We start from the raw sequence: 217,552 nt of genomic DNA on the forward strand, positions 1-217,552 counted from the left end.
CCGAATTGCGCGAGGCGCGGCAGCGCGCCGTGCTTGCCGACCGCGCTAAGTCGGAATTCCTGGCCAATATGAGCCACGAGATCCGCACGCCGATGAACGGCGTGCTCGGCATGGCCGAACTTCTGGCCAAATCCGATCTCGATCCGAAGCAGAAGACGTTTACCGACATCATCGTCAAGTCGGGTAACGCGCTTTTGACCATCATCAACGACATCCTCGACTTCTCCAAGATCGACGCCGGCCAGTTGGTGCTCGACCCGGCGCCGTTCAACCTCCCCGAGGCGATCGAGGATGTGGCGACGCTGGTGTCGACACGCGCCAAGGAGAAGGACCTCGAGCTCATCGTGCGCATCGAGCCTGGCCTGGAGAGCCTGTTCATCGGCGATGTCGGCCGCATCAGGCAGATCGTCACCAATCTGGTCGGCAATGCGGTGAAATTCACCGACGAAGGCCATGTGCTGGTCGACGTGACCGGGCAAAAGGTGCCGACGGGAACAAAGCTCACCATCTCGGTCACCGATACCGGCATCGGCATTCCGGATGAGAAGCTGAAGCTCGTCTTCGAAAAATTCAGCCAGGTCGATACCTCGTCGACCAGACGCCACGAAGGCACCGGGCTCGGGCTCGCCATCACCTCGCGTCTGGTCGAGCTGATGGGCGGCGAGATCGGCGTGGAAAGCGCCGAAGGCAAGGGCTCGACCTTCTGGTTCACCGTGACCCTGCCGAGGGCCGGGGACCAGGGCGGGCGGCGGATCATGCCGGTCGACGTGACTGGCGCACGGGTGCTGATCGTCGACGACAATGCCGTCAACCGGTCCATTCTGAGCGAGCAGATGGCGTCATGGACCTTCGATGCCTGCGCAGCGGAAAGCGGCGCCGAGGGGTTGAAGGTGCTCGTTGCCGCCGCTGCCTATGGCGTGCCGGTCGACTGCGTCGTGCTCGACTACCAGATGCCGGGAATGAGCGGCGCCGAAATGGCGCGGATCGTGCGCAACACTGCGGGTCTCGCCGATACGCCGATCATCATGCTGACATCGGTCGACCAATCGCTCGCCAACACCAGCTATCGCGATCTCGGCATCGATGCGCAGTTGATCAAGCCGGCGCGGTCTTCGGTGCTTTTGGAAACGCTGGTCGCCACAATCCAGCGTCACCATCACCATACGACGGACGGTAGCGTGCTGCCGGCAGCACGCGGCGGTTCCGGCGGCATTGCCGAGCCATCATCCGCAAAGCCGCCGCTCGCCGCTTCGGAGCGGGCCTTGCTGCAGCCACCGCCGGTTCGTGCCCGCGCCCGGGCCACGGGCGATGAACGCAGGCTCGACATCCTTGTTGCCGAGGACAATGAGGTGAACCAGATGGTGTTCACCCAGATCATCGGCGAAACCGGCTACAGTTTTGAAATCGTCGGCAACGGCCGCAAGGCGCTCGATGCCTTCGGCAGGCTCAATCCGCGCATGATCCTGATGGATGTCTCGATGCCGGAGATGAGCGGGCTCGAAGCGACCGCCGCCATCCGCCGGCTGGAAGAGGAGACGGGCACGCACATCCCGATCGTGGGCGTCACCGCGCATGCGCTGAAAGGCGATCGCGAACGTTGTCTGGAAGCAGGCATGGACGATTACCTGCCCAAGCCGATCAGCCCCAGGGCCCTGCTTGAAAAGGTCGAGCGCTGGGTCGGCGCCGGCGGCGAGGTCCTGCGCAGCGCAGGATAGGCGCCCCATCGAGGCAGCTTTCGCAAGGAGCGGAGAAAGATCGCCGACGATTCGGCGCCGCCCTTGCGCGAAACACTATGGCGCGATCGCACCATACCAAAACAAGCCCGCAGCCGGGACAATGGTCGCATAGAAATCCGCTTCGGTTACGGGCGGGAGCAAGCGACCGCCGGCGAGAAACAGCGTCAATTCTACCCCAACGGACCCTGTTTTCGGCGATGGCTCGGCCAAGACACACTCTGGCCACAGGCAACGCGCTCCCGCCCGGATTTTCTTTCTCGGCGCCTGTCGCCGAGGAAGAAGCCACCCGCAATCGCGCAAGTCCCTGATTCCGGCAGCAAACCGCGGCCATATTGCCACGGCTGGTCCGCCGCCATTTTAGGCACGTCCGTTCGACGTTACCGGGCTGACACGAAACTGTCATGCGACTGTAATAATCGGGGGCTATTGGCCTCAGCGGGCGCCGAAAGATACTGGCGCCGAGAGACCATCTTCCGAACAGGAGCAGGCCACATGAAGAAATTCCTCCTCACGGCGTCGGCCGCGGCGCTTGCGCTCGCCGCGTCGTCCGGCTTCGCCGCCGCGCGCGACCAGATCCAGGTCGCCGGGTCGTCGACCGTGCTACCCTATGCCAAGATCGTCGCCGAGCAGTTCGGCGAAACCTTTACCAACTTCAAGACCCCGGTTGTCGAGTCCGGCGGCAGCGGCGCCGGCATCAAGGAATTCTGCAAGGGCGTCGGCGAAGACACGATCGATATCGCCAACTCCTCGCGCCCGATCAAGCCGGACGAGATCAAGTCCTGCGCCGACGCCGGCGTGAAGGAAATCCAGGAAGTCCGCATCGGTTATGACGGCATCGTCTTCGCCACCGACATCAAGGGTCCGGACTGGGCGCTGGTTCCCGCCGACATCTATAAGGCGCTGGCCGCCAAGCTGGTTGTCGACGGCAAGCTCGTCGACAATCCGAACACCAAGTGGAGCCAGGTCAATCCGAAGCTGCCCGACTGGGACATCGCCGCCTACATTCCGGGCGAAAAGCACGGCACGCGTGAAGTGTTCGAGAGCAAGCTTCTCGACGCCGGCTGCGACAAGGCCGCCATCAAGGCGACCGGCATCAGCGACGACAAGGAAGTCGGCAAGACCTGCATCGCCATCCGCAAGGACGGCAAGGCCGTCGACATCGACGGCGACTATACCGAGACCCTCGCCCGCATCGACTCCAACAAGACCGGCGTCGGCGTGTTCGGCCTAGCCTTCTACGAAAACAACGCCGACAAGCTGAAGGTTGCTACCGTCAAGGGCATCGTGCCTTCGACCGCGACCATCGCCAGCGGCGAGTATCCGGTGTCGCGCCCGCTGTTCTTCTACGTGAAGAAGGCGCATCTCGGCGTCGTTCCCGGCCTCAAGGAATATGTCGAGTTCTTCCTTGACGACCAGATGGTCGGCCCGGAAAGCCCGCTCGCCGAATACGGCCTCGTTGCGGCTCCCGACGCAGAGCGTCAGGCCCAGCGTGACGCGTTCGCTGCCGGAAAGACGATGTAATCAGTCTACCGAACCAGGGCGCGGGCCAAGTCCGCGCCCTGGTTTCGTCGCCTGCCGCAATGGCGGCGGCGCTTTGAATTTTCCTTGGGGTGGGTGATGTCGTCCTTGCTCGTACTCGCCATTATCGTTGCCATCGGCCTGGTTGCGTTCTTTATCGGCCGGCAGCGTGCTTCAGCGCAGGACAATGGCACGGTGAAGCCGCATTCACGCGCCCACTATCACGGCTGGTGGGCGTTCCTGCTCGCCGTTCTGCCCGCTCTTTTGCTGCTTGCCGTCTGGAACGTCGGCTCTTCGGTCTATCTCGACCGTCACATTCACGCCGCCTTGCCCGAGCGGACCGCCGACAGCAAGGTTGCCAGCGAAGCGCTGGACGTCAGCCTGGTGAAGAGCCTTGCCAAAGGGCTGCGCCAGCTCGACGCGAACACGCTGGCCGCGCTGCCGGCCACTTTCGCTGAACTGCAGCCGATGCTCGCCGCCAAGGGCGTGGCGCTGGCGACCGACACCCAGGATTACATGATCCCGATCGCCGTCGAGGCGAACGCCGTGCAGAACCGGCTTGGCCTGTTTGGCGCAATTGTCACCTTCGCCCTGTCCATCGCCGGCGCCTTCTATGCGCTGAGGCAAATCGCGCCGCGCGCCAGGGCACGCAACAATGTCGAGAGGCTGATGCAGTGGGGCCTGCTTGCCGCCTCCACCATCGCCATCCTGACCACGGTCGGCATCGTGCTTTCCATGCTGTTCCAGACGATCACGTTTTTCGAAAGCGTGTCGCCGATGAGTTTCTTCTTCGGCACGGTCTGGGATCCGCGTTTCTCCGCTGCCGGTTCGGGCGGCAGCCAGGGCCAGTTCGGCCTGATCCCGCTGCTTGCCGGCACGCTCTATATCGCCACGGTCGCGCTCGTGGTCGCAGTACCGATCGGGCTGATGTCGGCGGTCTACATGGCCGAATATGCAACGCCCCGGCTGCGCTCGGTGGTCAAGCCGGCGCTGGAACTGCTCGCCGGAATTCCGACCATCGTCTACGGCATCTTTGCCGTCGTCACGCTCGGGCCGTTCCTGCGCGATCTTTCCGCGGCGCTGACCGGCGGTTCGCCCTTCATCCAGGGCCAGAGCATCTTCACCGCCGGCCTGGTCATGGGCGTCATGCTGATCCCGGTCGTGTCGTCGCTGTCCGATGACATCATCACCGCGGTGCCGCGAGCCATGCGAGACGGCTCGCTCGGCCTCGGCGCGACCCGCTCCGAGACGATCAAGCGCGTCATCCTGCCGGCGGCACTTCCCGGCATCGTCGGCGCCATCCTGTTGACCGCTTCGCGCGCCATAGGCGAGACGATGATCGTCGTGCTGGCGGCAGGCGTTGCTGCCAATCTCACCATCAACCCATTCGAGGCGATGACGACCATCACCGTCAAGATCGTCAACCAGCTGACCGGCGATCTCGAGTTCAATTCGCCGCAGACGCTGGTCGCCTTCGCGCTCGGCCTGACGCTGTTCGCGCTGACGCTGGTGATGAACATCGTCGCGCTGTACATCGTGCGCAAATACCGGGAGCAGTACGAATGACCGACATTCCCATGGACTCAATGGTCCGGGCCGCCGCTCATCCGCGCCGCGACATTGGCCTGAAGGCCCGCTATGCCGCCGAACGCCGCTTCCGCATCTATGGCATGCTGGCGATTTCCGTCGGCCTCGCCTTCCTGGCCATCATCCTCGTCACCATCGTCTCGAAGGGCTACACCGCCTTCTGGCAGACGACGGTGTCGCTGCCGATCAGCTTCGACGCGAAGGTGATTGATCCTTCCAACAAACGCGCCACCGATCCGAATGTGCTGATCAAGGCGAACTATCCCAAGCTTGCCGAAAACGCGCTGATCGCCAAGCTGGGCATTTCTCCCGACGACAAGCCTTCGATCCAGAAGCTCAAGGGTTTCCTGTCCGAAGGCGCCCGTGTCCAGCTGCGCGACATTGTCGCCGCCGACCCGTCGGTCATCGGCACGACGCGCGACGTCAACATCCTTGCCGCCGCCAATCTCGACTCGGCCTTCAAGGGGCAGATCGACCTCAGCGTCGAAGAAGCACGCCGCAAAGTTTCCGACCAGCAGATCGCGTGGATGAACAAGCTCAAGGCGGACGGCGTGATGGCCGAGCACTTCAACACCGGCCTGTTCACCTATGGCGCTTCCAGCCGTCCGGAAACCTCCGGTATGGGCGTGGCGATCATCGGTTCGCTGTACATGATGGTGATCGTGCTTTTGCTGGCGCTGCCGATCGGCGTCGCCGCCTCCATCTATCTCGAGGAATTCGCCAAGAAGAACCGCTTCACCGATCTGATCGAGGTCAACATCAACAATCTGGCCGCGGTGCCGTCGATCGTCTTCGGCCTGCTCGGCCTTGCCGTCTTCATCAATTTCCTCGGCATGCCGCGTTCCGCCGCTTTTGTCGGCGGCCTGGTGCTGACGCTGATGACGCTGCCGACGATCATCATCGCGACGCGCGCGGCACTTGCCGCCGTGCCGCCTTCGATCCGCGCGGCAGCGCTTGGTCTTGGCGCCTCGAAGATGCAGATGGTGTTCCAGCATATCCTGCCGCTTGCCGCTCCCGGCATTCTCACCGGCACCATCATCGGCCTGGCGCGCGCGCTCGGCGAAACCGCGCCGCTGCTCTTGATCGGCATGGTCGCCTTCGTCGCCGACTATCCGAAGACACCGTTCGATCCGTCGACGGCGCTGCCGGTGCAGATCTACCTGTGGGCGAACGAGGCCGAACGCGCCTTCGTCGAGCGCATGTCCGGCGCCATCATCATCCTGCTGGTCTTCCTCATGGCCATGAACATCACCGCGATCGTGCTTCGGCGTCGGTTCGAGCGGCGCTGGTAGAAAAAAGGCATTTTGGTATGAACATCATGACCGAACAGTCCCTTGAAAACGCTGTGGGCGATAAAATGAACGCCAAGTCGAACGAAGTGATCAAAATGCGCGGCGACAAGGTCGGCGCGTTCTACGGCGAGAAGCAGGCGTTGTTCGACGTCAATCTCGACGTGCGCCTCAACCAGGTGACGGCGCTGATCGGCCCTTCGGGCTGCGGCAAGTCCACATTCCTGCGCTGCCTCAACCGCATGAACGACACCATCGATTCGGCACGGGTGACCGGCAAGATCACGCTGGACGAAGAGGACATCTACGACAAGAGCATCGACGTCGTCGAACTGAGAGCCCGCGTTGGCATGGTGTTCCAGAAGCCCAATCCGTTTCCGAAGTCGATCTACGAGAACGTCGCCTACGGCCCGCGCATCCACGGACTGGCCAAGCGCAAGGCCGACATGGATCAGATCGTCGAGTCGAGCCTGAAGAAGGCGGCGATCTGGAACGAGGTCAAGGACCGCTTGCAGGAACCCGGCACTGGCCTTTCCGGCGGCCAGCAGCAGCGTCTGTGCATCGCCCGCGCTATCGCCGTGTCGCCCGAGGTGATCCTGATGGACGAGCCCTGTTCGGCTCTCGATCCGATCGCCACCGCTCGTGTCGAGGAGCTGATCGACGAACTGCGCCAGAACTACACGATCGTCATCGTCACCCACTCTATGCAGCAGGCGGCGCGCGTGTCGCAGCGCACGGCGATGTTCCATCTCGGCTACCTCGTCGAGGAGGGCGCCACCGATAAGATGTTCACAAACCCCGACGACAAGCGCACCCAGGACTACATCACCGGCCGGTTCGGCTGAGCGGTTCCGGCAGCGAAGTTTCAGGCACGAGGACTAGGATCATGGGTGAACATACCGTCGCATCTTTCGATGAAGAGCTGGGGCAGATCAGCAAGCTGATCCGCGACATGGGCGACCTCGCCGGCTCGATGGTCAGCGGCTCGACCAAGGCGCTGCTCACTTCGGACAACGCATTGGCGCAGCGCGTCGTCTCCGACGACGCCATCATGGATGCGCGCCAGCGCGAGCTGGACGACCGCGCCATCACGCTGATCGCCAAGCGCCAGCCGATGGCCAACGATCTGCGCGCAGTGGTCGGCTCGATCCGCATGGCCGGCGACCTTGAGCGCATCGGCGACCTCGCCAAGAACATCGCCAAGCGCGTCGGCACCGTCGGCCTCAGCGTCACGCCGCGTGACCTGTCGCATTCCATCGATGCGATGGCTCAGCTGGTGCTCATCCAGGTGCAAGGGGTGGTCGAGGAATATGCCGCCGCCGATGCGGCAGCACTCGCCAAGCTCAGAAACGACGACGAGCGCATCGACGTCAAATACACCTCGGTGTTTCGCGAGCTGTTGACCTACATGATGGAAGACCCGCGCAACATCACCGCGTGCACGCATCTGTTGTTCTGCGCCAAGAACCTCGAACGCATCGGCGACCACGTGACCAACATCGCCGAAAATGCGTACTATGTTTTGACCGGCTCGCAACTGCCCGCCAATCGGCCGAAGCAGGACGAGACGGCGATGTCCGCGCCGGCGGCATGACGACAAAGGTGACCAGTCGATGATCGCGCCACGCATCATGGTGGTGGAGGACGAGGAGCCGCTGGGCGTGCTTCTCCGCTACAATCTCGAATCCGAAGGTTACCAGGTCGAGGTGGTGACGCGCGGCGACGAGGCCGAGATCCGTTTGCAGGAAAACGTGCCCGACCTTCTGGTGCTGGACTGGATGGTGCCGGCGGTTTCCGGCATCGAACTTTGCCGGCGCCTCAGGATGCGGCCCGAAACAGAGCGGCTGCCGATCATCATGCTGACCGCGCGCGGCGAGGAGAGCGACCGCGTGCGCGGCCTGTCGACCGGCGCCGACGATTATCTGGTCAAGCCGTTTTCGACGCCGGAGTTCATGGCGAGGGTGAAGGCGCTGCTGCGCCGCGCCAAACCGGAAGTGCTGTCCAGCGTGCTCAAGGTCGGCGACATCGTGCTCGATCGCGAATCGCACCGGGTCTATCGCAAGAAGAGCGAAATCCGGCTCGGGCCGACCGAATTCCGGCTGCTCGAATTCATGATGCGGCACCCCGGCCGGGTGTTCTCGCGCAGCCAACTGCTCGACAATGTCTGGGGCGAGACGATCTACATCGACGAGCGCACGGTGGATGTGCATGTCGGGCGCTTACGCAAGGCGGTCAACAATGGCCGCATGCCTGACGTCATCCGCACCATTCGCGGTGCCGGATACGCGATCCGCGAAGACTAAAGCCTTCAGTTTCGACGGAAGCATATCCAGTGTCGTTGAAGTGGTCAGCGCATTCGTCCGGCTTGATGTTGAAAAAAATGCGACCGATATCTGAGTGACTGAGAGGTACAACTTGCGGATCGCCGGATCGTTTTTTCTCCCTATTCGCTCTCTGCGATAGCAATAATGTCTATCAATCGTCCCTTTTCGATATGCGCTTCTATGGAGTGACGGCCTGGTGGGAATAGCCAGTAGTAAGCTCCACTAGGCACCCAAAGACCTTCGTCTTTTCTTAGTGGCATAAAGCTTGCTTGAATATTCGTCGTCGTTCCTCGGCCGGGACTAACGCTCACTTCAAAGCTCTGGCACGATAGCCATTTTGTGAACTCTTCCGCGCCAAGGGCTAGGAACTTACGTCTGGCAAATCCCGTCGCCTCATCATTGGAGGTGAATTTCCCCCATGCTTCTCTGGCATCTATCAATTGGCCAACCGGGCAGCCTGGACCAGGGTGTTGGGCGGCGGCGGTGCCGCCAAGCAATAGCAACACGGAGATCAAGAAAAGTGCCGGACGATATCTGATCTAGCTTTTGAGGAAGCCTGGTTGCTGTAGACCAGTCCGATATACCGCTGTCGTGTGATTGAACATTCTACCACGTTCTTTTATATGGCTATGGTGGCCTGCAATCTAGCATTGCATTGCTCTTCGTCTATCGGTTTGTACGAAGCTCTGGTATGCGGATAATAGTTTGCTAAGGAGCGCTCGCTCGGGCCACCGTGGAGTGGTTCCCGGGCTGACCTGAATCTCAACCCATCCCACGTCGCGATCCGACATTTCGATTTTAGGCCACGTCTTTCCCGATGGCGCCCGCCTTTGCCTGCCCGCCCGGCGCGAAAATCTCCTGGTCGACGAAGCTCAGTGCCCGCATCGCGCAGCCTTCGCGGATCAGCGGCAATTCGTTCGGCTCGGTGTCGAAGGAGATCGATTTCGAATGCTGGCCGCCGGCGGTCTGGGCGATGGCCTCGCGCAGCGCCGGTTCGATAAGGTCGAAGGCGGCGGCGCTGACGCCGACCATGGCGACGGGTGCGGGATCGATCAGTGCAAACAGGCTGCCGAGGCCGAAACCGAGTGCTTCGCCGGCCTTGCGGTAGGCCTCGCGCTCCGGCCCGTCCTTCTCGCGTGCCGCGGTGGCGAGCGCCCGCATGTCGGCGTCGCTGACATCAGCGACCGGCTCGGCGTCTTCGCCCAGTTGCCTGGCGTTGCGCCAGATGGCGTAGTTGCCGGCATAGGCCTCGACGCAGCCACGCCGCCCGCAGCGGCAGAGCGCGCCGCCCGGCCGATGGATCATGTGGCCGAATTCGCCGCCCGAGGAATGGGTGCCGGTGAACAGCTCGCCCTTCAGCACCAGGCCCATGCCTATGCCGTGCGACAGCAAGATGGCGATGAAATCGTCGCGGTAGCGGACCGGATCGCGCCACTGCAGTGCCACCGCCATCATGTTGCAGTCGTTTTCCATGGTGGCGGGAATGCCGAATTCGCCTTCTAGTATGTCGGCGAAGGCGATGTCGGTCTGCGGCGTGATCGGCGACCAAAGCATGGCGCGGGCGTGCGAATCGGTGATGCCCTGGATGCCCATGGCGATGCGGGCGACGCTGTGGGTGTCGAGGTCGGGATCCTCGAGCCGGCGCCGCACGATTGCCGTGCATTCGCCGATCAGCTCGTCGCGCGGCGTGGTCAGCGTGTCCAGCCGGCGCTGTTCCTCGGCAACCACCTGGCCGGCATAGTCGATGACGGCGACGGAGAGGAAATTCAGCGACAGCACCACGGTCATCACCGCGGCGGCTTCCGGATTGAGCCCGAGACCGACTTGCGGCCGTCCACGTTTCAGCGAGACCGGTTCGCTGGCCTTGCTCTCGGCGAGGATGCCTTCCGTGATCAGGGCCGAGGAGATCGCCGATATGGTCGAATGGCTGAGGCCGGTGGTCGCCGCGATCTCGGTCCGAGAGGGCTGGCCGGCGCGGCGCACGGCCGAGAGCACCATCGCCCGGTTGCGGCGGCGCAAATCGTCGTGGCGGATACCAACCGACATCTTTCTGCTTTCCTCCCGGTCGTCGTCGCGGCCTCTCATGATATTGAAGGCAGTCGGTGACACCAGCCAAATATTGGCAGAAGCCGGCAGCACTGTCATTATTTATTGCGAGCCTCGAAAAAAAGTCAGCGACACATCAAAATCAATCAGAATCGATGTTGACAGCGCTCCGGCGTTGGATCAGTATTTTTTCGAGGCTCGAAAAAATAGAGCCTTTGTGCCGGCCTTCGGGCCAGTTTGTCGCGCTGCGCGCGATTTAGGGAGGATATCATGAAGAAATTTGCAGTCGCCATGCTGGCGGGTGTCGCCATGTCGTTGACGTTGGCGTCGGTCGCACAGGCGAAGGACAAGGTCATTGGCGTCTCGTGGTCGAATTTCCAGGAAGAGCGTTGGAAGACCGACGAAGCGGCGATGAAGACGGCGATCGAGGCCGCCGGCGACAAGTACATCTCCGCCGATGCGCAGTCCAATCCCGGCAAGCAGCTGACCGATGTCGAGAGCCTGATTTCGCAGGGCGCCAACGCGCTGATCATCCTTGCGCAGGATGCATCGGCAATCGGCCCGGCGGTGCAGAAGGCGCTGGACGAAGGCATTCCGGTCGTCGGCTATGACCGTCTGATCGAGAACAAGGATGTCTTCTACCTGACCTTCGACAACAAGGAAGTCGGCCGCATGCAGGCCCGCGAAGTGTTCAAGGCCAAGCCGGAAGGCAACTACGTCTTCATCAAGGGCTCGGGTGCCGATCCGAACGCCGATTTCCTGTTCGCCGGCTCCATGGAAGTGCTCAAGGAAGCCATCGACGGCGGCAAGATCAAGAATGTCGGTGAGGCCTACACGGACGGCTGGCTGCCCGCCAACGCCCAGAAGAACATGGAACAGTTCCTGACCGCCAACGACAACAAGGTCGATGCGGTGGTTGCAGCCAATGACGGCACCGCCGGCGGCGTCGTCGCCGCGCTGACGGCGCAGGGCCTGGCCGGAACCGTACCGGTGTCGGGCCAGGACGGCGACCACGCCGCGCTGAACCGCATCGCACTTGGCACGCAGACCGTGTCGGTGTGGAAGGACGCGCGCGAACTCGGCAAGAACGCCGCCGAGATCGCCTCGCAGCTGGCCGACGGCAAGAAGACCGGCGACATTGCCGGCGCCAAGGACTTCACGACGCCTGGCGGCAACACCGTCAAGTCGCTGTTCCTGACCCCGGTCGCCATCACCAAGGACAACCTCAACGTCGTCATCGACGCCGGCTGGATCAAGAAGGACGAAGTCTGCGCCGGCGTCACTGCCGGCAGCGTTGCGGCCTGCAACTAAAATCGAACCGCTACCGGTTCCAAATCTCGGCGCCGCGGCCCAAAAGCCGCGGCGTTTCTCAAGGGGCTTTCCGCTTCAAATGACCGCGGAAAGCAAATAGCATCCATGTTCCGGCATCCGCGCCAGACGGCAAACCGGTGGGAGGATAGCATGACCGACACGACCTCTAATCAGCCGGTCGCCAGCACTGCAGCGGACCGCGCACGTGCATCCGAACTCAGCGCGATCGGGCGGTTTCTCAAGGCTACCGAACTCGACACGCGCATGCTCGGCATGGTCGGTGCGCTGCTGGTCATCTGGGTCGGCATACACATCCTGTCGGGCGGGCTTTTCCTGACGCCGCGCAATCTGTGGAACCTGTCGGTGCAGACCTCCTCGGTCGCGATCATGGCGACCGGCATGGTGCTGGTCATCGTCATGCGCAACATCGACCTTTCGGTCGGCTCCGTCGAAGGCGTGATCGGCATGATCATGGGCGTGGCGCAGGCCGAGTTCCTTATTCGCGTCATCGGCTTCCAGCTTGGAAATCCCTGGCTCTGGATCATCGCGCTGGTTGCCGGCGTGGTGCTTGGTCTGCTGATCGGCGCGTTCCAGGGCTTCATCATCGCCTATATGGAGGTTCCGGCTTTCATCGTGACGCTGGGCGGCCTGCTGGTCTGGCGCGGCATGGCATGGCTGATCACCAGCGGGCGCACGGTCGCGCCGCTCGACGCCACCTTCCAGCTGATGGGCGGCGGACCACGCGGCTCGATCGGCGCCACCGCCAGCTGGATCGTCGGCGTCGTCGCCTGTGCTGCTGTCGCCTTCGCGCTGCTCAACGGCCGGTCGCAGCGCAAGCGGTTCGCCTTTCCGCTGCGCCCCGTCTGGGCTGAGACCTTGCTTGGCGTGGTCGCTTGCGCGGCCATCCTCGGCGCCGTCTGGATCGCCAATTCCTATCCGTGGCCGATCGGCATCGTGCGCCAGTATGCGCAGCAGAACGGCATCACCCTTCCCGAAGGCGGGCTGTTCATCGCGCATGGCATAGCCATACCGGTGCTGATGGCGGTGACTGTCGGCATCATCATGACCTTCATCACCAAGCGCACCCGTTTCGGCCGCTATGTCTTCGCCATCGGCGGCAATCCGGAGGCAGCCGAACTTGCCGGCATCAACACGCGCTGGGTGACCATGAAGGTGTTCATGATCATGGGCGTGCTGGCGGCCATCAGCGCGGCGATCTCGTCGGCCCGCCTCAACGCGTCGACCAATGCCCTGGGCACGCTGGACGAGCTGCTGGTCATCGCCGCCGCCGTCATCGGCGGCACGTCGCTGGCCGGCGGCGCCGGAACGGTGCTGGGCGCCATGCTCGGCGCGCTTTTAATGCAGTCGCTGCAATCCGGCATGGTGTTGCTCGGCATCGACTCGCCGCTGCAGAGCATCGTCGTCGGCGCGGTGCTGGTCATCGCCGTCTGGCTCGACACCGTTTATCGCAAGCGCGTCTAGGGAGGAACGATCATGGCTGACAAAACCGCTCCTACGGACACCGCGCTGATCGACATGCGCAACATCTCGATCGCCTTCGGCGGCATCCGCGCCGTCGACGATGCGTCCATCGATCTTTTCCCGGGCGAGGTCGTGGCGCTGCTCGGCCATAACGGCGCCGGCAAGTCGACGCTGATCAAGATCCTGTCCGGTGCCTACAAGCGCGACGCGGGCCAGATCTTCGTCAATGGCCAGGAGGCTGCGATCTCCAACCCACGCGACGCCAAGAAATACGGCATCGAGACGATCTACCAGACGCTGGCGCTGGCCGACAATGTCGACGCCGCCGCCAATTTGTTCCTCGGCCGTGAGCTGATGACCGGCTGGGGCACGCTTGATGACGTCGCCATGGAGGCTGAGGCGCGCAAGGTGATGGGCCGGCTCAATCCGCGCTTCCAGCGCTTCAAGGAGCCGGTGGTCAAGCTGTCGGGCGGCCAGCGTCAGTCGGTGGCGATCGCGCGCGCCATCCTGTTCAACGCCCGCATCCTGATCATGGACGAACCGACCGCGGCACTCGGACCGCAGGAAACGGCGCAGGTCGGCGAACTGGTCAAGCAACTCAAGGCCGACGGCATCGGCATCTTCCTCATCAGCCACGACATCCATGACGTGTTCGAACTCGCCGACCGGGTCTGCGTGATGAAGAACGGCCAGGTCGTCGGCACGGCGCGCACCACCGACGTTACCCAGGACGAGGTGCTCGGCATGATCATCCTGGGCAAATGCCCACCCGGGGCCATCCCCGGGCCAGGCGCGCTGAAGATCGCCGCCTGAGGCTATTGGTTGGTTTGACCATGATCTTTTCCGAAAACCGGGTCCCACTTTTCGGGATCATGGTCTGGCACGCCGGCTAAGCGCATGCATGTGATAGGCCAGCCGTCGCGATGGTTTGGCACCGCCATTGTGTTGGCGGGGTGACTTGCCCATAAAGATCCCGAACCGTTCATGGGCCGCAGCATCCGTTGAAGAAGTTTTTCCCGATCGTCGCCTTTATCGCCGTCGCGCTGATCAGCCTGACGATGGCGGGGTTTGCCTATTTCGCCACGCAGGAGGCGGCGCGGATCAAATTCGAGGCGACGGCGGACGATGCGCTGAACCGCATCGAGAGCCGCATCGATCTGCATCTGTCGCTGCTGCGCTCAACCCAGGCGCTGTTCGACGCCCGCAATGGCGACATTTCGCAAGCAGAGTTCAAGGCGTTCTTCAACGCACTCGACGTCGACAACAATTTCGCCGGCCTGCGCGGCATCGGTTTTCTCAGACTGGCGAAGGCGGGTGACGAGGCGGCGGTGGAGCGCGATATTCTGCGCGATCATGGCGTCGCCCACGCGGTCTATCCTGATACGACGCAGCCGTGGCGCACGCCCATCTTCATGTTCGAGCCGCTGGACCCGTCCAACCAGGGCAGCATCGGCTATGACATGTTCACCGAACCGGTGCGCCGGGCGGCGATCGAAAAGGCGATGGCCGACGACCAACAGCACGCGAGCGGGCTCATTCAGCTCGGCCAGGGCACGGGCGCTGCGCAGACCTTTCCCGGCTTCCTGGTCTTTGTCCGGCTCAATGTCGAAACCGCGCCCGAGGTCATCAATGCATCGAGATCGTCGACGTCCGGCTTCCTCTATGCGGCCTTCCGCGCCGGCGATCTGTTCCAGACCGCGCTTAGCCGCACGCCGCTGCTGCCGGTCAATACCGAAATCTATGATGGCAAGCCGGAGGCCGGCAGCCTTTTGTTCCGATCGGAAACGCCGCCGGTCGCAACCCTAGGCGACAGGCTGCTGGTGACGCGCCAGATCACCGTGGCCGGCCGGCCATGGACCGTCCTGTTCAGGCCGACAAGCGCCTTCTCGCAGCCTTCCTCGCGTGCCATTCCGGTGATGCTCGGCCTGTTCGGCCTGCTGCTGGCAGGCGCCATTGCGCTGGTGGCGCGCTATCAGGAGCGGGCCTATGACGCCAAGTCGGCTCTGCACGAAACGACCGAGAAGAGCTTGCTCGAGAAGGACCTGATGCTGCAGGAGATGAAGCATCGCATCAAGAACTCGATCACGCGGGTGCTGGCGATCGCACGTCAGACGGCGTCGCGCGCCACCGACGTCAACGAATTCTCGGCATCCTTTTCGGCCCGGCTGCAGGCGATGGCGGCGTCCCAGGACATGCTGACGCGCTCGCGCTGGCAGAAGGCCGATCTTGGCGACCTGCTGCGCATCGAACTTGGCCAGGTGTTCGGCAAGGAGCTTCCGCAGGGCGTCTTGTCGGGGCCGCAGGTCCTGCTCGACGAGACGACGACACAGGCGCTTGGCCTGACTTTTCATGAACTGGCAACGAACGCGCTGAAATACGGCGAGGCCGGCAATTCGGTTGGTGCGCTCAAGGTCGACTGGTCGGTCGAAGGGCGCGGACGCGACAGGACACTGGCGCTCAACTGGCGCGAGGCCGGGCAAAAGAAGCTGGAAGCGCCTGTTGAGACCGGCTTTGGCACAAAACTAATCGATCTCAATGTCACGCGCGAATTGCGGGGCACAATCACGCGCGATTTTCGTGCTGACGGATTGAAAGTCGAAATCAGGATTCCGCTGCCGGATTGAAGCACGCAAGCAAACGGAGACCGGACCAGCCGGTCTCCGCCTTGATTGCTTGAAGCGCTTGGAAGCGGATCAGCAGCGAGCCGTGTAGAGATGGCCGCGGTTGTCGCGATACTGGCAGTAACCATTGCGCAGGTTGCGGACCAGCAGGCCGGAACCGGCACCGACGGCCGCGCCGATGAGCGCGCCCTTGGTGCCGCCAATCAGGCCGCCGGCCACAGCGCCGACACCGGCGCCGACGCCGACATCCCGCTCGGTCGTGCTGCAACCGCTGACCGCGACCACGGCAACCATGGCAATAATCATCTTCCGCATAGAGTCTCTCCTCACTTGTGTCCTCACTTTAGTAAGCTCCAGCCGCCATTTAGCATGAAATAACGGCCTTTGCCCGCTCGAATTTATTGTTGGCGAACAGAGTCTTTTTCGGGGCGCACGCCGTTCGATGCAACCATAAGGTTGGAAATCTCCAACGAAGCGTCGAGCGTTCCGTCCGGACGCACGTTCCAGACAATTTGATCGTAGTCGTCTTCCAGCGCCGGATCGACGGCAAGACATTTGGCGACGACGTGCTGGGCTTGACCCTGGACATCGCCCAGGGCGAAGGGCCGCTCGGCGGTGCATTGGTCAGCCGTCTCGAAGACGCTGACCGGCACGGGCAGTTCGCGGCATTCGGTCATGGTGTTCGAACAGCCGATGACAAGCAGCAAGGCGGCAATGTGTTCCATGGCGACAATCCTCTCGCCATAGCAACGGCCCACACCGGTCAAAGTTCCTGCGCGCGCAGCCAAGTGCATGAATAATTGGAAGGGGGCGGGCTTGGGGTCAGGTCAACTGGGGGTCAGGTGATCTGGAGTGCCGTGACCAGCACGACGACCGCGACCAGTGCGATAATGGCGAGGCGAAGCGCCGTATGGGAAACATGGGTCGAGGGCGCGGCCGATGGGTCAAGATCCTGAAACCCACTCATCGAGACACGGGCGGCCTGCTCCAGCCTGTTCATATCGGCAACCGTCAACATCATTCCTCCCATACTGCGCTGCAAGCCGTAGCCGAAGCGTTCAAGGCATCGGTAAGTTTCAGCGGTACCTGGGAAGCACAGCATCGGACTTTATGGTGAACAGTCGGTTAAGGGACGACGGCGGTGCCGTTGGCTGTGCTCACTCGGTCTCGAAATTGCCATGCGGAACGACCAGCCGGTATTCGAGACGGCCGCCACTAATTTCAAGCGTCGCGGTGCCGTTCAGCGATGTCGGCACGACGCGCTCGAGCGCAACGCTGCCAAAGCGCTTTTCGTTGCGTCGATTGTCGTTGGCGCCGATGGCTTCGGCCCAGGTCAGCGACAAGGCCGGTCTGTCAGCGGAAGCGGCCGTCAGGCTGGCCGTCACCTCGACGAAGCCGTCCGGTCGCGACAGGGCGCCGTAACTGACCGAATTGACGGCGAGTTCATGCATCGCCAGACCGATATGCAAGGCGGCGTTGGGGTTGAGATAGGGGTTTTCGCCCCGGAAACGCAGGCTGCGGGCCGGATCGGCGCCGTAGCGGCCAACCTGGCCGGAGACGAGTTCGCGAAGGGCGGCACCGCGCCAGTTGGACGACGTTACCAGATCCTGGGATGAAGCCAGCGACTGCAGCCGGCCGCGAAAGCGCGTCAGGAAATCGCCTGATGTCTCGGAGTAGCGGCCGGTCTGGCTGGCGATGCTCTGAATGATGGCCAACAGGTTTTTCGAACGATGGCTGACCTCGCGCAGCAGCGTCTTCAGCGTTTGCTCGCGGCGTTTCTGCTCGGTCGTTTCAACCATGGTGGTGACGACGCCCTGCACGTCACCGCCGTCGCCATGATCGGCATCGATCCATACCTGAAACCAGCGGACGCCATCGTCGGCGGGAAGGCTGAGCTCAAGCCGTTCCGGATTGCCGGATGCGATGACGTTGCGTTTGGCAGTGCCGATGCGCTCGGCCTGTGCCGGCGGCAATATGCCGTTGCTGTCGGCGGAATCGGCGGCCCATGGCGCGCGCATGTTGCGCGCCCATACCGTCTTCATTTCGCGATCCTGATAGAGAACCGAAATGCCGGCATTGTGCAATGCGTGGAGAAGAGCCCGGCCAAGCTGCATGCCGCTTTCGGCGGGATGCAAAGCGATGATCTCATCACTCTGCCCACTGTCGCTTCGGTCTCCGACCCGCATCAATCACCTGTCCAGCTAAGGTCTGAACGGTTGATTGCGCAATGGGTTCCCTGTCGGCGTGCGCCATGCTCGAAGCCAGGCTGTCCGCGACCCAAAAAGGTCCGCCGGGCGGCGTCTTTTGAGGGACACCGTCCGGCGGTGGCTGGAAACCGTTTGAGGGGTGCGGCTTCCAGTGTCCGGTCGCGCCTTACGACGCCCGTTTGAACAGGCCGGCGAGAAGCGAAATGACCAGGAAGGCGAGAAAGATGAAGAACAATATCTGCGCGATACCGGCCGAGGTGCCGGCGATGCCGCCGAAACCAAGCGCGCCGGCTATGATCGCGACAACGAGAAATACGAGCGCCCAGTAAAGCATGATCCATCTCCATCAAATGGTATGAGAAAAACGTGGTTGGTTGCCGTTTGTTCCACCATTTGCCGAAAAAGACGGCTGCTGGAAAGAGGCGTCTGCGGCGCGATGAGTTGGGTACGCCTGACGGCTCACCCGGCGATTGCGTCGGGTGAGCGTCTCTTGGCAGGCAACATGCGGGAAGGCGTGGCAGCCGCGCCAGTTTTATGCTGCGGCTTTCGCTTGCCGGTCGAAGAACAGGGCCTGGCTGATCAGCGCCTTGACCATGTCCGGATTGAACGGCTTGGTGACCAGGAAGGCCGGTTCCGGCCGCTCGCCGGTCAACAGGCGCTCGGGAAAAGCGGTGATGAAGATCACCGGCACCGATGTCGACGCCAGGATCTCGTTGACCGCATCAATGCCCGAGCTGCCGTCGGCAAGCTGGATGTCGGCCAGCACCATCCTTGGCCGCGTCTTGCCGAACATCATCACCGCCTCGGCATGGGTGCGCGCTGTTCCAACAACACGGTGGCCGAGGCTCTCGACCATCTCCTCAATGTCCATGGCAATCAGCGGCTCGTCTTCGATGATCAGCACATCGGTTGCCACCTGGCGGGAAATCTCGTTGCTGGCCTGCGCGAGGAGTTCGGAGAATTCCCGGTCGCCGACATCGAGAATTTCCGCCGCCTCGTCTTCGCTGAAGCCCTCGACGGCGACCAGCAGGAAGGCCTGGCGGGGGAGCGGCGCGATCGCATTCAAATTGGCCGCGGCGCGCTGTTCCCACGCCGATTGTGCCTGCTCCTGCGGAACGCGGATGGCGACCGAGGTGAAGAGCTTGGCGAAAATCTTGTAAAGCGCGATGCGGTCGTTCGATGCGTCGGGAAAGATATCGACATCGGCGATGATGGCCTCGAGCATCGCGGCGACCAATGCGTCGCCGCTTTCCTGCGATCCGGAAACGGCGCGCGAGAAGCGGCGCAGGAACGGCAGGTGCGGGGCGATGGTTGCAGATAGGCTCATGGTAGACGTCTCCCTCAGATGACGTGATTGCACAGGTCGCAGGTCAAGCTGATTGCAAGCCCCGAAGGCACAAACGCGGTTTTTCGCAAAAAGTTCCGATGCTTGTGGAACTAATATAACGGGGCGGCGTTTCAGGGTCGGGATGGGCAACCAGACGAGGGTGCCGCTTGCCTTGCGTATGTAATCAAAAAGAGCGGCTCGGGTGCTGGAAACAAAGGGCGAAATGAAGGACATGACGAAAGATACAACGGCTGGCGCCGCAGACAGGCGCCGGGCTGCTTCCGGTGACCCGCTCGGGCCGAATTCGGAAATCGGCCGCAAACTCAAACAATATTATGACGAGCTCGTCTCCGACAATGTGCCGGATCGCTTCGCCCAGCTGCTCAGCCAGTTGGAACAGGCTGAACCCGCACAGAAGAAGGACTGAGACATGGCGGCTGTCTCTCAGGGCTTCAAGACCGATCTGCTCGGCTCGATCCCGAGCCTGCGCGCCTTTGCCGTGTCGTTGACACAGAACGCGGACAAGGCCGACGACCTGGTGCAGGAAACGCTGGTCAAGGCCTGGGACAAACATGAAAGCTTCCAGCCGGGCACCAACCTCAAGGCGTGGCTGTTCACCATCCTGCGCAATGAGTTCTATTCGCAGATGCGCAAGCGCGGCCGCGAGGTGCAGGACAGCGACGGCATCATGACGGCCAGGCTTGCCGTTCATCCGGCCCAGCATGGCCAGCTCGACCTCAAGGATTTTCGCGGCGCGCTCGAGCAATTGCCCGAGGATCAGCGCGAAGCCATCATCCTCATCGGCGCATCGGGCTTCTCCTATGAGGAAGCCGCCGAAATCTGCGGCTGTGCGGTCGGAACGATCAAGAGCCGGGTCAGTCGTGCCCGTACGCGGTTGCAGGAAATCCTGAAGATATCCGGCGAGGACGAGTATGGTCCGGATGCAATTTCGGCGCAGGTTACGGGGTCAAACGCCGCTTAGGGCGTGACGGCTTGAACGGTCTGCGAGCAGCAGGATTACGCCGCAGACCGTCGTCCGCAGGCCGCGGCCACCGCCTCGACGAGATCGTCTCCCGAATAGGGCTTGGTGACCAGTTTGATGTCCGGAAAGGCCGCCTTGATCTCGTCGGCATCCGAGTAGCCCGAGGCGAAGATGAAGGGCACGCCCGATTGGCGCAGCCGCGAGGCGAAATCGACCGTTGACGCCCCGCCCAGCATGAGGTCGACGATGGCAGCGTCGAACTGCGTTGCAACCTTGTGCTGATCGATTTCGGTCAGATCGCGAGCAATGACCACCTCGCCGGCGCCATAATCGCGGCAAAGCTGTTCGACATCCATGGCGATCAGGAACTCGTCCTCCAGGACCAGTATCCGCAATCCGTTGAGCAATGGGGGCACTTCGCAATGTCTCCTTGAAACAAACCGATTCATGATCGTTATTTGGCAGCCTGTCATTTAAAAAAGACATGCCTGATGCCGGAACTCCGATCCCCGCAAGGCGTTTGCATTCAGCCTGCCTCAAGGAGGCTTTCGAAGAGGGGTCGAAATGTCTGGCCAGAACGGTCGTTCCTTCTCCAGCCGCCAGTATCCGTGCGAGAAATGCCCGCTGCGGCCGCTGGCGGTTTTCCGCGAGTTCGAAAAACAGGAACTCGCCTTCATCAGCACGTTCAAGAAAGGCGAGCTTGCCGTCGACAAGGGCGCCACGGTGCTGGTCGAGGGCAGCCACAGCGCCCATCTCTACACGGTGCTGTCGGGCTGGGCTTTCCGCTACAAATTGCTGCCTGACGGCCGGCGCCAGATCCTCAACTATCTCATGCCCGGCGATCTCATCGGCCTGCAAGGCAGTGTGATGGGAGAGATGCAGCATTCGGTCGAGGCGCTGTCACCGATGCTGCTGTGCGTCTTCGAACGCGAATATCTGCACGACCTCTACCGCAACCATCCGGGCCTGGCCTACGACATCACCTGGATCGCCTCGCGGGAAGAGCGAATGCTGGACGAGAACCTGCTCAGCATCGGTCGCCGCAGCGCGATCGAGCGCGCGGCCTATCTTATCGCTTTCATCGGCAGCCGGGCCAAGGTGGTCGGCCTCAACGGCAAGGCACCGGTTCAAATCCCAATCACCCAGCAACATGTCGCCGATACGCTCGGCCTGTCGCTGGTCCATACCAACAAGACGATCCGCAAGCTGATGGACCGCAAATTGATCGTCTGGCGCGACGGTGGTTGCGAGGTGGTCGACAATGAGGGACTTCAGCGCCTCGCGCGATGGGAGGGATTGAGCGAGGGACGCCGGCCGCTGATCTGATGAGGGACAAGACCGTGCCCCGGCAGCGGGCTGGACTCATCTCGAGAAACATCTTTTGATGGCGCTTGTTCCGATTTCGGAACCTTGGCCTGTATCGAGCGTTTGAAACCAAGCAAACGCAAGGAGTTAAGCAATGGCAACTGCCGCAGGAAAAGGCGCTGGTGACAGCCGGTCGAATTCGGACCTCGAAGCCGACATCAAGCAATTGAAGGCCGATATCGAAAAACTCACCAAGCAGTTGGCCAAGACCGGCGAACATGGCTATGGCACCGCCCGGCGCGCCGCCACCGAAGGTGTCGAGCAATTGCGCGCCCAGGGCGAGGCAGCCTTCGACAATCTGCGCGGCAGCGCCAAGGACATCGAAGCGCAGATGCTGGCGAGCGTGCGCGAGAAGCCGGTGACGTCGCTGGCGATCGCTGCCGGCGTCGGCTTTCTCTTCGCGCTGCTGGCGCGGCGCTAGTTCCTGTCCAGATGGGAATGCTGGCATCGTTGATCTCGGCTTTCGCCTCGGGCGAAACCGTTGCCGCCATGCGCCGCGCGCGCACGGCGGCAATTGTCTATGGGTTCGCAGCGCTTATGGCGCTCTGCGGTCTCGGCTTCCTGCTCGGGGCCGCCTATATCTGGGCTGCCGACCGCTATGGCTCGCTGGCCGCCTGCCTCGGCTTTGGAGCCGGCTTCCTGGTGATCGCCGGGCTCATCCTGCTCATCCACCAGATATCGGCCGGTTCGCGCGCACGGCGCCGCGCCAGACGGCGCAATGCCGATATGAAGGCGATCGGCATCGCAGCGGCTCTCGCCGTGCTGCCGACGCTGCTCAAAGGCAAAGGCGGTCTGGGTGTCATACTTGGCCCGGCGGTGGCGCTCGCCGCCTACGCCATCTATCGTGAGAACGTAAAGCCCGGCCCTGACGATCCGGATGGCGGAGAAGATAGTTAGCGCGTCACTTCGACAAATCTTCGAGCGGCATCGATATTTCGGCGAACACGCCTTCGGGGCGGAATTCGTGGGTCACTTCGCTTGAGATGACCTTGGCCAGGCTGCGGCGGATCAGGATCGAGCCGAAGCCGTGGCGCTCGGGCACGGAGACCGGCGGGCCGCCGCTTTCGCGCCAGGTCAATATCAGGCGCTGTGCGCCTTTCTTGCCCTGTGTCTTCCAGTCGAGCTGAACTTTTCCCGAAGCCACCGACAGCGACCCGTATTGCAGCGCGTTGCTGGCCAGTTCGTGCAGGATCAGACCGAGCCCAACTGCCTGGTCGGGTGAAAGCAGCAGGTCGGCGCCGGAGATCGTCATGCGCGGCTGCGACGCGCTGTCGAACGGTTTCACCTCGATCTGCACCAGTTCGGCAATGCCGATGCCGCGCCATTCGCGATCCGACAACAGATTGTGGGCGGCACCCAGGGCCTGCAGCCTTGCGCCGAACGCCTCGAGGAATTCGCTCGGCTGGCGGGCATGACGGACGGTCTGCGTCGCCAGCGCCTGCACGGTCGCCAGCGTGTTCTTGACGCGGTGGTTCAGTTCGCGCAGCAACAGCCTTTGCCGCTCGTCGCCGAGCTTGCGCTCAGTGATGTCGTAGTTGACGCCGAAGATCAGCGTCGGCTTGCCGTCGCCGTCGCGCTCGATGACACGGCCGCGGGTGGCGATCCAGCGCGGTGGATTGAAGCCTTTCACACGGTATTCACCGAAATAGTCGTCACTGCCGGTCAGGGCGTCGCGAAAGCGCGTCTCGGTCTGGTAGACATCGCGCGGATCGATGGCGCCAAGAATGTCGCGTGCCTTCAGCCGGTTCGAGCGCGGCAGGTTGAACAGTTCCGACAACAGCACGTCGCATTCGATCATGTCGGTGCGGATGTCCCATGCCCAGCTGGCAAGCGAGGCGGCATCGAGCGCGATGGCGCGGCGCTTTTCCTCGCGCACCAGTGCTGCCTCGGCCAGCGCCCCGTTGCGGGTGGCGTCCTTCAAGGTGAACAGGCTGGCGGCAAGCGCGGCCAGGTTCTTGAGCTGGTCGAGCTTGGCGGCGGAAGGATGTGCGTGCGGCTTTCGGTCGAGCACGCAGAGCGTACCGATCCGCGCGCCGGCCACCACCATCGGCGCGCCGGCATAGAAACGGACATGATGCTCGCCGGTGACCAGCGGATTGTTTGAAAAACGCGGATCGATTGTGGCATCCGGCACCACCATCGGCTCGTCGCCGGCGGCGATCGCGTGGGCGCAGAACGAGATGTTGGTTGCCGTCTCCGTCTCGTCCAGTCCGTAGCAGGCCTTGAACCATTGCCGCTCGACATCGAGCAGCGTGACCAGCGCGATCGGCATTTGCATCACAGCGGCGGCCAGACGGCTGATGCGATCGAAGTCGGGATCGGCCGCGGTGTCGAGCGCATCGAGGCTGTGCAGCACGGCAAGCCGGTCCGCAGCGTTTACCGCGCGGTGGACATGGACCGGTAGACCCGGCGCCTTCTGTACCTTGCTATCCACCAAGCCCCCAATGACTTGCCTGCGGTCTGTCCGTGCCGCGCCGCCGGTTGGCCGTTGGCCTCAGCATCCGGAACTTTTGTAGCGGAGAATCGTTACCCGACCATGCCTTGCCAGACACGCCTGTCGGCGCCAGACGATATGGAGGCCGGCCTTGGTCAAGATCATTCCTGAAAACAAAGCCCGCCAGGGAGGCTGGGGGCGACATGGCTTGCGCATCCTGATTGCCGCGCTGCTCCTGGTTTTCATCGCCTGGGGCATCGCCGAAATCTATGGCGAGATGATCGACACAAACACGCCCGCCAACCAGGGGCAGACGCCCAACAGCCAGGGTTTGCGGCTTGATGGCCTTGGACATCAGGCAGCCTTGGCCTGAGTGGCGCGCCGCGGTACCAGCACGTTCAGCACGCCGGGATGAATTTCGATCGTCGTCTCGCGGTCAAGTCTGACCAGTTCGCCATCGATGACGGCGCGGAATTTCTTGGCTGACGAATGGATTTTCAGGACCGCCCGCTCGGCCTGGTGGATCTCGACATGCTCGTTGTCGCGCCATTTGCCGCGCGCCACGTCGAACAAGAACTTGGCCAGTTCGCGGCGCTGCCTAGCCACCGTGACGTAGATGCCAAGCACGCCGCCCGCCGGGTTGTCGGCGTAGGGCAAGTGGCCCTCGCCAAACAAATTGTTGGTGACGCCGATGCCGGTGATGCGCGTCACGATCTCGGCTTTGCCGACGGTCAGGGTCACCTTCATCGCCGGTGGGTTGTTGATCGTCGACCAGGCGGCTTTTGCCGAGGCGCGGATCTTTCCCAGCCGCGATCCGAATTCCATGTTCTGGCGCAGCTGCACCATCCTGGCATGCATGCCGATCGAGAATTGATGCACAAAAGGCCTGCCATTGGCACTTGCGATGTCGACGGCGATGACCTCGCCGTCGGCGAATGATTTCAGCGCCGCGTCGAGGGTTTGCGGGATGCCAAGCCCGCGGGCAAACAGGTTCATGGTGCCCGCCGGCAATATCGCCAAGGCCTTCTTGCCGTTCATCAGCCGGGCTGCCGCGGTCGAAATGGTGCCGTCGCCGCCGCCCGCCAGCACGATGTCAATGCCGCGCCGTGCGGCAGTCTTTGCGAGCGCTGCCTCAACGTCTTTGCCGGCGACGATGTCGATATCGATGAAGTGGCCAGCCACCTCCAGCGTCTGGCGCATCCGGTCGGAAAAGGCTGGAAGATCGGTCGTCCGCAAGGTGCCGCCGTCCCGGTTCAGCACCGCCGCAAATCGCATGCCCCACTCCGTATGCTCTGCAATCATTGAGCTGGCAAAAGTCCCAGCCAAAGGCTGAAACGAAGCGGCGGAAGAAAGGTTCCGCCTGACGAGGCGAAATCTGTGCGAGCTCTATCGCGTTCTGGAAAGCAGCAGGCCGGCGACATGGCCGGCAACGCCGGCTTCGGTCAGTTCGGCAAGCGCCAGCGACTGGTCGAGATGCTCGGCCCGCCAGGCGAGCAGCCGTTCGGCGAACTCCAGCCGCACAGCGACATAGGCCGGATCGGTCGCGACATTGTCCAGCTCTCCCGGATCCTTTTTCAGGTCGAACAGCAGCGGCGGCAGGCCGCCGCCGAAATGCACATATTTGAACTCCTTCGTGCGGATGACGGCTAGGTTGCACTGGCGCGGGCCGATGCCGAAATGCCGCTCCGCTTCACCCTCGGCAATCGAGCGGAAATCGAATTCCCAATGCGCGGCGTCACGCCAGTCCTCAGGCGTCTCGTTCGCCAGGAATGGCTTCAGCGAACGGCCGTCGAGATGTGGCGGCGGAGCCTCGCCGAGCAGGTCGAGCAGCGTCGGCGCGATGTCGACCGCCTCGGTGAAGCGGTCGATGCTCGTACCGGCCGCCTTGCCACAACGCGGGTCACGGATGATCAGCGGGATGTGAAAGCTGCCGTCGAAGAAGCCGCCCTTGCCGAGCATGAAATGGTCGCCCATCATCTCGGCATGGTCGGAGGTCAGCACGATGATGGTGTTGTCCCAGGCGCCCGCCGCCTTGACCGCTTGCCAGATGCGGCCAAGCTGCGCGTCGACCTCCGAGATCATGCCGTAATAGAGCGCGCGGATGCGGCGGAAATTGTCGTCGCCCCAGTCGCGCACCATGCCCTCGGCGCCGGGACGGAAATTCGCCCGCTGCTGCCGGCCCATGCCGTAAGCGAGATACGGGTGGCTCCCGGCTTCGGTCTGCCAGCTTGCGGCACGGCGGAAGGCTGGACCGTCGGCCGGATCGTATAGGGTGTTGTAGGGCCCAGGCACGATGAAGGGCGGATGCGGGCTGAGGAAAGAGACATGCGCGAACCATGGGGTGTCGCGCTGCTGTTCGCCAAGCCAGCGGACGAATTCGCCGGTCAGGAAAGCCGCTGGGGTTTCGTCCTTCGAATAGATCGGGGGAGCATTGGTGACCGGATCGTCGATCTTGTTGCCCGAAGCCTCGCCCGCGGGGCGGTGGATGTCGGGAAAGCCGGCACCGGCATCGACGCCGCGCAGTGCCAGCCAGGACAACCAGGGCTTCTGGTGCTCGGGCAGAAGCTGGCGCACGCCAAACCCCGGCAGCACGCCTTCATAGGTTTTCAGCCTGGGGTCGCCGGGCGCCAATGTGCGCGGATCAAGCGAGACGTCGGTGTAGCCGAACAGCGTCGGATCGTAACCCAGGCTGCGCGCCGAAATCGCGATGTTGCCGTGGCGGGCATCGAGCGGCGTGCCATTGCGGCAGACACGGTTGTTCATCTGGTAGAGGCCGGTGTAGAGGCAGGCACGTGCCGGCGAGCAGGGTGCGGCGCCGCCAAAATGCTGCCGAAACAGCACGCCCTCGGCGGCCAGCGCGTCGGCGTTCGGCGTTTTCACCACCTCGTGGCCGGCCGCCGACAGGCAGTCGCCGCGCCACTGGTCGCAAGAGATCAGGAGAACATTCGGGCGTCTGTTTTTGTCGGCCAATCGCGGTATCCTCATCCCCATCCGGCGCCTAAAAGAGCGCCGCTCATGGAACCGAAATTTCGCGATGAAGCAAGCCTGACGGATTTGCCAAAGTGTGAACAAAGGCAATGCCATTGTTCACCATTAGCGCACAGTCCATTCTCTGTTTGTTGCCTTTGATCCGGACGGCCGGGTCCTCATATTGGCGTGGACAGCGGCATGGGCCGCACAGATACCAAGGGAAGGAGCAGGAAAATGCTCGACCAGATCAAAGGGCTGCACCACGTCACCTCGATGGCCAGGGATGCGCGCCAGAACAATGAATTCTTCACCAAAAAGCTCGGCCTGCGCCGGGTCAAGAAGACCGTCAATTTCGACGCGCCTGATGTCTACCATCTCTACTATGCCGACGAGCTCGGCACGCCGGGGTCGGTGATGACCTATTTTCCGTTCCCAAACATCGGCAAGGGCCGCCATGGCGTCGGCGAAGTCGGTAGCACGGTCTATTCGGTGCCTGAGGGCACGCTCAGCTATTGGGAAAAGCGGTTTGCCGATGAGGGAGTCAGCGGGCTCTCGCGCGACGAAACATTCGGTGAGAAGCGTCTCGCCTTCGCCGGTCCGGATGGCGACGGTTTCGCGCTGGCCGAAGACAAGGCTGACACCAGGGCGCCATGGGCCAAGGGCGGCGTTCCCACGGATGAGGCGATCCGTGGCTTTCACTCGGTGTCGCTCCGGCTGAAAGATGGCGGCGCCACCGAAGAGCTGCTGAAGTTCATGGGCTATGAGGAGATCGACAGGTCAGGAAATGTCAGCCGGCTGGCGGTGAAGAACGGCAACGGCGCCGATGTCGTCGACATCGAATCGCTGCCGGGTGCAGGCTTCGCCAATCTCGGCGCCGGTTCGGTCCACCATGTTGCCTTTGCCGTAGAGAATCGCGCGAAGCAGCTCGAAGTGCGCAAAGCGCTGATGGATACCGGTTACCAGGTGACGCCGGTGATCGACCGCGATTATTTCTGGGCGATCTATTTCCGCACGCCGGGCGGCGTGCTGTTCGAGGTCGCCACCAACGAGCCGGGTTTCGACCGCGACGAGGATACCGCTCATCTGGGCGAAGCGCTGAAGCTGCCGTCGCAGCACCAGCACCTCAGGCCCTATCTCGAAGAACATCTGCAGAAGCTGGAAGGCTGAGGTCATGAGCAAGGACGCTTACATCCACAAGGTGCTGCCCGGTTCGCCTGACGGCCCGCTGCTGTTCGTCTTCCACGGCACGGGGGCCGACGAGAACCAGCTGCTGTCGCTGGGGCGCGATCTCGCGCCCCAGGCCACCATCATCTCGGCGCGCGGCGATGTCTCCGAACAAGGTGCGGCGCGCTTCTTCCGCCGCACCGGCGAGGGCGTCTACGACATGGACGACCTTGCACGGGCGACGCAGAAGATGGCCGGCTTCGTCAAGGCGCATATCGAGGCGGCGAAACCGTCCTCGGTGCTTGGCCTCGGTTATTCCAACGGCGCCAACATATTGGCGTCGGTGGTGTTCGCGGCACCGTCGCTGTTCAATGCGGCGGTGCTGATGCATCCGCTGATCCCGTTCGAGCCTGAGGTGAAGGGCAGTCTCGCCGGCCGCCGCATCCTGGTCAGCGCCGGCAAGCGCGACCCGATCTGCCCGCCGAACCTGACGTCGCGGCTCGAGGCGTATTTGCGCGCCGATGGCGCCGATGTCACAGTGGAATGGCATGAGGGCGGCCACGAGGTGCGGCCAAACGAGATCGAAGCGGCGCGGCGGTTCTTCGCTGCCGTGCCGGTTGAAGGAGCAAACAATGCCGGACCAACTGCCTGAGATCGAACTGGAGGATCGCGGCTCCAAGGGCCGCTATGTCCTGCGCGGTCCTGATGGTGCCGAGGCGGAGATGACCTTCACCAAGATCGGCGAACACATCATCATCATCGATCACACCGAGGTGCCGGATGCATTTCGTGGCCAGGGTGCGGGGCTTCGCCTCGTCACCCGAGCCGTCGAGGATGCGCGGGCAGTGGGAAAGAAGATCATCCCGCTCTGCCCGTTCGCCAACGCCCAGTTTCGGCGTCATCCTGAATGGGCCGACGTGCTGAAACAGTAGGTTCATTCGCCCGCTTGGCGGGCGGCAAGATGGTCGAGAGCGGACAGCCACAAGGAGATAACCTTCTCTGGCATTTGCGCCGCCCGGCCATCTTGCCTAAGTAGACGGTTCGCCTGCAGACTGGCGCTCCGTCTCCCCTTGAACCGAATGGCTCCTTGATGTCCGAACTCGATCTCGTCCCCGTCTTCGACGGCCACAACGACACGTTGCTCAGGCTCTATCAGTCGAAAGACACCGATGTCGAAAAGCTGTTCATCGAGGGGACGCCGGGCGGCCATGTCGACCTGCCGCGCGCTAAAAAGGGCGGCTTTGCCGGCGGCATGTTCGCCATTTTCCCGCCGCCGGTCGAGAAATCCAAGCGCGCCTCGGTGCCGCCAGCACCCAGCGACAATGAGCCGTTGCCGCCCGAACTGCCGCGCACTGACGCGCTGACGTCCACCATCGCCATGGCCTCGATCCTGTTTCGGCTGGAGCGGGCCGGAGCGCTCTCTGTCTGCCGCAGCGCCGATGACGTGCGCAATGCGATGGCCAAAGGCTCAATCGCAGCGGTGTTCCACATCGAAGGGGTCGAGGCGATCGATCCCGAGCTCACCATGCTCGACGTGCTGCATGAAGCCGGCCTGCGCTCGCTCGGCATCGTCTGGAGCCGTCCGAATGCCTTCGGCAATGGCGTGCCGTTCCGCTTTCCCTCGTCGCCCGACACCGGCCCGGGCCTGACCGATGCCGGCAAGGCGCTGGTCAAGGCCTGCAACCAGCTCAAGATCATGATCGATCTCTCGCATCTCAACGAGAAAGGCTTTCGCGATGTCGCCGCGCTCAGCGATGCGCCGCTGGTCGCCACCCACTCCAACGTGCATGCGCTCTGCACCCATTCGCGCAACCTCACCGATTGGCAGCTTGGCGCGATCCGTGAGTCCGGCGGCATGGTCGGACTGAACTTCGCCACCGGCTTCCTGCGCGAAGACGGCCGGATGAATGCCGACACCAGCCTCGACATCATGGTGCGCCATGTCGATTCGCTGCTGCAGGCGCTGGGCGAAGACGGCGTCGGCCTGGGTTCCGATTTCGACGGCGCCATGATCCCCGCGCCGATCGGCGATGTCGCCGGCCTGCCGAAACTGATCGATGCACTGGCCGCGCGCGGCTTCGGCCGCGCATTGATCGAGAAGATCGCTTACCGGAACTGGTTAAACGTGCTGGAAAGAACCATAGGGTGAAGTGGACCAGCCGTCTTTCGCAAACGGTCCATGCCCTTTGTTGGACAATCGTGCGCCATGCTCACATATGTCTACTTCGGAACAAATGACCTGAAGCGAGCCACAGTGTTCTATGATGCCGCGCTAGCGCCGCTGGGCATGGAACGCTGCATCACCGGCGATCCTGCCTGGGACAGCACTTCTGCTGGATGGGGCACCTACGAGGACGGCGGTGTGCGCGAACTGGCATTCTGGATCGGAAAGCCATTCGACCAACAGGCTGCGACAACAGGAAATGGCAGCATGGTCGCGTTCAGAGCGCGATCATGGAAAGAGGTCGACGACTTTTATGCCGCGGCCCTCGCCAATGGAGGAAGTTGCGAAGGTGCCCCGGGCCTGCGATTGCACTACAGCCCGGACTTCTATGCAGCTTATGTGCGCGATCCAGACGGCAATAAGCTCGCCGCTGTCTGCCGCGGCGTGCAGGCGCCCTAACGCGCGGTGCTTATTCGAAACCCATGCGCTGCAGCCAATCCTGGCCGATGCCGCGATCGCGGATGATGGGCAGTGGATCGGTGGAATCCAGCCGGGCGCAGATGCGGTAGACCTCGAGCGTCTCGGCGCTCAGCTCGCCGCGCTTGTAGAAGAACATGGCGGCGGCATAGCGGGTGCGGCCCGACCATTTTTCGCCGAGCGGCGTGTTGACCAGCTCCCACTGTTCGGCGACTTCCCCGTCATCATCCGGCTTGTCGGCCTCGTCGGTCATGCTCAGAAATCCGCAGGCGGGTTGGCGGTGCGGCGGTCGAGCTTGATGAACGGCCGCGCCACCACCTTGGCCCGCTTCATCAGCTTTTGGTACTGCAGCTCGCGCATGGCGTAGATCTCGACCCAGAGGTCCTCGACCATCGTATCACCATAGGGACGCGCCAGTGAGGCGATGGCGATGTTGCGCTTGGCCATCGGCGACCACATGGCGGCACTGACCAGCCCGACCTCCTGCGACTTCTTGTAGTAGACGACGGCGTGTTCTGCCGGGATGTTGCCTTCGATCTCCAACCCGACCAGTACATGGCGCAGCTTGTGCTCGGCGCGGGCTTCGAGGATGGCGCGGTGGCCGTTGAAGTGACCTTTTTCGAGGTCGATCATGAAGCCGAGGCCGATCTCGTCCGGCATGCGCAAGCGGTCGGCGCGGATGGCATGCTCCGAGGTGGTGAAATCCGCGTTGGCGACGATCAGGCCGGCTTCGAGGCGGGCGCGGTTCAAGGCGGTGTAGCCCATGGCACGGATGCCGCGCAGTTCGCCCGCCATCATCAGCCGGTCCCACAGACTGAGCGCATTGTCCGCGGACACGAACAGTTCGTAGCCGAGATCGCCGGTGAAGCCGGTGCGCGAGATGGTGACGGTGCCACCCTCGTGCGGGAAATCGGCGAGGTCGAAAACCTTCAGCTTTTCGACGCCGGCAAAACCGGCATCGCGCAGCACGGCAAACGAGGTCGGGCCCTGCAGGGCCAGACCGGCGACGGCCTCAGTCTCTTCTTCGACCGTCACATCGAAGCCGATGGCGCTGTCGAGCAGCCAGGGCAGATGCCGCTCCTGCGAGCACAGCCGGAAGCGCGTCGGCGACAGCCGGAACAGGGTGCCGTCGTCGAGGACAAAACCCTCATCATCGCACCAGGCGGTGTAGTGGACGCGACCGGTTTTGAGCTTGGCCACATCGCGCAGCGTGACGCGGTTGAGCAAGGCTTCGGCGTCCGGCCCTTCGATGCGGTATTTCGTCATCGGCGAGATGTCGAACAGCGCGGCCTGGCTGCGGATGGCGAAATATTCGAGCTCCTCGTCCCACAGCGAATGCGGAGCGCGGTAGCCGGCCCAATTGTACCAGTCCTGCGTCCTGGCCAGCGCATCGATGCGTGGCTGGAACGGGGTGCCGAGACGAAGCGTGCGGAAATGCGATTGCGCCGCGATGCGGGCCGGGATGAGCGGGCTCGTCTTTGCCGGGCTGGGCTTCTTTTTTGTCGCTTGTGCCATGGCCTAGCCTTTCATCGCGATAATGCGCTTCGCCGCATTCAAGCCGGGTGCGCCGGAGACACCGCCACCCGGATGCGAGCCGGCGCCTGCAAGAAACAGTCCTTCGACCGGCGTGTCGTAGCCCGACCAGCCGGACACCGGTCGCGACATCAGCATCTGGTCGGCCTGCAGTTCGCCATGATGCCAGTGGCCGCCCGGCATCCGGTAGCGCGTCTCGATGTCGGCCGGCGTCAAAAGCTCAGCGTGCTGCACGGATTTGCCGATCCCCGGCGCATAGGCTTCGAGCTGCGCCATGATCGCCGTGAGGAATTTCGGCTTGCCGGCGCTCCAGCCCTCTTTCAGCGCATACGGCGCATACTGCACCACCGCCGACAGCACACAGGCGCCAGCGGGCGCGAGCGAAGGATCGGCAAGGCTGGGCAGCGTGATCTCCATCACCGGCTCGGGCGAGAACTCGCCGTATTTCGAGGGATTGAAGGCGCGTTCGACATGGTCGGGCGAGGGCGCGATAACCAGACGACCTTTGTGGCCGGCTGCATCGACGCCGGTGAATTGCGGCGGCCGGTCTAGCGCCAGATGGAGCTTCGCTGCATCGCCCTTCATGCGGATTTTCTTCACCTTGCGCGCGAAGCCGGTATCGACGTCGCGCGGCCCGACGAGATCGAGGACAGTGGTCGCCGGGTTGATGGCGGAAACGATTGTTTTCGCCTGAAGCACTTCGCCGCTGTCGAGCGCAACGCCGACGGCGCGGCCTTTCTCGACGATGATTTTCGCCACCGACGACGCGGTGCGGATGGTGACACCGGCCTGTTCCGCCGCTGCGCGGATGGCGGTGACGACCGCGCCCACGCCGCCTTTGGGCACCACCTGCGCGCCGGCCTTGCCGCCGGTCTCACCGGCCAGCCGATAGTAGAGACCAAGCAGCGAGGTCGGCGAGCGGGGGCCGAGATGGCTGCCCAGCGTCGCATCGAAGGCGAGCAGGCCCTTCAACCTGATATCGGCAAGCTGCTCGTCGAGCAGGTCGGCGACGTTCATCAGCAGCACGCGCAGGAAATCGCGCATGTCTTCCTTGCCGAGTTTCTTCAGCGCCAGAGCCGTCTGGCCAAGTGCTGCCGTTTCAAGCAGCGACATGCCGCCAAGATCGGGTGGCCGGCGTGACAGGAACGGTTTCAGGATGGCGGCATAGCGCAGCAGCTGGGCCCGCAATTCCTTCCACGCTGTCTGCTCAGAGGCGCTGGAGCCGGTCAGCACTTCGCCATAGGCGCCATGCAGGACAAGCGGCGGGCCGTCCTTCGACAGTGCCATCGACGGCACGAAATCGCTGCGTTCGATCTGCAATCCGTGTTTTTCCAGCTGCAGCGTCTTCACCACTTCGGGATGCAAGCGGTTCAGCACATGGGCGATGGAGGAGACGCGAAAGCCGGGTGCGAATTCCTCGGTTCGCGCGGCGCCGCCGACGTCGCCGGCGGCTTCCAGCACCAGCACCTTGCGGCCGCTCTTCGCCAGAACGGCGGCGGCGACGAGGCCGTTGTGGCCGCCGCCGATGATGATCGTATCAAATGACGTCATGGGCCGGGCTCATATGCGAGGTGGATTTGGCGAGGTCGCGCAGGATTTCGGCCGCGGCATTGCGGCCCGGCGCACCCATGACGCCGCCGCCGGGATGGGTCGAGGAGCCGCACATATAGAGGCCGCCGACCGGCGAACGGTATTGCGCGTAGCCCGGCACCGGACGGTTGAACAAAAGCTGGTCGAAGGTCAGTTCGCCCTGGAAGATGTTGCCTTCGGTGAGGCCGACTTCGGCCTCGATCTCGCGCGGCGTGCGCACTTCCATATGGACGATGCGGTCGCGGAAGCCGGGCGAATAATCTGATATCTGCGCAATCACACTTTCGGCGAAACCATCGCGATCGGCATCGGTCCAGTCGCGACCGCCAATCTTGGGCGGGGCGTATTGCACGAAGCAACTCATGAAATGCTTGCCTGACGGAGCCATGGTCGGGTCGAGCGTCGTCGGGATGACCATGTCGAGGAACGGATCGGCCGACCAACGCCCGGCCTTCCAGTCGTCATAGGCGCGCTCCATGCGCTCCATCGAATCGGTGAAATGCATGTCGCCGCGATAGACCGGCGAATCCTTCGGCAGCGCCGGGAATTCGGGCAGCGAATCGAGCGCGATGTTGACCTTGCCCGAGGAGCCGCGAATCTTGAAGTTCTTCACCCGGCGCAGGAAGATGTCGGGCAGTTCCTTCTCCTCGACCAGCTTGAGGAAGGTGCGTTTGACGTCGGCATTGGAGACGACGAGCTTGCCGTAGATCTCCTCGCCGCCGGCCAGAACGACACCCTTGGCTTTCCCCTTGCCGACCAGCACATGGTCGACCTCGGCGCCGGTGCGGATGGTACCGCCCGAAGCCTGGAAGGAGGCGGCGAGCGCCTTGGTCACCGCACCCATGCCGCCGCGCGCATAGCCCCAGGCGCCAACCGAACCGTCGACCTCGCCCATATAGTGGTGCAGCAATACATAGGCGGTGCCGGGTGACATCGGGCCGAGCGCGGTGCCGATAATGCCGGACAAAGCGAAGTTGGCCTTGATCACATCGGTCTCGAAATATTCGTCGAGGAACTCCGCGATCGACATGGTCCAGAAGCGCAGCGTCAGCGCCATTTCCTCGGCCGACAGTCCGGCGAACTTCTTGCCGAGATAGAGCAATTCGCCGATGTCGCGTGGCCGAAAACTGGTCGGGTCCGGTGCGGTACGCATCAGCAGCGGCTGGATGAAGCGGCACTGGCGCGTCACGTCGCGCGAATAGCGGTCATAGGCCTCGGCGTCACGCTTGGAGAAGCGGGCGAATTCGCGCCGGTGCGCATCGTGGTCGCGGTAGTTGGCGAGGTAGTCGCCGTCGCGGGTGAACACCGCGCCGCCCTCATAGGAGATCACCTGCAAGCCAAAGCGCGGCAGTTCGAGGTCGCGCATGATCTCGGGCCGAAACAGCGAGCAGACATAGGAGCAGTTGGAATAGAGGAAGCCCGGTGTCAGCTCGCGGCTGGTGGCGGCGCCGCCGACCCAGCCGTTCTTCTCGACCACCAGCACATCGAGCCCGGCCCGCTGCAGGTAGCAGGCATTGACCAGCCCGTTGTGACCGCCGCCGATAATGATCGCGTCCCAAGCCTTCATTCGCGCCCAGCCTTCATTGTGCTCGACCCTTCATTTTTGCGTGATCTGTCCCCGAATGCGCGGAATTTGGCACGGCAGCGGCCATTCTGTCCAGTCATTCTGAATGAATGTTCAACAAATGATGTTGCGTTTTCCTGTTAATGCGCTACGCTTTGCCGGCATTCGAACCTGCGCAATTCGGCTGACGGGACTGAGGTCTGATGATCGAAACGGCAGATGCCGAGCCGGAATATGACGACACCGCGATCCGCTTCCTCGAGGCGCTGTGGGGCGACGGCTATCTGTCGCCGGGCGGGCCGGACGAGGTCGATCGGGTGATCGAAGGGCTCTCGCTGAAGGGCAAGACCATCCTCGATATTGGCTGCGGCTCAGGTGGCATCGCGTTGCATCTGATCGAGCGCCACGGCGCTGCCCACGCCACCGGCTTCGATATCGAGCGTCCGGTGATCGAGGCGGCCAGGAAGCGTGCCGCCGCCCATGGGCTTTCGGACCGCGCCAGCTTTGTCCAGGCGCCGCCCGGACCGCTGCCTTTCACCGACGGCGCCTTCGATGTCGTGTTTTCCAAGGACGCGCTTTTGCATGTGCCGGACAAGGACGCGCTGTTTGTCGAGATATTCCGTGTGCTGAAGCCGGGCGGCGTCTTTGCGGCGTCGAACTGGATGATCTCGCATGACGGCGAACCGTCGCCTCAGATGAAGGACTATGTCGCGGCGGAAGGCCTGTCCTTCACCATGGCTTCGCCGGCGCGCTATGCGCAGGCGATGCGCCTGGCCGGCTTTGCCGATGTCACCGTGCGCGACCGCAATCCCTGGTATCGCGATGTTGCGCGCGGCGAGCTCGAAAGGCTCAAAGGCCCGCTCTATCCGACGGTCGCGGCGGCGGTCGGGGCCGCCTATGTCGACAAGAACATACGAACCTGGGAAGCCATGCAGAAGGTGCTTGACAGTGGTGAGCACCGTCCCACTCATCTTCGCGGGTGGAAGCCGGCTATGGTGGGATAGCCGGCAATGTGGAGCATGACGGCACCGATGAAAGCTGCAGCGCGCGACGAGCGATCTCTGGACATTTCCGGAAAGGGCGAACCGGAGAAACGCGGCCGTAAGGCATCGAAGGAAGTCAGGCAGCTGCAGCTGATCGAGGCGACCATCGATTCGCTGGCCAAGCGCGGCTACGCGGAGACGACGATGGCCGATGTCGCCGATGGCGCCGGCCTGTCGCGCGGCATCGTCAACTTTTATTTCGAGAGCAAGGAAAAGCTGCTGATCGCGACGCTGCAGCACATGTATGACGAGTATTCGGCGCATTGGCGCGCTTCTCTGCAGAAAGCCGGTGATGATCCGGCCCGCCAATTGCAGGTGCTGGTTTGGGCCGACTTCGACCGCTCGATCTGCAACAAGCGCAAGCTCGCCGCCTGGCTCGCCTTCTGGGGCGAGGCCAAGTCGCGGCCGGTTTATCAGGCGCTGAGCAGTTCCCGCGACGCGTACTACCAGCAGGTCTTCATCGATCTCTGCACGACGCTCAAACAGAGCGGCGGCTATGCCTATGAGCCGCAGGTGATGGCGCTGGCGCTGTCGGCCATGCTGGAAGGGTTGTGGCTGCGGCTGATGATGGGAACCGAAGACACCACGCGCGAAACCGCCCTGCAAGCGGCGAACGTATTCCTCGCCGCGGCCTTTCCCAAGCACTACCGATAACCAGAAGCCAGCCAGTCGAGCCGGCAACAAAGAGGAGGAAATGTAATGAGAAAAATAACCAGACGCCTGACACTGACTTTAGCACTCGCCGGAACCCTCGCCGCTTCGGCGGCGGCGATTGCGGTGGCCGCCGACAAGGACCTGATCGTGTTCGACTGGTCCGGCTATGAGGACCCGAGCTTCCATCCGAAATATGTCGAGAAGAACGGCGACTCGCCGACCTTCGCCTTCTTCGGCGATGAGGACGAGGCGTTCGAAAAGGTCCGCTCCGGCTTCAAGGCCGATCTCGGTCATCCCTGTTCGCAAAGCGTGACCAAATGGCGTGAGGCAGGACTGCTGCAGCCGCTCGACACCTCGAAAATAACCGGCTGGAAAGACCTCAATCCCGGCATCATGGCGATGAAGAACCTCGCCACCACCGACGACGGCAAGGCCTGGTTCATGCCTTGGGACTGGGGCAACACGCAGGTCACCTTCAACACCTCCAAGATCGACGAGAAGGACGTACAGTCGCTGAAGGCGTTTGCCGATCCGAAGTTCAAGGGTCGGGTTTCGATCGGCGACAATGTCGACGATGCCTACGCGCTGGCCAGTCTGGCCATCGGCCTGAAGGACTGGACCAAGATGACTGACGACCAGTTCAAGCAGGCATCGGACTTCCTGCGCCAGGTGCACAAGAATGTCCGATCCTACTGGACCGACACCACCGACGTCGTCCAGCTGTTGAGCGGCGGCGAGGTCGACCTCGCCTGGGCGTGGAATGACGCCACGGTGCAGTCGGTCGCCGCCGGCGTGCCGATCAAGTCCAAGAAGGACACCGACGAAGGCATTTCGACCTGGGTCTGCGGCTATGTGCTGTTCAAGGATGCGCCGGGCAATGTCGACAAGGCCTATGACTATCTGAACGCCATCAATGATCCGGAGACTGCCAAGGTACTGGTCAAGGACTGGGGTTATGGCCAGGCCAATGCCAAGGGCATGGCCGGCGTCGACCAGGCCGTCTTGAAGGAAAAGGGCTATGACGACGTCGGGAAATTCGTCGACAAGACGCTGTTCCAGTCGCCTGTTCCTTCGGAGCTGAAGCTCAAGATGATCGCCGAGTTCGAGAAGATCAAAGCCGGCTATTGAGCTCTGTTCTGCGCCCCCGTCTGCCTGCCGATATGGCGGGCAGACAGGCTCGCCAAAGCCGCGGAATTTTCCTAACCTCGCCTCGGTTCTCGCGATGAGGAGTTTCGCGCCATGAATTCCATGCTTCGCCGCCTTGTCCTTGCCGCCGTCTGCACCATTGGTGCCGGCGCGGCCTACGCGCTTGCCGAAGGTGGCGGCGACCTCGTCGTGTTCGACTGGTCGGGCTATGAGGATCCGCTGCTGCATCCCGCCCATGCCGCCAAGTATGGTGCCGAGCCAACCTTCGCTTTCTTCGGCGACGAGGACGAAGCGTTCCAGAAGATGCGGGCCGGCTTCAAGGCCGATATTGCGCACCCCTGCTCGCAAAGCGTGGTGAAGTGGCGCGAGGCCGGCATGCTGCAGCCGCTCGACACCAGCCGCATCGCCGGCTGGAAGGACCTCAATGCCGGCATCATGGCGATGAAGGATCTCGCCACCACGGCCGACGGCAAAGCCTGGTTCATGCCCTTCGACTGGGGCAACACCTCGCTGCTCTACCGCACCGACAAGGTGACGGCGGATGAGGCGCAGTCGCTCAGGATTTTCGCCGACCCGAAGTTCAAAGGGCGCGTTACCATCGGCGACAATGTCGACGACGCCTATGCGCTGGCCAGCCTGGTCATCGGCCTGAAAGACTGGACCAAGATGACCGACGCGCAGTTCAAGGAGGCGTCGGCTTTCCTGCGCGACGTTCACAAGAACGTCCGCTTCTACTGGACCGACGACACCGACCTCAACCAGGCTTTTATCGGCAATGAGGTCGATCTCGTCTGGGGCTGGAACGAGACCTTCGTGACGCTGAAGGGGCAAGGACTGCCGATCGCCATGAACCGCGGCACGAAAGAAGGCATATCCACCTGGGTGTGCGGCTATGTGCTGATGAAGGGCGCGCCGGGCAATCTCGACCAGGCCTATGATTTCCTCAACGCGGTCAACGCGCCTGGCGTGTCGGACTATTTGGTCAAGACCTTCGGCTACGGCCATGGCAACGGTGCCGGCATGGCGGCGATCGATGCCAAGATCCTGACCGATCGCGGGTTCGACAATCTCGACAAGTTCCTCGACAAGACATTGTTCCAGCAGCCTGTGGCGCCGGAGCTGAAGCAGCGGATGATCGACGAGTTCGAAAAGATCAAGGCCGGCTATTGAAGACCGGGATCGAGAGAACCGATGTCGTCATCGTCGGCGCCGGCTTCACAGGCCTGTCGGCGGCGCTTGAGCTGAAGAAGGCCGGCATCGATTTCATCCTGCTCGAAGCGCGCGATCGCGTCGGTGGACGCGTCGAGTCCAAACAAAACGGGCTTGGCGAGCGGATCGACAGCGGCGGTCAGTTCTTCTGCGAGGACATGCCCGAGCTGATGGCGCTTGTGCAGGTTCGCGGCAAGACACTGGTGGAAGCCCATATCGAAGGCGAGTTCGTGGCCCAGCCGCAGATGAGCGGCTGGCAAGCCGAGCGAACCTTTCTCGCCTCGATGGCCATCCGCGATCGGATGAACATGATCGCCCCTGACGATCCAGCCATCGCCGGTTTGACCGTCGCCGCATGGCTCGATGGCCAGAAAGACGCGGACGAGGTCAAGGCTGTCTTTCGTTCGATGATCGAGGGCCTGTGGTGTCAGGCGCTGGAAAAGATGCCGCTGTGGCATCTGATCGACAATGATCGCCGCATCACCAACGAGGTTTCGGAGCTGCAATATTTCGTGCACGAAACCATGCATTCGCTGGCTGATGATCTGGCCAGCGATCTCGGCAACAGGCTGCGCTTGAACACGCCCGTAACACTCATCGAACACGGACCGGAGGGGGTTCGTCTGGCTTCAGCGACCGGCGCGATCGAGGCGCGAACGGCCCTGATCGCCGTACCGCCGGTGATGGCCTCAAAACTGGCGTTCACGCCGCCGCTTCCGGCTGCGCTCGGACGAGCCCTCGGCGTCTGGCAGAGCGGCGATGTGATCAAGGTGCTGGTGCGCTATGACAGGGCCTTCTGGCGCGACAAGGGCCTGAGCGGCATGGTGATGTGGCGCGATCTGCCGGGCCTGTTCGCCTGCGATGTCAGCAAGGACGATGACCATGCCGCGCTGGTTGTCTTCATTGGCGGCCCGCTGGCCCTGCGCTGGCGCACGCTGGGCGATGCGGCGCTGCGCGCCGAAGTGACGGCACGGTTGCGGGACGCTCTCGGCGACGAAGCAAGCAAGATGCTCGATCTCAGCTATCGTGACTGGATGGACGATCGCTGGAGCGGTGGCGCCTATGGCGACCTGATCATGGACGTGACGGCGACCGATGCAGAGCGGACAATCCTTGCCGGCGCGCCGCCGCTGTATTTTGCCGCGTCGGAACTGTCGCCGTCATTTCCCGGCTATGTCGAGGGCGCGATCGTCGCCGGACGCATCGCGGCGCGAAAGATCACCGCCGATCTTCTTGGCGGAGCTTGATCATAGGACAAAACGGGTTCCCGTTTGTCCGAGAAAACCGGTTTCCACTTTTTGCTTCGCTGACCTTCGGTTCGGGATCATGCTCAGTCCGCCATCGCCACCAGTGCTTCGGGGTCGTAAGCGAGGCGGATCGAGGTGCCGACCGGGATGTCGTCGGCGCCGAAATCATTGGTCTCGGTCACCGACAGCGGCTTTTCCAATCCCGGGATTTCAACGATCAGATGGGTGATCTCGCCGAAATAGTGGCGTTCGACCACCTTGCCTGCCACCTCGAATTTCGCGGTGGCATTGTCCCACAGGACACGCAGGCGTTCCGGACGGATGCCCAGCGTGGCAGCGCCGCCATTGCGCACGAATGCCTTCGGCTTGTCGGTCTTGACCCGGCCGAAGCCAAGCGTGTCGACGACCAGCGAGGCGCCGTTCTCCTCGACAATTTGTGCCTTGACGAAATTCATGCCGCCGAGGAAGTCGGCGACCTGGCGGTTGACCGGCCGCTGGTAGATCTCCTTGGGCGAGGCGACCTGGGCGATCCTGCCGCCGAACATCACGGCGATGCGGTCGGACATGGCCAGCGCCTCATACTGGTCGTGGGTGACCAGCACGAAGGTGATGCCGACGGCCTGTTGCAGGCGACGCAGTTCGACCTGCATCTGCTCGCGCAGTTTCTTGTCCAGCGCCGACAGTGGCTCGTCGAGCAGCAGCACTTTTGGCCGCATCACCAGCGCGCGGGCGAGCGCCACGCGCTGCCGCTGGCCGCCGGAAAGCTCGGTGGCGAGACGTTTGCCGAGGCCGGTCAGCGACACCTGAGCCAGCGCTTCCTCGACGCGGCGCTTTTCCTCCGAGCCTTCCAGCTTTAACCGCTTCAGCCCATAGGCGACATTCTGCTCGACATTGAGATGCGGGAAGATGGCATAGCTCTGGAACACCATGTTGGTGGGGCGGCGATTGGCCGGGATGCCTTCCATCGACTGACCGTCGACCGAGATCGTACCGCTGGTCGGATTGTCGAAGCCGGCGATCATTCGCAGCAGTGTGGTCTTGCCGCAGCCGGAGGGGCCGAGCAGCGAGAAGAATTCGCCTTCCTTGATGGTGAGCGAGGAGTCGTCGAGTGCCTTGAACGACCCATAGCTGCGGGTGACGTTCTTGATCTCGATCATCGGCCGTTCGGCTTGCGATCGTTCGGCTTGCGGCCGCTCAGGCATAGAGGCCTCCCTCGTTCTGGGTGCGTTTTGCCGCGCGGCGGCGCAGGATTTCGGCGACGGTCATCAACAGGAAAGAGGCCACCAGCAGCAGCGTGCCCAGCGCCAGCACGCCCGGCAGTTTGGCGGCAAAGCGCAGCTGGCCCCAGATGTAGATCGGCAGCGTCGCCTCGGTGCCGGTCAGGAAGAAGGCGATGATGAATTCGTCGAGCGAAATGGTGAAGCAGACCAGCAGGCTGGAGATGATCGCCGGCGCCACCATCGGCAATGTCACTCGCCGGAACGTGCCAAAGGCGCTCTCGCCGAGATCGGCGGAGGCCTCCTCCAGGCTGCGGTCGAAACCCTCGAAGCCAGAGGTCAGCACCGTCATCGAATAGGGGATGCAGACCAGGACATGGCCGAGCACGACGGTGAACAGCGACAGGCTTAAGCCCAGCTGCAGCATCACCAGCAGCATCGAGATGGCGACGATGACTTCCGGCAGCACCAGCGGCGCCATGATCAGGCCGTTGATGGCGCGGCGGCCGGGGTAGCGGTAGCGGGTGATCGAGCGGGCAGCCAGAATGCCGAGCACCGTCGAGAGAATGGAGGCCGAGACGCCGACGACCAGGCTGTTCCAGGCGGCATCGAGCAGTGCCGGCGTGCGCGGCAGATCCTCGTACCAATGCAAGGTAAAGCCGGTGAGCGGGAATTTCGGCGTCGCCGCCGTGTTCACCGAAAAGATCGGCAGGAAGATAACCGGCAGATAGAGGAAGACGACGTAGAGAAACGCATAGGTCGACAGCCAGCCATTGGCCAGGAAGCGCCGCACCGTCGTCATCGTGCCAGCCTCTGGATGGCACGGATGATCAGCACGGTGGCGCCTGCCATCAAGGTCACGATCAGCATGGTGGTCACCGAAAGGGCCGCACCCAGCGGCCAGTTGGACGCTTTGCCGAACTGCGCCTGGATGGCGTTGGCGATCATGACGCCGTCCTTGCCGCCGACCAGTTTTGGCGTGACGTAGTCGCCGACAGTCGGGATCATGACAATGAGTGCCGCCGAAATGACCCCGGGCGCTGACAGTGGCAGCGTCACGCGCAGGAAGGAGCGCAGCGGGCCGTCACCGAGGTCCTTGGCCGCCTCGACCAAGGTGCGGTCGACTTTCTCCAGCGAGACGAAGATCGGCAGGATGGCAAAGGCCGCCCAGGCGTGGGTCAGCGTGATGATGACGGCGGTCGAGTTGTAGAGCAGCGCGGTCGACGGCTCGTCGATGATGCCAAGCCCCATCAGGCCGGAATTGAGCACGCCGTTATAGCCGAGGATGACCTTCCACGACATCACGCGCAGCAAGTAGCTGGTCCAGAACGGGATGGTGATCAGGAACAGCCACAGGCTCTTGTGGCGGCCGCCATGGAACGAGATGAAATAGGCGATCGGATAAGCAAGGATGACCGTGAAGAAACTGACCGTCAGCGAGATGTAGAGCGAGCGCCACAAGAGGTCGCGATAGATCGGCTCGGTCAGCGCGATGCGGTAGTTTTCCAGCGTGAATGTGTGGTCGATGGTGAGGTAGTTCTGCGTCCAGAAAGAGTGGGCGATGACCACCAGGATCGGCCCGACCAACAGGACCAGCGCATAGAGAAGGGTCGGGCTGATCAGGGCAAAGCCCTGGACGGGTTCGGACTGCAGAAGGGCGTTTCGCCTGGCCCGCGTCATGCCCAATGGGGGCGATCCTTCGGCAGCCGCCGTCATTGCAGGGCCCCCGGCGCGATCACGGATTCTGGCTCGGACTGTCCCGCCATGCGGCTCCCATTGTCTAACAGGTCCTGGCGCCGGCTGCCTGTTCCCCATGCTTGCCGGCTTTCTTTCATCATGCGCGCATCCGCGGATTGAAATCAAGCGTTAATTCTGTAATATTGATTGAACGGACATTCAAAATGAAGTGAAGAAAGCCGATATTTCCAACGCTTGGCGCTTCGTTTCGTGTTCGGCGGATATCTGCGATCAAACAGAGCGAGGCGACTATGGCGGCTGCAAGAGACCTGAGAGGAACCGAAACGGCAGGGCCTGCCGACGATGCCGTCGAACTGGCCAAGCGCCATCTCGTCCAGCCCTGGCCGTTCGCCGGCTCGGTCGGCGCCGAGGCGCGGGCGCTGATCGGCGAGGGCGACGGCATCTACATTACCGACGCCTCCGGCAAAAGGCTGATCGACGGGCCGGCCGGCATGTGGTGCATCAATGTCGGCCACCGCCGCGAGGAGCTGGCGAAGGTGATGTACGACCAGGCGATGATGCTGTCCTACAACACGCCGTGGTACACGATGAACGCGCCGTCGGCGGAACTGGCCATGCGCATCGCCGGCCATGCGCCGGGCGATCTCAGCCATGTCTTCTTCACCACCGGCGGTTCCTCCGCTGTCGAGACGGCGCTGCGCTTCATGCAGTTTTACAACAATGTGCGCGGCCGCCCGGAAAAGAAGCTGATCCTCAGCCGCGGCGGCGCCTATCATGGCTCGACCTATCTGTCGGCCTCGCTCAACGGCCGCCCGCGCGACCGCGACTGGATGGACGGCGCCGACGAGCTGGTTGTCAAACTGTCGTCGCCCGACCCGTTCCGGCGCCCGAAAGGCATGAGCCTTGCCGCCTTCACCGATTTCCTGGTCGATCAGTTCCGCGATACGGTGGCCCGTGTCGGCGCCGACAAGATCGGCGCTTTCGTCGGCGAGCCGGTGCAGGCATCGGGCGGCGTCGTCGTGCCGCCGGATGGCTATCTGAAGCGCATCCGCGAGATCTGCCGCGACAACGATATCCTCTACATCTCCGACGAGGTGGTGACCGCTTTCGGCCGGCTCGGCCATGTCTTTGCCTCCGGCGAGGTGTTCGACATCGATCCCGACATGATCACGTTCGCCAAGGGCGTGACCTCAGGCTATTTCCCGCTTGGCGGCGTTATCATCTCGGAGCGGCTGCTGCAGGAATTGCGGCGTTCGAACCATCCGGACGCCATGTTTGGCCATGGCCTGACCTACACCAGCCATCCGGTCGGCTGCGCGGTTGCGCTGAAGAACCTCGATATCCTCGAGGACAGCGTGCTTGCCCACACGCGCGAGGTCGCGCCCTATTTCCAGGCGCAGCTGAAGACGCTCGAGGAATTGCCGCTTGTCGGCGAAGTCCGCGGCATGGGGCTGATGGGTTGCGTCGAATGCGTCGCCGATCGCGAAAGCAAAGACCCGCTGCAGCTCGACAAGGATGTCGGCAAGCGCATCGATGCGCATTGCCACGAACTCGGCCTGTTGGTGCGGCCGCTGATCAACATGTGCGTGATGTCGCCACCGCTGATCATTTCGCGCGAGCAGATCGACGACATGGTGGCGATCTTGCGTGAGGGCATTTCGCGCACGATGGACGATTTGAGGAAGGAAGGGGTCTGGCAGGGGTGAAGTGACAGCCGATCTCCCCCCTCGTGGGGGAGATGCCCGGCAGGGCAGAGGGGGGCGCTGTCCCGCCGGCCTATCAGTCCTTGCGCCAGTACGCTTCTCGTCGATTTGTGGATTCGTGTAAGTGACGGAGAGGTCGCGTTCCTTCGCGCCCCCCTCTGTCCTGCCGGACATCTCCCCCACGAGGGGGGAGATTGGCAGCCTCGCCGTCCCTTACACCTGCGACCGCATGGCCTCGTTCAAATTCCACATGTCCTTCTCGTCCGGCGCCGTCTCCAGCCCGAGCACGGGGATCTGCTTGCGCAGATGGTCGTGGTGGGTGCGCACGCCATATTCGAGGTCGGAGAGGTAAAAGCCCTCGAACGCTTCCGACAACATGGATTCGTTCGACCACACCGAAAGCTGCACGTCCTCGTTCATGGTGTCGCGATCGATGCGGTAGGCGAGGTAGCGTGCCGCGGCCTGCTCCCGGGTTTCGTTGGGATAGCGGTAGATGGCGCCGCGCAGCAGCGTCTCACCGGTCGTCAGCGGGAACTCCTGATAGAACTGCACGGATTCCGGCATGATCGACAGCGCGTTGTTGGGGAACATGCCGTAGTAGATCCAGGCCTTGCGCAGATGCTCCGGCAGGTGCTCCGCCGCCGGCGCGTGCTTGATGTATTGCGCGACACTCCAGCGCCGTCCGGCATGAGGGTTGTAGGTGGCGAAGGAACGCGACACGCCGTTGATGAACGGCTCGTCGAAATAGGTGGCGCCATAGAGATCCTGCAGCGCCGGATGCGCCATGGCGACGTGGTAGCCTTCATTGTCGACGTCGCGCACCGACTTCCAGTTGACCGGGGTCTTCTGAGTCCAGATGCCCCAGGACGGCACCATGTCGGCGACGCCGTAATGAGCCATCTCGGCTTCGATCGGCTTCAGCAGTTCGGCCACCGACGGCTGCGGCCCGCCCCTGCGGAAACGGATGAAGATAAAACCCATCCATATCTCGAGGTCGAGCGGCATCAGGCCGAATTCGGTCTTGTCGAGATCGGGGAAGGAGCGCGGACGGGCCGCACCGCGCAGCGTGCCGTCGAGATTGTAGACCCAGCCATGGAACGGGCAGACCAGGGCGTTCTTGCAGTTGCCCTGGCTGTCGGCGACGACTCGGCTGCCGCGATGACGGCACATATTGTTGAAGGCGCGCACGACGCCGTCCTTGCCACGCACGATCAGCGCCCGCTCGCCGACGACGTCCATGGTCATGTAGTCGCCGGCATTGGGCACGTCGGAGACATGGCCGGCGATCTGCCAATGGTTGCGGAAGACGTATTCTTTCTCGAGTTCGAGAAGGGCGTCGGAATGATAACTCCAGCCCGGCAAGCCCCGCCGGTCCCAATCGTTGGGGATCGCCACGTCACGGAGGTGCGGGTTCATGGGGAGCTCTTCTTTTTGTTGAATACTCATTCAAGATAATCATATTTTGCATTGAAATGCAATGGCTTGTGGAAATCGTAGCGTTTTCGCCTGGCCAATTCGAGTGGGTTCGACGCCCGTGCCGCCGCGAAAAATCCGGGGATTTCCGAGCGTTAACTAGGGTTGTGAAGCGGGCATGTTGCGTCGGGATTGGCACGCGCCGTGTCGGCAAAATCGGGCCGGGAAATGGCCGCCGTTCGCGATTTATTTCGGGAGTGTGAGATTGGTCATAGTTGGATAGAGCAGATGGGCGCTCTGTTGCCTGACCGAATATGCCCGGTAGCGCCCGAATTATCTGTTTCGCCGCTGTTACACGGGCAGACGAGATGCATCATTCGTCGGTTACACAGCGCGATTAAGTTCGCTTCATAGCAAAAGAAACAAGAAACGAAGGGGAATGACGATGTACACGAAGGTTGAGACTGCCGACAGCGACATCCGCTTCCAGGCTCCCGCACGCAACGACCGGCGCCCGAAGCTGGCACTGCGCCAACGCGCCAGCGACCATCCGATGGCGATGTTCATGACGGTGAGCGCTGTTGCGTTTGTCGGCATGATGTTCACGCCGACGATTGGTCCGGCCTTCGCGTCACTCAATCCGCCCACCAACGTCGTCGACGGTGCGCCGACCACCATCAAGACCGCGCGCCTGCCGATGCCGGAGATCGATTTTGCCTGCAAAGGCCAGGCCTGGGGCGCCGAGAGCGCGGAATGCCTGCGCGTCATCGCCGCGCAGTCGGGCAAGCACAGGGATCGCGCCGTTCGCATGATCGCCAATGCCGCGCCGCTGACCAATACGCCCAACGTCTTTTGATTTCGTTGAACGTGATCTGCGAAACATTTCCCTGCTTCGCGATCATGCTTTGACCTCCCCGAGCGCTCCTCCTGCGCTCAGTCAGGCTCCCGCCGCACTGTCGGTCGGGAGCCTCTTTTTTGTTTTGGCCCTGTCGATATCGGGTGAGACCGGCCTGACCTGAATCTCAACCGGCCCTCGGCTCGAATCTCAGATCCCCGCTGCCGCCTGCTCGGCAATTGCCGAGAGGACGCCGCGGACGTCCAGCGTGCTGAAAGGCTTTTCCAGGATCTGCGGCCGCTGCGCTGCCGGCAGGGCCTCGATCTCGGCCTTCGCACCGATCAGGTCGCCGGTGACCAGCACGAAGCGCCGCGCCAAATCGGGTTTTTCGGCGAGCAGTTCGCGATAGATTGATATGCCGCTTATGCCGGGCATGCGCAGGTCGGAAAAGACGATGTCGGGTGGCATGTGGCCGGTCAAGGTCGCAGCCGCCGATGTCCAGGCCGGCACGATCCGCGACTTGATGCCCATCAGCTCCAGAATGTCGGAGAGCGAGCCGGCGACGTCCGGCTCGTCGTCGATGATCAGGGCATGGCGCAGTCCGCTCGACCTTGTCTGGCTGTCGCCGGCGGCGGCGACGCCGGCGGTGATCGCCGGCAGCTGGACGACGAACCGCGCGCCTCTCGGCAACACCTCCTCGAACCAGACATTGCCATTGTGCCGCTCGATGATCGATTTCGAGATCGACAGGCCGATGCCGGTGCCGACACCGACCGGTTTGGTGGTGAAATAGGATTCGAAGATGCGCGAGCGGATCGCCTCCGGCACGCCCGGTCCGTTGTCCTCGACCGAAAATCCGGGATTGCCGCGGTCACTGCGAAATGTCCGCACCTTGATCAACCGGTCGCCGGCAACGCCGGCCAGCGCGTGCTGGCTGTTGATGAGGAAGTTGGCGGCGACCTGCGTTACATGGTCGGCATCGGCCATGGCCAGCAACGGGCCGCTGGCGAAATCGGTGTCGATGATGATGCCGCTCGATCTGGCGCCGTAGGCAGTCACTTCGAGTGCAGCGCGGATCACCTGGTTGAGATCGGTCTCGGCCTGCGCCGTCGGATGCAGGCGGACCATCGACAGGAAGCTTTTGACGATACGGCCGCAGCGTTCGGCGGCGGCGCGCACTTTTTCGGCGCGCACTTTGGTCTGCGGGTCGGAGGCGAATTCGTGCAGCAGCGTCGATTGCGCGACGACCACGGCCAGCGGATTGTTCAACTCGTGCGAGACGCCGGCAAGCAGCGAGCCCATCGCCGCCATTTTCTCGTTCTGGTGCAGCTTTTCGCGTTGGCGGCCGATCTCTTCCTCGGCGCGCAATTTGTCGCGCAGGTCGCGGATCGAGCCGAAGATAAGGCAGCGATCGGCAACCCGCATCTCGGTCGCCGTCAACTCGATCGGAAACACTTCGCCGGCCGCGTTCTGGGTGACGGTTTCGAGCCGCTGGCCGACCATCGGGGCGCCGCGGCCGGTCATGTATTCGGCCCCCGACGCATAGCCCTTGCGGTAATAGATCGGTACGATGGTGTCGAGCAGGTCCTTGCCGAGTATGTCGGAGCGCTGGAAGCCGAACATCTTTTCGGCGGCCGGATTGAATTCGATGATCGAGCCGGTCTCGTCGATGACGACAATGGCGTCGAGAGAGGCCTGCAGCATGGTGCGGCGGATGACTTCGCTGGCATGAGCCTCGGACGGCGATCGTTCGATGGCGTCGCCGATGGCGAGCGCGACGATGTGCAATGTCGCCTCTTCCTCGTCGCTCCATTCGCGTTCGTTGACACAGTCGTTGACGGCGAGCGTGCCCCACAAATGGCCGTGCGCGAAGACAGACACTGACAGGAACGACTTGATGTTCTGCTTCTCGAAGTCGGTTCTGAGGAAGCCGTCGAGGTCGCGTGTGTGGCCGGCAAAGACCTTGCCTTGCCGCTCATCTTCCGCCAAGCGCTCCAGCAACGGGTCCGAGTTGACGATCGACTGCATGATGACGGTCGGCGATGCCAGTTCGGTGCCGAAGCGCGGGGCGATCCAGTAGGCTGCAACCGACTGGGCGAAGCCCTGGCCGGGCAGTTCGCGCAGCCTGAACAGGATGCCGCGCTGGCAATCCATGGCAACGCAGAGCGTCTCGAGGATACTCACCATCTCGCGCTGCCAATCGCCGGCCTCGCGAAGCCGGCGAACGACGCGGACAGCCGCCATTGCGGCGCCCTGACGGGTGCCTTGCATGTCCGTGCGTACCGGTTCAGCAGTCATGGTCGGTCGTTACCCAGGTCGCGCCGGTGTGGTTCCTGCCCACAGCAGCCTATCGCGCCGCTCAGTGTCCGTCGGTCGGCAGCGAGAAGATATAGCCTTCGCCGCGCACCGTGCGCAGAAATTTCGGATTGGCCGGATCCGCCTCGATCTTCTTGCGCAGCCGCATAATGCGGATGTCGACGGCGCGGGACGATTCAGGGTCCTCCACGAACCCGATTGCCTCGGAGATCGCCGCGCGCGTCAACAGCCGGTTGGCGCGGGTCAGGAAAACCTCGAGTACGTCGAACTCGCTCTTGGCCATGTCGATCACCGCGCCATTGACGCCGGTGACCAGCCTGCCGTCGAGATCGGCCTGGAACGAGCCGAAGCTCATGAAGCGGCGGCCGGCGCCTGTCTCAACCTTGGCGGCTTGCGGCGCGGTCGGCTGCGGCACGCGGCGCAGCACGCTGCGAACCCGCGCCAGCACTTCGCGCAATTCGTAAGGCTTGACGATATAGTCGTCGGCGCCGAGCTCCAGCCCGACGATGCGGTCGAGCGCGGTCCCGGCGGCCGTGGCATAGATGATGCCGATCGGCATTTTCGAGCGCAGCCAGCGGCCGAACGACAGGCCGTCCTCGCCAGGCATGGCGATGTCGAGGATGGCCAGATGGAACGATTGTGTTTCCAACAAGGTGCGGGCTTCCGCAGCACTTTCGGCTGTGGTCATCTCGTAACCATTGGCGCCGAGATATTCGGCGACCGCGTCCCTGAGATCGGGCTCGTCCTCGACGATGATAATTCGTGCCCGCACTATGATGCTCTCGCTCCCGCTTTCAGCGGAAAGTAGATTGGGTATAAACATGATGTCCAGCACTCATCTCGGGTTGCGAAGGGAACGGTAACAAAACATGGCCGCACGATCCGTCATCGCGCTTGTTTCGGTCGCCGAAGTGGTGGCGACGGATCTCGCCGACCATCTCGAGCGGCGTGGCCATGATGTGCGCGAGGCGCGCCAGCCCTGGGAGGCCGAATCGTTGCTTTCGGCCAAGGGCATCGACATCGTCATTGTCGGCGACAGCCTCAGCCAGGCGGAGGGGCGCGACCTGCTCAGGCGGTATGGCGGCCAAGGCGGGGGCGGCGAGGGAGGGCCGGATTTCATCCTGATCTGCCGGCCGGCCGATCTGGTCGACAAGGTGCTGGCGCTCGAACTCGGCGCCGCAGATGTCATCGAAAGTCCGCTCAATGTAAGGGAGCTTGCCGCTCGCATTGGCGGCCTTCTGGCGCGGCGTGGCCGCAACACCCAGGAACTGATCGTGCTGGAGAATGCGACGGTCGACTTGAGGTCGGCCATGGTCATGCATCGCTCGGGTACGGAAGAACAGCTGTCGCCGGGCCAGGTGGCGTTGCTCAGGCTGTTTCTGGCCAGTCCGCGCAAGGTGTTGACGCGCGATGACATCATTGCCGCCGCACCCGCCGAAAATGCCGATGCGTTCGATCGCTCGATCGATTCGCGCATCGTGCGGCTGCGCCGCAAGCTCGACACCGAAACCATCACCACGATACGGGGCGCAGGCTACCGGTTCGATCCGCCGACACAGCGCGCCGATTGAGGGCACCGCGGCCACGCTGTTTCTTTGTTTGAGCATGTCGTTGTCCCAAAACCGCTGTGCACTTTTGGGCGACATGCACTCGCTCAGCGAACCACCAGCAGCGATGGTCCCGATGGCATTTCGCTGGCCACGACAATTTCGTTGGCGTGAGCGCGTTCCTTCAGCAGCACAGTGGCGAGACCGGCAAAGCCGAGCAGGCCTTGTGTGTAGAGCAGTGCGGAAAGCACTGAAGCGGCAAATTTCGTGTTCATCTGTCTCTTCCTCAATTTCAGAATTGTCGGTGCTTCAGGCAAACCCCCGAAGCGCCCGCGCCGCCCACGGAGCCCCCCGTCGCGGCGCGGGCCTTCGGTCCTCTCGGCAGCAAGTTGCCGGAGGGGCCGCGCATCCCTGTCAGTCCAAAGCCGACCCGCCAGAGGGCTTTGAAGCGGTTGATGCGCAGACTGGAAACAATCCAGACCAAGGCAATGAACAGCGCGGCATGCAGCGTCGAAACCTCGCCCGAGTTCATGGCCGCTAGCGTCGTCATCGGGCTGCCGGCGACTGTGCCGACGCCGCCGACGATGACCGCGGCAATGCTTATCCTGAGAACCCAGGACAGGGAGTGCGATTTGATGCTCATTTTCGTTTGCGCCGGCTGTTTTCGTTGCGTCAACTGTGCCGTCGGCCCGTATCCAGATCATGCCGCCCAGGCCGCGCTTTGTTGCAGATTGGTTTCGAACCAGGTGAGATGTCTTTCACATACGGGGCATTCGCACGTTCGTATGGTGACAACCTGGGTATTTTGATCGTGCGAGGCAGAGCAGAGGGCCAACGATGTTATGCCCCATTTCCTCTATTGCCCGTCACTCTCGTTAACCTGAGGAAACAGATTCGAAACACAAACGCGCATCAAGCGAAATCAGCTTGAAACATGACGTTGGGATAAGCCGGTCATCGAATTGGAACCGGCCCGACCGGCAAAAACAGGGGAACATCATGTACGCTGCCATTTCCGCCAAGCTCATCAACATCACCGCCGCCGCCCTGACCGGTGCGGCCCTTCTCATCGGTGTCGGCAATGGCGCTGCCTACGCCGCCGCCAGTCAGATCGTGGCGCGTGTCTCGCTGTCGCAGCAGACCATGGAAGTTCTGGTCGATGGCCGGCCGACCTTCGCCTGGAAGGTTTCGACCGGCGACAAGGCACATGTGACGCCGACCGGTTCGTTCAAGCCGACCCGCATGCATGAGATGTGGTATTCGAAGAAATACGACAACGCGCCGATGGCCCACTCGGTGTTCTTCAGCGGCGGCTACGCCGTGCATGCGACCAACGCCATCAAGCGCCTGGGACAGCCGGCTTCGCATGGCTGCGTGCGGCTGCATCCGGACGCTGCCGCCGACTTCTATCAGCTGGTCGAGGTGTTCGGCCCGGCCAACACCAGCATCGTCATCGTCAAGTAGCAGGCTGCGGTTGGAGCGGTCGTGCAGCGCTGCCAGACGGCGGTGCCGCACAGCAAGCTCCCGTGTGAAGCTCCCCTGAGCTTCGCGGTAATCAATCCAGTCAAAAAAAGAGGCCGGAATTTCCGGCCTCTTTTTGTTTGTGCGGGGGTGTCTGCCTCGTTCAGTCGACGGGCACCGGCATCAGCTTCGGGTCCGGCTTTTCGGCGTGGTGCGGCAGGTCCTTGCTGGCGATGAAGGTGTAGAACATCGGAACCACGAACAGCGTGAACATGGTTCCGACCAGAATGCCGGTGAAGATCACTAGGCCCATCGAATAGCGGGCCGCGGCACCAGCACCGCTGGAGACGATCAGCGGCACCACGCCGAGCGCCATCGCCGCCGTCGTCATCAGGATCGGCCGCAGCCGCACCTTGGCCGAGGCGATGATCGCCTCGCGGCGCGACATCTGGTGCTTCTCGCGCTGCTGGTTGGCGAATTCGACCAGCAGGATGCCGTGCTTGGTGATCAGGCCGATCAGCGTGATCAGGCCGACCTGCGTGTAGATGTTGAGTGTTCCCAGCCCCAGATTGAGCGGCACGATGGCGCCGAAGATCGACAGCGGCACCGCCATCATGATGATCAGCGGATCGCGGAAGCTTTCGAACTGCGCCGCCAGCACCAGGTAGATGACCAGGATGGCGGCCGCGAAGGCGATCAGGATTGTGCTGCCTTGCTCCTTTTCCTGCCGCGACTGGCCGGAATAGTCGATGAAGAATGTGTCGGGTAGGCTTTCCTTGGCGATGTCCTCGATGGCCTTGAGCCCGTCGCCGGTGGTGACGCCGGGCAGCGGCAGCGCGGAAATCGTTGCCGAGTTCAGCTGGTTGAACTGCTCGATCGCGGCCGGCGAGGCGTTGGTCGAGATCTTGACCACGGCCGAGAGCGGCACCATCTGGCCCGAGACGCTGCGCACGAAATACTCGGCCAGCTTTTCGGGATTGTCGCGGAATTCCTGCGGCACCTGCGGGATGATGTCGTAGCTGTTGGAATCGCGGTCGAACTGCGCCACTTCGGCGCCGCCGACCAGCAAGGTCAGCGTGCGGCCGATATCGGCGATCGGCAGGTTGAGGGCGGCGGCGCGGTCACGGTCGATTGTCACAGTCACCTGTGGCGCGTCGTAGGCCATCGAGTTCTGCACGACAATGAAGCGGCCGGAAGCCTGCGCCTTGTTCTTGATCTGCTCGGCTGCTTCGAAAACGTCGGAAGCATTGCCGGTCGAACGCACCACCATGGTGATCGGCAGACCGCCACCCGACCCAGGCAGCGTTGGCGGCGCGAAGACGAAAGCCTCTACGCCGGCCACCTTGGCGAGGCGTCCCTGGATGTCGGCCTGGATCTCCTTCGAGCTGCGCGTGCGCTCGGCCCAGTCCTTGAAGGCAAAGCCGACGAAGGCACCGCTGGTCTGGCCGCCGAACGCGACTGCCGAGAACTGCGCCCGCGTTTCCGGTATGTCCTTGACCAGGCCAAGCATCTGGTTGACGTAGAGTTCAGTATAGTCCGACGTCGCATAGCGCGGCGCGTTGACGATCGACAGCAGGAAGCCCTGATCTTCTTCCGGCGCCAGTTCGCTCGAGGTCTTGGTGAACGCAAAACCGGTGACGGCGACCAGCGCAATGACGATTATCAGCGTCAGTGGGCGATAGTTCAGCGATCCGGTGACCGCCTTCTCATAGACGCGTTCGACGCGCCCGAAAGTGCCGTCGACAATGCGCTGGAAGCGGCCGGGTGACCCGGCTTTCAGCAGGCGCGCCGACATCATCGGCGTGATGGTGACGGCGATGACACCCGAAAGCACCACCGAGCCGGCAAGGGTGACGGCAAATTCGCGGAACAGGGCGCCGGTCAGGCCGCCGGTGAAAGCCAGCGGTGCGAACACGGCGGCCAATGTCACCGTCATGGCGACGATGGCGGAAAAGATTTCCCGCATGCCGTTGAAGGCCGCCTGCATCGGCGACATATGGTCTTCTTCCATGTGGCGATGGATGTTTTCCACCACCACAATGGCGTCGTCGACGACGAGACCGATCGCCAGCACCATGGCCAGCAACGACAACAGGTTGATCGAGTAACCCACCGAATACAGCAGGAAGCAGACGCCGATCAGCGACAGCGGAATGGTGACGATCGGCATCATCACCGAGCGGAACGAGCCGAGGAAGAGCAGGATGACGACGATGACGATGGCTACGGCCTCGGCAATGGTCTTGAACACCTCGTAAATGGAGGCGCTGATCTGCTCGGTTGAATCGTAGACGATCTCGATCGTCATGCCTTGCGGCAGCGTGTCCTGGATCAGTGGCACGATCTTGTGGATCGCCGCCGCCGTCGTCAGCGGGTTCGCCGCCGGTGTCGGGAAGATGGCGAGGAAGGTGCCTGGCTTGCCGTTGAAACTGACCCTGGTGTCGGTGCTCGCCGCGGCAAGTTCCACACGCGCCACGTCGCGCAACCGCACCACATTGCCATCCGTCGAACGCAGCGGGAGTTCGGCGAAAGCCTCAGGCGTCTGCAGTGTCGAGCGCACCGTTATCGAGGAGACGACATATTCGTTCTGGGTGTTGCCGGGTGCCGAAAGGAAATTGGAATTGTTGATCGCGGCCAGCACTTCGGATGCGGTCACGCCACGTGCGGCGAGCTTGACCGGGTCGATCCAGACGCGCATCGAATATTCCTGGGCGCCGAAGATCTGCACCTCGGCGACGCCTTCCACCGTCGACATGCGCGGCCGGATGACGCGCTCGATATACTCGGTCAACTGCTCCTTCGTCATGTTCGGATTCTGCATCGAGATGTACATCATCGCGAACTGATCGCCGGTGCCCTTGACGATCACCGGGTCCTTCGACGCGTCGGGCAAGGTGCCACGCACGCCTTGCACCTTCGACAGCACTTCGGTCAGTGCGACGTCCGGATTGGAACCGAGCTTCATCTGCACCGTCACGGTGCTCGAGGAGGGTCGGCTCGAGGAGGTGACGTAGTCGATGTTCTCGGTCGAGGCGACGGCACGCGCGATCGGCGCCGAAATGAAGCCCTGGATCAGATCGGCGCTGGCGCCCGGATAGGCCGTCGTGATGGTGATGGCCGTTTCATCGACCTTCGGATATTGCCGGATCGACAGGTTGAAAATGCCCTGGAAGCCCAAGAGCAGGATCATACAGGCCAGGACCGTCGACAGAACCGGGCGGCGGATAAAGATGTCGGAGACGTTCATTACCGGGCGGCCTGCTTGTTTGCCGATTGGGTCGGGTCGATGGTGTTGTCTATAGCAACGGACATGCCATTGAAGAGCCGGTTCTGACCGGCGGTGACAACCTCGTCGCCGGCCGTCAGGCCTTCAAGAATCTCGACCATGCCGGCGTTGCGGCGGCCGGGCTTGACGAACACCTGTGACAGGACGAGTTCGGGCTTTTGTTCTTCCGTCGCCGGTTTGGCCGGGTCGGCAGCCGCCTTGTCGGCTGGTTTTGCCGCGGCGGCGTCTGCTGGCTTGGCAGCGTCGGCGGGCTTGGCGGCATCAGCGGGCTTGGCCGCATCGGCTGGCTTGGCTGCATCGGCTGGTTGGCCTTCAGGTGCCTTGGCCGGACGCACCACGTAGATGAAGTCGCCGTAAAGGCTGGACGTCAGCGCTGTTTGCGGCAGGGCCAGCACATTGTTTTCCTCAGGCAGTTCGACGCGTACCTGCACAAACTGGCCGGGGGTGAGCTTGCCTTCGGTGTTGGCGACCTCCGCCCGGATGGTGACCAGCCGGCTGGTAGGGTCGATCTTGGGATCGATACCGCGGATCTTGCCGGCGTAGGGCAAGTCGCCGCCACCAATGCCCAACCGCACCTTCTGCTCGATCTTCAGCAGCGGGAGCTGCTGTTCGGGAACGGAGAAGTCGACCCGCATCGTGTCCAGGTCCTGCAAGGTCACCACCGCGGTGCCGGGCGTCAGATACTGGCCAAGGTCGATTTTCGGAATGCCCACCGTGCCGCTGAAAGGCGCGGTCAATTGCTTCTGGTCGAGCACCGCCTGCAGCTTGTTCACCTGCGAGGCGGAGACCGATGCAGCTGCCCGCGCCGCGTCGAGCGTTGCGTCGGTGCCGACGCCGCGCCGCTGCAGTTCGAGGGCGCGCTGCAGCGTCGTCTGGTCGGATGCGGCCTGCGCCTTGGTCGCCTCGAGATCGGCGCGCTCGACGGCGTCGTCGAGCTGCAGCAGGATTGCGCCGTCGGCAACCTTCTGGTTGGCGTGAAACAGGATTTCCTTGACGATGCCGGCGGTTTCGACAGTGAGGTCGACGCCGCGCACCGCGCTGACCGTACCGATTGCCTCGACGCCCGGGGTCCAGTCAGACGGTTTGACGACAACCGTCGAGACAGTTGCTGCAGGCGGCTTCATCGTGGCGAAATACTGTTTGATGCCGTTGTCGCGAAGAAAATTGAAGCCGACGATCCCGCCAACCACGACCGTGAGCACGAGCAAAACCAAGGCGATGACGATTATCTGGATTATGCGCTTGAACACAAACAGTCCCCTCGAACGGCGACCCCCATAGCGGTCGGTCGCGGGACACTAGCAATGGCAGGTCCCGGTTTTCAAATGATGGCGATCTTACTGTACCGTCTGGACGGTCTTGTCAATTCCGCATAGGCTAATGTATGGGGGACGGATCGATGAAAACACGCAGAGCAAATTCGCGCGACAGGATACTTGCCGCCGCCGCCGAGGTGGCGCGCGTGACCGGCCCCGGCAGCCTGTCGCTGGACGCGGTCGCCAGCCGAGCCGGCGTGTCGAAAGGCGGCTTGCTGTACAATTTCCCGACCAAGGCGAAGTTGCTGCAGGCGCTGGTGCAAGACTATCTGGATGAGTTCGCCGCTGCGCTGGAAACCACCGCCAAGGCCGGCGTCAGTGGCGAAAGCCTGCTTTCCGTCTATATCAGGCTGTCGGCCAAGGAGTGGGAGGAACCCCAGCCATCGGCCTCCTGGATTTTTTCGGCGATCGCCGAGGATCCCGATTTCCTGACGCCGATCAAAACTTTCAAGCGGCAGCTGTTCGAGCGGCTGAAGGGGGATACGCCGGATCTCAAGGCGCTGCTGGTCTGCTATCTCGCAATCGAGGGGCTGCGCAGCATGAATCTGTTCGATTCGGATGTTCTCACGGTCGACGAACGCCGGTTGCTGGTGTCGTCCCTGCTGCAGATCGCGGGTTAGCCCGTCAACCTGTCGTGACGGCGCCGGCAATTCGAGACGGACCGCAACCGTAAGACGTGGCTTGCCCGGCCGTCACACCAGCTTCATCGTCTCCAAGGCCCAAGTATCCGCTCGACCGGCCGAGCCATGCCGGCGTCGTCGTCTGGCTGTATTCGCATCGACATATGGCTCTGGCATTGTCATGCTGCGATGCACAAATATGTCGTCATGTCCCTCCCACGTCTCGCGAGATTTCTATGGGTTCCCTGTCTTCGAAGAACGCGCTCGTCACCGGTTCGACCAGCGGTATCGGCCTGGCAATCGCCCGCGCCTTTGCCGCCGAAGGCGCCAACGTCACCATCAATGGGCTCGGCGACGCCGCTGATATAGAGCAGGAGCGCGCCGGCATCGAGACGGATTTCGGCGTCAAATGCCGCTATTCCGACGCCAACATGATGGATGGTGCTGCGGTAAGCGCCATGGTGCACGAGGCCGAGGAAGCCTTCGGCAGTCTCGATATCCTCGTCAACAATGCCGGCATCCAGCATGTCGCGCCGATCGAGGAGTTTCCCGACGACAAATGGGAAGCCATCATCCGCATCAATCTGCTGGCGGCCTTCTACGCGATCAAGGCGGCGCTGCCCGGCATGAAGGCGCGCAAATGGGGCCGCATCATCAACACCGCCTCGGCGCATGCGCTGGTCGCCTCGCCGTTCAAGTCCGCCTATGTGTCGGCCAAGCACGGCATTTCAGGCCTGACCAAGACGGTGGCGCTGGAGGCGGCGCAGGATGGCGTTACCGTCAATGCGATCGCGCCCGGCTATGTCTGGACGCCGCTGGTCGAAAAGCAGATCCCCGACACGATGAAGGCGCGCGGCATGACCGAAGAGCAGGTCAAGCACGACGTGCTGCTGGCGGCACAGCCGACGAAGGAGTTCGTTACCGTCGACGAGCTTGCCGCGCTGGCGCTGTTCCTGTGCTCCGACGCAGCCAGGCAGATCACCGGCACGACCTTGCCGGTGGATGGCGGCTGGACGGCGCAGTAGGCGCTGTTTGGGTGGTGCCAGGCGCTTCCCAAGCGCTCCTTCCTTGACAATCGCCGCCGATCGATCCAGCATCATGGCAAGGGGTTCTTCGCGACGACCCCGTGAGGCGTCAGCCCAACGATCGCGTCCAAACTCTCATCTCTGGAGGTGGACGCCATGCCGTCAACAACCGCAATCACCGTATCGCAGCTCTCTCGCCTCGTCGGCCTGCCTGACGCGCCTGTTCTCATCGATGTCCGCGTCGACGACGATTATGATGCCGACGCGCGCCTGCTGCCGGCGTCATGCCGGCGCGATTTCAAGACCGTGTCTGACTGGGCGGCCGAGTTCGCCGGGTCCCAAATCGTCGTCATCTGCCAGAAAGGGCAGAAGCTTTCGCAAGGCGTCGCCGCATGGCTGCGCCATGAAGGCATCGCGGCGGAATCGCTGGAAGGCGGCTTCGAGGCCTGGCTGGCGGCCAAAGGGCTTCTGGTCAGGGCCGACAAGATACCGCGCCGCGACGGCAAGGGCCGCACGGTCTGGGTGACGCGCGCCCGCCCCAAGGTCGACCGCATCGCCTGCCCCTGGCTGATCCGCCGCTTCATCGACCCTTCGGCGGTGTTCCTGTTCGTCGAGCCGGCAGAAGTGCCGGCCGCCGCCGATCGTTTCGCAGCGGTCCCCTTCGACATCGACGATGTGTTCTGGAGCCATCGCGGCGAGCGCTGCACCTTCGACACGATGATCGAGGAGTTCGGGCTTCATTCCGAGGCGCTCGACCGCCTCGCTCTAATCGTGCGCGCGGCCGACACTGCGCGCCTCGATCTCGTGCCGCAGGCCGCGGGGTTCCTTGCCGCTTCGCTCGGCCTGTCACGCATGTTTCGCGACGACCTCGAACAGCTCGAGGCCGGCATGCTGCTCTATGATGCGTTCTTCAGGTGGTGCCGCGACGCCACTGACGAAAGCCACAACTGGCCAAGCGGGGGCAAAGCACCATGAGCGCCCTTGCCGCCGGCAACAACGCGCATGCCGTCGATATTCCAGAAGCGCCGACCTTCAGGCAAGCTGCAAAACTGTGGGCCAAGATCGGCCTGCTCTCCTTTGGCGGGCCGGCCGGACAGATCGCGCTGATGCACAAGGAACTGGTCGAGGAGCACGGCTGGATCGGCGAGCAGCGCTTCTTGCATGCGCTCAACTACTGCATGCTGTTGCCCGGTCCGGAGGCGCAGCAGCTCGCCATCTATATCGGTTGGCTGTTGCACCGGACCGCCGGTGGTCTCGTCGCCGGCACTCTGTTCGTGCTGCCGGGTGCCTTCGTCATGCTGGGCCTGAGCACGTTCTACATGCTCTACAATGACGCGCCGGTCATTGAAGCGCTGTTCTTCGGCGTCAAGGCGGCGGTGCTTGCCGTCGTCGTCGAGGCGGTCATCCGCATCGGCCGGCGAGCACTCAAAAACCGGGTGATGATGGCGATCGCGGTCGTCGCCTTCCTCGCCATCTATGTCGTCAAGCTGCCGTTTCCGCTGATCATCCTGGCGGCAGGGCTGACCGGCTGGATCGGCAACCGTTTTGCGCCGGGGCCGTTTTCCGGAGCCGCGCACGGCAAGGGCAACACACCCGATGTTCCGGGGGTTGTGGACCTGATGTTCGAACGCGGCGAACTCGCCCATACCAGGCCGACGAGATGGCATGCGCCGCGCACCATCGCGATCTGGCTGCCGATCTGGCTCGGGCCAGTCGTGCTGATCTGGGCCGCGACGGGCACCACCAGCGTCTGGACGCAGTTGGGCGGCTTCTTCAGTCTCATGGCGGTGGTCACCTTCGGCGGCGCCTACGCCGTACTCGCCTATGTCGCGCAAGCCGCCGTGACGTCGTTCGGCTGGTTGGCGCCCGGCGAAATGGTCGATGGCCTCGGCCTTGCCGAGACGACGCCGGGACCGCTCATCCTGGTGCTGCAGTTCGTCGGCTTTGTCGCCGCCTATCGGCATGCCGGCACGATGAGTCCGCTCGCTGCCGGATCGCTCGGCGCGCTGCTGACGATCTGGGTGACATTTGTGCCGTGCTTTTTCTGGATTTTTCTCGGCGCCCCCTACATCGAAGCGTTGCGCGAGAACAAGGCGCTCTCGGCAGCGTTGAGCGCGATCACGGCGGCTGTCGTCGGCGTGGTGATGAACCTTGCTCTTTGGTTCGCGCTGCATGTCATCTTCGGCAAGGTACAGAGCATCGGCTTCGGCACCGAGGTCCCGGTGCTGTCCTCCATCGACTGGCGTGCCGCGCTGCTGTCGGTCGCCGCGATGATTGCCATGCTCAAGCTGAAGATCGGCATGCTGCCGACGCTGGCGGGCTCGGCATTGGCGGGACTGGTGTTGCTGGCGCTGTGACAATCATCACGTCACCGTGATCGGCCAAGAGCGATCGACGCGGAATAAACCGCGATGTTCGCGGGTCTCCTAGGCAGACGCCATTTTTCGGGCGCTGCAGGAGATCGAGATGACCCATCACCACGATAGTGAAGACATCAGCGGCGACGGCATCAGCCGCCGTCATGCTCTGGAATGCATGATCTGGGCCGGCACCGGCGTGCTGTGGACGATATCTGGAGGTGTGCCGACATCGCTCAATTTGCTCGGCGCCGCACAGGCTGCCGAAGCGATGACCTCCGGCTTCACCTTCCTGCAGATATCGGACAGCCATATCGGCTTCGACAAGGCCGCCAACCCGCATGCCATCGATACGCTGAAGGAGGCGATGGGCAAGATTCAGGCGATGCCGCAAAAGCCCTCCTTCCTGATCCACACCGGCGACATCACCCATCTTTCCAAGGCCGCGCAGTTCGACAACGCGGGACAGATCATCGGCGGCGCCGGCTTCGACGTGCACTATGTGCCCGGCGAACACGACCTTATCGACGACGGCAACGGGCAGGCCTATCTCGAGCGCTACGGCAAGGGCACGAAGGGCGCCGGCTGGTATTCATTCGACCAGAACGGCGTGCATTTCATCGGCCTGGTCAATGTGGTGAACCTGAAGGCCGGCGGCCTTGGCAATCTTGGCGCCGAGCAACTGGCATGGCTCGCCGACGATCTTAAAGCGCTCAGCTCTTCGACGCCGATCGTCGTCTTCGCCCATATCCCGCTGTGGGCGGTCTATCCTGAGTGGGGCTGGGGCACCGACGATGCCGCGCAGGCACTGGCCCTGCTCAAGGGTTTCGGCTCGGTCACCGTGCTCAACGGCCATATCCACCAGATCATGCAGAAGGTGGAAGGCAACGTCACCTTCCATACCGCCCGCTCGACGGCCTTCCCGCAGCCGGCGCCTGGAACGGCGGCTTCGCCCGGGCCGATGACCGTGCCCGCCGGCCAACTGCGCAGCCTGCTCGGCATCAGCAGCGTTGCGGTCAAGCAAGGCAAAGAGGAGCTGGCGATCATCGACAGCACGCTCGCCGATGCCTGATCCCAACAGCACAGAAGGAACCACCCATGATCCGCATACGCCTCCCCACCCAACTGCTCGCCGCGACCCTTGCCGGACTGGCTGCAATGGCATCTGCGCCGCTCCATGCGGCGGATGCCCCGCAGGTCAAGATCGAGAACTTCGCCTTCACGCCAAAGACCTTGACCGTGAAGGTGGGAACCACCGTTACCTTCGAGAATGACGATGACATCCCGCATCTGGTGGTCGCCAACGACGCTTCGTTCCGCTCCAAGGCGCTCGACACCGGCGACAGCTATGCCTTCACCTTCACAAAGGCCGGCGACTTCGCCTATTTCTGCGGGCTTCATCCCCACATGCAAGGTACCATTAGCGTCGCGCCATGAGCATAATGGGCGACTGGGAGACGCGCACGATGTTGCGGTGCTGAGCGGCAAGGCGAGGGCGGACCGGTTCGGCGAGGTGGTCTTACCCCACCTTGCCGATGCCCTTTCGCTTGCCCGCTGGCTGACCGGCAATGCCGACGATGCCGAGGATGTGGTGCAGGAGGCCTGCCTCAAGGCGCATGCCGGCATCGCCACCTATCAAGGCGGCAATGCGTGTGCCTGGTTGCTGGCCATCGTGCGCAATGCCTCCTACAGCTGGCTGGCACGCAACCGGCCGCGCGCTGTCATTGCCGTCGGCGATCTTGCCGACCTCGACGAGGTGGCTTCTCCACCCGAGACCGGCCTCGACAGTCCGGAGGCAGCCTTGATCGCCAAGGCCGACACGGCGGCGGTGGAGGCGGCCATCGCCACCCTGCCGCAGGCGTTTCGCGAGGTTCTTGTGCTGCGCGACATCAATGGCCTCAGCTACAAGGAGATCTCGGCCATGCTCGACGTGCCGCTCGGCACCGTGATGTCGCGCCTGTCCAGGGCGCGCGGGCTGCTGATGTCTGAACTGGGGGACAAGCGATGAGCGACACCAGCGGACTGCCGACAAACCCCGCCGATCTCAGCCTTCTGCTGCACGCCCTTGTCGACGGCGAACTTGACGCCGCCACTAGCCTGGCGCTGGAGCGGCGGCTGGTCAGCGATCCAGGGCTCGCCGCGGAACATGCTCGCATCGTGGCCTTGCAAGTTGCTATTAGCAGCCTGCCGCGGCCCGAGGCCAGCGAAGCCTTCCAGGCCCGTATCGCGGCCATTGGCGCCTCCGAAATGGCTGGAGCTTCGCCGGCTCAATCGCGGCGGCCAGCCGCGCGGTCAATTCACAGGTTTGGCTCCTTCGACTGGCGCGCCATGGCGGCGTCGATCCTGGTCAGCGCCGTGCTGGCCAGCGGGGCGACGCAATGGCTGATGCTGCGTGGCGCAACCGACGACTTTGCAGTGGCCATCGCCAGTGGCCATCGCCGCAGCCTGCTTGCTATCAGCCCGGTGGACGTCGTCTCGTCGGACCGGCACACGGTCAAGCCCTGGCTGGACGCCCGCATTGGCGTGTCTCCACCGGCGCCCGACCTCGCCAAGGACGGTTTTGCGCTGCTCGGCGGGCGGATCGAAGTGATCGGCGACAGGCCGGTGCCGGCGCTCGTCTACCGGCATCGCGAGCATCTGATCACCCTGGTCGCCGCGCCGCAGGAAGCCGGCACTACATCCGTGCCGGTGGCGACGGATCTTTCCGCCGGCGGGTTCTCGCTGGTCCATTGGACCGACGGCGCTTTTTCCTATTGGGCCATTTCGGACACGGAGCGGCCTGAACTTGATGACTTCGTCGTCCGTTTCAGGACAGCGATCGCTGCGGGATAATTTTCTCCACCTGACGCATTGCCGCTCCGCCGGGGCCTCAATGAAAATAGTCATTTTGACGTCAGTCAAAACGGATTTGATAAGAGTATAACTAGCGGACCAGACCGTCTTCAGAAGCATTATCGCGATCGGCTATCCCGGGAGGCAGGACAATGATCGACCATCCAGGGCGCATGCTGTTGCCGCTGGTGATTGTGTTGGCGATCTGTGGTCATGGGCGGGCCGCATATGCAGCCGACACCGGCGACGGCGTGGACCAGCCTGCCGCCAAGGCGGCCTTGCTCAAGGCCTATCCGGGACTTTTCACCATATCGGGCAATACACTGACCTGGACCGACGGCACTTCGATGGTGTGGGATGACGGCAAGTCGCGCGACGCCGATGCGCTGCTGGACTCTCCCGACATCGAAGACATGTTTCACTTCGTCTATCCCTTGGCCAGTGCGGGAGCGCTGGTCCCGGCGGATGATTTCGACCCCGGTCGTATCCGCAACCAGGCCTTCTTCGAAAAGCTCTACGGCGGCAGCGCCGCCGCGGTCGGCAAGCATATCGCCGATGTCAAATGGCTGCCAAAACTTGGCAAGAAGGTCGTGCAGGTTACTAGGCTTTTTGGCATCAATGACCGGCTAGGCAAGGCCTCCGACGCGCTTGAGGCCATGCCCTCACAGCTAAGCCGCTACGGGCTCATGCCAGGCGGCGGTTTCGTATGGCGGCCCATCGCCGGCACGAATCGATTGAGCGTTCACTCTTTCGGGGCGGCTTTCGACATCAATGTCGGTTTCTCCGACTATTGGTACAACAACAGAAACAAGAAAGATCCGAAGGCACACATCCCATTCAAGAACCGTATCCCACTGCCGGTTGTGGAACTGTTTGAGAAAAACGGCTTCATCTGGGGCGGGCGCTGGTATCACTACGATACGATGCACTTCGAGTACCGCCCGGAATTGCTGTTGTACAAGAAATCCGGCTGACCGGGATTGAGGGTCGGCGTTTCCGGTCGCGTATCTCTGCACGCGTGAGGAAAGCGCCGCCCCGGTTGAATCCGATCTTCCGAACTGCTTCAAAGTCGGTCCTGGATCGCGGGAGGGGATGTGACATGGTGGATTCTGATCGGATCGACAAGCTGATCGCGGCTGTGCCCCCCGCCTTGGCGCTTCGCGCCGGGCTGGACCTTGGCATCTTCACCCGGCTCGGCGGCGATGCTGCGACTGCTGACAGCCTTGGGGCCGCGCTCAAAGTCGAGCCCGATCGTCTGTCGCGGCTCCTCTACGCGCTCGCCAGCATCGGTCTCCTCGAAGTCAAGGATGGTCAATTTCGCAACGGCGCCGAAGCGTCGGAGTTTCTCGACGCGTCCAAGCCGACCTATCGCGGTGGCGATCATGCGCTCCTGCGCGAGCTCTGGGGAGCTGACCTTTTGACCGCAGAGTCGCTGCGGCAGAACCGGCCGGCTGCGCTGCACGACTTTTCCGAAGCGGGGCCTGAGTCCGCGGCAGCCTTCAGCCGCATGCTGGCACCGGGCGGGGTGATCTTCGGCCGAAATCTGGCCCGCGAGATGGACCTCTCGGCGATCGGTTCGGTGATCGACATCGGCGGGGGCGCCGGCACCATTCTGGTCGGACTGCGCGAGCGGTGGCCGCATATTGCGGCGACGCTGATGGAGCTCCCAACGGTCGCAGCCGTCGCGCCAGCCATCCTGTCAGAATACGGTGCCGACGACGTGGTTGTCGAAGAGGGCGACATAACTGTCGCGCCATCGATCGGTCGGCACGATCTGGCGATCCTGAAGGCCGTCGTCCAGGTCCTTCCGCCGGAGCAGGCGCGCAGTTCGATCCTGAACGCGGCGCGTTGCCTTACACCAGGAGGCGAGATCGCAATTGCCGGGTGGGGTGTCGTCGATGACGACCGCCTCGGCCCGTCTGAGGGTGTCTTTCTGAATCTCACCTTCTTGAACCTTTATCGCCACGGCGAATCGTACACAGAAGGTCAGTATCGCGCGTGGATGACCGAGGCTGGGTTCCGGGATATCTCCAGGTCGCGCCTGACGGACCGTTGCACGTTGTTTCGTGCGCGCCTCGCGGGCTGATCGTGGCTGAAATCCCGGCTCTTAAGTTACCACCGAAAGGCTCGCCGGGGCCGGCTGCAACAGACCGGGGAACGGCCCGATCCTGGCCGGGCGATGCCCGGACTGGAAGAGGTTGCTGTGGAGGTTGGCGACCCACTGCTTGCCTTCCGTCGTCAGCTCCAGATAGCGGATCGCGTCGCCGATATAGGGCTCGACCTTCAGCGTGAAGAAATCGGTGAAGATGGCGCCGAGATCGGCGGCGGTTTTGCAGCCGAGCTTTTCCACCATCCCGGTCTCAGAGAACTCGGCAAACAGCGCCGGCAGCTTGCGGTGGTAGAAGGGATCAGCGAGCTGGCCGATCAGGTCCGCGGCCCTGACCAGCGCTGGCTCGGAGTTGGTGACCTGGTAGGCCGGATCGTTCGGCACCGGAAAGCGCGTCATCTCGATCGCCTCGACAATGCGCTCCTCGTTGATGAACTTCGAGGAAGCAAAACGTTGGCGCGCATAGATCTTGGAGCGCTCGATATGATAGGGCGCAAGCACCGCGTCGGAGGCGCCGCGCTGTGGCGTATGGCGGTCGCCGGCCTCGTTAATGACGAAGCTGTCCTCGGTGTCGCCCTGGCACACGCCGTGCACCATGCCAATGTCGTGGACAAGCAGCGCGCAGGTATAATGCAGCCAGTCATCGGGGGTCAGGGATTCCGAGAGCAGCCGGCCGCGGATGATCTGCTGGCCAGCGAGCGTAACCATCAGCGTGTGCTCGATGTTGTGATAGAGGGCGTTCGAATTGCCGATGCGCTCCAAGACAAGGCGGGCCGCCCCGCCTATGTAGCTCGCATATTCCGGATTGCGATGCGAGAAATACTGGAGATAGAGTTCTGACAGATGGTCGCCGAGCCGGTCGGCCATGATGGAGATTGGATTGAGCATGACAATCGCTCCTGACCGCGTTGAAGCACGACAAAGTCGCGCGGCGGCGGCCATCCTAGCACGGTTCCGGCGTTTTTTTGTCTTAGGACCAAGGCCCCAACGCCGAGACGGTTGCCCGGGTCAGCCCGACTGTTCGGAGACTACTGCGGCTAACCTGTGGATATGTCGAGCGAATTTCGAGCCAGCCGATATGGGTCATATCTACCGGGACTGAGTGGTGAACCGAGCAGCCACTGGCGAACCAGTCTCCGTTTGATATTCCCTGATAACAGGCAAAAAAGGGAATTCCCGCTAGACGCCCGATTTTCCTTGCGTGGAATTGCGATATTATCAATCCGTTTCAAATACTTAGGGGAAACTTCCCACCATTGCCTATCAGGAAAATTCGGACCAGGCATAGGGCCAATTCTGCCGTCGGTCATGATTTAACAGGGAAATCCGTTGTCGCCATCCGGTATGCGATTGTCTTTAGGTGGGATCGAATTGCTGTTGTTCGAGAATGCGCTGTCGTTTGATGGGAAACGGATGTCCTATAGCGGTTGCGCTGCGGGGGACCGCGACGGCCACCCGGCCATCCCTTGAGCGATAGATCTCCCAACTTCGTGATGGACGATGAAGGCGCAGCATTCGAGGTTCCGGCTCTTTGACCGCGCATATGGTCTTGCCATGGAGCTTTCCCTATAGTCATGCGCTGTGGAGCAGGCCCAACATCTTGAACGGAAGCTAGTCGCTATCCTCGCCGCCGACGTGGTGGGGTACAGCCGGCTGATGGCGCTGGACGAGACGGGCACCCTCTCGCGGCTCAAGGCGCTCCGGCGCGAACTCATCGAACCGTCGATCGAAGGGTACCACGGCCGCATCGTAAAGCTCATGGGCGACGGTGCTCTGGTCGCGTTCGAGAGCGTCGTCGATGCGGTAGCCTGCGCCGTTGAAATCCAACGGGTCGCTGCGCAGCAGAACCTCGGTCTTCCCGAAGATACCCAGCTAGTGTTCCGTATCGGGATCAACCTTGGTGACGTCATCATCGACAGGGACGATTTCTACGGCGACGGCGTCAACATCGCGGCCCGGCTGGAAGGACTGAGCGATCCTGGCGGCATCGTCATCTCGGGAACGGCCTACGATCAGGCTCACAACAAGCTCGGCCTGACCTTCAAGTCGCTCGGCGAACAGCGTCTCAAGAACATTCCAGAGCGGGTCCGCGCCTATCGGGTTCTGCTGGAACAGACCGCAGGAGCCAATAAGTCGCGCTCTCGGCGATGGCCTGTGATCGGCGCCACGGTGCTCGTTTTGGCTCTGATAGCGGGGATTGCGGTGATGCTCTGGCCGCAAGCGATTGCCCTGCTGCCCGGTCACGGTTCCACCCCGGTCGGTTCGTCGGTCGGCAAGCCCTCCATCGCCGTGCTACCGTTCACCGATCTTAGCGAGAAGGCAGGCCAGGATTATTTTGCGGAAGGGCTCGCAGACGATCTCATCACCGATCTCTCGAAGATCTCGGGGCTCCTCGTCATCGCACGCAACTCCGCGTTCTCCTTCAAGGATCGATCCCTCGACGTCGACGAGATCGCGGCGCAGTTGAACGTCCGCTACGTGGTCGAGGGCAGCGTCCGGCGTGAGGGGGACGCAGTTCGCATCAACGTGCAGCTCATCGATGTGACGACGGGAAGCAACGTTTGGGCAGAGCGGTATGACCGCGACTACTCCAAGATATTCGCGCTGCAGGACGAACTGATCGGACGCATCGTCGAGGCCCTCTCGGTACGGCTGACGGAGGGCGAGAGAACCCAGATTGCGCGCCTCCCGACCCGAAATCTGGAAGCCTACGACTTCTATATCCGAGCCGAGCAGAAAGTGTATGCACTCGACTACAAGTCTCTCGGAGAGGCTCTCGCCCTTTATCAAAGCGCGATCAAGCTCGATCCTGGGTTCGCAGACGCCTATTCGGGCTACGCCCGGGCTACCGTGGACGTGCTCGGATTCGACTACCAGCTCATCATGCTGAGCGCCGTCGCTCGCCAGCGCGCCTATGAAGCGGCGGGGCGAGCGCTGGAACTCAACCCCCAGTCTTCGCGCGCCTATGCCGTGCTCGGCATCCTGCAGATGCTCGACGGCGAAATGGACGAGGCGATCGTGTCGGTCCAGAAGGCGGTGGTACTCGATCCGAATGGTGCCGAGGCAGAGCTCAACCTGGCGATCGTACTGACCTACGCCGGTCAGAACCCGGAGGCGCTAGCGGCCATGGAACGCGTGCTGCGACTCGATCCCAAGCCGCGGGCGCAGGTCTTCGATTATTATGCCTTCGTGCTCTACATGAACCGGCAATACGAGAAGGCCATCCAGGCGCTGCACGAACTCCAGCCGGAAGAGCGGAGCGACCTCGGCCTTGAAACGCTGGCCATGACAAACGCGCGGCTGGGCCGAATGGCGGAAGCGCACAACGCGGTCGCAGCAATGCTGGAACGGTCCCACGAGCAGAACCTCGCCGGCCTTCGCGTCGTGTACGCCCATCATCGGCGGCAACAGGATCTCGATCACCGGCTGGACGCTCTTCGCGCCGCGGGGATGCCGGAGTGGAGCTACGACTTCCGCGGGCGGGCTGAGGACCGCCTCGACGCCTCTGCTATACAGGCCCTAACAATCAACCACACATGGATCGGGCATCAACACAATGGTGCGCCGTTTGTGATGGAGCTGAATGCAAACGGCGATTTCGCGCTGAGCTCTCAAAACAGCATGATCGCCGGCGCCTTCACTCTGGAGGACAACCTGTTCTGCACGCGATCCTCAGCGACTTTGCTCGGCCGCAAATTCTGCAGCCCGGTCTACCGCAATCCCAACGGGAGCAGCGAAAAGCGCGACGAGTATGTTTTGCCGGACTCTGTCACGGTCTGGTATTTCTCGGTGTCTCCGTGACGGGCGTCATTCAACTTGCGGGCTCACGACATCGCGCCGGAGCTAGTTGGCGGCGGCTCTAGCCTCGAATTCCTTCGCCTCCACTGCGGGCCATTCAGCTTCCGCTTTCGCAATGACAGGCGCTGGGTTGGCATCGAAGTCTTCCTCCAGGCCCCCCTTTCCGGAGAACAGGAAGAGCTTGCCATCGACGATACGGAAGGCTTCCGGGTCAAGGTTCGCGGATGCCTCCTTAGCTGACATTCCCCCGGTGCAGAAGCCGCCGAACTGAGGGGCATAGCGCACCGGCTCGGAAATGAAGGCATCCCGGTGTTGGACGCTGGCGAAATACCACGTCGCCCCGAGCCACTTCTTCGAGATCGTCGGCGAACCCATGGTCGCACGACCGTCGGTGAAATATGCTACCGGATCATAACCCAGGATGGCGACATTGCCGAAGTATCCGGTGTTCACTCCGTCGCCAGCGTAGGATACGCCAGTGCCGAAGAGCAGGAGGGACGCGGCGGCCAGTCCCGCGCAAAGCATGCTGTCAAACGTCTTGGAACGGTTCTCTGTCATGTTCTTCTCCCGTAACCCTTCTCGATGTCAGTTGCCGAGCGCGATGCACACCTTATACGATGACCCCATCGTCTCCCTAGGTTGGCATTTTGCGCCGTGCTTCTTGAGCAAGACCATCACGTCGGCGCTCTGAAAAAATGTCGCGCGGCTGAGAGGCGTGTACCCGTACTCCTGGATGGCCTCGATTTGTGCGCCGCGCGCGATCAACAGCTCCGCGATGGCCGTCTGGTTCTCTTCCGCTGCCACATGCAGCGGCGTGATCTTGTGCGTGCTCAACGCATCGACCTCGGCCCCGTGGTCGAGCAGCAATTTTGCGATGTCCAGGCTTCCTGAGTAGGCTGCCGCATGAAGCGCAGTGAAGCCGCGGTCGTTGCGGGCTTCGATGTCGGCCTTCGCCTCGATCAACACAACCGCGACCTCGGCCTTGCCGGCGAGCGCCGCATCGATCAGCGGGGTCTGACGGCTCTCGTCGCGATCGTTCACATTGGCGCCTTGTGCCAGGAGTTCGGCAATCTTTCCGGCGTCGCCCTCCCGAGCAGCGTCGTTGAGCGGCCCGGCCGTCACCGCACCGACGGCAAACCAAGAAATGAAAGCAACGACCAGAGCCCGACTGACAAGCCGAAGCCAACCGGTTTCGAAAAGCCTGACCCGGATCGGGAAGGCCCTCGGCAGCAACAATCGCCTGTAGACCGTCATCGTCTAACCCTCCGGGTGCGCTCGCCCGCGGATGGACGTGTATGAGATCAGTCTAATACATTTGGCGCAGCCCAACCATAGGGTTCGAGGTTGTGCGCGAGTGGCCGGCTGAGCTTCTTCCCGGAGGTGCCGAAACGCGAGATCCACTCCCAGTTGCCCCCCACCGTTCCGCTGCATGCCTGGTAGATCTCTCTGCGTATTGGAACGGTGACCTGATTTTGGAAAAATCTCGGGGGCCAGAACTGCGAATCACCACCGTCCGATTTGGCTTCTTCTCGTGTTTCCAAACCGTCGTGCGGCTGGAACAGCCAGCTCTATGGCTCGTTAATGAGTGCAATTATTGCACTCATTCAAAACGCCAAATCCTAAAACGGCTCTAAAACGGTCTTTGAACGGGGTTTGAACAGTCGAAGGCGCCGAGCGTCTCGCAGTTGCCACTGGCATTCCTCGCCCCGTCGATTGTGGATGGCATCTTGTCGGGCAATCAACCTGTCAACCTAACCGCCCGGCGGCTTGCTCGGCTTGCCGATCTGCCGATTGACTGGAACCAGCAGCAGCCCTTCCTGGGCTTTAGTCACAGCTAAATCTACTCTGCTTTCCATTCGGCGAGAGACAAGGCGCTCTCTGCATCAACTATGAAAACAATAGGGCACGGAAAGCCGGTCACAGAGACGGGCCTTGAAAATTCGGCGGCAACAGAGACGGATTGCGCGGCTCAGCCCTACTGTGCGGAGGCTGCTGCGGCTAACCTCGGATAAGTCGACAGAATTTCGAGCCGGCCTATGTGGGCTATTTCTACCGTGACTGAGTGGTGATCCCGACAGGAATCGAACCTGTGACCTACAGATTAGGAATCTGCCGCTCTATCCTACTGAGCTACGGGACCACGCGGCCCGACACATAGCCGCTTCGAACCGTTTCGCCAAGAGGCAGGTCGAATGCCCCGGGGCAACTGGTTCACGCCATGGTGCGGCCTTGAATTCGAAGGCCTCTGCCGCTCTGGCCAGCCCTCGATCCGATCGCACCAAGGGCCAAAACGCCGGTGCCGCCTGTGCGACCCGGCGTTAAAATTGTCAGGCGGCCAGCGCGGTTTCCGCCAGCTTCACCCAATAGCTCATGCCGTGCGGGATGACCTCGTCGTTGAAGTCGTAGGCCGGGTGGTGGAGACCCGCGCTGTCGCCATTGCCGATGAAGATGAAGGCGCCGGGCCGTGCTTCCAGCATGTAGGAGAAATCCTCGCCGCCCATTACCGGCTGGATGGCGCGGTGCACCTGGGCGTCGCCGGCGACATTGGCGGCGATATCGCCGGCAAAGACCGTCTCTTCCGCATGGTTGAAGGTGACGGGGTAGTTGGCGTCGTAATCGACCTTGATCGTCACCCCGAAGGCCGTCGCCAGCCCGTCGCAGATGGTGCGGATGCGCTCCTCCGCCTTCCTGGCGATGTCCTTCTTCAGCGTGCGCACCGTGCCGGCGATCTCGGCGGTCTCGGGAATGACGTTGTAGGCGTCGCCGGCGTGGAACTTGGTCACCGACACCACCACGGCCTCGACCGGATCGATGCTGCGCGAGGCAATGGTCTGCAAGGCGCCGACAAGCTGGCTGGTGATGACGATCGGATCGATCGTGCCATGCGGCATCGCGGCATGGCCACCGCGGCCTTTCACGGTGATGGTGAATTCGGCGGTCGCCGCCATGATCGGGCCCGGCCGGATGGCGAACTCGCCGACCGCCAGGCCCGGCATGTTGTGCATGCCGAACACCCTGGAGATACCGAAGCGCTCCATCATGCCGTCCTTGACCATTTCGTTGCCGCCGCCGCCCCCTTCCTCGGCCGGCTGGAAGATCACCGCCACGGAGCCGGCGAAATTGCGCGTCTCCGCCAGATATTTGGCGGCACCCAGCAGCATCGCCGTGTGACCGTCATGGCCGCAGGCGTGCATCTTGCCGGGAACGGTCGAGGCGTAAGGCTTGCCGGTGATCTCGTTGATCGGCAGCGCGTCCATGTCGGCGCGCAGGCCGACGGTCGTGCCTTGCCCCTTGCGGCCGTGGATGATGCCGACGATGCCGGTCTTGCCGAGCCCGGTCACCACGTCGTCGCAGCCGAATTCCTTCAGTTTCTCGGTCACGAAGGCGGCGGTCTTGAAGACGTCGAAATTCAGTTCTGGCGTCTGATGCAAATGGCGTCGCCAGCCGGCGACCTCATCCTGCATCTCGGCGGCGCGGTTCAGGATCGGCATACGGGTTCCATCTCGCTGTTGGAGCAGACGGCTGTGGCCTGCTGCATTGCAATTGTGATTGTCAGGCACTTTGCCATGTTGACGTCACATAGGGTAAATAGCACCGCAAACAATATGGTTCGAGGATGAGGGTCGGACCGCATTGTGCTGGCCATCGCGTAATGAAACCTTACGGAGCCAGAGGCGACTACGGCAAGAGGCGATTTCGGATTCGATCATGCGGCACAGGCATTTCCTCACATTATTGCTGGCGGGCGCCGTGGCGCTGCCCGCGCTGGCCGGACCGGCTCTGGCCAATCCGTCGATCCTGTTCGACCTGAAAAGCGGCAAGATTCTTCAGCATCAGGATGCTTTCAGGCGCTGGTATCCGGCTTCCTTGACCAAGCTGATGACCGCCTATGTAGCCTTCCGTGCCATCGCGGCCGGTGAGGTCCAGCTCGATTCGCCGATCAAGGTGACAAAACATTCAGCCGGCGAACCACCGAGCAAGATGGGCTTCAAGCCGGGCTCGGTGATGCGGCTCGACAATGCGCTGAAGATGATGCTGGTCAAATCGGCCAATGACATCGCGATGGCTGTCGGCGAGAATATCGGCGGTTCGCAGGACGCGTTTGCCGTACGCATGAATGCCGAGGCGCAACGGCTCGGCATGACCGGGACGCATTTCGTCAATCCGAACGGGCTCTATTCGCCGGACCAGTACACGACGGCGCGCGATCTTGCCCTGCTGGTGATGGCGATCCGCAGCGAATTCCCGCAATACGCCCCCTGGTTCTCGATCGAGGGTCTTGCCGTCGGCAAGAAGACACTGCCGAACTACAATCTTTTGATCGGCCGCTATCCGGGTGCCGACGGCATGAAAACGGGTTTCGTCTGTTCTTCCGGCTTCAACATGATCGGCTCGGCAACGCGCGACGGGCGCACGCTTGTCGCTGTGGTGCTTGGCGAAAAATCAGCGGTCAGCCGTGCGGAGACCGCCGCCAAACTGCTCGATCAGGGTTTTGCAACGCCGGCGCCGAACTTGGTCACGGTCGCGGCTCTGCCTTCCTATGGCGATGCCGTGTCGACCAACGACCTGCATGACGAGATCTGCAAGAAGAAGGCGCCCGCGGAACAGTCCGAGGCTGCACCGCCGCCAGTAGCCGAAAAAGACAAGGACGTGCCCAAATCGCCTTACCAGGAAAAGCTCGACCATGTGCCGACGCTGGTTGCAGTCGGCCTTGGCGGCGCCACCGGACCGGCGCCGAAGGCCATGCTCGACCAGGGCGGACAGGAATTCGCCGATGTGCCGCTGCCGAGCTGGCGGCCTGACATGCCGGCGCCAAAGGGCGCCGAGCCGACCGCGTCGGGTGCCGCCGCTGCGGCCCAGGGCGACCAGCCGGTCAAGGCGCTGAATTAGCCCGATGAGCAGCGGCTTTCCCATTCCCGTGTCAGTGCTGACAGGTTTCCTCGGCGCCGGCAAGACGACGCTGCTCAACCGGCTGCTCAAAGACCCCGCACTCACCGATACCGCGGTCATCATCAACGAGTTCGGCGAGGTGGCGATCGACCATCTGCTGGTCGAGCAGGCCTCCGACGGCATCATCCAGCTGTCCGACGGCTGCCTGTGCTGCACGGTGCGCGGCGAACTGGTCGACACGCTGGCCGATCTCGTCGACCGGCTGCAGACCGGCCGCATCGCCAGGCTTGCCCGCGTCGTCGTCGAAACCACCGGGCTTGCCGATCCGGCGCCGGTGCTGCAGTCGATCATGGCGCATCCAGCCCTTGTCCAGGCTTTCCGGCTCGACGGCGTCATCACGCTGGTCGACGCCGTCAACGGCAATGCGACGCTCGATGCCCATGTCGAGGCCGTCAAGCAGGTGGCCGTCGCCGACCGCATCGTCTTGACCAAAGCCGATCTGGCCACCGACCCCGGCGATGTCGAGGCGTTGCGGGCCCGGCTGCGGCAGATCAATCCGGGGGCGACGGTGCTTGATGCCGGCGACAGAATGACCGGCGTGGCGGCGCTGTTCGACTGCGGCCTCTACAATCCGGCCACCAAATCCGCCGATGTGCAGCGCTGGCTGGGCGAAGAAGCCGGCCATGATCATGGCGAACACCATCACCACCACGGCGATCATGACCATGATCACCATCGCCATGATTCGCGCGTGCGCTCCTATTCGCTAATCCATGATGGGCCGGTGTCGTTTTCGGCGATCGAGATGTTCCTCGACCTGTTGCGCTCGGCGCATGGTGACAAGCTGCTGCGCATGAAGGGCGTCATCGAGCTCGCAGAAGATCCGTCGCGGCCGCTGGTCATCCATGGCGTGCAGAAAATCCTGCATCCGCCGGTGCAACTGCCGTCCTGGCCGGACGGCCAGCGCGGCACAAGGCTGGTGCTGATCACGCTCGATATGCCGGAAGACTATGTCCGCCGGCTGTTTGCCGCTTTCACCAACCGACCGGCGATCGACACGCCGGACCGTGCGGCGCTGGAAAACAACCCGCTGGCCATCGCCGGGCGGTAGTTCTTAAATCCGCGGTTCGCCGCGCTCGACCAGAAAACGATGGCCGCCGGACATCGCTGCCGTTTCGATCAGCTGGTGGCCGTCATCCGAGCAGAAGGCCGGGATGTCGATGACGGCGAGCGGGTCGGTGGTCTCCAACCAGAGCCGGCTGCCCGGTTTCATGGCAGCCAGCCGCTTCTTGGCCTTGAGCACGGGGAGAGGGCAGTTCAGCCCCTTGAGATCGTAGATTGCGGTGCGTCCGGCCAAGACGAAGACTCAGCCGCCGAACATGCCGAGCAGTTTCTTCTTCAATTTGCTCACTGTGCCTTCGTCGGCGCTCGCGGCCTGCGTTTCGGCTGCCGGATCGACGCCCGCGGTGGTGACCGGCTGCTGGGCAGCCTGCTTGGCGGCTTCCGCTTCGGCCAGCGCCTGGGCCTTGGCTGCCGCTTTTGCAGCCTTGGCCTCTTCTATGGCCGCGAGCCTTTGCTCCTCGGCCTTCTGCTTGGCAGCCTTTTCGGCGTCGAGTGCCGCCATCTTGCGGCCGGCCGGCGAATCGATGCGGCCCATGCGCGCGGTTTCCGTCACCGAACCGTCGGAGTTGAGCGACGGCGGGTCGATCGGTACGCGTTCGCCACGCGCCCGGCGCTTCGACCAGTCGGACACGATGCTGGCTTCCTTGACGCCGGCGATGGTCGGCTTGGGCGCCGGCACCGAGGCCTTGACCGCGCCGGTAAAGGCTGCGTCGTAGGTGCTCTGGTAGGCGTTGTAGGCGCTCTTCAGCGAATCCGGCTGCGTGGTCGCAGGACAGGCGCCGGTCGGATCGAACGTCGCGCCGTCAGCGGCCACCTGGTTGAAGACATAGCGCTTCTCGCAGACGTCGACCTTAGGCGGCACCTTGGTGATCTCGAAATTGTCGTAGCCGACCTTCAGCATCTTCCAGAAGTCGTAGTTCGGATCGTTGCGGTAGCGCGCCATGTTGGCGGCGGTCATGCGGAACGGAAAGGCCTGGATCTGGAACTCGGTCTGCCCACCCTGGAAGGCGTCGCGGCCGAAGGCATAGATCTGTTCGATCTGCGCGTCGGTCATCGAATAGCAGCCCGACGACGAGCAGGCGCCATGCACCATCAGATTGGCGCCGGTGCGGCCGTTGGCGCGGTCATAGGCATTGGGATAGCCGATGTTGAAGGACAGATGATAGTGCGAGCGCGGATTCATCTGCGAGGGACGAACCGTATAGAAACCTTCCGGCGCCTGGCGGTCGCCCTCTGTGTATTTCGGCCCGAGCTTGCCCGACCATTTGCAGATGTCGTAGCTGGCGACCATCTCGTAACGGCCGTTGGTCTTGGCCTTCCAGATTTCGAGCTTGCCCTCTTCCTTGAAGATGCGGGCCATCACCGACGAGGTGCGGACCATGCCCTTGGCCTGCATGTCGGCCAGGATCTTGTCCGGCAGCGGCTTGTTGGCCTCCGGGGCAAAATCCTTCATCGAGGAATCATTGCAGCCGGCAACGCCAAGGGCGGCGATCAGAAGTCCGGTGCGGGCAAGCTTGGCATACATGGGTACGGCTATGTCTTTTTCTCTCGGGCCACGGCTTCGGCACTGCCGGGTCCGCGCGCTGATCAGTAACGGAGCCTAAGCCCGTTAACCTTGAAAATTCCTTACCGCAAGCTTTGGCCAGCTTCCCTCACGGCAATTTCATTGAGCCGAATGCAGCGGCATTTTTGTGGCGGAATCGTGCCCGGCCGCCACTTTGCCGCGTGGTGACCGGGGCAATTCCAGGGCGATCAAACGTTTTGACAGATCCGGATTGGTCGGGGACTAGTTAATGCTGCCGCCCTCGTTATTGCCATTGCTATTGTTCCCTGGCGGCTTGGAGCTTACCTGAGCCGTTAGGGCTTGCAGGCGGGCCGCTTTGACCAGGGTAGGTTTCTCGTATTTTTTCATCTCAAGTCCCCTAAAAACGCAAAGCATAGTTAGCAGCCGTTAAAGCAAAGTGTCCATGGCGACCCAGTCCCGAACCACAGGATAGTCTACTTTGAACCCGCTGAAGGCGGTAGCGTCTATTGCCACCTGCGGAAATGCGCACAGGGTTCAGGCCGTCACTGTGAAATCAACGAACTGGTCTGCAGTCGGCGTTTCCTTGAAACGATGAAACTAGAGGCTGCGGCCCATCGCCAGGTATTTTTCGCGCCGATGTTCGCGGAAATCCGTATTGGCGCCCGCAAAGTCCTTCATTGTCCTGGCGATGAGGTCGCCGGTGGCGGCAATCACCGTTTCAGCACCTCGATGGGCGCCGCCGAGCGGTTCGGGAATGATGGCGTCGATGATCTTCAGCTCCAGAAGATCCTGGGCGGTGATCTTCATATTGGTCGCCGCATCCTTCGAGCGGGTGGTGTCGCGCCACAGGATCGAGGCGGCGCCCTCGGGCGAGATCACCGAATAGATGGCGTGTTCGAGCATGTAGACGCGGTTGGCGGTGGCAATGGCAATGGCGCCGCCGGAGCCGCCTTCGCCGATGACCACCGAGATCGACGGCACCTTCAGGCCAAGACAGGCCGAGGTCGAGCGGGCGATGGCTTCGGCCTGGCCGCGTTCTTCGGCGCCGACGCCGGGATAGGCGCCGGCGGTGTCGACCAGCGTCAGCAGCGGGATCTTGAAGCGGTCGGCGAGTTCCATCAGGCGCACCGCCTTGCGATAGCCCTCCGGCCGCACCGAGCCGAAATTATGCTTGAGCCGGCTGGTCGTGTCGGAACCCTTTTCCTGGCCGATGATCGCCACCGGCTCGCCGCGGAAACGGGCGAAACCGCCGACGATCGCCTGGTCCTCGCCAAAATTGCGGTCGCCGGAGAGCGGCGTGAAATCGTTGAACAGGCCCTTGATGTAGTCGACGCAATGCGGCCTGTCGGGATGGCGGGCGACCTGAACCTTCTGCCAAGGCGTCAGCGCCTTGTAGGCATCGCGCAGCGCGTCGCGCGAGCGTTTCTCGAGACGGCTGATCTCATCGCCGACATCGACGGCCTCGCCATTCTCGGCGAGCTTCTTCAGTTCGAGGATCTTGCCTTCGAGATCCTGCACCGGCTTTTCGAAATCGAGGTAATTGTACATTCTTGAGCGGACCGATACGTCGGAAGGCAATGACTGATGGAACCCTGAAATCCTAGGCTCCGCGCGGGGGAACGTTGTCCTCACATAGCGATATGAGGCCTAGTCGGCAAGCGGATGATGATCGTTGACCAGTCGCACCAGCCGCTCTTCCAGCACATGGGTGTAAATCTGCGTGGTCGAGATGTCGGCATGGCCGAGCAGTTGCTGCACGGCCCGTAGATCGGCGCCGTTCTGCAACAGATGGCTGGCAAAAGCATGGCGCAGCACGTGCGGCGATATTTTCGCGGCTGATATGCCGGCCCGGGCGGCAAGGCCTTTGAGGTCGCGGGCAAAGACCTGCCTGGAGAGATAGCCGCTGTCGGAGGCCGCCGGAAACAGGAACGAGCTGTCGGCAAAGGCCGGCACCGTCGCCCGCGCGGCCAGCCATGCCCGCATCGCGGTGCGCGCCTTGGCCGAGAGCGGCACCATGCGCTCCTTGTCGCCCTTGCCGCGCACCATGAAGAAGCGATCGTCGCGCTGGGCCACGGTCACCGGCAGGCCGACCAGTTCGGAAACCCGCAAGCCGGTGGCGTAGAGCACCTCGACCAGCGCGTGCAAGCGCAGCGCCGCCATTCCGTCGCCATCGGCCAGGGAGGCATCCAGCGCTTCCTGCGCCGCACGGTCGATCAGCCGGCCGGTATCGGCCTCGCTCATCGTCTTGGGCAGCGGTCGGCCCTTTTTCGGGCTGTCCAGCGTTCCTGTCGGGTCGTCGCCGCGCAGGCCTTCGGCATAGAGGAATTTGAAGAACTGGCGGATCGCCGAGAGTTTGCGCGCCTGCGACGTGGCGGCAAATCCGCGCGCGGCGACGTCGTCGAGATAGGCGCGGATATCGGCGGCGGCGGCACCGGCAAGCCCACCGCTGATTTCAGCCGAGGCGTCTTCGAGGTCGCGGCGATAGGAGGACAGCGTGTTCTCGGCCGCACCCCGCTCGGCGCTCATCATTTCGAGAAAGGCTTCGATGCGGGCGGCGCTGTTCATCGGTTTAGTTTTTCTTGGGGTTCAGCTTTTCCAAGGGGATGCGCACGCTCATCTCCGCCTTCTTTGGTTCGACGAACATCACCAACGCGAACATCGTGCCATAGGCAATGCCAGCCAGAATCGTGAGCGTCACGACAAAGCGGAACAGTGTCGGCATCAATTTTCGCCCGTCTTCTTGTTCTGCGTTTCCAAACCCAGTGCCCTTATGGGACGCCAATCCGGCCAATTCAAGGACGAAGCTCGCCTGCTGCCTGCTTGACGCAAACTGGCTTTTGATGTCGATACGCCGGCAAAGAGGGTCGTTATGAACGCGCCACCAGCAAATCCTCCCGGCGAGAGCCATGCCGCGCTGCTTGGCCAGCTGGGCAACCGTTCGATTGTCTTTGTCGGTCTGATGGGCGCCGGCAAGACGGCGATCGGTCGCAAGGTGGCAGCGATGCTGGCGCTGCCCTTCGTCGACAGCGACCAGGAGATCGAAAGCGTCTCGCGCATGACGGTTCCAGAACTGTTCGAGCGCTATGGCGAAACCGAATTCCGGGCGCTGGAGCAGCGCGTGATCCTGCGCGTGCTGGAGAATGGGCCGCAAGTGCTGTCGACAGGTGGCGGCGCCTTCATGAACGCACAGACGCGGGAAGCGATCGCCAGCCATGGCGTTTCGGTGTGGCTGAAGGCCGAGATCGAGCTGTTGATGGACCGGGTGTCCAAGAAGCAGAACCGGCCGCTTTTGAAAAGTGCCGATCCGCGCGCAGTGCTCGAGCGGCTGATGGCCGAGCGCTATCCGGTCTATGCCGAAGCAAACGTCACCGTACCGACCCGCGACGACCGCAAGGAGGTCATTGCGGCCGAGGTGGCGAACGCGCTTTGCCGGCATTTCGGTGTTGCCGAGGTTGCAGCAACGGGCGAGGTGCAGTCGTGAGCGTTGGTGAAACAGTCACCGTCGAGGTCGGGCTTGGCGATCGCGCCTACGACATATTGATCGGTCCCGGCCTGCTGTCGCGCGCCGGCGCCGAGATCGCGCACCGCCTGCCCGGCACTCGGGCGGCCGTGGTCACCGACGACAATGTCGCGGCGGCACATCTCGAGACACTGAAGGCCGGTATCGAAAAAGGCGGCATCCAGCCTGCCGTGATCACGCTGCCGGCGGGTGAGAAGACCAAGAGTTTTGCCCATCTCGAAGAGGTGGTTGACGGCGTGCTGGCGGCGAAGCTGGAGCGCGGCGATGTCGTCATCGCGCTCGGTGGCGGCGTCATCGGCGATCTCACCGGCTTTGCCGCCGGTATCGTGCGCCGCGGCATGAATTTCGTGCAGATCCCGACCTCGCTCCTAGCGCAGGTCGATTCCTCGGTCGGCGGCAAGACCGGCATCAACAGTGCGCGCGGCAAGAATTTGGTCGGCGTCTTTCATCAGCCGAAGCTGGTGCTGGCCGATACCGAGGTGCTCGACACGCTGCCGATCCGGGAGTTTCGCGCAGGCTATGCCGAGTTGGCCAAATACGGGCTGATCGACCGATCGGACTTTTTCGCCTGGTTGGAACAGAACTGGAAACAGGTGTTTGCCGGCGGTCCGGAGCGGGCTGAAGCAATCGCCGAGGCTTGCCGCGCTAAGGCCGATGTCGTCGCCCGCGACGAGTTCGAGACCGGCGATCGTGCCTTGCTCAATCTCGGCCACACGTTCGGCCATGCGCTGGAGGCCGCGACCCGCTATGACGGCGCCCGGCTCGTGCATGGCGAAGGCGTCGCCGTCGGCATGGCGCTGGCGTACCGCTTTTCCTCGCGACTCAATCTGGCTAGCCCTGACGATGCGGCGCGCGTCGAGACGCATCTGCGCGCCGTCGGCCTGCCGTGGCGGATGGCCGACATTCCCGGCGAATTGCCGGATGCCGAGGCGCTGCTGGCCTTCATCACCCAGGACAAGAAGGTGTCGCGCGGCGCGCTCACCTTCATCCTGACGCGCGGCGTCGGCCAGGCCTTCATTGCCAAGGATGTGCCGGCGTCCGAAGTGCTGTCGTTCCTTAGGGATAATCACCCGGCGAACAGGAAAGCCGGCTGAGATGGGCACCGGCTGGACCGTCGTCGCCGTCCTTGCCATCTTGATCCTGCTGGTCGTTGCCGTACGCACGCGGCTGCTTGCCATGTTCGGCTACGAGTTGTCACGCATCGAGCCGCAACGCTCGACCCATGACGAATTGCGCGGCGCGGTCGATGATTTTCGCCGCGACGGCCAGGTGGTGCGCGAGGATCGCGACCGCATTGGCGGGCTGTTCGACCTTGCCGAACTGGAAGTCTCCGACATCATGGTCCACCGCACCAATATGCGCTCGGTCAATGCCGACAATGCGCCGGAAGCGGTGGTGCGCGAGATCCTGCAGAGCCCGCACACCCGCATGCCCCTGTGGAAAGGCTCGCTCGACAACATTGTCGGCGTGCTGCACGCCAAGGACCTGCTGCGGGCGCTGAACGATGTCGGCAACGACTTTTCCAGGATCGACGTGATGAAGATCGCGTCAAAGCCGTGGTTCGTGCCCGACACCACGACGCTTCAAGAACAGCTCAACGCCTTTCTGCGCCGCAAGGCGCATTTTGCCATCGTCGTCGACGAATATGGCGAGGTCGAAGGGCTGGTGACGCTGGAGGATATCATCGAGGAGATCGTCGGCGAGATCGCCGACGAGCACGATGTCGAGATCCAGGGCGTCAAGCAGGAGGCCGACGGCTCCGTCGTCGTCGACGGCAACGTGCCGATCCGCGACCTCAACCGGGCGCTCGACTGGAACCTGCCGGACGAGGAAGCCACCACAATTGCCGGCCTCGTCATCCACGAGACGCAGTCGATCCCGGAGGAGAAGCAGGCTTTCACCTTTCATGGCAAGCGCTTCACCGTGATGAAGCGCGACAAGAACCGCATTGCAAAGCTGAGGATCAGGCCGGCGGGCGACGCCTAGTCATACACTTCGTCATCCACGGGCGGAGCAGCCGCGAAGCGGCGTCGCGAAGACCCGAGGATCCATGCCGTGACTTTTGTCGTAAAGTGCAGCTGAGCAGAATTCTGCACCGCTGCATCGCTTTGAAGTCGCGGCATGGATCCCGGGGTCTGCGCTGCGTCGCTTCGCTCCTTGCTACGCCCCAGGATGACGAAGCGATGGGCTTAACCGCCAATCGCCTAGGCCTGCGCCCCCGTCAGACTTCTGTGCCAAGGACCTAAGTTACCAATCCTTCATTGGAACTTCGCGGCGCCACGATGCATTCTGCGACGGGCGGCCAGGAGACGATGATGATGGTGGACAGACGAACCCTGCTTCTGGCCGCGTTAGCGGCGCTGTTGCCGGTCGGGGCTGTAACGGCATCGGAGCGGCGACCGTCTGCCAAAACCTTCGACTACGGGCCGGCCAAGCTCGACATCTATGCGCCCGATGGTGCACGCGGCCTGCCGGTCGTCTTTTTCGTTCACGGCGGCGCCTGGGCGTTTGGCAAACGAAGCCAGGTGGGCGCCAAGCCGGCCTTCCTGCTGGCCAATGGCTTCTGCTTCGTCTCCATCGATTATCGCATGTTGCCTGAGGCCGATGTCGCCACCCAGGCCAACGATGTCGAAAAGGCCTATGCCTATGTGCGTGCCAACATCGCCCAGCATGGCGGTGACCCCGATCGCATTGTCGGCATGGGCCATTCGGCTGGCTGCCATCTGGTTGCATTGACCGGCATGCGTGGTGGGCTGCCGGGCATTGCTGCGCTGCTTCTTGACGACACAAGGGCCTACGACCTTGCCGCGCTTGCCAGGAATGGCGGCATGGTCCGGGCCTATGCCCGCGCCTTTTCCGACCCCGCACAGTGGCATGCTCAATCGCCGGCCAGCTTTGTCGAAGGCCGCAAGCATCCGCCGACCTTTATTGCCTATTCGCGCGCCTCTGGTCGTGGCGAGGATTCGAAGGCCTTTGCCGAGCGCCTGCGCGCTACTGGCACGAAGGTCACGCTGTTCGACGGCAGCGCCTATACGCATTTGTCGATCAACCGTGATTTCGGCGAGGACGGCGACGCCCTGACCGTTGCGGCGCTGGCGTTCCTGAAATCGATCGTGGGCTGATCCTCGCGCGGCCGGACTCTTTCACCACGCAACAGCCGTAAGCGGAGCTGGATCAGACCAAAAGTGCTGGCGGGATATTGCCGCGCGCGCTGCCGCCGGTGCAATGCTCTCTTCGATCGTCAGACGGGAGAGATTGCATGAATGGCGCCGATGTCCTGTGTGACGTGCTTCTGGCCAATGATGTGACGGTCTGTTTCGCCAATCCCGGCACATCCGAAATGCATTTCGTTGCCGCCCTTGATCGCAAGCCCGAGATGCGTTGCGTGCTCGGTCTTTTCGAAGGCGTGGTGACGGGTGCTGCCGATGGCTACGCGCGGATGACCGATCGGCCGGCCGCAACGCTGCTGCATACCGGGCCGGGCTTGGCCAATGGCCTGGCCAATATGCACAATGCCCGGCGAGCGCTCAGCCCGATGATCAACATCGTCGGCGACCACGCCTCCTACCATCTGCCGCTCGATGCACCGCTCACCAGCGATATCGAAGGCCTTGCGGCGCCGATGTCGAACTGGGTCCGCCGCGTCGATGGCCCGGGCGATGTCGCGCCGGCCGCGGAGGCCGCCTTCCGTGCCTCGCTGACGCCGCCAGGCGTCGCGACGTTGATCCTGCCGGCGGATGCGGCCTGGGGCGAAGTTGGCGCGGCCCCCATCGGCAAGGTGAAGCTGGCGCCGTCGCCCGCCGTCGACATGGACGCGGTGCGCAAGGTTGCCGCAGCGATCCGTGCGGCTCCGGGGCGTGCCGGCATCATCGTTCGCGGGCGAGCGGCGAGAGCCGATGCGCTTGCGATCGCCGGCCAGATCTCGGCAGCCAGGGACGTCCGTCTGTTCAGTGACGTCCTCGTGGCCCGGATGCAACGCGGCCGTGGGCGCGTCGCGCCGACCCGCATCCCCTATCCTATCGATGCGGCTACGGCGCTGCTAGGCGACATCGACGTTCTGGTGCTGGTCGGAGCCAGGGAGCCGGTTGCCTTCTTCGCCTATCCGGGAAAGCCGGGACGGCTTGTTCGGGAAGGCTGCCAGGTGCTGACACTGGCCGCTCATGGCGACGATCTGCATGCAGCACTGGAAGCGCTGCGCGACGAGCTCGGCGTCAAGCCGTCGCTGCAACCGGCCCATGCATCAGCCTTTCCCGACGAGCCAACGCCGCGCGGCAGGCTGACCGACGATGCCATCGCGCTCTCGGTGGCACGAAAGCTGCCCGCCAATGCCATCGTCTGCGACGAAGCGGTCACCTCGGCACGGCGTTTCTTCGCCTTGTCCGCCTTCGCCGCGCCGCACGATTACATGATGGGCACAGGCGGATCGATCGGCGGCGGCATTCCGATGGCAACCGGGGCGGCAATCGCCTGTCCCGACCGCAAGGTGATCAATCTGGAGGCCGATGGCAGCGGCATGTACACGGTGCAGGGGCTATGGACCCAGGCCCGCGAAAAGCTCGACGTGGTGACGATCGTCTTTGCCAACCGGACCTATGCGATCCTGCATGGCGAGATGAAGAATGTCGGGGTGGGCGCGATCGGCGAGAATGCCAGGCGAATGCTGGATCTTAACCAACCCGCGCTGGACTGGGTCTCGCTGGCGAAAGGCATGGGCGTCGAGGCGGCGCGCGCCGACACATGCGAGCGGTTCGATGCGCTGCTGGACAGCGCCCTGTCGCGGCGGGGGCCGTTCCTCATCGAAGCGGTGATCTGAGGTCGCTGCGAAAGGCGAGGGCCGATCCGGTCCTACCAGCGGGTCTTTTCGCCGGGAGCCGCCGGTTCGATCGCCAGCGCATGCACGCCGGCCTTCAATTCGTCGGCAAGCAGTTCGTTGACGGCACGGTGGCGGTCGATGCGGCTCATGCCGGCAAAATTCGGCGAGACGATGCGGACGCGGAAATGCGTCTCGCCGGTGCCGTCATAGGCGCCGTGATGGTCGGAGCCGTGGTGATGGTGGCCGGCATGGAGATGGCTTTCATTGACGATCACCAGCCGCTCCGGCGAAAACGCCTTGTTCAGCTTGTCTTCCATCGTTGCCTGTATGGACATCGCCGCTTCTCCTCACCACATCCAGGGTCGCCGCCACAAAATTCGCCATTCGCCGGTTTTATGCCGCGATTCAGCGGTTAGGGCGATCATCGCGAAAATGTCAATTCTTGTTTCGCAGTAGCGAACAGCCCATAAATGGGTGAGATGAAACCGTATCCCAAATATTTCGAGAAGATTCGTGTCCGCCCCGACAAGGATGCGGAACTGAAGTCGCGCTCGCCGATCTGCCAGTGGGATGGCTGCAAGGAGGCCGGCACCCATCGCGCGCCTGTGGGACGCATGAAGGAAGGCGAGTATTTTCAGTTCTGCTTCGATCATGTGCGCGAGTACAATAAGGGCTTCAACTACTTTTCCGGCGTGCCGGACACCGAGATCGCCCGCTTCCAGAAGGAAGCGATGACCGGCCACCGGCCGACCTGGAAGATGGGCGTCAACGGCGCCTCGACGCGTTCGTCGCCTGACATGGCCCAGATGCGTTCCGGCCGCGCCGGCTACTACAACCGTATGCGCGACCCGTTCGACCTGTTCAAAGGGCCGAAGGATCCGCGCGAGGCGCGCGCGCGCAAAGCCAAGCCGCTTGAGGCCAAGGCGCTGGAAACGCTTGGCCTTGATACAAAGGCGACTGGCACAGAGATCAAGGCGCGCTATAAGGAACTGGTGAAACTCCACCATCCGGATGCGAATGGTGGCGACAGAGGTTCGGAAGACCGGTTCCGCGATGTGCTGCAGGCCTATCGCGTGCTCAAGCAGGCAGGTTTGTGCTGAGCGACCTTACGGTTCGTGTCGTTTTCCAACTTTCATAAGGTTGGAAAAGGCTCTAAGACCGCCCCCGAACAAAATAGATTGCCGGCGAAATCAGGCATTTCGCCCGTGGAGACGTTGATAGAGATGAACAAGGTCGATCGCGATATCGCCAACCTGCCCGACACGACGGTGTCGGTGAAGGAGAAATTCGGCTTCGAGTCCAAGATGGTGGTGCCGGCCTATTCGGTGACATCAGAGCATGTGCCCGACATCGATCCGGACTATCTGTTCGACAAGAACACGACGATGGCGATCCTCGCCGGCTTTGCCTACAACCGCCGCGTCATGGTGTCGGGCTATCACGGCACCGGCAAGTCGACGCATATCGAACAGGTCGCCGCCCGCCTCAACTGGCCCTGCGTGCGCGTCAATCTCGACAGCCATGTCAGCCGTATCGACCTCGTCGGCAAGGACGCGATCGTCGTCAAGGACGGCTTGCAGATCACCGAATTCCGTGACGGCATCCTGCCCTGGGCCTACCAGCACAATGTCGCGCTGTGCTTCGACGAGTATGACGCCGGCCGTCCGGATGTGATGTTCGTTATCCAGCGCGTGCTGGAATCCTCGGGCCGGCTGACGCTGCTCGACCAAAGCCGGGTCATTCGCCCGCATCCGGCGTTCCGCCTGTTTTCGACCGCCAACACCGTTGGTCTTGGCGATACGACCGGCCTCTATCACGGCACGCAGCAGATCAACCAGGCGCAGATGGACCGCTGGTCGATCGTCACCACGCTGAACTATTTGCCGCACGACAATGAGGTGAACATCGTGCTGGCCAAGGCCAAGCACTATCGCGACGCCAAGGGCAAGGACATCGTCAACAAGATGGTGCGTGTCGCCGACATGACGCGCTCGGCCTTCATCAATGGCGACCTGTCGACCGTGATGAGCCCGCGTACCGTCATCACCTGGGCCGAGAATGCCGAGATTTTCGGCAATATCGGCATGGCGTTCCGGCTGACCTTCCTCAACAAATGCGACGAGCTGGAACGCTCGGTGGTGGCCGAGTTCTACCAGCGTGCCTTTGGCGAGGATTTGCCTGAATCGGCCGCCAATGTGGTGCTGGGCTAAGCAGAGTCTCGATGGCGGGTCCGGGCGACAACACGCGCAACAAGTCGAAGACGGGGTCTGAAGCCGACAGCTTCAAGCGTGCCGTCACCGTCTGCATGCGCGCCATCGCCGGCGACAAGGAACTCGAAGTAGGTTTCGCCAAGGACCGGCCGGCGCTGGCCGGCAACCGCGCGCGGCTGCCGGAATTGCCGAAGAAGGCGTCGAAGGCCGACATCGCCATCACCCGTGGCCTCGGCGATTCCATGGCGCTGAAGCGCGCCTGCCACGACACCCGCATCCACAACAAGCTGGCGCCGGAAGGCAAGGCCGCCCGCGCCATCTACGACGCGGTCGAGCAGGCCCGTGTCGAGGCGATCGGCAGCAGGGCCATGCAAGGCGTCGCCGACAATATCGGCTCGATGCTCGAGGACAAATACGCCAGGGCCAACCTCGTCGACGTCAAGGACAAGGCCGACGCGCCGATCGAGGAAGCGCTGGCGCTGATGGTGCGCGAAAAGCTGACCGGGCGCGCGGTGCCGAAGAGCGGCGAGCGGCTGGTCGATCTCTGGCGCCCCTGGGTCGAGGAAAAGGCCAGTGCCGATCTCGACGGTCTCTCGGCCAAGCTCGACGACCAGCAGGCCTTCGCCCGCGTCGTGCGCGACATGTTGGCCTCCATGGAAATGGCCGAGGAACTCGGCGACGACCAGGAGACGGAAGACTCGGAAGACAATGACGACAACCAGCCGCAAGGCGAGGAGCAGAGCGAGGAGGGCGGTGAAGACGATTCCGGTTCCGAGCAGTCGCAGTCCGACGATACCGAGGCGTCCGCCGACGACGAGCAGTCGGCCGAGACGGAGGCGTCCGACGCCACCGCCGACGATCTGTCCGACGATGACGACGCCGATGCCGAAACCCCCGGCGAGGCGCGCCGCAACGACAATCCCTTCACCAATCTGCCGAAAGAGATCGACTACAAGGTTTTCACCACCGCCTTCGACGAGACGGTCGGTGCGGAGGAGCTTTGCGAGGAAGAGGAACTGGACCGGCTGCGCGCCTTCCTCGACAAACAGCTCGCCAATTTGTCGGGTGTCGTCGGCCGGCTGGCCAACCGGCTGCAGCGCCGGCTGATGGCGCAGCAGAACCGCTCCTGGGACTTCGATCTCGAAGAGGGCTATCTCGATCCGGCGCGGCTGGTGCGCATCGTCATCGACCCGATGCAGCCTTTGTCCTTCAAGCAGGAACGCGACACAAAATTCCGAGACACGGTGGTGACGCTGGTGCTCGACAATTCGGGTTCGATGCGCGGCCGGCCGATTACCGTCGCCGCCACCTGCGCCGACATTCTGGCGCGCACGCTGGAGCGCTGCGGCGTCTCGGTCGAGATCCTCGGCTTCACCACCCGCGCCTGGAAGGGCGGGCAGGCGCGCGAGAAATGGCTGAAGGATGGCAAGCCGCCGAACCCCGGCCGGCTCAACGACCTGCGCCATATCATCTACAAATCCGCCGACCATCCGTGGCGCCGCGCGCGGCGCAATCTCGGGCTGATGATGCGCGAGGGCCTGCTCAAGGAAAACATCGACGGCGAAGCGCTCTTGTGGGCGCACAACCGCCTGATCGCCCGGCCGGAGCAGAGAAAAATCCTGATGATGATCTCGGACGGCGCGCCGGTCGACGATTCGACGCTGTCGGTCAATCCGGGCAATTATCTCGAACGGCATCTGCGCGCCGTCATCGAGCTGATCGAGACGCGTTCGCCGGTCGAGCTGCTCGCCATCGGCATCGGCCATGACGTCACCCGCTACTACCGCCGCGCCGTCACCATCGTCGATGCCGAGGAACTGGCCGGCGCCATGACCGAGCAATTGGCCTCGCTGTTTGGTGAGGAAAGCGCGCGCGACACACGGCGCGGCGGCCTGCGGCGCGCCGGATGATCTTTTCGCGCGGCGGCTTTCGGCACACGCTTTTCGCCGCCACTGCCTTGTTCGGCATGGCTCTGTCACCGGCCATCGCCGCCGGCCCGGCTTCGGTCGAGCCGCTTGAGATTTCGGCGCGGCCGATCAGCGAATTCCAGATCGGCCACGCCGAGAAACAGTTCGGGCCGCTCGAATTCGTCGGTGGCCTGGAAATGACCTCGCCGTCGCGCGATTTCGGCGCGCTGTCGGCCTTCCGCTTCCTTAAACCTGGCAGCGACTTCGTCGGCGTCGCCGATACCGGTTTCTGGTTCTTCGGCACCGTGGCTCACGATGCGGACAAGCGCCCCTCGGGCATCCAAAATTTCAGGATGCAGCAGATGGTCGACACATCAGGCCGGCCGATCGACAAGAAATGGGAGGTCGACGCCGAAGGCCTCGCGGTCAAGGACGGCATCGCCACCGTCGGTTTCGAGCGCAATCAGCGCATCGCCCAGTTCAGAATAGACCCTGACAATATGAAGGCACCGTTCAAGCAACTGGATTTTCTGGTTCCGGCCCGGGAGATCCGGCAGAACCGCGGTTTCGAGACGGTCACCTACGCCAATCCTTATGGCCAGCATGAGGGCGGACTGGTGGTGGTGTCGGAAAAGAGCCTGGACAAGGCCGGCAATATCTATGCGGCGATCATCGAAGGGCCGCACAAGGGCGTCTTCACCGTCAAGCGCAATGGCGAGTTCGACATCACCGACGGCGCCTTCCTGCCGGATGGCGATCTTTTGCTGCTGGAGCGCAGTTTTTCGATGGCGAGAGGCGTCAAGATGCGACTGCGCCGCATCTATGGCGAAAGCGTCGAGAAGGGCGCGGTTGCCGATGGGCCGGTGCTGATGGAAGCCGACATGGGCTACCAGATCGACAATATGGAAGGGCTCGATGTCTGGACCCGCGACGACGGGGCGTTGATGGTGTCGCTGATCTCCGACGACAACCACTCGATGCTGCAGCGCAATCTCTATCTCGAGTTTATCCTGCACCAGGATTGAGCGGCGCTCCAACTGCGAACCTGAAGTTGAGGGTTTTCAACGGTGGGTTCGATTTGGTCGAACGCCTTCCCCCACTCCGTCGCTGCTTCGCAGCGCCACCTCTCCCCCCCCTCCGGCGGGAGAGGAAGGGAGTCTGGTTTGGCGAATGCATGCCCTTCCTTCACCCGTCGATGGGAAACGCCCTTCCTCTACCCCGTCGATCGGGGGAGAGGTGGCGAGCGTAGCTCGACGGAGTGGGGGTCGATTGTTCAGCAACGATTTACGCTCGCCAAAATACTTTAGTGCAGACTTGACAATTCCTCTTATCGGAGCAATACTCAAGTCCATGCTTGACCATTCCGAGATCGACTGCATCCTGCGGGCCCTTGTCGAGCCCACGCGCCGCCAGATCCTGGAAAGGCTAAGCCGCGGACCGGCGACCGTCAGCCAGCTGGCGGAGCCGTTCGGCATGACGTTCGCTGCCGTGCTGCAGCATCTGCAGGCGCTGGAAGCCTGCGGGCTGATCCGCAGTGAAAAGATCGGGCGGGTACGCACCTGCCGGATCGAACCGGGCGGGCTGGCTCCGCTCGCCGACTGGATCGCGGAACGCCGCATACCGGCGGAACGCCACCTCGATCGTCTTGGCCAGATCCTGGCCGAGACGGACGCATCCCCCAAAAGCCCCAAGAAAAATCAGGACAAGGACCAAGAGCAATGAACCAGATAGCACCAGTGAAAGACGAGCACTCCGTAATCCACTCCACCTTCACCATCGAGCGGACCTATCCGCAATCGCCAAACCAAGTCTTCCATGCCTTTGCCGACAAGGCGACGGTGCAACGTTGGCGGATCCAGGGTGATGGTTTTGCGATCGCTGAATTCACGTTCGACTTCCGCGTTGGTGGCGGCGAGGTGTCGCGTTTCAGCTACCAGGGCGGCCCTGAGGTTCGGCTTGACGCGCAATTCCAGGACATCGTTGCCGACCAGCGCATCGTGTTTTCGTACCGCATGGCGATCGGGCCGCAGCCGCTGTCGGCGTCGCTCACCACCATCGAGCTGACGCCCTCGGGCGAGGGCACCCGCCTGACCTATACCGAACAAGGCGTCTTCTTCGACGGCGTCGACTCGGCGCAAGGACGCGAAGAAGGCACGCGCGGACTGCTGGAGGCTCTTGGAGCCGAGCTTCAGAAAGCGAAGTAGGACTTTTCGACCCGGGAACTGTTGGCCATCCTGCACGAGCGGTGCAGGGTGGCTATCGCGCTGTCCCAGCTGTCGCGACCCAGATGACATGGCGCGCGCCACGCTTGCCGTTGGCCCGCACCTTGACCTCCTCGACCATGAAACCCGCCTGCTTCAGCCGCCGCGTGAAGCCAGTGTCCGGCCCTTGCGACCAGACTGCCAGCACGCCTTGCGGTTTGAGCGCGGCGCGTGCGGCGTTCAAGCCGGCCACGCCGTAGAGAGCATCATTGGCCTTGAAAACAATGCCTTCCGGGCCGTTGTCGACATCGAGCAGGATGGCGTCATAGGTCGACGCCTCCGAGCGGATGATCTGCCCGACATCGATCTCGCGAATGCTGACTCGGGGATCGTCCAGGCAGCCGCCGAAGACCTCAGCCATCGGACCGCGCGCCCAGGCGACGACAGCCGGCACCAGTTCCGCAACGACGACGCCGGCATCGTTGCCAAGTTCGGCGAGGGCGGCACGCAGCGTAAAGCCCATGCCCAGGCCACCGATCAGGATTTTTGGTTGTCTGCGACCGGCAATCTTGTCGCAGGTCAGTTTGGCCAGCGCCTCCTCGGAGCCGCTGAGGCGGCTGTTCATCAGCTCGTTGGTGCCGAGCATGATCGAGAATTCGCTGCCGCGCCGCTTGAGGCGAAGTTCTTGCCCGCCATCCGGCGTTTTAGCTGAGTCGAGTTGGACCCAGGGGATCACAGCCTAGACGGCCAGAGCCGGCTGGCTCCAGCGGGCTGCAAGCAGTCGGTAGGGGATCAGCGCCACCACGGCGATGATCAGCTTCACCGAGAGGTCGCCGAGCGCCCAGGATACCCAGCGCATGGTTTCGATCGGCAGCACGCCCATCAGCGGCGCCGTTTCCAGCGCGAAGCCGTCGTTCGGCCCGGCAAAGGCGAAGGCCGCCGAAAAGGCGACGGTGAAGAACACGAGCGTGTCGAATACCGAACCGACCAGCGTGCCGACGATCGGCGCGCGCCACCAGCTCTGCCGGCGCAGCCGGTTGAACACGGTCACGTCGAGCAATTGCGCGCTCAGGAACGCCGCGCCGGACGCTGCCGCGATGCGCACCAGCCGGTCGGCTGCGGTCTCGAACTCGATTAGGCCATGGCGGAACAGGAAGGGCGGGACGAGAATCGAGCAGACCACCGCCGTCATGAAGCCGACAAAGACGATCCGGCGCGCCACGGCGGGGCCGTAGCGGCGGTTGGCAAGGTCGGTGACCAGGAAGGAGAAGGGATAGGTGAAGGCGCCCCAGGTGAGCAGGTCGGCCAGCGACAGGTCGCCGATCTGGCCCTGCATGGGGAACTGCACAAGAATGTTCGACGCCACGACGACAAGCGCCATGGCGGCCACGAAGGGCAGATATCGCGAGAAGAAAGTCATTTTTTTATCCTGGGTAATGGAACCAGCGAAGCGCGATCCGAACTCCGGACCACGCGCCTTGGAAGGCGGTTGTCCCCCGCCTGAAAAATATTAAGCGGCGGGCTGCTCGGCCAGCTTCTTGGCGATCTGCTTCTTCAAGAGACGCGCGCGCTGCGACAGCTCCTTGGCGTCTGCCTTGACCAGGAACGCATCGAGGCCGCCGCGATGCTCGACCGAACGCAGTGCGTTGGCCGAAATGCGCAGGCGCACATTCTGGTTCAGCGTCTCGGAGATCAGCGTCACATTGACGAGATTCGGCAGGAAGCGACGCTTGGTCTTGTTGTTGGCGTGGCTCACATTGTTGCCGGACATGACTGCCTTGGCAGTGAGTTCGCAGGTGCGGGACATGATTCTAACCTTCAGTTCTCGGTCTGGCCAAACCTTTGTACCCGCGCCGGGTGGCGCGCGGTTTCGGTCAGGCGGCCTTTTGGAAAAGTTGGCGTTCCATAGTTGCATTTCGACCATGCGTCAAGCTCCGGCTTGCCGGCGGGGCGGGAGCATAGTCCACATAAAGGCCGGAATTCGGCCTATAAGCGGTCGCACAGGGACATACCAGGCCTGAGCTGCCCATCTCCGGCCGAAAAATCGAGGATCGATCCCCGCCATGCTTCGCTCGTCACGTGCTCGTGTTGCCTTGCTTGCCGTTGCCTTGCCGACGGCAACGTCCGCCGCCACACCCAATTCCGCCGCCACGCCGCAGTCCTTCAAGGGCGAGTACACCGTATCGTTCCTTGGCCTTTCGATCGCCAGGTCGACGTTTTCCAGCCGCTATCAGGACGGCACCTATTCGATCGACGGCACCGTTTCCGCCGCCGGCCTCGCCAAGCTGTTCGACGATACGCGCGGCACGATCTCGTCCAAGGGCACGATTTCGGGCAAGAAGATGGTGCCACAGGCGTTTCGTGCCGACTACACGTCCGGCAAGAAGGCATCGGTGGTCGACATCCGCTTTGCCAATGGCAGCGTCACCTCGACGCAAGTCATCCCCGCTCCGGGCAAGCGCGACCCAAAGAGCTGGGTGCCGCTGGGCGCCAGCGACCTGGCAGCCGTGCTCGATCCGATGGCGGCCACCGTCGTTCATGCCGACAGTCTCGATCAGGTCTGCGGGCGCACGGTGAAGTTCTACGACGGCGAGATGCGCGCCAACCTGACGCTGACCTATGCTTCGAAAGGGTCGATCTCGGTGCCCGGCTACAAGGGCGATACGGTCACCTGCAGAATGGGTTTTGAGCCGGTGGCCGGCTACCGCAAAGGCCGCAAGGCGCTGAACTATCTGAAGAACCGCAGCCGCATGATGGTGACGTTTGCACCGCTCGGCCAAACCGGGATATATGCGCCGATCCACGCCACGGTCGGTACGCAGATCGGCACGCTGACCGTGAGCGCCGGGCGTTTCGAAGCAATCAACTAGGCGCCGTAACGCGCCGCCGGAGACGGGCATGGGGCGCGCAACACTGATCGGCTTCTCGGCGGTCGCCATGTGGGCGCTGCTGGCCCTGCTGACGGACGCGTCCGGCGCGGTGCCGCCGTTCCTGCTTTCGGCAATCACCTTCACCATCGGCACCGCCGTCGGACTGGTCGCCCGGCTGTTCATGCCGGCGGCCGACAAAGGCCAGAAGATCCCTCGTCAGGTCTGGGTGATCGGCATTGCCGGCCTGTTCGGCTACCACTTCTTCTACTTCACCGCCTTGCGCAACGCGCCGGCGGTGGAAGCGAGCCTGATCGCCTATCTGTGGCCGCTGCTGATCGTGCTCGGTTCGGCGCTGATGCCGGGCGAAAAGCTGGCCTGGAACCATGTCGTCGGCGCATTGCTCGGCCTTGCCGGCACGGTCTTGATCGTCACCAAGGGCGGCGGGCTTGCCTTCGACGCGCGCTACAGCTTCGGCTATGCGATGGCCGGCGTCTGCGCGGTGCTGTGGTCGTCCTATTCGCTGTTGTCGCGGCGCTTCCCCTCGGTGCCGACCAGCATCGTCACCTGGTTCTGCGCGGCAACCGCGGCGCTTTCTTTCCTCTGCCACCTGTTGCTGGAACAGACCGTGCTGCCCGTTGGCGCCGGCCAGTGGCTGGCCGTGCTCGGCCTCGGGCTGATGCCGGTGGGTGCGGCCTTCTACGCCTGGGACATCGGCGTCAAGCGCGGCAACATCCAGGTGCTGGGGGCGGCGAGCTATGCCGCGCCGCTGCTATCGACGCTGGTGCTGATATCAGCCGGCGTCGCCGAGCCGTCGCTGCGCATTCTTGCGGCCTGCGTGCTGATCACCGGCGGGGCGGCGCTGGCGGCGAAGTCGCTGTTCCTGCGCAAGCCGGCAACGAGCGAGGCACAGGCATGATGCCGTTTCCCGGTGGTATCGATGCCAACGCCAATGCGACGCTTGTGTTTTCGCTGGTGGCGGCGGCGATCTACGCTTTCACGCTGGGCATGCAGCCGACGCTTGCCCGCTCCGCGGTCAAGACACTGGCCGTGGCGATGCTTGCCGTGCTGGCGCTGCTGCAAGGCGCTCCCCTGCTGCTGGTTGCAGCACTGGCGCTCAGCGCCATCGGCGACGCCTTCCTGTCGCGTGACGGCGAAAAAGCCTTTCTCGGCGGGTTGGCCAGCTTTCTCGCCGCCCATGTCGCCTATGTCGCGCTGTTCCTGCGCTCTGGCGGTGGGACAGGATTGCTTGGCACTGAACCGTGGCGGGGAGCGATTGCGCTGGCGATGGCGGTGTTCGCGCTTGCCATGCTGGCCGCTCTTTGGCGTCGCGTCGGCCCCGGTCTGCGCCTTCCGGTCAGCGTCTATGTCGTCGCCATCCTTGCCATGGGCATGTCAGCACTGACTACGAGCAGTTTCTGGGTCATCGCCGGCGCCGTGCTGTTCATGGCGTCCGACGGGCTGCTCGCGGCGGAAAAGTTCCTGGTATCGGCCATCTCGCCGCATCGCGCCTGGATGCGCTATGCGGTCTGGGCGCTGTATTACGCCGCCCAATTGGGGATCACCCTGGGTTTCCTACTGGGCTAGGGTGTATTGATACACACTCTAAGGCGTTCCGGGCTGCCAGCCGGGTGCCGCCATCTCGAATGCGGCGAAGTCAAAGCCCGGCGCCACGGTGCAGCCGACCAGCGTCCATTCGCCCAAGCTGCGCGCCGATTGCCACCAGCCGGCCGGCACGACGATCTGCGGCCGTTCGCCCGCGGCGAGTGCCGGGCCGAGCACCTGTTCGATGACCTGGTCACCGACGGCGCCGTCGTCCTGATACATCGACAGCGCCAATGGCGCGCCGGCATAGAAGTGCCAGACCTCGGCCGCGTCCTTGACCCGGTGCCAAGCCGAAATCTGGTCCTGTTCCAGGAGAAAATAAATCGCCGTCGAATGGCCGCGCGCGCCGCCCGCGCCGTCGCGAAAAGTCTCGGCATACCAGCCGCCTTCCGGATGCGGCTTCAGGCCGAGTATGGCGATGATTTCGGCGGAACTGGTCATGGTTTCAAAACCATCATCAGGCTTAGAAATTGTCCTTGCGCTTGCGGATCTCGGCGAACACGTCGGCGTCGGAGGCGCTCTCCATGCCGAGATGCTTGCGGATTGCCGGATCGTGCCAGCGCAGGAACGGATTGGTCGACAGCTCCTCGCCGATGGTGGTCGGCAGCGTCGGCTTGTTGTCGGCGCGCAAGCTTTCGATCTTCGCGGCGCGCTCCTTCAGCGCCGAATTGGTCGGGTCGATGGTCAGCGCGAAGCGGGCGTTGGACAGCGTGTATTCGTGGCCGCAATAGATGACCGTCTCGGCCGGAAGTGCAGCGAGCTTCTGCAACGAATCATACATCACCGGAGGCTTGCACTCGAACAGCCGGCCGCAGCCGAGCGCAAACAGCGTGTCGGCGGTGAAGGCGACTTTCGACGCCGGCAGATGGTAGGAGACATGGCCCGCCGTGTGGCCGGGCGTGGCAATCACATCGATCCTTTCCTCGCCGAGGTAGACGACCGAACCTTGCTCGACCGTCTCGTCGATGCCGGGGATCTTTGCCTGTTCCGCCTCGGGTCCGACGATGCGCAGCTTGAGGCGCTCTTTCAGCGCCAGATTGGCCTCGACATGGTCGATATGGTGGTGGGTGGTCAGGATCATCGTCGGCGTCCAGCCAGTGCGCTTGATCGCGGCGAGGATCGGCGCCTCCTCGGGCGCGTCGATGATCGCGGTCTGACCGCTCTTGGGGTCATGCACGAGCACGCCGAAATTGTCGCTGCGGCACATGAACTGTTCGATTTCGACCGGCATCGTCTTCTCTCCGTTGTCGCCGCAGACATAGGGTGCTTGCCCGCCGATGTCATCCGGCTTTGTTGAACTTAGCTTTTGTTGAGGTGGGCGCCTTTGTTGAACTTGGACGGCATCGAAGCTACCGTCGCGCGCATGCATTCCGATATTGTCGATCTCCGCTCCTTCTACTCGACCACGCTCGGGCGCCTGGCCGAACGCTCGATCGCCATGGCGCTGTCCTCGATATGGGCTGCCGTGCCCAACGAGCGGCTGGTCGGCCTTGGCTATACCTTGCCGTGGCTGGAGCGTTTCGGCAGCGATGCCGAGCGCGTCTTTGCCTTCATGCCGGCGACGCAAGGCGCGGTCGTATGGCCGGCGACCGGCCCAACCGCCACCGCGCTGGTTTTTGACGAGGAGCTGCCGCTGGTCGATTCCTGCATCGACCGCATGCTGCTCGTCCATTCGCTCGAGCATGTCGAGAATCCGCGCGAGACGCTGAACGAGATCTGGCGGGTGCTGTCGCCGGCCGGCCGCGTCGTCATCGTCGTGCCCAACCGGCGCGGCGTCTGGGCCCGTTTCGAACATACGCCGTTCGGCAATGGCCGGCCGTTCTCACGCGGCCAGCTCACCGAGCTGCTGCGCGAAGCGAATTTCACGCCGGCGGCGTGGTCCGACGCGCTGTTGTTCCCGCCATCGCGGCGGCGCTTCATGATGCGCTTCCATAATGTGCTGGAACGCGTGGGACGGCGCTTCTGGCCGATCTTTTCCGGCGTCATCGTCGTCGAAGCGCAGAAGCGGCTCTATCAGGGCGTGCCGGTGGCCCAGCGCGCCTCCCGCCGCGTCTTCATGCCGGTTCTGTCGCCGCAAGGCGCCACCAGGCTCGGCCGGCTGTCGCAAGCCGGAGATGGACCGTCTTCGGCCGGGCGGGTGACGCGTTCGTGATCGGCATTACGCTGTCTTGCACCCTATCTGTCGGGGGCGAATTCGTCGCCCGGTCGAAGGGCATAGGTCGGCAACGCCGTGATCGGGTTCAGCACCGGCTTTGAACGCAAGGATTTCACCCATGGCTGATCACCCGGACGACCAGGCAAGCACCGTGCCTGCTGCCGCGCCGGTCGAGACCAGCCTTGGCGAGCAGATTGCCACAATCAGGCTGGCGCTGACGGCTTCGCCCGTGCGCAAACAACTGCTCTGGGCCTGCCTCGGCATCGTTGCCGTTATTGTCGCAACCTCGGTCGGGCAAGTTCTGCTCAACCGCTGGAACCAGCCCTTCTATGACGCGCTGGCGCGGCGCGACATGCAGGACTTCCTGCATCAGCTCATGGTGTTTGCGGCAATAGCCGGCGGGCTCCTGGTGCTCAATGTCGGCCAGACCTGGCTCAACCAAATGATCCGACTGAAACTGCGCGAGGCGCTGACGCTCGACCTGATAGGTGAGTGGCTGCGGCCGGCGCGTGCCTTCCGGCTGGCGCATGCCGGGGCCATCGGCGTCAATCCCGACCAGCGCATGCAGCAGGACGCCGGTCACCTTGCCGACCTTTCGACCGATCTCGGCGTCGGCCTGCTGCAGTCGTTCATCCTGCTCGCCTCGTTCATCGGCGTGCTGTGGTCGCTGTCTTCGGGCTTCATCTTCCACTTCGGCGCTCATGCGGTGGCGATACCCGGCTACATGGTCTGGGCTGCGATCCTCTATGCCGGCATTGCCTCCTGGCTGAGCTGGCTGGTCGGCCGGCCGCTCATCCGCCGGAACAGCGACCGCTACACGCGCGAGGCGGAGCTGCGTTCGTCGATGGTCCGCGTCAACGAGAATGTCGATGCCATTGCGCTTGCCCATAGTGAAACCGATGCCAAACGGCAGCTTCAGCTCGACCTTGGCACGGTGCTGGGCGCCATGCGGCGCATCTACAGTGCCCAGATCAACCTTGCCTGGGTGACTGACACCTATGGCTGGATCACCGTCGTGGCGCCGATCCTCGTCGCTTCGCCGGTCTATTTCGCCGGCGACATCAGCTTCGGCGGGCTGATGATGGCGGTCGGCGCCTTCAACCAGGTCCATTCGTCGCTGCGCTGGTTCGTCAACAATATCGGCGGCATCGCCGACTGGCGCGCGACGCTGATGCGGGTCGCCGACTTCCGCATCGCGCTGGCCGAAACGGATGTGCTGCACGACACGGAAAAGCGCATTGCCTTCGGCGAAAACGCGGACGGCAGCCTGACATTCGAGGCACTGCAGGTGTCGTCACCCGAGGGATGCACGAAGCTGGCGGAGCCGCATGTCGAAATCCGCGTCGGCGAGCGCGTCATGATCACCGGAGAACAAGGCGCCGGCAAGACGCTGTTCTTTCGCGCCATTGCCGGTCTGTGGCCGTGGGGAAGCGGGCGCATCGGCATGCCGGCGGCAGAGGTGCCGGTCTTCGTTCCGCGCACTCCCTATTTCCCGCTCGGCACGCTGCGCGAGGTGCTCAACCACGCCGGCGGTGTCATCACGGCGGATGCCGACATCTCGGCGGTTCTGGTTGAGGTCGGTCTGGCGCGGCTCTCAACCTCGCTCGACCGCTCGGCGCGCTGGGAACATGAGCTCAGCGATGACGAGCAGCGCCTGCTGGCCTTTGCCAGGCTTGCGCTGCTGCAGCCGAAATGGGTGATCATCGACGAAGCGCTTGATACCTTCGACGGAGCGACGTTGCGGCAGGTGCTGGCGATGCTGGAGAAGCGTCTCAATGGGGCCGCGATCCTCAACATCGGTCGCGGCCAGCACAACAGCCAGTTTTTCCCGCGTTCGCTGACGATCGTGAAGGATGCCGCCGGATCGGCGCTCAAACCCGCGCGTGTCCGGGCCGGCGCCATCGAGCCGCCGCCGCCGACCGCTGCACGCAGCAAGAGGAAGTAGGCTCGCCGACGGAAGTGGCCGGGCAAGCTTTATTTCGCCGCGATCACAGGAAAAACTGCAGGCATCGTTCGGAAAGCCTGTGGCCATGCTTGACGCACTCAGCCTGCTTGCTTGCCTTGCCTGCGCCCCAGCCTCACCGCAGGCCGCGCCGGCCAAAGCGGTGGATGTCGAGCTGGTGCTGGCGGTCGACATCTCGCAGTCGATGGACGAAAGGGAATTTGCCCTGCAGCGCGCCGGCTATGTCGCAGCGCTACGCCACCCCGACTTCATCAAGGCCGTGCGTTCGGGCAGCACAGGCCGTGTCGCGCTGGCCTATTTCGAATGGGCAGGCGTCGTGCGCGACGATGGTGTCATTGCCTGGCAGGTCATCGACAGCGCCGAGAGCGCCAACGCTTTCGCCGACAAGATCGCAGCCCGTCCCTTCCGGAGCTTTCGCGGCACCTCGATTTCCGGCGCGCTGGCTTTCGGCGCCGGGTTGTTCGAGGGCACCGCATTCGCCGCGACGCGCAGCGTCATCGACATTTCCGGCGATGGTCCCAACAACACCGGGCTGCCCGTAACGTCGACACGCGACGCGGCGGTGGCAAAGGGCATCGTCATCAACGGCCTGCCGATCCTGATCAGCCCGTCGCCGACCTTCAGCCATCTCGACCAGTACTATGCCGAGTGCGTCACCGGCGGCCCAGGCTCCTTCGTGCTGCCGATCTACGCAGCCTCCGAGTTCGCGACCGCTATACGCCGCAAGCTCATTCTCGAGGTGAGTGGCGTTTCCGATCCCCGGATGATCCGGATCGACGCGGCAACACCGATCGACTGTCTGCAGGGCGAGCGCGACCGGCGGTTCTATTCCGACCCGTATTTTCCGGAGCTTGATCGCTGAAGCCGCGATACCACTCGGGTGAAAATTCAGGCCGGCCGCGCGCCATATTTGGTGCGGAATTCATCGTAGACATCGCGGCGCCAGCGCCGGCCGCCGAGGTAACCGCGCAACAGCTGCGGCAGCGAGTAGCCAAGTGTCTTCGCCGACCGGTTGGCCAGATAGCCGGCAAATGCCTGCGACACCCTGCCCTTCATGGCGTCGGCGATGATCTGCCGTGCGATCATGTAGGGGGGAATGTCGGGATAGCGATCGACAATATGGGGATGTTTGCCCATCAGGTTTGCGTAGGCTTCGACATAGCCGTCACGCCGGCCGGAAATCGAATTCTCCGAATTGTACTTTTTCCAGTCGATATCCTCGGACAGCAACGCGCCGTTGCGCCGGGCAAAGCGCAGCAGCAATTCGCGATCCTGCATGCGCGCGATGTCGCTGTCGTAGCCGCCGATCGCCAGCAGCGATTCGCGCGTGGCCGTTATCGCGGTGCCGGCGATGAAGATGGTCTGCGCGACCAAAGCTCTTTCGAGCGCGTTTCGGGCCAGGAAGGCTTCGCGGTTGACGCATTTGGTGCTGCGGCCACCCTTCACCGACACGAAGGAACTGATCAGCACTTCGAGTGATGGATTTTCCTCGAAACGCACCAGCGTTCGCTGCAGCCGGTCCGGCAAGTAGACGTCGTCGGAATCAAGGAAGGTCACGATCGGCGCTTGCGCGCGCTCGATGCCGGCATTGCGGGCGGCATTGGCGCCCCGCCATTTGGCGCCGACATAGATGAGGCGCGGATCGTGAATGCGGGCCAGCGCCGCTTCCGTCCCATCGGTCGAGCCGTCGTCGACAACAATATGCTCGAAGCGGGTGAGGTTCTGCGCCAGCACGCTTTCCACGGCGCGCACGACCTGATCGCGCCGGTTGTGGGTCGGCGTGATCACCGTGATGAGAGGCGCCTGATCGGTCTTTCTAGGCATGTCGCTTCCGCTATGCCCCGGGTCCTGCGAGGATCGGATCGATTTGATGGTCGCCTTCCATGCCCGCCCCGGAATCGCGTTCGATTCGAGGTTACGAGAACGAAGCGGTGGTGTCATCACAAAGTGTTGAGGCAGAGCCTGTCCGCAACGGCGAATTCGCAAGCCAGCGTCTCAATTGCAACACCGCCTGCGGCGCGGGAAATCCCGAAACCGTCGCATTTGGCGAGATGGAATTGCCTGTTACCCACGAGATGTAGGCAATCCGATTACTCCAGACGTAATCGACCGGCGTGCGAGCACCCTGCAAACTGCCTGCATGAAGCCGGCCGTTCGGCTTCGATCCAGCAGGGAGTTCAGCCATGACCGCCTACGCCGTTGCCCATATGCGCCAAGCCACGATGGGCCCTCAGATTGTCGAATATCTTGAGAAGATCGACGCGACGCTGGAACCTTTCGGAGGCCGGTTTCTGGTCCATGGCGGCGATGTGGAGGTGATCGAAAACGACTGGCCCGGGCATCTGATCGTCATCGAATTTCCCGACAGGGAGCATGTGCGCGGATGGTACCGCTCGCCCGCCTATCAGCAGATCCTGGCGCTGCGCACCGGCAATTCGGAGTCCGCCGTGGTTTTTGTTGACGGCGTTGACCATCCGCACAAAGCTACGGACGTTCTGGGATAGGCGGCGAAGCTTATCGCTTCAGCAGGAACACCGCTTGCTGGCCGAAGAAATTCCAGAACCACCATGGCATCGACAGGCCGATCTTCTGGCCGTTGCCGTCGAGCGCGGTTGCCTTTTCGACCGTCGCGCCGAGCTCGTCGCACAGATTGACGAAGTCGCGGATGGTGCAGAAATGGATGTTGGGCGTGTCGTACCAGGAGTAGGGCAGGTCCTTGGTCACCGGCATGCGGCCATTGAGGAACAGCGACAGGCGCACCCGCCAATGGCCGAAATTGGGGAAGGAGACGATGGCGCGATTGCCGATCCTGAGCAGTTCGTCGAGCACCAGCTTCGGGTTGCGGGTCGCCTGCAAGGTCTGCGACAGGACGACGAAATCAAAGCCCTTGTTGGGATAGAATTCGAGGTCCTTGTCGGCGTCCCCCTGAATGACCGAGAGGCCGCGCGCCACGCATTCGTTGACACCGCGCTGCGACAACTCCAGGCCGCGACCGTCGACTTGCTTAGTCTCCTGCAGCAATTCCAGCAGCAGGCCGTCGCCGGAGCCGACGTCGAGCACCCGCGATAGCGGCGGGATGAGATCGGCGACGACTTCGAGGTCGACGCGCTGCGTGTGGTTGACGCTCATGGCTTCGCCTCTTGCCTGACGCATGATCCCTGTCCGAAAAGTCTGCAACTTTTCGGGGTCATGCGCTGAGGCCCCTGGCCCGCGCGGCCGAGCCGATGAAGCCGTTGATGGCGGCGAACAGTTCCGGCTCGTCGAGCAGGAAAGCGTCGTGGCCGCGATCGGTGTCGATCTCGACGAAGGATACCGATGCGCCGGCGGCGTTCAGCGCGTGCACGATCGAGCGGCTCTCCTCGGTCGGGAACAGCCAGTCGCTGGTGAAGGACACCAGGCAGAAGCGGGTTTTGGTGCCGGCAAAGGCATCGGCCAGCCGCCCGCCATGGTCGGCGGCGAGGTCGAAATAGTCCATGGACCGGGTCATGTAGAGATAGGAATTGGCGTCGAAGCGGTCAACGAAGGTCTGGCCCTGATGGCGCAGATAGCTCTCGATCTGGAAGTCGGCGTCGAAACCGAAGGTCAGCGCCTCGCGGTCCTGCAGATTGCGGCCGAACTTCCTATGAAGTGCCGCTTCCGACAGATAGGTGATGTGGGCGGCCATGCGCGCCACCGCCAGCCCTTTTTCGGGGCGCGCGCCAAAGTCGAGATATTTGCCGCCATGCCAGTCGGGGTCGGCCATCACCGCTTGCCGGCCAACCTCGTGGAAGGCGATGTTCTGCGAGGAATGGCGGGCGCCGGTGGCGATCGGCAACGCCGAGAAGACCCGCTCCGGATAGCTCGATGCCCATTCCAGCACCTGCATGCCGCCCATCGAGCCGCCGAGGACGGAAAACAGCTTTTCGATGCCGAAATGGTCGACCAGCATCAGTTGCGCGCGCACCATGTCGCGAATGGTGATGATCGGCAGGTCGAGCCCATACGGCTTGCCGGTAGCGGGATTGGTCGAGGCGGGGCCGGTGGAACCGAGGCAGCCGCCGATGACGTTGGAGCAGATGACGAAAAAGCGGTTGGTGTCGATGATCTTGCCCGGGCCGATCAGCACTTCCCACCAGCCGGGCTTGCCGGTCACCGGATTGGTGCTGGCGACATGTTGGTCGCCGGTCAGCGCGTGGCAGACCAAGATCGCGTTGGAGCGGGCATCATTGAGTGTGCCGTAGGTCTGGTAGGCGATCTGGAACGGCGACAAAAGCGTGCCGGCGTCGAGCTTGAGCGGCTTGTCGGCGCCGAAACGCAACACCGGGCTCGACGGAGCGTCGGCCTCGTTGTTGGTTTTTCCTGCGCGCAGAGCGGCCATCACATCTCTCATACATCGGTCGTCCGGCCGGCCGCGGACAACAAAAAACCGGCATTGCCGTCGCAAAGCCGGTTACAGGATGCAAACGGCCCTTTAGCAAGTTGTTTAACGTGGCTGCAAGCCGACCGGCCAAATCACCACGGAACTGTTGCGTCCTTCTAGAACTCGCGGGGCCTGCCGTCAACGGCTCGCCTTGCGCGCCACTGCCACCTCTCGACATTCCGGGCCACGGCTTGTATTTCCGCTGCGGCTTCCCGGCGGAAGTGTTCTTGCCAGCGGAAGCATTCTCGACGGATTTTGCGAAGATGAACCAGAGACCGGATAAGCTACGGCCAACGCCCCGCGCGGGCATCATGGACATCGAAGCCTATGTGCCGGGCAAGAGCACAGCGTCCGCCGGTGTCGCCAAGGTCCACAAGCTGTCGTCGAACGAGAACCCGCTCGGGCCATCGCCGAAGGCGATCGAGGCGGCGCGCGAGATTGCCGGAAAGCTCGACATCTATCCCGACGGCACCGCCAGGCGGCTGCGCGAGGCGATCGCCGAAGTGCATGGCCTCAATCCAGCAAACATCATCTGCTCCAACGGTTCCGACGAGATCCTGGGCCTGCTGGCGCAGACCTATCTGGCACCCGGCGATGAAGCGGTGATCACCGAACACGCCTTCATGGTCTACAAGATCTACATCCAGTCGGCCGGCGCCGTCCCGGTTGTGGTCAAGGAGACCGACGACCGCGCCGACATCGACGCGATCCTGGCGGCGGTGACGCCGCGCACAAAGATCGTTTTCCTCGCCAATCCCAACAACCCGACCGGCACCTATGTGCCGTTCCAGGAGGTGCGCCGCCTGCATGCCGGCCTGCCCAGGCATGTGCTTCTGGTGCTGGACGCGGCTTACGCGGAATATGTCCGCCGCAATGACTACGAAGCCGGCATCGAACTGGTCGGCAGCGCCGAGAACGTTGTGATGACCCGCACCTTCTCCAAGATCGGTCTTGGCGGCGCCCGGATCGGCTGGATGTACGCGCCGATGCACATCGTCGACGCGATCAACCGCATACGCGGTCCCTTCAACGTCAACGCCACGGCGATCGAGGCCGGCATTGCCGCGATCCGTGACCGCGACCACGTTCAGCGCAGCGTGGCGCACAATGAAACCTGGCTGGCCTGGCTGAGCGAGGAATTGACCAGGCTTGGGCTGCGGGTGACGCCGAGCGTCGGCAATTTCGTCCTCATCCACTTTCCCGAGGACGAGGCGCATTCGGCAGCATCGGCGGACGACTATCTGACCGCGCGCGGCTACATTCTGCGGCGCGTTTCCGGCTATGGCTTTCCCAACGCGCTGCGCATGTCCGTCGGCACCGAAGAGGCCAATCGCGGCGTCATTGCCGCCCTTTCGACGTTTCTGAAAAGTTAGAAAAATGACAGCACCGATGTTCGAAAAGATCGCGCTGGTCGGCATCGGCCTGATCGGCTCGTCGCTGGCCCGTGTCATCCGCCGCGAAGGCCTTGCCCGTCACGTCTCTATCTCGACCCGCAGCGCTGCGACGCTGGCGCGGGCACAAGAGCTTGGCCTTGGCGACTCCTACAGCACGGATGCGACGGAAGCGGTCCGCGATGCCGATCTGGTCATCGTCTCCGTGCCGGTCGGCTCTTCGGGCAAGGCAGCCGCCGAAATCGCACCGGCGCTGAAGCCGGGCGCCATCCTCACCGATGTCGGCTCGACCAAGGCATCTGTCATCGCGCAGATGCAGCCGCACGTGCCTGCCGGCGTGCATTTCATTCCCGGCCATCCGCTGGCGGGTACCGAAAAGTCGGGACCGGATGCGGGCTTCGCCGATCTGTTCGAGAACCGCTGGTGCATTTTCACGCCGCTGCCCGACACCGATCCGGCGGCGTTGGAAAAGCTTTCGGAATTCTGGCGGCGCTGCGGCTCCAACATCGACACCATGGACCCGCAACATCACGACATGACGCTGGCCATCGTCTCGCACCTGCCGCACATCATCGCCTACAACATCGTCGGCACTGCTGACGATTTGCAGTCGGTGACCAAGTCCGAAGTCATCAAATATTCGGCCTCGGGCTTTCGCGATTTTACCCGTCTCGCCGCCTCCGACCCGACCATGTGGCGCGATGTCTGCCTGCACAACAAGGATGCCATCCTCGAAATGCTGGCGCGGTTCTCGGAAGACCTCGCCTCGCTGCAGCGGGCGATCCGCTGGGGCGACGGCGACAAGTTGTTCGACCTGTTCACCCGCACCCGTGCCGTGCGCCGCTCGATCATCGAGGCCGGTCAGGACATCGATGTGCCCGATTTCGGCCGCCAGGCGGTGGAGCACCCGGCGAAGAGCTAGCGCTCAGATCCGGTTAGCGGCAGGCCAATGGCTTTCCATCATCGCCAGCGTCTCGGCCCGGTCGGGCGCGCCGAGCCTGCCGCCGAAGCGCAGGCATTTGAGCGCCGCGGCAGCGCTCGCAAAGCGTAGTGCCTGTTCGATCGGCATGGCTTCCGCCAGCCCGACGGCAAAGGCGCCGTGAAACACGTCTCCGGCGGCCAGTGTGTCGACCGCCTTGATTTTTGGCGCTTCCACATGGCGGGATGATCCCCGATCGAACCACCAGGTGCCCGCCGCACCGCCGGTGACGGCAACGAATGCGTCGGTGCGGGAGGCGAGGTCGGTGCAGGCGGACTCCAGGTCCAGCGCCTGGCCGCATATGATGCGCACTGCCGACTCGGAAGCGACGATGTGCGATGCCAGCGGCAACAGGCGCTCCAGCACATCGAGCGGCGCCGTATCGGCATCCAGGATTGCCGGACGACCGGCGCGGCGGGCGGCCGTCAGGGCAAGGGCTGCCGCACCCGGCCAACGCACATCGACCAGCACGGCGTCAAAGCTGGAAAGATCGGCGAGGGGTAGCGCCTCGGGGTCGGCTTGCGCCTTCGGGTCGTAGAAGGGCACGATGATGCGCTCGCCATGGGCGTCGACCAGGATCGAGGCCAACGCCGAGCGCGCGCCTTGAACGCGGCGGACAAAGCTGCAATCGACGCCCTCGGCCTCGATGCCGCCCACAAGCTGGTCGCCAACGGCATCGTCACCCGCACTTGCCCACAGAAACACTCCGGCGCCGAGACGGCGTGCGGCGCAGGCCGCACTTGTCGCCATGCCGGCAGCAATCTGGACGCCGCCCGATGCGATGAACTTGCCCTGATGCGTGGGCAGGGTATCAACGCGCAGGATCGTATCCAGCGTCAGCGCGCCAACGCTGAGCAGTCTCACCGGCCGGTTCATGCGTTGGCTTGGCTGAGCATGGTCTTCCCCCAAAAGCCGGTTCCTGCTTTTGAGGTTATGCTCTAATCGACCGGCTTGATCTTGCCCAGCGGGATAAAGCCGAACGAAGCCTTGCCCTTGACCACCTTCAGCGGCATCGACGGTTCGTTGCCGAGCACAGCGAGTGCGGCAAAACCCTGTTCGATCTGGCTCTTCTGCTCGGGAATGGCGGTGGCGAGGATTGCCGCCACGGCTTTCGGGTCCTTCAGCCTGATCGTCAGGTCGGCGTTGACAAGGCCGTCTGCATCGACCGACACAGGGCCCGAAACCGTGACGCGCGCGGTTCCCGACGACAGATCGAGCTTGCGGATGTCGACCGCCTGGCCGCGCAGGCTCTTTGCCTGGGTCTTGATCAGCGCCACGCCGTTCTTCAGCGTCGCGTCGCCGCTGCCGTCGAGCGGCGGCAGCACGCGCCCGCCGATTGCTTCGGCATCGATCTCAAGGTCGGTGAAGCTTCCGACATAACCAATGTCCTGGCCATCGGGCTGCAGCTCTCCCGCCGCGGTCCCGGCGCTGAACAACGAAATCGGGTCGGTATCGTCTGCCGGGTCGGTCTGTCCGGACAGGCCTTCGGCCTGCAGCGATACGCGCTGCGGCAGCGGATACCATAGTTTGGCGTTGGCCTTCAGGTTGTCCCAGTCGATCCACAGCGGCAACATGCCCGGTACGGAGGTTCTGAGCGGACCGCGCAGATTGGCAACCGGCGACAAGGGCTGGACGATCTGGGCAATAGCATTGAAACTGCCGGCCGACGCGGCGATGTTCTTGGCATCATCCTCGTAGGCAAGGTTGTCGCAGGAGATGACAAAGCTCAACGGGTAGCCACTGACCTGGAGGTTGGCACAACCAGCCTCGACGCCATTCTTGTTGAGTGCGGCAACGGCCTTGTCGGTCCCGGCTCTGACCTGGTCAGCCAGATAGAACCAGCCGCCGCTATAGATCGCAAACAGCACAACGACAAACGCCACAAGCCAGAACAGGCCGCGGCGGGACTTTGGTTGGCGTTCGTCACTTGACGTCATGCTTTGGCTCTCATTAACGCATGGGTATTGTGGACGGACCTTCGATTCCGACACCAATAGATACACAGAGACGAATAGGTAGACGGGAACGGGCGAAAAAAACCGATTCCCTGCGGTGTTGGCATTCTTTTGCAATCAGGCGCGGCGATATGGGCGATTTTTGGGTGTTTGGCTATGGGTCGCTGATCTGGCGACCGGGGTTCGCCCATGTCGAGACGCGGCGCGCGCGCCTGTACGGCTATCGCCGCTCGCTCTGCGTCTATTCCTTCGTGCATCGCGGAACGCGCGAGCGGCCGGGGCTGGTGCTCGGCCTCGACCATGGCGGATCCTGCATCGGGCTGGCCTTTCGCGTGCCCGGCGATTTGCGCGACGAGGTCATCGCCTATTTGCGCGAGCGCGAACTGGTCACCAGCGTGTATCTCGAACGCACGCTCAAGATTCGCCTCGACGGCGGCGGCGCGGTCGAGGCGGTCGCCTACATCGTCGATCGCCAGCATGAGCAATATGCCGGCGGGCTCGACGCGGCGCATGCGGCGAGTGTCGTTCGCGGCGCCGTCGGCCAGTCCGGCAACAATGAGGACTACGTGCTGAGCACGCTCGAACACCTCGAGGCGCTGGGCATTCGCGACCATTGGCTGGAAGAGGTGGCGCGGCGGGTCGCGCCTTTGTGAAGCGCTGGCCCCTTGGAAAAGGCGAGCAGGCCTTTGACCTCGCCGCTGCAAGACCTAGGTAAGGCCGTCCGGGCTTTCCCCGATCCATCCGCGCACCACGGAGATCAGTCTTGCAGAAACGCCGTCTCGGTCAAACCGACCTTTCCATCGCGCCGCTGGTTCTGGGCGGCAACGTCTTCGGCTGGACCGCCGACGAGAAAACCTCGTTCGAGCTGCTCGACCGGTTTTTCGACGCCGGCCTCAACGCCATCGATACGGCGGACGCCTATTCGCGCTGGGTTTCCGGCCACAAGGGCGGCGAATCCGAAACCATCATCGGCAAATGGATGAAAAGCCGCGGCAACCGCGACCAGGTCGTCGTCATCACCAAGGTCGGCTCGGATATGGGCCAAGGCAAGAAGGACCTCTCCGCTGCCCATATCGAAACGGCCATCGATGCGTCGCTGAAGCGGCTGCAGACCGACGTCGTCGACCTCTATCTGTCGCATTGGCCGGACCCGACCACGCCCTACGAGGAAACGCTCGGCGCCTATGAAAAGCTGCTCGCCAAGGGCAAGGTCCGACACGTCGGCGCCTCCAACCTCGATGCTGGCCAGTTGCGTGCCGCGCTGGATGTCGCCAGCCTGCGCAGCCTGCCACGCTACGAAGTGCTGCAGCCTGCCTACAATCTTTACGACCGCTCATCCTTCGATGGCCCTCTGCGCGATATCTGCCTTGCGGAGGACATTGGCGTCATCAGCTATTACGGTCTCGCCAAAGGATTTTTGAGCGGAAAGTACCGCAGCGACGCCGACCTCGGCAAAAGCGTGCGCGGCGGTGGAGTAAAGGACTATCTCAATGCGCGCGGCATGCGCATCCTCGCCGCGCTCGACGCCGTCTCAGCGCGGCATTCGGCCAGCCAGGCGGAAGTGGCGCTGGCCTGGGTGATGGCGCGGCCCGGCGTCACCGCGCCGATCGCCAGCGCCACGACGCTCGACCAGGTCGACAGCCTCGTCCGGGCCGCGTCGCTGAAGCTCGCAGCGGAAGACATGGCCGCGCTGGACAAGGCCAGCGCCTAGCCGGACTACACAATCGTTCAAGACGTCCGGCGCGCCTGGTCCTATCGTCGCCGCATCCAGACAGGATGCGGGGCAAAGCAGATGGCCGGACAGCTTCTTTCCCACACCCGTGGCAGCAATTGCTGGCCCTGGTGCTTGCGGCTGCCGTCGTCATGGGCAGTCCTGGCCCGGCGACGATCAGCGTCACCGCCATCGGAGCGGCTTTCGGCCTGCGCGGGTCGCTCCGCTACACCTCGGGGATCATTGTCGGCACGATCGCCGTGCTGCTGATCGTGGCCGCGGGCGTCATGGCCGTTCTCGCCTCGCTGCCCTGGCTGGCACCGCTGCTGGCCGTCGCTTCGGCAGCCTACATCCTCTATCTCGCGTTCAAGATAGCGACGGCGCCGCCGCTGGCGGAGCGCGCCGGCGGGGTCAAGCTCCCGACGTTTCTCGGCGGGCTTCTTCTCGCCATCGCCAACCCGAAAGCCTATGTGGCGATCGCCGCCGTATTCGGCACCTCGTCAGGGGTCAAGGGCGGCGATCTCGGTACTTCCGCCAGGCTGGCGGTGCTCGCCTTGATGATCGTCGCCATTCACGTCCTGTGGCTTCTCGCCGGGGCGGCATTTGCGCGCTTCCTGCGCCAACCGCAGGCCTCGCGGATCATCAATCTGGTGTTTGCGGCGACGCTGGTTTTGACCACCGCGCTGGCGGCGTGGCCATGAGCGCGCGGGTCAGGCTTTCGCCTTGGCGGCCGCGCCAAGTTCCGCCAGCCGCTTCACCGCCGTTGGCGGCATTGGCGGCGCGTTCGGCGCCTGCGACGCCTCGATGAGCAGCTGGTCGCACGCGGCTTCGGTGTCACCGATCAGCCGTTGCATGAACTCGTCCTTGGCCAAGCCAGGCGGGATCGGCGGCAGGAAGCGCGCCTTGACCGTGCCGGGAAAGCGCAGGAACTTCCGGCGCGGCCAATAGAGGCCAGCGACATGGGCGACCGGCACCACCGGAACGCCAAGCTGCGCATAGATTTCGACGATGCCGTATTTGTAGGCCGGCTCGTCGCCCGGCGCCCGGCGCGTGCCCTCGGGATAGATGATCAGCTGGCGGGGATTGCGCGCCAACTCTTCCCTGGTCGCGGCGACCACTGCCTTCAACGCCTTGGAGCGGCTGCCGCGATGCACCGGGATCATGCGCATCTTCATGATGTACCAGCCGAAGAACGGGATCCAGGTCAGTTCCCGCTTCAGGATGTAGAGCGGGTCCTGCAGGAAAGGAAAGAAGGCGATCGCATCCCAGAACGACTGGTGCTTCGGGGCCAGGATGAAGGAACCCTCGGGCAGGTTCTCCAGGCCGGTGATCTCGCTCCTGGTGCCGGCGATCTTGTCGTAGAGCCACAGGCAGGTGCCCGACCAGAATTTCGGCACGAACCATGCACGGTGGCGCGGCGACAGGAAGTAATACGGCGTCCAGAGGATCATCTGGACGATCAGGTTGACGTAGAAGACGAAGTTGAACGCCAGCGAGCGGATATAGAGCATGCGGGAAAGGCCCGGTGAGGAGGTGTGCGTTGGTTACACCAAGCGCGGGCAAAAAGGAAACAGGGCAATGGCCGGGGTCAATCCGTCCTGCAATGAAGCTCCGTCAGCTCCGTCAGCTCCGTCAGCTCCGCCACGCCGCCTGTGCCAGCCGTTGCTTCAGGCGCGGGGCGGCGAAATCGAGGAAGGCGCGCAGCTTCACCGGCAGCAGGCCCTGTCCCGCATGCACCAGGCTCGCCGGCCATGGCTCGGGCTCGAACGTCTCCAGCACGGGATGGAGTGCGCCCGACCGCACCGCGGCCGATATCTGGTAGGAAAGCACCCGCGTCATGCCAACGCCGGCAATCGCGGCGTCGATCGCCGCTTCCGCGGTGTTGACCTGGAGCCGGGAGCGGATCGGAACCGCGAGTTCTGCCTTGTCGGCGAGGAAGGTCCATGTGGCGAGAGAGGCAAGCCCTTCGAAGGTGATGCAGCTGTGTGCCGCAAGCTCGTTCGGGGTCTTCGGCGTGCCGTGCTCGGCCAGATAGGCCGGGCTTGCGCAAACAACATGGCGGATCGAACCGATACGGATGGCGACCATGCTCGAATCGGCGAGCGGGCCGATGCGGATGGCGAGATCGATATGCTCTTCGATCAGCTGGCTTATGCGGTCGCCAAGCGTCAGTCGCACATTCACATCGGGATAGGCGGCGAGGAACTCGGTGACCACCGGCAGCACATGCAGGCGGCCAAAGACGATCGGCGCGGTGATGATCAGCTCGCCCGTAGGCGTGCTGTACTCGCCTGCGGCACTGCGCTCGGCCTCGCCGACCTCTGCCAGAATGCGACGGCAGGCGACGAGATAGGCGTGACCGGCGTCGGTCAGCGACAGCTGCCGCGTCGAGCGGTTCAACAGGCGTGTTTTCAGATGCCGCTCCAGGTCGGAGACCTTGCGGCTGACCGTCGCCAGCGGAACGCCGAAACGGCGCCCGGCGGCGGACAGGCTGCCGGCCTCCACCGCGGCGACGAAAAGCGACATGGCCTCAAGACGGTCCATAACTCTCCCGAAAGATGGAAGGACAGCTTACAGATATGACATCTACATCCGAAAGATGGAAGGCTCTATCTCTGGGTTAGTGGCCGGCAGTTCGGCCTTGAAGGAGGCCTCCATGAACGCTCATGCTTTCACCAGCGACGTCGCCTTTACGCCAACCATCAAGGCGATCCAGACCCGCAAGGGCTCGCGCCAGGCCTATGCCCGCGTCGAGGAGCGCGGCGGCTGGCAGGCCGATATCACACCGGATCTCGCCGCCTTCATCGAGGCGCAGACCAGCATCTTCCTGTCGACCGCCAATGCCGACGGCCAGCCCTACATCCAGCATCGCGGCGGGCCCGCAGGGTTCCTCAAGGTGTTGGACGCGCGAACGATCGGCTTTGCGGATTTCTCCGGCAACAAGCAGTTCATCACCCAGGGCAATCTGAACGACAATCCGCAGGCCTTCCTGTTCCTGATCGACTATGCCCACCGGCAGCGCATCAAGATCTGGGGCACGGCGCGCGTTGTCGAGGATGATGCCGAGCTGCTGGCGAAGCTGATGCCGCAGGATTACAAGGCGCGCCCCGAGCAGGTCATCCTGTTTACGGTCTCGGCGTGGGATTCTAATTGCCCGCAGCACATTCCGCAGCGTTTCGAAGCCGCCGACGTGGCGTCAGCACTTGCCGAACGTGACAAGCGGATCGAGCGCCTGGAACAGGAGATAGTGCGCCTGCGTGGTGCGTCGGGCGCGATGGGGTGATGCTCAGTCCTTGGCCGTTGATACCTCGGCCAGCGCGATGCCGTCGGCGGTCTGGCGAAGCGGTACGATGCCGCGTGCCAGCGCCAGCAGATACTTGCTGTATTCGGTCAAAAGCACGCGCAACGCCTCGGGCTTGGTCAGCCAGCCGCCATTGTCGAGGTTGCTGTTGACCACCGGATAGGGTTCGAGCTTGGCGCCGTGCAGCAGCCGGCTCATTTCCAGCAGGCTGCGTGGCATGTGGTAGTTGTTGGTGACCAGGATGACGGTGCCGTAGGCGTGGCTCTCCACCCATTTGGCGCTCTCCTCGGCATTGCCGATGGTGTCGAGCGCGGCGCGGTCGATGTCGACACAGCAGGAAAACAGCGCCTTGTCGCCACCGGTCGCGGCCTGCAACTGGCGGCGGCTGGCGGAGGGATGAACGCCGCTGATCAGCAGCCGCGCGCCCTTGCCTGAAGCGAGCAGTTCCATCGCCGCGTCGAGGCGCGACTGGCCGCCCGTCAGCACGATGATGGCGTCGGCCTTTGCCGGATTGGTCGGGGTCGTCAGATGGCTGACGGTGTTGGCGAACCAGCCGAAGCCGCCGGCAAACAAGGCTACCAGCAGAAGCAGGGTGAGAACGGAAATACGCAACGCGGCCATCAAACGGCTCGGCCTGCCGCGTTCATGCGAACGGGCAACCACCACTGGCATCTGTCCAACCGTTCCGGTCGAATCCGCGTCCATCATCCTATGGTTAATCCTGAAATGCGGCCTTTGGTAGGAAAAAAAGCGCACATTGCGTTACGGCAGTCTTCATCCGTGATCTTCTCCTGGAGGCATGTCGTTGCCCCAAGACCGGTTTCCACTCTTGGGCGACACGCATCAGCCTCCATCCGGTTGGCGAACATCGATATCGCTGAGATAGGCGACGACGGTGGCGTGCGACGTTGCCGCCGTTAGCGCGCCGATCACCAGCACCATGAGGCCGACGCCGAGATAGCCTGCCGAGCCGATGGCGAAATTGCCGAACAGAGCGGTTGCCTGGTCGGCCTGCGGCGTTGCCATGTTGCGTGACGACCACCAGGAAAAGACGATGAAGACGAGGATCGCCGCTGCGCCGCCGGCCGCTGCACCCTTCATGCCGGTGACGAGAAAGTGCCGACGGAATTCGCGCGCGATGAAGCGCGCCTCGGCGCCGACGAAATGCAGCACTTCGATGATGTGGCCGTTGCCGGCCATGGCGCCGCGTGTCGCGAACACCACCGTCAGCACGGTTGCCGACAGCATCAGCGCCAGCACGGCAATGCCGATGGTCACCGTCGTGCGGGCCATGGCGACCAGCCGGTCGACCCAGGTGCGATGATCGTCGAGTGAGGCGCTCGGCAGTTTGGGGGTGATCGCCGCGCGCATGGCGGCAAAGTCGGGCGGGCTGTTCTCATCGATGGTGACGATGATCAGACGCGGCACCGGCAGCTCGTCGATGTTCAGGCCCGAGCCCAGCCATGGCTCCAGCAGGCGTGCCGTTGCCTCGCGGTCGATGATCTGGGTGGCCTTCACGCCCGGGAATTCGCCGGCGATCTGCGAGGCCTGGGCAAGGGCTGCCTCCATGTCGAGGCCATCGACTGGTTTGATCTGGATCGTCGCCTCGCGCGAAATCTGGTTCTCCCATACCGAAGCCGTGTCGCGCACCAGCGTCACTGCACCGAAGGTCAGGCACGACAGGAAGGTCATGATGGCGATGACCAGCACCAGCGCCCGGCCGGCAATGTTCTGTGCCGGCACGATCGGCGCCATCTTGCGCTGGGCCCGCGGCGGCGCCTGGGCCTCCTCGATGTCCTGGTCCTGGAGATGTTCGGCGGACAGATCAGTCATAAATATCCAACCTTCCGCCGGCCAGGATCATGCGCCGCGCGTCGACCTGCTCCATCAGGCCGAGGTCGTGCGTTGCGATCACCACAGCGGTGCCCAGCCGGTTAAGCTCGATGAACAGCCGCAAAAGCCGGCGCGCCAGCGGCGGATCGACATTGCCGGTCGGCTCGTCGGCAAGCAGGATTTCGGGCTGTTCGATGAGCGCGCGGGCGATCGCGGCGCGTTGTTTTTCGCCGCCGGACAGTACCGGCGGCAGCACATGCATGCGTTCGCCAAGGCCGACCCATTTCAACAGCTCGGTGACGTCGGTGCGGTAGCTTGCTTCCTCGCGCCCGCGCACGCGCAGCGGCAGCGCCACATTCTCATAGGTGGTCATGTGGTCGAGCAGGCGAAAATCCTGGAACACCACGCCGATGCGGCGCCTCAGATGCGGCAGCTCGCTGCGCGAGATGCGCGAACGGTCCTTGCCGAAGATGGTGATCAGCCCGCGTGTCGGCTTCAGCGACATGAACAGCAGGCGCAACAGCGTCGTCTTGCCGGCGCCCGAAGGGCCGCTGAGGAACTGGAAGGAGCGCTCCGGAATGTGCAGGGAGATGTCGCGGAGGATTTCCGGACCCATGCCATAGCGGAGGCCGACATTTTCGAAGCGGATCACGTTCGACGACCTGAAACTCTCGGCGGCAACGAGCCAGCCATTTCTGTAAAAAGACCATCGGCCGGCATGGTTAACCCTTGGTTAATTTTGGGGCTTTTTCGGGTCGGCACTGAGGTTCCGGTGGGGAAGCGTTAACCATTTCCATTTACGCAAAAGAAACGAAGAGCGAACGTGTAGCAATACTGGGGCCATGATGGCTGAAGATCGAACGGCGCGCCCGGTTTCCGGCGAAATCATGACCGGTTCGGCGCCCACACCGGAACACATCATGCGTGGACCGGCGGCTGACATCATCGATGCCGACTATGAGGTGCTGCCGCGCTCTGCCGCGACGGCGGAAGCCTTGCCGTCGCCGCAGCCGCGCAGCATTGCCGCGCCGTCGATCGAAGGCATGGATATGCTGCGCAAGCCGGAGACAGCGCCGGCCCGGCTACCGGCGGCACGCGGCGGGCCGATCTTCTGGATTGCCGGTGTCGGTGCGGCACTGGCCGCCTTCTGGGTCTCGGGCGGCCACGCGCTGGTGCGTCAGACGCCGTTCTGGGCCGCCGCACAGCCGGCGGGTGCCACACTTCGCCTCTCAGGCGTCACCTCGCGCGTCGACGCGTCCGGGCCTACGCCAATCCTGTTCGTCGATGGCGAAGCCGCCAATGACGGGGCCAGGCCCGCGCAATTGCCGGCGCTGGAAATCCGCGTCACCGGCAATGACAGCCACATCACCCGCTATAGGTTGGGGACATCCGACCGTTCGCTGGCGCCGGGCGAAAGATTTGGCTTTGCCAGCCGCCTCGACCTGCCTAGAAGCGGGGTTAGGACCGTGTCGGTCGCCTTCGCCGACTAGGGTGTATTGATATTCAGGTGATGCCGGCCTGACCTGAATCTCAACACACCTTGGCGACGGGGGCCATAGGCGAACCATCTTGGAGGGGCGAAAAAATGCCAGTCGTGCGCGGCAAGGACATCGAAGTCCTGTTCTCGGTGTCCGCCATCGCGCGGCGCAATCTGGAGCTCGCCAAGGAGATCGCCGAACACGATTACCATGACCTTCTGGTGATCTCGGTGCTGAAAGGCTCGTTCATCTTCGCCGCCGATCTCATTCGCGCCATGCACGATGTCGGCCTGTCGCCCGAGGTCGAGTTCATCTTCATTTCCAGCTACGGCGCCGGCACCACCAGCGGCGAGGTCAGGGTGCTGCGCGACATCGACAACGAGGTTGCCGGCCGCGACGTGCTTTTGATCGACGACATTCTCGAATCCGGCAAGACGCTGAGCTTCACCCGCGAGCTGATGCTGTCGCGCGGCGCCAAGAGCTGCGCCATTGCCGTTCTGCTCGACAAGCGCATGCGCCGCCAGACTGCGCTCAATGCCGACTATGTCGGCTTCGACTGCCCGGACTATTTCGTCGTCGGCTACGGCATGGATGTCGCCCACGCCTTTCGCGAATTGCCATTCGTCGGCATCGTTAAAGGCGACGCCTGAGACCTTATTGATTATTCTACTCCGGCGCCATCAGACTCACCGGAGCGAATTCTGGAAAGGTCTCAAGGACCCTCGGCGCCTTCAGGAAAAGTCAACTTTTCCCCGGCAAGTATCTTGCCCATGGCAAAGCTTCTGATCGTCGAGGACGATGAATCCGTCCGCACCCTCGCCGCCCGCGCGCTTGAACGCGCCGGGCATTCGGTCACCGTTGCCGCCGATGGCGCGCAAGGGCTTGGTTTGATCCGTGCAGCCCTTGGCGGCTACGACCTCGTCGTCTCCGACATCCGCATGCCGGAGTTGGACGGCATCGAGATGGCCAAGGCGGCGGCCGCACTTTTCCCAACGATGAAGATCCTGCTGATGACCGGCTATGCCGATCAGCGTGAGCGCGCCGAGGAACTGAACGGAATCATCCTCGACGTCGTGCAGAAGCCGTTCACGCTGGCCGAAATCCGCGCCCGCGTCGACAAGGCGCTCGCCTGCTTCGCTTGATGGTCATGCCGTGTCGCTGGTTGCAACAAGCGCAGGTGTTGTGCCCTTGCGCCGTTCGGCGTTGAGCGCCAGCAGACCGGCGCCGACGATCAGGGCCGCGCCGACCGCGGTTGTCGATCGCGGCACTTCGGCAAAGAATAGGAAACCCCACAGCGGCGACCAGATGATGCCGGTGTATTCGAAGGTGGCGACGCGGTTGGCAGGCGCCAGCCGATAGCCTTGTGACAAAAGGATCATGCCGGCCGAGGCGACGAAACCGCAGGCGGCCATCTTCAGAAAATCCGGGGTCGCCGGCCAGATCCATGGCCGCACCAGGAATTCGAGGCTGGGATGGACGGCGTGGGTGATGCCGGCCAGCCGGAACATGCCGGCGACCACCGCGGCGCCGACCAGATAAGCGCCGTTTTGATAGAACGCCATGACCGTTGAGGATTCAGTATCGCCGATCTTGCGCGCCATCAGCTGCGAAAAGCCGTAGAGAACCGCAGAGCCGAGCGACAGCAGCGCCGCCCAGTCGAACAGCCCGGCGCCGGGCTGCAACATCACGAGAACGCCGAGCATGCCGATCAGCACGGTGGCGAGTGTCTTCCATGAGACGCGTTCGCCAAGATAGGGGCCGGCCAGCGCCATGATGCACAACGGCGCCATGAAGTAGAGCGCCACCGCGTCGGCCAGCGGCAAGGCGGCGATGGCCAGATAGTAGATCGTGTAGGATGAGAACTGGATGAAGGCGCGCGCTGTCAGCATGCCGAACCGCTTCGACAGGATCGCCGGCAAGCCGACATCGATGTGGACGAGAAAGATCAGGATCGGCAGCGCGACGATCGACCGGATGGCCATCACTTCGGTCACCGGATAGGTGCCTGACACGGCCTTGACCAGCGGATCCTGGAGCGAGAACACCAGCACGCCAAGGCAGAGGCTTATGATGCCAAGGACGATCCGGTTCTGCATGTCGTTCCAACCGTTCGCGTGCTGCCCGAAAAGCCAGCCTGCCTTGAGGTAAAAAGAACCCGCCACCGTTTCGGGCAGCGGGTACGAGTGAGGACTCTTTCATATTGGTCCGCGGCCGATTTCGCAGTCGCATATCCAATGGGTGAGCTGACTATCCTCCGGCGTTTGACATGTTGCAAACGAATTGAAATGATGCCAGCAATCAGATTTTCTTATGGCGGATAGCATGAAACCCACGCTCGACAGCGATCTCCTGCGCACCTTCGTCGCGGTGGCCGAGACCGGCAATTTCACCAAGGCGGCCGAGCAGGCCGGCCGCACCCAGTCGGCGGTTTCGATGCAGATGAAGAAGCTCGAAGGCATGGTCGGCGACAGCTTGTTCGAGCGCGGCTCGCGCGGCGTGGCGCTAACGCGGCGTGGCGGTGAGCTCATCGCCAACGCCCGCCGCATCGTCTCCCTGCTCGACGAGACGGCGGCGTCGATGGCTGCGGCGCCGCTTGGCGGGCCGGTGCGCATTGGCATTCCCGAGGAGTATGGCCACGCCATCCTGTCACGCGCGCTCGGCGCATTTTCGAAACGTCACACCAAGGTCGAGGTGACAGTGCGCTACGCCCATTCGGGAGCGCAGACGACGGCGCTCGCCGCCGGCGAACTCGATCTCTGTGTGGTGTTCGAATGGCAGGACCCTTCCGGCGGCGAGGTGCTGATGCACGACCCGACGGTGTGGGTGACATCGAACCTGCATCACATGCATGAGGAGCGGCCGGTGCCGATCGCCCTCTACAACCGTGCAGGCTGGTGCAAGGACTTCGCCATCAAATCGCTGGAGCAGCGCGGCCTTGCCTATCGTGTCGCTTACACCAGCGACACCACTGGCGGTCTGAAACTCGCTGTCACCTCAGGGCTGGCAATCGCGCCGATTTCGCGCAGCAACATTCCGGACGGCTGCCGTGAACTGACGTCCGCCGATGGGTTCGGCGATATCGATTCCTCGAACGTGGTTATGCATCGCAACCCGAATGCTTTCGGCGAGGCGATCGACGGCATGGAGGAGGCGATCCGCGAGGCGTTCGTCAACGGGCAGGGTCAGCCAGCCGCTTCCTCGTAGAAATGCAGCCGGTTGCCGAACGGATCGGCAACCGATATCTCGCGGCTCTTCCACGGCGTGTCTTCGAGACCCGGCCGCGCAAAGCGGTATTTCTTGCCGATCAACTCGCGATGCAGTGCCGCGATGTCCTCGACCTGAATGCGCAAGGCCGCGCCCGGCGCACCGTCACCGTGATGTTCGCTGAGGTGCAGGATGCAGCCGTCGCGACTGACCGCCATGTAGAGTGGCGCGTTGTCGTCGAAGCGGTGCTCCCATTGAATTTCAAAGCCGAGAAAACCGACATAGAATTCCTGCGCCTTGGCGATATCGAAAATGCGCAGGATGGGGGTAATCGCGCCGAGTTTCGGCATGGCGTTGCAACCGTTCGATAGGCTGAGACAGGGGTGGTTATTTCAGCTCCAGCAGCCGCTCGAGATAGCTGCGCTCGATATCGGGGCTGAGCGCGTTGCCCAGCCGCTTGCGGATCGCTTCGAGGATCTGCCGGGCGCGCTGCACGTCGATTTCGTCCGGCACCTTCACCGAGCCGCCGTCGTCAGGACCGTTGGTGGCGCGCGGCCGGCCGAGCGGATCGCGGTCGGCGTCCTGCTGGCGGCCGCCTTGCTCGCTGCCGCCCTGGTCGCCCTGCATGGCCTGCAACTGCTTCATCATGTCCTTGGCGCCCTTGCGCAGCGCCTCCAGCGCGCGGCCCTGATGGCCGACTGCCTGGTCGCCCTGGCCCTCGCCAAGCGCCTGTTCGGCATTGCCCATCGATTTGCCGGCCTCGCCAAATCCTTCGTTGGGCTCCATGCCCAAGCCCTCGAGGCCCTTCTTCAGCTGATCGAGGTCGCTCTGCAGTTTGCCCTGGCCTTCCTGCAGTTGCTTCAGCGCGTCGGCGAACTCCTGCGGCGTCATCGGCTTCTGCCGGGCGAGCGGGTCGCGGTCGTCACCCTGGCCGGGCTTGTCCCGATCCTGTCCACCACCGCCGTTTTCGCCAAGCTGCTCGTCGCGGTTCTGCCCGCGCTGGCGCTGGCCACGCTGCATCTGGTCCATGCGGAAAGTGTCGTTCATCATCTCCTGCTGGCGCCGCATGATCTCGCCCAGCTTGTCCATCTGCTGGCGCATCTCGCTGTCCTGCTGGTCGCCCTGTTGCTGGCGGCCGGCCTGCAGATTGTTCATCATGTCCTGCAGTTGCGACAGCAGCTCCTGCGCCTTGTCGCGATCGCCTGATTTCGCCAGATTCTCGATCTGGTCCATCATGCGGTCGATATCGCTCTGGCGCAGTTCCTGGCCGTTCTGCTGCATCTGCGGTGCGTTCGGATTCTGCTGCGCGCGCTGGGCGAATTCCTGCAGGAACTCGTTCATCGCCTCGCGCAGTTCCTTCATCGCCTTTTCGATTTCAGCATCGCTGGCGCCGTTCTTGATCGCGTCCTGCAGCGCCTGCTGCGCCTGGCGCAGCCGCTTCTCGGCCGCCGACAAATTGCCTTCCTCGATGCCGAGCGCGATTTCCCAGAGATAGGACACCTCGTTGCGGAGCTGGTCATCGCTATCGGCCATCTTCAGCCGGCTGCGGGCGCTCATGATGGCGAGGTAGTGCGCAATGTTGTCGAACGTGTCTTCCGGGCGGATGGTGATCGCGTCCACCAGGTCGAGCACGTGGTTCTTGGCGTTGGCGTCGAGCGCCAGCAGGCGGCGCTGCTCGATCACCGCCCTTGCCAACGGATTGGAGAACGGCCGCTCCGGCATCACCAGTGTCTTGGTCTCGCTGGTTGCGGTATGTCCGGCATCGTCGGTGGCGACCAGCGTCAGCTTGATGCTGTCGCCGGCCCAGACGTGCTCGGTCAGGTCCTTGGTGGTCTTGGCCACGTTGGTCTTGCCGCCGCGGCGCGGCAGCGACAGAGGCAGTTCGGGCGGGCCATAGAGCGGATGGGCATTGGGCGCCTGCGGGTCGGCCAGCGCGAAAACCGCCTTGCCGGTGGCCGCGCCATAATCGTCGTCGATCTGGTAGCTGAGTTCGAAGGCGCCGTTGGCGGCGCGCTTTGGTTCGCCGACGAAATGGATCTGCGGCGGCTTGTCCGGGATCACGGTGAAAGCCCAGTGGCCGAGGTCGGCTTCGCCCGATTTCAGCGTCAGCGTGCCGTCAACCGTCAGCTTGCCGGTAAACTGGCGCAGCTTGGGCGTGGCGGCCGCCGGCTTGGCGGTGGTGGCTTTCGGTCCGGCCGGGTCGATGGTGCGGGCGTTGCCGCTGGCGTCGGCGTAGCTCAGCGTTTCCTCGCCCGAACCGCCGGTGACGCGCAGCGAGACGTCGCTGCCTTGCGGAACGTTGAAGGTCAACGCCGCTTGATTGGCGTCAGCGGTGAGGAAGACCGGTGGCTTGCCCGTATAGGCCGGCGGCGTCACCCAGGCATCGATGCGCGGCGGCACGGTGTCGCGTGCCGCATGGGCATTGAAGCCGTCGCTTATCCGGCCGCCCGACGGTCCGTAGGAAAAGGCAAAGGCGGTGACCAACAAAAGAGCGGCCACCGCGCGCAGCCCCCATGGGTCGCGCTCCGGCACGCGCGTGCGCGGCAGGTCGGCGCCGAGGCTGCCGAGCTGGTCAGCCATGCGTTTCTGATGCTCGCGCCACAGCGCCTGCGAAAAGCCGCTTTCCTTGCCGCACGGCCGGTCGGTCTGCACCAGCACGGGGCTGTGCAGCAGATTGTTGGCCGCCTCGATGCGCCGGTCGATCTCGGCAGCGGACGGCAGCTTGAAGAAACGCAGCGGGTAGAGGCCAGCAAGGCCGGCGATGGCGAATGCCGCGACCAGGCCGATGCGCGCCATGTCGGGCAAGCGGGGGAAAAGACCGAGCCAGGAGATGCTGAGGAACAGGCTGGCGACGATGACCAGCGGTAGCAGCAACGGCCAGCCACGCTCGACCATCATCGAGACCCGCGTCGCCAGCCGGCTCAAGGCAAGGCGCCCGGCCCGGCCGCGATCGCTGCTGGAAGTGGGTCGTTGCGTCATCGGCCCTTCCTGTCCGGGCGGGATAGCCCGAACCTCACGACTCGAAGAATACCAGCAAACACGGCAAAGGCGAGGCGGGTCGTTAAAACGTGAACAGGTCTTGTGGCCGGCGCGGCTAGAATTTCGCCGGATTTGCGTTGGCGCCGCAGACCAGCACGGCGACACGCTCGCCCGCCGACGGTTGGTAGCGGCCGGACAGGATCGCCGCGAAGGCGGCCGCACCGCCCGGCTCGGAGATGATCCGCACCCGATCCCACAGCGCCTTCTGCGCTGCAATGATGTCGTCGTCGCTGACCAGCAGGGAGCGCTCGACGAAGGCTTCGGCGATCGGAAACATCATTTCGCCGACGCGTTTTGGGGCCAGCGAATCGGCGGCGATGCCTTCCGCCGGTGCGTCGACAGGCTTGCCGGCCGCGAAGGCGAGATGAAGTGTCGGCGCCCCCTCGGGCTCGACGGCGATGATGCGGATGCGGCCGGCGAACCAGGCGGCGATGCCGCCGATCAGGCCGCCGCCGCCGACCGCGACCAGCAACGTGTCGAGTTCAGGCAGGTCGGCCTCGATTTCGAGGCCGAGCGTGCCTTGGCCGACCAGCGTTTCCTCCTGGTTGAAGGCATGGATCTGCAGCGCACCGGACTTTTGCGCGAAGCTTTCACTGGCGGCCAAGGCCTCGGCATAGCGCGCGCCGCCGACAACCAGCTCGGCGCCATAGCTGCGAATGCGGTCCACCTTGGCCTGCGGGCTGACTTCGGGAACGAAGATCGTCGCCTTGTGGCCGAGCCGCATGGCGGCATAGGCGACCGCCGCACCATGGTTGCCGCCCGATGCGGCGACGACGCCGGCCTTGGGCACCGGACGTTCGAGAAGGTTGGTGAAGGCGCCGCGCGCCTTGAACGAGCCGGAATGCTGCAGGCATTCGAGCTTCAGGTCGACCGCGTGGGCCGGGCGGCCGAAATCGGCCATGTCGACGCGCAGTACCGGCGTGTGGCGCACGAAAGGCCGGATGCGCGGCTCCATCGCGGCGATGCGCTCGCGGGTGATCGTGTTCGGCATGGTCTGCTCCTTCAGACGGTTGAAGCACCGGCCCCGGAATTCAGCGTCGGTGCCCTATTCCAGCCAGTCGGGCACTGAATCCAGCCCGATCAGCTCTTCATAGGTCTGGCGCGGGCGCACGACATGGAAACGGTCGCCGTCGACCAGAACCTCAGGCACCAGCAAGCGGGTGTTGTAGGTGCCGGCCTGCACGGCGCCATAGGCGCCGGCAGTGGAAATGGCGATCAGGTCGCCCGACTTCAGCCGGGGCAGGTCACGGTCGAGGCCGACATAATCGCCGGTCTCGCAGACCGGTCCGACCACGTCGACCATCATGCGCGGCGCCGCGGCCGGCTGCTGTACCACCGGTCTGATCTCGTGGAAGGCGTCATAGAGCGTCGGCCGGATCAGGTCGTTCATGGCGGCGTCGACGACGAGGAAATTCTTGGCGTCGCCTTCCTTCACGAAGATCACTTCGGAGACGAGGATGCCGGCATTGCCGACGATGAGCCTGCCCGGCTCGAACATCACCTTCAGCCCGAGCCTGGTGACGTGCTTTTTGACGATCTGCGCGTAGGCGTCGGGCAGGGGCGGCGGGCTGTTGTCGACACGGTAGGGAATGCCGAGGCCGCCGCCGAGATCGACATGCTCGATGGCGTGCCCGTCGGCGCGCAGTGCGCCGACCAGTTCCACCAGCAGGGCAAAGGCATCGTCGAAGGGCTGCAGCTCAGTGATCTGGCTGCCGATATGGGTGTCGATGCCGGTGATCCTGATGCCCGGCAGCTGCGCTGCGCGGGCATAGATCTGCCGCGCCTTCTGCCAGGGAACGCCGAACTTGTTCTCGGCCTTGCCGGTGGAGATCTTCTTGTGGGTCTTGGCGTCGACATCGGGATTGATGCGCAACGAGATCGGCGCCACCTTGCCAAGGGCTGCGGCACGCGCCGACAGCAAGTCGAGCTCGGGTTCGGATTCGACGTTGAAGCAGAGGATGCCGGCCTCGAGCGCGAAGTCCATCTCGCGGGCGGTCTTGCCGACGCCTGAAAACAGGATCTTGTTGGCCGGAATGCCGGCTGCCAAGGCACGGCGCAACTCGCCTTCCGAGACCACGTCGGCGCCGGCGCCGAGTTTTGCCAGCGTGCGCAGCACCGCCTGGTTGGAATTCGCCTTCATGGCGTAGCAGACCAGCGTGTCGAGCCCGGCAAAGGCTTGCGCAAAGACGCGGAAATGCCTGGTCAGCGTTGCTGTCGAATAGCAGTAGAACGGCGTGCCGACGTTTGCGGCGATATCTGGTATCGCCACGTCCTCGGCATGCAGCACGCCGTCGCGGTAGTCGAAATGGTTCACGAGAGTGGTTCCGGAAAGGTCAGAGAAGCGGGTCGAGAATGAACTTCTTGTCCTCGACCGGTTTTTCCGGCTCGGGCGGCACAGGCTGCTTGGCCCGCTCGGCATCCTTGCGTGCCTGCACGGCCGCTTCGTAAGGCGTGTCGAGACCGGCCTTCCTGCCGCAGGCCGTAACGGCGGTAAGCGCCGCAAGCAGCGTCAGCGTCACCAAAATCCTGCTTCCGGTCATCGATCCATCCGTCCGAAACTCTTTGTCCGCCGCTGCTTTTAGCCGAGTTTTCGGCGCATTGCACCCCGGCCTATGCTTTCGCCAGCCGCTTTTTCCAGGCACGGATCTGCTTCCTCACTTCAGACGGCGCGGTGCCGCCGAAGCTCACGCGGCTTTTCACGGAATTCTGCACGGCAAGCACCGAGAAGATGTCGGCGGTGATGCCGGGGTTTATGGACTGCAAGTCCTCCAGCGACAGCCTGTCCAGGCCGATTTTTTTCTCTTCGGCCAGCGCCACGGCGCGGCCGGTGACGTGATGCGCCTCGCGGAACGGCAGGCCGAGCGTGCGCACCAGCCAGTCGGCAAGGTCGGTCGCAGTGGAATAGCCGGCGCCGGCGGCCTTTTTCATCGCGGCCGCATTGACCGTCATGTCGCGCACCATGCCGGTCATCGCCGCCAGCATCAGGTCGAGCGTCTCGGCGGCGTCGAAGACGGATTCCTTGTCTTCCTGCATGTCCTTGCCATAGGTCAGCGGCATGCCCTTCATGACCGTCAGCAGGCCGACGAGATGGCCGGTGACGCGGCCGGTCTTGCCGCGCACCAGCTCGGCGGCGTCCGGGTTCTTCTTCTGCGGCATGATCGAGGAGCCGGTGGAAAAGCTATCCGACAGCCTGACGAAGCCGAATTGCGGCGTCGACCAGATGATGATCTCCTCGGCCAGCCGCGACAGATGCGTGGCGCAGATCGCCGCCATGGCGAGGAACTCCAGTGCGAAATCGCGGTCCGAAACGCTGTCCAGGGAATTGCGCATCGGCTCGCGGAAGCCGAGGCTTTTTGCCGTCTGGTGGCGGTCGATCGGAAAGCTGGTGCCGGCAAGGGCGGCGGCGCCAAGCGGGCTTTCGTCCATTCGCTCTATGGCGTCGCGGACGCGCGACAGATCACGTGCAAACATCTCGACATAGGCCATGCAGTGGTGGCCGAAGGTCACCGGCTGCGCCGCCTGCATGTGGGTGAAGCCCGGCATCACCGTTGCCGCATGCTCCTCAGCCCGCTCGAGGAAGGCCGCGATCAGGCCCTTCAGCGCCGCGGCGACGCGGAAACACTCGTCCTTGACCCATAGCCGGAGGTCGACCGCTACCTGGTCGTTGCGCGAGCGGGCGGTGTGCAGGCGGCCGGCAGCCGGGCCGATCAGATCGGCAAGCCGCGCCTCGACATTCATGTGGATGTCTTCCAGCCGGGTCGAGAATTCGAAGGTGCCGGCCTCGATCTCTTTCAGAATCGTGTTCAGCCCGTGAGCGATTTTTTCTTGATCGGCCGCCGAAATAATGCCCGTTTGCGCCAGCATCTGGCTGTGGGCGATCGAGCCTCTGATATCTTGAGCATAGAGTTTGCGGTCGAACGAAATCGACGCGTTGATCGCTTCCATGATCGCGGCCGGACCCGAGGCAAAACGTCCGCCCCACATCTGGTTGCTGGCCTTCTTGTCGCTCATCGCTATAACCCGTGCTCCGGAGCAGTTTTTAGAAAATGGCAGACGGCAATAGATTCTTCCCAGCCCCGCGCCTGATCCTCGCCGCTTTGGTGGCAGGCGTGCTGGCTGGCGCGGTCGCGGTATATGTCAGCGAGAGCGGTTCTGGCAACAACGCTCCGGCACAGATCGCTGTCGGCGACAGCAAGGACGATGTCGCCTGCGCCGCCAAGAGCGAGCGCGCCAAGAAGGTTGCCGCGGCGGCCACCGGCCAGGTTGCCGCGCTTTTGCCGGCCGATCCGCCGCAGTCGCTGAAAAGCCTCGCCTTCAACGGTCCGGACGGCAAGCCGATGACGATCGCCGACCATGCCGGCAAGACGGTGCTGCTCAATCTGTGGGCGACATGGTGCGCGCCTTGCCGCGCCGAAATGCCGGCGCTGGATGCGCTGCAGAAGGAAAAGGGCAGCGACGTCTTCCAGGTCGTCGCGGTCAATGTCGATGCCGGCGACGACGTCAAGCCGAAGAAGTTCCTCAAAGAGACTGGTGTCGAAGCACTCGGCTACTATCGCGATGCGACGATGGGGCTGTTCAACGAGGTCAAGACACGCGGCCTGGCACTCGGCTTGCCGGTCACCATGCTGATCGACGGTGAAGGTTGCCTGATCGCGCATATGAACGGCCCGGCCGAATGGTCGGGGCCGGACGCCAGGCGGCTGGTCGAGACGGCACTTGGATCAGACTGAGCGCAACAGCGGGACAGGTTCCAGCATCACGAGGCTTCGGTCGCCTTGGCTGTGGTCATCAACCACCGGAGCCGTCACTCCCGTGAGGTCGCCGAACGCCTCGATCGGGCTTGGCCGGCCGAGATAGTAGCCCTGCCCGATCTCGCACGCCTCAGCGTCGAGGAAATTCAATTCGCCCAGCGTCTCGACACCTTCCGCCAGAACCGGCAGGCCGAGACCGCGCCCGAGCCCGAGCACCGCGCGCACGATGGCCGCAACCTGGCCGTTCTTGTCGACCGATTTGATGAAGGAGCCATCGATCTTGATCTTGTCGAAAGGGAAGGCGCGGAGGTTGGAAAGCGACGAGTAGCCTGTGCCGAAATCGTCCATGGCCACGCGCACGCCAAGCGCCTTGACCTGTCGCAAGGTCGCCAATGCGCGCGGCATGTCCTTGACCAGCGCCGTTTCGGTGATTTCGATTTCGAGCCTGCCTGGCGCAAGGCCGGAGCGAAGCAGGGCCTCATGGACCTTGCGGCTGAAATTCGGATTGTGAAGCTGCACCGCCGAGACATTGACCGCGACCGTCAGCGGGTTCTTCCAGCGAACGGCTTCCTCGCAGGCCGTTGCCAGCACCCATTCGCCGATCTGCATGATGGTTCCACTGTCCTCGGCCACCGGAATGAACATTGCCGGGGACACGTCACCGCGTTGCGGATGCCGCCACCGGATCAAGGCCTCAAACCCGATCATCCTGCCGCTGCTGATCTCCATCTGTGGCTGGTAGACGAGACGAAACTCGTCGCGTGCGATCGCCTGGCGCAGCTCATGCTCCATCACCCGCCGGTCGCGCGCCTCGGCGCCCATCGAGGCCTCGAAATACCGGTAAGTGTCCTTGCCCTCGGCCTTGGCGCGGTAGAGTGCGGTGTCGGCATGGCTGATGAGGCTGGCCGGTTCATCTGCGTCCAGCGGGTAGAGGGCGATGCCGACGCTGGCCGACACGAGACCGCCACCGACCGAAAGCCTGTTTTCCTCACGCATCGCGGCAAGCACGCTGTCGGCGATCCGCCCCGCCGCCTGGGGGTCGGCGAGATTAGGAGCAATGATGGCGAATTCGTCGCCGCCGAGGCGCGCCAGCATCTGCCCGTGGCGAAGGAGGCCGGAAACACAGTGTGCAACCTTTTGCAACATGGCGTCGCCGGCGGCATGCCCGAAAAGGTCGTTCACCTCCTTGAACCGATCGAGATCGAGCAACAGAAGCGCGAGGTACCCGCTTTTCCCGTCACGGCTCGCCGCGGCGATTTCCGCTTCGAGCCGGCTGGAAAAGCTGCGGCGATTGGCAAGCCCGGTCAGCGGATCGAAATGAGCGAGGCGAAGGATCTCCTGTTCCGCCTTCTTGCGTTCGCGAATATCGCGAACCGCAACCACGCTATGCGGCTTGCCGCAATAGTCGATGCTTCTGGCGATCAACTCCACGGGAATGCTGGTTCCGTCATGGCTTCTCAGCTCGGCTTCCTGAGCCTGTCGGTCGGCCATGCTCGATGCGGCACGCTCGCCGAACAGATCGCCGAGCAGCATCGTGTTCAGTGTGCCGGCCGCGATGCCGGTCAGCGCCGCGATGCTGTCGTTGGCGCTGACGATGCGGGCGCCGTCGCAGACGATAAGACCCTCGACGGCGGCGTTTGCCAGGCCGTGCATGCGATCGGCTTCGATCTTGTGGCGACGGAAACGCAGGTCGATCCAAAGCGCTGCGGCCGAAAGCACGAGGATCACCAGGCTGGCCGCCGCGGCGGCGAAGGCCTGCGACATCGGCTCGACCGTGTATTGGGATATTTCTATCGAGCTATCCGGATAGATCGACACTGCGGCCATGGCGATGAAATGCAGGGTGCAGATCGCCAGCGTCAAAAGCACGGCGGCGCCGATTGTCCCTGATGTCGACGGCCGGCGCAGCACGACGAGAAGCGAGAGCGCGGCAAGCGTGATGCCGGCCACCAGCGAGATGGCGACGAGGAGCTGATCCCAGACGATCCGGCCCTGGACCTCGAACGCCGCCATGCCGGTGTAGTGCATGGTGGCGATGCCGGCGCCCAGCACGGCGCCGCCGACAAGATAATGATCGATGCCGCCGCGCAAGGTGGCAATCCACATGCCGGCGGCGGTCAGGATAACCGCGGCGGCAAGCGAAAGCACTGAAAGTTCCGCATTGTAAGCGTTCGGTATTCCCGGCGAGAACGCAATCATCGCGATGAAGTGGGTCGCCCAGATGCCGAATCCGGTCGACGTAGCGGCAATCATCAGCCAGGCAAACCGGTTTTTATTGGTCGACCGATCGACATGGCGGAGGAGGTTGATCGCGGAAAATGAGGATATTGCGCAAATGAGTGCGGCAAGTGCAACCAGTCTCAAATCGTGCTCGTTCACGATACAATTGTAGACCGTCAACATCTTGCTTCACCTGATCTTCATGCAACAATCAAGGTTGTGGTATTGATTAACGCCTTATCATTGAAGAATCGGTTAAGTACATCTGCAACCGCAGCGTGCCTTCCCGGGTTGTGGCGGAGTCAGATTGTCCCGCGTTGTTCATGCCGGAAGCCGGTTCGGCGTCGGCCGACGCACGGAAACGAACCGCGCTCGAGGCAACGGCTGAGCGCACCGGACCGCAGAAACATTGTCGTGTTGCTGCTGCGGCACCCGCACAGCGCCCTGGCTAGAAAATGCGCCGATACGACGGGCCCGTTTCGTCGCGGCGCAAGCCGTCCAGGGAGGAGAGAAATGCCTGTCCACAGGTCGAAAAGGGCACAACAGAACTGTCACATACATTCTCTAAGAGACGGTCAGGGAGCCGCGCGACGATCCTTGAAACGAACCACTCAACAGGGAATGAGATTCATGTCGATGATCAAAAAGAGCCTGGCGGCTGTGGCCGCCGGCGCAATCAGCGTTTCCATGGCGCTGCCCGCTGCCGCGGAGCCGACCAAGTTCGATTTCTGGTTCGGCCTTTCGGGCGATCTGGCGCGCGTCGTCGATACGATGTGCAAGAACTTCAATGCCTCGCAAACCGACTATGAAGTCGTCTGCACCAGCCAGGGCAATTACGACGCCACGCTGCAGAACACCATCGCCGCCTTCCGCGCCGGCAAGCAGCCCGCCATCGTCCAGGTCTACGATGTCGGCACCGCCACGATGATGCTTTCAGGCGCCTACAAGCCTGCCGGCAAGCTGATGGAAGAGAATGGCTACAAGATCGACTACGCCGACTATTTCCCCGGCATTGCGCGCTACTACGCCACGTCGAAGGGCGAGATGCTGTCGTTCCCGTTCAATTCCTCGACGGCGCTGATGTACTGGAACAAGGATGCCTTCGCCAAGATCGGCAAGACCGAAGCGCCGAAGACCTGGGAAGATGTCGGCGCCGACCTGCAGGCGCTGAAGGACGCCGGCTATGAGTGCCCGATGGCGATCAACATCTCCGCCAACGAAAGCTGGCAATTGATGGAGCAGTTCTCGGCCATCCACAACCAGCCGATCGCCACCAAGAACAACGGCTATGACGGCCTCGACGCCCGCCTCGAAGTCAACAAGACCAAGTTCGTCCAGTACGTCACCGATTTGAAAAAGTGGTATGATGCCGGCCTCATCAAGATCAAGTCCAAGGATCTTGGCCAGGATATGGTGCAGGCCTTCGCGTCCGGTACTTGTGAGGTCATCATGAGTTCGGTCGGCGACCACGGCACGGTCGGCAAGACGCAGAAGGCAGGCATGAACTGGGATGTCGCCGAACTGCCGGTTTATGCCGGTACCGAGCGCAAGAATTCGCTCGTCGGCGGCGCCTCGCTGTGGGTTCTCTCCGGCAAGTCTGATGCGGAATACAAGGGCGCTGCCGCCTTCCTCAACTTCATCCACGACCCCAAGACCGCGTTGTTTTGGTCGACCAACACCGGCTACATTCCGGTGACGAAGTCGGGCTTCGAGTACATGAAGGCCGACGGCTTCTACGACAAGGCGCCCTACAAGGGTCGCGAAACCGCGATCGCCAGCCTGACCGCGTCGGAGCCGACCGAAATCACCCGCGGCATCCGGCTTGGCAATTTCACCCAGATTCGCGCCGAGTTCGGTACCGAGATGCAAGCGATCTTCGCCAACAAGGTCAGTGTCCAGGAAGGTCTCGACACGCTGGTCAAGAACGGCGACGCCATCCTCGACCGCTTCCAGCAGACCTATCCGGGCAAGACGCTGCCCTGATTTCAGGCAATTCCAGGCCGCCCGCCGAAAAAACGACGGGCGGCCATTTCATATTCTGGAATCCTAGAAAACGAGCTGGCCGTTTCAACGGTGTCGACGGATCAATGGAAAAACGCGTTACTTTCAGCAGATGGACGATCGGCATCCTGTTTGCGGTGCCGCAGCTGCTGTTGATCTTCACCTTCTTCTACTGGCCGGCTGGCCAAGCCGTGTACTGGTCGCTGACCCTGCAGCAGCCATGGGGCGGCGGCAACATCTGGGTTGGGCTGGACAATTTCCGCGCGATCCTGTCCAGCGCCGATTACTGGAATTCGATCAGCGCCAGCCTGGTCTTTGCCGGCATCAGCACCGGGCTTGCCATGTTCATCGCGCTGGTGCTGGCCGCGCTCACCGACCGACAGCTTGCCGGCTCGCGCTTCTATCGCGTCGTGCTGATCTGGCCCTATGGTATCGCAGCGCCGGCGCTGGCACTCGCCTTCCGCTTCATCCTGGCGCCGGAAGCCGGCTTCATGGCCGTCGTCAACAAGATGTGGCCCGGATTCTGGGATCCCGGCCTCGACGGCGTTGACGCCATGGCCTCCATCATCGCCGCCTTCTCGTGGAAATATGTCGGTTACAACTTCATCTTCTTCCTGGCCGCGTTCCAGGCCATTCCGCGCTCCTTGATCGAGGCGTCGGCGATGGATGGCGCCGGTGTCGTCAGGCGGTTCTGGGATATCCAGTTTCCGCTGATCACACCGACGATCTTCTTCCTGCTGGTCATCAACATCACCGAGAGCTTTCAGGATTCCTTCGGCATCGTCGACATCATGACATCAGGTGGGCCGGCGAACGCCACCAATCTGATGGTCTACAAGATCTATTCCGACGGCTTCAAAGGCCTCGATTATTCAGGCGCCGCCGCACAAAGCATCATCCTTATGCTGCTCATCGTCGTGCTCACCATCTTCCAGTTCCGCTTCATCGAGCGGCGCGTGCACTACAGGTGATGTCGATATGGTAGAGCGCACACCGTTCCTGAATTTCTTCACCCATGTGATCCTATTCGTCGGCTTCGTGTTTTGCGTGGCGCCGTTCGCGATTGTGGCCATCGCGGCGTCGCACAACCTCAAAGACGTCAACGACGTGCCGATGTCGCTGCTGCCGGGCAGCGATTTCTGGGTCAACATCAAGACGGCATGGACGACGGCCGACCTTGGCCCCAAGCTTTTGAACAGCTTCATCATGGCGGCCGGCGTTGCCGCCGGCAAAGTGATCATCTCGGCGCTTACCGCCTTCTCGATTGTCTATTTCCGCTACCCCGGCCGCACCTTCATTTTCTGGCTGATTTTCGTCACGCTGATGCTGCCGCTGGAAGTGCGCATCGTGCCGACCTACGCGGTCGTCGCCAACGTGCTGTCGCCCTATCAGGCGATCCTCGACGTGACCGGCCTGAGCTGGCTGATTGAAAAGGTCTCGGGCGTCCAGGTTTCGCTCAGCCTCGGGCTGCTCAATTCCTATTCCGGACTTATCCTGCCGCTGATCGCCACGGCCACCGGCACCTTCCTCTACCGGCAGTTCTTTCTGACCGTGCCCGACGAATTGACCGAAGCCGCGCGGATGGACGGCGCCGGCCCGTTGCGCTTCTTCATCGACATCCTGCTGCCGCTGTCGCGCAACAACATGGCGGCGCTCGGAACGATCATGTTCCTGTGGGCGTGGAACCAGTATCTGTGGCCGCTGCTGATCACCACCGACCAGTCGCACGCGACGGCGGTCACCGAGCTCAAGCAGCTCATTCCCAACGTCGGCGGCATTCCGGAATGGAACATCGCCATGGCCGGCACGCTCATCGTCATGCTGCCGCCGCTGATCGTCGTCGTCGCCATGCAGCGCTGGTTCGTGCGTGGCCTGATCGCCACCGAAAAGTGACTTCAAAAGGAGATAGCTGATGGCCTCCATCACCATTCGCGGCGTCACGAAAAGCTATGCCAAATCGCAGGTCGTGCACGGCGTCGATCTCGACATCGCGTCGGGCGAATTCGTCGTCATCCTCGGGCCTTCCGGCTGCGGCAAGTCCACGCTGCTCAGGATGATCGCCGGCCTGGAAGAGATTTCGGGTGGCGAGATCGCCATCGATGGCACCGTCGTCAACAAGCTTGAGCCGCGCGAGCGCGGCTGCGCCATGGTGTTCCAGAATTACGCGCTCTATCCGCATATGAGCGTGGCGCAGAACATCGGTTACTCGCTCAAGGTGGCCGGCGTTCCCGCCGCCGAGCGCCAGCAGCGCATCCAGGCGGTGGCCCGCACGCTGGAACTCGAACAGCTGCTCGATCGCAAGCCGATGGCGCTTTCCGGCGGCCAAAGGCAGCGTGTCGCCATGGGGCGCGCCATGATCCGCGAACCAAAGGTGTTCCTGTTCGACGAGCCGCTCTCCAATCTCGATGCCAAGCTGCGCGTCCAGATGCGCTCGGAGATCCGCAAGCTGCACCGCCGGCTAAACGCGACCTCGGTGTTCGTCACCCATGACCAGGTCGAAGCGATGACGCTCGCCGACCGGCTGGTGGTGATGAATGGCGGCCGTGTCGAACAGGTCGGCACGCCGGGCGAAATCTACAAACGTCCGGCGAGCCGTTTCGTGGCCACCTTTGTCGGCGCCCCGGCGATGAACATCCTCGAGGGAGCGGTCACGCTCGAGGGGCTGTCGCTGCTCGGCGGCAGCCGCAAGCTCAACGTTTCCCGCGCGGGCCTGCAGGTCGGCACCGAGGTCGCGGTCGGCATCCGTCCGGAAGCCGTGAGGCTGGTCGCGCCCGGCACGCCGGGCGCGCTCGACGCAACCGTCGACCTCGTCGAGGAACTGGGCGCCGGCCGGGTCATCTATGTCGATCTCGACGGCGCGCCGTTTTCCGTGGTCACCTCCGAGGCCGTCCACCCGCAACCCGGCACTGCGGTCGGCGTGCTGTTCTCGCAGGCCGACATGCATCTCTTCTCGTCGCAGACGGGCAAACGTCTCGATGACATCAGGATGCCGACACCGGTCCCGGCACTTTGAGCGGACGGCGCCTTCTGAAGCCATGAACGGGTTGTCGAATGAAAATCATCCAGGTCTCGGATCTTCATCTTGGCCAGCGCGGCGAGCTTCATTTTGGAGTGGATCTACATGAGCGGCTTGACCGGTGCCTTGCGCACATCAATGCGCATCATGCCGACGCCGCGCTTTGCGTCTTCACCGGCGATCTGACCGACGCCGGCGAGCCCGGCGCCTACGCCGATCTCAAGGCGGCCCTGAACTCGCTTTCGGTGCCGTACCGGCTATTGCCGGGAAACCACGACCAGCGGGCCAACCTTGTTGCCGCTTTTCCCGAGCAGCCGCTCGACGGCAACGGTTTCGTGCAGTCGGACTACGACACGGCTGAAGGATCGTTGCTGTTCCTCGACAGCCTGGCTGAAGGACGCGTCACCGGCGAACTCTGCGACATCAGGCTTGCCTGGCTCGACGCTCGGCTCGGTGAGGCGGCGGGGCGGCAGGCCTACATATTTCTGCATCATCCGCCGGTCGAGCTCGGCCTGCCGCTGCTCGACCCACTCGGACTTGAACAGAAGCAGCGCTTCCTCGACCTTTTGACGCGTCACGGCAATGTCGGCCATATCTTCTTCGGCCACGTCCATCGCGACATTGCCGGCACGGTCGCCGGCATCCCGTTCACCGCGCAGCGCGGCCTGCATGCCCGCTTCATGCTCGACCTGGTCGGCGAGGAGGTGGTCGAGCAGGCGCCGCCGACCTACGGGATCGTTCTCATCGATGCTGCCGCCCGACGGCTCGTCGTGCACAACAACGACTTCCTCGAAAATTGGCCGCTCTGGTCACCGGCGACTGGCGAAAGGGTTTCCTAAGCGCCAAACACGTGCGCCTTGCCCGTCACGGTCAGGCGGACGATCTCGCCGACGGAAGGCGCGTCCATGCCGGGCTTGCGCAGGATCAATGGCGTGTTGCCGATGGCGGCGGCGTCCGGCGGGTCGGCACTGTTGAGCAACCGCACCGCGATGGTGCACATCGAGCCGGCGAATTCGGAGTCCGTTACCTCGCCGAACAGCATGTCCGGCGTGCCCGACATGCCTTCGCGTGACGTCCTTTTCACCTGTATCTGCTCCGGCCGCAGCATGATGCGGGCAAGATCGCGCCGCTCGGTGGTGTCGACGGCGATGCGGCCAAGCGGCGAATTGGCGAAGCCGTCGGCGATCTTTGCCGGCAGGATGATGGCCTCGCCGAGGAACTCGGCGATCATCCGGTCTTTCGGCTTAAGATAGAGCTCGCGCGGCGTGCCGACCTGCGAGAACTTGCCGTCGCGCATCACCGCCACCTGGCTGGCGAAGGACAGCGCCTCGGCCTGGTCGTGCGTCACAAGGATGGTGGTGATGCCGGCGGTCTCCAGCAGCTCGGCCACCGCCTTGCGCATCGAGGCGCGCAATCCGGTATCCAGTGCCGAGAACGGCTCGTCGAGCAGCATCAGCCGCGGCTTCATGGCCATGGCGCGGGCCAGGGCGACACGCTGCTGTTGGCCACCGGAGAGCTCGTGCGGCCGGCGTTTCAGGATCGCCTTGTCGAGCCCGACGATATAGGCGAGCTCGACGATGCGCTCGCTGCGCTTGTCCGCATGGCGGTCCATGCCGAAGCCGATATTGTCGGCGATGGTCAGATGCGGGAACAAGGCTCCGTCCTGCGCCACCACGCCGATGCCGCGGCGATGCGCCGGCACGGCAGCGCCGCCATTGGCCAGCAGCTGGCCGTCGAGCACGATGCGGCCCCGGTCCGGCGCTTCAAAGCCGGCGATCAGCCGCAGCAACGTTGTCTTGCCGCAGCCCGAGGGGCCGACGATCGCGGTGCGGCTGCCGCTGACGACGCTGAGGTCGACGCCGGCCAGTGCGGCCACCGGGCCGTAGTGCTTGTGCACGCCCTCGAGTTCGAGAAAGCTCATCGCCCGGCCATCCGTTTCGACTGGATATAGAGCAGCCAGGTCAGCGGCAGCGACATCGCCACCATGATGAAGGCATACGGTGCGGCCGATGCATAGTCGATCTCGCCGCTGTAGGACCAGAACGCCATCGCCAGCGTACGGGTGCCGTTGGGCGCCAGCATCTGGGTTGCGGTCAGTTCGTTCATGATGCCGAGCGCGACCAGCGCCATGCCGGCCGCCGCCCCCGGCGCCGACAGCCGGATCGTTGTCGACCACAGCGCCTTGAGCGGCGATCGGCCGAGGCTTGATGCGGCGCGTTCGAGCTCGACCGGCGCCTGTGCGATCGAGGCCCGCAGACTGACCAAAGCGCGCGGCAGGAACATCAGGGCATAGGCGACAAGGATGGTGAACAGGGACTGATAGAGCGGCATGGCGATGCGCACGGTGATGGTGACCAGCGCCAGCGCCACGACGACGCCAGGCAGCGAGCCGACGATGTAGTTGCAGCCTTCCAGAAGGCGCTGCAGCGGTCCCGGCGCGCGGATCGAGATCCACGCCATCGGCATGGCGGCTATCGTTGCGAGCAGCGCACCGGCGAGCGCCAGGAACAGCGTCTGGCCGAGGGCCAGTCCGATCTCGTCGAGGCGCCAGACTTCGGCGCCACCCGCCGCAAGCCAGCGGCCAATGGTGACGAAAGGCACGCCGATCGCCAGCAGCGAAGTGATGATAGGCAGCGCCAGGCAAGGGATGGTGTAGCTGCCGAGGTTGGTGCGTTGCTGGTGGCGCGCGGCGCCCGAGCCGACGCGGGCATAGCGTTCCTCGCCGCGCACCAGCACCTCCAGGCCGAGCAGCACGAAGCAGCACGTCACCAGAACGCCGGCCAGCATGTTGGCGGCGGGACCGTTGAAGGTCGACTGGAACTGGTCGACGATCGCCGTGGTGAAGGTGTCGAAGCGGATGAAGACGTAGAGCCCATATTCGGCCAGCAAATGCAGGCCGACCAGCAGCGAACCGCCACACAAAGCAAGCCTGAGCTGCGGCAGCACGACTCGGGCGAACACGCGCCATGGGCCGAGGCCGAGCGCTGCCGCGGCGTCCTCAAGAGCGGGATCGAGACGCCGCAGCGCCGCCGCCACCGGCAGATAGAGGAACGGGAAATAGGCGATGACGGAAACCAGGACGCCGGCCCACAGGCCGTGCAATCCCGGCACCAGGCTGATCCAGGCGTAGGAGTGCACGAAGGCTGGGATGGCGAGCGGCGCGACCGCCAGCCAGGCCCACAGGCGGGCACCCGGCAGATCGCTGCGCTCGGTCAGCCAGGCCAGCGCCACCGACAGCACGATGGCGATCGGCACGGCCAGTGCCACCAGCAGCACGGTGTTGACCAGAAGTTCGCCGACGCGCGGCCGAAAGACCAGCCCGGCTACCGTTTCCCAGCCGGTCTGCACCGCGATCCAGATGATGAAGGCAAGCGGCATCAGGGAGAACAGCGAGATCAGAATGGCGACGAGCACTATCCAGGACATCGACTGCCGCCGCGTCGATCGCCCCGCGCCCCTGTCGGCCGGTGAACGTGCAAGATCGGCAGCAGCCATCAGCTCAGACGCCGCGCCGTTGCCGCCCGGTGGCGGGAGCGACTGAGGGACCGCGGGCGCGGCCGAAAACGCAGCGTGTCGTCATGGACCAATGCCATCTCGAAAACAGAGCGCTCCTGTGGATTGCCGCAGGAGCGCAGTCGTTGCCCTTTTAGGACGAACGCGGACTAAAGCAAGCCGGCTGCCGTCATCAGATCGGTCACCTTCTTGGAGTTCAGCGTCGTCGGATCGATCTTCGGCGCTTGCAGATCGGCCAGCGGCACCAGTTTCAGATTGGACTGCGCACCCTTGCCGACGGCGTATTCGAAGGAATTGCCGGTCTTCAGCACCTCCTGGCCACCCTTGCCGGTCACCCATTTCAGGAAGGCCTGGGCTTCCTTCTGGTGCTTGCTCGAGGCCAGCACGCCACCGCCGGAAATCGAGACGAAAGCGCCCGGATCCTGGTTCTTGAAATAGTGCAGCGCGACGTTCTTGCTGTTCTCGCCGGTCTTGGCCTGATCGCCGAAATAGTAATAGTGATAGATCACGCCGCCTTCGATCTCGCCGGCATTGACTGCCTTCATCACCGTGCTGTTGCCCTTGTAGGCGGTGAAGTTCTCCTTCATCGCCTTCAGCCAGTCGACCGTGGCGGCCTCGCCCTTGAGCTGCAGCAAAGCGCTGACGATCGCCTGGAAATCGGCGCCCGAGGGCGAAGCGGCCCAGCGGCCTTTCCAGGCGGGATCGGCGAGATCAAGCATCGATTTGGGCAATTGGTCGGCGGTCAGCTTGGTCTTGTTGTAGGCAAACACGGTGCTGCGCGCGGCGACGCCGACCCATTTGCCGCTGGCCGGCTGGAAATCCTGGGGAACCTGCGCCAGCGTGTCGGCATCGACCGGCGCGAACAGCCCTGATGTTTCGACCAGCACCATGGCCGGTGAGTTTTCGGTCAGGAACACGTCTGCCGGCGAAGCGGCGCCTTCGGCGACGATCTGGTTGGAGAAATCGCTGTCGCCGCCATTGCGGACGGTGACCTTGATGCCGGTTTCCTTGGTGAAGCCTTCCGCCCAGGCCTTGGTCAGGCTCTCATGCTGGGCGTTGTAGACGACGATGCCGTCCTGCGCGGTCGCCGGACCGGCGATCAGGCTGATTGCCAGCGCGGTGGCACCGGCAAGGGTGGAAAGGGCATATTTCATGGGCATCGTCCTCGATCTCGATGGTCTTTGGTTTGGCACGGCTGCACCTATCAATACCTGATTATCATAGTCAACATTGATGGGCTGCTTCAATCGGTCGCCGGGGCGCAAACTTTCGTGATTTCCCAGCACTTTGGCTTGGACATTATTTCGCCGGCCACGTAACAAATCTGCGCCGAGGCGCGAACATCGGGGAGTGAACTCTTGTGACCGGCAAGGACGAAGCCGAACTCTCCCGGCTGCTGCGGGCCGCGATTGCGGGAGACGAAAGGGCTTACGCCGACTTTCTGCATCGGATCGCTGCTCTCGTTCGCGGCTTCGCCCGGCGCAAGATTGTACAGGGCGGAGTCGACCCCGAGGATGTCGTGCAGGAAACCTTGCTGGCCATTCATGTGAAACGGCATACCTGGCGCGATGACGCGCCGGTCCTGCCATGGGTCTACGCCATAGCGCGTTTCAAGCTGATCGATGCTTTCCGGCGGCGCGGGCGGCGCGTCGAGATCGAGATCGACGATATCGCCGAAACCTTTGCCGAGCCGGAAGCGGAGACCGTCAGCGAGCGCGACATCAACCGGGCGCTGGACGGCCTGCCGCCGGCGCAACGCTCGGTGGTCTCGGCCGTATCGGTCGAAGGCCGTTCCATCGGCGAGACGGCGGCGAAATTCGGCATCACCGAGACGGCGGTGCGTGTGTCGCTGCATCGCGGGCTTGCCGCCATTGCCAAGCGATTCGGGCGGGAATGACATGAGGACCGACGATCTCATCAAGGCGCTCGACGCCGATGCAAGCAGCAAGGCGATGCCGTTGCGCTCGGCCTGGTGGGTGGCTGCCGGTGCGGCGGTGGTGATCGCGGCAGTGGTGTTTTTTCTAACCATCGGCCCGCGCCCCGACATCATGGTCGCCATGCACACGATGCGGTTCCTGGCGAAATTTGTCTTCACCATCGTGCTTGCTGTAACCGCCTTTGGCCTGATCCGGGCATTGTCGACACCGGGCGCCTCTACGGCGAGGGCCGCGGCGTGGATGGCCGCGGCCCCCCTGCTGGTGGCCGTGGCAGTGGTTCTCGAACTGTTCATGGTGCCGGAGGCGATGTGGGGCACGCGCATGGTCGGCTCCAATATGATGATCTGCATGGCGTTCATCCCGCTGATCGGCATCGGCCCGCTCGCCATCTTCCTCTGGATGCTGCGCTATGGCGCGCCGACGCGACCAGTGCTTGCCGGCGCGGTGGCCGGCCTGCTTGCCGGCGGGCTGTCGGCAACCTTCTATGCCGCGCATTGCTTCGACGATTCGCCGCTTTTCGTCGCCACCTGGTACACGGTCGCGATCGTCATCCTTGCCGGCCTCGGCGGCCTCGGCGGTCGGCTCTTCGTGCGCTGGTAAGAAGCCGCGATCGGCGCCGATAGACACCGATCCTTAATCATGCCGGCAACTGTTTGCGGCCAAACCATAACGACGGTGCCGCCGGCGCAACCTTTCCTTAAAATCGATCATTCAGGGTTTTTGCGGGGACATGCGACTATGCATGGGGATCGCACACATCGTGACATGGCAGGAATTGAAGGGCTTGAGACCTGACCGGCACGCAGTTCTGGCGTTGCTGGCGGTCATTTTTTTTGCGACGGCTGCATCGATCCTGTTGTCGCGGCTGAACGCCAGTGCCGAAGCCTTGAGGCTCTGCCTGCAGATAGCGGTCGCCATAGCCGCGGGCGCGGTTTTCCTTCTGGCCCTGTTCATCCGCCGGGTCAGGGACGATCACCGGCAGATCGCCGAGAGCGAGCAGCGCTTCCGTCGCGCCATGGAGGATTCGGCGATCGGCGTCGTCATCGTCGGCCTCGATGGGCGCATTGTGCAGACCAATCCCGCCTTCGCCACCATGCTTGGCTACAGCCGCGCGGAAATAGAGGGGCTGACCTTCTTCCAGATCACGCATCCTGACGATCTGCAGATCGGCAAGGAAACGATGGAGAAGCTGAGAGAGGGCAAGGTCGATTCCTACCACTTCGAAAAGCGCTACCTCAGGAAGGACGGAACGCCGGTGTGGGCTCACCTCGCCGGCTCCGTCATCCGCGACGAGCGCACCGGCCGGCCGCTGTATCTCGTCTCCCAGATCGAGGACATCGACGCACGCAAGCAGTCGGAGGCGCGCATCGCCGAAGCCGAAACGCGCTGGAATTTTGCGCTGGCCAGCGCCGGCCAAGGTGTCTGGGACCTCGACATGCGCAAAGGCGGCACGACCTATTCCTCGACCTGGGTGAGCATGCTGGGCTACTCGGACAGCGAGCTGAACGGCGACCCCGACCGCTGGCTGACGATGATCCATCCCGATGATCGCGCCGTCGTCGCCGCGGCCGACCGCGCCCATCTGGAAGGCAAGACGCAGTATTTCGAAGCCGAATTCAGGATGCGCCACAAGGACGGCCACTGGATCTGGATCCTCGATCGGGGCAAAGCGCTGGAGCGAGACGATGAAGGGCACCTGATCCGGGCCATCGGCAGCCTGACCGACATCACCCAGCGCAAGGAGGCTGAAGAGCGCCTCATCGTCTCGGCGGCGATGCTGGCCGATGAAAAGGAACGGCTGCGGGTAACGCTGCAATCGATCGGCGACGCTGTCATCTGCACCGATGCGGCAAACCGCGTCACCTTCATGAATCCGGTTGCCGAAAAGCTGACCGGCGTTGAAGGCCGCGAGGCACTCGGCAAGACGCTCGGCCATGTCTATTGGGCGGTCGACGAGGAAACCGGGCAAAGGATCGGCGTGGCGCGGCCTGCGATCAACGGCTCCAGCCCTGCCGACCAGAATAGTCGTGCCGTGCTCATCCGCCGCGACGACACGCGCTGCAGCATCCGCCAGGTCGTGTCGCCGATCATGAATGAGCGCAATGAGTTCTGTGGGCTGGTCATCGTCTTTCAGGATTTTACCGATGCGCGCGCCTTGCAGCGCCAGCTCGCCTACGCCGCCGCCCATGACGCGCTCACCGGCCTTGCCAACCGCTCGAGCTTCATCCGCACCATGGAGGAACTGGTCGATCAAAGCCGCGAAGCTGATGCGGCAAGTCCGACCCGGGGCGCGCATCAGTTCATGTTCATCGACCTCGACCACTTCAAGCTGGTCAACGACACCGGCGGTCACGCCGCCGGCGATGCCTTGCTGAAGCGGGTCGCCGATGCCATCCGCGGTGCTCTTGGCTCTGACGACATCGTTGCCCGCCTGGGCGGCGACGAATTCGCGGTGATCCTGAAGTCGGGTTCGGCGATCCGCGCCAAGGTTGCCGCGCGATCAATCATCGATGCGATCCGCGGCCTGAGTTTCGCCTGGGATGGTCGCCATCATTCGATCGGCGCCAGCATCGGGCTGGCCCCGATCCATGCCGGCTACGGCGAAGTCGACGAGATCATCGCGCGGGCCGATGCCGCCTGCTATGCAGCCAAGGCTGCCGGCCGCGGATGCGTTTCCATGGCGCCGGACGAGAACGGTACTGACGACAAGACCGAGGCGCCCGCGCCACTCGCCGTGGCGTCGTAGGACACGCGCTGCTTATCTTACGGTTTTGGGTTCAGCGCGTCGGGACGGGATGCTCGCCGCGATAGTCGTAAAAACCGCGCCCGGTCTTGCGGCCGAGCCAGCCGGCCTCGACATATTTCACCAGCAGCGGGCAGGGGCGGTATTTCGAATCCGACAGGCCGTCATGCAGCACCTGCATGATCGACAGGCAGGTGTCGAGGCCGATGAAATCGGCAAGCTGCAGCGGCCCCATCGGATGGTTGGCGCCGAGCCGCATGGCGGTGTCGATGGCGTCGACCGAGCCGACACCCTCGTAGAGCGTGTAGATCGCCTCATTGATCATCGGCAACAGGATGCGGTTGACGATGAAGGCCGGGAAATCCTCCGAGACCGTGATCGTCTTGTCGAGCTGCTTTACATAGGTCTTGGCCGCCTCGAAGGTCTGGTCCTCCGTGGCAATGCCGCGCACCAGTTCGACCAGCTTCATCAGAGGCACCGGATTCATGAAATGTATGCCGATGAAGCGTTCCGGCCGGTCGGTCTGCGCGGCGAGCCGGGTGATCGAGATCGACGAGGTGTTCGTCGCCAGGATGGCTTCCGGGTTGAGCTGCGGACAGAGCTGGGCGTAGATCTTGCGCTTGACCGTCTCGTCTTCGGTCGCCGCCTCGATCACCAGATCGGCACCGGCAAGATCAGCCATGGCCGGCGCTGCCGAAATGCGCGCCATCGCATCATTTCGGACCTTTTCGTCAAGCTTGCCGGAGCCAACCTGACGCGCCATGTTGCCACTGACGGTAGCAATGCCCTTTTCGATGCGGTCGGGCGAAATGTCGTAGATCAGCACCTTGAATCCGGAGAGCGCGGAGACATGGGCGATGCCACCGCCCATCTGGCCCGCGCCGATGATGCCGATCGTCTCGATCTTGCCCATTACACCGATCCCGTCATATGGCCTTTGCGGCCTGCTTTTGTGCGGTGCAAACTAAAAGGGCGGGGCGACTTCGTCTACCCCGCCCCTCACTATTTAATACGCTTTGCCAGAAAGCGTCAAAGCGCCTTTTGCAGTTCCGGCAGAATGACGAAAAGGTCGCCGACGAGGCCGTAGTCGGCAACCTGGAAGATCGGCGCCTCCTCGTCCTTGTTGATGGCGACGATGACCTTGGAGTCCTTCATACCGGCAAGGTGCTGGATGGCGCCGGAGATGCCGACGGCGATGTAGAGGTCGGGAGCGACCACCTTGCCGGTCTGGCCGACCTGCCAGTCGTTGGGCGCATAGCCGGCGTCGACTGCGGCGCGCGAGGCGCCGACGGCGGCACCGAGCTTGTCGGCGACGGGCAGGATGACTTCCTGGAATTTCTCCGCCGAACCCAGCGCACGGCCACCCGAGATGATGATCTTGGCCGAGGTCAGCTCCGGACGGTCAGTGTCGGAGAGCTTGTTCTCGACGAAGGAGGACAGGCCGGGATTGGCGGCCGCCTTGACGGTCTCGACCGCGGCCGAGCCGCCCTCGGGCGCCGCCTGGAAGGAGGCGGTGCGCACCGTGATCACCTTCTTGGCGTCGGTCGACTGCACCGTCTGGATGGCATTGCCGGCATAGATCGGCCGCTTGAAGGTGTCGGGCGACACGATCTCGATAATCTCGGACACCTGCGCCACATCAAGCAGGGCCGCGACGCGCGGCGCGACATTCTTGCCCGACGAGGTCGCCGGGGCGATGATGGTGTCGTAGGCGCCGGCCAGCGAAACAACGAGTGCCGCCGTCGGTTCGGCGAGGCGCTCGGCAAGCTCATCGGCTTCAGCGAGCAGCACCTTGGTCACGCCCTTGAGCTTGGCCGCCGCGTCAGCGGCGCCCTTGGCGCCCTTGCCGGCAACCAGAACGTGGACGTCCGAACCGATCTGCAGGGCCGCAGAGAGCGCCTTGGCGGTCTGGTCGGAAAGGGTTGCGTTGTCGTGTTCGGCAATCAGAAGAATAGCCATGTTCTTGTCTCCTTTTCCGATCGCTTACAGCACGCCGGCTTCGTTCTTGAGCTTGTCGACCAGTTCGGCGACGCTCTTGACCTTGACGCCCGCCTTGCGGCCGCTCGGCTCCTCGGTCTTGATCACTTTCAGCCGCGGCTTGACGTCGGCGCCGTAGTCGGCCGGGGTCTTCTCGTCGAGCTGCTTCTTCTTGGCCTTCATAATGTTGGGCAAGGAGGCATAGCGCGGCTGGTTGAGGCGAAGGTCGGCGGTCACGATCGCCGGCATCTTCAATTCCACCGTCTGCAGGCCGCCGTCGACTTCGCGCGTCACCTTGGCCTTGTCGCCGTCGATCACGACTTTGGAAGCGAAAGTGCCCTGCGCCCAGCCCAGAAGGGCTGCCAGCATCTGGCCGGTCTGGTTCGAATCGTCGTCGATCGCCTGTTTACCGAGGATGACGAGGCCGGGCTGTTCGGCGTCGACGACGCCCTTCAGCACCTTGGCGACGCCGAGCGGCTCGGTCTGCTCATCGGTCTTGACCAGGATAGCGCGGTCGGCGCCCATGGCGAGCGCGGTACGCAAGGTTTCCTGCGCCTGCTGCGGTCCGATCGAGACGACGATGATCTCGTCAGCCTTGCCGGCCTCCTTCAGCCGGATCGCCTCTTCGACCGCGATTTCGTCGAACGGGTTCATCGCCATCTTGACGTTGGCCAGTTCCACCGCCGAACCGTCGGCCTTGACGCGAACCTTAACATTCGCATCCACAACCCGCTTCACGGGCACAAGGATCTTCATTTCCTGTCACCTCTTTCAAGATAGTTGGGCGCGCTATAGCAGCGTGTACCCCTTCAGAGTTGTCGAAAGCCGACATTCCAGACGGAATTCTTGCCGGATGGTGGCGCTTCCGTAGTTGCGCCAACCCTGCTCGTCAATATCCGAAACCTACTCAAATCGGTTCAGTCCGGGCCGGAAGCGCTGCCTCGACCCCAGCGTGGCGCCGCGGGCGGCTGGCTCGCGGCCGGCTCGACGGCAACGGGCTGGTCCGCGGCTACAGCGGGCTCGTCGTCACCGGCAAGCAACGGCACGCCGCGGCTGCGCATAATGAGCACCAGCACGCCGCCGGCAATGATGCCGCCAATATGGCAGGCCCAGGAAATCTGGTTTTCGCCGCCGGCTGCAAACATCACCATCTGGAAGCCGATCCACAGGATGAGCGGGATGAAGGCCGGGATGCGCAGCGGAATGCGGGCAAAGACCAGCACCCATACTTTCACCCTGGGATAGAGGATCAGATAGGCGGCGACCACGCCGGCGATGGCGCCTGAGGCACCGATCAGCGGCACTTGCGAATCCCACGCCACCAGACCCTGGAAAGCGGCTCCGGCGATGGCGCACAGGAGGTAGAAGATGAGGTAGCGGATATGGCCGAGCGCGTCCTCGACATTGTCGCCGAACACCCACAGGAACAGCATGTTGCCGCCGAGGTGGAAAATGTCGGCATGCAGGAAGGCATAGGTGAGGTAGCTCAGGCTTTCGGGAATGACGACGAATTGCGGCGCCAGTTCCACCTTGTCGTGAACGACGGACGGGATGAAACCGAGACCGAGCACGGCGGCATTGTTGAAATCCTCGCCGCCGAGCGCGGTGACCAGGTAGATGAGCGTGTTGAGCGCGATCAGGCCGATCGTCACATATTGCAGCCGGATATGTCGCAGCCTGTTGGTGTCGTAGAGCGGGATGAACATTCAGGGACCCTCCCGCGTCGGCAAAATTCAGCGGTTCTTGCCGGGAATCCATAACACGTCGGCGTTTCCATTGTCATTGACCGCACGTGCGGCGACAAACAGAAAGTCCGATACGCGGTTGATGTATTTGATGCCCTCGCGGTTGACATGCTCGCGCGGGTCTTGCGCCAGCGCCACCATGATCCGCTCGGCCCGCCGCGCCACCGTACGGGCGAGGTGGAGGGCGGCCGCTGCCGGCGTGCCGCCGTTCAGCACGAAGGATTTGAGCGGCTCAAGGTCCTTGTTGAGAAGGTCGATGTCTTTCTCGATGCGGTCGGTCTGAGAGGCGATGATACGCAGCGGCTCGTAGCCGAGCGGCTTGCCGTCGTCGGGCACGGCGAGATCGGCGCCGAGGTCGAAAAGGTCGTTCTGGATGCGGCCGAGCATCGCGTCGATCGACGGATGGCTTGTCGCGGTGTGGACCCGGGCCATGCCGATGCAGGCATTGGTTTCATCGACCGTGCCATAGGCGTCGATGCGTGGATCGGATTTCAGCCGTCGTTCACCACTGCCGAGACCGGTGGTGCCGTCGTCGCCGGTGCGGGTGTAGATCTTGTTGAGCTTTACCATGCTCTGCCTCCCGAATCGGCTGGTGCCGTCATTTGCGGGTGAAATACACCGCCAGCAGGATCAGCGCCAAGGCCACGGCCTGCAGCAGCACGCGCGCCTGCATCAGCTTGTTCGAGGTCATGCCGGAGCCGCCGCGCATCATGTTTATGAGACCGCGTATCAGCACGATCACCACGGCGACCATGACGAGGACGGCGAGGACATTGAAGACGGTTGCCATAGTCTGTTTCCAGTTTGATTGCGTTCAGGCGCGTTTGGCAAGCATGCGGTAGAGCGCCGATGCCGGCAGAAGGCGTTTGAGCATGACGCCGATTTTAGCCGGCACTGTTACCACATAGTGCGGGCGCGGGCGCCGCGACAGAAGCGCATGGCGCAAGGCCACATGAACCACCTCCGGTCCGGGTTTTAGCCGCGATATGCTGCCGCCGGCCCGCAGCCGGGCCAGCTGCGCCTCGTAGGCGACGCGGTGAACGGAGTTTTCGTGGTCGATGTTTTTCAGGAACCACAACAATCCATTGCTGGCGATTTTCGACGTCACCGGTCCCGGTTCGATCAGCGAGACATGGACGCCGCTGCCATGCAGCTCCTGATGCATGCACAGCATCAGCCCTTCGATCGCGTGCTTCGAGGCCGAATAGGCGCCGCGAAAGGGTAGAGGCGTCAGCCCGAGGATCGAGGAACAGTGGACAAGGCGGCCATGGCCCTGGCGGCGCATGACCGGCACGATGTGGCGGGTGAGGTCATGCCAGCCGAAAAAATTGGCCTCGAATTGTTCTCTCAGTGCTGCAACCGGCAGGTCTTCGACCGCGCCGGGTTGCGCATAGGCGCCATTGTTGAAAAGCGCATCGAGCCGTCCGCCCGTCCGCTCCAGCACGGACGCCACCAGTGCCACGATGGATCTGGGCTCGCGGTAGTCGAGATAAAACGCTTCGATGCCGTCGGTTTCGAGGGCGGCGATGTCGCCGGGCTTGCGCGCCGTGGCGAACACCCGCCAGCCCTCCGCCTTGAGTGCCCGGGCGCAATACGCCCCTATTCCGGAAGAGGCGCCGGTGACGATGATGGTGCGCAACTCCTGCGCCGGAGAAATCGTGGTTTGACCAAGGGTTGCCATTTGCCACAATCACTTCCCATATTCGCGGCGTCGAGACAATCGAAGGGAACGCGGCTCTTGATGCGGAAGATCGTCGTGCTGCGCCGCGTGCTCTATGACGCGCTCGGCCATTTCAACACCGACGACGGCTGGGCGATGGCCAGTCATCTGGCGATCACCTCGCTGATGGCGCTGTTCCCGTTCCTGATCTTCGCCACGACGCTGGCGAGCTTCCTGGGCGCGCAGGCGTTCTCGGACACGGCGGTGCACCTTGTCTTCGACACCTGGCCCGAGCAGATCGCCAAGCCGATCGCGCGCGAAGTGCTCAACGTGCTGACCGTCAGGCGCACCGACCTTTTGACCTACGGCGTGCTGCTTGCCGCCTACTTTGCCTCGAACGGCATCGAGGCGCTGCGCACCTCGCTCAACCGCGCCTATCGCGTCTCGGAAACGCGCGGCATCATCTACCGCCGGGTGCAGAGCATCATTTTTGTGCTGATCGCCACCGCGGGCTTCCTGGCGATAAGCGTGCTCCTGGTGTTCGCGCCGCTGCTGGCGCGGCTCGCCGAAGCCCATATCGAAGGGATCAAGCCCTATATGGGGACCATCACGCTATGGCGTTTCGTCATCGCCTCCGTGGTCATTGTCGGCGGGCTGTTTGCCGTGCATTTCTGGCTGCCGGCGGGCAAGCGCCGCCTTGTCTCGATTGTGCCCGGCATCATCTTCACGCTGGCGGCATGGCTTGTCGGCTCGACCGTCTTTGCCAGCTATCTCGATCACTTCTCGTCCTATGTGACGACCTATGCCGGCCTTGCCTCGATCATGATCGCGGTGGTCTTCCTGTATATGCTCTCCGCCATCTTCATCCTCGGCGGCGAGCTCAACGCCGCGATAAGCCGCTATCTCGAGGCGCGAGCGCGGGTTGGATGAGCCGGTGCTGGACGAATTGAGGAACTAGGGAACTGAGGAATTGAGGAAAAAGCGCCATATCTGGCGTTGTATGCTTCTTCTCCAATTCTCCAGTTCCTCAATTCTGCATTTCCACAATTCTTCCCTTGGCTGGCCGAGCCGTGGCCAGGCCGACGCCGAGCGTTGCGATCGCCATGCCGACAAGCTGCACCAGGTTGAGCTGTTCGCCAAACAGCGCCCAGGCGATGACCGCGGTGACGGCGGGGACCAGGTAAAACAGCGACGCGACCTTCGACATTTCGCCGTCGCGGATCATCACCATCAAAAGGAAGATGGCGCCGATCGACAGCACCAGCACCAGCCAGGCCATGGCAAAGATCAGTTCGCCGTTGATGATGACCGTGTGCGTCTCGAAGGCGAGCGAGGCCAAGGCCATCAGCGCGGCGCCGCCGACATATTGCCACATCGTCGCGGCCACCAGGTCGCCGCCGGAGGCGAAGCGCTTCTGCCAGACGGTGCCGGCACTCATGCCCAGCACCGAGACAATCGAGGCGACCAGGGTTTCGGCCGTCACGCCACCACCGAGAGCGCCGAGCTTCGGCCAAAGCACAATGATCACTCCCAGCAGGCCGACAGCGAGGCCGACCCAATGGCGCGGCAGGATGGCTTCGCCGAGAAACCTGCCGGCGAGCACCGCCGTGATCAGCGGCTGCAAGCCGACGATCAGCGCCGAAAGCCCGGCCGGCATCCCCCTGTGGATCGCCCAGAACACGGCGCCGAGATAGATGCCATGCATCAGGATGCCGGCAACGGTGGCGTGGAGCGCTTCCGTGCGGGTCGCTCTCTTCGAGCCAAGCACCACCATCAGGCCGGCCAGCAGGACGGTTGCCAGGACGAAACGCACCGCCAGGAAGGTGAATGGTTCGGCCCATGGCATGGCATAGCGCGCACCGATGAAGCCGGTTGCCCACAAGACGACAAAGGACGCGGGGATGAACCGCTTGAGACTGTGCATTTTAAGGGGGCGCCCGTGTTCGGTGAGGATGCGTTCGGTAAAGAGTCGACTACCGCGATTGCTCTAATGCTGTTCATTGCGGCAAGCAAAACGAAACATTTGATTTATAAGCTCATTCGAATTTAACCGGTGGCGCCAGGACTGTCGGTTGATCCCGGTGTTTCGGCTTCGACAGGAGCGGGCAGGCATGCTGTTGCATCTCGACACAAGCTGGTTGCTGATGACGGTCGCGTCCGTCGCTGTTTTCGGTTTCTTCTTCGGCGCGGCGCTCGATGCCATCATGAAGGAAGACGGTTTCGGCTCCAGCGGCAACACGCTGTTGTTCACCTTCGGCTTCTTCTTCGCGATCATGGTCGCGAATGAACATGGCATCAGCCTGAAAGATCTCAAGCTCGCGGTCGCCTGGGGCCTGGGCGGCGCCTTCACCTTCATCAGCGTGCTGGCGCTGGTCAAGGCCGGGCTGGCCCGCTGGTAACGGGTATGTCGATATTCAGGTGATGCCGGCCTGCGAATGGCTGATACCTGCGCTTCCACCGAAACAGCTAGAGAAGTCCGACCTGCCGTCTGACATCGTCAGGTGATGCACCTGCCTCGCGTTGCGCGGCAAGTCCGGTATCGCCAAGGCTTTTCGACAGTTTTCGTCCGTCCGGTCCGAGGATCAGACGATGGTGAAAGTATTTTGGCGTCGCAAGGCCGAGGATGTCCTGAAGCAGGCGCTGCACGCCGGTGGCGGAAAACAGGTCCTGGCCGCGCACGACGTGGCTGATGCCTTGCAGCGCGTCGTCGACGACGACGGCGAGATGGTAGCTGGTCGGGATCTCGCGGCGCGCCACGATCACGTCGCCCCAGTCCCGCGGCCGGGCTTCCACCGTTCGGGTTGAAGAAAGCGTCGCGTCGGAAAACTCGCTCCATGCGAGGTCCTTGCCGACGCGCGCCAGCGCTGCCTCGACGTCCAGCCGCCAGGCGAAGGGCGCATTTTCGGCGATCCGCCGCTTGCGCTCCTTGATCGGCAACGCCTTGTCCGCGGCGGGATAGAGCGGCACGCCATCCGGGTCGCGCGGCCAGTCGCGGCCGCGGCTTTCGCTTTCGGTGATGAAAGCTCTAATGTCGCCACGGCTCATGAAGGCGGGGTAGACGAGCTCTTCCTGGATCAGCCGGTCGAGCACCGCCTCATACTCGGCGAAATGATCGGACTGACGACGCACCGGTTCTTCCCAGCCGAGGCCGAGCCATTTGAGGTCGCGAAAGATGCCAGCCTCGAATGCCGGGGTGCAGCGCGTCGTGTCGATGTCCTCGATGCGCAGCAACAGGCGTCCGCCCGCCGCCGTTGCCAATTTTTGATTGAGCAGCGCCGAATAGGCGTGGCCGAGATGCAGTTCGCCATTCGGGCTTGGTGCGAAGCGGAATGTCAGGAGTGTCATCTCTCAAGCAGCAATCGGATTGTGCAGCAGTTTCGCCAATTGCTACGCTGGGCTCAGTGCAGGAACAAGCAAACATGCAACGCATCGCCAACCTCGACGACGTCGCGCGAGGCCTGGACGCGCTTTGCCTAATCGACCCGCGCCTGGAAAAGGTGCGCGACATGGCCGGCGAGGTGCCGCTGCGGCTCTCGGAGCCGGGATTTCGAAGTCTGGCGTCAATCATCGTTTCGCAGCAAGTGTCCCGCGCGAGCGCCGATGCCATTTTCGGCCGGCTGACGAAACTCGTCGATCCGCTGACGCCGCAAGCGATCCTTGCCGCCGATGAGGCGATGTTTCGCGAGGCCGGACTGTCGCGGCCGAAGCAGCGCGGCCTGATCGCCATTGCCCAGGCAGTCGTCGACGGCCTCGACCTCAATCACCTCTGCCGGCTCGACGCCGGCGAGGCGATCGCGGCGATGACGGCCGTGCCGGGCATCGGTCCATGGACGGCGGAAGTCTATCTGTTATTTGCCGCCGGACACCCCGATGTTTTCCCGGCGCGGGATGTCGCGCTGCAAACGGCGGTCGGCCACGCGCTCGGTATCGAGCCGCGTCCGCCGGAGAAAACACTGATCGCTTTGGCCGAATCATGGAGCCCATGGCGAGGTGTCGCATCGCGACTTTTCTGGGCCTATTATCGTGAGCTGAAGGGCAGGGACGCCGCGCCTCCCGCCTGAATCCGCAAAAAAGCATTAAAATCATGCGCTTTTGGCATGTCATGTGGCCGACATGCCGCTTCACATCCCTGTCATGTCGGGCTTACAGTATCCGCGCCGATCGGTTCTTGAACTAGGAGGTCAACAAGGTGACGGTTGCCGTATCTCCGGATGGGCTCCCTGCGCTGGTGCTGAATGCGGATTACCGTCCGCTCAGCTATTACCCCCTGTCGCTCTGGTCGTGGCAGGACGCCATCAAGGCGGTGTTCCTCGACCGGGTCAACATCGTCGCCGAGTACGAGCATGCCGTCTCGTCGCCGACCTTCTCGATGAAGCTGCCGAGCGTCGTCAGCCTGAAGGCCTATGTGAAGCCGTCCAGGCATCCGGCCTTTACCCGGTTCAACGTCTTCCTGCGCGACCGTTTCCAGTGCCAGTATTGCGGCACGCCGGAAGACCTGACCTTCGACCACGTCATTCCCCGCCATCGTGGCGGTGCGACGACGTGGGAGAATGTCGTCGCCGCCTGCTCGCCCTGCAATCTGAGGAAGGGCGGCATGATGCCGGCGCACGCCAAGATGTGGCCGCTGCAAAAGCCCTATCAGCCGACGGTGCATGACCTGCACAATAACGGCCGCCTGTTTCCGCCCAACCATCTGCATGAAAGCTGGATGGATTATCTCTACTGGGATGTCGAACTGGAACCGTAGAGTTCGGCAGAAATCCGCGAGCCCGGTCGTCTGGCGCAGCTTTCTGCGCTTCCGGTGCTCACGTACTTAAGTACGCTCAGCTCCGGTTCTCGAAAGCCGCGCCAGCCGTTCCGGGCTGGCGAATTTCTGGACGAACTCCGGGTCGCAGATCAGTCCCGAGAGAAGGCGCCGCGGAAGGCGACGGCGGCCAGGATGAAGCTGGCTATGGCGTTCCAGCCGGCCAGCGACAGGCCGAGGATGCGCAAGGCCGCCTTGTCGCAGGAGGGCGGCACGAATTTGTCGAGCGCGTCGAGCACGCCCTTGCCGCCGGTGTCCACCGGTCCCGCACCCGCGGTGCAATCGGTAGGACCAGCCCACCACGCCCATTCGACACCGGAGTGATAGACGCCGAGATAGAGGCCGTAGAGCATCAGCAGGCCGCCGATGCCGAGCAGCGCGCGGGTCAGCCATGCGGGCGCGTGCAGCACCGAGGCAAGCACGGCCAGCAGCATCAGCGGTGCGCCGATATAATAGGGGGTGCGCTGCTCCAGGCAGAGATGGCAAGGGATGTAGCCGCCGATATGCTGGAAGGCCAGTGCCGAGCCGACGGTGGCGGCCATGGCGACGGCAAGAAACAAGGCTGTTCGTGTCCGTTGGCGTCCGGCGTCGGCATCCATGGTGGCTGTCATTGATTGTTCGTCCATTGAGTTCGCCGCCCGCCCAAACGCATCCTTGCTCAGAATGCGTATTTGACGACGATATAGAGCAAAATCAGGGCAGCGGCCGCAGCACCCGCGATCAAACCGAGGCGCCTTTCGATGAATTCACGGATCGGCTCGCCATAGCGGCGCAGCAGCCAGGCCAAAAGCAGGAAGCGGCCGCCACGGGCGACGATGGCCAGCATGACAAACAGCAGCAAAGGCACGCCGATGACGCCGGACAGGATTGTCACCACCTTGATCGGCGGCAGGTGGGCAGCACCCGAGGTGATCAGCATCAGGATGATGAAGCCGGTACCTGCCCCGGCGCGCAGCGCTTCGAACTCGTCATACTTGCCGTAGAATTCCAGGATCGGCCGGGCGACGGCGTCGTAGGCATAGTGGCCGATGAACCAGCCGGCGATGCCGCCGAGCACCGAAGCAACGGTGGCGATCAGGGCATAGCGGTAGGCACGGTCCGGCCGTGACAGCGCCATCGGCAGGAACAGCACGTCGGCCGGCACCAAAAACACGGAGCTTTCGACGAAAGCGATGAAGGCCAGCCACCATTCGGCGGATTTCCGTGCCGCCAGCGACAAGGTCCAGTCGTAAAGTCCGCGAAGCATCGGCACTCCCTGTGGCATGCGCCGTTTGTCTAGAAAGATTTTCCGCGCTGCACAATGGCCGGGACCTGACGAAAGCGAAAGGTGAGGTTTTGACGCAAGGCCGCATCGGTGGAGAATTGGCCAGTTGACGAACAGGCCTCCAACCGTATAGTCCGCGCCCATCCAGGCCTTCAGGCCTGAGCCCCTATGGCGGAATTGGTAGACGCGCTCGACTCAAAATCGAGTTCCGCAAGGAGTGCTGGTTCGATTCCGGCTAGGGGCACCACCACCGTCATGGAGGTGTTGATTTGCCGGAGCTTTTTCTGATCTTTGTCCCACTTTCCGTTGTCAATTTTTTTGGTGGGACAATTTCGTCCTGATTTTGTTCCGGAATAGCCAAGAGGTGGACGGCTTGTCCGGCCATCCGACGGCGTTGCGCCTTCCTCGTGTAGTGCGTGGTTTGCTGCTTGGTGGTCCAACCGAAAATCGCCATGAGTTGCTCGTCCGTAGCGCCGTTCTCGGCTGCTATAGTGGCTCCTGCTTTTCGGAGGCCGTGAAGGGTGCAGTGGGGCAACTCTGCTTGATCGCACCAGTCCCGCATTTTGTTACCAAGTGAATTTACGGTGAACGGTTTTCCCCACTCCGACGTCAAGAAGGTCAGGTCGCCACAACCACTGGCGTCGATTGTCGCCCTCAACTGAGGAAGAATGGGGAGCTCCACCTCCACTCCTGACGAGTTGCTGGTCTTCTGAGGGCGGATGTGTAGCCACCCATTCCTCACGTGTTGGCGTCCGAGGATCGCAAGATCCTGGCGACGCAATCCTGTGAACAGTCCCAGATGCAGTGCCAGACGTGCCTTGCTGCCGGGGGGATGGCGTGCCTCGAACTGACGTACCTCTGCGAGGGACCATGTGTGAAATCCATCGCCAGATTTCAGGCGCTTGATCCCGAGAACTGGATTGCTCCGGACGATCTCGTTCTCAACGGCCCAACCGTACATAGCCGAGATGACCTTCACGACCTCATTCTGGGCACCTGGCGTCGAACGGAGATCATCTCGAATTTCGAGGACGTGCTTCCGCTCCAGAAGGTCGAAGGGGAGTGTCCCTCGCTTGCTGCCGCTTTTGTGTTCGCTGTTGCAGATTTCATCGAGCACCGATGACCGTCGAGCCAAGATTTTGGGTGAGAGCCTTACACGTCGTTTGTACTCCTGGCATAGCCAGCGAAAGGACCTCTTGGACACCGGTTCATTTCGGTCAGCAGTGCCGCTGACCTTCAGAGGCGCGTAGGGAACGTTTAGCCGAGCACAGGCCACCTCGGCCTCAAACTCCTTTGTCCCCGGCTTCTCCCGTAGCCGGACTTTGGACCGGCCAAGGGCGCGAAAGTACAGGCGCACATTTCCATGTCGGTCACGATCGGGGGAAACGCCCTTTGGTAACTTTCTAGGCATCAGTTCCAGGGGTTGTTTGATGGGGACGAGGTGCCCAATCCATTGGACTCGCCCCGATGTGGGATCGCGCGGAAGGCGGCAGCTACTTCCTCCACGTCCCAAAGAAGGCGTGAAGCAATTGGCCTTGGTTCTGGCATTTGGCCCGCAGCCACTAGCTGGGTGAACAGAGACGAGCCGATCCCGATGAGCGCGGCAGCTTGGTCAAGATTAACCGCGACAGGTGCGAGGTTGTCTGGCAGTCGGCTTGACGGTCGCTTCATCCGATGTCGGCTCAAATCACGTGGAACTTGCCCGAGATCTAGTTCGTTGATCGCCACGGTTCCATGGGTCTCCGGCTTGGTACTATAGGGGAAGTGGGTTTTCACCGCTGAGTAACCTGTGGTGGCCCGTGCTATTACTCGAAAAAGCGAATTTTTATGCGGGGCATGGATGGGACTATTCCCAGCATTGCGCGGCTCCTCCTGTCTAAAGAGGGTGTACTCCTTCCGCCGCCCGCCCCAGGTGCGCGGGCGATCGATAAATCCGGCCGCCGAGCCAATTCGAAAACGCTCCGGCCAACGGCCGAGTTGCGAAACGGAAATGCCTTCTGAAAATCCACCGGGCCCCGGCCGCTGCTCGTCGTCTGCAATGGGATTGCTGTCCGAGCAGACGCCCTTAGGCGCCCGGAGAGACGCCAAGGTCGACCAGATGCACAAAACGCGGCGAGAGCAGTGGAACTAATGTGGGCGTTGAGGAGGGTCATTGAGTGATCGGAGGCTTGTATGAGAAAAAAGGCACAGTGCGCGGAATGCTCATTGAGGATCATCCTTCAGCACCATACGCGCGACGGCCTCCCGAAGCCTCACGGCCGACCGCTGGCCGCGCTCCTTGATCATCTCCTGCAGACGGTCAGCGGGAATGGTTGGAACGAAGTCAGCGGCGGTTAACTGGCCTTCTTGATAGGTGAAGTTGAGCGCCACAGACCCGACCAATGTTAGGTGCTGAGCCAGGAAGGACGACAGTTCGGCAAGGCGGGCGGCATGAGCATACAGAAGAGCGGCAGCTGCTGAGGATTTCCGAATGACGACGTTGCTGACGAGCAACTCATATCCCTTCCACCACATCAGCTCCCCAAGGCCCCGCCATGGGACCGAGTCATAGGACCGGGCCGAGGCCGCATATCTGGCGACAAAGTCTTCGTCGTACAGAATGTCGTGGTCCCCGCGGGCCCAGTTGATCTCTGCATTACCCTTCTGGTTGACCCGGGCGTCAAGGAAGACCCGAGGCCGCCTGTTCTCGTTGGTCAGAGCTGCGCTCCAGTTTAGCGGGTCGAGCAGGATGGCGACATGCTTCTTATCGAGACCGCAATCGTAGGCGTCGTAGTCAAGCATCCATGAAAGTTCCTCGATCAGTTTGGATGTTCCGGCGAGGTGGCGCTCACGCGCCAGCGCCAGATAGTCGGAGGACGAAATGGACGGGTCGAATGGCTCAGTCATCGTGAAAAGTCCTGTGGAAGGTGGTGGTTGGGTGCCGTGGAATTTTCGCTGTCGGATCGTTATGTTAGGAGCGAGTCATCCGTTCGAAGCGGCCCAACATGTGGTGGTAAACCTCGGGGGCCTCGTAGCCGGCCTCGGTCATCATATTGGCGGCCCGTTGCATCGTTGTAATCGTTGACCCGAGGGCGTGCAGGTCCTCGTCGTCATAATGGAGGTCCAGCTCCGAGGAGAGCTCGCGAAGGAGGGCGGTCAGAACGTTTGCCGTTGTCTGGTTGAGGGTCATGTATAGGGTTTCCTGTCTATGTTGAGTGATTGCTAATATATCATATTCAGTATGAAACTGAATGTTTGAGATAGATAAATATGGAACTGGGTCGCGCAATAGGTCGAGCAACATTTTTTTCGCGGAGATTGTCCCGATGACCGAGACCGAATGGCAGCGGCTGCTCAGCGGGCTGGTGAAGGCTGAGTTGAAACTGCGAGGGCTCAGCTACGCCGATCTGGTCGAAAAGCTGGCCGACATCGGCGTTCACGAAAAGGAGGTGAACATCGCCAACAAGCTTTCACGAGGAAGCTTCACGGCGGTGTTTTTTGCACAGTGTCTCTTCGCCGTCGGATCGCAGAGGCTGAAGCTCGACTGACATTCGTCGGGGCGCCGGCGCCTGGTCCATGCAGTGAGGTAGACGCAGCTACCGCAACTGGTTGTGCTGTCGGGTAGAGGCCCTTGGACTGGCCCAGGTCCTGGCGCAGGCGGGCAGAAGAATTGGGAACAGAGCGAATAACGACGACGCTCACCGATTGGGTCGGCAGTTCCGATTTCACCGGCCCGAAATAGAAGCTTGGTTGTCCAGCACAAAGATTTTGCGGCCACACCTCAGGTGCCGGCCAAGCCGGGTGCCCCGAGGTCCGAGAAGGAAGCTAACGGTTTCACCAGGGCATCCCCCGAGGTACGGGGTAGGCTGAGGGGGGAATACGCGCAGTGCCGCAGTAGGTGGGGGGCGGTTCCTAGTTCTCAGTTTTCGAGCGTTTGAAACTTTTAGCTTTATACATTCCATGTAGAAAGTTTCTAAAAGTCTGAGAACTCAGGAACTAGGAACCGAGTCACACGCTCTGTTGTCGAGCCGTTTCCTGGAGCAATCCAAGAACGACCCCAGACGGAGCAACCACCCCCTCGTAGTGAGCCTTGCGCTCCGCGTGAGTGGCTAGCAGCCACCGTTGCGGGTTACGCAACGCCCACAGGTCCACCGTGGAGCCGTTTGACAGCTTAGTCTTTTGCAGTTTCCTGGCGCCCAATTCCTGGAGCCCCCTGGTGACCTTGGAAGAAGATGGCCCACTGGCCATGGACAAGGGGTGCGCGAGCAGGGAGACGATCTCTTGAACCGTCACCAGGTCCCTTCGTATGCGGTCGGTTCGGAGCAGCTCTTGAACATCCGCCGCAACGGGCGTCCTGCTGGCTTCAATAATCTCGGTCTTTGCCTCGGTCACGGGCGGTCGAGCATTCGGGGACCATGCCGAGATGTCACGCTGCAGCAGTCTGGCCTTGAAAGCAGCAAACTGCCGAACACCGATGGTGAAAAGGCGATCGTAGTAGGCCTGGTCGCGTGCCGGCGCGTCAACTCGGAAGACCGCATTCCGTCGTTCGCCCGGTTCGAACACGGCCGGTACAGCGTGATTGGTGTGGATGAAGATACCCCGCGGCGACCTGACTTCATGCGCTCTGATGTACTTTTCGTTGGCCACAACCTTTTCGCTGGTGAACCATGGCTTCAGCGCGTTCGTGACCTCCCATTTGGATGACGTTGCCATCTCCTCGATGATGAGGACCTGTTTGTTGCCCAAGGCGCGCTTGTAGTCACTCGCATGGATCGCGGCATCATCGACCTTAACGTTCTGCTCCCCGAAAAGGCCCGTCAGCAGGTCGTTGATGAACGACTTGCCAACCCCAGGCTCTCCAATCAGCATTATCGCGTGTTTGACCTTGATGGCCGGATGCTGAAGCAGGTGAGCGAGATAGTCCAGCACCCAAGCTCGTTCGTGATCCTTCGGAAGCAGAAGCGCGAAGTGCTCGTCAATGACCTCGGTACTGCCAGCCCTTGCCTCCAATCCTCCGGGTCGCCACTCGTTCAGAACGGCCGTGCCTTCGGGACGCCGGATGATCAACTGCTGATCACCTGCGATGTAATCCGTCCCAATGACCTTTGGCGACCGAGCATCGTGAATGAAAAGGCTGTGGACCCTTTCGAGGCGGTGAGCGAAATGATTGTTGAAGGAGATGGCGGGCAACGCCGTCATATCTCCAGAGACCGGATGGTATGCGTCTGTCTGAGCAGAAAGCACAAATTGCGCCTGCAATTCGAGCAGCTTTTCGTCCCCGAAAGCGAGCTTATATGGCGACACCATATCAGCGGCCTTGAACGGGCACCGCGCGCATGCCGATGAACCAAGGCTGGTCTCGATATCGAAGCATGTCCGCGGCTTGACCTTTCTGGCATGCCGGAGCTTTGCTGCTGTGTCGTCTTCACGGTAGCGGGTACTGTCCAAGGCCGACAGTCGGTGGAAACTGTCTTCTCCGTCTTCACAATGTGCAGCGAGCGTCGCCGCAGCGTACCATTCTGGCTCGCTGACCTCTTGGGGCGTCTCCGAGAGCCGACGCACAAACCCACAGTGCTTTTCGATTAACGTGAACTCACCACCTTTGCGTTCGACTTCTACCGCCAATGTCGCCGGCGTTTTATCCGCAGTTCGTCGATGGGTTCCGGCACCAATCAACATCTCGTAGTCAGCGACGGTAAGGCGGTCCTGTGTTTCTGACACCAACTCAACGACGCGAAGATCATCGTACTTCCAGTTACGGGTGCCGACCGGGCGAGTGATCCGGGCCAGGTCTGACACATTGTCGAGCGCCCACCCTCGGGTCTGCAGGGCGTTTCGGACGATCGCAGTGACTCCTTCAGTGACCGCGGCCGCCCTAGCTCGGTCAACCTTTTCGGCCAGGATCAGCGGTTCGTCGAACAGATAGTGGAGATACAGACCACCACCGCTTGCGACAATTCTGGATGGTTCGGGGAGGGCCGTTTGTCGGAGGACTGCGAGTGCGTCAGCTGCCGTCGGAGCATAGTTCGGCTTGGCGTGCTTGCCGCTAGCCAGATCGAGATCGAGGAGAATGCCCGGGAGCACACTGGCCCTGTCCGCAGCCCTGGACGGCTCGGAGAAAAGACACCAACCGACGTAAGCGCTTTGACGGCTGTTTTGAGTGTGCACCCAGGCCTCAAGTTGTGGTCGCTGCTCAGGCCATCGAAAGAACTGCTGCTGCTTGTTTGCGTACCCACAAGCAAATCCGGTGGCACCATTCCAGCCAGCGGCGAAGGCCTCCAGGTTCGGCTGCTGCGGTTGTTGATCAGTCGTGCTCATTGCGGCGTCCTCGCGGTAGAGGCCAGCGCCGACAAGTCGCAGATGCGCACTTCGGGAACGTCGGTGTCTTCGCAAGACAGGAACACCGGCTCATGGTCTGGCAGATCGGCGACGACGTAGCTGATCCACGGTCGCAAATGCAGTGACCCGTCTTTCAACTCGAAGACGGCGTAGCGCATACCCAAATCGATCACCGAGTATTTTGCCGTCACGATCTCAAGGTAGATGGAACCAGAGCGGGTCCCCAGCGTGAAGCCCACGCAAGGATCGTTCTCAGGTCTCAAGAATCTCTCGATTTCGTCTTCGGAGTAGCGCGGCTTCCCACCGATCAGTTGTGGCTTCGGCAATTTGCCGTTGGCGGCCATTCGAGCGACGGTCTTCTCTGAGACACTCAGCCGGATCGCAAGGTGCGTTGGGGTCAACAGTCTCTTCATTCTTAAATCCTTTGGTTTGGATACTGCCCGACAGTGGGCGCCAAAGGGTAGATGGGCTGGCAGCAGAGACCTTGCGACTTGGGGCTGCAGCATAGTGCAGCACCCGATTTGATGGGATGGTGGAAGCGATCGGAACTGTAGACCTATGTACTGTCCACCCGTGGCTGCCATGCTGACAAAAATCTCCTTGCCGCCGATGGGTCGCGACATTTGTAGGGATGCTTTTGATGAGAGATCTGAACAGCGGCATTGAATACGACTACTCTAGATGGACACCGCAGGGCGTCGCCACAAGGATCGACGTTCTAAGGTTTGTAATGGCCGCAACGGCCTCAAATCTCCCACCGTGGCGCCCGATACCGTCTCGTCTTGCAGCACAGTTTCTGGGAACTTCCTTGCAGGTCCTCGCGAATTATAGGGTCCGCGGTCTAGGTCCCGTTACCGAACCGATGCGCAGAGGACAGGGGAACCGCATATACTATCGCCCGGACAAGATCGCCGAGTGGCTCTCGGGTGGGAAATGTTCCGATTGGCAGTTTTCGGCGTTGTGGCTTCGGCGGATGGGTATGGCGCTCGATGTGGTCAGCGAGGATGCTGTCCACGAACGCATCGCGCAGTTGGAGCGCGTGGATAATTTGTTCCCCGCAGTTAACCGGCTGTGGCGAAATTTTCGGGAAGTCGAGACGGCTTAGTCCAGTGAAATGATTGTACAAAACGCGAGGAATTATCACGTTTGCCTGTGCATCTCGTATCGACCCAGCGGCTTGGACGAATCTTGGGTAGGAGCAGGAGTATGCTGCCACACCAACTCACCCCACGCACGGCGGGATGAAGAACTCTTTTGCAAGATCAATCGCACCGGCGCGGAGGCTTCCAGCGGCGCCTCTCAAAATGGTAACGCGCAACGTCCCAACTCGCGATCGGTGTTTCTGAGCGATACTCTAGGGTAAGTGGATTGCGATCATAGCAAGACGTAATCGACTTTCCTATTTCACGCTTCGAAGTCAGCGCGTGGTGTGCTGGCAAAAAGTAAAAGAAATAGGAATATGATGATTATCCCGGAAGTTGTTTCGATTGCGGCTAAATTCATGAGCAGAAGATGGGGGTGCAATTTCCTCTACATCAATTCCGATTTCGATGAAGAGGCGATTCGGTGTATTGTTAAGGAAACAGAAGCAGCAAAGAGAAATGGGTACGCTATTTTGTTTGTTGACACTGGCTACGGCAAAGAGGCGTGTGTTAAAACAATTGTGTCATACCTCAATGAGATGTACTTTTGGATTGGCATCGTTGTTCTTAACCGATGCGATGGTGTTGGTTCAGCGATGCTTACAGATTTTGACGAAGTTTGGGCGGACGAGCCCGAAAAACTGGAGCAAATGTATGAGAGTGGGATTTTCCACGCACTCGATGGCAAGAAATGTTGGTCCGAATTCAAATTTCACCAGGAGATCTGGGAAGAGCGTGACGACGGGATGTTCGAGAAGGACCTGATGGATATCACGGACGAGGTCCGGCGCAATATGGCCGATGCGCAAGTGACCGATGAACAGCCCCGTAAGATTGCGTACTTGGAAAAGGCGGCAGCGAGCAAGGCGAGTTAGGCTATAGAGAGCTTGTCCACCGATCGCTGATCTCTAAGTCCTCGCCAGCGTTTGAGGTCTTAGTCGGAGCAGTTTCTTTCTAGTCGCGCCGGCAGGTTTGGCCCACCATCTAGGAGGAAGAAGTTAGCCCGTCGGCCTCGGTCGGCGGGTTTTATTCCAGAGCCTGGGTTTGCTCGTCGGCTTGAAGTTGGAGATCTTGGGTACCTAGACGCTGACCCCAGCCGTCTCCTCACTATCACAGGCTTTCGCAGGCTACGCCGTCACCGCCCCGATCCAGCTTCCGGCCCCATGAACAGTTCTGCAGATACCCTTGGGCCTCGTCGCATGAGCTGATTGCCCACACGTTCGCCTCAATGCGCACGACAGACCGCCCTGCACGACCAGCTTCCGCTGATGATGCCTAGAGGCTGGCTCGTCGACAGGGCGCCGTCAGCGCGCGGCGCGCGTCAGTCCCACGGCGCGCGGAGTACCGTCACAGCAAAGCCGAACCAAAACTCCCTCACCGCGTTGAATCCCGGAATTGCGTGATCAGTCGGGGCACCTCCATGAAAACGGGCCAGCTTTCCACCTATCGGGCCAAGCGGGATTTCTCGAAGACAAAAGAGCCTAGCGGCGAGACGTCGATCGCGGAATCAAACCGGCTTCGGTTTGTGATCCAGAAACATGATGCAACCCGTCTGCATTACGACCTGCGTCTGGAGCTCGGCGGTGTCTTCAAGTCGTGGGCCGTCACCAAGGGGCCATCACTGAATCCTCAGGACAAGCGCCTGGCGGTCGAGGTCGAAGATCATCCGTTGGACTATGGCGATTTCGAAGGCAAGATCCCCAAGGGCCAGTATGGCGGCGGCACCGTACAGTTGTGGGATCGGGGCTATTGGGAGCCGGAAGGTGCACTTTCGCCGCAGCAGGCTCTAGAGAAAGGCGATCTGAAGTTCACGCTCGACGGCAAGCGCTTGCGCGGCAGTTTCGTCCTGGTGCGGATGAAGCATGACCGCAATGGCGGGAAGCGGACGAACTGGCTGCTGATAAAACACCGCGACAAGTACGCGACAGATAGCAATGGCGACGCGGTGTTGGCGCAGGACCGGTCCGTCGCCTCCGGACGAAGTATGGACAAGATTGCCGCGGGCAAAGGCCCCGGACCGAAGCCCTTCATGATACAAGGTTCCTCGGTGGCCGATGCGGATGCCGTATGGGACAGCAATCGCGGCCATGCTGCAGAAGAGCGCGCCGCCAAAGCCGCCAAGCCGTCTCAGCGCCGCAAGCGCACGGCTCCTGCTTCGGCGTTGAAGGCGCCCGACTTCATCCCGCCCCAGCTCTGCGCGACGCTTTCCCGGCCGCCGGCCAGCTCGAACTGGGTCCATGAAATCAAGTTCGATGGCTACCGCGTCCAGATGCGCGTCGAAGATGGCGCCGCCACGCTGAGGACGCGGAAGGGTTTGGACTGGACGGAGAAATTCGGCGCTATCGCGAAAGAGGCCGCCAGCCTTCCCAATGCCATCATCGACGGTGAGATCGTGGCGCTCGGCGAAAACGGGGCGCCCGATTTTGCCGCTATGCAAGCCGCGCTGTCGGAGCGCCGGACAAAGGATCTGATTTTCTTCGCCTTTGATTTGCTGTTCGCAAATGGTGTCGATCTGCGAAAGCTGCCTCTCACTCAGCGCAAGGAACGGCTGAGCGAGATGCTCGGCGACGTCGATCGCGGGACTGAAAATCTCATCCGCTATGTCGAGCACTTCACCAATGGCGGCGACGCGGTGCTGCAGTCCGCCTGCCGGCTTGAGCTTGAAGGCATTATCTCGAAAAAGGCTGATGCAACTTATGTCTCAGGAAGGACCGATACCTGGGCAAAATCGAAATGCCGCGCTGGCCATGAGGTCGTCATCGGAGGCTGGTCGACCACAAATGGCAAGTTCCGGTCCTTGCTGGTCGGTGTCAATCGCGGCGAGCATTTCGCCTATATCGGCCGTGTCGGGACCGGCTACAGCGAGGCGAAGGTAAACCAGCTGCTGCCAAGGCTGAAGGAGATGAAGGCCGCGAAATCGCCGTTCACCGGCGATGGCGCACCGAAAAAGGATTCGACCGTCTTCTGGGCCAAGCCGGAACTGGTTGCGGAAATCGAGTTCGCCGGCTGGACTGGCGGCGGCAATATCAGGCAGGCGGCCTTCAAGGGCCTGCGCGAAGACAAGCCGGCGAAAGAGGTTGAGGCCGAGCGCCCTGCCGACCCCCAGGAGACTCAAATTGCAGACCCCGCCAAGGTGACTGGCAAAACAGGAAAAAGCCCAGTCGTCATGGGCGTCATCATTTCCAAACCGGACAAGCCGCTCTGGCCGACTGCGGGCGACGGCAAGGCTGTCACCAAGCTCGATCTTGCAGAATACTTCGCGGCGGTTGGCCCCTGGATGATCAAACATCTCAAAGGGCGCCCCTGTTCGCTGGTGCGAGCCCCGGATGGCTACGCGGGTGAGCAGTTCTTCCAGCGGCATGCGATGCCGGGCACATCCAATCTGCTGGAACTGGTGAAAGTCTTTGGCGACCACAAGCCATATCTGCAAATCGACCGCGTTGAGGGCCTGGCAGCAATCGCCCAGATAGGCGGCCTTGAGCTGCATCCCTGGAACTGCCAGCCCGGTCATCCTGACGTCCCCGGCCGGCTCGTCTTCGATCTGGATCCTGGTCCGGAAATCTCCTTTGCCGAGGTGGTGGCTGCGGCCAAGGAAATGCGCGATCGCCTCGAAGATCTGGGCCTGGTGAGTTTTTGCAAGACGACGGGTGGCAAAGGCCTGCATGTCGTCACGCCTTTGGCCGGCCAGCGTAGCAAGACGACATGGCCCGAGGCCAAGGCCTTCGCCAAGGCTGTCTGCATGCAGATGGCGGCGGAGCGCCCCGATCTCTACCTCGTCAACATGGCCAAGAAGCTGCGGACGTCACGCATCTTTCTCGACTACCTCCGAAACGACCGCATGGCGACTGCCGTTGCTCCGCTGTCACCGCGGGCGAGGGAAGGCGCAACCGTCTCCATGCCGCTGACATGGGGGCAAGTGAAGGCGGATCTCGATCCGAAAAAATACACTGTCCGTACCGTGCCAGGCCTTCTGAAAAAGACCGTCGCCTGGGCCGACTATGACGAAGGCGAACGGTCGATCGCCACCGCCATCAAACGGCTGGGATCAGCAAAGCTCGCCGCATGACATCGAAGATTGTTAAACCGTCGTTTGGCGTTCAGTTGGACACTGAGCCCATGGAGGCAAAGTCGGCGGACGCCCTGCCTGATGACGGCGGCGGCCAGTGGCAATACGAACCCAAGTGGGACGGGTTTCGCTGCCTGGCGTTCAAAGCCGGCGACGAGGTGGAATTAAGGGCGAAATCGGGCAAGCCACTTGGTCGATATTTTCCTGAGGTCGTCGCGATGTTGCGCGACTTGAAGGCGGATGCGTTTGTGGTCGATGGTGAGATCGTCATCGACATCGATGGTGCGCTTTCTTTTGACGCACTGCAGATGCGACTGCATCCGGCGGAAAGCAGGATTCGAAAACTGTCGGCCGAGACCCCGGCCAAACTGATCCTCTTTGATATGCTGGCCAGTGCCGATGCCAGCTTGATGGATCAACCGCTGTCCGCACGACGAGCCGCGCTGGAAGCCTTAGTGAGGGCAGAAGCGGACAGCGGACTTGAGCTGTCGCGCCGTACCACGAATTTGGCGACCGCAACGAAGTGGCTGAGCGAATCCGGTCAGGGTTCAACGGATGGCGTTGTCGCCAAGCTACTCAATGACGAATATCGGCCCGGCGAGCGCGCCATGGTCAAGGTAAAGCGTCTGCGTACCGCCGATTGCGTAATCGGCGGATTTCGGTATCTGGCGAACTCCCGCGAGGTCGGCTCCTTGCTGCTTGGGCTCTACAACGATCAGGGCAAACTCGATCACGTGGGATTTACATCGACGATCGCCCGGGAAGATCGCTCAAAGCTGACCCTACAACTCGAAGCGCTGCGATCACCTCCAGGCTTTACTGGCAAAGCCCCCGGCGCCCCGAGCCGATGGAGTACGGAAAGGAGCGGACAGTGGGAGTCCGTTCGTCCAGAACTCGTAGTGGAAGTCCGCTTCGATCAGGTCACAAGCGATCGATTTCGGCATGGCACAAAATTGCTGCGGTGGCGGCCTGACAAAAGCCCAAAGCAGTGCACGTTTGACCAGATCTTGAAACCGTAGGGTTGTCTGACCACGCAGTTTGAAGGCCTTCGCTCAGTCCTAACAACGCGCCCTGCCACTAAGTTCAACAGTGCAACCCAGAGCGTCGAATTTCTCGTTTTCAGTCCTTGTTACCGATCTGCACCAACTGCAAGAGACCCAGCACCGTAAGGGCTAGCACTGTAGCCAAGGCTGCGATCTGCCAGAAGCCGAGTCCCACAGCCAGTCCTATGGCGCCTGCCAACCACATGCCCGCGTCAGTGGTGAGCCCTTGAACCTCCCCCTTAGCGAAGAAGATTAGGCCGGCGGCTAGAAAAGCCACGCCAGCGGTAGTGGCTTCAATCAAGCGGATTGGATCAATGGCGATTTCCTGGCCATCGAAGACGTGAAGGTGGGTAATTTCGATCGTCAGGACAGCAATTAGCGCCGTGGCGACGCAGACGAGGATGTGGGTTCTCAATCCCGCCGGCCGGTTGCGCCATTCGCGTTCGAGCCCAACGAGCGAACCCAAGAACGCTGCGAGCAAAAGCCTGGCTGAAATTACAGAAAAGGGAAGCCAGGTTTGCTGACCGAAACGTTCAATGAACTCATCCATGAGGCGCAGAACGTATTTCCGGCCGCTCGGTTCCGGGCAGTAGCCACATTGAGGCGCATAATCGCGCCCAAAACCCAACGTACTCCGTCAATCCTGACCATCGTTTCGGAGCTGGCAGCTTACTGCGGATCATCTTTCCGTAGCGAGGCAACCAGCTCTCGGTCCCCGCATTCTTCCTGCCGGGTGCGATCGAGTCAGGACATGAACGCATGAGTCTCGAGCCACAGTCGACAGGACCGGCAGTCCTCAAGCCCACCGACCTACGGATGCTGCAGCGTGTTTTGGAAACAACGCTGCCGGCCGGGGCCTCGGCCAGGGAACGCGAAGCTCATGCAGCGACGTTGGTCACCTTGTTCAAGTCAGGGATCACATCTGAGGACGAGCTGGTGAGCACGTTAACAGGTTCTCCTGGCGCCTAGAAGGCGATCAAATCGACAAGCCGGGTTCCCTACGACGAACGACACGTGCATGGGCGAGCGACTTCCATCGCAGGCCTTGGAACGATCTTGCGGGCATACGGTTTGTACCGTTGAAGGAGACACCCATGTTTAGATTGCTTATTCGCCTCGGCGCGATTTATGCGGCATTCCAGATCGGCAGAGAGTTCGGCCGCAAGGAAGCCGAAGTCATGCTTTTGCCGCCTGTCGATTATGAACGGCGCCCGACGCGAAGGAACGAAGCTGATCTCGGAGAGGTATAGGACCGCTCAATCGTTGGCCGACACGGGGCAACAAGGGCAAGCTCTGGCCGCCGACATCAGCGCCGATTCGTAGCTGACGGCATGGTCAACGCTGTGCTTGGCGCAGCTGTCTCCCGCGCCGGCCGTTCCCCTCAAGTTTCGAGCGCCGCGATCGACGCCGTCGGGCCCCTCGAAAACGAGCCCCCGGGCTCAGGCAACATGACGCTATGTCTCACCTTGCTGCGCCGGTGCTGCAATGTCAGGTTCGATCGGCGGAGCGTCGATGGTCCGAGAGTCGCGATCGTGCTGATACTGCTCGGCCCATGGCAAGTTCATCAGCCACGGCTCCCGCCGCCCGAGCCAGAGTTCATAGCCAGGTATGAGATCGCTGGGAGCAAGATCGAGAGCACCAACCATGATCTCCGCCTCGTCATCTCGTAGAGATGCGACTCGGGACCCGCAAACGGAACAGAAACTTCGGCCGTCAAATGTCGTGAGGGTTCCGGTTCCTTCATAAACCGATCGCGACCAAACGCCAAAGAAGTTGAACGCGCTGCCGCTCACGCGCCGACAATCCTGGCAGTGACAGAGGCCGACGCGAAGCGGAGCGCCTTTGACTGAGAAGCGAACCGCCCCACAAAGGCAACCACCAGTGTAGACGTCGTCGCCTCTCATGTCAGAGCTCGCTTTGGCGGGTCACGGTTTTCGTCGGGATTGGGGACGGGTAGCTCATCGGGAAGAAGATCCGGGTCAGGCTCCCGCACGTCCGGCGTCCAGGTTGGTGCGTCTACCGGCGGGTCGTCAGTCGGCTCTGGTTTGGGCGGCATGGCTATTCTCCTGACCTGTCGGTTGGGCGCGGTGTCTTGCCGCTTACCGGCGGTGCATCGCTCCGCCGGTTTGAGAACGGATCGGTAGAAGAGTTTGCTTCTGGGTCGCAGTTCCTGCCGCCTTGGGTGCAACGGGAGCTTCGCCCGCATCCTTGTCGGTCGAATTTTTGCGCTCGATTTCGGCGCCGGCGCTTTCTGGCTCCCTTACGAGTCCCTTGTTGAGATTTCTGATGCTGGCCATTCGAACATCTCCCTTTGCTGGCCAACGACCTGCCAGAGGGAATGTTCCATCGGGCGCGGAACTCCTTGGTGTCTGGAGGGGTTATCGATCATCAGCGAGGAGGATCGAAATGCCCGACAATGAAAACCATCGCGAAACCGGAGCGACGAAATATCCGGCCAGGGCCGGTCCAGATCCTTCCGACGCGTTCTCCCAGGACGCAGCTGGCAACAGGAAGCCGAAAGACGGGATTGGACTGACGCGTCCTGTAAACGACGTCGATGACAAGACGCACCAGTCAGACGGTCAGAACCCGTCTTGGGCGCGGCCGAGTGACGAAGAGAAGACGCGACCCTGAATGTCGCCAATCTCAGCTTGATGGCCGATGGGGGCGGCTTTGCGAAGGGACAGGCCCAATTGGGTTACATGTCGCTGCTCTCGATGATACCGGCTTCACCATCTCGAATATGCGTACGAGGCGCGGCGACCTTTCTGAGCCGGACCCCTGGTCCGCCTTCAGCTGTCTCGCCATCCTCCAGGAAGGCTACGCCCGCGAGTTCCAGCGCCGTTTGCATGGCGGTGAGCTTGTCGACGGCCGGAACACGCTTGCCGTTTTCGAAATCCCGCACCGTTCCTTCGCTTAAGTTGGCCTTTGATCCCAGCCTGACTTGTGGCCAACCCAACAGTCCTCTTGCCGCGCGGCATTGTTCCTTAGTCAGTCGGACCAAAAACATTCCTCCTTGCTTTCGCTCAAGCCGACTTGCACAGCGCACGTGGCGCAACCATTTTGCTCATCCCGTTTCCAGTCAGAGCAAACGACGCCGCCTTCAAATCGTTCCCAATACTCGTATCAGGCACTTATGCGAGGTCATCGAGAATCGCACGCACCTTTTCGGCCAGATCCTCAAGACTGAATGGTTTGGGCAGCAGCTGGGTCCCGGGATCCAGAATACCGTTATGGACGATCGCATTGCGCGTGTAGCCGGTGGTGTAGAGGACCTTCAGCGTCGGATTCCTTTTGCGCAGGATATCGACGAGCTGACGCCCTGACATCTCGGGCATGACAACGTCGGTGAATAGGAGGGACAATTGCTGCCCGCCTTCAATCAGCTTGATGGCTTCATTCGGCCCGCTTGCCTCGACAACCGTGTAGCCAAGCTCGCGCAACGCCTCAGCCGATACGACGCGCACGCGGTCTTCATCCTCCACCACCATGACGATCTCGGTAGCGAGGCCGCCATCTATCGACCGCGGCTTGCGTTCGTCGGCATCTGGCTGGGCTTGGCCGTAGTGTCTTGGCAGGTAGATCTTGACCGTCGTGCCCACGCCTGGCTCGGAGTAAATTTTAACATTGCCACCGGACTGTCGGACAAAGCCGTAAACCTGGCTCAGGCCGAGCCCCGTGCCCTTGCCGACACTTTTGGTCGTGTAGAATGGGTCGAACGCTTTGCTGAGAACCTCGGCCGACATGCCTGTGCCCGTGTCGGTAACGGCAATCAATACGAATTGGCCGGATCCCAGCGCGGACTCGCGAGCATACCGCTCGTCGACATAGGCGTTCGATGTTTCGATGGTCAGCTTGCCACCGTTCGGCATGGCATCGCGCGCGTTGACCGACAGATTGAGCAAGGCGCTTTCCAACTGACCGGGGTCGGCCTTCACCTGCCAGAGGCCGGCGCCAAAAGCGGTCTCGACCTTGATCGTTTCACCAAGTGTTCGCACGAGGAGATCGGTCATACCCCCAATCAGGCGGTTCGCATTGATGGGTTCGGGGGCAAGGGGCTGCTGTCGTGAAAATGCCAGCAACCGTTGCGTCAGGGCGGCAGCGCGATGAGCACCATCCATCGCGCCTTCCACGAACCGGCCGACATCGGTCTCGCCCTTAGCGAGCTTTCGTTGCAGCAGATTGAGACCGCCGATGATGACGGCCAGCATGTTGTTGAAGTCATGCGCGATGCCGCCCGTCAGTTGGCCGACAGCCTCCATCTTCTGCACCTGCCGCAGCTGCTCTTCGGCCTTGGAACGTTCGGCCACCTCATCCGCAACTCTTTGCTCAAGCGTGGCGTTGAGTGTCTGTAGTGCGGCTTCGGCACGTCGTCTTTCTTGCAGCTCGCGCTGCGCCGCCTGGAAAAGCCGCGCATTGTCGATCGCTGTCGCGGCATGTCCGGCGATGCCCAGCAAAGCACTCTCGTGCTCGTGGCGAAATCTGCCGGTCTCCGCGTGGCCGAAAAAGAGACCACCCAAAACCTCGCCGGAGTTCGATACGACAGGCACTGCCAGGTAGGAGCGGACGGGCAGGTGGCCTTCCGGCATACCCTTGCGCGGCGCGTTGTGGCCGTAGCGCGGATCCAGCAGGATATCGTCGGATCGAACCACGCCCGTTCCGAGGAACGTCGGTTCAAACACCGCGGTCGCTCGCGGCATAGGGTAGTTTTGGAACGCAGACCGCGGCGCGCCCGATAGCGCGTAGAGCATGTAGCTGCCGCCCTGATCGTCGAGCACGTTGTAGAAGAACGCCCCAAACTGTGCGCCCGACAGCTGCACGCCGGCATCTGTGGTTGTCTGGACGATCTTGTCGAGGTCCAATTCGGCGGCCACGGTCGCGCCGGTGTCGTTCATGATCTTGAGGTGGCGCTCCGCCTTCTTGCGGTCTGAGATATCGATCACCGTCCCGATAAAACGAACGGCCTTCCTGTCCTCGAAAATGGCATGACCACTTGCCGCCACCCACCGTTCGATACCGTCTTCCAGGCCGATCGTTCGATACTCGATGTTGAAGCCTTCTGAGCTGTCTGGAGCGATGGCGCGTCTGACCGCCTCATCGGCTCGATCCCGATCATCTGGATGGAGGCCAGCGATAAAGGAGCCCGTGTAGGAAACTGGGCTGTCCGACGTGATGCCAAACAGTGCCCGGCACTGGGCGTCCCAGCGCAACTGATCGGCGACGGGATCGTAATCCCAAATGCCGATTGCGGCCGCCTTGGTAGCTAGGCTCAATCGTTCCGCGGTTTCGGCAGCACCCTGATCCGATCTTACCCTTTCGATATGAGCCCAGGATCGTTCAGTGACTTCTGTGAGAAGCGCGAGTTCGTTCTGCGTCCATGTTCGCGGCGCGTTGTCGTGGATCGCCATCAATGCAGTGAGGCGTCCTTCTTTGACGAGCGGCATGCAGATCGTTGCAGAAATGCCGATATTCTGAAATGTCGCGGCTTCTTGCGATGCGAGTTCGGCTCGATTGTCGTTGATGATCAGCGGCAGCCCTTGATGCAGCCTGAGAACGGCAAGCTCGCCAAAATCCTGCAGGCTGTAGTAGCCGACGATGCTGCCTGAGCCTTGCCTGTGCCAATCCCCACGTATCGTAAAGTGGTCCTGGTCGGGCTCCATGTCGGCATATGCGCAAATCGCTACACCAAGATGCTCGCCAAGCATCCTGGTGGTGATTTCAAGAATGGCGTCCGCGTCGGTGCTTTTTGACGTCTCTTTTCCAAGTGCGTCGAGAAAGCGCAACCGACTTTCATTCTGGCGCAGTTCAGCTTGCGCACGCCGTCGTTCAACCGCTGTGCGGGTCCGCTCGGCCATCTCGCGAACGAACTCGATTTCCTCCTCGGACCAGGAGCGCGGCCTTTCGTGGTTGAGGTAAAGCAGCGCAACGAAGCCGGCCTGTTCGGTGACCGGCATGTTGATGAAGGATTGTGCGCTGATCGCTTTCAGCGCCTCCGCATTGTGGCTTGTCCGTGGATCCGTGTCGGCGTCTTCGCAGACAACGGTGATGCCTTGCTTCAGGTCTTCGATATAGGTTCCGTAGTCGCGGAAATGCAGCACCCCGGCCAAGCTTTTGATGCCGGGTGCGTTCCAATCGCGTTCGATTGAAATGGTCTCCTTGGCCAGATCGATCGTGCCGTAGCCGGCTCGGCTTACTTCAAGCTCCCGACCAATGATTTCTGCTGCAGCGTAGGCGAGATCGTCCGGATCTTCGACCAGCCGGACGACCTCGGCGAGATCCGCGATCGCAGCGCTTCGCCGTCTAGCGCGGAATGTCTCGGTGACGTCGAAGCCCTCGCAGAATATTCCCGTGATGGTGCTATCGCCATCGTAGAGCGGCGCATAGATGAAGGTGAGGTAGCGTGTTTCCTCGGGTTGTTCCGGCGAACGGCGAAAGCGAACGGGGACCCCTTGCGCCTCAAACGTTTCGCCGCTTTTGAACACCTCGTCGAGGCGTTCGAAAAACCCTTGCCCTTCCAGACTGGGAAACGCATCCCGTATGGTCTTTCCCAGCCATTCGCTGCTGTTGAACACAAGGCGATGGGCATCGTTCAGGAATTCGACCACGTGGTCGGGGCCGCTCATTATGATGATGAAGCCCGGGGCCTGTTCGAACAGGTTGAGCTGACGCTCCGCGGCGAGGCGCTCCCGCCGTTCTGCAAGAAATCGGTCCGTCGTTTCCGTGCAGACGCCGAACAGCCCGCAAACCTCTCCGCTATCCGGTTGCACGATCGGGTTGTAGGAGAAAGCGAAGTGTGCCTCCTCAGGGGTGCCGCGCTTGTCAATGCGGATCTCAATGTCGTCCATATGCACCGGTCGACCTTGAAAGACCTGATCAAACATCGGACCGATCGTGTCCCACGCTTCTGCCCAAACATCGTGGCTGGGCAAGCCGAGGGCGATCGGGTGTTTTCTTCCTAGAATGGGGATGAAAGCGTCGTTGTAGAGCCAGATCCGTTCAGAACCCCAAACGACAAACATCGGCTGGCCTGAACCCAGGATCAGGTTAACCAGTGTTCTGAGCTCACTGGGCCATGATGAAACAGGTCCGACTGACGTCTGATTCCAGGGCAATGACCCGATGCGGTCAGCCATTTCGCCAGCGCTGCGAAAAGCAGCACTCGCCATATCCTCGCTGGATCCCACCAAAACGCCCCCCAATATCGAACCGGACAAAACGACGGAACTTGATTTTGGTTGCGCGCAGCCCAGACTTTCTGTTGAGGCCCGTGGCCCGAAGACCGACCAGGGTTCAGGTGGCCGGGTCTTTAACGGAACCAAGGCTTTGAACTGGCGTTTCTACCTGTTACGGGAGCAGTGACTTTGCAAAAATTGTCAATCAAGCAGCCGACCTCTTCGCTTCCGGTTGAGGACAGATATCGCGTGCTGATTGATTCCATCACCGACTATGCGGTGTACCTCCTCGATGCACAGGGCACTGTAAGCAGCTGGAGCCCAGGCGCGCAAAAATCCATGGGTTACAGCGCAGTTGAGATTATCGGCCAACATTTCTCGGTCTTCTATAAGCCGGGGGACCGGGACGCAGGATTGCCCGCGCTTGCACTGAAAACGGCTGCGTCCGAAGGCCGGTTTGAGGCCGAAGGGTGGCGGCTACGCAAGGACGGAACGGAGTTCTGGACGCACGTGGTAATCGATCCCGTGCGTGGTGCTGGCGGCACTGTGGTGGGATTTGCGAATATCACTCGAGACCTGACGGAACGACAGAGCGCTCAACAGGCTTTGAAAAGCAGTGAAGAACAGTTCCAGATATTGGTCCAAAGCGTGGCCGACTATGCCATTTATATGTTGGATGCGAAGGGGTTTGTAACCAGCTGGAACCTGGGTGCCGAGCGGATCAAGGGGTACAAGGCAGACGAAATTCTAGGCGAACATTTCTCGCGCTTTTATCTTGAGGCCGACCGAAAAGCAGGGCTTCCGGAAGAGAGCCTTGCGGTCGCCGCCAAAGACGGTCGTTTCGAGCGCGAAGCCTGGCGTTTGCGCAAGGACGGAACGACGTTTCTCGCTCATGTGATAATTGATGCAATCCGAAATGACGGCGGGGAACTGATTGGCTTTGCCAAAATCACCCGCGATGTGACCGAACGCAGCAAGGCTCAGAAAGAGCTGGAGCAAACCCGCGAACAGCTTTTTCAAATCCAAAAACTGGAAGCCATAGGTCAGCTGACCGGTGGGGTCGCGCACGACTTCAACAACCTTCTGATGGTGATCCAGAGCAGCCTCTCAATGATACGCAGGCGTCTCACCAATGATCCGAAACTTGTGTCCCTCCTGGACAACGCTTTGCAGGCTGCGGAAAGGGGCTCATCGCTGACCCAGCGAATGTTGGCGTTTGCACGCCGCCAAGACCTTGATCAACAAACGGTCTCCATTCCCGAACTGGTGCTCGGGATGACCAATATGCTTGAAAGGGCTATCGGTCCGACTATCCCTGTTTTGACCCAATTTCCCTTGTCGCTGCCCAGCACTGTCACTGACCCCAACCAGCTAGAGTCGGTGCTGTTGAACCTCGCAGTCAATGCCCGAGATGCGATGCCCTCCGGAGGCTCGCTTGTCATTAGCGCCGAGGCCGAGGAGTTGGATGCTTTCAATAGTCACAAGCTTAAAGCAGGTCGCTACGTCCGTTTGTCGGTGAAGGACGTAGGCCAAGGAATGGACGCGGAAACGCTCTCCCGGGCGACCGAGCCCTTCTTTACAACCAAAGGCGTCGGCAAGGGGACTGGTTTGGGACTTGCAATGGCGCAGGGATTTGCCGAGCAGTCAGGAGGCCGGCTCAAGGTTCACAGTCAACTCGGCGCCGGGACCACGGTGGAGATTTGGCTGCCCGCCGCTACCTCATCGCAGTCTCAGGCCGAGAAGGTTCAGATGCCCGCGATGAAGAGGCCGAACCGGGAAGCGATATCAATCCTAGCTGTTGATGATGATCCTCTTGTTCTCATGAACACGGTCGCAATGCTCGAGGATCTCGGTCATAAAGTTTTGGAGGCAGGGTCAGCGACCCGGGCGCTGGAAATCCTGAAGAGCGAACCGAAGCTGGATTTGCTCATCACCGATCATGCCATGCCCGGGATGACGGGCGCTGACCTGATCGAGATCGTTAGAACCGAGCGCCCAGACCTTCCCGCAATTCTTGCCACGGGTTATGCCGAACTTCCGTCTGGCACACAGACAAGTGCGACCCGCCTGGCCAAGCCCTTTTTTGATGAAGACTTGGAAAAGGCAATGGACATCGCCCTTCGGCGATGATGTCGCGCTGTCGTCAGTCATCCCACTTCAACGCACTGTCAGACGGTTGGGTATGCAACCAGAATTGCACTGACGGGTTCTTGCTATGATTTTGAGCATGGGCCGGCTGCGACCGCCGTCCGAAGGTGGCCAATTTTCATGGACGTATCGGTTTCTCAAATCGCAGACGACAACATCAAGGCCGGCAAGAGCGGCTTGCTTCTTGTCTCGGACAACTATGACGCTTTCGCTGTGCGCGTGCTAGCGGCACGGAGTGCAGAGCGCACCTTAGACCTGATGTATTACCTTTGGCACGATGACCACACCGGTCGCTTGCTCTTGCAAGAGGTTTTTCGAGCCGCTGAGCGCGGCGTGCGGGTCCGTATGCTCCTTGACGACGTCAATCCGCGCAAAAACGATGCTGCCTATCTGGCGCTGAACAATCATCCAAACATCGAACTGAAGTTGTTCAATCCAAGCGGAATCATTCGTGGTCTGGAAGTGCTGTTGCGGCTCTTTGCACTGACACGACGTATGCACAACAAGGCTTGGATCGCCGACGACAGGTTTGCCATTGTCGGCGGACGGAATGTTGGCGACGCCTATTTCGATGCGGCAGAGACCAATTTCCGCGACCTCGACATGCTGCTCATGGGGCCTGCAGTACAGCAAACGGCGGCGATATTTGATGCCTTCTGGGCATGCGAGGAATCCAAGCCAATCAAGACGCTTGGTGCAGCGACGGAGCATGAGCAGGTCAAACGGTTTGAAGTGAACGAGTCCGAAACCGAGTCAAAATTCTTGAACGGCATAGGGGAGCGTGGCTCTGTCGTAGAATTTATCGCGGCCAGCAACGATGTTCATTGGGTGGGGGGCGTGCGGGTCATTTCCGATCCACCTGAGAAAGTTCGTGGCTGGAGACGTCGCAGCTGGCTTATGAAAGAGCTGCGTCCCATCATTCAATCGACGCGCGAATGTCTAGAAATTGTGTCGCCCTATTTCATCCCCGGCAAAAGAGGCACAGCGATGTTGCTGGACCTTGTCGGCACTGGTGTTGACGTTTCGGTTCTGACCAATTCCCTGGCCGCCACAGACGTCGCCGCGGTCCACGGCGCCTACGCAAACTATCGCAAGCGGCTGCTGAGGAACGGCGTCAAACTTTTTGAGCTTCAACCATTCAGCCGTCAGCCGTCAATTTCGGTGTTTGGTTCAAAAGGCGCCAGTCTGCATACGAAGGCTTTCACCGTTGACGACAAGACCGGCTTCGTCGGCTCCTTCAATTTCGATCCGCGGTCAGTGTCTTTGAATTCGGAAATGGGCGTGCTCTTCGAGGATGCGAAATTGGTCGCTGAGCTACGGCATCGATTCCAGTCAGAGATATCTCCGGAGGCTAGCTATCGCCTCGAACTGAAAGCCAACGTTCTGCACTGGCATGGATGCGACGAGGGCAAGCTGCAGGACTATACGCATGAACCAGAAGCCGGATATTTTCGCCGTGTCCTGGCGGGCCTGGTCCGCCATCTTCCGATCGAGTCTCAGCTTTAAGCTGGCAGCGCAAGATTATGACGCCGGGCTCGTCCTCAAGCGCTGCAGCGGCGATTGACCGCTCAATATCCACCCACAATCGGAAGGATTTCGCCGGTGATGTAACTCGAGCATTGCGGCGAGGCCAGGAACACATAGGCCGGTGCGATCTCTTCAGGCTGCGCCGGGCGCTTCATCGGCGTCTTGGCGCCGAATTGCGAGACATCCGCCGCTTGCTTGTCGGACGGGTTGAGCGGTGTCCAGACCGGCCCCGGCGCCACCGCGTTGACCCGGATGCCCTTGGCGATCAGATTGCCCGACAGCGCGCGTGTGAAGGCGTGGATGCCACCCTTGGTCATCGAATAGTCGACCAGCTCTTTCGAGCCCTCTATGCCGGTGACCGAACCGGTGTTGACGATGGCCGAGCCCGGCTTCATGTGCGCCACTGATTCCTGGGCCATGTGGAAATAGCCGTAGAGATTGGTCTTCAGTGTGGCGTCGAAATGCTCCTCGGTGAGGTCGGCGAAGTCGGCCGAGTGAACCTGGAAGGCGGCGTTGTTGACCAGCACGTCGAGCTTGCCGAGTTGCTTCACCGTGCTCTCGACCGCGCGTCGGCAGAAGGCGCGGCTGCCGACATCGCCGCGCAGCGCCAGGCAGCGCCGGCCCTCGGCCTCGACCGCTTGCTTGGTCACTTCGGCATCCCGGTCTTCGCTGAGATAGACGATGGCGACGTCGGCGCCTTCGCGTGCAAACAGCACTGCCACTGCGCGGCCGATGCCGGAATCGCCGCCGGTGATGAGCGCCACCTTGCCGTCGAGTTTCTTCGAGCCCTGCCAGAACGGCGCGTCGTAGAGCGGCGCCGGTTTCACCTGCGCCTCCTCGCCCGGCTTGGGATGATGCTGCTTGGGAAAAGGCGGCTCGGGATAGGGTCGGGCGCCTGCCTGCATGGCGGCGTCGGGCTTGGCTTTCGCCTTCTTGAGGTCGTCGGCGGCCACCTTGCGCTGCACGCTGCGCTGCTTCCCCGTAGTCTTCGACGTGTCGGTTTTCGTTTTCGTCAACATGGATTGCCTCCTTTGTTGGAGGGACAACGCATGTGGGGCAAAAAGGTTTTCGTCGGGAGCTAGTGGGACGATATCGGCAAGGGCGCTACACTTTTTTGCGGGCGGCGCCGCTTCTTCCGGATACGCAACGAGCACGACCAGATGCGACTGCATCCAAGTGATGCAAGCTGGAACAATTAAATGGCGGGCGAGGGAGATCCCTCGTGCTGGGCTCAAGACGCGTAATCAGGGCCCCTAGGTTCTCCCAGGTCAACCTCAAAAACGCAAACGAGACCGGTCGGCTCGAACGTGATTGTGACGGTCCCTGCAGATTTTGGCCCGAGAAGCCTCTCAAGCATTCGTGTACCGAATCCTTTGCGCTCGATTGCCGCGACAGGAGGGCCGTCCAGCTCGCGCCATTCTATTCGAACGTGCTTCCTCTGCTCTTGCCGGCTTGTTACCCAGGAGATCGAGACGGTTCCCTCCTTGCACGAAAGTGCTCCGTATTTGATTGCGTTGGTGGCCAGTTCATGGAAACCCAATGATAGGGACAACGCCAGAGCGGGGGAAAGCCAGACCTCGTCCCCTACGATTTGCAAGCGCTCCGTATTGGCATGCGGTGAAAGTGCCGCCGCGACGACATCCTTCAGATCGGCCCCGCTCCAATTCTCTTGCGTCAGGATATCGTGTGCCTTGGCAAGAGAGACAAGCCTGCTTGAGAGCGAGCGCTCCGCCTCTGGCAAACTCGTGGCATTGCGCAGGGTTTGGCTCGCGATGGACTGAACAACTGCCAAGGTGTTTTTGACACGGTGATTGAGCTCGTTGACAAGAAGCCGGCGCTGTTCTTCGCCCTGCTTACGTGCGGTTATGTCGAGGCTGACCTGCACCGCACCGATGACCTTGCCAGAGGTGCCGCGGATCGGGCGGGCACTCGACAGAAGTGTCCGTTGAATGCCGTTCGGAAGAATATAGGAAAATTCCTGATTGTCTGTCTGCTCGCCGCGCATCGCCTTGCTGAGCGGCCGATCTTCGCGGCTCACAGTATGCCCATCCTGCAAAGCGATCGTGTCGATGACCAAATCGGTCGTGCCGAAGGATTTGCGACTGTCGGTAGGCAAGCCCATGAGTTCCGCGGCGAAGCGATTGCGTATCACTTGGCGTGCTTGTGGATCATATGTGAACCAGACCGCCGCAGGAGCAGTCTCCAGGACAGCTTCCAGCTCGAACTCGCGTTCCGCAAGCGCGCGCTCTGCGGCGACAAGTGCGTCAGCGACCACTGCAAACTCTGAAACCGCGGTGGACATGGCGGTGACCGGTCGGCCTTGGCCCAACGCATCAGCGCGGCTAGCCAGATCGCGGGCCGCCTTGGCGAAGCCGTTCCCGACAACGTAGGCGAGTGCGGAAGAGATCAGCATCGCCACAAGGGCGAGCGCAGCGATCGCAGCAAGAGATCGCCAAAGGGGCGCCTGGACTACAGAGAGCGGAACATTTGCCGTGTAGAACCAGTTGGAAGCTCCGGAACGGTAGTAGCCGGCAAGCAGTGTCATGCCCTGAAAGTTTCGGGAGGTGAACGTGCCCGAGCGGCCGGCGACCTTCTCAAGATACTCTGGCAAGCCCGGCTTACCGGTCATCTCCTCGTGGAGTGTTGATCGTGCCACATAGGCGCCCTCGCGGTCGCCAACGCCGATCGTCCAACCTTCGGGCACCGCCGGCATCATGACGTCGCGAATGTGGACGGTGGGGACCGAGACGGCGAGAAGCCATTCTTCGCCTCTGGGGCCACGCACAGGGATCGCGACGGCAATCCGATATTCTCCAGAGGCGGCATAGACGCTGCTGACGATCGGCAGTTTGGATTTGACCTTGGCGATTTCCGATGTCGACAACGCTGTGACGGGCGGCAAAGCGGCGCCGAAGGGCAACTGAGTATTGATCAACTGGTTGCGGCCCAAGTCGCGCAGCAAGATGACTCGATCCGTACCCTGCACCAGGCGAGTGGCTTCCTTGTGCAGCGTCATCAGGTCGCCCCCAGACATAGAGGATGACTTGGAAAGGCCTTCGACCACTGTGGCGAGGTTTGTAATCTCGCCTTCGACCACGAGTGATATCTGGCGCGCGACCTGCAGTGCCTCACCCTCGAAACGCGACCGCTCGTTCAAGGCGTATTGGGCGAGGAGGTAAGCGGCAAAGAGCCAGACAGGCACAACGGCCGCCGTTATTAGGCTTAGTAGATACATTCGAGCTGACAGACGAGGCAACTTCCATCCCCACATTGTTCAGGCCGCCAACCATGCTGAGACTAGGCAAGTGCTATCTAGAAAATGAAACTATTTATCCTCGTCCTTAGAAGGGAGGGCCAAGGAAATTGCATTCGCGAGCTGGTGCGGTTCAAAGGGCTTTTGAAGTGTCGTGACTTCTTTAAAGCGCTCGTCCAGCCCACGCAGCCCGTATCCAGTGGCGAAAACGAACGGGATACCTCGCTCCTGTAAAAGCTGGGCCACAGGAAAGGATTGTTCATTTGCCAAATTGACGTCCAGGACGGCAAGATCGAAACTTTCGTCCAGGGCCATCTTTAGCGCAGCGTCAAGGCGCATAGCCGGGCCGAGAACCTCAAATCCCAGATCCGCCAGCATGTCTTCGAGCAGCATGGCGACAAGTATTTCGTCCTCAACAACGAGGACTCTGAGGCGCCGTTTGTCAGCCAAATGCCACCGCCTTCAATCCCAGGAGCAATGACATCCTAGCGGGCGGAAAGCATGACGAGAATGATCATCGGAATGAGATCCGAACGACGCGACGCCAATCTAGACTCCCCCATTATACCGTCCCACAAATTTGTTAGCGCCCGCTAATAATTCGCAGAAGAATCATTCGTTCCCTCGCAGAGTCCAGTGTAGGGTCCGCAGCGCGCGATTAGCTAGCGTCGAGTTCTTGATCCCGCTTTGCGGGGCTCCCCTTTGAGGGGATCAGTTTCAATCCATTGGCGGAAAACTCGCAGACAGATCCTTCCCCGAAAATGGACGGCAAAGCTGCACGCTAGCCATTTGATCTCTTCCTTGCGGCGGCGGGATTCTGGCCAGTAGCAGCCGTGGTCTGGGCATCCTTCGAGTGTGCAGCTATTGCTGGACCTGCGCCCGTAGCCTTACGCATGTCGCCACTCTTCTCTTTCTCGGCCGGCTTTTTGCCACGAAGGCCAGAGAAATATTTTGCGAACAAGCCCATCTTTTCCTCCCTAACATCACCTGCTCAATGGCGGTCTTCTTTGTAGGGAATTGGCTGGACGCTCTTTTGTTCCTTAGCGCAAACGAATGGATGTGGGGAGCTTGATGTCCGCACCGTACAACCCAGGCGTTGAGCATCTGCAGTCGCTTTTGTCGTCTCCTCCCGACCTGACCTTTGAGATCTTACTTGCGTCGTGAAGTTCCACTCGGACCCGCGGTGCACGGCGCCAACGGCTCATGGGCCGAGCTGGTGGACGAAGTCAGCCTTCTAGTAGGCTCCGCGATTGAATGGTGAGCGGCAGGCCAGAGATGCATAGAGTTCCGAGAACTCGTCCAGCAAAAGCTGCGAGGCTCCGAGCAACGGGCATGTCTGTATGGCGGCCGGTGCGGACGCAATAGCGGCAGGAATATTCGTTTCCGCCAGGGAACTGGTTGCTGTTGGCCGAGTTCAATTCACGACATCAACTCGAGACAACAGGAGTGAAAAATCGTGAACACGCCAATCACCAACGACCTCAGCGGGTCCTCTAATGAGAATGAATGGCAGGACGAGACCGATACCGGCCGGACCGGCAAAAGCAAGGAAGCGCTCGGTAAATTGAAGTCGAGCGCGGCCGAAACTGCAACCCACCTCAAAACCGCCGCTGCGTCGGTTTCGACTGACGCGAAAAATTATGCCGGCTCGGTGGCATCAGATGCTGCTGGGGCGTTCAAGGAAGCGGTGGAGTCGAACAAGACCGCCGGCGCCGACGCGATCGCCAACATTGCCCATTCCGTCAAGGAAGCCGCTGATGGGATCGAGAAGCAATCACCTCAGGTTGCTGGCATGGTCCGCACCGCCGCCGAAGGCGTGGAACGGATCTCGTCGGATATCAGGGACCGAAACGTCGGTGAATTGCTGGATTCCGTTACCAAATTCGCCCAGCGCCAGCCTGCGGCCTTTTTCGGCGTAGGCATCCTGGCCGGGGTGGTTCTCACCCGCATCATGCGAAGCTCCGATCGGTCCTGAAAAGGAGGAGCACTCCAAATGGATGATGGTTCCGATCGCCGCTCCTTGGGGAGCGTGTTCAGCGAAGGGTTGAGCCAGTTCGCTTCGCTGATGTGGCTCGATCTTCGTCTTCTCCAGGCGGAGATGAAGGTCAAGACGTCGACGATCGTCTCGTCAGGAGCATGCGGAATCGCTGCATTGGCGCTCTTTGTCCTGGCAGCCTTTGCCATGGTCCAGTTCCTGATCCTCGCAATGATCCAGTTTGGCGTAAATCCGATGGTCGCTTGTCTGGTCGTCGGTTCTTTGCTGGGGGTAGGCGGAGTGCTGTTGCTCTATCTTGCCAAGCGAGCGCTTGCCGGATGGACCATCACACCGGTCGAGACCGTCAACCAGGTGCGCACCGATATCGCAGCACTAAAACAGGGGATGCGTTTTGGCTCAACCCAGTGAAGAGATGCGAGAGATCATGCTGCAAAGCCGAGCAGAACGGCAGGCCTTGTTTGAGCCTGTCAGCGAAATCAGCCGGCGGCTGCAGCCCGGAAATCTGGTCGATGCGTCGACGCGATACGCGAAGCGGAAGGTTGCGAAGGCCCTTGGCGGTGTGTCCGACGCGGTGAAGGATAATGGCGGCGCCGCCGCGGCGGTCGCGTTGGGCGCAGTTGCGGTGTTCGACGCGGGCAGGCGAAGTGCCCGCGTCCCAGCAGGCGCCGATTATGAGGCTGTCGACTTGGTTGCCGGCGCCGCGCATTCGGACGCAGCGCCAATTCGACACGAAGCCCGTACGCACCAGGGGGTGACAAACTTGACGCGGGCGAAGGTGCTCGCTGGGTCTGCGGGAGGGCTGTTGATCGGCCACATTATCGGCAAGGCGTTTGAGCCCACGGCAAAAGAGCGCGACCTGTTCGGCAAGGCTGGGGCTGAAGTCCGCGATGCAGCGGACGCGTTTCTCGCTGAGCATCTGCATGGTGCGAAACTAGCCGCCGCGCAGGCCTTCGGGTTTGCCAGATACGCGGCTGCGTTCCTAGCAGTATTGGCCGCTGCCAGCGACTATATCGGCCGCGCTGACGAGCACGACGATGCGCTCAATCGCTGATCGGCCGCAACCCTGAGTCACCGAACAATTGAAGGATTTCCCATGCAGATTGTTGGTATCAACATTGGACCAGCCGCCGCGTCCTCAGGCCTGCCTCTAATCCGTGTGGTGTTTGAGGGCGAGGGCGGGGAATCTATCGCCGTCGAAATGGCGCGAGGCGACGCTGATGACGCTCTCGGAGCAATCGACCGTGCAAAAGCACTGCTTGTCCAGACCGCTGCCTTCGAGATGCCTGTCGAGCGGAAAGATGTATCGCTTAGTTCTGCGAAACTCGACGACGTCCAAACTACGGAGCGCAATATTTACATGTTCGAATATCGCGATGGGGACCAGGCCCGTCAGGTTCCCCCTGCCGTGATGCCAAGTTTTGAGGCCGCTCGCGCCGAAGCAATTCGTTGCGCGATCGACATGCTGGTCGATCTGCAACCCGGCGATGACGACCTGACTGGATGGCTGGTACGAATGCGCGATCCCGCCGGCAACGAGCTTTGCACGATCGACGTCGCCCAGGCCGAAGCCGCCCGGCAGGCCAATGGCAACACGCCGCTTTGAGGCGAATTGGCAATTGTTGGCGAGGGATGATGGCAGCTCGCGGTCTTGTACACGGCCCTCTCAGCCAAGCGTCGGTTCACGTCTGTGTCGATATGCAAGGCCTTTTTGGCGCTGCGGGCCCATGGAATATACCATGGGCCAAACATGTGCTGCCTGCCATCGAGGAACTTGTTAGCCGGCATGCGGAGCGCACCATCTTCACACGTTTCATTCCCGTCTCACGACCGGGCGAGGGTATGGGCATGTGGGTTCACTATTACCGACGCTGGGCCGAAGCCACACTCGAAAATATTGATCCGGCGCTGGTGGAGCTCATGCCCGAACTGGCGCGCTTCGTGCCGCCGGCGAAGGTAATCGACAAGGCCGTCTATTCGCCCTGGACGGAAGGCCGGCTCGATGCGCTATTCGACGGCATGGAGGTGGATACGCTCGTTGTCACGGGCGGAGAGACAGACGTCTGTGTTCTGGCCACGGTGCTAGGTGCGGTTGACCGCGGTTTCCGTGTCATTCTGGTTTCCGATGCCATCTGCAGCTCGGCCGACCAGACTCACGACGCTCTTATGGAAGTCTACCGCTCCCGGTTCAGCGAGCAGCTTGAAACCGTCACACTGAGGGATGTCCTCGAAAACTGGCAGTCGAACTAGATCGGTCACAGCACGTCGGTTTCCCATCTGACGGAAAATGTCGCATCGCCGTCTATCTTGCCGGAGATCACACGCGGGGTGTTGAGGGTTCAAGACGATCGCCTGAGCACGTCGGATATTTTGCCCGTTCAGCCGGATCGCATCACACCTGGTTCTTCGAGAGGGGACTCGATAATCCCATCTGAAGAGGCGTCCGGATCTACAGGCAGCACATCGGAAAAATTGACGGTGGCGACCAGATATCCGGCTTCATCATAGACCCTGATAATTGACCCCGATTCCTCGGTGCCAGGCCGAGGGTCCGCCACGATTGCTGCGCGTGCCTTTTCGATCGCTCTCGGACTGGCCATGTCCGCGCTGGCGAGCTCTTCCTCGAAAGCGGTGGTCTGGCCAGATGTTGTCGTCTCAAAGCGAAACTTCGGCATGAGAACCTCCTGTTCCTATGCAATGCCCATGTCCGGGTTGCGTTCCAAGGGAACAGAGTGGATGGGAAATGCAGCTAGGATCGCCGCGATCGCAACAGCCTTGCCGCCACGATGGTCAGCACGCCGGTGATCACAATCCAGGCCTGTACCTCGCGTTGGTGAATTGTCCCGAGGTTCGATACCTGCTTCGGCGGAGTCTTCTCCGCATGCACTATCGCTTGAAGGTCGGACCGACTGCCGAGACGGACCGAATAGGCTCGCGTGATTTCGGCGCCGAGCAAGAAGATCTCCGAGGAATAGTAAACCCAGAGCAGCACGACCAGGAGCGCGCCCGCTGCGCCATAGGAGGATGCGATCGCACTGGTTCCGATGTACCAGCCGATCAGCGACTTGCCGACGGTGAAGAGCAAAGCGGTCACCACCGCACCAATTCCGACATCGCGCCACTCGAGGGAGCGGTCCGGGAGAATTTTGAAGATCGCGGCAAACAGAGCGGAAATCAGGACGAATGAAACAATGCCGTTTATCGATGCGAGGATGAATGTACCGAACGGCAGATGGTCATTGATAACAGCGCCAAGGGCGGAAATCGCGGTGCTCGCCGCCAATGAGACAAGTAGTAAAAATCCCAACGCTGCAACCAGGCCAAGGCTGGCAGCCCGCGCCCGAACCAGTCGCGACAAGGACATGGCGGGGGGCTCAATCTTCCAGATCTTGTTAAGCGAAACCTGCATTTCGCCAAACACCCCTGAGGCTGTGACGACGAGGGTGACGATGCCTATCAGCGTTGCAAGAGTGCCAGATGTTCTACGAGAAGCGCTTTCGATGGTCGTGCGCAGAAGGTCCCCGGTTTGCGTACCCATCACGCCTGCAATTTCGGCCGACAAGGCAAGTTGAGCTGCTTCATGCCCGAAGACGAGTCCGGCAATCGCAACCACGCTCAATAAGATCGGCGCCAGAGACGTCACAGCATAGAACGCCATCGCCGCACCATGGCTAAGTGCATTGTCGTTGATAAATCCGACGATGCTATCCTTGCCAAGAAACCAGGCTTCGCGTGCCACTCGCATTGGAACTCTTTGCCTGCATGAGGAACTAGTGCTGTGTGCTAGGAAAACGAGCCCGCCGCCACGTAGCTGGAACGTGCACGTATGGCAGATTGGCGCCCGACGCGATGCTGCCTCAGCCGCGCCGCGCCGCGTCGATCACTGCGACGTCAATTTTCTTCATGTCCATCATCGCGTCAAACGCGCGCTTGGCTTCGGCGCCACCGGCCGCTATCGCCTCCGTCAGGGTGCGCGGTGTAATTTGCCAGGACACGCCCCACTTGTCTTTACACCAGCCGCAGGCGCTTTCCTGGCCGCCATTGCCAACGATGGCGTTCCAGTAACGGTCGGTCTCATTCTGACCGTCGGTGGCGATCTGGAACGAGAAGGCTTCGCTCTGTTTGAACGCCGAGCCGCCGTTGAGACCGATACAAGGCACGCCAGCGACGGTAAATTCGACCGTCAAGACGTCACCCTTCTTCCCGGACGGAAAGTCACTTGGCGCACGATGGATCGCACCCACTGCACTATCAGGAAACGTCTCGGCGTAGAATCGAGCCGCAGCTTCGGCGTCCTTGTCGTACCAAAGGCAAATTGTATTTTTTTGCATCGCTTGGTCCTTCCGATCTCAAGCCAGTTGCACATCAGCGCCTTCCGGGCTGGCAATCTAGGATTTGATACTCGTGGCAGGCGGCTTGGCTCTCCCCTCTCTCAAACCCTTGAAGCGAAGATATGCTGCCGCCGCATAATCGCACCGCGCACGGGAGGGTCCGTTGCTGTGCAAAATAACCTCGGCCATCTCCCGGGACAGGTCGTGCTTCTCGGCGAAAAAATTCAACTCGTAAGGGCAGATGTCCGAATCGGGGTCAGCGCTGGTCGTTGGTTTTGCCATCGCACCTCCTTCCTGCCAGCTCGTCATTTGGCAAAGTCGGCAGGTTGCTGCTCCTGGTCCAGGCTGAATTCGTGGACGCTTCCTCCCTCGTCCACGACTCTGAACCAGTGCTCTTGCAACGCCCGTGGCGAAATCACCTTTCCTGTCACTGCCTCGACGGCCGCTAGCGCATCTTCTGCATCTGCATCGCGTGAGGTGACAACTTCATCGCCGTAGAGCTCGTCCACTTGATATCGCGCCATGCCTTCACCTGTTGCCGAGCTGTTTGGCTTCACGCTCCAAGGTTGCACGGTCGTTTCCGTGTTTCTCGATCAGCTCTCGAACCTGGGGGATTGAAAGGCCAAACTTGCTTGCGAAATAACCAACCTCGTATTCCTGGTCGCCGCTGACTTGAGTGCGATCCTGGTAGCCAGTGTTATTCTTGTCGTCTGTCATCATTTGAAACAGCCTCCACAACGCCATCGCTTCTTCGAACGTGCTTGATCGTGAATGGTTTCAACGGCATGCGAATTCTCGGTTTCGGAGCACTCTGAACGTGCAACCGTTGGCGCCCCCCGCGTTAGAAAGGTCGAACCAGCAGGCAACAACTGGTCGCTCTGTGGACCCTTGGGGAGCGACGAGCGCGTTTGCAACCCAACCGTTGTCCGTACGTTAGCCTACCCGGATAGATTCCCGGCTACTCCAGACCGAGTTGCCCGCTGGCTTTTCATGCCGGCGGGCCTTTTGGTTTGTGATCCGGAACGTCTTTCCACCGAGATTGTTGTGGCTCATCCAGCCCGTGCTCCCTCAGCGCGTTCTGGGGACCAAGATGTCTTCCATCCTGGTCGGCCCGCGCAGCCTTGACCGTCGGCGCGGGCCATCCCATCACCGACTACAGTGTCGGGCACCCTGGGGCCCGACGTTGGAATAGGCCGTAAGGTGTAGTTGCCTACAATGTGAGCTTGCCTGCGACGAGAATTCAAACCCCTCGTCAGCCTTTGATGACATTTACGCCCGCTGGCTCGGCCGGCGGGCTTTTTCTTATGGCTGACGGAACGTCCGAAGGATCAGCGTAGTTGGCTTAATGCAGTGGAGAGGAACGGCTTTCCCGTCCACTGTAGATCGGACCTCCGTGGACGATCGGAGTCCCGCTGCCGTCTAACCCCTCAAGGTCCGGCAGCGGGGCTTTTTCATCTCGACAAGGCGCGCGGAAAAGCTCGCTCGAGTTTTTCTATCATTGATCGTTCAGTTCGCCGAAACCGCATGCTTTGCAGCGGTACGCATGGTTCGGCTCCTGTTCGGGACGGAGCATCCTGATAGTGCCGCGTTCGACCCAACAGATTGGGCAAGAGAAATTGCCTCCGTAATGTGGCTTGTACATTTTCAGGCGTCCATCGGCGAGATCAGCAGCCTTGAGCCGTTCGGACATCTCAGCCAGGTTTTTATATACCTCGGCGATTTGGCTTCGCAGAGGTTCCCTGTCTTTCACTTGTGCGAGCGCTTGTTCTTTCGCGCGAAGAGTGAGTCTTTTGGCAAACCGCTCCATCGGCTCGGCGCCGTGTCGCTTGCCCGGGATGGGCGGGCGGGGGTCTGATAGCTTTGTCATGGCTATCGAACAACTTATCAGTCGATTGAAATGTTCCCGAACTAATTTAGTGAGTGCTAATTGAATCCGCTCGGCGTCGGGCGGCGCTTTTTGCCCTACGTTCTGATCACCCGACTAAGCAGGCTTCTGCCGCAGCGGCTCTGTGTCTTTCGGCCGGCGGTACTTCGTCACCATCTGGACCGTGGCGGCATCGACTGTCAGGCGTCCCAGCGCCTGGACGGTGACCCGGCCTAATTCCTCGTCAACATGAACGACTTCGCCCTCAAGCCTGATTTTGTCGCCAGGCTTGGCCTTGGGATCGATTATCGAATAGGGAAAGTTTGCAGTCGGGATGTGCAGCGTGACCCGATCGTCGATCCGCTTGCCCACCGTGGCAATGATCGCCACCTCGTCACCGATATTGATCTCCTCCGCCATGCATAAGATTCTTGCACGGCCAACCGGTTAGTCAAGGGGTTGCTAATATATGCAAGACAGCGAGCCTCTAGAGCTACTCTTTCCTCGTCACCAAGATAGGCAAGCACGCAACCGGAATCCGGTGACTCTGGCCGCAACGTTTCGAGTAGTGCCCAGCGCCAACGTCCCCGAGGCCCATTCCTCCAAGTCGTCCATCTTTCGAACATGATCGTCAGGATTGGGGAATTAAGTTCTGAGGAGCGAGTATCCGCTCCGCCGCTCCGGGGAACGGTTATGCGCAATCAAGCGGGAGGACGATAGAACTATTCTAATTTTTGTATAGAAGCCGGAACTTTCATCCAAACCTCTCGTTTGCTCCATGATCGTTGCTTTGACGGTCTACAAGCAACCGGAGGATAACATCATGAACATCAAGATGATCTGTTTTGGCGCGATGACACTTTCGATGGTCGCGGGCTCTGCGCTTGCCGCCGGCGGGACCGGAACGTCGGCCCTCGACGATCCGGCAAAGATGCAGCCCTTCTACACCGACAACACGATGAAGACGATGGTCGGCAACGACGACTTCGTGAAGGCGTGGAAGGCGCTGTCGCCGGATGATCAGACGGCGATGATGGCGGCCTGCGACGAGGAGGCCAAGAACGCCAACGCCGCCAACGGCCACCCGGAATTCTGCAGCAATGTGAAGGCCAATGGAGGCAGCAAGTAAGCTGGTCTTCCCATCAGTAGCGGCCCCGCCCGCGGGGCCGTTATTTATGTGAGCTTGCCAGCCGCGCTCTATCCGGCAGCAACGCCGGCAGCCGAGCGATTGGCCAGCACCCCATGCATTGCCGCTTACTAGCAGGAACACGCCGACGCTGGCCGGGATGGTAGGACAAAGGGCTGTCAGCGCCGAGGAAGGAAGCCGAGATCGACGAGGCCCATCGAGCGACCCGCTGGAACCTTAGCGCTGGACCAAGCTTATGGCGATATGAGCACACGCGGGATCAACTTCCTCGATCGCTGGATCGCCAACAACGTTCCTGAGACCGCTAAGGCAGACGCAGTCTGGATGAGCGAGCTCACTCACGAGTTGTACGCCGACGCAAAGGCGTTGGGGATCAAGCGAGAAGAGATCGACGAAGAAGTTGACAGCCTGTATCGGACGCTTGTCGATGCCGTCGTGCACTTCGACCCAGGTGTTCCCGAATGAGCAAACCGGCCGTCATATTCTTAAACAAATTGATGGAAAAACACGATCTGTCCGACGCCGGCGCTCCGAGGGATCAATCGGTCGACAGCCTTTATCGCACGATCTTCGATGCTGGATGGCCAGAATGAGTGTTCGCGGAATGAGGTTGCTCGAAACTTGGGTGGCCGAGCAACGGACGAACGCCGCCGCGACGATCCTGGCGCAGTCACCGACCTTGCAAGGTCGTCTGGCATGCGTTCACGGGGGAAAACCGGCCTTTCTGAAACCCGACGTGAAAAGCTCGAGGCCGAGTTGGTCAGCGAACGGCAGACGTGAAATCAGCCGGACAGTCAGGTCGTGTTTCTTCGTCAGCGCTTCCTCGACCTCAGCGCGTGCCTTCTGCGTCTGGCCCAGATGTGCGTACGCGGCTGCGAGGAAGGCATGAATGAAGAATTGATCGCCGGCCTTTTGATACGAACCGACGGCTTCGGAGTACCTTCCAAGCAGGAAAAGGGAGCTGCCCTTCACTTCCCAGAACCACACCGGAGGTAACGGGTCGCGCAGGAGCGCCGTTTCGAGCACGTTCAGCGCCGTCTCGGCCCGCCCGCCGTAGTTGAGCCAGCTTGCGTAGTCCCCTGCTATGTTCACGTCCAGCGGGTTCAACGACCGCGCTTGCTCGAAATGCACGCCCGCATCGCTGTGCTGGCGCATATGCGTCAGCACCAGCCCCATGCTCTGGTGACAGACGCCATCGCTCCTGTCGAGAGCGAGCGCCGTTTGTGCCGATTCCCAGGCTTTCTGCAGCGTCCGCTGATCGTTGTCGTACCAAAATCGGCTAACAAGGGCCTGTGCGAGGAAAGCGTGGCCTTGGGCGAACGTCGAATCGAGCTCGACACACCGGACGAACAGAGGCTCGGCCTTGTCATTTTCATATCGGTGGAAGTGCGCGCGCCCCTGCAGGTAGTAGTCGTATGCATCCCAATCGGCCGGAGGCTTGCGCCTGGTCCGGCTTGCCGAATCGGCCTCCGCCTGGCCTTCGACCATCGAGGCGATGAGAGCCGCAACCTCGTCTTGCAATGCGAAGATATCGTCGAGGGCCCGGTCGTACCGTTGGGCCCACAGGTGGGTGCCGGTGGCGGCGTCAATCAACTGTGTGGTGATCCGAATACGATCACCGAGCTTTCGCATGCTGCCTTCGACGAGGTAGCGAACTCCGAGTTTGCGATGGACTTCGGCAATGTCCAATGCCGGATGGCGAAACTGAAAAGATGAATTGCGCGCGATGACAAGGAGGGAGCGGAACCTGGCCAGCTCCGTAATTATGTCCTCGGTTATGCCGTCGCTGAGATACTGCTGGTCCTGATCGCCACTCAAGTTGGTAAAAGGCAGCACCGCAATCGACGGCCTGCCGGACGGTGGTATCGGTCTTTGGGAGGCGCCCGCCACCGGCTCGACAGCCCCGGTGAAGCGGTAGCCGATGCGAGGCACCGTGGCGATCCACTCGCCACCGTTGTCAGCCGGACCGAGTGCCTTTCTTAGTGTCGCGATTTGGACGGTAAGGTTGCCTTCCTCAACGGCGGTGCCCGGCCAGGCAGCGTCCATCAGCTCGGCCTTGGTCACGATCTCACCGGGCCGTGCGGTAAGCGCAGCAAGCAGCGTCAGCCCACGATGCCCAACAGCCATCGGGATCTGCTCTTTAAGGAGCGTCCCGACGTCGGGATCGAATACGAACGGACCAAAAGCGATGCGAGTCCCCTGCATGCGGGCATACTAGACGTTTCCGAAGCTTTCGGAACAGTTGGTAGTGCTGAATTCCTGGCGCGGTCACGTGCTCCAGCCGTGGGATCCTGATTTCGTCGCTCATCCGTAGCGCTTACCAAGGGACGGCGCTTTCAGGGCATCTAGTTGGCCCTGAAGGCGACTGTTGAGCACCATCATTTCTTTAAGCGCCTTTACCGCATCGCCCTTGTGAAGCGCGATGAACTTATCAGCGGCAGCCTGAAGAGCGGCTTCCTGGCGACTATCCAGCGTGACGATGTAGTCCATAGCCTCGATACTCCATCGGTTAGAACAGTGAGCCTTGTGCTGGCGTTGGCGCCTGTTGCGGGAACTTGATCTGCGTGGCGGGCTTTTCGACAATCATTAGGGCATCGTCCGGCGCGGTGAGCTGCAAGCGCTTTGCTTCCGACCAAGGCGCGGTCAGCCAAATCTCCACTTCTTCAGGCGTCCTCAGGATGACCGGCATAGCCTTTTCGTGGATCGGTTTAATGAGGGCATTGGGCGCTGTCGTCATGAACCCGTAAACCTCAAAGTCGCCGGGGCCGTCCTTGACCTTGCGAACGCCATGCCACGGCGTCCAGAGGCCGGCAAAAAAGAAGACCGGCCGGTCTTCATTCAGAGCGAACCAGTAATTCCGCTGGATGCCGGTTTCCGGATCTTTGTCGCCGGGATTCGGTGACGGCTCCGCGAAGCTGGTTACCGGCACGACACATCGGTTCTCGACGCCTACATATTGCTGCCAGTGGCCGTATTGCGGATTGCGTATGTTCGTCGTGCCGTAATCGGCAGTACCTTTCACACGCTCGGCTGGCGTCGGCATTCCCCAAAGAAGATTGGCGGCCTCACGCTGCCCATCCAGCGCGTTACGGACCACCGGGCCGGGCCTGTTCGGATAGATGTCTATCGACGGCTCCAGGTTGCCCAGAATGTCACGCAGAGAGCCCGTGACCTGACGAATGGCCTCTTGAGACGTGGTGATGTTGTAGAGATTACACATGTCTTGCCTCTAGTGGCGAGCGCCGACGGCTCTCTTGCTTTCACGTAGATAGATATCAGTCTGATGGCGAATGGCGTCCGAAAGCGACAAAGCGAGATCGAGGTCTTCCGGATAGTTCGCCAAGCACCATTTGGCCGTCAGTTGGGCGATAGCCGCTTTCTGGCTGACATCGGACAGGCCGCGCATTTGCCTTGCCATTTTGTTGACCGCCCGGTGAATGGCAGGGTGCTCTCGCTTTATCGTGGCGTAAAGCTCGGGCTGTTCAGATTCGGTGGCGATGATGGGTTCCATGGCTCTGTCTCCGTTTTGCCAACAGTGAACAAAACGAGAACTAAAGAGTCAAGAGTCTCTTGACCAAGAGGAACATGTTCCTCATTTCAGAGGCATGCCGGAGCAACCAGAAAAGTGGCCGAAGGGCGTCCCATGGACGTTATTGCATGCCCACGACGCCGGGCAGGTAGCACGCATCCGGTGCGGGCATTGCAACATCAGACGGTTCTACAAACCGAAGGAGTTGTGCGAGGTGATCGGCAACGTCTCTATCGACAAAGTGCGGGCGAAGGTCCGCTGCGAAAAATGCGGGCGCAACGAATCCATGAACGCGGAGCTTTTCCACCCGGTCGGGCAAGAGGTTGTGACGATCCGCTTTCGGCGACTTGTTGAGATCCGATGGGAGAGGCGTGTCATCTGGAAGGATGAGTGAGAGGGCTGGCAGTTGCGCGCATTCGTACGCGTCCACCGAATGTGACATTAGCGCAACCTGATTGCGCGAACGCACACCCGAACGGAACAGTCGCTTGACGATCGAGGCCGACAGCGCCAGCGTCTTGCCGTTCGGGGGTAAGCGGCGCACGGCTCGTCGAGAGCTAGTAAAATGCGGGGGCCTTCTCGACGAGCCTGCCTCGGACCTGGCGCTCGCTAAGGACATCGGCGGCTGAAACGCCGTTAGGCTGTTAACCCAGATACGCGAACAGCGATGGCCTCAAGCCCGCCACTGTAAATTCGCCTCAAGACGCCTTGCGCTGTTTCCGCTCTCTGTGACGTACAGCCCTTCAGATCGCCGCCGCCCAGTCTCGCCGGCATGTCAATGACCCGGTCCCAAACGCCCCACGTTCCATTGGATTCGATGTGACAGTAAAATCTGTGTTGATGTTGTTCCATACCAGTGAACTTGCAAACCGCGTTTTCGCTGCTTGGCATCGCTGAAGGTAGTTAACCTGCCAAGCGCAAACGTAAACGCCCGGTCGCGCGACTTTCCTCAATGCTACGAAAGAGGCAGATATTCTCAGGGATGGTACGGAGTAAACGCGAATGGCTCTCGCGTCATGGACGCGTTCCTTCTTCGCACGGGTGAGGACGCGGTGCTGGTTTTTCGTCGTGCCGAGCAACGCGTCGCCCGGCGCAATGGCGCGTCAGGATCAACGCGGTGCGGCGGCAAAGCAGCATGGCAATCCGCCGTCATGGGATGCGGCCAACCGGCTCGTAACAGCGGTAGAGTGGGCAGCGGCCATCACGGGTCTGGACATAGGCCGACATCGGCACCTGCGGCCAGTCGCACTCGGTACCGAACTGCCTGACATAGCGGTCATAGGTGTTCGGGCCGGTGGTCAGCACCACGGCGTGGCGGCTCTGGATCATCTGTTGAAGCTCTCCGCAACTCATCTTGCGCGTGTCCGGCCTGGCGTTGGCTAGGCCGGTCGCGGCAAACATGATCGCTGCCGTCATCGAAATAATTCGGTGCTTGGAAATTCGTTGCGTGGACATGGGCGTCACCCTCGAAGTGATATGTCATGCGAAACTCGTATCCCGGCCCGCGGTTCGGCAACAACCGGCTGGCTACATTTTTGCGGCGCAAAGCGATTGTATATTCGACAGACCCGGCGGATCGTCTCAGAGGATATTGGGTCTTCTGAGATGCTGGCGGACGGGTGGCCTAGGTTCGCTTTTCGTCACGTCCATAGCGGCAGCTAAATTCTCATCCATGGGCTTTTGGTGCAGCCATGGTGATATAGTCAACAGCTTCGGCAACAGCCCATCGGCCCGGTTTGCGGCAAGGCATGAAGCACGCGTAGCAGGGGAAACACGGCAGCGACCTCTCTTGTTAAGGTCGCCTAATGTTGCCTCAGGCTCCGGCTGCCGCCACCCGTTTCCTGCCAACAGCCGGGGCGCTACCCGGCCGTAGGTGGCCGCACCGGACCTGTGCCATTCCCTTGGATGAATTCAGCCTTGTTGCCGGTGATGGTCACAATCGCAGACTTGACGGGCTTACCAATGCACCTCAGGCCGCCCTAGGAGCCTTTGCGCAGCCGGCGACACAACCGATGATAGCTGGGCGCGCTCTGAAGGTCTCGAACTGCGTGGGTAAACAGCACCACGACAAGGAAAATCCCCACGGCAACTGCGAACCCAGTAACGATAGCCATCCAAGCGAACGTCGCTGTCGTCGAGATGTTCCGGGAGGTTGGGCAAAACACGCTGCCAGCAGGCCACGGCGAGCCGCCTGGAGACACATGGCTGCATACGGTCTGAACAGCTGCCGAGGTGTGAACCCTGGTTGACGCGTCCTCTAAGGCGGCCACCGGTCATGGCAGCCGCCTCGATTTTTAGACATGGTGCGGGCTTAGCTTCCTTGAAGGTGCAGGCTCGATGCCGTCCTCCATCAGAATATCCTTTTTGCGAGCGAACGCGATGAAGACGCCTCGCGCAGTCTCGGGTTCCACATCACCAATCAGAGCGGCTTTGCAAGCGCGCATAGCAGCTCTCTGCTCCGGGCTGTTGCCACACCATTCCGCTGCGAACTGATAGGCATCTGCGACCGTGTTGAGTTGGCGGGGAAAGCCCAATCCCACCCATACCCGGACGGGCTTTTCAAAAGGCTTTGATAGCATCATGACCTCCGTTCTAGGCAGTCACGCCTCCCCCTTGACCACTTTTGCCCGTCATCCACGGCATTGTCATGGACACTTCCTCAAGGATTCTGGCTGCCTTCGCGAAACCTCTGAACGCGTCTTTGGCTGCGGACAGCGGATAATCGCTATCGAAAGCCCGCTGGCAGGCGCGCAATGCGGTTTGGTGGATGGGGCCGCGCCTGTCCTTCGGCCATTCATAGAGGAATTCCAGAGCGTCCTCGAGACACGCGATTTCCTGGACAAGATTGTTGCCGCTTTTGACGAACACGGCGCTGTCGAACATCCGATCGTTCATATGATCCTCCAAATCAAACGAACCATTGAGTCTTATGGTTTGCGCGGTCCCGGCCAACTGCGCGCACGCGATAGACGCGCGCCAATAAGTTGCTGAAGTGATCATCTCCGTTGCTCCCGCAATCGGAGCCTCCCAGCCGAGGCCGGGAGGCGGACCGCAGTTCAAAGTGACACAGGATTACGCGGCTTTACGCGCGCGGTCCGGGTCTTGCGTGATCTGAGTGGCGACCGTCGGCGTGTCACCCATGCCGATGCTGATGCGGCGCGGCTTCAGCTCTTCGGGAATCTCACGGACAATGTCGATCGTGAGGAGACCATTCTCCAGATTGGCTGCCTTGATCTTCATGTGGTCGGCCAACCTGAACGATTGCCTGAAGCTGCGATAGGCAAGGCCCTGATGGAGAAGCTGGCGCCCGCTCTGGTCATCGGCTTTCTGACCAACCACGACTATTTCGGGACCATGCTGGGTCAACTCGACCTCGTCCCGGCTGAAGCCGGCGATGGCCATGGCGATGCGGTAATCGTTCTCGCCGACCTTCTCGATGTTGTAGGGAGGCCAGTCCGGGCGCGTGCCGCTGTCGAGCATGTCGAAAAGGCGGTCGAAACCGACGGTGGTCCGATAGAGGGTATCAAAGGTTCTCATAGCCACATTCTCCTTGAAGCAACATGGGTACAAGGGCGCCGCCCCACGCGGCGCCGCCATTTTTGCCGAGCCTTATAGCCTTGGCGGAAATCGAATTAGGAATCGTCCCAAATGAGTTCAAGAGCATCTCGAAATCTTTTTGGCGGCCACCCTTTGGCATCGAGGGAAACCGCACTCTGAGGTTCTCTCCCGACCGACATCTTCAACGTTCGTGACATGCGCTGGCTCCGCACCAGTTGCCCCGCTGCCGCCTGACGGTGGCGGGCCTTTTCGTTGTGTTAGCGGAACAGCATGTAAGGCCATCGGTTGATTACGCAGCAAGGTCCGCAAGACTTGGCCGGGCCCGCGTCCTGCCTTGGTCGCGGGCCCGCATCGAAGGCTGCGCGCTGTCACAGGTGGCGCAGGCGAACCGCAGCAGCAAAGGTCTGACTCGTGCACGCATTGGGCCCGGAGGAGCAACAAACCCTTGTCAGCTGAGTTAGCGGTCCAAAGGAGAGATCAGCCCAGATGCCCATCTCAGAAGAACTGCGTGACGTGTATCTTAAATTCGAATGCCCTTATTGCTTTGTTCCAGTCGTCCATAAGGGCTCCTGGTTTAAAGTAATCTCCAATTTCAAATGTGCCGGATGTGCCGAGAATGTTCGGATCGGCTACGGGGACAAGCTCGTCTTTTTTGAACAGCATCAGCAGAGGCGAAACGGGATCGCCAAGGCCGCGCGGTAAGCTCCCGGTTCCTCGAAGGATTGCGACGGCCGTAAGGGACTGATTGACCCAAGCTTCAGCTATTCGTCGACGAGAATTGCACCTTCGTCGGCCTTTGATGAAAGCTCTCGCTAGCTCGCTCGAAAGCGGGTTTTTTGTGCATGGCCGGAACGTCCCGTGGCAAGACTGTTGTGTCTCACCCGGCACGTGCTCCCTCGGTGACCAAGATGAATACATCATGGTCGGCCGCCCGCCTTGCCCGAACGCGCGGGCGATCCAGTTTTCACGCCCGTTGGCTTCGATCCGAGGGCTTGAGCGGACACGACTACCCAAACTGGCCCGCTGCCACCTCCGTGTAGATTATTTGTGTGCTCCAGGAACCGCATGAGGACCGCGAAGTTAATGAGACCGCGGACCGAATCCTTCGCATCGGCATCCACTGTTTTGCATATTGGGAGTTGCAATGCCTATTTCAGATGACATGCGAGACGAGAATTTGGAATTCGAACTGCAGGCTGTCTGATCGTTAAGAAGGGCTCTTGGCTTAAAGCTATTTCCGCTTTTACCTGCAGCCAATGCGAGACAAGGGTGCGGATTGGTTACCCTGCCAAAGTTGCGCTTTTCGAACGAAAGAAGAAGAGTTCTGATCGGGCCGTCTGATGGAGGGTCAGTCCAATGGCGTCGGTCCGCCTGGGAACTCGTGTTCATTTTCTCGCTCGTCGATGACCCGGATCCAGTGGGGCTCGGCGATTTCGCGCTCGGCCTTTCGCGCCGCGCGTTCGGGGCTGGAAGCCTCAACAATGCGCCATGAACTAACTGTATCTCGATACATTTCGTCGACTAAGTATTTCGTCATTTCCTCTCTCCCGCCAAGTCTCCCGCCAAGTCGATAGCGACGTTAACTCTTGGCCAGGTAGCGACGTTAACTCTTGGCCAGGTCAAAAGTTCCTCTTGCAAAGAGTGGCCGCCATCACAGGCTGAAGGCGTACTCGAAAATGTGGCGGCGTTTTTCGTCCGCGACACGAATCCAGACCGCTTCATTTGTGCGCAAGGTGATGCCGCGTTCGGTTGCCTCCTGCGCTGCCCTTAAAGGGGTTTTCGCATTGACAACGTGGGTAGCGGTGACGGAGTCGCCGTCCATTTCCTCGACATGATATCTCGGCACTATCGAGCGCTCTTCCGCAGCGCCAACGCTGCCCGCTCAAGCGTCTCGCGGTAATTTCCGTGTATCACGATCAGATCCTTCACCTGCTGAGGCGTGAGACCGACCTTTTTTGCGAAATACCCGACTTCATAGTCCTCGCTGGACGATACGCGGTCGCGGTCGCGGAAATCTCGCTTGCCCTTGTCATCAGCCATGTCGGTACCTCCCGTGATCAGCCGCAACGCCAAAGACGCGAGTTTTGTTTCCGCGAACCTGCAATTTCCACTTATGGAGCTATTTTAGCTCTATCTAATTAAATCACCGGGTGCGGGTTGGTGTATGTGTTTGAAGTTCATCGAGCCTTTGTCGAGTGCGCATATTCACCCGCAAGCCAGAGAAGGCTGATTAGCGTGTGTGACCCGCGCACCAAGCCAACTGTCTAGGCGGCATAGGGCCGAGTAAGGGCTCTGGCCGTTTCCGCAGCCTATCCCGTCAAGAAGTGCGGAACACCATTGGAGGCCTGCATTCGAGAAGGGCAAGATGTGATAGCGCCCCTCGTGACGGCACCCGGGCTAGGAACGAATCCGCTCTTTACTCCCAAGCGCAAAGCTCCATCTACAGCTCGATCCAAGAGGTTGCGCATGTAAGTGTCCCTATCGGATGGCTAAGAAACTCAAAGTGTATCAAACCTCTATCGGCTTCTTCGACCTTGCCGTCGCCGCACCATCGATGAAGGCTGCCGCAGAAGCATGGGGATCGGACCCCGACATCTTCAAACGCGGATTCGCGAAACAGACGGAAGATTCCAAGGTGGTTGAAGCAGCGACAGCCAAGCCGGGCGTGGTGCTGCGGCGACCGGTCGGATCGCACGAGAACTTCACTCAAAAGGCTGCGCTTCCGAGAGCGCCCGACGTGGGTCAGCGACCTCCGCAGAATCGTGTGCAACGACCGCACGTTAGCAAAAAAGCCGACACGAGATCCGCAGAGAAAGCGGAACTGAATGCGGCTGCGGCTCTCGAAAAGGAAAAAAAACGTGAGGCCCTCGATCGCGCAAAAGCAGAGGCGGAGAGCGAGCGTGCCAAGAGGCAACGCGAGAGGGTGATTGAAAAGGCCAACGCCATTTTCGAACGGGCTCGTAGCCGCCATGAGAGCACCATGAACTCCATCAGGCATCGACGGGAGGAGCTGGACAAAGAGGAAGCTGACGAGGACGAAAGATGGGTGCGCGAGCAGCAGGTGCACGACGCCTCGTTGAACGAAGCATAGGCGTAGGCTGCAAGCAACGGCGGCGTCCGACCGACCGCATATCAGTTGGCGTCGGCGCAATTGGCCGGCGAGGCAAATTTGCATAGTGCCGCCTCACGGTAACCAGTCATCGCTTGCGTTGCGCAGCAGGAATTAAAGCGCCCGACGGGGGTTGGTATATCGAAGGGACCTCGAACCATAAGGATTTGGAACGATGGTCGAAATCTATGACTTTGAAGCGGCCAAAGCCAAGCTCCGCGTGAAGCGTGCGGAGCGTTCGCTTGATCATGCTTCGGACGACGATGCGGGCGTTTGCCTCAGCCTTGCGACGCTCTGTAGTCCGATCGGATCCGATCAGCTGCGCCTTAAGGATGATCCTAAGGTGATGCTCGTTCGCCCACAAAACTGACTTACCACGAACGTCGACCTTGCGACCGCAAGGAGGAACAAAAGCCCGGCAGCGATGTTTTCCCAGCGAAGGGCACTTTAAATCTTTGGAGAACCGAACATGAAAACCACCCTGATTCTGGGCGCGTTGGCGCTTTGCCTGGCAGCGCCTACGGTGGCTTCGGCGGCCTCGGCCGACGTGGTCATCACCACCAACCAGCACCGTTATCACCGCCATCACCACAAGTCCGCAATCGTCATCAACGAGGACGGCCAGCGCCTGCACTATCGCAAGCACGGCACTCAGACTTTCTATGACAACGGCAAACGCCATTGGCATGGCAAGCGCTGGCACCGGAGACACCACCGCTCTGACGTCGTCGTCATCAAGCGCGATGATCGCCCAATGCACCGCCATCGTCACGTCATCATCCAGAACTGATTTCCGTCCATTGCAGGCCCGGCTCTGAGAATGGGCCGGGTCGACTGGGCACAGGAGTCTAGACCATGACCCCGACCTTTCCTCTCAACCCTGAAATCGCCAGGAGCGGGCCAATATATCGCCAGGCACGCCTCGCATTGCTGGAGCACGAACTCATGCGCAGCTTCGACGACACCGACGCCGCGGCGCAGACGGTCGCGCGAGCGCTGGCAGAGCTGACTAACGCGACTGCGCCCTCACGGCACTAGTTGCGACGCGCTCTGCGATGGTCACCTCAAATGGGTATTCAGGCAATTCCTGCCCGTCTGGCCCGTGAAAAAGAGGACCGATTTGGATGTGCACCCAGTTGAGGGAGCAATCGCCAATCCGCGACCTCATAGGCGCGTTTTTAGCTTTCTCTAATATGTGCGCCCATGGCCCGCGGCTGATTTGCCACGTGGCCTGGAACATCTCGAAACATCCGAACTTGTACTATTGCACTGATCACTCAGTGCGTCCCCGGCCCACTTGCCCGCTGGGACAATCCCGGCGGGCCTTTTGGTCCTGGATGAGAAACCCACTGTCGGCTCCCAGACGGCGGGCTTTGTTGTTATCTAAGGGAACTACAAAAAGCCCGCGAAGTTAGTTTAGCGCAGCGGTATGGGTCCCGCTGCCGGCTGCTCCCCTAAGACAGTCGGGCCCGCGCTGCCCTCACGGCGCGGGCCGCCGCAAGTCAAAATTGTCAGTGGCCCGGAACATCTCGACAGGTCCAGAATTTTAATGCCGCACTGTTCCCCATTCGGTGCATCATGAGAGCCTTGCCCGCCGGTCCAAACCGGCGGGCTTTTTTGTTTGCCTCCAGGAACTGCCTAAATGCAGCGAAGTTGGTTTAGTGCAGCGGTGCGACGTCAAACTCCTCCCGCTGCCGGCCGGTCCGCGAGACGGTCCGGCCCTCGCTTCCATCGCCAGAGGTGCGGGCCGCCACTGGTGAAATTCTCGGTGGGATGTTCCGGTTGAGATCAAGCTGTTCCGGCCGCGCCGATCCGCCGTCGGTTCGCGCCCGCGGGCTTTTTTGCGAATGGCCGGAACTTCCTTCCAGGGAGGCTGTTATGCCGTTTCCCAGCCCGTTCTTTCAGCGGTCCGTGCTGGGGAGCCCGCGCCGCCTACGCCCTAGGTGAGCGCGGGCATTTCATTTGAATGCCCCGCAACCAAACCTTCCGCCGCTCATTGACAATTTGCCGGGCCAGGCCCCCGGCGCACTCCAGAAGACTTGCCCGCCCGTTTCCGTATTCGGGCGGGCCTTTTTCGCGCTTGCTTATTTAGCGTGGCTTAATGCTCCATTTACCAAGCACGCGCATCCTTTTGTGGCGCGGCAGTGTTCCAGTACCTGCGCTGCTCAGGCAACAACTCGGCTCGCTGGACCCCTGAGAGCGACGAGAGCGAGGTGCAACCGACATCTTCAAAGTTCGTTGAACTCGCGCCGGTTTGATCCGGCTACTCCAGACCGGTTGCCCGCTGGTTCAAACCGGCGGGCTTTTTTGTTTGCTCAAGGAACTGGGTAAATTCCGCGTAGTTGGTTTGGTGCAGCCGTGCGACGTCATACTCCTCACGCTGCCGGCCGTCCCCAAGACGGCCGGGCCCGCGCTCCCTTTCGATAAGCGGCGCGGGCCACTCTACGGGCTGAAGGAGCGGACAGCGCATCCTTCATTTCCCCGGCCGAAACCAAGGTATCCATCGCAGAGAGTCCGGAACATTAGCGCCAGCTAACGGTTAGTTCTGCTGGGTTCCGATAAAGGCTAAAGCGATGGCGGTACTGGCGTTCGATCTCGTCTATTTTTCCGGGCTGACCGCAGACGGCCTGATAGGCAGCGTCATTTCGCTGCTCGCGTGTTTGCTGCTTTTCAAAGCTTTGGCTACGGACCCGCCCTAACCGCGAGACCGATCTATACCGGGAGCGGGTGCAGCGCTGCCTGCAAGCCGCGAGCCGCCTGGAGACGCACGGGCTCTACGCAGTGTTGAACAACGAGGAACGGTGAACGCGCTGGCGCCCATTAGGTTATCAGCAGCCTGACTTTCGAGAGCCTTCGCCGAGCGAGTCTGTAGGCCGCCTCTGTGAGGTGATTGCCAAATGCTTCGGCGACGAATGCAAGGGTCATCAAGTCGATTATGAAATCGTCGATCGCGCGCGAGACCGCGTTTGACCGCCCCTCGATCTGACCCATCGAAGCTCGCGCCTCTTCCAGAGCGCTGTGCGGATCGCCCGCATCCAGTAGCGATTCAACTCTATCAAAAGCCTTCACCTTAATCTCCGCCGCCCGCGCACTCTTAACGCCGCGCGGCCTGAAAAATTTCCCGTCAAAAGGAAAAAGATTTGCCTGCGTTACAGTCGCTTAGAGGTTGTCCTGTTTGCAGTCGACAAGGAACGAAGCTGCAATGAGGTCATCGCTGTCAATTCGGCCGCTGTCGCCGCCCATGATGGATGCCACCTTCTTAAAGACCTGCATGTCTGCCTCTGTTATATGCGCTTCACGCATCCTAGCCTTGAGTGAGGCCAACCGGGTGTCGAGGGCTGGCGAAAGTTCGACGTGATTCATCTTCGTTGATCGTCCTTTGGGGATTGCTGCAAAGTGTTCCGCCGCCCTCGTGGGTAGGAAGGCGGCGGAACGAAAAACCGGCGACGAAGGGACGTTAATCGACGGTCGGAACTTAATGCCGCTGTCAGCTGCACGTTCCGTCCCCATCACAGTCTCGGACCTATTTGTCTGGGAATCGGACCTAAGTCGGATCCCCACGCTCCGTAGGGAATGGCCGGTGCGACCCGGGGCTCTCGTTTTGGGGGTACAGGCCGCACCGGCCACCGCGGGTGATCGGATCTCCCTCCCCGCACCGCCGAAAGTATTACATATTAGCAATTGCGCAACTAACCCTATCGGCCTACCCAACCGCAGGGGAGGAGTGACTTAAATGGGAGAGCGCGAACCTATGGACGAGCATTTGCAGGGCAGGATTATTGCCCTCGAACTTTTCATGCGGTCGGAACTTGTGGCTGTATCGATGGCCCAAAAAAACCCTATCAGGCACCTTGAAGCGCTGAAGACCGCTTTGCTTGCCGACTTCCAGACATTCGGGCCATCGATGAATACAGCCAGAGCGTGTTGAACGAAGCCAAGGAAGCTCTAGTCCATACGTTCGAACAGGCAGCAGTGCGATTGGAGCAGGCCGGCGCCCGCAGCAATGAGAGGAAGCCCGCCTCTTGATGGCGCAATCGACGGGCTTCCCTTCCCAGAGCTCGGTGATGGGACCAAGCCAATCATAAACTTCGATGAAAGATGCGAGTTCCAGGCCTGACGAAAAAAGCATCGTCTGCCACCCCTGGATGAACGGCGCGGGGGCCGCCGTTGCCGTTGCAACCGGCCGACGATTTACGACTTGGAACCATTTTAGCTTAATCTAATTGAATCGCCGGGTTGTGGGTTGTGTTGATGCGTTTGAAGTTTGTCGAGCCCCTGTTGCCGACTCTCGCGGAGAAGCCTCCCGAGGGCGAAGACTGGATTCACGAAGTCAAATTCGACGGCTATCGATCGCAGATCATTATCGACCACAATGTGCGTATCTTCACGCGCAACGGCCATAACTGGACGGCGAAATATCGGGATCTGGCCGGCGCGGCGAAACGGCTCGGTGTCGAGAGCGCAATCATCGACGGCGAGATTGTCGTGCTCAACGAAGCCGGCCTTTCGGACTATCAGGCGTTGCGTAAGGCTATCACTCGGCGACAGCACGACCTCTATTTCGTGGCGTTCGACCTGCTCCATCTCAATGGGCACGATCTGCGGGATATGTATCTCGAAGACCGGCGCGATATCCTGGAAGGTTTGATCCTGCCTGATGACCGCATCCAGTTCAGCCAAGTGCTGCCTGGAGACGCCAAAGCCATCTTCCATTTGATTGACGAAGCCGGCATCGAGGGCATGGTATCGAAGCGGCGCGATAGCAAATACCGGAGCGGCCGGTCGACTGCCTGGCTGAAGATCAAGAGCTACATGGTGGAAGAATACGACCTCCTCGGCGTCGAGCGAGAGCCGGGCAAACCAGCCTTCGCGCTGATGGCCGATCGGAAGACGGGGCAGTACGTCGGGTCGGCCTTCATCAACGCGCGTGGCGCAATCCGAGACCACCTATGGAATCGCGTTCAGGAGCACGCTGGGCCGGCGCCAAAGGGGATGAAGCGGCCGGCGACGCAATGGGTCAAGCCAGGACTGATCGGCCGCGTGAAGCACTTACGCGGCGAGGAGGACTTGCGCCATGCTTCACTCCAGGACTTTCGAGAGGCAACGGGGGAGGACAGCCGTGCCAATCAGACGAAGGGTGGCAGAGATCCGGACGGTAAATCGCCGTCATCGTGAAATCACGACGAACGCCAAAAACGCCAAGGGTGAAAGTGTAAAAAAGATCGCCATTCCGACAACGGTGGCATTGGCAAGACGTTCTGCTCGCCTGCAAACCTCGTCCGTATTCAGTTCATCAGGGATGAGCATGCTGATCGAAAAGTCGTCGGATGCAAGGTCGGCATTGTTATCATTTGCGGGAAGGCCATCCGCATTGTCTGGTTGCGGCTTGCTCGTCGTGATTGCTGTCATTGAGTGCTGTCTTTCGAAGAATGGTCGATTGGAAACCCCTGCTCGACGATCGTTATCAATGCGAGAGCCCTTACAAGGTTCCGCCTATGCGTCATGTGAGCCAGGCCAAGTTTTTAAGCGACGAGCCAACCAAGGCTGGGTGGAGGAGCAGTAAATGCCGGTAGCAAAGAAAGATCAGGAACGACTAACTTACGCGTGGATGTACGGCGTGCAGGCGCAGAAGGATGGCAAAGAGCGTGTGGTGCCGCCGTATTGGGTAGAGCACGCCGATGCGTGGCTGCAGGGCTATGACGGGATCCCCTTGGCCGGCATGGGGAAGACGAAAGCAATCAGCGACACGATGGAAGCAGAGGTCGATGAAGCGGCCGTTGATCCCTCTGCGCAATGAGCACGCGCGGCCTGAAGTTTCTCGATAAGTGGGCGCTCAAGCAACTACCCATCGTGGCGCGGGGAGAGCCCCTCGACGCCAGCGACTTGAAAGACCAGTCGATGGGGGCTGGTGGCCGCCGCAGTGCGGCTTACCTAGGGGCATCGAATAGATATTAGAAATCGCTTGAAAGTCCGATTTCAGCGAACCTATAAAACGCTTTCCCATTGCGAGGGCAGCGGCGATGGATAGGGTTCATGTTTCATCTCTCGACTTCGAGGTGCTGCGCAGCGCCTTCAAAAAATCCGTCATCGAAGAGAGCATCCCCGAGCAGCGCTGGCGAGAACACGCTGCGCTTTTGATCCGCACTTTTAAAGGTAGCGATGACGTCGATCCCGAGTTGCTGGACTGGATTGTGCGGAAGTAGCGCTACCCATGGGGTCGCCCCTTGAGCATGCGCGCTTCGCGCAAAAGCGAGGGCCAATTGTGCGGCCCAAGGAAACTGACAAGCTCTGTGGCTTGCGCAGGAGAGATGCCGGTGTCAGCGGCAAGTCGGCGCGCGGCAATGCCACTCGCTGTTTCGGGCGGCTTGCCTAAGTAGTCAACCATGTTGGATGTCCTTCCAACTGACCTAACGGCAGCCGAGAGGAGTTGGTTCCGGAACTCGGGAATGTATGAGCGGAACCTAATATACGCCACGCGCTTATCCACTCATGAGCACACGCGGCACCAACTTTCTTCACAAATGGCTTTCCAGCAACGTCCCCGAGACGGTCAGCGCCGACGTCATCTCCGTGGCCGAGCTTACGCAAAAGCTATTTGCCGACGCCAAAGCGATCGGCATAGGCAGTGTCGAGATCGAGGAAGACACCGGCAGTGTCTATGAAACTATCCTGGACGCGATCGTGCATCACAACGCCGGCTTGGTTGAGTAAGCCATGCCCTGCGACCCATGACCAGCGTCTGGGTCGCGTTCTGTTTTTCCGGCACTGTGGTGGCACTGGTGGTGCTATGGTCGATGAGGTTGTAGCGGCTCGGATGATCCCAGCCTAACGGCAAAGGACTGGCGAAATAATGGCCTTCACTGTCATCTGGTATGGAAGACAGGGCATTGTAGACAAGGAAATATTCGATGCCGAGAAAGCGGCAAAGGATCACGCTGTCGCGATGTTTCAGACCCGGAAGGGCGATGATGGAATCGTGTCCGTAGAAATTCGCAAGGAAAGCGGCGCTGTCGTTTTCAGCCATGCGGAGAATTAGACAAGTCGCCAACGCCGCGATACGTGACACCGGCACGTAAGGTAGAAGCTGCTACTACCGCGCGATTGCGGGAAGTTGCAAGGCCGGAACGAATCGAGGCTCGCCCGTAAGGCGAAAAGCGCTGGCCGAGCTAACCGCGCGGTTTGGCTTTCGGTCCTGGAGAGCTTTCCGCCGGGTGTGCCGACAAACTGGCCGATCTTCGATCTTTGAGCCAAAGCGACTTCATTTTTCTTGCCCGTAACTCATCGCGACCGTCGTCCTCGATCGCTCGGCCATGCTTTGCAGCAATCGCATAGTCGGCCCTGTTCGTTCGATAGTCGCCCTTCTGCACTGACATCGTTTCCTCCCAGTCCGCACCGGCAATTCTCCCTTTGGCCCGGCGCGGAGGCACTAAACTGCCGGTGCGGCGCGCGAGTCTACCAATTGGGGATTGTGTAAAACGATACACTTTCCAGTCGAGTCGACATTGGCTTGCCAGCGCCTTAGAGATCAGGAATATAATCCTCCGTTGCGGCGAACCCTTCAACAGAGATCGCCAAATGCCCCATACTCTCGCCGACACGCTGGCCGCTAACGAGTCCGTCTACGTGAACTGCGGGCACCCGGTTTGCTGTAAGTCGACAAAGCTCGACATCGCGGCATTGATCGACAGGCTTAGTCCCGATCACGGCTCAATGCATCAGGATCTCGTAGGGCTATTCGCCTGCTCGAGTTGCAAGGCCGCGGGCCGCGACCGCAGGCCGGTGTTCTTCACCGTGGTGCCTGACTACGACGGCATCAACGCCAAGCGCAATCGCGATTGGAAGCCGACGTTCGAGCGCTGAATATTTCGCCTTGTTGCAAAAGTGGCGCAGACTCTTGGCGAAAAAATGCACAAACTCAGATGTCGGTGATTTTGGAGACGACGGCATGAAACTCGCGCTCATCTTTTCTGCTGCGTTTCTGGCAGCCTCTTCTCCAGTCTTGGCCGCCGACCTCGTTGAGCCGGTTGCCGCCATGCCGTACTCATGGACCGGCTTCTATGTCGGTGCTCAGGTCGGAGGTGCATGGAATGACAGCCGTTGGTCGCCGACAACCCCTCCGGGCTTCGACCCCTTCAACACAAACGGGTCCGGAGCCGTGTACGGCGGCCAAATCGGTTACAACTATCAGATCAACCAATTCGTCATTGGCATCGAGGGCGACTTCGCAGGCTCTGCCGTAAAGGGCGATAGTCAATGTCCGGCCACGCCAGGGTCGAACTGCCAAACCAAGCAGGACTATCTGGGTTCGGTGCGCGGACGCCTTGGGTACGCAATCGACCGGTTGCTTATCTACGGCGATGCCGGCGTTGCATTCAGCAAGTACAAGTTTGCGGAGACGCAGCTTTTGCTGCAATCATTTGGGGGAGGATCTCGCGTAGGCTGGACCGCCGGCTTGGGTGCTGAATATGCTTTCACCGATCACTGGACCGCTGGTGTCGAGTGGAATTATTACGATTTCGGCTCGAAGGATGGAGCGAGCAGCATTAATCCTGCCTTCGTTCTCAAAGCTCGCGAGACGGAGAATACTGTCGTCGCTAGAATCAACTACAAATTCTGACAGAATTCGCGCGATCGACCAGGACGAGTTAAAGCGCAGATCGATAGATCACGCCCAAGGTTAAGCCGGGTTAGCGCAACAGCACGTAGGCGCCCAGCGCGGCCATCAGGAGGCAGGCGGCCATGCCGAGCATATCGCGCTGCCGGTAGGCCAGACGCCGGCATTGTGCACCTCGTCATGCTCTACATTGGCACCCAGCAACAACTCGACATTGCGAAGCTCCGCGACCGTTTCGGCCCGGATACGCCGGCCACGGAACGGGATATTCGCCCCATGGTGCAAAAAGTGCGAGGGCAATAACGTCGGCCTGATCCACACACCAGCCCGGCGGCGGGTTTCTGAGCAGTCAAGGATTAGCGGAACCTAATTTGCCGCCGCAACTTTATCTCCGATGAACGAACATCCGAACCCAAAGAAACTTGTCCCCGACCCTCAGCACCGGCGGGGGACCAGCAAAGGGGTGTTGGTGGCGGCTGCGGTGCTGCTCTTTGCGTTCTTTGCTCTACTCGCATTTTGGTTCCTTCAATGAGCAAGCGCGGCGTCGACTTCCTCGACAATTGGATGGCAGAACACCTGCCGAACGCCTTCACCGAAGACCCCGCGGCCATCACCGATCTTGCCGACCAGGCAATGACGGCAGCCGACAAGGAGGGCATCGGCGCAGACGAGGTCAGCGAAGAGGTCGGGAGCGTTTTCGAGGTCATCCTTGAGGCAATGCAGAACCGTGCCGTCGGCGGGGGTGGATGACCGTGCCGAAATCAAAAAGGTTCTGGATCGCCGCAGGGATATTGGCAACGCTTGCTATTGTTGCTCTGGTGATGTCGCTGTCCCTTGCCGCGCTCTCACCTCACTGACGGCCTTCGTAAGCTGCACCGGGCCTGTCAATTCCACTGGATAAACTCAGCCTTCTTGCCGGTGATTGTCTCGATCGACCCCAGTAGCGGTTCATGGAGTGATCGCTGTGAAGTGCGAGGATTGGCCGAATAATGCTCTTGCGCAACGCCTCCGCGTCCACGAGAAGCGTTCGATCTCATCCTTCGACAGCTGCTTGGAAAGTTTGGTTCTGGCCATTGGCGATCCCCGTGGAGAGGTTCGCCACAATGAGGACTATAATCCTATTTGGCTGAGGCGTAGGGCAAGGCTGATCAATTAACAGAAAAGCGCGCTCTGCCAAGCGCGCTTTTTATAATTAAAGCTCTTGAAGTCGCGATCTACCAACCTTGCATCGAATACCAGTCATCAATGTCTCGCCGGACTCGGTCCTTCTCGATGCCATATCTCTCCTGAATCTTGCCTTCAAGTTGGTCGCGCTTGCCGGCAATGCGGTCCAAATCGTCGTCGGTCAGTTTGCCCCACTGTTCCTTAACCTTGCCCTTGACCTGCTTCCAGTTACCTTCAACGCGGTTCCAATCCATGGCCTTGGCCTCCTTGGTTGCACAGCAATTGAAACGCCGGGACCCCGGCTAGGTTCCGGTGGGAGAACGTGGCGGATCATCGTTTTTGGAGGGCGCAAAGGCGAAATGACCAAAATCGCTAGCGCCAAGGATTCATACCAGCTGAAGGAGGCTCAACCTATTGGAACGATTGGGATCGAGAAGTGTTCTAATGGCGACGGGACACGTCTCAAGGAATTCTAAAACCATGAAGTACAAACGACAGATAGTCTCGGGGACCGCGCTTGGCTTGCTGATGGCGTCCTCGCCGATAGGCGCATACCCGTTGCAAAAGAGCGCCGACCTTTCCAGGCAGGCGACGCCGCTTATCCTAGCGCAGTCTGTTTGCCAGGAGGGCGAAAGCGCCGAGGCGTGTGCCGCTCGCCAGGCCAACGAGGCGCCAGCTTCCGAGCAGCCGGCACCACCGGCAGAATCTACTCCGGCACCCGCGCCAGCGCCTGAGGCTGCTGCACCCGCGCCTGCGGAGAAAGCCCCTGCCGAAGCTGCCCCAGCGGCAGAGCCTACCCTCAGTCCGTCAGAACAGGCCCCAGCCGAGCCGGCTCCTCAGCCCCCAGAACAACTTAAAGCACCTACGACCGAACAGCCTGCTACTACGCCTCCGGCTGCGGCCGAGCCGGTTCCGCAGCCTCAAGCGCAACCGGAAGCGCCTGCTGCAACCGAGCCGCCTGCTACCACGCCTCCGCCCGCGAAGGAGCCAACTGCACCGCAAACCGAGGCTCCGGCAACGGGAGCTCCGGCTGCAACTGAGCAGCCCGCAAAGGCGGGTCAAGCACCCGCCGACGCGAGCGCCACACCTGCGAACCCCGATGCAGCCCCTGTTTTGGATAGTCAGAAGGAATCTGCTCCGAGCAATGGACCAGCACCAGCAACGACGGGAGAGCCGACGGACCAACCGGCACCCCCAGATGCTGGTCCCCCTCCGACGTCGGACGCTGCAGCGACTGAGGCTGCCCAGCCTAAGAAGATTGAGTCCGTCAAGTCAGAAGAAGGCTCGCGGCGCGACCGCTCGCCCGAGGAGGAGGGGCGAAAGCGCGAGCGTCCGGAGGGAACTGACGTGGTCCGCGAGATCGGCGACCGGATCATTATCCAGTTCGGCGACCATATCACCGTCGAAAGTAACGACCGGCCGCGCATGACTCGCGGCGCCAAGGAGGTCTACTATGAAGACCTTCCCCGTGGCCGCACCCGCGAGACGATCGTGCGCGAGAACGGCAACCAAATTGTCACTGTGCGGGATCGATATGGCAACGTGATCCGGCGCTCCCGCATCACCGCGGATGGCCGCGAGTTCGTGATGGTCTATGTTGACGATGAATACTACCGCGACAACAACTGGCGGGATCCTGGCCTCGATCTGCCCCCAATCCGGCTCACGATTCCGGTGAATGAGTATGTCCTAGATGCGGCCGACGAAGACGACCCGCAGCGATACTACACGTTTCTGGACCAGCCTCCGGTCGAGCGCATCCAACGACTCTACTCCGTTGACGAAGTGAAGCGCTCGGCCCGCCTTCGTGACATTGTCCGCCGCGTAGACCTCGATACGCTGACTTTCGAGACCGGGTCAGCTGATGTAGCTGAAGGCGAATTGGGAAAGCTGAAGGGTCTCGCCGAGGCCATGGAGAAACTATTGGGCGAGAATCCGGCTGAAACCTTCCTAATCGAGGGTCACACCGACGCTGTCGGTTCGGACGAAGCCAATCTCGCGCTATCGGACAGGCGCGCCGAATCCGTCGCGTCCGCCCTCACCAACAGCTTTGCAATTCCGCCGGAAAACTTGGTAACGCAGGGTTACGGCGAGCAGTATCTGAAGGTGAAGACCGAAGAAGCCGCTCGTGAAAATCGGCGGGTTGGCATCCGCCGCATCACGCCACTAGTCGCGCCTGTAGCAAGCGCCAACTAACCCATTAACAGCCGGCGATTGGTCATCAATCGCCGGCCAGCGTCGGCTCCCTACCTGCCAAGCGAAACGCCGAGAAAAAGAGCAAAGAGTGGCGATTCCTGCATTGCTATCTAACCAAACAATTTTCACTTGGTATGCGATTTTCGAGTTTCTCCAGCGGTTCCGGATCTTCCCACAGCTCCCGCGCGAACTCCGTCTTGACGAGTCGTGGCGCTAAGGAATTGACGCGAATACCCTTCGGACTCCACTCAACCGCCAAAGTGCGCGTCAGTTGGATCGGCGGAGCCTTCGAACCCATAGCCACCGATGCCCTGTACCGCGCAGGGCGGCAATGCTCGAAATCATTATCACCGATCCGCCTCCAGCGTTTGCGATATGAGGAAGCGCCGCCTTGCACAGCCAAAGCTTGCCCTGCAGGCTGACGCAGGACCAAGGTCTGACTGCGAGACGCAATGGTCTTGCGGATCGTCCTGCCCGGAACAGCCACTCCCTGCGCTCGTTGTTCAATGCAGATGGCAGGAGGAACCTATGGATAGAAGTGTTGGCCAAGCGCGTTGGCTTCTCGCGCCGATTTTTGCGGTGGCCATCACGTTTCTAATGATTGGAATATCCGTTGGCTGACGAACCCAACATCTGCTTGGCCCCTTGCTGCGCTGAGAGGATTCTCCTGCAGCGGAAAATGGCGATCGAACCCTCTGTCCTGACTGGTGAGCGTGGGGTGAACTAATGTTTCGAGACAACGAAGTCCGCTTCCGGGAGGCAGGCTTACTCGCGGCAGTGCCAATCTGCGTTGCCCTCGCTTCCCTGATTGCCTTGTTGACCGTGGCGACGACATGAACCGCATCCTTTTCGCAGCTGCCGATTTTCTTTCGCGGCCACCGGGCTTCTACGTCATCACGATAGCCATGGTGGCATGCACCGCCCTGGTGCCCTTTGGCATGACTAATGTAGTTACCTATGCGCTTTCAGTAGCGGCCATCGTGATCACGGGCATCGTCCTTATTCAAGGCTATCGAGACACAGCCGCCATCCACGCCAAACTCGATGAGATCATCGTTTCACTGGATGAAACCAGAAACGATGTCGTCGGATTGGAGCACGCTGAGCCGGAGGAGATCCGGGAAAAGCTTATCCTGCTCGAAGAAGAAGCGGCAAACCGAGGACAGCGATCATGAGCGTCTCTGGCCCAGCAGACGACGTGGCCATATCGGTCGACCCCGTCACGCCATCTGCCCAAAGGAAACGCGCACCGTGGAAGCGTGCCAAGCGTCTGGCTAAAGGCGGGTGCGAGTGTGTTGCGCCTGTTCCATCTGAGGAGAAGTCCTTTCGTGTCTTCTTCCTGTCGCGGGAAACCGGCATCGACCCCGATCAAGCCCGCGAGCTCGTCGATAGCATTGAACGAGACGGTGCTGCGTTGGTGAACGCCGCACGCCGAATGAAAATCAAGCCCAATGACTGACGAAGGCGGCATGCCCGATCCGACTTTCGCTTGCTGGCAGCGGGCGTCGTTGGATCAAAAAAACCGGTCGCGCATTTAAGTCATGGCTAATAATGGCCTAAGGAGGAATCTATGAAAAAGACACTTCTTGTCTTGAGTCTACTTATCCCGCTCTCAGCATGTTCGCGCACCGAACAGGGCGCTGCCGTCGGCGGATTGGGCGGCGCAGCAGTCGGTGCCGCCGTGGCAGGCGACCCAGTCAAAGGCGCGGTTGTTGGCGGCGCAGTTGGTGCGATAGCCGGGGCGGTCATTGGTCACGCCAGCGAAGCCGGCCAGTGCAGATACCGCGATAGGTATGGAAGAGTTTACGTGGCTCGGTGCCCGGACGGCTACTGATTTGGAAGGCGCGTGATCCGCTACCATCACGCGCCTTTTCCAAGGCAGATGAGCAAATGGCATTTACCGTCAAGAAGCTGCTTATTTCTGGTGCGCTGTAGCTGATGCCCTGGAGTTCGCGACCGCGATCTCAGCCGCCTATTAGCGGTCGGCGCGTTGAACGTGGGCAAGGCGCAAATCTGTACCTTCTCGGATGGAGCCAATAGCTCGTTGCGGCAGCCCGCGATCCACCACATTTTAGCGCAAGCGTAACGTCGTAGCGGCCCTCTCATCTCAGTCGGACGCCCCCGGACAGCGCCGCAACGATACCAACAACATTAGATCGTCGCTCGCGGAACCTTTGTGAACCTGAGCCCTTCCTCCATTGAACCGTGGAGGAGACCAAAATGGCAAATCTGGGAAGATTGGCGATCGCGATGCTTGGCGTCTTAGCGTACCAGAATCGCGACAAGATCGGCGACATGATCCGTGGGGTGGGAGATCGAAATCCAAACGACCCGCAAGGCGGGATTCTGGATCAGATTTCGAATGGCGTCTCGGGGACAGCCCTTGGTGACATCTTGGACCGATTCAGGGGGGCAGGGGCAGGCTCGAAGGTCGATTCTTGGGTTGGCACCGGGCCAAACCAGCCTATCCAGCCGAGCGACGTGGAAGCGGCAATAGACGAAGACACGCTGACGTCCCTTTCAATGCAGACCGGCCTTTCGCGCGAGGAACTCATCAGCAGGATAACCCGGGATTTGCCCGAGGCGGTCAACGAGATGACGCCAAATGGTAACTTGCCCCCTGAGCCGACACGAGGCTCGGATGAGACGACACTGCTTGATGACGTGCCCATGCGTAGGCCACAAAATTCAACCGGCCAGAGCGATGTCTAGAGCAACAGCTCTAGTCCGGGGCGATTTGTTAAATCGCACACGTCTGGCCGCTGAAACGAGCCGGGAAGGCCATCGCGATTCTGAGATGGCAAGAGCAATTGTCGAGTTGGATTTATTGGCCGCATTGCTTGATTCCCGCTGGCGCATCCCAGGAACATCAATTCGTTTTGGACTGGATGCCCTGGTGGGTCTGGTACCCGTACTGGGAGATGTGGCGACGGGTCTGGTCTCGGCATATATCGTCATGCGAGCCCGAAACTGCGGTGCTGGAAAGGGCTTGGTCGCCCGCATGCTAGGGAACGTGCTGCTTGATACGGTTGGGGGAAGCGTTCCTATTCTCGGTTCAATCTTCGATATCTATTTTAAGGCCAACAACCGCAACATCCGACTGCTTCGTCGCCACCTCCAGAGGTAGGCGGAATCTGGCAGTTGCACCCGCGGAACTT

234 protein-coding genes, 2 tRNA genes and 1 riboswitch (1 of these 237 only partly in view) are annotated in these 217,552 nt (G+C 61.8%); of the genes, 124 read left to right on the plus strand and 112 right to left on the minus strand.

Going from position 1 to position 217,552, the window contains the following annotated elements; translation table 11 throughout:
* From AC1DXU_RS24305 to phoB, 7 genes are all read left to right on the plus strand, one after another.
* Window positions 1-1,715 carry the end of a PAS domain-containing protein gene (locus AC1DXU_RS24305; RefSeq protein ID WP_477373070.1) on the plus strand. Its footprint begins 2,866 nt before the window's first position, so 1,715 of the gene's 4,581 nt are visible here — the last part of the coding sequence; its start codon lies off the left edge, out of view; its stop codon occupies window positions 1,713-1,715.
* 513 nt (window positions 1,716-2,228) lie between these two features.
* The gene (locus AC1DXU_RS24310) at window positions 2,229-3,257 is read left to right on the plus strand and encodes a PstS family phosphate ABC transporter substrate-binding protein (protein ID WP_477317956.1); all 1,029 of its coding nucleotides are present in this window, start codon (window positions 2,229-2,231) and stop codon (window positions 3,255-3,257) included.
* 96 nt (window positions 3,258-3,353) lie between these two features.
* Window positions 3,354-4,820: a phosphate ABC transporter permease subunit PstC gene (gene pstC / locus AC1DXU_RS24315; RefSeq protein WP_477373072.1), complete on the plus strand. Its 1,467-nt coding sequence runs from the start codon at window positions 3,354-3,356 to the stop codon at window positions 4,818-4,820.
* Window positions 4,817-6,133 carry a phosphate ABC transporter permease PstA gene (pstA, locus tag AC1DXU_RS24320; protein WP_477317960.1) on the plus strand — a complete coding sequence of 439 codons (1,317 nt, stop codon included), beginning with the start codon at window positions 4,817-4,819 and terminating at the stop codon, window positions 6,131-6,133. The genes pstC and pstA overlap by 4 nt, the downstream gene beginning before the upstream one ends.
* A 17-nt stretch (window positions 6,134-6,150) precedes the next feature.
* A complete protein-coding gene (gene pstB, locus AC1DXU_RS24325) occupies window positions 6,151-6,975 on the plus strand; it encodes a phosphate ABC transporter ATP-binding protein PstB (RefSeq protein ID WP_477373074.1) in 825 nt (274 codons plus the stop codon).
* A gap of 41 nt (window positions 6,976-7,016) precedes the next feature.
* Window positions 7,017-7,724, plus strand: coding sequence for a phosphate signaling complex protein PhoU (gene phoU, locus AC1DXU_RS24330; protein WP_477317962.1), 708 nt, complete (start codon window positions 7,017-7,019; stop codon window positions 7,722-7,724).
* 19 nt (window positions 7,725-7,743) lie between these two features.
* Window positions 7,744-8,433: a phosphate regulon transcriptional regulator PhoB gene (gene phoB, locus AC1DXU_RS24335; protein ID WP_010911896.1), complete on the plus strand. Its 690-nt coding sequence runs from the start codon at window positions 7,744-7,746 to the stop codon at window positions 8,431-8,433.
* A gap of 140 nt (window positions 8,434-8,573) precedes the next feature.
* Here the strand turns inward: phoB and AC1DXU_RS24340 are convergent, their stop codons facing one another.
* Both AC1DXU_RS24340 and AC1DXU_RS24345 read right to left on the minus strand, forming a co-directional pair.
* Window positions 8,574-8,969 carry a hypothetical protein gene (locus AC1DXU_RS24340; protein ID WP_477373076.1) on the minus strand — a complete coding sequence of 132 codons (396 nt, stop codon included), beginning with the start codon at window positions 8,967-8,969 and terminating at the stop codon, window positions 8,574-8,576.
* Between the two features lie 283 nt (window positions 8,970-9,252).
* Window positions 9,253-10,500 (minus strand): ROK family protein, encoded by a 1,248-nt coding sequence (locus AC1DXU_RS24345; protein WP_477373078.1) that lies wholly within the window; start codon window positions 10,498-10,500, stop codon window positions 9,253-9,255.
* 270 nt (window positions 10,501-10,770) lie between these two features.
* Between AC1DXU_RS24345 and xylF the strand changes: the two genes are divergently transcribed.
* From xylF to AC1DXU_RS24365, 4 genes are all read left to right on the plus strand, one after another.
* Window positions 10,771-11,811 carry a D-xylose ABC transporter substrate-binding protein gene (gene xylF / locus AC1DXU_RS24350; RefSeq protein WP_477317968.1) on the plus strand — a complete coding sequence of 347 codons (1,041 nt, stop codon included), beginning with the start codon at window positions 10,771-10,773 and terminating at the stop codon, window positions 11,809-11,811.
* A gap of 150 nt (window positions 11,812-11,961) precedes the next feature.
* Complete coding sequence (locus tag AC1DXU_RS24355; protein WP_477373080.1) at window positions 11,962-13,293, plus strand: sugar ABC transporter permease; 1,332 nt, start codon at window positions 11,962-11,964, stop codon at window positions 13,291-13,293.
* Between the two features lie 12 nt (window positions 13,294-13,305).
* Complete coding sequence (locus AC1DXU_RS24360; RefSeq protein ID WP_477317972.1) at window positions 13,306-14,106, plus strand: ATP-binding cassette domain-containing protein; 801 nt, start codon at window positions 13,306-13,308, stop codon at window positions 14,104-14,106.
* 188 nt (window positions 14,107-14,294) lie between these two features.
* Window positions 14,295-15,917: a CHASE domain-containing protein gene (locus AC1DXU_RS24365; protein WP_477373082.1), complete on the plus strand. Its 1,623-nt coding sequence runs from the start codon at window positions 14,295-14,297 to the stop codon at window positions 15,915-15,917.
* Window positions 15,918-15,986: 69 nt separating this feature from the next.
* On the opposite strand, the gene AC1DXU_RS24370 is transcribed toward AC1DXU_RS24365, so the two are convergent.
* The 6 genes from AC1DXU_RS24370 to AC1DXU_RS24395 all read right to left on the minus strand — a co-directional run bounded on the left by AC1DXU_RS24370 (window position 15,987) and on the right by AC1DXU_RS24395 (window position 19,448).
* Entirely contained in the window at window positions 15,987-16,229 is a 243-nt protein-coding gene (locus AC1DXU_RS24370; RefSeq protein WP_477317976.1) for a YMGG-like glycine zipper-containing protein, read from the minus strand.
* Window positions 16,230-16,312: 83 nt separating this feature from the next.
* Window positions 16,313-16,639, minus strand: a complete 327-nt coding sequence (locus AC1DXU_RS24375; protein WP_477373084.1) for a hypothetical protein — start codon at window positions 16,637-16,639, stop codon at window positions 16,313-16,315.
* A 113-nt stretch (window positions 16,640-16,752) separates the two neighbouring features.
* Window positions 16,753-16,932: a hypothetical protein gene (locus AC1DXU_RS24380; RefSeq protein WP_477373086.1), complete on the minus strand. Its 180-nt coding sequence runs from the start codon at window positions 16,930-16,932 to the stop codon at window positions 16,753-16,755.
* Between the two features lie 139 nt (window positions 16,933-17,071).
* Window positions 17,072-18,100 (minus strand): sensor histidine kinase, encoded by a 1,029-nt coding sequence (locus tag AC1DXU_RS24385; protein ID WP_477373088.1) that lies wholly within the window; start codon window positions 18,098-18,100, stop codon window positions 17,072-17,074.
* 187 nt (window positions 18,101-18,287) lie between these two features.
* Entirely contained in the window at window positions 18,288-18,455 is a 168-nt protein-coding gene (locus AC1DXU_RS24390) for a DUF1328 domain-containing protein (RefSeq protein ID WP_013529282.1), read from the minus strand.
* A gap of 198 nt (window positions 18,456-18,653) precedes the next feature.
* Complete coding sequence (locus AC1DXU_RS24395) at window positions 18,654-19,448, minus strand: response regulator (protein ID WP_477373090.1); 795 nt, start codon at window positions 19,446-19,448, stop codon at window positions 18,654-18,656.
* A 223-nt stretch (window positions 19,449-19,671) separates the two neighbouring features.
* Here AC1DXU_RS24395 and AC1DXU_RS24400 point away from each other — a divergent pair, with 223 nt between their 5' ends.
* Together AC1DXU_RS24400 and AC1DXU_RS24405 are read left to right on the plus strand one after the other, a co-directional pair.
* Window positions 19,672-19,875, plus strand: coding sequence for a NepR family anti-sigma factor (locus AC1DXU_RS24400; RefSeq protein ID WP_477373494.1), 204 nt, complete (start codon window positions 19,672-19,674; stop codon window positions 19,873-19,875).
* Between the two features lie 3 nt (window positions 19,876-19,878).
* Window positions 19,879-20,430, plus strand: coding sequence for a sigma-70 family RNA polymerase sigma factor (locus AC1DXU_RS24405; RefSeq protein WP_258607097.1), 552 nt, complete (start codon window positions 19,879-19,881; stop codon window positions 20,428-20,430).
* 35 nt (window positions 20,431-20,465) lie between these two features.
* On the opposite strand, the gene AC1DXU_RS24410 is transcribed toward AC1DXU_RS24405, so the two are convergent.
* Complete coding sequence (locus AC1DXU_RS24410; RefSeq protein ID WP_477373496.1) at window positions 20,466-20,786, minus strand: response regulator; 321 nt, start codon at window positions 20,784-20,786, stop codon at window positions 20,466-20,468.
* 208 nt (window positions 20,787-20,994) lie between these two features.
* On the opposite strand from AC1DXU_RS24410, the gene AC1DXU_RS24415 reads away from it, so the two are divergent.
* From AC1DXU_RS24415 to AC1DXU_RS24425, 3 genes are all read left to right on the plus strand, one after another.
* Window positions 20,995-21,756 carry a Crp/Fnr family transcriptional regulator gene (locus AC1DXU_RS24415; RefSeq protein WP_477373092.1) on the plus strand — a complete coding sequence of 254 codons (762 nt, stop codon included), beginning with the start codon at window positions 20,995-20,997 and terminating at the stop codon, window positions 21,754-21,756.
* Window positions 21,757-21,889: 133 nt separating this feature from the next.
* Window positions 21,890-22,216 carry an ElaB/YgaM/YqjD family protein gene (locus tag AC1DXU_RS24420; protein WP_477373094.1) on the plus strand — a complete coding sequence of 109 codons (327 nt, stop codon included), beginning with the start codon at window positions 21,890-21,892 and terminating at the stop codon, window positions 22,214-22,216.
* Window positions 22,217-22,227: 11 nt separating this feature from the next.
* Window positions 22,228-22,692 carry a hypothetical protein gene (locus tag AC1DXU_RS24425; protein ID WP_477373096.1) on the plus strand — a complete coding sequence of 155 codons (465 nt, stop codon included), beginning with the start codon at window positions 22,228-22,230 and terminating at the stop codon, window positions 22,690-22,692.
* 4 nt (window positions 22,693-22,696) lie between these two features.
* On the opposite strand, the gene AC1DXU_RS24430 is transcribed toward AC1DXU_RS24425, so the two are convergent.
* Entirely contained in the window at window positions 22,697-24,229 is a 1,533-nt protein-coding gene (locus AC1DXU_RS24430; protein WP_477373098.1) for a sensor histidine kinase, read from the minus strand.
* A gap of 151 nt (window positions 24,230-24,380) precedes the next feature.
* Here AC1DXU_RS24430 and AC1DXU_RS24435 point away from each other — a divergent pair, with 151 nt between their 5' ends.
* Window positions 24,381-24,602, plus strand: coding sequence for a hypothetical protein (locus AC1DXU_RS24435; protein WP_477373100.1), 222 nt, complete (start codon window positions 24,381-24,383; stop codon window positions 24,600-24,602).
* Here the strand turns inward: AC1DXU_RS24435 and AC1DXU_RS24440 are convergent.
* A complete protein-coding gene (locus tag AC1DXU_RS24440) occupies window positions 24,584-25,504 on the minus strand; it encodes a diacylglycerol/lipid kinase family protein (protein WP_477373101.1) in 921 nt (306 codons plus the stop codon). The genes AC1DXU_RS24435 and AC1DXU_RS24440 overlap by 19 nt on opposite strands.
* Window positions 25,505-25,615: 111 nt before the next feature.
* Window positions 25,616-27,199: an alkaline phosphatase family protein gene (locus AC1DXU_RS24445; RefSeq protein ID WP_477373103.1), complete on the minus strand. Its 1,584-nt coding sequence runs from the start codon at window positions 27,197-27,199 to the stop codon at window positions 25,616-25,618.
* A gap of 234 nt (window positions 27,200-27,433) precedes the next feature.
* On the opposite strand from AC1DXU_RS24445, the gene AC1DXU_RS24450 reads away from it, so the two are divergent.
* From AC1DXU_RS24450 to AC1DXU_RS24470, 5 genes are all read left to right on the plus strand, one after another.
* The gene (locus tag AC1DXU_RS24450) at window positions 27,434-28,366 is read left to right on the plus strand and encodes a VOC family protein (protein ID WP_477373105.1); all 933 of its coding nucleotides are present in this window, start codon (window positions 27,434-27,436) and stop codon (window positions 28,364-28,366) included.
* 4 nt (window positions 28,367-28,370) lie between these two features.
* Window positions 28,371-29,015 carry an alpha/beta hydrolase gene (locus AC1DXU_RS24455; protein WP_477373107.1) on the plus strand — a complete coding sequence of 215 codons (645 nt, stop codon included), beginning with the start codon at window positions 28,371-28,373 and terminating at the stop codon, window positions 29,013-29,015.
* Complete coding sequence (locus tag AC1DXU_RS24460) at window positions 28,996-29,295, plus strand: GNAT family N-acetyltransferase (RefSeq protein WP_477318004.1); 300 nt, start codon at window positions 28,996-28,998, stop codon at window positions 29,293-29,295. Before AC1DXU_RS24455 ends, AC1DXU_RS24460 begins: the two co-directional genes overlap by 20 nt.
* Window positions 29,296-29,453: 158 nt before the next feature.
* Window positions 29,454-30,512: a dipeptidase gene (locus tag AC1DXU_RS24465; RefSeq protein ID WP_477373109.1), complete on the plus strand. Its 1,059-nt coding sequence runs from the start codon at window positions 29,454-29,456 to the stop codon at window positions 30,510-30,512.
* Window positions 30,513-30,569: 57 nt separating this feature from the next.
* A complete protein-coding gene (locus AC1DXU_RS24470; protein ID WP_477318008.1) occupies window positions 30,570-30,986 on the plus strand; it encodes a VOC family protein in 417 nt (138 codons plus the stop codon).
* Between the two features lie 10 nt (window positions 30,987-30,996).
* Here the strand turns inward: AC1DXU_RS24470 and AC1DXU_RS24475 are convergent, their stop codons facing one another.
* Genes AC1DXU_RS24475 through AC1DXU_RS24490 form a run of 4 tightly spaced genes read right to left on the minus strand, consistent with a single transcriptional unit; the run spans window position 30,997 to window position 35,694 of the window.
* On the minus strand, window positions 30,997-31,257 hold the full coding sequence (locus AC1DXU_RS24475) for a hypothetical protein (protein WP_477318010.1): 261 nt from the start codon (window positions 31,255-31,257) through the stop codon (window positions 30,997-30,999).
* 2 nt (window positions 31,258-31,259) lie between these two features.
* Window positions 31,260-32,519, minus strand: a complete 1,260-nt coding sequence (locus tag AC1DXU_RS24480) for an aminomethyl transferase family protein (protein ID WP_477318012.1) — start codon at window positions 32,517-32,519, stop codon at window positions 31,260-31,262.
* Between the two features lie 3 nt (window positions 32,520-32,522).
* Window positions 32,523-34,088: a phytoene desaturase family protein gene (locus AC1DXU_RS24485; RefSeq protein WP_477318014.1), complete on the minus strand. Its 1,566-nt coding sequence runs from the start codon at window positions 34,086-34,088 to the stop codon at window positions 32,523-32,525.
* Window positions 34,075-35,694, minus strand: coding sequence for a phytoene desaturase family protein (locus AC1DXU_RS24490; RefSeq protein WP_477373111.1), 1,620 nt, complete (start codon window positions 35,692-35,694; stop codon window positions 34,075-34,077). Before AC1DXU_RS24490 ends, AC1DXU_RS24485 begins: the two co-directional genes overlap by 14 nt.
* Before the next feature lie 200 nt (window positions 35,695-35,894).
* On the opposite strand from AC1DXU_RS24490, the gene AC1DXU_RS24495 reads away from it, so the two are divergent.
* From AC1DXU_RS24495 to AC1DXU_RS24515, 5 genes are all read left to right on the plus strand, one after another.
* Window positions 35,895-36,695 (plus strand): class I SAM-dependent methyltransferase, encoded by an 801-nt coding sequence (locus AC1DXU_RS24495; RefSeq protein ID WP_477373113.1) that lies wholly within the window; start codon window positions 35,895-35,897, stop codon window positions 36,693-36,695.
* A 15-nt stretch (window positions 36,696-36,710) separates the two neighbouring features.
* On the plus strand, window positions 36,711-37,388 hold the full coding sequence (gene betI / locus AC1DXU_RS24500) for a transcriptional regulator BetI (RefSeq protein WP_477373498.1): 678 nt from the start codon (window positions 36,711-36,713) through the stop codon (window positions 37,386-37,388).
* A gap of 45 nt (window positions 37,389-37,433) precedes the next feature.
* Window positions 37,434-38,516 (plus strand): ABC transporter substrate-binding protein, encoded by a 1,083-nt coding sequence (locus AC1DXU_RS24505; protein WP_477373115.1) that lies wholly within the window; start codon window positions 37,434-37,436, stop codon window positions 38,514-38,516.
* Window positions 38,517-38,627: 111 nt separating this feature from the next.
* Window positions 38,628-39,704: an extracellular solute-binding protein gene (locus tag AC1DXU_RS24510; RefSeq protein WP_477373117.1), complete on the plus strand. Its 1,077-nt coding sequence runs from the start codon at window positions 38,628-38,630 to the stop codon at window positions 39,702-39,704.
* The gene (locus tag AC1DXU_RS24515) at window positions 39,701-40,990 is read left to right on the plus strand and encodes a flavin monoamine oxidase family protein (RefSeq protein WP_477373119.1); all 1,290 of its coding nucleotides are present in this window, start codon (window positions 39,701-39,703) and stop codon (window positions 40,988-40,990) included. The genes AC1DXU_RS24510 and AC1DXU_RS24515 overlap by 4 nt, the downstream gene beginning before the upstream one ends.
* Before the next feature lie 83 nt (window positions 40,991-41,073).
* On the opposite strand, the gene AC1DXU_RS24520 is transcribed toward AC1DXU_RS24515, so the two are convergent.
* Genes AC1DXU_RS24520 through AC1DXU_RS24530 form a run of 3 tightly spaced genes read right to left on the minus strand, consistent with a single transcriptional unit; the run spans window position 41,074 to window position 43,923 of the window.
* Entirely contained in the window at window positions 41,074-42,147 is a 1,074-nt protein-coding gene (locus AC1DXU_RS24520; protein ID WP_477373500.1) for an ABC transporter ATP-binding protein, read from the minus strand.
* A gap of 37 nt (window positions 42,148-42,184) precedes the next feature.
* The gene (locus tag AC1DXU_RS24525; protein ID WP_477373121.1) at window positions 42,185-43,009 is read right to left on the minus strand and encodes an ABC transporter permease; all 825 of its coding nucleotides are present in this window, start codon (window positions 43,007-43,009) and stop codon (window positions 42,185-42,187) included.
* A complete protein-coding gene (locus AC1DXU_RS24530) occupies window positions 43,006-43,923 on the minus strand; it encodes an ABC transporter permease (RefSeq protein ID WP_477373123.1) in 918 nt (305 codons plus the stop codon). The genes AC1DXU_RS24525 and AC1DXU_RS24530 overlap by 4 nt, the downstream gene beginning before the upstream one ends.
* A 272-nt stretch (window positions 43,924-44,195) precedes the next feature.
* Here AC1DXU_RS24530 and AC1DXU_RS24535 point away from each other — a divergent pair, with 272 nt between their 5' ends.
* Complete coding sequence (locus AC1DXU_RS24535; RefSeq protein WP_477373125.1) at window positions 44,196-45,611, plus strand: aminotransferase; 1,416 nt, start codon at window positions 44,196-44,198, stop codon at window positions 45,609-45,611.
* 210 nt (window positions 45,612-45,821) lie between these two features.
* Here AC1DXU_RS24535 and AC1DXU_RS24540 read toward each other — a convergent pair whose 3' ends face one another.
* The gene (locus tag AC1DXU_RS24540) at window positions 45,822-47,024 is read right to left on the minus strand and encodes an aromatic ring-hydroxylating oxygenase subunit alpha (protein ID WP_477318030.1); all 1,203 of its coding nucleotides are present in this window, start codon (window positions 47,022-47,024) and stop codon (window positions 45,822-45,824) included.
* A 442-nt stretch (window positions 47,025-47,466) separates the two neighbouring features.
* Between AC1DXU_RS24540 and AC1DXU_RS24545 the strand changes: the two genes are divergently transcribed.
* Window positions 47,467-47,877 carry a hypothetical protein gene (locus tag AC1DXU_RS24545; protein ID WP_477318032.1) on the plus strand — a complete coding sequence of 137 codons (411 nt, stop codon included), beginning with the start codon at window positions 47,467-47,469 and terminating at the stop codon, window positions 47,875-47,877.
* Between the two features lie 189 nt (window positions 47,878-48,066).
* On the opposite strand, the gene AC1DXU_RS24550 is transcribed toward AC1DXU_RS24545, so the two are convergent.
* Both AC1DXU_RS24550 and AC1DXU_RS24555 read right to left on the minus strand, forming a co-directional pair.
* On the minus strand, window positions 48,067-50,154 hold the full coding sequence (locus AC1DXU_RS24550; protein ID WP_477373127.1) for a GAF domain-containing sensor histidine kinase: 2,088 nt from the start codon (window positions 50,152-50,154) through the stop codon (window positions 48,067-48,069).
* 61 nt (window positions 50,155-50,215) lie between these two features.
* Entirely contained in the window at window positions 50,216-50,944 is a 729-nt protein-coding gene (locus tag AC1DXU_RS24555; RefSeq protein ID WP_477373129.1) for a response regulator, read from the minus strand.
* A gap of 97 nt (window positions 50,945-51,041) precedes the next feature.
* On the opposite strand from AC1DXU_RS24555, the gene AC1DXU_RS24560 reads away from it, so the two are divergent.
* Entirely contained in the window at window positions 51,042-51,743 is a 702-nt protein-coding gene (locus AC1DXU_RS24560; protein WP_477318038.1) for a winged helix-turn-helix domain-containing protein, read from the plus strand.
* 83 nt (window positions 51,744-51,826) lie between these two features.
* On the opposite strand, the gene AC1DXU_RS24565 is transcribed toward AC1DXU_RS24560, so the two are convergent.
* Window positions 51,827-51,994 carry a hypothetical protein gene (locus AC1DXU_RS24565; RefSeq protein ID WP_477318040.1) on the minus strand — a complete coding sequence of 56 codons (168 nt, stop codon included), beginning with the start codon at window positions 51,992-51,994 and terminating at the stop codon, window positions 51,827-51,829.
* Window positions 51,995-52,011: 17 nt separating this feature from the next.
* On the minus strand, window positions 52,012-52,362 hold the full coding sequence (locus tag AC1DXU_RS24570) for a hypothetical protein (protein WP_477373131.1): 351 nt from the start codon (window positions 52,360-52,362) through the stop codon (window positions 52,012-52,014).
* 356 nt (window positions 52,363-52,718) lie between these two features.
* On the opposite strand from AC1DXU_RS24570, the gene AC1DXU_RS24575 reads away from it, so the two are divergent.
* On the plus strand, window positions 52,719-53,183 hold the full coding sequence (locus AC1DXU_RS24575) for a L,D-transpeptidase (RefSeq protein ID WP_477373133.1): 465 nt from the start codon (window positions 52,719-52,721) through the stop codon (window positions 53,181-53,183).
* A gap of 160 nt (window positions 53,184-53,343) precedes the next feature.
* On the opposite strand, the gene AC1DXU_RS24580 is transcribed toward AC1DXU_RS24575, so the two are convergent.
* Both AC1DXU_RS24580 and AC1DXU_RS24585 read right to left on the minus strand, forming a co-directional pair.
* Window positions 53,344-56,427: an efflux RND transporter permease subunit gene (locus tag AC1DXU_RS24580; protein ID WP_477373135.1), complete on the minus strand. Its 3,084-nt coding sequence runs from the start codon at window positions 56,425-56,427 to the stop codon at window positions 53,344-53,346.
* Entirely contained in the window at window positions 56,427-57,716 is a 1,290-nt protein-coding gene (locus AC1DXU_RS24585; protein WP_477373137.1) for an efflux RND transporter periplasmic adaptor subunit, read from the minus strand. Before AC1DXU_RS24585 ends, AC1DXU_RS24580 begins: the two co-directional genes overlap by 1 nt.
* 149 nt (window positions 57,717-57,865) lie before the next feature.
* Here AC1DXU_RS24585 and AC1DXU_RS24590 point away from each other — a divergent pair, with 149 nt between their 5' ends.
* From AC1DXU_RS24590 to AC1DXU_RS24635, 10 genes are all read left to right on the plus strand, one after another.
* The gene (locus tag AC1DXU_RS24590; protein WP_477373139.1) at window positions 57,866-58,402 is read left to right on the plus strand and encodes a TetR/AcrR family transcriptional regulator; all 537 of its coding nucleotides are present in this window, start codon (window positions 57,866-57,868) and stop codon (window positions 58,400-58,402) included.
* A 236-nt stretch (window positions 58,403-58,638) separates the two neighbouring features.
* Window positions 58,639-59,427, plus strand: coding sequence for a 3-hydroxybutyrate dehydrogenase (locus tag AC1DXU_RS24595; protein ID WP_477373141.1), 789 nt, complete (start codon window positions 58,639-58,641; stop codon window positions 59,425-59,427).
* A gap of 156 nt (window positions 59,428-59,583) precedes the next feature.
* Entirely contained in the window at window positions 59,584-60,402 is an 819-nt protein-coding gene (locus tag AC1DXU_RS24600; protein WP_477373143.1) for a chromate resistance protein ChrB domain-containing protein, read from the plus strand.
* On the plus strand, window positions 60,399-61,784 hold the full coding sequence (gene chrA, locus AC1DXU_RS24605) for a chromate efflux transporter (RefSeq protein ID WP_477373145.1): 1,386 nt from the start codon (window positions 60,399-60,401) through the stop codon (window positions 61,782-61,784). Before AC1DXU_RS24600 ends, chrA begins: the two co-directional genes overlap by 4 nt.
* A 109-nt stretch (window positions 61,785-61,893) precedes the next feature.
* A complete protein-coding gene (locus AC1DXU_RS24610) occupies window positions 61,894-62,856 on the plus strand; it encodes a metallophosphoesterase family protein (RefSeq protein WP_477373147.1) in 963 nt (320 codons plus the stop codon).
* A gap of 26 nt (window positions 62,857-62,882) precedes the next feature.
* Window positions 62,883-63,221 (plus strand): cupredoxin domain-containing protein, encoded by a 339-nt coding sequence (locus AC1DXU_RS24615; RefSeq protein ID WP_477318060.1) that lies wholly within the window; start codon window positions 62,883-62,885, stop codon window positions 63,219-63,221.
* 40 nt (window positions 63,222-63,261) lie between these two features.
* Window positions 63,262-63,792, plus strand: a complete 531-nt coding sequence (locus AC1DXU_RS24620; protein ID WP_477373502.1) for a sigma-70 family RNA polymerase sigma factor — start codon at window positions 63,262-63,264, stop codon at window positions 63,790-63,792.
* Window positions 63,789-64,616 (plus strand): anti-sigma factor family protein, encoded by an 828-nt coding sequence (locus AC1DXU_RS24625; protein ID WP_477373149.1) that lies wholly within the window; start codon window positions 63,789-63,791, stop codon window positions 64,614-64,616. The genes AC1DXU_RS24620 and AC1DXU_RS24625 overlap by 4 nt, the downstream gene beginning before the upstream one ends.
* A gap of 152 nt (window positions 64,617-64,768) precedes the next feature.
* Complete coding sequence (locus AC1DXU_RS24630; RefSeq protein ID WP_477373151.1) at window positions 64,769-65,590, plus strand: M15 family metallopeptidase; 822 nt, start codon at window positions 64,769-64,771, stop codon at window positions 65,588-65,590.
* Window positions 65,591-65,715: 125 nt separating this feature from the next.
* Window positions 65,716-66,702 carry a methyltransferase gene (locus AC1DXU_RS24635; RefSeq protein WP_477318068.1) on the plus strand — a complete coding sequence of 329 codons (987 nt, stop codon included), beginning with the start codon at window positions 65,716-65,718 and terminating at the stop codon, window positions 66,700-66,702.
* A 21-nt stretch (window positions 66,703-66,723) separates the two neighbouring features.
* On the opposite strand, the gene AC1DXU_RS24640 is transcribed toward AC1DXU_RS24635, so the two are convergent.
* Window positions 66,724-67,611 (minus strand): metal-dependent phosphohydrolase, encoded by an 888-nt coding sequence (locus AC1DXU_RS24640; RefSeq protein ID WP_477318070.1) that lies wholly within the window; start codon window positions 67,609-67,611, stop codon window positions 66,724-66,726.
* 693 nt (window positions 67,612-68,304) lie between these two features.
* Between AC1DXU_RS24640 and AC1DXU_RS24645 the strand changes: the two genes are divergently transcribed.
* Complete coding sequence (locus tag AC1DXU_RS24645) at window positions 68,305-70,524, plus strand: adenylate/guanylate cyclase domain-containing protein (RefSeq protein WP_477373153.1); 2,220 nt, start codon at window positions 68,305-68,307, stop codon at window positions 70,522-70,524.
* 42 nt (window positions 70,525-70,566) lie between these two features.
* On the opposite strand, the gene AC1DXU_RS24650 is transcribed toward AC1DXU_RS24645, so the two are convergent.
* The 4 genes from AC1DXU_RS24650 to AC1DXU_RS24665 form a co-directional block, all read right to left on the minus strand.
* Window positions 70,567-71,079, minus strand: a complete 513-nt coding sequence (locus AC1DXU_RS24650) for a YHS domain-containing (seleno)protein (protein WP_477373155.1) — start codon at window positions 71,077-71,079, stop codon at window positions 70,567-70,569.
* Between the two features lie 27 nt (window positions 71,080-71,106).
* Window positions 71,107-71,775, minus strand: coding sequence for an ankyrin repeat domain-containing protein (locus AC1DXU_RS24655; protein ID WP_477373157.1), 669 nt, complete (start codon window positions 71,773-71,775; stop codon window positions 71,107-71,109).
* A gap of 809 nt (window positions 71,776-72,584) precedes the next feature.
* Window positions 72,585-72,661 (minus strand) — tRNA-Arg (locus AC1DXU_RS24660).
* Between the two features lie 187 nt (window positions 72,662-72,848).
* Window positions 72,849-74,012 carry a M20 aminoacylase family protein gene (locus AC1DXU_RS24665; protein WP_477373159.1) on the minus strand — a complete coding sequence of 388 codons (1,164 nt, stop codon included), beginning with the start codon at window positions 74,010-74,012 and terminating at the stop codon, window positions 72,849-72,851.
* Window positions 74,013-74,229: 217 nt separating this feature from the next.
* Between AC1DXU_RS24665 and AC1DXU_RS24670 the strand changes: the two genes are divergently transcribed.
* Window positions 74,230-75,411 carry a D-alanyl-D-alanine carboxypeptidase family protein gene (locus AC1DXU_RS24670; protein WP_477373161.1) on the plus strand — a complete coding sequence of 394 codons (1,182 nt, stop codon included), beginning with the start codon at window positions 74,230-74,232 and terminating at the stop codon, window positions 75,409-75,411.
* A gap of 4 nt (window positions 75,412-75,415) precedes the next feature.
* Complete coding sequence (locus AC1DXU_RS24675; RefSeq protein WP_477373163.1) at window positions 75,416-76,522, plus strand: CobW family GTP-binding protein; 1,107 nt, start codon at window positions 75,416-75,418, stop codon at window positions 76,520-76,522.
* Window positions 76,523-76,525: 3 nt separating this feature from the next.
* On the opposite strand, the gene AC1DXU_RS24680 is transcribed toward AC1DXU_RS24675, so the two are convergent.
* From AC1DXU_RS24680 to AC1DXU_RS24700, 5 genes are all read right to left on the minus strand, one after another.
* A complete protein-coding gene (locus AC1DXU_RS24680; RefSeq protein ID WP_477373165.1) occupies window positions 76,526-76,768 on the minus strand; it encodes a sulfurtransferase TusA family protein in 243 nt (80 codons plus the stop codon).
* A gap of 9 nt (window positions 76,769-76,777) precedes the next feature.
* Window positions 76,778-78,058, minus strand: coding sequence for a L,D-transpeptidase family protein (locus AC1DXU_RS24685; RefSeq protein ID WP_477373167.1), 1,281 nt, complete (start codon window positions 78,056-78,058; stop codon window positions 76,778-76,780).
* Window positions 78,059-78,655: 597 nt separating this feature from the next.
* Window positions 78,656-79,606, minus strand: a complete 951-nt coding sequence (locus AC1DXU_RS24690; protein ID WP_477318082.1) for an acetyl-CoA carboxylase carboxyltransferase subunit alpha — start codon at window positions 79,604-79,606, stop codon at window positions 78,656-78,658.
* A 99-nt stretch (window positions 79,607-79,705) separates the two neighbouring features.
* A complete protein-coding gene (locus AC1DXU_RS24695; protein WP_477318084.1) occupies window positions 79,706-80,623 on the minus strand; it encodes a site-specific tyrosine recombinase XerD in 918 nt (305 codons plus the stop codon).
* A 4-nt stretch (window positions 80,624-80,627) separates the two neighbouring features.
* Window positions 80,628-80,780: a histidine kinase gene (locus AC1DXU_RS24700; RefSeq protein ID WP_477246470.1), complete on the minus strand. Its 153-nt coding sequence runs from the start codon at window positions 80,778-80,780 to the stop codon at window positions 80,628-80,630.
* Between the two features lie 147 nt (window positions 80,781-80,927).
* On the opposite strand from AC1DXU_RS24700, the gene AC1DXU_RS24705 reads away from it, so the two are divergent.
* The 5 genes from AC1DXU_RS24705 to AC1DXU_RS24725 all read left to right on the plus strand — a co-directional run bounded on the left by AC1DXU_RS24705 (window position 80,928) and on the right by AC1DXU_RS24725 (window position 86,391).
* Complete coding sequence (locus AC1DXU_RS24705; RefSeq protein WP_477373169.1) at window positions 80,928-81,539, plus strand: shikimate kinase; 612 nt, start codon at window positions 80,928-80,930, stop codon at window positions 81,537-81,539.
* Window positions 81,536-82,672, plus strand: coding sequence for a 3-dehydroquinate synthase (gene aroB, locus AC1DXU_RS24710; RefSeq protein ID WP_477373171.1), 1,137 nt, complete (start codon window positions 81,536-81,538; stop codon window positions 82,670-82,672). The genes AC1DXU_RS24705 and aroB overlap by 4 nt, the downstream gene beginning before the upstream one ends.
* A gap of 1 nt (window position 82,673) precedes the next feature.
* Window positions 82,674-83,564, plus strand: a complete 891-nt coding sequence (locus tag AC1DXU_RS24715; RefSeq protein WP_477373173.1) for an HlyC/CorC family transporter — start codon at window positions 82,674-82,676, stop codon at window positions 83,562-83,564.
* Between the two features lie 332 nt (window positions 83,565-83,896).
* Complete coding sequence (locus AC1DXU_RS24720; RefSeq protein WP_477373504.1) at window positions 83,897-84,700, plus strand: alpha/beta hydrolase; 804 nt, start codon at window positions 83,897-83,899, stop codon at window positions 84,698-84,700.
* A gap of 137 nt (window positions 84,701-84,837) precedes the next feature.
* Entirely contained in the window at window positions 84,838-86,391 is a 1,554-nt protein-coding gene (locus AC1DXU_RS24725) for an acetolactate synthase large subunit (protein ID WP_477373175.1), read from the plus strand.
* 32 nt (window positions 86,392-86,423) lie between these two features.
* Here the strand turns inward: AC1DXU_RS24725 and AC1DXU_RS24730 are convergent, their stop codons facing one another.
* Window positions 86,424-86,726 carry a BolA family protein gene (locus tag AC1DXU_RS24730; RefSeq protein ID WP_477318094.1) on the minus strand — a complete coding sequence of 101 codons (303 nt, stop codon included), beginning with the start codon at window positions 86,724-86,726 and terminating at the stop codon, window positions 86,424-86,426.
* Between the two features lie 135 nt (window positions 86,727-86,861).
* On the opposite strand from AC1DXU_RS24730, the gene AC1DXU_RS24735 reads away from it, so the two are divergent.
* From AC1DXU_RS24735 to AC1DXU_RS24760, 6 genes are all read left to right on the plus strand, one after another.
* The gene (locus AC1DXU_RS24735; protein WP_477270937.1) at window positions 86,862-87,491 is read left to right on the plus strand and encodes a J domain-containing protein; all 630 of its coding nucleotides are present in this window, start codon (window positions 86,862-86,864) and stop codon (window positions 87,489-87,491) included.
* Between the two features lie 123 nt (window positions 87,492-87,614).
* A complete protein-coding gene (cobS, locus tag AC1DXU_RS24740) occupies window positions 87,615-88,601 on the plus strand; it encodes a cobaltochelatase subunit CobS (protein WP_379103471.1) in 987 nt (328 codons plus the stop codon).
* 11 nt (window positions 88,602-88,612) lie between these two features.
* Window positions 88,613-90,511: a cobaltochelatase subunit CobT gene (gene cobT / locus AC1DXU_RS24745; RefSeq protein ID WP_477373177.1), complete on the plus strand. Its 1,899-nt coding sequence runs from the start codon at window positions 88,613-88,615 to the stop codon at window positions 90,509-90,511.
* Window positions 90,508-91,533: an esterase-like activity of phytase family protein gene (locus AC1DXU_RS24750; RefSeq protein WP_477373179.1), complete on the plus strand. Its 1,026-nt coding sequence runs from the start codon at window positions 90,508-90,510 to the stop codon at window positions 91,531-91,533. Before cobT ends, AC1DXU_RS24750 begins: the two co-directional genes overlap by 4 nt.
* 325 nt (window positions 91,534-91,858) lie before the next feature.
* Window positions 91,859-92,230, plus strand: a complete 372-nt coding sequence (locus tag AC1DXU_RS24755; RefSeq protein ID WP_477373181.1) for an ArsR/SmtB family transcription factor — start codon at window positions 91,859-91,861, stop codon at window positions 92,228-92,230.
* The gene (locus AC1DXU_RS24760) at window positions 92,227-92,712 is read left to right on the plus strand and encodes an SRPBCC family protein (protein ID WP_477373183.1); all 486 of its coding nucleotides are present in this window, start codon (window positions 92,227-92,229) and stop codon (window positions 92,710-92,712) included. Before AC1DXU_RS24755 ends, AC1DXU_RS24760 begins: the two co-directional genes overlap by 4 nt.
* 52 nt (window positions 92,713-92,764) lie before the next feature.
* Here AC1DXU_RS24760 and AC1DXU_RS24765 read toward each other — a convergent pair whose 3' ends face one another.
* From AC1DXU_RS24765 to rpmB, 3 genes are all read right to left on the minus strand, one after another.
* Window positions 92,765-93,445 (minus strand): spermidine synthase, encoded by a 681-nt coding sequence (locus AC1DXU_RS24765; protein ID WP_477373185.1) that lies wholly within the window; start codon window positions 93,443-93,445, stop codon window positions 92,765-92,767.
* Window positions 93,446-93,448: 3 nt separating this feature from the next.
* Window positions 93,449-94,129 carry a queuosine precursor transporter gene (locus AC1DXU_RS24770; protein WP_477373187.1) on the minus strand — a complete coding sequence of 227 codons (681 nt, stop codon included), beginning with the start codon at window positions 94,127-94,129 and terminating at the stop codon, window positions 93,449-93,451.
* A 90-nt stretch (window positions 94,130-94,219) separates the two neighbouring features.
* Window positions 94,220-94,516, minus strand: a complete 297-nt coding sequence (gene rpmB, locus AC1DXU_RS24775; protein ID WP_477246495.1) for a 50S ribosomal protein L28 — start codon at window positions 94,514-94,516, stop codon at window positions 94,220-94,222.
* 256 nt (window positions 94,517-94,772) lie between these two features.
* On the opposite strand from rpmB, the gene AC1DXU_RS24780 reads away from it, so the two are divergent.
* The 3 genes from AC1DXU_RS24780 to AC1DXU_RS24790 are packed head-to-tail and all read left to right on the plus strand — an operon-like array spanning window position 94,773 to window position 97,163.
* Complete coding sequence (locus AC1DXU_RS24780) at window positions 94,773-95,579, plus strand: DUF3108 domain-containing protein (RefSeq protein ID WP_477373189.1); 807 nt, start codon at window positions 94,773-94,775, stop codon at window positions 95,577-95,579.
* A gap of 28 nt (window positions 95,580-95,607) precedes the next feature.
* Window positions 95,608-96,495 carry an aromatic amino acid exporter YddG gene (gene yddG / locus AC1DXU_RS24785; protein ID WP_477373191.1) on the plus strand — a complete coding sequence of 296 codons (888 nt, stop codon included), beginning with the start codon at window positions 95,608-95,610 and terminating at the stop codon, window positions 96,493-96,495.
* Window positions 96,492-97,163 (plus strand): lysoplasmalogenase family protein, encoded by a 672-nt coding sequence (locus tag AC1DXU_RS24790; protein WP_477373193.1) that lies wholly within the window; start codon window positions 96,492-96,494, stop codon window positions 97,161-97,163. The genes yddG and AC1DXU_RS24790 overlap by 4 nt, the downstream gene beginning before the upstream one ends.
* 18 nt (window positions 97,164-97,181) lie before the next feature.
* On the opposite strand, the gene AC1DXU_RS24795 is transcribed toward AC1DXU_RS24790, so the two are convergent.
* Together AC1DXU_RS24795 and gloB are read right to left on the minus strand one after the other, a co-directional pair.
* A complete protein-coding gene (locus AC1DXU_RS24795) occupies window positions 97,182-97,622 on the minus strand; it encodes a cupin domain-containing protein (RefSeq protein WP_477373195.1) in 441 nt (146 codons plus the stop codon).
* 22 nt (window positions 97,623-97,644) lie between these two features.
* Complete coding sequence (gloB, locus tag AC1DXU_RS24800) at window positions 97,645-98,412, minus strand: hydroxyacylglutathione hydrolase (RefSeq protein ID WP_477373197.1); 768 nt, start codon at window positions 98,410-98,412, stop codon at window positions 97,645-97,647.
* A gap of 132 nt (window positions 98,413-98,544) precedes the next feature.
* Between gloB and AC1DXU_RS24805 the strand changes: the two genes are divergently transcribed.
* The 3 genes from AC1DXU_RS24805 (at window position 98,545) to AC1DXU_RS24815 (ending at window position 102,161) form a co-directional block, all read left to right on the plus strand.
* Window positions 98,545-99,333: a class I SAM-dependent methyltransferase gene (locus tag AC1DXU_RS24805; RefSeq protein WP_477373506.1), complete on the plus strand. Its 789-nt coding sequence runs from the start codon at window positions 98,545-98,547 to the stop codon at window positions 99,331-99,333.
* Between the two features lie 121 nt (window positions 99,334-99,454).
* Complete coding sequence (locus AC1DXU_RS24810; RefSeq protein ID WP_477373199.1) at window positions 99,455-101,281, plus strand: ABC transporter ATP-binding protein/permease; 1,827 nt, start codon at window positions 99,455-99,457, stop codon at window positions 101,279-101,281.
* An 85-nt stretch (window positions 101,282-101,366) separates the two neighbouring features.
* Window positions 101,367-102,161 (plus strand): DUF1194 domain-containing protein, encoded by a 795-nt coding sequence (locus AC1DXU_RS24815; RefSeq protein ID WP_477373201.1) that lies wholly within the window; start codon window positions 101,367-101,369, stop codon window positions 102,159-102,161.
* A gap of 26 nt (window positions 102,162-102,187) precedes the next feature.
* Here the strand turns inward: AC1DXU_RS24815 and AC1DXU_RS24820 are convergent, their stop codons facing one another.
* Window positions 102,188-103,123 (minus strand): glycosyltransferase family 2 protein, encoded by a 936-nt coding sequence (locus tag AC1DXU_RS24820; RefSeq protein WP_477373203.1) that lies wholly within the window; start codon window positions 103,121-103,123, stop codon window positions 102,188-102,190.
* A 59-nt stretch (window positions 103,124-103,182) separates the two neighbouring features.
* Between AC1DXU_RS24820 and AC1DXU_RS24825 the strand changes: the two genes are divergently transcribed.
* Together AC1DXU_RS24825 and AC1DXU_RS24830 are read left to right on the plus strand one after the other, a co-directional pair.
* On the plus strand, window positions 103,183-103,380 hold the full coding sequence (locus tag AC1DXU_RS24825; RefSeq protein ID WP_477373205.1) for a hypothetical protein: 198 nt from the start codon (window positions 103,183-103,185) through the stop codon (window positions 103,378-103,380).
* 102 nt (window positions 103,381-103,482) lie between these two features.
* A complete protein-coding gene (locus AC1DXU_RS24830) occupies window positions 103,483-103,803 on the plus strand; it encodes a DUF1330 domain-containing protein (protein WP_477373207.1) in 321 nt (106 codons plus the stop codon).
* 10 nt (window positions 103,804-103,813) lie between these two features.
* On the opposite strand, the gene metW is transcribed toward AC1DXU_RS24830, so the two are convergent.
* Both metW and metX read right to left on the minus strand, forming a co-directional pair.
* Window positions 103,814-104,428 carry a methionine biosynthesis protein MetW gene (gene metW, locus AC1DXU_RS24835; RefSeq protein WP_477373508.1) on the minus strand — a complete coding sequence of 205 codons (615 nt, stop codon included), beginning with the start codon at window positions 104,426-104,428 and terminating at the stop codon, window positions 103,814-103,816.
* A gap of 58 nt (window positions 104,429-104,486) precedes the next feature.
* Window positions 104,487-105,656, minus strand: a complete 1,170-nt coding sequence (metX, locus tag AC1DXU_RS24840; protein WP_477318126.1) for a homoserine O-acetyltransferase MetX — start codon at window positions 105,654-105,656, stop codon at window positions 104,487-104,489.
* 73 nt (window positions 105,657-105,729) lie between these two features.
* Window positions 105,730-105,807: riboswitch (SAM riboswitch) on the minus strand.
* A gap of 154 nt (window positions 105,808-105,961) precedes the next feature.
* Here metX and hisC point away from each other — a divergent pair.
* Together hisC and AC1DXU_RS24850 are read left to right on the plus strand one after the other, a co-directional pair.
* A complete protein-coding gene (gene hisC / locus AC1DXU_RS24845; RefSeq protein WP_477373209.1) occupies window positions 105,962-107,071 on the plus strand; it encodes a histidinol-phosphate transaminase in 1,110 nt (369 codons plus the stop codon).
* 4 nt (window positions 107,072-107,075) lie between these two features.
* On the plus strand, window positions 107,076-108,011 hold the full coding sequence (locus AC1DXU_RS24850) for a prephenate/arogenate dehydrogenase family protein (protein WP_477373211.1): 936 nt from the start codon (window positions 107,076-107,078) through the stop codon (window positions 108,009-108,011).
* 3 nt (window positions 108,012-108,014) lie between these two features.
* Here AC1DXU_RS24850 and AC1DXU_RS24855 read toward each other — a convergent pair whose 3' ends face one another.
* On the minus strand, window positions 108,015-108,944 hold the full coding sequence (locus tag AC1DXU_RS24855) for a sugar kinase (RefSeq protein WP_477373212.1): 930 nt from the start codon (window positions 108,942-108,944) through the stop codon (window positions 108,015-108,017).
* A 62-nt stretch (window positions 108,945-109,006) separates the two neighbouring features.
* The gene (locus AC1DXU_RS24860) at window positions 109,007-110,005 is read right to left on the minus strand and encodes a DUF2125 domain-containing protein (protein WP_477373214.1); all 999 of its coding nucleotides are present in this window, start codon (window positions 110,003-110,005) and stop codon (window positions 109,007-109,009) included.
* A 149-nt stretch (window positions 110,006-110,154) separates the two neighbouring features.
* Here AC1DXU_RS24860 and AC1DXU_RS24865 point away from each other — a divergent pair, with 149 nt between their 5' ends.
* The 3 genes from AC1DXU_RS24865 to AC1DXU_RS24875 all read left to right on the plus strand — a co-directional run bounded on the left by AC1DXU_RS24865 (window position 110,155) and on the right by AC1DXU_RS24875 (window position 112,435).
* The gene (locus AC1DXU_RS24865; protein ID WP_477373216.1) at window positions 110,155-110,676 is read left to right on the plus strand and encodes a gamma-glutamylcyclotransferase; all 522 of its coding nucleotides are present in this window, start codon (window positions 110,155-110,157) and stop codon (window positions 110,674-110,676) included.
* A 110-nt stretch (window positions 110,677-110,786) separates the two neighbouring features.
* The gene (locus AC1DXU_RS24870; RefSeq protein WP_477373218.1) at window positions 110,787-111,734 is read left to right on the plus strand and encodes an aldo/keto reductase; all 948 of its coding nucleotides are present in this window, start codon (window positions 110,787-110,789) and stop codon (window positions 111,732-111,734) included.
* Window positions 111,735-111,799: 65 nt separating this feature from the next.
* Complete coding sequence (locus AC1DXU_RS24875; RefSeq protein WP_477373220.1) at window positions 111,800-112,435, plus strand: LysE family translocator; 636 nt, start codon at window positions 111,800-111,802, stop codon at window positions 112,433-112,435.
* A 9-nt stretch (window positions 112,436-112,444) separates the two neighbouring features.
* Here AC1DXU_RS24875 and AC1DXU_RS24880 read toward each other — a convergent pair whose 3' ends face one another.
* Both AC1DXU_RS24880 and AC1DXU_RS24885 read right to left on the minus strand, forming a co-directional pair.
* On the minus strand, window positions 112,445-113,245 hold the full coding sequence (locus tag AC1DXU_RS24880) for a lysophospholipid acyltransferase family protein (protein WP_477373222.1): 801 nt from the start codon (window positions 113,243-113,245) through the stop codon (window positions 112,445-112,447).
* A gap of 121 nt (window positions 113,246-113,366) precedes the next feature.
* Entirely contained in the window at window positions 113,367-114,278 is a 912-nt protein-coding gene (locus tag AC1DXU_RS24885; RefSeq protein ID WP_477373224.1) for a LysR family transcriptional regulator, read from the minus strand.
* Between the two features lie 112 nt (window positions 114,279-114,390).
* On the opposite strand from AC1DXU_RS24885, the gene AC1DXU_RS24890 reads away from it, so the two are divergent.
* The gene (locus AC1DXU_RS24890) at window positions 114,391-115,017 is read left to right on the plus strand and encodes a pyridoxamine 5'-phosphate oxidase family protein (RefSeq protein WP_477373226.1); all 627 of its coding nucleotides are present in this window, start codon (window positions 114,391-114,393) and stop codon (window positions 115,015-115,017) included.
* 3 nt (window positions 115,018-115,020) lie between these two features.
* On the opposite strand, the gene AC1DXU_RS24895 is transcribed toward AC1DXU_RS24890, so the two are convergent.
* From AC1DXU_RS24895 to ftsE, 3 genes are all read right to left on the minus strand, one after another.
* Entirely contained in the window at window positions 115,021-115,743 is a 723-nt protein-coding gene (locus AC1DXU_RS24895) for a YdcF family protein (protein ID WP_477373228.1), read from the minus strand.
* A gap of 135 nt (window positions 115,744-115,878) precedes the next feature.
* Entirely contained in the window at window positions 115,879-116,868 is a 990-nt protein-coding gene (locus AC1DXU_RS24900) for a cell division protein FtsX (RefSeq protein WP_477373230.1), read from the minus strand.
* Window positions 116,861-117,520: a cell division ATP-binding protein FtsE gene (ftsE, locus tag AC1DXU_RS24905; RefSeq protein WP_023757234.1), complete on the minus strand. Its 660-nt coding sequence runs from the start codon at window positions 117,518-117,520 to the stop codon at window positions 116,861-116,863. The genes AC1DXU_RS24900 and ftsE overlap by 8 nt, the downstream gene beginning before the upstream one ends.
* 190 nt (window positions 117,521-117,710) lie before the next feature.
* Here ftsE and AC1DXU_RS24910 point away from each other — a divergent pair, with 190 nt between their 5' ends.
* The 3 genes from AC1DXU_RS24910 (at window position 117,711) to AC1DXU_RS24920 (ending at window position 119,488) form a co-directional block, all read left to right on the plus strand.
* Complete coding sequence (locus tag AC1DXU_RS24910) at window positions 117,711-118,358, plus strand: hypothetical protein (protein ID WP_477373232.1); 648 nt, start codon at window positions 117,711-117,713, stop codon at window positions 118,356-118,358.
* A 95-nt stretch (window positions 118,359-118,453) separates the two neighbouring features.
* On the plus strand, window positions 118,454-118,996 hold the full coding sequence (gene hpt / locus AC1DXU_RS24915) for a hypoxanthine phosphoribosyltransferase (RefSeq protein WP_477373234.1): 543 nt from the start codon (window positions 118,454-118,456) through the stop codon (window positions 118,994-118,996).
* A gap of 120 nt (window positions 118,997-119,116) precedes the next feature.
* Window positions 119,117-119,488 (plus strand): response regulator, encoded by a 372-nt coding sequence (locus AC1DXU_RS24920; RefSeq protein ID WP_477373235.1) that lies wholly within the window; start codon window positions 119,117-119,119, stop codon window positions 119,486-119,488.
* Window positions 119,489-119,491: 3 nt separating this feature from the next.
* Here the strand turns inward: AC1DXU_RS24920 and AC1DXU_RS24925 are convergent, their stop codons facing one another.
* Entirely contained in the window at window positions 119,492-120,442 is a 951-nt protein-coding gene (locus tag AC1DXU_RS24925; protein WP_477373237.1) for a DMT family transporter, read from the minus strand.
* 226 nt (window positions 120,443-120,668) lie between these two features.
* On the opposite strand from AC1DXU_RS24925, the gene AC1DXU_RS24930 reads away from it, so the two are divergent.
* Window positions 120,669-121,550 carry a LysR family transcriptional regulator gene (locus AC1DXU_RS24930; protein ID WP_477373239.1) on the plus strand — a complete coding sequence of 294 codons (882 nt, stop codon included), beginning with the start codon at window positions 120,669-120,671 and terminating at the stop codon, window positions 121,548-121,550.
* Here the strand turns inward: AC1DXU_RS24930 and AC1DXU_RS24935 are convergent.
* The 6 genes from AC1DXU_RS24935 to argH all read right to left on the minus strand — a co-directional run bounded on the left by AC1DXU_RS24935 (window position 121,529) and on the right by argH (window position 128,600).
* Window positions 121,529-121,900 carry a glyoxalase superfamily protein gene (locus AC1DXU_RS24935; RefSeq protein ID WP_477373241.1) on the minus strand — a complete coding sequence of 124 codons (372 nt, stop codon included), beginning with the start codon at window positions 121,898-121,900 and terminating at the stop codon, window positions 121,529-121,531. The genes AC1DXU_RS24930 and AC1DXU_RS24935 overlap by 22 nt on opposite strands.
* A gap of 37 nt (window positions 121,901-121,937) precedes the next feature.
* A complete protein-coding gene (locus tag AC1DXU_RS24940; protein ID WP_477373243.1) occupies window positions 121,938-124,529 on the minus strand; it encodes a TIGR02302 family protein in 2,592 nt (863 codons plus the stop codon).
* 115 nt (window positions 124,530-124,644) lie between these two features.
* Window positions 124,645-125,580: a threonine/serine dehydratase gene (locus tag AC1DXU_RS24945; protein WP_477373245.1), complete on the minus strand. Its 936-nt coding sequence runs from the start codon at window positions 125,578-125,580 to the stop codon at window positions 124,645-124,647.
* A 54-nt stretch (window positions 125,581-125,634) separates the two neighbouring features.
* Window positions 125,635-126,903, minus strand: a complete 1,269-nt coding sequence (gene lysA / locus AC1DXU_RS24950) for a diaminopimelate decarboxylase (RefSeq protein ID WP_477373247.1) — start codon at window positions 126,901-126,903, stop codon at window positions 125,635-125,637.
* Window positions 126,904-126,922: 19 nt separating this feature from the next.
* Complete coding sequence (locus tag AC1DXU_RS24955; RefSeq protein WP_477373249.1) at window positions 126,923-127,129, minus strand: hypothetical protein; 207 nt, start codon at window positions 127,127-127,129, stop codon at window positions 126,923-126,925.
* Between the two features lie 70 nt (window positions 127,130-127,199).
* Complete coding sequence (gene argH, locus AC1DXU_RS24960; protein ID WP_477373251.1) at window positions 127,200-128,600, minus strand: argininosuccinate lyase; 1,401 nt, start codon at window positions 128,598-128,600, stop codon at window positions 127,200-127,202.
* 35 nt (window positions 128,601-128,635) lie between these two features.
* On the opposite strand from argH, the gene tlpA reads away from it, so the two are divergent.
* The gene (gene tlpA, locus AC1DXU_RS24965; protein WP_477318174.1) at window positions 128,636-129,319 is read left to right on the plus strand and encodes a thiol:disulfide interchange protein TlpA; all 684 of its coding nucleotides are present in this window, start codon (window positions 128,636-128,638) and stop codon (window positions 129,317-129,319) included.
* Here tlpA and AC1DXU_RS24970 read toward each other — a convergent pair.
* On the minus strand, window positions 129,311-131,743 hold the full coding sequence (locus AC1DXU_RS24970; RefSeq protein ID WP_477373253.1) for a putative bifunctional diguanylate cyclase/phosphodiesterase: 2,433 nt from the start codon (window positions 131,741-131,743) through the stop codon (window positions 129,311-129,313). The genes tlpA and AC1DXU_RS24970 overlap by 9 nt on opposite strands.
* Before the next feature lie 447 nt (window positions 131,744-132,190).
* On the opposite strand from AC1DXU_RS24970, the gene AC1DXU_RS24975 reads away from it, so the two are divergent.
* The 5 genes from AC1DXU_RS24975 (at window position 132,191) to AC1DXU_RS24995 (ending at window position 137,416) form a co-directional block, all read left to right on the plus strand.
* Entirely contained in the window at window positions 132,191-133,543 is a 1,353-nt protein-coding gene (locus AC1DXU_RS24975) for an extracellular solute-binding protein (RefSeq protein WP_477373255.1), read from the plus strand.
* A 104-nt stretch (window positions 133,544-133,647) separates the two neighbouring features.
* Window positions 133,648-134,532, plus strand: a complete 885-nt coding sequence (locus AC1DXU_RS24980) for a carbohydrate ABC transporter permease (RefSeq protein ID WP_477373257.1) — start codon at window positions 133,648-133,650, stop codon at window positions 134,530-134,532.
* 7 nt (window positions 134,533-134,539) lie between these two features.
* Window positions 134,540-135,454, plus strand: a complete 915-nt coding sequence (locus AC1DXU_RS24985) for an ABC transporter permease subunit (protein WP_477318182.1) — start codon at window positions 134,540-134,542, stop codon at window positions 135,452-135,454.
* A gap of 19 nt (window positions 135,455-135,473) precedes the next feature.
* Window positions 135,474-136,574, plus strand: a complete 1,101-nt coding sequence (ugpC, locus tag AC1DXU_RS24990) for a sn-glycerol-3-phosphate ABC transporter ATP-binding protein UgpC (protein ID WP_477318184.1) — start codon at window positions 135,474-135,476, stop codon at window positions 136,572-136,574.
* 38 nt (window positions 136,575-136,612) lie between these two features.
* On the plus strand, window positions 136,613-137,416 hold the full coding sequence (locus tag AC1DXU_RS24995; RefSeq protein ID WP_477373259.1) for a phosphodiesterase: 804 nt from the start codon (window positions 136,613-136,615) through the stop codon (window positions 137,414-137,416).
* Here the strand turns inward: AC1DXU_RS24995 and AC1DXU_RS25000 are convergent.
* The 3 genes from AC1DXU_RS25000 to AC1DXU_RS25010 form a co-directional block, all read right to left on the minus strand.
* Window positions 137,413-138,498 (minus strand): ABC transporter ATP-binding protein, encoded by a 1,086-nt coding sequence (locus AC1DXU_RS25000; RefSeq protein WP_477373261.1) that lies wholly within the window; start codon window positions 138,496-138,498, stop codon window positions 137,413-137,415. The genes AC1DXU_RS24995 and AC1DXU_RS25000 overlap by 4 nt on opposite strands.
* Window positions 138,495-140,003 carry an ABC transporter permease gene (locus AC1DXU_RS25005; protein ID WP_477318190.1) on the minus strand — a complete coding sequence of 503 codons (1,509 nt, stop codon included), beginning with the start codon at window positions 140,001-140,003 and terminating at the stop codon, window positions 138,495-138,497. Before AC1DXU_RS25005 ends, AC1DXU_RS25000 begins: the two co-directional genes overlap by 4 nt.
* Before the next feature lie 236 nt (window positions 140,004-140,239).
* Window positions 140,240-141,244, minus strand: a complete 1,005-nt coding sequence (locus AC1DXU_RS25010; RefSeq protein WP_477373263.1) for an iron ABC transporter substrate-binding protein — start codon at window positions 141,242-141,244, stop codon at window positions 140,240-140,242.
* A gap of 206 nt (window positions 141,245-141,450) precedes the next feature.
* On the opposite strand from AC1DXU_RS25010, the gene AC1DXU_RS25015 reads away from it, so the two are divergent.
* The 3 genes from AC1DXU_RS25015 to AC1DXU_RS25025 all read left to right on the plus strand — a co-directional run bounded on the left by AC1DXU_RS25015 (window position 141,451) and on the right by AC1DXU_RS25025 (window position 144,773).
* Entirely contained in the window at window positions 141,451-141,987 is a 537-nt protein-coding gene (locus AC1DXU_RS25015; RefSeq protein WP_477318194.1) for a sigma-70 family RNA polymerase sigma factor, read from the plus strand.
* Window position 141,988: 1 nt separating this feature from the next.
* Window positions 141,989-142,627: an NrsF family protein gene (locus AC1DXU_RS25020; protein ID WP_477373265.1), complete on the plus strand. Its 639-nt coding sequence runs from the start codon at window positions 141,989-141,991 to the stop codon at window positions 142,625-142,627.
* A 142-nt stretch (window positions 142,628-142,769) separates the two neighbouring features.
* Entirely contained in the window at window positions 142,770-144,773 is a 2,004-nt protein-coding gene (locus AC1DXU_RS25025; protein ID WP_477373267.1) for a PAS domain S-box protein, read from the plus strand.
* A 31-nt stretch (window positions 144,774-144,804) separates the two neighbouring features.
* On the opposite strand, the gene AC1DXU_RS25030 is transcribed toward AC1DXU_RS25025, so the two are convergent.
* The 7 genes from AC1DXU_RS25030 to AC1DXU_RS25060 form a co-directional block, all read right to left on the minus strand.
* Window positions 144,805-145,683, minus strand: a complete 879-nt coding sequence (locus AC1DXU_RS25030; RefSeq protein WP_477318200.1) for a 3-hydroxybutyryl-CoA dehydrogenase — start codon at window positions 145,681-145,683, stop codon at window positions 144,805-144,807.
* Between the two features lie 116 nt (window positions 145,684-145,799).
* Entirely contained in the window at window positions 145,800-146,729 is a 930-nt protein-coding gene (locus AC1DXU_RS25035) for an electron transfer flavoprotein subunit alpha/FixB family protein (RefSeq protein ID WP_477318202.1), read from the minus strand.
* A gap of 24 nt (window positions 146,730-146,753) precedes the next feature.
* Window positions 146,754-147,503, minus strand: a complete 750-nt coding sequence (locus tag AC1DXU_RS25040) for an electron transfer flavoprotein subunit beta/FixA family protein (protein WP_477246590.1) — start codon at window positions 147,501-147,503, stop codon at window positions 146,754-146,756.
* 161 nt (window positions 147,504-147,664) lie between these two features.
* A complete protein-coding gene (locus AC1DXU_RS25045; protein ID WP_477373269.1) occupies window positions 147,665-148,453 on the minus strand; it encodes a rhomboid family intramembrane serine protease in 789 nt (262 codons plus the stop codon).
* Between the two features lie 27 nt (window positions 148,454-148,480).
* A complete protein-coding gene (locus tag AC1DXU_RS25050; RefSeq protein ID WP_477318208.1) occupies window positions 148,481-149,062 on the minus strand; it encodes a cob(I)yrinic acid a,c-diamide adenosyltransferase in 582 nt (193 codons plus the stop codon).
* A gap of 28 nt (window positions 149,063-149,090) precedes the next feature.
* Window positions 149,091-149,282: a twin transmembrane helix small protein gene (locus AC1DXU_RS25055; protein ID WP_477246596.1), complete on the minus strand. Its 192-nt coding sequence runs from the start codon at window positions 149,280-149,282 to the stop codon at window positions 149,091-149,093.
* 24 nt (window positions 149,283-149,306) lie between these two features.
* Window positions 149,307-150,173: an SDR family oxidoreductase gene (locus AC1DXU_RS25060; protein WP_477373271.1), complete on the minus strand. Its 867-nt coding sequence runs from the start codon at window positions 150,171-150,173 to the stop codon at window positions 149,307-149,309.
* Between the two features lie 60 nt (window positions 150,174-150,233).
* Between AC1DXU_RS25060 and AC1DXU_RS25065 the strand changes: the two genes are divergently transcribed.
* On the plus strand, window positions 150,234-151,082 hold the full coding sequence (locus tag AC1DXU_RS25065; RefSeq protein ID WP_477373273.1) for a YihY/virulence factor BrkB family protein: 849 nt from the start codon (window positions 150,234-150,236) through the stop codon (window positions 151,080-151,082).
* A gap of 97 nt (window positions 151,083-151,179) precedes the next feature.
* Here the strand turns inward: AC1DXU_RS25065 and AC1DXU_RS25070 are convergent, their stop codons facing one another.
* Complete coding sequence (locus AC1DXU_RS25070) at window positions 151,180-152,076, minus strand: DMT family transporter (protein ID WP_477373275.1); 897 nt, start codon at window positions 152,074-152,076, stop codon at window positions 151,180-151,182.
* A gap of 187 nt (window positions 152,077-152,263) precedes the next feature.
* Between AC1DXU_RS25070 and AC1DXU_RS25075 the strand changes: the two genes are divergently transcribed.
* Window positions 152,264-152,551, plus strand: a complete 288-nt coding sequence (locus tag AC1DXU_RS25075; RefSeq protein WP_477271037.1) for a hypothetical protein — start codon at window positions 152,264-152,266, stop codon at window positions 152,549-152,551.
* A 67-nt stretch (window positions 152,552-152,618) separates the two neighbouring features.
* On the opposite strand, the gene gluQRS is transcribed toward AC1DXU_RS25075, so the two are convergent.
* The gene (gene gluQRS, locus AC1DXU_RS25080) at window positions 152,619-153,497 is read right to left on the minus strand and encodes a tRNA glutamyl-Q(34) synthetase GluQRS (RefSeq protein WP_477373277.1); all 879 of its coding nucleotides are present in this window, start codon (window positions 153,495-153,497) and stop codon (window positions 152,619-152,621) included.
* A gap of 74 nt (window positions 153,498-153,571) precedes the next feature.
* Between gluQRS and AC1DXU_RS25085 the strand changes: the two genes are divergently transcribed.
* Window positions 153,572-154,213, plus strand: coding sequence for a DNA-3-methyladenine glycosylase family protein (locus tag AC1DXU_RS25085; RefSeq protein WP_477373279.1), 642 nt, complete (start codon window positions 153,572-153,574; stop codon window positions 154,211-154,213).
* Window positions 154,214-154,341: 128 nt separating this feature from the next.
* Window positions 154,342-154,899, plus strand: coding sequence for an HNH endonuclease (locus AC1DXU_RS25090; RefSeq protein ID WP_008874122.1), 558 nt, complete (start codon window positions 154,342-154,344; stop codon window positions 154,897-154,899).
* Window positions 154,900-155,048: 149 nt separating this feature from the next.
* Here AC1DXU_RS25090 and AC1DXU_RS25095 read toward each other — a convergent pair whose 3' ends face one another.
* Window positions 155,049-155,567, minus strand: a complete 519-nt coding sequence (locus AC1DXU_RS25095) for a disulfide bond formation protein B (protein WP_477373281.1) — start codon at window positions 155,565-155,567, stop codon at window positions 155,049-155,051.
* A gap of 47 nt (window positions 155,568-155,614) precedes the next feature.
* On the minus strand, window positions 155,615-156,202 hold the full coding sequence (locus AC1DXU_RS25100) for a YqaA family protein (RefSeq protein WP_477373283.1): 588 nt from the start codon (window positions 156,200-156,202) through the stop codon (window positions 155,615-155,617).
* A gap of 180 nt (window positions 156,203-156,382) precedes the next feature.
* On the opposite strand from AC1DXU_RS25100, the gene AC1DXU_RS25105 reads away from it, so the two are divergent.
* Window positions 156,383-156,467 (plus strand) — tRNA-Leu (locus AC1DXU_RS25105).
* A 6-nt stretch (window positions 156,468-156,473) separates the two neighbouring features.
* Here AC1DXU_RS25105 and AC1DXU_RS25110 read toward each other — a convergent pair.
* From AC1DXU_RS25110 to AC1DXU_RS25120, 3 genes are all read right to left on the minus strand, one after another.
* Window positions 156,474-157,337, minus strand: a complete 864-nt coding sequence (locus tag AC1DXU_RS25110) for a tyrosine-type recombinase/integrase (protein WP_477373285.1) — start codon at window positions 157,335-157,337, stop codon at window positions 156,474-156,476.
* A 1,085-nt stretch (window positions 157,338-158,422) separates the two neighbouring features.
* Window positions 158,423-159,106, minus strand: a complete 684-nt coding sequence (locus AC1DXU_RS25115) for a hypothetical protein (RefSeq protein ID WP_477373287.1) — start codon at window positions 159,104-159,106, stop codon at window positions 158,423-158,425.
* 64 nt (window positions 159,107-159,170) lie between these two features.
* Window positions 159,171-159,389, minus strand: a complete 219-nt coding sequence (locus AC1DXU_RS25120) for a hypothetical protein (protein WP_477349610.1) — start codon at window positions 159,387-159,389, stop codon at window positions 159,171-159,173.
* 136 nt (window positions 159,390-159,525) lie between these two features.
* On the opposite strand from AC1DXU_RS25120, the gene AC1DXU_RS25125 reads away from it, so the two are divergent.
* Window positions 159,526-159,747 carry a DUF6471 domain-containing protein gene (locus AC1DXU_RS25125; RefSeq protein ID WP_477373289.1) on the plus strand — a complete coding sequence of 74 codons (222 nt, stop codon included), beginning with the start codon at window positions 159,526-159,528 and terminating at the stop codon, window positions 159,745-159,747.
* Window positions 159,748-160,207: 460 nt separating this feature from the next.
* Here AC1DXU_RS25125 and AC1DXU_RS25130 read toward each other — a convergent pair whose 3' ends face one another.
* Window positions 160,208-162,517: a primase-helicase family protein gene (locus tag AC1DXU_RS25130; protein WP_477373291.1), complete on the minus strand. Its 2,310-nt coding sequence runs from the start codon at window positions 162,515-162,517 to the stop codon at window positions 160,208-160,210.
* A complete protein-coding gene (locus AC1DXU_RS25135) occupies window positions 162,514-162,951 on the minus strand; it encodes a helix-turn-helix transcriptional regulator (protein WP_477373293.1) in 438 nt (145 codons plus the stop codon). The genes AC1DXU_RS25130 and AC1DXU_RS25135 overlap by 4 nt, the downstream gene beginning before the upstream one ends.
* 227 nt (window positions 162,952-163,178) lie before the next feature.
* Here AC1DXU_RS25135 and AC1DXU_RS25140 point away from each other — a divergent pair, with 227 nt between their 5' ends.
* Complete coding sequence (locus tag AC1DXU_RS25140; protein ID WP_477373295.1) at window positions 163,179-163,643, plus strand: hypothetical protein; 465 nt, start codon at window positions 163,179-163,181, stop codon at window positions 163,641-163,643.
* A gap of 354 nt (window positions 163,644-163,997) precedes the next feature.
* Complete coding sequence (locus tag AC1DXU_RS25145; protein ID WP_477373297.1) at window positions 163,998-164,555, plus strand: hypothetical protein; 558 nt, start codon at window positions 163,998-164,000, stop codon at window positions 164,553-164,555.
* Between the two features lie 235 nt (window positions 164,556-164,790).
* Here the strand turns inward: AC1DXU_RS25145 and AC1DXU_RS25150 are convergent, their stop codons facing one another.
* Window positions 164,791-164,916: an excalibur calcium-binding domain-containing protein gene (locus tag AC1DXU_RS25150; RefSeq protein ID WP_477373299.1), complete on the minus strand. Its 126-nt coding sequence runs from the start codon at window positions 164,914-164,916 to the stop codon at window positions 164,791-164,793.
* Between the two features lie 184 nt (window positions 164,917-165,100).
* Between AC1DXU_RS25150 and ligD the strand changes: the two genes are divergently transcribed.
* Both ligD and AC1DXU_RS25160 read left to right on the plus strand, forming a co-directional pair.
* Window positions 165,101-167,746 (plus strand): DNA ligase D, encoded by a 2,646-nt coding sequence (ligD, locus tag AC1DXU_RS25155; protein ID WP_477373301.1) that lies wholly within the window; start codon window positions 165,101-165,103, stop codon window positions 167,744-167,746.
* Window positions 167,743-168,765 (plus strand): ATP-dependent DNA ligase, encoded by a 1,023-nt coding sequence (locus AC1DXU_RS25160; protein ID WP_477373303.1) that lies wholly within the window; start codon window positions 167,743-167,745, stop codon window positions 168,763-168,765. Before ligD ends, AC1DXU_RS25160 begins: the two co-directional genes overlap by 4 nt.
* Window positions 168,766-168,865: 100 nt before the next feature.
* Here AC1DXU_RS25160 and AC1DXU_RS25165 read toward each other — a convergent pair whose 3' ends face one another.
* Window positions 168,866-169,339, minus strand: a complete 474-nt coding sequence (locus AC1DXU_RS25165) for an MgtC/SapB family protein (RefSeq protein ID WP_477373305.1) — start codon at window positions 169,337-169,339, stop codon at window positions 168,866-168,868.
* Between the two features lie 544 nt (window positions 169,340-169,883).
* Between AC1DXU_RS25165 and AC1DXU_RS25170 the strand changes: the two genes are divergently transcribed.
* Window positions 169,884-170,039: a hypothetical protein gene (locus AC1DXU_RS25170; protein ID WP_477373307.1), complete on the plus strand. Its 156-nt coding sequence runs from the start codon at window positions 169,884-169,886 to the stop codon at window positions 170,037-170,039.
* A 204-nt stretch (window positions 170,040-170,243) separates the two neighbouring features.
* On the opposite strand, the gene AC1DXU_RS25175 is transcribed toward AC1DXU_RS25170, so the two are convergent.
* Window positions 170,244-170,693, minus strand: coding sequence for a GFA family protein (locus tag AC1DXU_RS25175; RefSeq protein ID WP_477373309.1), 450 nt, complete (start codon window positions 170,691-170,693; stop codon window positions 170,244-170,246).
* Window positions 170,694-170,888: 195 nt separating this feature from the next.
* A complete protein-coding gene (locus tag AC1DXU_RS25180; RefSeq protein WP_477373310.1) occupies window positions 170,889-171,086 on the minus strand; it encodes a hypothetical protein in 198 nt (65 codons plus the stop codon).
* 109 nt (window positions 171,087-171,195) lie between these two features.
* On the opposite strand from AC1DXU_RS25180, the gene AC1DXU_RS25185 reads away from it, so the two are divergent.
* The gene (locus AC1DXU_RS25185) at window positions 171,196-171,423 is read left to right on the plus strand and encodes a hypothetical protein (RefSeq protein ID WP_477373312.1); all 228 of its coding nucleotides are present in this window, start codon (window positions 171,196-171,198) and stop codon (window positions 171,421-171,423) included.
* 64 nt (window positions 171,424-171,487) lie between these two features.
* On the opposite strand, the gene AC1DXU_RS25190 is transcribed toward AC1DXU_RS25185, so the two are convergent.
* Both AC1DXU_RS25190 and AC1DXU_RS25195 read right to left on the minus strand, forming a co-directional pair.
* Window positions 171,488-171,793, minus strand: a complete 306-nt coding sequence (locus AC1DXU_RS25190; protein WP_477373314.1) for a helix-turn-helix domain-containing protein — start codon at window positions 171,791-171,793, stop codon at window positions 171,488-171,490.
* A gap of 130 nt (window positions 171,794-171,923) precedes the next feature.
* Window positions 171,924-175,922 (minus strand): GAF domain-containing protein, encoded by a 3,999-nt coding sequence (locus AC1DXU_RS25195; protein ID WP_477373316.1) that lies wholly within the window; start codon window positions 175,920-175,922, stop codon window positions 171,924-171,926.
* 228 nt (window positions 175,923-176,150) lie between these two features.
* On the opposite strand from AC1DXU_RS25195, the gene AC1DXU_RS25200 reads away from it, so the two are divergent.
* Both AC1DXU_RS25200 and AC1DXU_RS25205 read left to right on the plus strand, forming a co-directional pair.
* Window positions 176,151-178,091 (plus strand): hybrid sensor histidine kinase/response regulator, encoded by a 1,941-nt coding sequence (locus AC1DXU_RS25200; protein ID WP_477373318.1) that lies wholly within the window; start codon window positions 176,151-176,153, stop codon window positions 178,089-178,091.
* A gap of 138 nt (window positions 178,092-178,229) precedes the next feature.
* Window positions 178,230-179,615 (plus strand): phospholipase D family protein, encoded by a 1,386-nt coding sequence (locus tag AC1DXU_RS25205; protein WP_477373320.1) that lies wholly within the window; start codon window positions 178,230-178,232, stop codon window positions 179,613-179,615.
* A 62-nt stretch (window positions 179,616-179,677) separates the two neighbouring features.
* Here the strand turns inward: AC1DXU_RS25205 and AC1DXU_RS25210 are convergent, their stop codons facing one another.
* The 3 genes from AC1DXU_RS25210 to AC1DXU_RS25220 all read right to left on the minus strand — a co-directional run bounded on the left by AC1DXU_RS25210 (window position 179,678) and on the right by AC1DXU_RS25220 (window position 183,339).
* Complete coding sequence (locus tag AC1DXU_RS25210) at window positions 179,678-180,655, minus strand: SDR family oxidoreductase (RefSeq protein WP_477373322.1); 978 nt, start codon at window positions 180,653-180,655, stop codon at window positions 179,678-179,680.
* Between the two features lie 212 nt (window positions 180,656-180,867).
* Complete coding sequence (locus AC1DXU_RS25215; protein WP_477373324.1) at window positions 180,868-182,838, minus strand: sensor histidine kinase; 1,971 nt, start codon at window positions 182,836-182,838, stop codon at window positions 180,868-180,870.
* Between the two features lie 123 nt (window positions 182,839-182,961).
* Window positions 182,962-183,339, minus strand: a complete 378-nt coding sequence (locus AC1DXU_RS25220) for a response regulator (protein ID WP_477373326.1) — start codon at window positions 183,337-183,339, stop codon at window positions 182,962-182,964.
* Window positions 183,340-184,345: 1,006 nt separating this feature from the next.
* Here AC1DXU_RS25220 and AC1DXU_RS25225 point away from each other — a divergent pair.
* Genes AC1DXU_RS25225 through AC1DXU_RS25245 form a run of 5 tightly spaced genes read left to right on the plus strand, consistent with a single transcriptional unit; the run spans window position 184,346 to window position 187,132 of the window.
* Window positions 184,346-184,864, plus strand: coding sequence for a hypothetical protein (locus tag AC1DXU_RS25225; protein WP_477373328.1), 519 nt, complete (start codon window positions 184,346-184,348; stop codon window positions 184,862-184,864).
* A gap of 18 nt (window positions 184,865-184,882) precedes the next feature.
* Window positions 184,883-185,293, plus strand: coding sequence for a phage holin family protein (locus AC1DXU_RS25230; protein WP_477373329.1), 411 nt, complete (start codon window positions 184,883-184,885; stop codon window positions 185,291-185,293).
* Window positions 185,277-185,936 (plus strand): hypothetical protein, encoded by a 660-nt coding sequence (locus tag AC1DXU_RS25235; protein ID WP_477373331.1) that lies wholly within the window; start codon window positions 185,277-185,279, stop codon window positions 185,934-185,936. The genes AC1DXU_RS25230 and AC1DXU_RS25235 overlap by 17 nt, the downstream gene beginning before the upstream one ends.
* A gap of 42 nt (window positions 185,937-185,978) precedes the next feature.
* Window positions 185,979-186,488, plus strand: coding sequence for a DUF6894 family protein (locus AC1DXU_RS25240; RefSeq protein WP_477373333.1), 510 nt, complete (start codon window positions 185,979-185,981; stop codon window positions 186,486-186,488).
* 29 nt (window positions 186,489-186,517) lie between these two features.
* Window positions 186,518-187,132 carry a cysteine hydrolase family protein gene (locus tag AC1DXU_RS25245; RefSeq protein WP_477373335.1) on the plus strand — a complete coding sequence of 205 codons (615 nt, stop codon included), beginning with the start codon at window positions 186,518-186,520 and terminating at the stop codon, window positions 187,130-187,132.
* 128 nt (window positions 187,133-187,260) lie between these two features.
* Here AC1DXU_RS25245 and AC1DXU_RS25250 read toward each other — a convergent pair whose 3' ends face one another.
* The 7 genes from AC1DXU_RS25250 to AC1DXU_RS25280 form a co-directional block, all read right to left on the minus strand.
* On the minus strand, window positions 187,261-187,557 hold the full coding sequence (locus AC1DXU_RS25250) for a hypothetical protein (protein WP_477373337.1): 297 nt from the start codon (window positions 187,555-187,557) through the stop codon (window positions 187,261-187,263).
* Window positions 187,558-187,631: 74 nt separating this feature from the next.
* Complete coding sequence (locus AC1DXU_RS25255) at window positions 187,632-188,621, minus strand: YihY/virulence factor BrkB family protein (RefSeq protein WP_477373339.1); 990 nt, start codon at window positions 188,619-188,621, stop codon at window positions 187,632-187,634.
* A gap of 118 nt (window positions 188,622-188,739) precedes the next feature.
* Window positions 188,740-189,213 (minus strand): VOC family protein, encoded by a 474-nt coding sequence (locus tag AC1DXU_RS25260; protein WP_477309486.1) that lies wholly within the window; start codon window positions 189,211-189,213, stop codon window positions 188,740-188,742.
* Window positions 189,214-189,518: 305 nt separating this feature from the next.
* Window positions 189,519-189,737 (minus strand): hypothetical protein, encoded by a 219-nt coding sequence (locus tag AC1DXU_RS25265; protein ID WP_477309485.1) that lies wholly within the window; start codon window positions 189,735-189,737, stop codon window positions 189,519-189,521.
* Window positions 189,738-189,741: 4 nt separating this feature from the next.
* Entirely contained in the window at window positions 189,742-189,930 is a 189-nt protein-coding gene (locus tag AC1DXU_RS25270; protein WP_477373510.1) for a DUF3606 domain-containing protein, read from the minus strand.
* A gap of 778 nt (window positions 189,931-190,708) precedes the next feature.
* Window positions 190,709-191,020: a hypothetical protein gene (locus AC1DXU_RS25275; RefSeq protein ID WP_477309484.1), complete on the minus strand. Its 312-nt coding sequence runs from the start codon at window positions 191,018-191,020 to the stop codon at window positions 190,709-190,711.
* Between the two features lie 174 nt (window positions 191,021-191,194).
* Window positions 191,195-191,497, minus strand: coding sequence for a hypothetical protein (locus tag AC1DXU_RS25280; RefSeq protein ID WP_477309483.1), 303 nt, complete (start codon window positions 191,495-191,497; stop codon window positions 191,195-191,197).
* Between the two features lie 403 nt (window positions 191,498-191,900).
* Between AC1DXU_RS25280 and AC1DXU_RS25285 the strand changes: the two genes are divergently transcribed.
* The 3 genes from AC1DXU_RS25285 to AC1DXU_RS25295 all read left to right on the plus strand — a co-directional run bounded on the left by AC1DXU_RS25285 (window position 191,901) and on the right by AC1DXU_RS25295 (window position 192,817).
* On the plus strand, window positions 191,901-192,206 hold the full coding sequence (locus tag AC1DXU_RS25285) for a hypothetical protein (RefSeq protein WP_477309482.1): 306 nt from the start codon (window positions 191,901-191,903) through the stop codon (window positions 192,204-192,206).
* A gap of 261 nt (window positions 192,207-192,467) precedes the next feature.
* Window positions 192,468-192,689 carry a DUF768 domain-containing protein gene (locus tag AC1DXU_RS25290; protein WP_477309481.1) on the plus strand — a complete coding sequence of 74 codons (222 nt, stop codon included), beginning with the start codon at window positions 192,468-192,470 and terminating at the stop codon, window positions 192,687-192,689.
* Window positions 192,686-192,817 (plus strand): hypothetical protein, encoded by a 132-nt coding sequence (locus tag AC1DXU_RS25295; RefSeq protein ID WP_477373342.1) that lies wholly within the window; start codon window positions 192,686-192,688, stop codon window positions 192,815-192,817. Before AC1DXU_RS25290 ends, AC1DXU_RS25295 begins: the two co-directional genes overlap by 4 nt.
* A 109-nt stretch (window positions 192,818-192,926) precedes the next feature.
* On the opposite strand, the gene AC1DXU_RS25300 is transcribed toward AC1DXU_RS25295, so the two are convergent.
* From AC1DXU_RS25300 to AC1DXU_RS25315, 4 genes are all read right to left on the minus strand, one after another.
* Complete coding sequence (locus tag AC1DXU_RS25300; protein WP_477373344.1) at window positions 192,927-194,429, minus strand: winged helix-turn-helix domain-containing tetratricopeptide repeat protein; 1,503 nt, start codon at window positions 194,427-194,429, stop codon at window positions 192,927-192,929.
* Window positions 194,430-194,528: 99 nt separating this feature from the next.
* On the minus strand, window positions 194,529-194,714 hold the full coding sequence (locus AC1DXU_RS25305) for a hypothetical protein (protein WP_477373346.1): 186 nt from the start codon (window positions 194,712-194,714) through the stop codon (window positions 194,529-194,531).
* A 19-nt stretch (window positions 194,715-194,733) separates the two neighbouring features.
* A complete protein-coding gene (locus AC1DXU_RS25310; protein WP_477373348.1) occupies window positions 194,734-195,444 on the minus strand; it encodes an SOS response-associated peptidase in 711 nt (236 codons plus the stop codon).
* 9 nt (window positions 195,445-195,453) lie between these two features.
* Window positions 195,454-195,735, minus strand: coding sequence for a hypothetical protein (locus AC1DXU_RS25315; RefSeq protein WP_477373350.1), 282 nt, complete (start codon window positions 195,733-195,735; stop codon window positions 195,454-195,456).
* A gap of 232 nt (window positions 195,736-195,967) precedes the next feature.
* Here AC1DXU_RS25315 and AC1DXU_RS25320 point away from each other — a divergent pair, with 232 nt between their 5' ends.
* Window positions 195,968-196,147, plus strand: a complete 180-nt coding sequence (locus AC1DXU_RS25320; protein ID WP_477309475.1) for a hypothetical protein — start codon at window positions 195,968-195,970, stop codon at window positions 196,145-196,147.
* Between the two features lie 755 nt (window positions 196,148-196,902).
* On the opposite strand, the gene AC1DXU_RS25325 is transcribed toward AC1DXU_RS25320, so the two are convergent.
* The 7 genes from AC1DXU_RS25325 to AC1DXU_RS25355 form a co-directional block, all read right to left on the minus strand.
* Window positions 196,903-197,208, minus strand: coding sequence for a hypothetical protein (locus AC1DXU_RS25325; RefSeq protein ID WP_477373352.1), 306 nt, complete (start codon window positions 197,206-197,208; stop codon window positions 196,903-196,905).
* Between the two features lie 839 nt (window positions 197,209-198,047).
* Entirely contained in the window at window positions 198,048-198,335 is a 288-nt protein-coding gene (locus tag AC1DXU_RS25330) for a DUF982 domain-containing protein (protein ID WP_477309473.1), read from the minus strand.
* A 10-nt stretch (window positions 198,336-198,345) separates the two neighbouring features.
* The gene (locus AC1DXU_RS25335) at window positions 198,346-198,753 is read right to left on the minus strand and encodes a DUF982 domain-containing protein (protein WP_477373354.1); all 408 of its coding nucleotides are present in this window, start codon (window positions 198,751-198,753) and stop codon (window positions 198,346-198,348) included.
* A 72-nt stretch (window positions 198,754-198,825) separates the two neighbouring features.
* Entirely contained in the window at window positions 198,826-199,290 is a 465-nt protein-coding gene (locus AC1DXU_RS25340; protein ID WP_477373356.1) for an Hsp20 family protein, read from the minus strand.
* A gap of 1,369 nt (window positions 199,291-200,659) precedes the next feature.
* Entirely contained in the window at window positions 200,660-200,848 is a 189-nt protein-coding gene (locus tag AC1DXU_RS25345; protein WP_477373358.1) for a hypothetical protein, read from the minus strand.
* Between the two features lie 114 nt (window positions 200,849-200,962).
* On the minus strand, window positions 200,963-201,133 hold the full coding sequence (locus AC1DXU_RS25350; RefSeq protein WP_477309469.1) for a hypothetical protein: 171 nt from the start codon (window positions 201,131-201,133) through the stop codon (window positions 200,963-200,965).
* Between the two features lie 23 nt (window positions 201,134-201,156).
* On the minus strand, window positions 201,157-201,351 hold the full coding sequence (locus tag AC1DXU_RS25355; protein ID WP_477373360.1) for a DUF3606 domain-containing protein: 195 nt from the start codon (window positions 201,349-201,351) through the stop codon (window positions 201,157-201,159).
* Window positions 201,352-201,796: 445 nt separating this feature from the next.
* On the opposite strand from AC1DXU_RS25355, the gene AC1DXU_RS25360 reads away from it, so the two are divergent.
* From AC1DXU_RS25360 to AC1DXU_RS25380, 5 genes are all read left to right on the plus strand, one after another.
* Window positions 201,797-202,402, plus strand: coding sequence for a cell envelope biogenesis protein TolA (locus AC1DXU_RS25360; RefSeq protein ID WP_477373362.1), 606 nt, complete (start codon window positions 201,797-201,799; stop codon window positions 202,400-202,402).
* 193 nt (window positions 202,403-202,595) lie between these two features.
* Window positions 202,596-202,790 carry a hypothetical protein gene (locus AC1DXU_RS25365; protein WP_477309466.1) on the plus strand — a complete coding sequence of 65 codons (195 nt, stop codon included), beginning with the start codon at window positions 202,596-202,598 and terminating at the stop codon, window positions 202,788-202,790.
* Between the two features lie 99 nt (window positions 202,791-202,889).
* Window positions 202,890-203,210, plus strand: a complete 321-nt coding sequence (locus AC1DXU_RS25370) for a hypothetical protein (RefSeq protein WP_477309465.1) — start codon at window positions 202,890-202,892, stop codon at window positions 203,208-203,210.
* 65 nt (window positions 203,211-203,275) lie between these two features.
* Complete coding sequence (locus tag AC1DXU_RS25375; RefSeq protein WP_477373364.1) at window positions 203,276-203,458, plus strand: hypothetical protein; 183 nt, start codon at window positions 203,276-203,278, stop codon at window positions 203,456-203,458.
* 1,535 nt (window positions 203,459-204,993) lie between these two features.
* The gene (locus tag AC1DXU_RS25380; RefSeq protein ID WP_477373366.1) at window positions 204,994-205,119 is read left to right on the plus strand and encodes a hypothetical protein; all 126 of its coding nucleotides are present in this window, start codon (window positions 204,994-204,996) and stop codon (window positions 205,117-205,119) included.
* A gap of 121 nt (window positions 205,120-205,240) precedes the next feature.
* Here the strand turns inward: AC1DXU_RS25380 and AC1DXU_RS25385 are convergent, their stop codons facing one another.
* Both AC1DXU_RS25385 and AC1DXU_RS25390 read right to left on the minus strand, forming a co-directional pair.
* Window positions 205,241-205,489, minus strand: coding sequence for a hypothetical protein (locus AC1DXU_RS25385; protein WP_477373368.1), 249 nt, complete (start codon window positions 205,487-205,489; stop codon window positions 205,241-205,243).
* A gap of 90 nt (window positions 205,490-205,579) precedes the next feature.
* Window positions 205,580-205,783: a hypothetical protein gene (locus AC1DXU_RS25390; RefSeq protein WP_477373370.1), complete on the minus strand. Its 204-nt coding sequence runs from the start codon at window positions 205,781-205,783 to the stop codon at window positions 205,580-205,582.
* Between the two features lie 370 nt (window positions 205,784-206,153).
* Between AC1DXU_RS25390 and AC1DXU_RS25395 the strand changes: the two genes are divergently transcribed.
* Entirely contained in the window at window positions 206,154-206,348 is a 195-nt protein-coding gene (locus AC1DXU_RS25395; RefSeq protein ID WP_477373372.1) for a hypothetical protein, read from the plus strand.
* 323 nt (window positions 206,349-206,671) lie between these two features.
* A complete protein-coding gene (locus AC1DXU_RS25400; protein ID WP_477373374.1) occupies window positions 206,672-207,595 on the plus strand; it encodes an ATP-dependent DNA ligase in 924 nt (307 codons plus the stop codon).
* Here the strand turns inward: AC1DXU_RS25400 and AC1DXU_RS25405 are convergent.
* Complete coding sequence (locus AC1DXU_RS25405) at window positions 207,587-207,829, minus strand: hypothetical protein (protein WP_477373376.1); 243 nt, start codon at window positions 207,827-207,829, stop codon at window positions 207,587-207,589. The two genes, AC1DXU_RS25400 and AC1DXU_RS25405, sit on opposite strands and share 9 nt — an antisense overlap.
* A gap of 154 nt (window positions 207,830-207,983) precedes the next feature.
* On the opposite strand from AC1DXU_RS25405, the gene AC1DXU_RS25410 reads away from it, so the two are divergent.
* The 3 genes from AC1DXU_RS25410 to AC1DXU_RS25420 all read left to right on the plus strand — a co-directional run bounded on the left by AC1DXU_RS25410 (window position 207,984) and on the right by AC1DXU_RS25420 (window position 209,131).
* Window positions 207,984-208,217 (plus strand): hypothetical protein, encoded by a 234-nt coding sequence (locus AC1DXU_RS25410; RefSeq protein ID WP_477373378.1) that lies wholly within the window; start codon window positions 207,984-207,986, stop codon window positions 208,215-208,217.
* Between the two features lie 223 nt (window positions 208,218-208,440).
* Complete coding sequence (locus AC1DXU_RS25415; protein WP_477373380.1) at window positions 208,441-208,623, plus strand: hypothetical protein; 183 nt, start codon at window positions 208,441-208,443, stop codon at window positions 208,621-208,623.
* Window positions 208,624-208,909: 286 nt separating this feature from the next.
* On the plus strand, window positions 208,910-209,131 hold the full coding sequence (locus AC1DXU_RS25420; RefSeq protein ID WP_477373382.1) for a DUF768 domain-containing protein: 222 nt from the start codon (window positions 208,910-208,912) through the stop codon (window positions 209,129-209,131).
* Here the strand turns inward: AC1DXU_RS25420 and AC1DXU_RS25425 are convergent.
* The gene (locus AC1DXU_RS25425; RefSeq protein ID WP_477373384.1) at window positions 209,085-209,444 is read right to left on the minus strand and encodes a hypothetical protein; all 360 of its coding nucleotides are present in this window, start codon (window positions 209,442-209,444) and stop codon (window positions 209,085-209,087) included. The genes AC1DXU_RS25420 and AC1DXU_RS25425 overlap by 47 nt on opposite strands.
* Window positions 209,445-209,995: 551 nt before the next feature.
* On the opposite strand from AC1DXU_RS25425, the gene AC1DXU_RS25430 reads away from it, so the two are divergent.
* The 3 genes from AC1DXU_RS25430 to AC1DXU_RS25440 all read left to right on the plus strand — a co-directional run bounded on the left by AC1DXU_RS25430 (window position 209,996) and on the right by AC1DXU_RS25440 (window position 211,784).
* Window positions 209,996-210,280 (plus strand): hypothetical protein, encoded by a 285-nt coding sequence (locus AC1DXU_RS25430; RefSeq protein WP_477373386.1) that lies wholly within the window; start codon window positions 209,996-209,998, stop codon window positions 210,278-210,280.
* An 85-nt stretch (window positions 210,281-210,365) separates the two neighbouring features.
* Window positions 210,366-211,037 carry an outer membrane protein gene (locus AC1DXU_RS25435; protein ID WP_477373388.1) on the plus strand — a complete coding sequence of 224 codons (672 nt, stop codon included), beginning with the start codon at window positions 210,366-210,368 and terminating at the stop codon, window positions 211,035-211,037.
* 525 nt (window positions 211,038-211,562) lie between these two features.
* Window positions 211,563-211,784, plus strand: a complete 222-nt coding sequence (locus tag AC1DXU_RS25440) for a hypothetical protein (protein WP_477373390.1) — start codon at window positions 211,563-211,565, stop codon at window positions 211,782-211,784.
* 464 nt (window positions 211,785-212,248) lie between these two features.
* Here the strand turns inward: AC1DXU_RS25440 and AC1DXU_RS25445 are convergent, their stop codons facing one another.
* The gene (locus AC1DXU_RS25445) at window positions 212,249-212,452 is read right to left on the minus strand and encodes a CsbD family protein (protein ID WP_025583583.1); all 204 of its coding nucleotides are present in this window, start codon (window positions 212,450-212,452) and stop codon (window positions 212,249-212,251) included.
* Between the two features lie 1,093 nt (window positions 212,453-213,545).
* On the opposite strand from AC1DXU_RS25445, the gene AC1DXU_RS25450 reads away from it, so the two are divergent.
* The gene (locus tag AC1DXU_RS25450) at window positions 213,546-214,394 is read left to right on the plus strand and encodes an OmpA family protein (protein ID WP_477373392.1); all 849 of its coding nucleotides are present in this window, start codon (window positions 213,546-213,548) and stop codon (window positions 214,392-214,394) included.
* Window positions 214,395-214,500: 106 nt separating this feature from the next.
* On the opposite strand, the gene AC1DXU_RS25455 is transcribed toward AC1DXU_RS25450, so the two are convergent.
* The gene (locus AC1DXU_RS25455; protein ID WP_477373512.1) at window positions 214,501-214,692 is read right to left on the minus strand and encodes an SDR family oxidoreductase; all 192 of its coding nucleotides are present in this window, start codon (window positions 214,690-214,692) and stop codon (window positions 214,501-214,503) included.
* 535 nt (window positions 214,693-215,227) lie between these two features.
* On the opposite strand from AC1DXU_RS25455, the gene AC1DXU_RS25460 reads away from it, so the two are divergent.
* From AC1DXU_RS25460 to AC1DXU_RS25480, 5 genes are all read left to right on the plus strand, one after another.
* On the plus strand, window positions 215,228-215,569 hold the full coding sequence (locus AC1DXU_RS25460) for a low affinity iron permease family protein (RefSeq protein ID WP_477373394.1): 342 nt from the start codon (window positions 215,228-215,230) through the stop codon (window positions 215,567-215,569).
* The gene (locus AC1DXU_RS25465) at window positions 215,566-215,853 is read left to right on the plus strand and encodes a hypothetical protein (RefSeq protein ID WP_477373396.1); all 288 of its coding nucleotides are present in this window, start codon (window positions 215,566-215,568) and stop codon (window positions 215,851-215,853) included. The genes AC1DXU_RS25460 and AC1DXU_RS25465 overlap by 4 nt, the downstream gene beginning before the upstream one ends.
* A 111-nt stretch (window positions 215,854-215,964) precedes the next feature.
* A complete protein-coding gene (locus tag AC1DXU_RS25470) occupies window positions 215,965-216,228 on the plus strand; it encodes a YMGG-like glycine zipper-containing protein (RefSeq protein WP_477373398.1) in 264 nt (87 codons plus the stop codon).
* A gap of 386 nt (window positions 216,229-216,614) precedes the next feature.
* Complete coding sequence (locus tag AC1DXU_RS25475; RefSeq protein WP_477373400.1) at window positions 216,615-217,106, plus strand: YidB family protein; 492 nt, start codon at window positions 216,615-216,617, stop codon at window positions 217,104-217,106.
* Between the two features lie 85 nt (window positions 217,107-217,191).
* Window positions 217,192-217,521 carry a DUF4112 domain-containing protein gene (locus AC1DXU_RS25480; protein ID WP_477373402.1) on the plus strand — a complete coding sequence of 110 codons (330 nt, stop codon included), beginning with the start codon at window positions 217,192-217,194 and terminating at the stop codon, window positions 217,519-217,521.
* Window positions 217,522-217,552 lie beyond the last annotated feature (31 nt).

Source organism: Mesorhizobium sp. P3_A10, assembly GCF_056403175.1.

What these genes read in the sequence shown, in the direction of transcription:
- AC1DXU_RS25270 (WP_477373510.1), bottom strand. Translation starts at nt 189,930, where the DNA reads ATGACAGACGACAAGAATAACACTGGCTACCAGGATCGCACTCAAGTC.
- AC1DXU_RS24565 (WP_477318040.1), bottom strand. Translation starts at nt 51,994, where the DNA reads ATGAACACGAAATTTGCCGCTTCAGTGCTTTCCGCACTGCTCTACACA.
- AC1DXU_RS24955 (WP_477373249.1), bottom strand. Translation starts at nt 127,129, where the DNA reads ATGACCGGAAGCAGGATTTTGGTGACGCTGACGCTGCTTGCGGCGCTT.
- AC1DXU_RS24755 (WP_477373181.1), top strand. Translation starts at nt 91,859, where the DNA reads ATGCTTGACCATTCCGAGATCGACTGCATCCTGCGGGCCCTTGTCGAG.
- AC1DXU_RS25240 (WP_477373333.1), top strand. Translation starts at nt 185,979, where the DNA reads ATGCAGATTGTTGGTATCAACATTGGACCAGCCGCCGCGTCCTCAGGC.
- AC1DXU_RS25475 (WP_477373400.1), top strand. Translation starts at nt 216,615, where the DNA reads ATGGCAAATCTGGGAAGATTGGCGATCGCGATGCTTGGCGTCTTAGCG.
- AC1DXU_RS24455 (WP_477373107.1), top strand. Translation starts at nt 28,371, where the DNA reads ATGAGCAAGGACGCTTACATCCACAAGGTGCTGCCCGGTTCGCCTGAC.
- AC1DXU_RS25445 (WP_025583583.1), bottom strand. Translation starts at nt 212,452, where the DNA reads ATGGATTGGAACCGCGTTGAAGGTAACTGGAAGCAGGTCAAGGGCAAG.
- AC1DXU_RS24790 (WP_477373193.1), top strand. Translation starts at nt 96,492, where the DNA reads ATGATGCCGTTTCCCGGTGGTATCGATGCCAACGCCAATGCGACGCTT.
- AC1DXU_RS25380 (WP_477373366.1), top strand. Translation starts at nt 204,994, where the DNA reads ATGGCGGTACTGGCGTTCGATCTCGTCTATTTTTCCGGGCTGACCGCA.
- AC1DXU_RS25095 (WP_477373281.1), bottom strand. Translation starts at nt 155,567, where the DNA reads ATGACAGCCACCATGGATGCCGACGCCGGACGCCAACGGACACGAACA.
- AC1DXU_RS24985 (WP_477318182.1), top strand. Translation starts at nt 134,540, where the DNA reads ATGGTAGAGCGCACACCGTTCCTGAATTTCTTCACCCATGTGATCCTA.
- gluQRS (WP_477373277.1), bottom strand. Translation starts at nt 153,497, where the DNA reads ATGACACTCCTGACATTCCGCTTCGCACCAAGCCCGAATGGCGAACTG.
- gloB (WP_477373197.1), bottom strand. Translation starts at nt 98,412, where the DNA reads ATGCCGGTCGAAATCGAACAGTTCATGTGCCGCAGCGACAATTTCGGC.
- AC1DXU_RS24440 (WP_477373101.1), bottom strand. Translation starts at nt 25,504, where the DNA reads ATGCGATTTGCGGCGGTGCTGAACCGGGACGGCGGCACCTTGCGGACG.
- hpt (WP_477373234.1), top strand. Translation starts at nt 118,454, where the DNA reads ATGCCAGTCGTGCGCGGCAAGGACATCGAAGTCCTGTTCTCGGTGTCC.
- AC1DXU_RS25125 (WP_477373289.1), top strand. Translation starts at nt 159,526, where the DNA reads ATGACCGAGACCGAATGGCAGCGGCTGCTCAGCGGGCTGGTGAAGGCT.
- AC1DXU_RS24310 (WP_477317956.1), top strand. Translation starts at nt 2,229, where the DNA reads ATGAAGAAATTCCTCCTCACGGCGTCGGCCGCGGCGCTTGCGCTCGCC.
- AC1DXU_RS25100 (WP_477373283.1), bottom strand. Translation starts at nt 156,202, where the DNA reads ATGCTTCGCGGACTTTACGACTGGACCTTGTCGCTGGCGGCACGGAAA.
- AC1DXU_RS24925 (WP_477373237.1), bottom strand. Translation starts at nt 120,442, where the DNA reads ATGCAGAACCGGATCGTCCTTGGCATCATAAGCCTCTGCCTTGGCGTG.
- AC1DXU_RS25210 (WP_477373322.1), bottom strand. Translation starts at nt 180,655, where the DNA reads ATGTTGACGAAAACGAAAACCGACACGTCGAAGACTACGGGGAAGCAG.
- AC1DXU_RS24815 (WP_477373201.1), top strand. Translation starts at nt 101,367, where the DNA reads ATGCTTGACGCACTCAGCCTGCTTGCTTGCCTTGCCTGCGCCCCAGCC.
- AC1DXU_RS24980 (WP_477373257.1), top strand. Translation starts at nt 133,648, where the DNA reads ATGGAAAAACGCGTTACTTTCAGCAGATGGACGATCGGCATCCTGTTT.
- AC1DXU_RS24580 (WP_477373135.1), bottom strand. Translation starts at nt 56,427, where the DNA reads ATGAACGTCTCCGACATCTTTATCCGCCGCCCGGTTCTGTCGACGGTC.
- AC1DXU_RS25345 (WP_477373358.1), bottom strand. Translation starts at nt 200,848, where the DNA reads ATGACGAAATACTTAGTCGACGAAATGTATCGAGATACAGTTAGTTCA.
- AC1DXU_RS24610 (WP_477373147.1), top strand. Translation starts at nt 61,894, where the DNA reads ATGACCCATCACCACGATAGTGAAGACATCAGCGGCGACGGCATCAGC.
- AC1DXU_RS24510 (WP_477373117.1), top strand. Translation starts at nt 38,628, where the DNA reads ATGAATTCCATGCTTCGCCGCCTTGTCCTTGCCGCCGTCTGCACCATT.
- AC1DXU_RS24970 (WP_477373253.1), bottom strand. Translation starts at nt 131,743, where the DNA reads ATGTTGACGGTCTACAATTGTATCGTGAACGAGCACGATTTGAGACTG.
- AC1DXU_RS25050 (WP_477318208.1), bottom strand. Translation starts at nt 149,062, where the DNA reads ATGGTAAAGCTCAACAAGATCTACACCCGCACCGGCGACGACGGCACC.
- AC1DXU_RS24395 (WP_477373090.1), bottom strand. Translation starts at nt 19,448, where the DNA reads ATGAGCCTATCTGCAACCATCGCCCCGCACCTGCCGTTCCTGCGCCGC.
- AC1DXU_RS24690 (WP_477318082.1), bottom strand. Translation starts at nt 79,606, where the DNA reads ATGTACAATTACCTCGATTTCGAAAAGCCGGTGCAGGATCTCGAAGGC.
- AC1DXU_RS24685 (WP_477373167.1), bottom strand. Translation starts at nt 78,058, where the DNA reads ATGTATGCCAAGCTTGCCCGCACCGGACTTCTGATCGCCGCCCTTGGC.
- pstA (WP_477317960.1), top strand. Translation starts at nt 4,817, where the DNA reads ATGACCGACATTCCCATGGACTCAATGGTCCGGGCCGCCGCTCATCCG.
- AC1DXU_RS25185 (WP_477373312.1), top strand. Translation starts at nt 171,196, where the DNA reads ATGCCCGACAATGAAAACCATCGCGAAACCGGAGCGACGAAATATCCG.
- AC1DXU_RS25020 (WP_477373265.1), top strand. Translation starts at nt 141,989, where the DNA reads ATGAGGACCGACGATCTCATCAAGGCGCTCGACGCCGATGCAAGCAGC.
- AC1DXU_RS24975 (WP_477373255.1), top strand. Translation starts at nt 132,191, where the DNA reads ATGTCGATGATCAAAAAGAGCCTGGCGGCTGTGGCCGCCGGCGCAATC.
- AC1DXU_RS24860 (WP_477373214.1), bottom strand. Translation starts at nt 110,005, where the DNA reads ATGACGTCAAGTGACGAACGCCAACCAAAGTCCCGCCGCGGCCTGTTC.
- AC1DXU_RS25400 (WP_477373374.1), top strand. Translation starts at nt 206,672, where the DNA reads ATGCGTTTGAAGTTTGTCGAGCCCCTGTTGCCGACTCTCGCGGAGAAG.
- AC1DXU_RS24780 (WP_477373189.1), top strand. Translation starts at nt 94,773, where the DNA reads ATGCTTCGCTCGTCACGTGCTCGTGTTGCCTTGCTTGCCGTTGCCTTG.
- AC1DXU_RS24545 (WP_477318032.1), top strand. Translation starts at nt 47,467, where the DNA reads ATGTACACGAAGGTTGAGACTGCCGACAGCGACATCCGCTTCCAGGCT.
- AC1DXU_RS24880 (WP_477373222.1), bottom strand. Translation starts at nt 113,245, where the DNA reads ATGCTCTATATCCGCTCGCTGGCGTTCAACTTCGTCTTCTACGTCAAC.
- ugpC (WP_477318184.1), top strand. Translation starts at nt 135,474, where the DNA reads ATGGCCTCCATCACCATTCGCGGCGTCACGAAAAGCTATGCCAAATCG.
- AC1DXU_RS25290 (WP_477309481.1), top strand. Translation starts at nt 192,468, where the DNA reads ATGAGCACACGCGGGATCAACTTCCTCGATCGCTGGATCGCCAACAAC.
- AC1DXU_RS25285 (WP_477309482.1), top strand. Translation starts at nt 191,901, where the DNA reads ATGAACATCAAGATGATCTGTTTTGGCGCGATGACACTTTCGATGGTC.
- AC1DXU_RS24635 (WP_477318068.1), top strand. Translation starts at nt 65,716, where the DNA reads ATGGTGGATTCTGATCGGATCGACAAGCTGATCGCGGCTGTGCCCCCC.
- metW (WP_477373508.1), bottom strand. Translation starts at nt 104,428, where the DNA reads ATGAGCGTCAACCACACGCAGCGCGTCGACCTCGAAGTCGTCGCCGAT.
- AC1DXU_RS24725 (WP_477373175.1), top strand. Translation starts at nt 84,838, where the DNA reads ATGAATGGCGCCGATGTCCTGTGTGACGTGCTTCTGGCCAATGATGTG.
- AC1DXU_RS25440 (WP_477373390.1), top strand. Translation starts at nt 211,563, where the DNA reads ATGAGCAAGCGCGGCGTCGACTTCCTCGACAATTGGATGGCAGAACAC.
- AC1DXU_RS25325 (WP_477373352.1), bottom strand. Translation starts at nt 197,208, where the DNA reads ATGTCCACGCAACGAATTTCCAAGCACCGAATTATTTCGATGACGGCA.
- AC1DXU_RS25350 (WP_477309469.1), bottom strand. Translation starts at nt 201,133, where the DNA reads ATGGACGGCGACTCCGTCACCGCTACCCACGTTGTCAATGCGAAAACC.
- AC1DXU_RS24715 (WP_477373173.1), top strand. Translation starts at nt 82,674, where the DNA reads ATGGGCACCGGCTGGACCGTCGTCGCCGTCCTTGCCATCTTGATCCTG.
- AC1DXU_RS24810 (WP_477373199.1), top strand. Translation starts at nt 99,455, where the DNA reads ATGGCTGATCACCCGGACGACCAGGCAAGCACCGTGCCTGCTGCCGCG.
- AC1DXU_RS25140 (WP_477373295.1), top strand. Translation starts at nt 163,179, where the DNA reads ATGAGAGATCTGAACAGCGGCATTGAATACGACTACTCTAGATGGACA.
- AC1DXU_RS25275 (WP_477309484.1), bottom strand. Translation starts at nt 191,020, where the DNA reads ATGGAGCGGTTTGCCAAAAGACTCACTCTTCGCGCGAAAGAACAAGCG.
- AC1DXU_RS24820 (WP_477373203.1), bottom strand. Translation starts at nt 103,123, where the DNA reads ATGCCTAGAAAGACCGATCAGGCGCCTCTCATCACGGTGATCACGCCG.
- AC1DXU_RS25375 (WP_477373364.1), top strand. Translation starts at nt 203,276, where the DNA reads ATGACCCCGACCTTTCCTCTCAACCCTGAAATCGCCAGGAGCGGGCCA.
- AC1DXU_RS25175 (WP_477373309.1), bottom strand. Translation starts at nt 170,693, where the DNA reads ATGAGAGGCGACGACGTCTACACTGGTGGTTGCCTTTGTGGGGCGGTT.
- AC1DXU_RS25165 (WP_477373305.1), bottom strand. Translation starts at nt 169,339, where the DNA reads ATGGATGAGTTCATTGAACGTTTCGGTCAGCAAACCTGGCTTCCCTTT.
- AC1DXU_RS24495 (WP_477373113.1), top strand. Translation starts at nt 35,895, where the DNA reads ATGATCGAAACGGCAGATGCCGAGCCGGAATATGACGACACCGCGATC.
- AC1DXU_RS24640 (WP_477318070.1), bottom strand. Translation starts at nt 67,611, where the DNA reads ATGCTCAATCCAATCTCCATCATGGCCGACCGGCTCGGCGACCATCTG.
- AC1DXU_RS25395 (WP_477373372.1), top strand. Translation starts at nt 206,154, where the DNA reads ATGGGAGAGCGCGAACCTATGGACGAGCATTTGCAGGGCAGGATTATT.
- AC1DXU_RS25000 (WP_477373261.1), bottom strand. Translation starts at nt 138,498, where the DNA reads ATGAGCTTTCTCGAACTCGAGGGCGTGCACAAGCACTACGGCCCGGTG.
- AC1DXU_RS24805 (WP_477373506.1), top strand. Translation starts at nt 98,545, where the DNA reads ATGCATTCCGATATTGTCGATCTCCGCTCCTTCTACTCGACCACGCTC.
- AC1DXU_RS24385 (WP_477373088.1), bottom strand. Translation starts at nt 18,100, where the DNA reads ATGCGGGTCGGAGACCGAAGCGACAGTGGGCAGAGTGATGAGATCATC.
- AC1DXU_RS24830 (WP_477373207.1), top strand. Translation starts at nt 103,483, where the DNA reads ATGACCGCCTACGCCGTTGCCCATATGCGCCAAGCCACGATGGGCCCT.
- AC1DXU_RS24940 (WP_477373243.1), bottom strand. Translation starts at nt 124,529, where the DNA reads ATGACGCAACGACCCACTTCCAGCAGCGATCGCGGCCGGGCCGGGCGC.
- AC1DXU_RS24525 (WP_477373121.1), bottom strand. Translation starts at nt 43,009, where the DNA reads ATGACGACGGTGCGGCGCTTCCTGGCCAATGGCTGGCTGTCGACCTAT.
- AC1DXU_RS25045 (WP_477373269.1), bottom strand. Translation starts at nt 148,453, where the DNA reads ATGTTCATCCCGCTCTACGACACCAACAGGCTGCGACATATCCGGCTG.
- hisC (WP_477373209.1), top strand. Translation starts at nt 105,962, where the DNA reads ATGAACCAGAGACCGGATAAGCTACGGCCAACGCCCCGCGCGGGCATC.
- AC1DXU_RS24405 (WP_258607097.1), top strand. Translation starts at nt 19,879, where the DNA reads ATGGCGGCTGTCTCTCAGGGCTTCAAGACCGATCTGCTCGGCTCGATC.
- AC1DXU_RS24650 (WP_477373155.1), bottom strand. Translation starts at nt 71,079, where the DNA reads ATGACAGAGAACCGTTCCAAGACGTTTGACAGCATGCTTTGCGCGGGA.
- AC1DXU_RS25250 (WP_477373337.1), bottom strand. Translation starts at nt 187,557, where the DNA reads ATGCCGAAGTTTCGCTTTGAGACGACAACATCTGGCCAGACCACCGCT.
- AC1DXU_RS24750 (WP_477373179.1), top strand. Translation starts at nt 90,508, where the DNA reads ATGATCTTTTCGCGCGGCGGCTTTCGGCACACGCTTTTCGCCGCCACT.
- tlpA (WP_477318174.1), top strand. Translation starts at nt 128,636, where the DNA reads ATGGCAGACGGCAATAGATTCTTCCCAGCCCCGCGCCTGATCCTCGCC.
- AC1DXU_RS25415 (WP_477373380.1), top strand. Translation starts at nt 208,441, where the DNA reads ATGGATAGGGTTCATGTTTCATCTCTCGACTTCGAGGTGCTGCGCAGC.
- AC1DXU_RS25465 (WP_477373396.1), top strand. Translation starts at nt 215,566, where the DNA reads ATGAGCGTCTCTGGCCCAGCAGACGACGTGGCCATATCGGTCGACCCC.
- AC1DXU_RS25430 (WP_477373386.1), top strand. Translation starts at nt 209,996, where the DNA reads ATGCCCCATACTCTCGCCGACACGCTGGCCGCTAACGAGTCCGTCTAC.
- AC1DXU_RS24730 (WP_477318094.1), bottom strand. Translation starts at nt 86,726, where the DNA reads ATGTCCATACAGGCAACGATGGAAGACAAGCTGAACAAGGCGTTTTCG.
- ligD (WP_477373301.1), top strand. Translation starts at nt 165,101, where the DNA reads ATGAAAACGGGCCAGCTTTCCACCTATCGGGCCAAGCGGGATTTCTCG.
- AC1DXU_RS24375 (WP_477373084.1), bottom strand. Translation starts at nt 16,639, where the DNA reads ATGGAACACATTGCCGCCTTGCTGCTTGTCATCGGCTGTTCGAACACC.
- AC1DXU_RS25335 (WP_477373354.1), bottom strand. Translation starts at nt 198,753, where the DNA reads ATGATCACTTCAGCAACTTATTGGCGCGCGTCTATCGCGTGCGCGCAG.
- AC1DXU_RS24370 (WP_477317976.1), bottom strand. Translation starts at nt 16,229, where the DNA reads ATGCGGAAGATGATTATTGCCATGGTTGCCGTGGTCGCGGTCAGCGGT.
- AC1DXU_RS25205 (WP_477373320.1), top strand. Translation starts at nt 178,230, where the DNA reads ATGGACGTATCGGTTTCTCAAATCGCAGACGACAACATCAAGGCCGGC.
- AC1DXU_RS25480 (WP_477373402.1), top strand. Translation starts at nt 217,192, where the DNA reads ATGGCAAGAGCAATTGTCGAGTTGGATTTATTGGCCGCATTGCTTGAT.
- AC1DXU_RS24920 (WP_477373235.1), top strand. Translation starts at nt 119,117, where the DNA reads ATGGCAAAGCTTCTGATCGTCGAGGACGATGAATCCGTCCGCACCCTC.
- AC1DXU_RS25120 (WP_477349610.1), bottom strand. Translation starts at nt 159,389, where the DNA reads ATGACCCTCAACCAGACAACGGCAAACGTTCTGACCGCCCTCCTTCGC.
- AC1DXU_RS25115 (WP_477373287.1), bottom strand. Translation starts at nt 159,106, where the DNA reads ATGACTGAGCCATTCGACCCGTCCATTTCGTCCTCCGACTATCTGGCG.
- AC1DXU_RS24630 (WP_477373151.1), top strand. Translation starts at nt 64,769, where the DNA reads ATGATCGACCATCCAGGGCGCATGCTGTTGCCGCTGGTGATTGTGTTG.
- AC1DXU_RS25180 (WP_477373310.1), bottom strand. Translation starts at nt 171,086, where the DNA reads ATGGCCAGCATCAGAAATCTCAACAAGGGACTCGTAAGGGAGCCAGAA.
- AC1DXU_RS24855 (WP_477373212.1), bottom strand. Translation starts at nt 108,944, where the DNA reads ATGAACCGGCCGGTGAGACTGCTCAGCGTTGGCGCGCTGACGCTGGAT.
- AC1DXU_RS25305 (WP_477373346.1), bottom strand. Translation starts at nt 194,714, where the DNA reads ATGGACTACATCGTCACGCTGGATAGTCGCCAGGAAGCCGCTCTTCAG.
- AC1DXU_RS24560 (WP_477318038.1), top strand. Translation starts at nt 51,042, where the DNA reads ATGGCCGCACGATCCGTCATCGCGCTTGTTTCGGTCGCCGAAGTGGTG.
- AC1DXU_RS25435 (WP_477373388.1), top strand. Translation starts at nt 210,366, where the DNA reads ATGAAACTCGCGCTCATCTTTTCTGCTGCGTTTCTGGCAGCCTCTTCT.
- AC1DXU_RS25245 (WP_477373335.1), top strand. Translation starts at nt 186,518, where the DNA reads ATGGCAGCTCGCGGTCTTGTACACGGCCCTCTCAGCCAAGCGTCGGTT.
- AC1DXU_RS25005 (WP_477318190.1), bottom strand. Translation starts at nt 140,003, where the DNA reads ATGTCCTGGATAGTGCTCGTCGCCATTCTGATCTCGCTGTTCTCCCTG.
- AC1DXU_RS24380 (WP_477373086.1), bottom strand. Translation starts at nt 16,932, where the DNA reads ATGTTGACGGTTGCCGATATGAACAGGCTGGAGCAGGCCGCCCGTGTC.
- AC1DXU_RS24485 (WP_477318014.1), bottom strand. Translation starts at nt 34,088, where the DNA reads ATGACGTCATTTGATACGATCATCATCGGCGGCGGCCACAACGGCCTC.
- AC1DXU_RS25130 (WP_477373291.1), bottom strand. Translation starts at nt 162,517, where the DNA reads ATGAGCACGACTGATCAACAACCGCAGCAGCCGAACCTGGAGGCCTTC.
- AC1DXU_RS25030 (WP_477318200.1), bottom strand. Translation starts at nt 145,683, where the DNA reads ATGGGCAAGATCGAGACGATCGGCATCATCGGCGCGGGCCAGATGGGC.
- AC1DXU_RS24895 (WP_477373228.1), bottom strand. Translation starts at nt 115,743, where the DNA reads ATGATGGACGCGGATTCGACCGGAACGGTTGGACAGATGCCAGTGGTG.
- pstC (WP_477373072.1), top strand. Translation starts at nt 3,354, where the DNA reads ATGTCGTCCTTGCTCGTACTCGCCATTATCGTTGCCATCGGCCTGGTT.
- AC1DXU_RS25295 (WP_477373342.1), top strand. Translation starts at nt 192,686, where the DNA reads ATGAGCAAACCGGCCGTCATATTCTTAAACAAATTGATGGAAAAACAC.
- AC1DXU_RS25160 (WP_477373303.1), top strand. Translation starts at nt 167,743, where the DNA reads ATGACATCGAAGATTGTTAAACCGTCGTTTGGCGTTCAGTTGGACACT.
- AC1DXU_RS24355 (WP_477373080.1), top strand. Translation starts at nt 11,962, where the DNA reads ATGACCGACACGACCTCTAATCAGCCGGTCGCCAGCACTGCAGCGGAC.
- AC1DXU_RS24665 (WP_477373159.1), bottom strand. Translation starts at nt 74,012, where the DNA reads ATGCCGATCCTGAACCGCGCCGCCGAGATGCAGGATGAGGTCGCCGGC.
- yddG (WP_477373191.1), top strand. Translation starts at nt 95,608, where the DNA reads ATGGGGCGCGCAACACTGATCGGCTTCTCGGCGGTCGCCATGTGGGCG.
- AC1DXU_RS24345 (WP_477373078.1), bottom strand. Translation starts at nt 10,500, where the DNA reads ATGTCGGTTGGTATCCGCCACGACGATTTGCGCCGCCGCAACCGGGCG.
- AC1DXU_RS25055 (WP_477246596.1), bottom strand. Translation starts at nt 149,282, where the DNA reads ATGGCAACCGTCTTCAATGTCCTCGCCGTCCTCGTCATGGTCGCCGTG.
- AC1DXU_RS24390 (WP_013529282.1), bottom strand. Translation starts at nt 18,455, where the DNA reads ATGCTTTACTGGGCGCTCGTATTTCTCGTTGTCGCGATCATAGCCGGC.
- AC1DXU_RS24995 (WP_477373259.1), top strand. Translation starts at nt 136,613, where the DNA reads ATGAAAATCATCCAGGTCTCGGATCTTCATCTTGGCCAGCGCGGCGAG.
- AC1DXU_RS24795 (WP_477373195.1), bottom strand. Translation starts at nt 97,622, where the DNA reads ATGACCAGTTCCGCCGAAATCATCGCCATACTCGGCCTGAAGCCGCAT.
- AC1DXU_RS24865 (WP_477373216.1), top strand. Translation starts at nt 110,155, where the DNA reads ATGGGCGATTTTTGGGTGTTTGGCTATGGGTCGCTGATCTGGCGACCG.
- phoU (WP_477317962.1), top strand. Translation starts at nt 7,017, where the DNA reads ATGGGTGAACATACCGTCGCATCTTTCGATGAAGAGCTGGGGCAGATC.
- cobS (WP_379103471.1), top strand. Translation starts at nt 87,615, where the DNA reads ATGAACAAGGTCGATCGCGATATCGCCAACCTGCCCGACACGACGGTG.
- AC1DXU_RS24705 (WP_477373169.1), top strand. Translation starts at nt 80,928, where the DNA reads ATGAACGCGCCACCAGCAAATCCTCCCGGCGAGAGCCATGCCGCGCTG.
- AC1DXU_RS24875 (WP_477373220.1), top strand. Translation starts at nt 111,800, where the DNA reads ATGCGGGGCAAAGCAGATGGCCGGACAGCTTCTTTCCCACACCCGTGG.
- AC1DXU_RS24470 (WP_477318008.1), top strand. Translation starts at nt 30,570, where the DNA reads ATGCTCACATATGTCTACTTCGGAACAAATGACCTGAAGCGAGCCACA.
- AC1DXU_RS25170 (WP_477373307.1), top strand. Translation starts at nt 169,884, where the DNA reads ATGTTTAGATTGCTTATTCGCCTCGGCGCGATTTATGCGGCATTCCAG.
- AC1DXU_RS24425 (WP_477373096.1), top strand. Translation starts at nt 22,228, where the DNA reads ATGGGAATGCTGGCATCGTTGATCTCGGCTTTCGCCTCGGGCGAAACC.
- betI (WP_477373498.1), top strand. Translation starts at nt 36,711, where the DNA reads ATGACGGCACCGATGAAAGCTGCAGCGCGCGACGAGCGATCTCTGGAC.
- AC1DXU_RS24480 (WP_477318012.1), bottom strand. Translation starts at nt 32,519, where the DNA reads ATGGCACAAGCGACAAAAAAGAAGCCCAGCCCGGCAAAGACGAGCCCG.
- AC1DXU_RS24450 (WP_477373105.1), top strand. Translation starts at nt 27,434, where the DNA reads ATGCTCGACCAGATCAAAGGGCTGCACCACGTCACCTCGATGGCCAGG.
- pstB (WP_477373074.1), top strand. Translation starts at nt 6,151, where the DNA reads ATGAACATCATGACCGAACAGTCCCTTGAAAACGCTGTGGGCGATAAA.
- AC1DXU_RS25025 (WP_477373267.1), top strand. Translation starts at nt 142,770, where the DNA reads ATGGGGATCGCACACATCGTGACATGGCAGGAATTGAAGGGCTTGAGA.
- AC1DXU_RS25405 (WP_477373376.1), bottom strand. Translation starts at nt 207,829, where the DNA reads ATGACAGCAATCACGACGAGCAAGCCGCAACCAGACAATGCGGATGGC.
- AC1DXU_RS24400 (WP_477373494.1), top strand. Translation starts at nt 19,672, where the DNA reads ATGAAGGACATGACGAAAGATACAACGGCTGGCGCCGCAGACAGGCGC.
- AC1DXU_RS25470 (WP_477373398.1), top strand. Translation starts at nt 215,965, where the DNA reads ATGAAAAAGACACTTCTTGTCTTGAGTCTACTTATCCCGCTCTCAGCA.
- AC1DXU_RS24410 (WP_477373496.1), bottom strand. Translation starts at nt 20,786, where the DNA reads ATGGATGTCGAACAGCTTTGCCGCGATTATGGCGCCGGCGAGGTGGTC.
- argH (WP_477373251.1), bottom strand. Translation starts at nt 128,600, where the DNA reads ATGAGCGACAAGAAGGCCAGCAACCAGATGTGGGGCGGACGTTTTGCC.
- AC1DXU_RS25260 (WP_477309486.1), bottom strand. Translation starts at nt 189,213, where the DNA reads ATGCAAAAAAATACAATTTGCCTTTGGTACGACAAGGACGCCGAAGCT.
- AC1DXU_RS24625 (WP_477373149.1), top strand. Translation starts at nt 63,789, where the DNA reads ATGAGCGACACCAGCGGACTGCCGACAAACCCCGCCGATCTCAGCCTT.
- AC1DXU_RS24935 (WP_477373241.1), bottom strand. Translation starts at nt 121,900, where the DNA reads ATGCCGAAACTCGGCGCGATTACCCCCATCCTGCGCATTTTCGATATC.
- AC1DXU_RS24885 (WP_477373224.1), bottom strand. Translation starts at nt 114,278, where the DNA reads ATGGACCGTCTTGAGGCCATGTCGCTTTTCGTCGCCGCGGTGGAGGCC.
- AC1DXU_RS24675 (WP_477373163.1), top strand. Translation starts at nt 75,416, where the DNA reads ATGAGCAGCGGCTTTCCCATTCCCGTGTCAGTGCTGACAGGTTTCCTC.
- AC1DXU_RS24420 (WP_477373094.1), top strand. Translation starts at nt 21,890, where the DNA reads ATGGCAACTGCCGCAGGAAAAGGCGCTGGTGACAGCCGGTCGAATTCG.
- rpmB (WP_477246495.1), bottom strand. Translation starts at nt 94,516, where the DNA reads ATGTCCCGCACCTGCGAACTCACTGCCAAGGCAGTCATGTCCGGCAAC.
- AC1DXU_RS24540 (WP_477318030.1), bottom strand. Translation starts at nt 47,024, where the DNA reads ATGAACCCGCACCTCCGTGACGTGGCGATCCCCAACGATTGGGACCGG.
- AC1DXU_RS25010 (WP_477373263.1), bottom strand. Translation starts at nt 141,244, where the DNA reads ATGAAATATGCCCTTTCCACCCTTGCCGGTGCCACCGCGCTGGCAATC.
- AC1DXU_RS24735 (WP_477270937.1), top strand. Translation starts at nt 86,862, where the DNA reads ATGGGTGAGATGAAACCGTATCCCAAATATTTCGAGAAGATTCGTGTC.
- AC1DXU_RS24615 (WP_477318060.1), top strand. Translation starts at nt 62,883, where the DNA reads ATGATCCGCATACGCCTCCCCACCCAACTGCTCGCCGCGACCCTTGCC.
- AC1DXU_RS25060 (WP_477373271.1), bottom strand. Translation starts at nt 150,173, where the DNA reads ATGGCAACCCTTGGTCAAACCACGATTTCTCCGGCGCAGGAGTTGCGC.
- AC1DXU_RS25455 (WP_477373512.1), bottom strand. Translation starts at nt 214,692, where the DNA reads ATGGGTTCGAAGGCTCCGCCGATCCAACTGACGCGCACTTTGGCGGTT.
- AC1DXU_RS25065 (WP_477373273.1), top strand. Translation starts at nt 150,234, where the DNA reads ATGCGGAAGATCGTCGTGCTGCGCCGCGTGCTCTATGACGCGCTCGGC.
- xylF (WP_477317968.1), top strand. Translation starts at nt 10,771, where the DNA reads ATGAAGAAATTTGCAGTCGCCATGCTGGCGGGTGTCGCCATGTCGTTG.
- AC1DXU_RS24535 (WP_477373125.1), top strand. Translation starts at nt 44,196, where the DNA reads ATGGCGGCTGCAAGAGACCTGAGAGGAACCGAAACGGCAGGGCCTGCC.
- AC1DXU_RS25425 (WP_477373384.1), bottom strand. Translation starts at nt 209,444, where the DNA reads ATGGCTGAAAACGACAGCGCCGCTTTCCTTGCGAATTTCTACGGACAC.
- phoB (WP_010911896.1), top strand. Translation starts at nt 7,744, where the DNA reads ATGATCGCGCCACGCATCATGGTGGTGGAGGACGAGGAGCCGCTGGGC.
- AC1DXU_RS25195 (WP_477373316.1), bottom strand. Translation starts at nt 175,922, where the DNA reads ATGGCTGACCGCATCGGGTCATTGCCCTGGAATCAGACGTCAGTCGGA.
- AC1DXU_RS24505 (WP_477373115.1), top strand. Translation starts at nt 37,434, where the DNA reads ATGAGAAAAATAACCAGACGCCTGACACTGACTTTAGCACTCGCCGGA.
- AC1DXU_RS25365 (WP_477309466.1), top strand. Translation starts at nt 202,596, where the DNA reads ATGGTCGAAATCTATGACTTTGAAGCGGCCAAAGCCAAGCTCCGCGTG.
- AC1DXU_RS25145 (WP_477373297.1), top strand. Translation starts at nt 163,998, where the DNA reads ATGATGATTATCCCGGAAGTTGTTTCGATTGCGGCTAAATTCATGAGC.
- AC1DXU_RS25075 (WP_477271037.1), top strand. Translation starts at nt 152,264, where the DNA reads ATGCTGTTGCATCTCGACACAAGCTGGTTGCTGATGACGGTCGCGTCC.
- AC1DXU_RS24570 (WP_477373131.1), bottom strand. Translation starts at nt 52,362, where the DNA reads ATGAGCATCAAATCGCACTCCCTGTCCTGGGTTCTCAGGATAAGCATT.
- metX (WP_477318126.1), bottom strand. Translation starts at nt 105,656, where the DNA reads ATGGCCGCTCTGCGCGCAGGAAAAACCAACAACGAGGCCGACGCTCCG.
- AC1DXU_RS24890 (WP_477373226.1), top strand. Translation starts at nt 114,391, where the DNA reads ATGAACGCTCATGCTTTCACCAGCGACGTCGCCTTTACGCCAACCATC.
- AC1DXU_RS25035 (WP_477318202.1), bottom strand. Translation starts at nt 146,729, where the DNA reads ATGGCTATTCTTCTGATTGCCGAACACGACAACGCAACCCTTTCCGAC.
- AC1DXU_RS25420 (WP_477373382.1), top strand. Translation starts at nt 208,910, where the DNA reads ATGAGCACACGCGGCACCAACTTTCTTCACAAATGGCTTTCCAGCAAC.
- AC1DXU_RS24760 (WP_477373183.1), top strand. Translation starts at nt 92,227, where the DNA reads ATGAACCAGATAGCACCAGTGAAAGACGAGCACTCCGTAATCCACTCC.
- AC1DXU_RS25085 (WP_477373279.1), top strand. Translation starts at nt 153,572, where the DNA reads ATGCAACGCATCGCCAACCTCGACGACGTCGCGCGAGGCCTGGACGCG.
- AC1DXU_RS24655 (WP_477373157.1), bottom strand. Translation starts at nt 71,775, where the DNA reads ATGACGGTCTACAGGCGATTGTTGCTGCCGAGGGCCTTCCCGATCCGG.
- AC1DXU_RS25370 (WP_477309465.1), top strand. Translation starts at nt 202,890, where the DNA reads ATGAAAACCACCCTGATTCTGGGCGCGTTGGCGCTTTGCCTGGCAGCG.
- AC1DXU_RS24720 (WP_477373504.1), top strand. Translation starts at nt 83,897, where the DNA reads ATGGTGGACAGACGAACCCTGCTTCTGGCCGCGTTAGCGGCGCTGTTG.
- AC1DXU_RS24700 (WP_477246470.1), bottom strand. Translation starts at nt 80,780, where the DNA reads ATGCCGACACTGTTCCGCTTTGTCGTGACGCTCACGATTCTGGCTGGC.
- AC1DXU_RS25310 (WP_477373348.1), bottom strand. Translation starts at nt 195,444, where the DNA reads ATGTGTAATCTCTACAACATCACCACGTCTCAAGAGGCCATTCGTCAG.
- AC1DXU_RS25410 (WP_477373378.1), top strand. Translation starts at nt 207,984, where the DNA reads ATGCCGGTAGCAAAGAAAGATCAGGAACGACTAACTTACGCGTGGATG.
- AC1DXU_RS25355 (WP_477373360.1), bottom strand. Translation starts at nt 201,351, where the DNA reads ATGGCTGATGACAAGGGCAAGCGAGATTTCCGCGACCGCGACCGCGTA.
- AC1DXU_RS24575 (WP_477373133.1), top strand. Translation starts at nt 52,719, where the DNA reads ATGTACGCTGCCATTTCCGCCAAGCTCATCAACATCACCGCCGCCGCC.
- AC1DXU_RS25280 (WP_477309483.1), bottom strand. Translation starts at nt 191,497, where the DNA reads ATGGCGGAGGAGATCAATATCGGTGACGAGGTGGCGATCATTGCCACG.
- AC1DXU_RS25300 (WP_477373344.1), bottom strand. Translation starts at nt 194,429, where the DNA reads ATGCAGGGGACTCGCATCGCTTTTGGTCCGTTCGTATTCGATCCCGAC.
- AC1DXU_RS24825 (WP_477373205.1), top strand. Translation starts at nt 103,183, where the DNA reads ATGCCCGCCCCGGAATCGCGTTCGATTCGAGGTTACGAGAACGAAGCG.
- chrA (WP_477373145.1), top strand. Translation starts at nt 60,399, where the DNA reads ATGAGCGCCCTTGCCGCCGGCAACAACGCGCATGCCGTCGATATTCCA.
- AC1DXU_RS25135 (WP_477373293.1), bottom strand. Translation starts at nt 162,951, where the DNA reads ATGAAGAGACTGTTGACCCCAACGCACCTTGCGATCCGGCTGAGTGTC.
- AC1DXU_RS25230 (WP_477373329.1), top strand. Translation starts at nt 184,883, where the DNA reads ATGGATGATGGTTCCGATCGCCGCTCCTTGGGGAGCGTGTTCAGCGAA.
- AC1DXU_RS24550 (WP_477373127.1), bottom strand. Translation starts at nt 50,154, where the DNA reads ATGACTGCTGAACCGGTACGCACGGACATGCAAGGCACCCGTCAGGGC.
- AC1DXU_RS24900 (WP_477373230.1), bottom strand. Translation starts at nt 116,868, where the DNA reads ATGACTGATCTGTCCGCCGAACATCTCCAGGACCAGGACATCGAGGAG.
- AC1DXU_RS24770 (WP_477373187.1), bottom strand. Translation starts at nt 94,129, where the DNA reads ATGACTTTCTTCTCGCGATATCTGCCCTTCGTGGCCGCCATGGCGCTT.
- AC1DXU_RS24670 (WP_477373161.1), top strand. Translation starts at nt 74,230, where the DNA reads ATGCGGCACAGGCATTTCCTCACATTATTGCTGGCGGGCGCCGTGGCG.
- AC1DXU_RS24360 (WP_477317972.1), top strand. Translation starts at nt 13,306, where the DNA reads ATGGCTGACAAAACCGCTCCTACGGACACCGCGCTGATCGACATGCGC.
- AC1DXU_RS25340 (WP_477373356.1), bottom strand. Translation starts at nt 199,290, where the DNA reads ATGAGAACCTTTGATACCCTCTATCGGACCACCGTCGGTTTCGACCGC.
- AC1DXU_RS24930 (WP_477373239.1), top strand. Translation starts at nt 120,669, where the DNA reads ATGAAACCCACGCTCGACAGCGATCTCCTGCGCACCTTCGTCGCGGTG.
- AC1DXU_RS25360 (WP_477373362.1), top strand. Translation starts at nt 201,797, where the DNA reads ATGGCTAAGAAACTCAAAGTGTATCAAACCTCTATCGGCTTCTTCGAC.
- AC1DXU_RS24600 (WP_477373143.1), top strand. Translation starts at nt 59,584, where the DNA reads ATGCCGTCAACAACCGCAATCACCGTATCGCAGCTCTCTCGCCTCGTC.
- AC1DXU_RS24530 (WP_477373123.1), bottom strand. Translation starts at nt 43,923, where the DNA reads ATGACGGCGGCTGCCGAAGGATCGCCCCCATTGGGCATGACGCGGGCC.
- AC1DXU_RS24910 (WP_477373232.1), top strand. Translation starts at nt 117,711, where the DNA reads ATGATGGCTGAAGATCGAACGGCGCGCCCGGTTTCCGGCGAAATCATG.
- AC1DXU_RS24520 (WP_477373500.1), bottom strand. Translation starts at nt 42,147, where the DNA reads ATGATCGAGATCAAGAACGTCACCCGCAGCTATGGGTCGTTCAAGGCA.
- AC1DXU_RS24945 (WP_477373245.1), bottom strand. Translation starts at nt 125,580, where the DNA reads ATGCCGAACACGATCACCCGCGAGCGCATCGCCGCGATGGAGCCGCGC.
- AC1DXU_RS25460 (WP_477373394.1), top strand. Translation starts at nt 215,228, where the DNA reads ATGAACCGCATCCTTTTCGCAGCTGCCGATTTTCTTTCGCGGCCACCG.
- AC1DXU_RS24475 (WP_477318010.1), bottom strand. Translation starts at nt 31,257, where the DNA reads ATGACCGACGAGGCCGACAAGCCGGATGATGACGGGGAAGTCGCCGAA.
- AC1DXU_RS25265 (WP_477309485.1), bottom strand. Translation starts at nt 189,737, where the DNA reads ATGGCGCGATATCAAGTGGACGAGCTCTACGGCGATGAAGTTGTCACC.
- AC1DXU_RS25315 (WP_477373350.1), bottom strand. Translation starts at nt 195,735, where the DNA reads ATGGAACCCATCATCGCCACCGAATCTGAACAGCCCGAGCTTTACGCC.
- AC1DXU_RS25390 (WP_477373370.1), bottom strand. Translation starts at nt 205,783, where the DNA reads ATGAATCACGTCGAACTTTCGCCAGCCCTCGACACCCGGTTGGCCTCA.
- AC1DXU_RS24490 (WP_477373111.1), bottom strand. Translation starts at nt 35,694, where the DNA reads ATGAAGGCTTGGGACGCGATCATTATCGGCGGCGGTCACAACGGGCTG.
- AC1DXU_RS24595 (WP_477373141.1), top strand. Translation starts at nt 58,639, where the DNA reads ATGGGTTCCCTGTCTTCGAAGAACGCGCTCGTCACCGGTTCGACCAGC.
- AC1DXU_RS24695 (WP_477318084.1), bottom strand. Translation starts at nt 80,623, where the DNA reads ATGAACAGCGCCGCCCGCATCGAAGCCTTTCTCGAAATGATGAGCGCC.
- AC1DXU_RS24590 (WP_477373139.1), top strand. Translation starts at nt 57,866, where the DNA reads ATGAAAACACGCAGAGCAAATTCGCGCGACAGGATACTTGCCGCCGCC.
- AC1DXU_RS24415 (WP_477373092.1), top strand. Translation starts at nt 20,995, where the DNA reads ATGTCTGGCCAGAACGGTCGTTCCTTCTCCAGCCGCCAGTATCCGTGC.
- AC1DXU_RS25070 (WP_477373275.1), bottom strand. Translation starts at nt 152,076, where the DNA reads ATGCACAGTCTCAAGCGGTTCATCCCCGCGTCCTTTGTCGTCTTGTGG.
- AC1DXU_RS24465 (WP_477373109.1), top strand. Translation starts at nt 29,454, where the DNA reads ATGTCCGAACTCGATCTCGTCCCCGTCTTCGACGGCCACAACGACACG.
- AC1DXU_RS25040 (WP_477246590.1), bottom strand. Translation starts at nt 147,503, where the DNA reads ATGAAGATCCTTGTGCCCGTGAAGCGGGTTGTGGATGCGAATGTTAAG.
- AC1DXU_RS25330 (WP_477309473.1), bottom strand. Translation starts at nt 198,335, where the DNA reads ATGATGCTATCAAAGCCTTTTGAAAAGCCCGTCCGGGTATGGGTGGGA.
- AC1DXU_RS24850 (WP_477373211.1), top strand. Translation starts at nt 107,076, where the DNA reads ATGACAGCACCGATGTTCGAAAAGATCGCGCTGGTCGGCATCGGCCTG.
- AC1DXU_RS24460 (WP_477318004.1), top strand. Translation starts at nt 28,996, where the DNA reads ATGCCGGACCAACTGCCTGAGATCGAACTGGAGGATCGCGGCTCCAAG.
- cobT (WP_477373177.1), top strand. Translation starts at nt 88,613, where the DNA reads ATGGCGGGTCCGGGCGACAACACGCGCAACAAGTCGAAGACGGGGTCT.